General features: G+C 60.1%; 205 protein-coding genes, 5 tRNA genes and 17 pseudogenes (1 of these 227 cut by a window edge). 103 read left to right on the forward strand and 124 right to left on the reverse strand.

Features of this window, described 5'->3' with window-relative positions:
- Positions 1-286: enoyl-CoA hydratase/isomerase family protein (locus AC0L4F_RS15200; RefSeq protein ID WP_244689754.1), on the forward strand; the 286-nt coding region annotated here is incomplete at its 5' end.
- A 25-nt stretch (positions 287-311) separates the two neighbouring features.
- On the opposite strand, the gene uvrA is transcribed toward AC0L4F_RS15200, so the two are convergent.
- The gene (gene uvrA, locus AC0L4F_RS15205; RefSeq protein ID WP_244689756.1) at positions 312-3182 is read right to left on the reverse strand and encodes an excinuclease ABC subunit UvrA; all 2871 of its coding nucleotides are present in this window, start codon (positions 3180-3182) and stop codon (positions 312-314) included.
- A gap of 167 nt (positions 3183-3349) precedes the next feature.
- On the opposite strand from uvrA, the gene AC0L4F_RS15210 reads away from it, so the two are divergent.
- A complete protein-coding gene (locus AC0L4F_RS15210; protein WP_244689758.1) occupies positions 3350-5797 on the forward strand; it encodes a vWA domain-containing protein in 2448 nt (815 codons plus the stop codon).
- A 143-nt stretch (positions 5798-5940) separates the two neighbouring features.
- On the opposite strand, the gene AC0L4F_RS15215 is transcribed toward AC0L4F_RS15210, so the two are convergent.
- Positions 5941-7107 carry an FAD-dependent oxidoreductase gene (locus AC0L4F_RS15215; RefSeq protein WP_244689760.1) on the reverse strand — a complete coding sequence of 389 codons (1167 nt, stop codon included), beginning with the start codon at positions 7105-7107 and terminating at the stop codon, positions 5941-5943.
- Positions 7108-7219: 112 nt separating this feature from the next.
- Entirely contained in the window at positions 7220-7642 is a 423-nt protein-coding gene (dksA, locus tag AC0L4F_RS15220) for an RNA polymerase-binding protein DksA (RefSeq protein ID WP_244689762.1), read from the reverse strand.
- Between the two features lie 180 nt (positions 7643-7822).
- On the opposite strand from dksA, the gene AC0L4F_RS15225 reads away from it, so the two are divergent.
- From AC0L4F_RS15225 to AC0L4F_RS15255, 7 genes are all read left to right on the forward strand, one after another.
- Complete coding sequence (locus AC0L4F_RS15225; protein ID WP_244689764.1) at positions 7823-8662, forward strand: AAA family ATPase; 840 nt, start codon at positions 7823-7825, stop codon at positions 8660-8662.
- A 361-nt stretch (positions 8663-9023) separates the two neighbouring features.
- Positions 9024-9488: a GNAT family N-acetyltransferase gene (locus tag AC0L4F_RS15230; RefSeq protein ID WP_244689766.1), complete on the forward strand. Its 465-nt coding sequence runs from the start codon at positions 9024-9026 to the stop codon at positions 9486-9488.
- Between the two features lie 9 nt (positions 9489-9497).
- On the forward strand, positions 9498-10868 hold the full coding sequence (locus AC0L4F_RS15235) for a DUF2927 domain-containing protein (RefSeq protein WP_473446640.1): 1371 nt from the start codon (positions 9498-9500) through the stop codon (positions 10866-10868).
- A 49-nt stretch (positions 10869-10917) separates the two neighbouring features.
- Positions 10918-11085 (forward strand): hypothetical protein, encoded by a 168-nt coding sequence (locus AC0L4F_RS15240; RefSeq protein ID WP_244689770.1) that lies wholly within the window; start codon positions 10918-10920, stop codon positions 11083-11085.
- A gap of 10 nt (positions 11086-11095) precedes the next feature.
- Positions 11096-12280, forward strand: a complete 1185-nt coding sequence (locus AC0L4F_RS15245; protein ID WP_244689773.1) for a vWA domain-containing protein — start codon at positions 11096-11098, stop codon at positions 12278-12280.
- Positions 12277-12645, forward strand: a complete 369-nt coding sequence (locus AC0L4F_RS15250) for a hypothetical protein (protein WP_244689775.1) — start codon at positions 12277-12279, stop codon at positions 12643-12645. The genes AC0L4F_RS15245 and AC0L4F_RS15250 overlap by 4 nt, the downstream gene beginning before the upstream one ends.
- Entirely contained in the window at positions 12642-13256 is a 615-nt protein-coding gene (locus tag AC0L4F_RS15255; RefSeq protein ID WP_244689777.1) for a DedA family protein, read from the forward strand. Before AC0L4F_RS15250 ends, AC0L4F_RS15255 begins: the two co-directional genes overlap by 4 nt.
- 71 nt (positions 13257-13327) lie before the next feature.
- On the opposite strand, the gene AC0L4F_RS15260 is transcribed toward AC0L4F_RS15255, so the two are convergent.
- Entirely contained in the window at positions 13328-13759 is a 432-nt protein-coding gene (locus AC0L4F_RS15260; protein WP_244689780.1) for a hypothetical protein, read from the reverse strand.
- Positions 13760-13802: 43 nt separating this feature from the next.
- Here AC0L4F_RS15260 and AC0L4F_RS15265 point away from each other — a divergent pair, with 43 nt between their 5' ends.
- The gene (locus tag AC0L4F_RS15265; RefSeq protein WP_244689783.1) at positions 13803-14483 is read left to right on the forward strand and encodes a M48 family metalloprotease; all 681 of its coding nucleotides are present in this window, start codon (positions 13803-13805) and stop codon (positions 14481-14483) included.
- A 193-nt stretch (positions 14484-14676) separates the two neighbouring features.
- Here AC0L4F_RS15265 and AC0L4F_RS15270 read toward each other — a convergent pair whose 3' ends face one another.
- On the reverse strand, positions 14677-15216 hold the full coding sequence (locus AC0L4F_RS15270) for an RSP_2648 family PIN domain-containing protein (protein WP_244689785.1): 540 nt from the start codon (positions 15214-15216) through the stop codon (positions 14677-14679).
- Positions 15213-16406, reverse strand: a complete 1194-nt coding sequence (locus AC0L4F_RS15275) for an RSP_2647 family RNA methyltransferase (protein ID WP_244689787.1) — start codon at positions 16404-16406, stop codon at positions 15213-15215. The genes AC0L4F_RS15270 and AC0L4F_RS15275 overlap by 4 nt, the downstream gene beginning before the upstream one ends.
- A gap of 190 nt (positions 16407-16596) precedes the next feature.
- On the opposite strand from AC0L4F_RS15275, the gene edd reads away from it, so the two are divergent.
- Both edd and eda read left to right on the forward strand, forming a co-directional pair.
- Positions 16597-18402 carry a phosphogluconate dehydratase gene (gene edd, locus AC0L4F_RS15280; protein ID WP_244689789.1) on the forward strand — a complete coding sequence of 602 codons (1806 nt, stop codon included), beginning with the start codon at positions 16597-16599 and terminating at the stop codon, positions 18400-18402.
- Between the two features lie 101 nt (positions 18403-18503).
- The gene (gene eda / locus AC0L4F_RS15285; RefSeq protein ID WP_244689791.1) at positions 18504-19148 is read left to right on the forward strand and encodes a bifunctional 4-hydroxy-2-oxoglutarate aldolase/2-dehydro-3-deoxy-phosphogluconate aldolase; all 645 of its coding nucleotides are present in this window, start codon (positions 18504-18506) and stop codon (positions 19146-19148) included.
- An 85-nt stretch (positions 19149-19233) separates the two neighbouring features.
- Here the strand turns inward: eda and AC0L4F_RS15290 are convergent, their stop codons facing one another.
- A complete protein-coding gene (locus AC0L4F_RS15290) occupies positions 19234-19497 on the reverse strand; it encodes a hypothetical protein (RefSeq protein WP_244689793.1) in 264 nt (87 codons plus the stop codon).
- Positions 19494-22279 (reverse strand): annotated as a pseudogene (locus AC0L4F_RS15295) ([protein-PII] uridylyltransferase family protein). The gene AC0L4F_RS15290 and the pseudogene AC0L4F_RS15295 overlap by 4 nt, the downstream one beginning before the upstream one ends.
- Before the next feature lie 156 nt (positions 22280-22435).
- On the opposite strand from AC0L4F_RS15295, the gene AC0L4F_RS15300 reads away from it, so the two are divergent.
- The 5 genes and pseudogenes from AC0L4F_RS15300 (at position 22436) to AC0L4F_RS15320 (ending at position 25303) form a co-directional block, all read left to right on the forward strand.
- Entirely contained in the window at positions 22436-22912 is a 477-nt protein-coding gene (locus AC0L4F_RS15300; RefSeq protein ID WP_244689795.1) for a YbaK/EbsC family protein, read from the forward strand.
- Between the two features lie 103 nt (positions 22913-23015).
- Entirely contained in the window at positions 23016-23468 is a 453-nt protein-coding gene (locus tag AC0L4F_RS15305; protein WP_244689797.1) for a DUF2852 domain-containing protein, read from the forward strand.
- 75 nt (positions 23469-23543) lie between these two features.
- Positions 23544-23981 (forward strand): RDD family protein, encoded by a 438-nt coding sequence (locus tag AC0L4F_RS15310; RefSeq protein WP_244689799.1) that lies wholly within the window; start codon positions 23544-23546, stop codon positions 23979-23981.
- A gap of 118 nt (positions 23982-24099) precedes the next feature.
- Positions 24100-24920: pseudogene (locus AC0L4F_RS15315) on the forward strand (arginyltransferase).
- A complete protein-coding gene (locus AC0L4F_RS15320; protein WP_244689801.1) occupies positions 24917-25303 on the forward strand; it encodes a VOC family protein in 387 nt (128 codons plus the stop codon). Before AC0L4F_RS15315 ends, AC0L4F_RS15320 begins: the two are co-directional and overlap by 4 nt.
- A 72-nt stretch (positions 25304-25375) precedes the next feature.
- On the opposite strand, the gene AC0L4F_RS15325 is transcribed toward AC0L4F_RS15320, so the two are convergent.
- The 3 genes from AC0L4F_RS15325 to AC0L4F_RS15335 form a co-directional block, all read right to left on the reverse strand.
- Positions 25376-27730 (reverse strand): TRAP transporter large permease, encoded by a 2355-nt coding sequence (locus AC0L4F_RS15325; RefSeq protein WP_244689804.1) that lies wholly within the window; start codon positions 27728-27730, stop codon positions 25376-25378.
- Positions 27731-27742: 12 nt separating this feature from the next.
- The gene (locus AC0L4F_RS15330) at positions 27743-28666 is read right to left on the reverse strand and encodes a TRAP transporter small permease subunit (RefSeq protein WP_244689806.1); all 924 of its coding nucleotides are present in this window, start codon (positions 28664-28666) and stop codon (positions 27743-27745) included.
- A gap of 98 nt (positions 28667-28764) precedes the next feature.
- Positions 28765-29847 carry a TRAP transporter substrate-binding protein gene (locus AC0L4F_RS15335; RefSeq protein ID WP_244689808.1) on the reverse strand — a complete coding sequence of 361 codons (1083 nt, stop codon included), beginning with the start codon at positions 29845-29847 and terminating at the stop codon, positions 28765-28767.
- A gap of 236 nt (positions 29848-30083) precedes the next feature.
- Between AC0L4F_RS15335 and AC0L4F_RS15340 the strand changes: the two genes are divergently transcribed.
- The 4 genes from AC0L4F_RS15340 (at position 30084) to ilvN (ending at position 34879) form a co-directional block, all read left to right on the forward strand.
- A complete protein-coding gene (locus tag AC0L4F_RS15340) occupies positions 30084-31535 on the forward strand; it encodes a cache domain-containing protein (protein ID WP_244689810.1) in 1452 nt (483 codons plus the stop codon).
- The gene (locus AC0L4F_RS15345; RefSeq protein WP_244689812.1) at positions 31532-32170 is read left to right on the forward strand and encodes a response regulator transcription factor; all 639 of its coding nucleotides are present in this window, start codon (positions 31532-31534) and stop codon (positions 32168-32170) included. The genes AC0L4F_RS15340 and AC0L4F_RS15345 overlap by 4 nt, the downstream gene beginning before the upstream one ends.
- Before the next feature lie 301 nt (positions 32171-32471).
- Positions 32472-34226: an acetolactate synthase 3 large subunit gene (locus tag AC0L4F_RS15350; protein WP_244689814.1), complete on the forward strand. Its 1755-nt coding sequence runs from the start codon at positions 32472-32474 to the stop codon at positions 34224-34226.
- Between the two features lie 89 nt (positions 34227-34315).
- Positions 34316-34879 (forward strand): acetolactate synthase small subunit, encoded by a 564-nt coding sequence (gene ilvN, locus AC0L4F_RS15355; protein WP_244689816.1) that lies wholly within the window; start codon positions 34316-34318, stop codon positions 34877-34879.
- A gap of 284 nt (positions 34880-35163) precedes the next feature.
- Here ilvN and AC0L4F_RS15360 read toward each other — a convergent pair whose 3' ends face one another.
- The gene (locus AC0L4F_RS15360; protein ID WP_244689819.1) at positions 35164-35550 is read right to left on the reverse strand and encodes a hypothetical protein; all 387 of its coding nucleotides are present in this window, start codon (positions 35548-35550) and stop codon (positions 35164-35166) included.
- 294 nt (positions 35551-35844) lie between these two features.
- On the opposite strand from AC0L4F_RS15360, the gene AC0L4F_RS15365 reads away from it, so the two are divergent.
- On the forward strand, positions 35845-36606 hold the full coding sequence (locus AC0L4F_RS15365; RefSeq protein ID WP_244689821.1) for a helix-turn-helix domain-containing protein: 762 nt from the start codon (positions 35845-35847) through the stop codon (positions 36604-36606).
- 97 nt (positions 36607-36703) lie between these two features.
- On the opposite strand, the gene AC0L4F_RS15370 is transcribed toward AC0L4F_RS15365, so the two are convergent.
- Positions 36704-38599, reverse strand: coding sequence for a divergent polysaccharide deacetylase family protein (locus AC0L4F_RS15370; RefSeq protein ID WP_244689823.1), 1896 nt, complete (start codon positions 38597-38599; stop codon positions 36704-36706).
- 184 nt (positions 38600-38783) lie between these two features.
- Between AC0L4F_RS15370 and AC0L4F_RS15375 the strand changes: the two are divergent.
- The 7 genes and pseudogenes from AC0L4F_RS15375 to lexA all read left to right on the forward strand — a co-directional run bounded on the left by AC0L4F_RS15375 (position 38784) and on the right by lexA (position 44307).
- A pseudogene (locus tag AC0L4F_RS15375) lies at positions 38784-39364 on the forward strand (aminodeoxychorismate/anthranilate synthase component II).
- Positions 39361-40377 (forward strand): anthranilate phosphoribosyltransferase, encoded by a 1017-nt coding sequence (gene trpD / locus AC0L4F_RS15380; protein WP_244689825.1) that lies wholly within the window; start codon positions 39361-39363, stop codon positions 40375-40377. Before AC0L4F_RS15375 ends, trpD begins: the two are co-directional and overlap by 4 nt.
- Positions 40378-40379: 2 nt before the next feature.
- Positions 40380-41028, forward strand: a pseudogene (locus AC0L4F_RS15385) (uracil-DNA glycosylase).
- On the forward strand, positions 41025-41834 hold the full coding sequence (trpC, locus tag AC0L4F_RS15390) for an indole-3-glycerol phosphate synthase TrpC (protein ID WP_244689827.1): 810 nt from the start codon (positions 41025-41027) through the stop codon (positions 41832-41834). The pseudogene AC0L4F_RS15385 and the gene trpC overlap by 4 nt, the downstream one beginning before the upstream one ends.
- On the forward strand, positions 41827-42303 hold the full coding sequence (gene moaC / locus AC0L4F_RS15395; protein WP_244689829.1) for a cyclic pyranopterin monophosphate synthase MoaC: 477 nt from the start codon (positions 41827-41829) through the stop codon (positions 42301-42303). Before trpC ends, moaC begins: the two co-directional genes overlap by 8 nt.
- A pseudogene (locus AC0L4F_RS15400) lies at positions 42300-43479 on the forward strand (molybdopterin molybdotransferase MoeA). The gene moaC and the pseudogene AC0L4F_RS15400 overlap by 4 nt, the downstream one beginning before the upstream one ends.
- A 135-nt stretch (positions 43480-43614) precedes the next feature.
- A complete protein-coding gene (lexA, locus tag AC0L4F_RS15405) occupies positions 43615-44307 on the forward strand; it encodes a transcriptional repressor LexA (protein ID WP_244689831.1) in 693 nt (230 codons plus the stop codon).
- On the opposite strand, the pseudogene AC0L4F_RS15410 reads toward lexA, so the two are convergent.
- Positions 44304-46347, reverse strand: a pseudogene (locus AC0L4F_RS15410) (ComEC/Rec2 family competence protein). The gene lexA and the pseudogene AC0L4F_RS15410 overlap by 4 nt on opposite strands.
- A gap of 76 nt (positions 46348-46423) precedes the next feature.
- Between AC0L4F_RS15410 and gltX the strand changes: the two are divergent.
- Positions 46424-47844: pseudogene (gene gltX, locus AC0L4F_RS15415) on the forward strand (glutamate--tRNA ligase).
- 75 nt (positions 47845-47919) lie between these two features.
- Positions 47920-49215, forward strand: coding sequence for a citrate synthase (gltA, locus tag AC0L4F_RS15420; protein ID WP_244689833.1), 1296 nt, complete (start codon positions 47920-47922; stop codon positions 49213-49215).
- A gap of 165 nt (positions 49216-49380) precedes the next feature.
- On the opposite strand, the gene lpdA is transcribed toward gltA, so the two are convergent.
- The 6 genes from lpdA to AC0L4F_RS15450 form a co-directional block, all read right to left on the reverse strand.
- Complete coding sequence (gene lpdA, locus AC0L4F_RS15425; protein WP_244689835.1) at positions 49381-50775, reverse strand: dihydrolipoyl dehydrogenase; 1395 nt, start codon at positions 50773-50775, stop codon at positions 49381-49383.
- Positions 50776-50868: 93 nt separating this feature from the next.
- A complete protein-coding gene (locus AC0L4F_RS15430; protein ID WP_244689837.1) occupies positions 50869-51444 on the reverse strand; it encodes a DUF924 family protein in 576 nt (191 codons plus the stop codon).
- A gap of 92 nt (positions 51445-51536) precedes the next feature.
- Positions 51537-52793, reverse strand: a complete 1257-nt coding sequence (locus AC0L4F_RS15435) for an MFS transporter (RefSeq protein WP_244689839.1) — start codon at positions 52791-52793, stop codon at positions 51537-51539.
- 102 nt (positions 52794-52895) lie between these two features.
- A complete protein-coding gene (gene queA, locus AC0L4F_RS15440) occupies positions 52896-53945 on the reverse strand; it encodes a tRNA preQ1(34) S-adenosylmethionine ribosyltransferase-isomerase QueA (protein ID WP_244689841.1) in 1050 nt (349 codons plus the stop codon).
- 5 nt (positions 53946-53950) lie between these two features.
- A complete protein-coding gene (locus tag AC0L4F_RS15445; RefSeq protein ID WP_244689843.1) occupies positions 53951-56797 on the reverse strand; it encodes a YhdP family protein in 2847 nt (948 codons plus the stop codon).
- The gene (locus AC0L4F_RS15450; RefSeq protein WP_244689845.1) at positions 56764-57300 is read right to left on the reverse strand and encodes a hypothetical protein; all 537 of its coding nucleotides are present in this window, start codon (positions 57298-57300) and stop codon (positions 56764-56766) included. The genes AC0L4F_RS15445 and AC0L4F_RS15450 overlap by 34 nt, the downstream gene beginning before the upstream one ends.
- A gap of 115 nt (positions 57301-57415) precedes the next feature.
- Here AC0L4F_RS15450 and AC0L4F_RS15455 point away from each other — a divergent pair, with 115 nt between their 5' ends.
- The 7 genes from AC0L4F_RS15455 (at position 57416) to AC0L4F_RS15485 (ending at position 63820) form a co-directional block, all read left to right on the forward strand.
- Positions 57416-57889: a peroxiredoxin gene (locus AC0L4F_RS15455; protein WP_244689847.1), complete on the forward strand. Its 474-nt coding sequence runs from the start codon at positions 57416-57418 to the stop codon at positions 57887-57889.
- The gene (locus AC0L4F_RS15460) at positions 57886-58719 is read left to right on the forward strand and encodes a ferritin-like domain-containing protein (protein WP_244689849.1); all 834 of its coding nucleotides are present in this window, start codon (positions 57886-57888) and stop codon (positions 58717-58719) included. Before AC0L4F_RS15455 ends, AC0L4F_RS15460 begins: the two co-directional genes overlap by 4 nt.
- 210 nt (positions 58720-58929) lie before the next feature.
- Positions 58930-60243: a M23 family metallopeptidase gene (locus AC0L4F_RS15465; RefSeq protein ID WP_244689852.1), complete on the forward strand. Its 1314-nt coding sequence runs from the start codon at positions 58930-58932 to the stop codon at positions 60241-60243.
- Complete coding sequence (locus AC0L4F_RS15470) at positions 60233-60730, forward strand: bactofilin family protein (RefSeq protein WP_244689854.1); 498 nt, start codon at positions 60233-60235, stop codon at positions 60728-60730. Before AC0L4F_RS15465 ends, AC0L4F_RS15470 begins: the two co-directional genes overlap by 11 nt.
- Before the next feature lie 477 nt (positions 60731-61207).
- Entirely contained in the window at positions 61208-61831 is a 624-nt protein-coding gene (locus tag AC0L4F_RS15475) for a delta-class carbonic anhydrase (RefSeq protein ID WP_244689856.1), read from the forward strand.
- A gap of 138 nt (positions 61832-61969) precedes the next feature.
- Positions 61970-62320: a hypothetical protein gene (locus AC0L4F_RS15480; RefSeq protein ID WP_244689858.1), complete on the forward strand. Its 351-nt coding sequence runs from the start codon at positions 61970-61972 to the stop codon at positions 62318-62320.
- 141 nt (positions 62321-62461) lie between these two features.
- Positions 62462-63820, forward strand: coding sequence for a PepSY-associated TM helix domain-containing protein (locus AC0L4F_RS15485; RefSeq protein ID WP_244689860.1), 1359 nt, complete (start codon positions 62462-62464; stop codon positions 63818-63820).
- 62 nt (positions 63821-63882) lie between these two features.
- Here the strand turns inward: AC0L4F_RS15485 and AC0L4F_RS15490 are convergent, their stop codons facing one another.
- The 5 genes from AC0L4F_RS15490 to AC0L4F_RS15510 all read right to left on the reverse strand — a co-directional run bounded on the left by AC0L4F_RS15490 (position 63883) and on the right by AC0L4F_RS15510 (position 67184).
- On the reverse strand, positions 63883-64467 hold the full coding sequence (locus tag AC0L4F_RS15490; RefSeq protein WP_244689862.1) for an HNH endonuclease: 585 nt from the start codon (positions 64465-64467) through the stop codon (positions 63883-63885).
- A gap of 251 nt (positions 64468-64718) precedes the next feature.
- Entirely contained in the window at positions 64719-65021 is a 303-nt protein-coding gene (locus AC0L4F_RS15495; protein WP_244689864.1) for a hypothetical protein, read from the reverse strand.
- A gap of 113 nt (positions 65022-65134) precedes the next feature.
- Positions 65135-65800 carry an alpha/beta hydrolase gene (locus tag AC0L4F_RS15500; protein ID WP_244689866.1) on the reverse strand — a complete coding sequence of 222 codons (666 nt, stop codon included), beginning with the start codon at positions 65798-65800 and terminating at the stop codon, positions 65135-65137.
- Positions 65797-66489 (reverse strand): DNA-3-methyladenine glycosylase family protein, encoded by a 693-nt coding sequence (locus AC0L4F_RS15505; RefSeq protein WP_244689868.1) that lies wholly within the window; start codon positions 66487-66489, stop codon positions 65797-65799. Before AC0L4F_RS15505 ends, AC0L4F_RS15500 begins: the two co-directional genes overlap by 4 nt.
- A complete protein-coding gene (locus AC0L4F_RS15510; RefSeq protein ID WP_244689871.1) occupies positions 66477-67184 on the reverse strand; it encodes a precorrin-6A/cobalt-precorrin-6A reductase in 708 nt (235 codons plus the stop codon). Before AC0L4F_RS15510 ends, AC0L4F_RS15505 begins: the two co-directional genes overlap by 13 nt.
- A 154-nt stretch (positions 67185-67338) precedes the next feature.
- Between AC0L4F_RS15510 and AC0L4F_RS15515 the strand changes: the two genes are divergently transcribed.
- Entirely contained in the window at positions 67339-68571 is a 1233-nt protein-coding gene (locus AC0L4F_RS15515; RefSeq protein ID WP_244690404.1) for an MFS transporter, read from the forward strand.
- 124 nt (positions 68572-68695) lie between these two features.
- On the opposite strand, the gene AC0L4F_RS15520 is transcribed toward AC0L4F_RS15515, so the two are convergent.
- From AC0L4F_RS15520 to AC0L4F_RS15545, 6 genes are all read right to left on the reverse strand, one after another.
- Positions 68696-69463 (reverse strand): squalene/phytoene synthase family protein, encoded by a 768-nt coding sequence (locus AC0L4F_RS15520; protein ID WP_244689873.1) that lies wholly within the window; start codon positions 69461-69463, stop codon positions 68696-68698.
- Positions 69460-71073, reverse strand: a complete 1614-nt coding sequence (gene cimA / locus AC0L4F_RS15525) for a citramalate synthase (RefSeq protein WP_244689875.1) — start codon at positions 71071-71073, stop codon at positions 69460-69462. The genes AC0L4F_RS15520 and cimA overlap by 4 nt, the downstream gene beginning before the upstream one ends.
- A gap of 99 nt (positions 71074-71172) precedes the next feature.
- Entirely contained in the window at positions 71173-72534 is a 1362-nt protein-coding gene (cysS, locus tag AC0L4F_RS15530; RefSeq protein WP_244689877.1) for a cysteine--tRNA ligase, read from the reverse strand.
- A gap of 139 nt (positions 72535-72673) precedes the next feature.
- On the reverse strand, positions 72674-73195 hold the full coding sequence (locus AC0L4F_RS15535) for an EamA family transporter (protein WP_244689879.1): 522 nt from the start codon (positions 73193-73195) through the stop codon (positions 72674-72676).
- Entirely contained in the window at positions 73158-73586 is a 429-nt protein-coding gene (locus AC0L4F_RS15540; protein WP_244689881.1) for an EamA family transporter, read from the reverse strand. Before AC0L4F_RS15540 ends, AC0L4F_RS15535 begins: the two co-directional genes overlap by 38 nt.
- On the reverse strand, positions 73579-73962 hold the full coding sequence (locus tag AC0L4F_RS15545; protein ID WP_244690405.1) for a VOC family protein: 384 nt from the start codon (positions 73960-73962) through the stop codon (positions 73579-73581). Before AC0L4F_RS15545 ends, AC0L4F_RS15540 begins: the two co-directional genes overlap by 8 nt.
- A 93-nt stretch (positions 73963-74055) precedes the next feature.
- Here AC0L4F_RS15545 and soxR point away from each other — a divergent pair, with 93 nt between their 5' ends.
- The 3 genes from soxR to AC0L4F_RS15560 are packed head-to-tail and all read left to right on the forward strand — an operon-like array spanning position 74056 to position 75230.
- Positions 74056-74514 carry a redox-sensitive transcriptional activator SoxR gene (gene soxR / locus AC0L4F_RS15550; RefSeq protein ID WP_244689883.1) on the forward strand — a complete coding sequence of 153 codons (459 nt, stop codon included), beginning with the start codon at positions 74056-74058 and terminating at the stop codon, positions 74512-74514.
- A 36-nt stretch (positions 74515-74550) separates the two neighbouring features.
- Positions 74551-74904 carry an MmcQ/YjbR family DNA-binding protein gene (locus AC0L4F_RS15555; protein ID WP_244689886.1) on the forward strand — a complete coding sequence of 118 codons (354 nt, stop codon included), beginning with the start codon at positions 74551-74553 and terminating at the stop codon, positions 74902-74904.
- On the forward strand, positions 74901-75230 hold the full coding sequence (locus tag AC0L4F_RS15560; RefSeq protein WP_244689888.1) for a TfoX/Sxy family DNA transformation protein: 330 nt from the start codon (positions 74901-74903) through the stop codon (positions 75228-75230). Before AC0L4F_RS15555 ends, AC0L4F_RS15560 begins: the two co-directional genes overlap by 4 nt.
- Positions 75231-75239: 9 nt before the next feature.
- Here the strand turns inward: AC0L4F_RS15560 and AC0L4F_RS15565 are convergent, their stop codons facing one another.
- Positions 75240-75782 carry an NUDIX hydrolase gene (locus AC0L4F_RS15565; protein WP_244689891.1) on the reverse strand — a complete coding sequence of 181 codons (543 nt, stop codon included), beginning with the start codon at positions 75780-75782 and terminating at the stop codon, positions 75240-75242.
- Between the two features lie 80 nt (positions 75783-75862).
- Positions 75863-76285 (reverse strand): nucleoside-diphosphate kinase, encoded by a 423-nt coding sequence (ndk, locus tag AC0L4F_RS15570; RefSeq protein ID WP_244689893.1) that lies wholly within the window; start codon positions 76283-76285, stop codon positions 75863-75865.
- A gap of 278 nt (positions 76286-76563) precedes the next feature.
- Here ndk and AC0L4F_RS15575 point away from each other — a divergent pair.
- The 5 genes and pseudogenes from AC0L4F_RS15575 to AC0L4F_RS15595 all read left to right on the forward strand — a co-directional run bounded on the left by AC0L4F_RS15575 (position 76564) and on the right by AC0L4F_RS15595 (position 82438).
- A pseudogene (locus AC0L4F_RS15575) lies at positions 76564-78433 on the forward strand (ABC-F family ATP-binding cassette domain-containing protein).
- 136 nt (positions 78434-78569) lie between these two features.
- The gene (locus AC0L4F_RS15580; protein WP_244689896.1) at positions 78570-79196 is read left to right on the forward strand and encodes a MarC family protein; all 627 of its coding nucleotides are present in this window, start codon (positions 78570-78572) and stop codon (positions 79194-79196) included.
- 42 nt (positions 79197-79238) lie between these two features.
- Complete coding sequence (locus AC0L4F_RS15585; RefSeq protein ID WP_244689898.1) at positions 79239-79820, forward strand: retropepsin-like aspartic protease family protein; 582 nt, start codon at positions 79239-79241, stop codon at positions 79818-79820.
- A 124-nt stretch (positions 79821-79944) separates the two neighbouring features.
- Entirely contained in the window at positions 79945-80316 is a 372-nt protein-coding gene (locus tag AC0L4F_RS15590) for a VOC family protein (protein ID WP_244689900.1), read from the forward strand.
- Positions 80317-80512: 196 nt separating this feature from the next.
- On the forward strand, positions 80513-82438 hold the full coding sequence (locus AC0L4F_RS15595) for a D-apionate lactonase family protein (RefSeq protein WP_244689902.1): 1926 nt from the start codon (positions 80513-80515) through the stop codon (positions 82436-82438).
- A gap of 12 nt (positions 82439-82450) precedes the next feature.
- Here the strand turns inward: AC0L4F_RS15595 and AC0L4F_RS15600 are convergent, their stop codons facing one another.
- Complete coding sequence (locus tag AC0L4F_RS15600; protein ID WP_244689904.1) at positions 82451-83488, reverse strand: Gfo/Idh/MocA family protein; 1038 nt, start codon at positions 83486-83488, stop codon at positions 82451-82453.
- 222 nt (positions 83489-83710) lie between these two features.
- Between AC0L4F_RS15600 and AC0L4F_RS15605 the strand changes: the two genes are divergently transcribed.
- Complete coding sequence (locus tag AC0L4F_RS15605; protein WP_244689906.1) at positions 83711-83986, forward strand: hypothetical protein; 276 nt, start codon at positions 83711-83713, stop codon at positions 83984-83986.
- Between the two features lie 108 nt (positions 83987-84094).
- On the opposite strand, the gene AC0L4F_RS15610 is transcribed toward AC0L4F_RS15605, so the two are convergent.
- Positions 84095-84757 (reverse strand): L,D-transpeptidase, encoded by a 663-nt coding sequence (locus tag AC0L4F_RS15610; protein WP_244689907.1) that lies wholly within the window; start codon positions 84755-84757, stop codon positions 84095-84097.
- A gap of 196 nt (positions 84758-84953) precedes the next feature.
- Positions 84954-85029 (reverse strand) — tRNA-Val (locus AC0L4F_RS15615).
- Positions 85030-85188: 159 nt separating this feature from the next.
- Between AC0L4F_RS15615 and AC0L4F_RS15620 the strand changes: the two genes are divergently transcribed.
- Positions 85189-85413, forward strand: coding sequence for a hypothetical protein (locus AC0L4F_RS15620; protein ID WP_244689909.1), 225 nt, complete (start codon positions 85189-85191; stop codon positions 85411-85413).
- Between the two features lie 181 nt (positions 85414-85594).
- On the opposite strand, the gene AC0L4F_RS15625 is transcribed toward AC0L4F_RS15620, so the two are convergent.
- Positions 85595-88276, reverse strand: a complete 2682-nt coding sequence (locus AC0L4F_RS15625; RefSeq protein ID WP_244689911.1) for an ABC transporter substrate-binding protein — start codon at positions 88274-88276, stop codon at positions 85595-85597.
- 151 nt (positions 88277-88427) lie between these two features.
- Positions 88428-88502: transfer RNA gene (locus AC0L4F_RS15630), tRNA-Val, on the reverse strand.
- Between the two features lie 211 nt (positions 88503-88713).
- Here AC0L4F_RS15630 and typA point away from each other — a divergent pair.
- Positions 88714-90531 (forward strand): translational GTPase TypA, encoded by a 1818-nt coding sequence (gene typA, locus AC0L4F_RS15635; RefSeq protein ID WP_244689912.1) that lies wholly within the window; start codon positions 88714-88716, stop codon positions 90529-90531.
- Positions 90532-90638: 107 nt separating this feature from the next.
- Here typA and AC0L4F_RS15640 read toward each other — a convergent pair whose 3' ends face one another.
- The 3 genes from AC0L4F_RS15640 to recA form a co-directional block, all read right to left on the reverse strand.
- Positions 90639-90923: a DUF1330 domain-containing protein gene (locus AC0L4F_RS15640; protein WP_244689913.1), complete on the reverse strand. Its 285-nt coding sequence runs from the start codon at positions 90921-90923 to the stop codon at positions 90639-90641.
- A gap of 3 nt (positions 90924-90926) precedes the next feature.
- Positions 90927-93587, reverse strand: coding sequence for an alanine--tRNA ligase (gene alaS, locus AC0L4F_RS15645; protein ID WP_244689914.1), 2661 nt, complete (start codon positions 93585-93587; stop codon positions 90927-90929).
- Between the two features lie 229 nt (positions 93588-93816).
- Positions 93817-94893 carry a recombinase RecA gene (recA, locus tag AC0L4F_RS15650; RefSeq protein WP_280520628.1) on the reverse strand — a complete coding sequence of 359 codons (1077 nt, stop codon included), beginning with the start codon at positions 94891-94893 and terminating at the stop codon, positions 93817-93819.
- A gap of 214 nt (positions 94894-95107) precedes the next feature.
- Here recA and AC0L4F_RS15655 point away from each other — a divergent pair, with 214 nt between their 5' ends.
- Positions 95108-95701: a gamma-glutamyl kinase gene (locus tag AC0L4F_RS15655; RefSeq protein WP_244690407.1), complete on the forward strand. Its 594-nt coding sequence runs from the start codon at positions 95108-95110 to the stop codon at positions 95699-95701.
- An 86-nt stretch (positions 95702-95787) separates the two neighbouring features.
- Here the strand turns inward: AC0L4F_RS15655 and AC0L4F_RS15660 are convergent, their stop codons facing one another.
- From AC0L4F_RS15660 to guaB, 3 genes and pseudogenes are all read right to left on the reverse strand, one after another.
- On the reverse strand, positions 95788-98109 hold the full coding sequence (locus AC0L4F_RS15660; RefSeq protein WP_244689916.1) for an ATP-binding response regulator: 2322 nt from the start codon (positions 98107-98109) through the stop codon (positions 95788-95790).
- 120 nt (positions 98110-98229) lie between these two features.
- Entirely contained in the window at positions 98230-99381 is a 1152-nt protein-coding gene (locus tag AC0L4F_RS15665) for an RsmB/NOP family class I SAM-dependent RNA methyltransferase (RefSeq protein WP_244689917.1), read from the reverse strand.
- Positions 99382-100831: pseudogene (gene guaB, locus AC0L4F_RS15670) on the reverse strand (IMP dehydrogenase).
- A gap of 143 nt (positions 100832-100974) precedes the next feature.
- Between guaB and AC0L4F_RS15675 the strand changes: the two are divergent.
- The gene (locus AC0L4F_RS15675) at positions 100975-101886 is read left to right on the forward strand and encodes a beta-keto acid cleavage family enzyme (protein WP_244689918.1); all 912 of its coding nucleotides are present in this window, start codon (positions 100975-100977) and stop codon (positions 101884-101886) included.
- A gap of 22 nt (positions 101887-101908) precedes the next feature.
- Positions 101909-103351: a carnitine 3-dehydrogenase gene (locus tag AC0L4F_RS15680; RefSeq protein WP_244689919.1), complete on the forward strand. Its 1443-nt coding sequence runs from the start codon at positions 101909-101911 to the stop codon at positions 103349-103351.
- 182 nt (positions 103352-103533) lie between these two features.
- On the opposite strand, the gene AC0L4F_RS15685 is transcribed toward AC0L4F_RS15680, so the two are convergent.
- From AC0L4F_RS15685 to pdxH, 5 genes are all read right to left on the reverse strand, one after another.
- Positions 103534-107196: a vitamin B12-dependent ribonucleotide reductase gene (locus AC0L4F_RS15685; RefSeq protein WP_244689920.1), complete on the reverse strand. Its 3663-nt coding sequence runs from the start codon at positions 107194-107196 to the stop codon at positions 103534-103536.
- A gap of 606 nt (positions 107197-107802) precedes the next feature.
- A tRNA-Pro gene (locus tag AC0L4F_RS15690) sits at positions 107803-107879 on the reverse strand.
- Positions 107880-108054: 175 nt separating this feature from the next.
- Positions 108055-108507 (reverse strand): DUF192 domain-containing protein, encoded by a 453-nt coding sequence (locus AC0L4F_RS15695; RefSeq protein ID WP_244689921.1) that lies wholly within the window; start codon positions 108505-108507, stop codon positions 108055-108057.
- Positions 108507-109064 carry a cold-shock protein gene (locus AC0L4F_RS15700; RefSeq protein ID WP_442920379.1) on the reverse strand — a complete coding sequence of 186 codons (558 nt, stop codon included), beginning with the start codon at positions 109062-109064 and terminating at the stop codon, positions 108507-108509. Before AC0L4F_RS15700 ends, AC0L4F_RS15695 begins: the two co-directional genes overlap by 1 nt.
- 84 nt (positions 109065-109148) lie before the next feature.
- Positions 109149-109754, reverse strand: coding sequence for a pyridoxamine 5'-phosphate oxidase (gene pdxH, locus AC0L4F_RS15705; protein ID WP_244689923.1), 606 nt, complete (start codon positions 109752-109754; stop codon positions 109149-109151).
- A 147-nt stretch (positions 109755-109901) separates the two neighbouring features.
- On the opposite strand from pdxH, the gene fabI reads away from it, so the two are divergent.
- The 5 genes and pseudogenes from fabI to trpE all read left to right on the forward strand — a co-directional run bounded on the left by fabI (position 109902) and on the right by trpE (position 115475).
- Complete coding sequence (fabI, locus tag AC0L4F_RS15710; protein ID WP_244689924.1) at positions 109902-110708, forward strand: enoyl-ACP reductase FabI; 807 nt, start codon at positions 109902-109904, stop codon at positions 110706-110708.
- Between the two features lie 81 nt (positions 110709-110789).
- Positions 110790-111335 carry a LysE family translocator gene (locus AC0L4F_RS15715; RefSeq protein ID WP_244689925.1) on the forward strand — a complete coding sequence of 182 codons (546 nt, stop codon included), beginning with the start codon at positions 110790-110792 and terminating at the stop codon, positions 111333-111335.
- Between the two features lie 117 nt (positions 111336-111452).
- A complete protein-coding gene (gene gpt / locus AC0L4F_RS15720; protein WP_244689926.1) occupies positions 111453-111956 on the forward strand; it encodes a xanthine phosphoribosyltransferase in 504 nt (167 codons plus the stop codon).
- A gap of 140 nt (positions 111957-112096) precedes the next feature.
- A complete protein-coding gene (locus AC0L4F_RS15725; protein WP_244689927.1) occupies positions 112097-113941 on the forward strand; it encodes a peptidylprolyl isomerase in 1845 nt (614 codons plus the stop codon).
- Between the two features lie 23 nt (positions 113942-113964).
- A pseudogene (trpE, locus tag AC0L4F_RS15730) lies at positions 113965-115475 on the forward strand (anthranilate synthase component I).
- 217 nt (positions 115476-115692) lie between these two features.
- Here trpE and prfB read toward each other — a convergent pair.
- From prfB to AC0L4F_RS15755, 5 genes are all read right to left on the reverse strand, one after another.
- Complete coding sequence (prfB, locus tag AC0L4F_RS15735) at positions 115693-116820, reverse strand: peptide chain release factor 2 (protein ID WP_244689928.1); 1128 nt, start codon at positions 116818-116820, stop codon at positions 115693-115695.
- A 183-nt stretch (positions 116821-117003) separates the two neighbouring features.
- Entirely contained in the window at positions 117004-119520 is a 2517-nt protein-coding gene (locus AC0L4F_RS15740; RefSeq protein ID WP_244689929.1) for a penicillin-binding protein 1A, read from the reverse strand.
- Between the two features lie 69 nt (positions 119521-119589).
- Positions 119590-120870: an N-acetylmuramoyl-L-alanine amidase gene (locus tag AC0L4F_RS15745; protein WP_244689930.1), complete on the reverse strand. Its 1281-nt coding sequence runs from the start codon at positions 120868-120870 to the stop codon at positions 119590-119592.
- 109 nt (positions 120871-120979) lie between these two features.
- Positions 120980-121537, reverse strand: coding sequence for a tetratricopeptide repeat protein (locus AC0L4F_RS15750; RefSeq protein WP_244689931.1), 558 nt, complete (start codon positions 121535-121537; stop codon positions 120980-120982).
- 132 nt (positions 121538-121669) lie between these two features.
- The gene (locus tag AC0L4F_RS15755) at positions 121670-122812 is read right to left on the reverse strand and encodes a pyridoxal phosphate-dependent aminotransferase (protein ID WP_244689932.1); all 1143 of its coding nucleotides are present in this window, start codon (positions 122810-122812) and stop codon (positions 121670-121672) included.
- Positions 122813-122881: 69 nt separating this feature from the next.
- Between AC0L4F_RS15755 and AC0L4F_RS15760 the strand changes: the two genes are divergently transcribed.
- Positions 122882-124195, forward strand: a complete 1314-nt coding sequence (locus tag AC0L4F_RS15760) for a M48 family metalloprotease (protein ID WP_244689933.1) — start codon at positions 122882-122884, stop codon at positions 124193-124195.
- A 26-nt stretch (positions 124196-124221) separates the two neighbouring features.
- A complete protein-coding gene (locus AC0L4F_RS15765) occupies positions 124222-124977 on the forward strand; it encodes a DsbA family protein (protein ID WP_244689934.1) in 756 nt (251 codons plus the stop codon).
- Positions 124978-125046: 69 nt separating this feature from the next.
- Here the strand turns inward: AC0L4F_RS15765 and ispG are convergent, their stop codons facing one another.
- The 4 genes from ispG to hemA all read right to left on the reverse strand — a co-directional run bounded on the left by ispG (position 125047) and on the right by hemA (position 128915).
- Positions 125047-126171, reverse strand: a complete 1125-nt coding sequence (gene ispG, locus AC0L4F_RS15770) for a flavodoxin-dependent (E)-4-hydroxy-3-methylbut-2-enyl-diphosphate synthase (RefSeq protein WP_244689935.1) — start codon at positions 126169-126171, stop codon at positions 125047-125049.
- Between the two features lie 181 nt (positions 126172-126352).
- A complete protein-coding gene (locus tag AC0L4F_RS15775; RefSeq protein ID WP_348524110.1) occupies positions 126353-126832 on the reverse strand; it encodes a DUF4115 domain-containing protein in 480 nt (159 codons plus the stop codon).
- Positions 126820-127563 carry a helix-turn-helix domain-containing protein gene (locus tag AC0L4F_RS15780; RefSeq protein ID WP_348524111.1) on the reverse strand — a complete coding sequence of 248 codons (744 nt, stop codon included), beginning with the start codon at positions 127561-127563 and terminating at the stop codon, positions 126820-126822. The genes AC0L4F_RS15775 and AC0L4F_RS15780 overlap by 13 nt, the downstream gene beginning before the upstream one ends.
- A 128-nt stretch (positions 127564-127691) precedes the next feature.
- A complete protein-coding gene (gene hemA / locus AC0L4F_RS15785; protein WP_244690409.1) occupies positions 127692-128915 on the reverse strand; it encodes a 5-aminolevulinate synthase in 1224 nt (407 codons plus the stop codon).
- A gap of 235 nt (positions 128916-129150) precedes the next feature.
- Between hemA and AC0L4F_RS15790 the strand changes: the two genes are divergently transcribed.
- Both AC0L4F_RS15790 and AC0L4F_RS15795 read left to right on the forward strand, forming a co-directional pair.
- Positions 129151-130545, forward strand: coding sequence for a M20/M25/M40 family metallo-hydrolase (locus AC0L4F_RS15790; protein WP_244689936.1), 1395 nt, complete (start codon positions 129151-129153; stop codon positions 130543-130545).
- 57 nt (positions 130546-130602) lie between these two features.
- The gene (locus AC0L4F_RS15795; RefSeq protein WP_244689938.1) at positions 130603-130986 is read left to right on the forward strand and encodes a VOC family protein; all 384 of its coding nucleotides are present in this window, start codon (positions 130603-130605) and stop codon (positions 130984-130986) included.
- Positions 130987-131077: 91 nt separating this feature from the next.
- Here AC0L4F_RS15795 and AC0L4F_RS15800 read toward each other — a convergent pair whose 3' ends face one another.
- On the reverse strand, positions 131078-131974 hold the full coding sequence (locus tag AC0L4F_RS15800) for an aldose 1-epimerase family protein (protein WP_244689940.1): 897 nt from the start codon (positions 131972-131974) through the stop codon (positions 131078-131080).
- 158 nt (positions 131975-132132) lie between these two features.
- Complete coding sequence (locus tag AC0L4F_RS15805) at positions 132133-133005, reverse strand: glycosyltransferase family 2 protein (RefSeq protein ID WP_244689942.1); 873 nt, start codon at positions 133003-133005, stop codon at positions 132133-132135.
- 96 nt (positions 133006-133101) lie between these two features.
- Between AC0L4F_RS15805 and AC0L4F_RS15810 the strand changes: the two genes are divergently transcribed.
- Positions 133102-133716, forward strand: coding sequence for a hypothetical protein (locus AC0L4F_RS15810; protein ID WP_244689945.1), 615 nt, complete (start codon positions 133102-133104; stop codon positions 133714-133716).
- Positions 133717-133912: 196 nt separating this feature from the next.
- Here AC0L4F_RS15810 and AC0L4F_RS15815 read toward each other — a convergent pair.
- Together AC0L4F_RS15815 and AC0L4F_RS15820 are read right to left on the reverse strand one after the other, a co-directional pair.
- A tRNA-Asp gene (locus tag AC0L4F_RS15815) sits at positions 133913-133989 on the reverse strand.
- A 377-nt stretch (positions 133990-134366) separates the two neighbouring features.
- Positions 134367-134443, reverse strand: a tRNA-Asp gene (locus tag AC0L4F_RS15820).
- Positions 134444-134688: 245 nt separating this feature from the next.
- Between AC0L4F_RS15820 and AC0L4F_RS15825 the strand changes: the two genes are divergently transcribed.
- The gene (locus tag AC0L4F_RS15825) at positions 134689-135444 is read left to right on the forward strand and encodes a polysaccharide deacetylase family protein (protein WP_244689947.1); all 756 of its coding nucleotides are present in this window, start codon (positions 134689-134691) and stop codon (positions 135442-135444) included.
- Positions 135445-135476: 32 nt separating this feature from the next.
- Here the strand turns inward: AC0L4F_RS15825 and AC0L4F_RS15830 are convergent, their stop codons facing one another.
- Both AC0L4F_RS15830 and AC0L4F_RS15835 read right to left on the reverse strand, forming a co-directional pair.
- Positions 135477-135935, reverse strand: coding sequence for a DNA polymerase III subunit chi (locus AC0L4F_RS15830; RefSeq protein ID WP_244689949.1), 459 nt, complete (start codon positions 135933-135935; stop codon positions 135477-135479).
- A 4-nt stretch (positions 135936-135939) separates the two neighbouring features.
- Positions 135940-137415, reverse strand: coding sequence for a leucyl aminopeptidase (locus tag AC0L4F_RS15835; RefSeq protein WP_244689951.1), 1476 nt, complete (start codon positions 137413-137415; stop codon positions 135940-135942).
- A gap of 141 nt (positions 137416-137556) precedes the next feature.
- Between AC0L4F_RS15835 and lptF the strand changes: the two genes are divergently transcribed.
- Genes lptF through rsmA form a run of 6 tightly spaced genes read left to right on the forward strand, consistent with a single transcriptional unit; the run spans position 137557 to position 145013 of the window.
- Positions 137557-138714 (forward strand): LPS export ABC transporter permease LptF, encoded by a 1158-nt coding sequence (lptF, locus tag AC0L4F_RS15840; RefSeq protein ID WP_348524117.1) that lies wholly within the window; start codon positions 137557-137559, stop codon positions 138712-138714.
- Positions 138711-139805, forward strand: coding sequence for an LPS export ABC transporter permease LptG (gene lptG, locus AC0L4F_RS15845; protein ID WP_244689956.1), 1095 nt, complete (start codon positions 138711-138713; stop codon positions 139803-139805). The genes lptF and lptG overlap by 4 nt, the downstream gene beginning before the upstream one ends.
- A complete protein-coding gene (locus tag AC0L4F_RS15850; RefSeq protein ID WP_244689958.1) occupies positions 139805-141940 on the forward strand; it encodes an LPS-assembly protein LptD in 2136 nt (711 codons plus the stop codon). Before lptG ends, AC0L4F_RS15850 begins: the two co-directional genes overlap by 1 nt.
- Positions 141937-143160, forward strand: coding sequence for a peptidylprolyl isomerase (locus tag AC0L4F_RS15855; protein WP_244689960.1), 1224 nt, complete (start codon positions 141937-141939; stop codon positions 143158-143160). The genes AC0L4F_RS15850 and AC0L4F_RS15855 overlap by 4 nt, the downstream gene beginning before the upstream one ends.
- Positions 143157-144122, forward strand: a complete 966-nt coding sequence (gene pdxA / locus AC0L4F_RS15860) for a 4-hydroxythreonine-4-phosphate dehydrogenase PdxA (RefSeq protein ID WP_244689962.1) — start codon at positions 143157-143159, stop codon at positions 144120-144122. Before AC0L4F_RS15855 ends, pdxA begins: the two co-directional genes overlap by 4 nt.
- 30 nt (positions 144123-144152) lie before the next feature.
- Positions 144153-145013 carry a 16S rRNA (adenine(1518)-N(6)/adenine(1519)-N(6))-dimethyltransferase RsmA gene (gene rsmA, locus AC0L4F_RS15865; RefSeq protein ID WP_244689964.1) on the forward strand — a complete coding sequence of 287 codons (861 nt, stop codon included), beginning with the start codon at positions 144153-144155 and terminating at the stop codon, positions 145011-145013.
- A 236-nt stretch (positions 145014-145249) separates the two neighbouring features.
- On the opposite strand, the gene AC0L4F_RS15870 is transcribed toward rsmA, so the two are convergent.
- From AC0L4F_RS15870 to prfA, 4 genes are all read right to left on the reverse strand, one after another.
- Entirely contained in the window at positions 145250-145603 is a 354-nt protein-coding gene (locus AC0L4F_RS15870) for a hypothetical protein (protein WP_244689966.1), read from the reverse strand.
- Complete coding sequence (locus AC0L4F_RS15875) at positions 145603-146247, reverse strand: DUF4167 domain-containing protein (protein WP_244689968.1); 645 nt, start codon at positions 146245-146247, stop codon at positions 145603-145605. The genes AC0L4F_RS15870 and AC0L4F_RS15875 overlap by 1 nt, the downstream gene beginning before the upstream one ends.
- Positions 146248-146518: 271 nt before the next feature.
- Positions 146519-147346: a peptide chain release factor N(5)-glutamine methyltransferase gene (prmC, locus tag AC0L4F_RS15880; protein ID WP_244689971.1), complete on the reverse strand. Its 828-nt coding sequence runs from the start codon at positions 147344-147346 to the stop codon at positions 146519-146521.
- On the reverse strand, positions 147343-148389 hold the full coding sequence (prfA, locus tag AC0L4F_RS15885; protein ID WP_244689973.1) for a peptide chain release factor 1: 1047 nt from the start codon (positions 148387-148389) through the stop codon (positions 147343-147345). Before prfA ends, prmC begins: the two co-directional genes overlap by 4 nt.
- Positions 148390-148440: 51 nt before the next feature.
- Here prfA and AC0L4F_RS15890 point away from each other — a divergent pair, with 51 nt between their 5' ends.
- On the forward strand, positions 148441-148731 hold the full coding sequence (locus tag AC0L4F_RS15890; protein ID WP_244689975.1) for a hypothetical protein: 291 nt from the start codon (positions 148441-148443) through the stop codon (positions 148729-148731).
- Here the strand turns inward: AC0L4F_RS15890 and AC0L4F_RS15895 are convergent.
- Together AC0L4F_RS15895 and speB are read right to left on the reverse strand one after the other, a co-directional pair.
- Positions 148675-149097, reverse strand: a complete 423-nt coding sequence (locus AC0L4F_RS15895) for a DUF1499 domain-containing protein (protein WP_244689977.1) — start codon at positions 149095-149097, stop codon at positions 148675-148677. The two genes, AC0L4F_RS15890 and AC0L4F_RS15895, sit on opposite strands and share 57 nt — an antisense overlap.
- A 1-nt stretch (position 149098) precedes the next feature.
- Positions 149099-150069, reverse strand: a pseudogene (gene speB, locus AC0L4F_RS15900) (agmatinase).
- Positions 150070-150158: 89 nt separating this feature from the next.
- Between speB and mazG the strand changes: the two are divergent.
- Complete coding sequence (gene mazG / locus AC0L4F_RS15905; RefSeq protein WP_244689979.1) at positions 150159-150992, forward strand: nucleoside triphosphate pyrophosphohydrolase; 834 nt, start codon at positions 150159-150161, stop codon at positions 150990-150992.
- Here mazG and AC0L4F_RS15910 read toward each other — a convergent pair.
- On the reverse strand, positions 150976-151773 hold the full coding sequence (locus AC0L4F_RS15910; protein WP_244689981.1) for a hypothetical protein: 798 nt from the start codon (positions 151771-151773) through the stop codon (positions 150976-150978). The genes mazG and AC0L4F_RS15910 overlap by 17 nt on opposite strands.
- A 174-nt stretch (positions 151774-151947) precedes the next feature.
- Between AC0L4F_RS15910 and AC0L4F_RS15915 the strand changes: the two are divergent.
- From AC0L4F_RS15915 to AC0L4F_RS15935, 5 genes and pseudogenes are all read left to right on the forward strand, one after another.
- Positions 151948-152888: pseudogene (locus AC0L4F_RS15915) on the forward strand (nucleoside hydrolase).
- Entirely contained in the window at positions 152885-153334 is a 450-nt protein-coding gene (locus AC0L4F_RS15920; RefSeq protein WP_244689983.1) for a GNAT family N-acetyltransferase, read from the forward strand. Before AC0L4F_RS15915 ends, AC0L4F_RS15920 begins: the two are co-directional and overlap by 4 nt.
- Positions 153335-153583: 249 nt before the next feature.
- A complete protein-coding gene (locus AC0L4F_RS15925; protein WP_244689985.1) occupies positions 153584-154849 on the forward strand; it encodes a cation:proton antiporter in 1266 nt (421 codons plus the stop codon).
- Positions 154850-154865: 16 nt separating this feature from the next.
- Entirely contained in the window at positions 154866-155825 is a 960-nt protein-coding gene (locus AC0L4F_RS15930; protein ID WP_244689987.1) for a CorA family divalent cation transporter, read from the forward strand.
- Between the two features lie 81 nt (positions 155826-155906).
- Entirely contained in the window at positions 155907-156764 is an 858-nt protein-coding gene (locus AC0L4F_RS15935; protein WP_244689989.1) for a DUF533 domain-containing protein, read from the forward strand.
- Between the two features lie 184 nt (positions 156765-156948).
- On the opposite strand, the gene AC0L4F_RS15940 is transcribed toward AC0L4F_RS15935, so the two are convergent.
- The gene (locus tag AC0L4F_RS15940) at positions 156949-158235 is read right to left on the reverse strand and encodes a DEAD/DEAH box helicase (protein ID WP_244689991.1); all 1287 of its coding nucleotides are present in this window, start codon (positions 158233-158235) and stop codon (positions 156949-156951) included.
- A 321-nt stretch (positions 158236-158556) separates the two neighbouring features.
- Between AC0L4F_RS15940 and AC0L4F_RS15945 the strand changes: the two genes are divergently transcribed.
- The 4 genes from AC0L4F_RS15945 to AC0L4F_RS15960 all read left to right on the forward strand — a co-directional run bounded on the left by AC0L4F_RS15945 (position 158557) and on the right by AC0L4F_RS15960 (position 162700).
- On the forward strand, positions 158557-158967 hold the full coding sequence (locus tag AC0L4F_RS15945) for a Fur family transcriptional regulator (protein ID WP_244689993.1): 411 nt from the start codon (positions 158557-158559) through the stop codon (positions 158965-158967).
- 264 nt (positions 158968-159231) lie between these two features.
- Entirely contained in the window at positions 159232-160110 is an 879-nt protein-coding gene (locus tag AC0L4F_RS15950; protein WP_244689995.1) for a DMT family transporter, read from the forward strand.
- 86 nt (positions 160111-160196) lie between these two features.
- On the forward strand, positions 160197-161471 hold the full coding sequence (gene eno / locus AC0L4F_RS15955) for a phosphopyruvate hydratase (protein ID WP_244689997.1): 1275 nt from the start codon (positions 160197-160199) through the stop codon (positions 161469-161471).
- An 893-nt stretch (positions 161472-162364) separates the two neighbouring features.
- A complete protein-coding gene (locus AC0L4F_RS15960; protein ID WP_244689999.1) occupies positions 162365-162700 on the forward strand; it encodes a hypothetical protein in 336 nt (111 codons plus the stop codon).
- 125 nt (positions 162701-162825) lie between these two features.
- On the opposite strand, the gene pgi is transcribed toward AC0L4F_RS15960, so the two are convergent.
- The 3 genes and pseudogenes from pgi to zwf all read right to left on the reverse strand — a co-directional run bounded on the left by pgi (position 162826) and on the right by zwf (position 166710).
- Positions 162826-164427: a glucose-6-phosphate isomerase gene (gene pgi, locus AC0L4F_RS15965; protein WP_244690001.1), complete on the reverse strand. Its 1602-nt coding sequence runs from the start codon at positions 164425-164427 to the stop codon at positions 162826-162828.
- A 58-nt stretch (positions 164428-164485) separates the two neighbouring features.
- Positions 164486-165156, reverse strand: a pseudogene (pgl, locus tag AC0L4F_RS15970) (6-phosphogluconolactonase).
- A gap of 99 nt (positions 165157-165255) precedes the next feature.
- Positions 165256-166710 carry a glucose-6-phosphate dehydrogenase gene (gene zwf / locus AC0L4F_RS15975; protein WP_244690003.1) on the reverse strand — a complete coding sequence of 485 codons (1455 nt, stop codon included), beginning with the start codon at positions 166708-166710 and terminating at the stop codon, positions 165256-165258.
- Between zwf and AC0L4F_RS15980 the strand changes: the two genes are divergently transcribed.
- Positions 166694-166906, forward strand: a complete 213-nt coding sequence (locus tag AC0L4F_RS15980; protein ID WP_244690005.1) for a hypothetical protein — start codon at positions 166694-166696, stop codon at positions 166904-166906. The two genes, zwf and AC0L4F_RS15980, sit on opposite strands and share 17 nt — an antisense overlap.
- 138 nt (positions 166907-167044) lie before the next feature.
- Positions 167045-168022: a radical SAM protein gene (locus AC0L4F_RS15985; protein WP_244690007.1), complete on the forward strand. Its 978-nt coding sequence runs from the start codon at positions 167045-167047 to the stop codon at positions 168020-168022.
- A 44-nt stretch (positions 168023-168066) separates the two neighbouring features.
- Here AC0L4F_RS15985 and AC0L4F_RS15990 read toward each other — a convergent pair whose 3' ends face one another.
- The 3 genes from AC0L4F_RS15990 to AC0L4F_RS16000 all read right to left on the reverse strand — a co-directional run bounded on the left by AC0L4F_RS15990 (position 168067) and on the right by AC0L4F_RS16000 (position 170260).
- Positions 168067-169056, reverse strand: coding sequence for a DUF3179 domain-containing protein (locus tag AC0L4F_RS15990; RefSeq protein WP_244690009.1), 990 nt, complete (start codon positions 169054-169056; stop codon positions 168067-168069).
- 123 nt (positions 169057-169179) lie between these two features.
- On the reverse strand, positions 169180-169761 hold the full coding sequence (locus tag AC0L4F_RS15995; RefSeq protein ID WP_244690011.1) for a peptidylprolyl isomerase: 582 nt from the start codon (positions 169759-169761) through the stop codon (positions 169180-169182).
- The gene (locus AC0L4F_RS16000; protein WP_244690014.1) at positions 169754-170260 is read right to left on the reverse strand and encodes a peptidylprolyl isomerase; all 507 of its coding nucleotides are present in this window, start codon (positions 170258-170260) and stop codon (positions 169754-169756) included. Before AC0L4F_RS16000 ends, AC0L4F_RS15995 begins: the two co-directional genes overlap by 8 nt.
- Before the next feature lie 133 nt (positions 170261-170393).
- Between AC0L4F_RS16000 and AC0L4F_RS16005 the strand changes: the two are divergent.
- The 7 genes and pseudogenes from AC0L4F_RS16005 (at position 170394) to AC0L4F_RS16035 (ending at position 177716) form a co-directional block, all read left to right on the forward strand.
- A pseudogene (locus AC0L4F_RS16005) lies at positions 170394-171570 on the forward strand (phosphoglycerate kinase).
- Positions 171571-171858: 288 nt separating this feature from the next.
- Positions 171859-172725 carry a fructose bisphosphate aldolase gene (locus AC0L4F_RS16010; RefSeq protein WP_473446747.1) on the forward strand — a complete coding sequence of 289 codons (867 nt, stop codon included), beginning with the start codon at positions 171859-171861 and terminating at the stop codon, positions 172723-172725.
- Positions 172726-172969: 244 nt separating this feature from the next.
- Positions 172970-173272, forward strand: a complete 303-nt coding sequence (locus tag AC0L4F_RS16015; RefSeq protein ID WP_244690018.1) for an FtsB family cell division protein — start codon at positions 172970-172972, stop codon at positions 173270-173272.
- Positions 173273-173430: 158 nt separating this feature from the next.
- A pseudogene (gene pdhA, locus AC0L4F_RS16020) lies at positions 173431-174428 on the forward strand (pyruvate dehydrogenase (acetyl-transferring) E1 component subunit alpha).
- On the forward strand, positions 174428-174811 hold the full coding sequence (locus AC0L4F_RS16025) for a VOC family protein (protein ID WP_244690020.1): 384 nt from the start codon (positions 174428-174430) through the stop codon (positions 174809-174811). Before pdhA ends, AC0L4F_RS16025 begins: the two are co-directional and overlap by 1 nt.
- A 3-nt stretch (positions 174812-174814) precedes the next feature.
- A complete protein-coding gene (locus AC0L4F_RS16030) occupies positions 174815-176203 on the forward strand; it encodes a pyruvate dehydrogenase complex E1 component subunit beta (protein ID WP_244690022.1) in 1389 nt (462 codons plus the stop codon).
- Between the two features lie 211 nt (positions 176204-176414).
- The gene (locus tag AC0L4F_RS16035; protein ID WP_244690024.1) at positions 176415-177716 is read left to right on the forward strand and encodes a pyruvate dehydrogenase complex dihydrolipoamide acetyltransferase; all 1302 of its coding nucleotides are present in this window, start codon (positions 176415-176417) and stop codon (positions 177714-177716) included.
- 240 nt (positions 177717-177956) lie between these two features.
- On the opposite strand, the gene cysE is transcribed toward AC0L4F_RS16035, so the two are convergent.
- From cysE to AC0L4F_RS16130, 19 genes are all read right to left on the reverse strand, one after another.
- The gene (cysE, locus tag AC0L4F_RS16040; RefSeq protein ID WP_244690026.1) at positions 177957-178766 is read right to left on the reverse strand and encodes a serine O-acetyltransferase; all 810 of its coding nucleotides are present in this window, start codon (positions 178764-178766) and stop codon (positions 177957-177959) included.
- A 240-nt stretch (positions 178767-179006) separates the two neighbouring features.
- Positions 179007-179300, reverse strand: a complete 294-nt coding sequence (locus AC0L4F_RS16045) for a DUF7742 family protein (protein ID WP_244690028.1) — start codon at positions 179298-179300, stop codon at positions 179007-179009.
- Between the two features lie 4 nt (positions 179301-179304).
- Positions 179305-183297: a baseplate multidomain protein megatron gene (locus AC0L4F_RS16050; RefSeq protein ID WP_244690030.1), complete on the reverse strand. Its 3993-nt coding sequence runs from the start codon at positions 183295-183297 to the stop codon at positions 179305-179307.
- Positions 183298-183309: 12 nt separating this feature from the next.
- Positions 183310-183744 carry an NlpC/P60 family protein gene (locus AC0L4F_RS16055; protein ID WP_244690032.1) on the reverse strand — a complete coding sequence of 145 codons (435 nt, stop codon included), beginning with the start codon at positions 183742-183744 and terminating at the stop codon, positions 183310-183312.
- Positions 183741-184625, reverse strand: a complete 885-nt coding sequence (locus AC0L4F_RS16060) for a DUF2163 domain-containing protein (protein ID WP_244690034.1) — start codon at positions 184623-184625, stop codon at positions 183741-183743. Before AC0L4F_RS16060 ends, AC0L4F_RS16055 begins: the two co-directional genes overlap by 4 nt.
- Positions 184625-185257, reverse strand: a complete 633-nt coding sequence (locus AC0L4F_RS16065) for a DUF2460 domain-containing protein (protein ID WP_244690036.1) — start codon at positions 185255-185257, stop codon at positions 184625-184627. Before AC0L4F_RS16065 ends, AC0L4F_RS16060 begins: the two co-directional genes overlap by 1 nt.
- Before the next feature lie 15 nt (positions 185258-185272).
- Positions 185273-185923: a phage tail tape measure protein gene (locus tag AC0L4F_RS16070; protein ID WP_244690038.1), complete on the reverse strand. Its 651-nt coding sequence runs from the start codon at positions 185921-185923 to the stop codon at positions 185273-185275.
- Positions 185924-185927: 4 nt separating this feature from the next.
- Positions 185928-186152 (reverse strand): rcc01693 family protein, encoded by a 225-nt coding sequence (locus AC0L4F_RS16075; RefSeq protein ID WP_244690040.1) that lies wholly within the window; start codon positions 186150-186152, stop codon positions 185928-185930.
- On the reverse strand, positions 186149-186472 hold the full coding sequence (locus AC0L4F_RS16080) for a gene transfer agent family protein (protein WP_244690043.1): 324 nt from the start codon (positions 186470-186472) through the stop codon (positions 186149-186151). Before AC0L4F_RS16080 ends, AC0L4F_RS16075 begins: the two co-directional genes overlap by 4 nt.
- Before the next feature lie 3 nt (positions 186473-186475).
- Positions 186476-186889 (reverse strand): phage major tail protein, TP901-1 family, encoded by a 414-nt coding sequence (locus AC0L4F_RS16085; protein ID WP_244690045.1) that lies wholly within the window; start codon positions 186887-186889, stop codon positions 186476-186478.
- Between the two features lie 24 nt (positions 186890-186913).
- A complete protein-coding gene (locus AC0L4F_RS16090; protein ID WP_244690048.1) occupies positions 186914-187324 on the reverse strand; it encodes a DUF3168 domain-containing protein in 411 nt (136 codons plus the stop codon).
- Positions 187321-187659: a head-tail adaptor protein gene (locus AC0L4F_RS16095; protein WP_244690050.1), complete on the reverse strand. Its 339-nt coding sequence runs from the start codon at positions 187657-187659 to the stop codon at positions 187321-187323. Before AC0L4F_RS16095 ends, AC0L4F_RS16090 begins: the two co-directional genes overlap by 4 nt.
- Positions 187656-188258, reverse strand: a complete 603-nt coding sequence (locus tag AC0L4F_RS16100; RefSeq protein WP_244690411.1) for a head-tail connector protein — start codon at positions 188256-188258, stop codon at positions 187656-187658. The genes AC0L4F_RS16095 and AC0L4F_RS16100 overlap by 4 nt, the downstream gene beginning before the upstream one ends.
- 192 nt (positions 188259-188450) lie before the next feature.
- Positions 188451-189629: a phage major capsid protein gene (locus AC0L4F_RS16105; protein ID WP_244690052.1), complete on the reverse strand. Its 1179-nt coding sequence runs from the start codon at positions 189627-189629 to the stop codon at positions 188451-188453.
- A 27-nt stretch (positions 189630-189656) separates the two neighbouring features.
- The gene (locus AC0L4F_RS16110; RefSeq protein ID WP_244690054.1) at positions 189657-190202 is read right to left on the reverse strand and encodes an HK97 family phage prohead protease; all 546 of its coding nucleotides are present in this window, start codon (positions 190200-190202) and stop codon (positions 189657-189659) included.
- 77 nt (positions 190203-190279) lie between these two features.
- Complete coding sequence (locus AC0L4F_RS16115; RefSeq protein ID WP_244690056.1) at positions 190280-190504, reverse strand: GTA head formation protein, RCAP_rcc01685 family; 225 nt, start codon at positions 190502-190504, stop codon at positions 190280-190282.
- Positions 190497-191672 (reverse strand): phage portal protein, encoded by a 1176-nt coding sequence (locus tag AC0L4F_RS16120; RefSeq protein ID WP_244690058.1) that lies wholly within the window; start codon positions 191670-191672, stop codon positions 190497-190499. The genes AC0L4F_RS16115 and AC0L4F_RS16120 overlap by 8 nt, the downstream gene beginning before the upstream one ends.
- 173 nt (positions 191673-191845) lie before the next feature.
- On the reverse strand, positions 191846-193213 hold the full coding sequence (locus tag AC0L4F_RS16125) for a DNA-packaging protein (RefSeq protein WP_473446693.1): 1368 nt from the start codon (positions 193211-193213) through the stop codon (positions 191846-191848).
- Entirely contained in the window at positions 193122-193463 is a 342-nt protein-coding gene (locus AC0L4F_RS16130; RefSeq protein WP_244690063.1) for a hypothetical protein, read from the reverse strand. Before AC0L4F_RS16130 ends, AC0L4F_RS16125 begins: the two co-directional genes overlap by 92 nt.
- A 539-nt stretch (positions 193464-194002) precedes the next feature.
- On the opposite strand from AC0L4F_RS16130, the gene AC0L4F_RS16135 reads away from it, so the two are divergent.
- Positions 194003-194260, forward strand: a complete 258-nt coding sequence (locus AC0L4F_RS16135) for a DUF6552 family protein (RefSeq protein WP_244690065.1) — start codon at positions 194003-194005, stop codon at positions 194258-194260.
- Between the two features lie 29 nt (positions 194261-194289).
- On the opposite strand, the gene AC0L4F_RS16140 is transcribed toward AC0L4F_RS16135, so the two are convergent.
- The 8 genes from AC0L4F_RS16140 to AC0L4F_RS16175 all read right to left on the reverse strand — a co-directional run bounded on the left by AC0L4F_RS16140 (position 194290) and on the right by AC0L4F_RS16175 (position 200393).
- The gene (locus AC0L4F_RS16140) at positions 194290-194688 is read right to left on the reverse strand and encodes a carboxymuconolactone decarboxylase family protein (protein ID WP_244690068.1); all 399 of its coding nucleotides are present in this window, start codon (positions 194686-194688) and stop codon (positions 194290-194292) included.
- Positions 194627-195061, reverse strand: coding sequence for a MerR family transcriptional regulator (locus AC0L4F_RS16145; RefSeq protein ID WP_244690070.1), 435 nt, complete (start codon positions 195059-195061; stop codon positions 194627-194629). The genes AC0L4F_RS16140 and AC0L4F_RS16145 overlap by 62 nt, the downstream gene beginning before the upstream one ends.
- Positions 195062-195242: 181 nt before the next feature.
- Positions 195243-196397, reverse strand: a complete 1155-nt coding sequence (gene mltG / locus AC0L4F_RS16150; protein ID WP_244690073.1) for an endolytic transglycosylase MltG — start codon at positions 196395-196397, stop codon at positions 195243-195245.
- 4 nt (positions 196398-196401) lie between these two features.
- Complete coding sequence (fabF, locus tag AC0L4F_RS16155; RefSeq protein WP_244690076.1) at positions 196402-197658, reverse strand: beta-ketoacyl-ACP synthase II; 1257 nt, start codon at positions 197656-197658, stop codon at positions 196402-196404.
- Positions 197659-197845: 187 nt separating this feature from the next.
- A complete protein-coding gene (locus AC0L4F_RS16160) occupies positions 197846-198079 on the reverse strand; it encodes an acyl carrier protein (RefSeq protein ID WP_244690078.1) in 234 nt (77 codons plus the stop codon).
- 226 nt (positions 198080-198305) lie between these two features.
- Positions 198306-199043, reverse strand: a complete 738-nt coding sequence (gene fabG, locus AC0L4F_RS16165) for a 3-oxoacyl-[acyl-carrier-protein] reductase (protein ID WP_244690080.1) — start codon at positions 199041-199043, stop codon at positions 198306-198308.
- A gap of 40 nt (positions 199044-199083) precedes the next feature.
- The gene (gene fabD, locus AC0L4F_RS16170; protein WP_244690082.1) at positions 199084-200022 is read right to left on the reverse strand and encodes an ACP S-malonyltransferase; all 939 of its coding nucleotides are present in this window, start codon (positions 200020-200022) and stop codon (positions 199084-199086) included.
- Between the two features lie 182 nt (positions 200023-200204).
- Positions 200205-200393: a hypothetical protein gene (locus AC0L4F_RS16175; RefSeq protein ID WP_244690084.1), complete on the reverse strand. Its 189-nt coding sequence runs from the start codon at positions 200391-200393 to the stop codon at positions 200205-200207.
- Positions 200394-200782: 389 nt separating this feature from the next.
- On the opposite strand from AC0L4F_RS16175, the gene rpsF reads away from it, so the two are divergent.
- From rpsF to rplI, 3 genes are read left to right on the forward strand one after another with little or no spacing between them, the layout of a single operon-like run.
- The gene (rpsF, locus tag AC0L4F_RS16180; RefSeq protein ID WP_244690086.1) at positions 200783-201139 is read left to right on the forward strand and encodes a 30S ribosomal protein S6; all 357 of its coding nucleotides are present in this window, start codon (positions 200783-200785) and stop codon (positions 201137-201139) included.
- Positions 201140-201157: 18 nt separating this feature from the next.
- Positions 201158-201385, forward strand: a complete 228-nt coding sequence (gene rpsR / locus AC0L4F_RS16185) for a 30S ribosomal protein S18 (RefSeq protein WP_005982441.1) — start codon at positions 201158-201160, stop codon at positions 201383-201385.
- 12 nt (positions 201386-201397) lie between these two features.
- Positions 201398-202024, forward strand: coding sequence for a 50S ribosomal protein L9 (gene rplI / locus AC0L4F_RS16190; protein ID WP_244690088.1), 627 nt, complete (start codon positions 201398-201400; stop codon positions 202022-202024).
- Positions 202025-202655: 631 nt separating this feature from the next.
- Here rplI and tig read toward each other — a convergent pair.
- Both tig and hisI read right to left on the reverse strand, forming a co-directional pair.
- Positions 202656-203987, reverse strand: a complete 1332-nt coding sequence (tig, locus tag AC0L4F_RS16195) for a trigger factor (RefSeq protein ID WP_244690090.1) — start codon at positions 203985-203987, stop codon at positions 202656-202658.
- A 133-nt stretch (positions 203988-204120) separates the two neighbouring features.
- Positions 204121-204516 (reverse strand): phosphoribosyl-AMP cyclohydrolase, encoded by a 396-nt coding sequence (gene hisI / locus AC0L4F_RS16200; protein ID WP_244690093.1) that lies wholly within the window; start codon positions 204514-204516, stop codon positions 204121-204123.
- A 50-nt stretch (positions 204517-204566) separates the two neighbouring features.
- Between hisI and AC0L4F_RS16205 the strand changes: the two genes are divergently transcribed.
- The gene (locus AC0L4F_RS16205) at positions 204567-205013 is read left to right on the forward strand and encodes an iron-sulfur cluster assembly scaffold protein (RefSeq protein WP_244690095.1); all 447 of its coding nucleotides are present in this window, start codon (positions 204567-204569) and stop codon (positions 205011-205013) included.
- Positions 205014-205253: 240 nt separating this feature from the next.
- Here the strand turns inward: AC0L4F_RS16205 and AC0L4F_RS16210 are convergent, their stop codons facing one another.
- The 5 genes from AC0L4F_RS16210 to sciP form a co-directional block, all read right to left on the reverse strand.
- Positions 205254-205376 carry a hypothetical protein gene (locus AC0L4F_RS16210; RefSeq protein WP_280520629.1) on the reverse strand — a complete coding sequence of 41 codons (123 nt, stop codon included), beginning with the start codon at positions 205374-205376 and terminating at the stop codon, positions 205254-205256.
- A gap of 100 nt (positions 205377-205476) precedes the next feature.
- Positions 205477-207567, reverse strand: a complete 2091-nt coding sequence (recG, locus tag AC0L4F_RS16215) for an ATP-dependent DNA helicase RecG (protein ID WP_244690097.1) — start codon at positions 207565-207567, stop codon at positions 205477-205479.
- Complete coding sequence (ligA, locus tag AC0L4F_RS16220) at positions 207564-209687, reverse strand: NAD-dependent DNA ligase LigA (protein ID WP_244690099.1); 2124 nt, start codon at positions 209685-209687, stop codon at positions 207564-207566. Before ligA ends, recG begins: the two co-directional genes overlap by 4 nt.
- Before the next feature lie 72 nt (positions 209688-209759).
- Positions 209760-210479: a response regulator transcription factor CtrA gene (ctrA, locus tag AC0L4F_RS16225; RefSeq protein WP_244690101.1), complete on the reverse strand. Its 720-nt coding sequence runs from the start codon at positions 210477-210479 to the stop codon at positions 209760-209762.
- A 93-nt stretch (positions 210480-210572) separates the two neighbouring features.
- A complete protein-coding gene (sciP, locus tag AC0L4F_RS16230) occupies positions 210573-210851 on the reverse strand; it encodes a CtrA inhibitor SciP (RefSeq protein ID WP_244690103.1) in 279 nt (92 codons plus the stop codon).
- Between the two features lie 122 nt (positions 210852-210973).
- Here sciP and mnmA point away from each other — a divergent pair.
- Positions 210974-212117 (forward strand): annotated as a pseudogene (gene mnmA / locus AC0L4F_RS16235) (tRNA 2-thiouridine(34) synthase MnmA).
- Between the two features lie 80 nt (positions 212118-212197).
- Here the strand turns inward: mnmA and AC0L4F_RS16240 are convergent.
- A complete protein-coding gene (locus AC0L4F_RS16240; RefSeq protein WP_244690105.1) occupies positions 212198-212941 on the reverse strand; it encodes a heme-dependent oxidative N-demethylase family protein in 744 nt (247 codons plus the stop codon).
- Between the two features lie 31 nt (positions 212942-212972).
- On the reverse strand, positions 212973-214223 hold the full coding sequence (locus AC0L4F_RS16245) for a glycerophosphodiester phosphodiesterase family protein (protein WP_473446701.1): 1251 nt from the start codon (positions 214221-214223) through the stop codon (positions 212973-212975).
- Between the two features lie 496 nt (positions 214224-214719).
- Here AC0L4F_RS16245 and AC0L4F_RS16250 point away from each other — a divergent pair, with 496 nt between their 5' ends.
- Positions 214720-215934, forward strand: coding sequence for a bifunctional alpha/beta hydrolase/OsmC family protein (locus AC0L4F_RS16250; RefSeq protein ID WP_244690107.1), 1215 nt, complete (start codon positions 214720-214722; stop codon positions 215932-215934).
- Positions 215935-216131: 197 nt separating this feature from the next.
- On the opposite strand, the gene AC0L4F_RS16255 is transcribed toward AC0L4F_RS16250, so the two are convergent.
- Positions 216132-217286 (reverse strand): sugar-transfer associated ATP-grasp domain-containing protein, encoded by a 1155-nt coding sequence (locus tag AC0L4F_RS16255; RefSeq protein WP_244690109.1) that lies wholly within the window; start codon positions 217284-217286, stop codon positions 216132-216134.
- 196 nt (positions 217287-217482) lie between these two features.
- Here AC0L4F_RS16255 and purB point away from each other — a divergent pair, with 196 nt between their 5' ends.
- The 4 genes and pseudogenes from purB to AC0L4F_RS16275 all read left to right on the forward strand — a co-directional run.
- On the forward strand, positions 217483-218790 hold the full coding sequence (gene purB, locus AC0L4F_RS16260) for an adenylosuccinate lyase (RefSeq protein ID WP_244690111.1): 1308 nt from the start codon (positions 217483-217485) through the stop codon (positions 218788-218790).
- Between the two features lie 152 nt (positions 218791-218942).
- Positions 218943-219098 carry a hypothetical protein gene (locus AC0L4F_RS16265; RefSeq protein ID WP_244690113.1) on the forward strand — a complete coding sequence of 52 codons (156 nt, stop codon included), beginning with the start codon at positions 218943-218945 and terminating at the stop codon, positions 219096-219098.
- A 103-nt stretch (positions 219099-219201) separates the two neighbouring features.
- Complete coding sequence (locus tag AC0L4F_RS16270; protein ID WP_244690115.1) at positions 219202-220326, forward strand: flagellar motor switch protein FliG; 1125 nt, start codon at positions 219202-219204, stop codon at positions 220324-220326.
- Positions 220327-220438: 112 nt separating this feature from the next.
- Positions 220439-221284: pseudogene (locus tag AC0L4F_RS16275) on the forward strand (DMT family transporter); the annotation flags it as partial.
- A 43-nt stretch (positions 221285-221327) separates the two neighbouring features.
- Here the strand turns inward: AC0L4F_RS16275 and AC0L4F_RS16280 are convergent.
- Positions 221328-222149 carry a DUF1223 domain-containing protein gene (locus tag AC0L4F_RS16280; RefSeq protein ID WP_244690117.1) on the reverse strand — a complete coding sequence of 274 codons (822 nt, stop codon included), beginning with the start codon at positions 222147-222149 and terminating at the stop codon, positions 221328-221330.
- A 234-nt stretch (positions 222150-222383) separates the two neighbouring features.
- Between AC0L4F_RS16280 and acnA the strand changes: the two genes are divergently transcribed.
- The gene (acnA, locus tag AC0L4F_RS16285; protein ID WP_244690119.1) at positions 222384-225128 is read left to right on the forward strand and encodes an aconitate hydratase AcnA; all 2745 of its coding nucleotides are present in this window, start codon (positions 222384-222386) and stop codon (positions 225126-225128) included.
- Positions 225129-225387: 259 nt separating this feature from the next.
- Positions 225388-225516: a hypothetical protein gene (locus AC0L4F_RS16290; protein ID WP_280520630.1), complete on the forward strand. Its 129-nt coding sequence runs from the start codon at positions 225388-225390 to the stop codon at positions 225514-225516.
- Here AC0L4F_RS16290 and ccmD read toward each other — a convergent pair.
- The 8 genes from ccmD to AC0L4F_RS16330 all read right to left on the reverse strand — a co-directional run.
- A complete protein-coding gene (ccmD, locus tag AC0L4F_RS16295) occupies positions 225501-225662 on the reverse strand; it encodes a heme exporter protein CcmD (RefSeq protein WP_280520631.1) in 162 nt (53 codons plus the stop codon). The genes AC0L4F_RS16290 and ccmD overlap by 16 nt on opposite strands.
- Entirely contained in the window at positions 225659-226393 is a 735-nt protein-coding gene (locus AC0L4F_RS16300; RefSeq protein ID WP_244690121.1) for a heme ABC transporter permease, read from the reverse strand. The genes ccmD and AC0L4F_RS16300 overlap by 4 nt, the downstream gene beginning before the upstream one ends.
- Before the next feature lie 48 nt (positions 226394-226441).
- Complete coding sequence (gene ccmB, locus AC0L4F_RS16305) at positions 226442-227098, reverse strand: heme exporter protein CcmB (RefSeq protein ID WP_244690123.1); 657 nt, start codon at positions 227096-227098, stop codon at positions 226442-226444.
- Positions 227095-227709, reverse strand: coding sequence for a heme ABC exporter ATP-binding protein CcmA (ccmA, locus tag AC0L4F_RS16310; RefSeq protein ID WP_244690125.1), 615 nt, complete (start codon positions 227707-227709; stop codon positions 227095-227097). Before ccmA ends, ccmB begins: the two co-directional genes overlap by 4 nt.
- Positions 227710-227775: 66 nt before the next feature.
- Positions 227776-228141, reverse strand: a complete 366-nt coding sequence (locus AC0L4F_RS16315; protein ID WP_244690127.1) for an Mth938-like domain-containing protein — start codon at positions 228139-228141, stop codon at positions 227776-227778.
- Positions 228142-228200: 59 nt separating this feature from the next.
- On the reverse strand, positions 228201-229475 hold the full coding sequence (hflX, locus tag AC0L4F_RS16320; RefSeq protein ID WP_244690129.1) for a GTPase HflX: 1275 nt from the start codon (positions 229473-229475) through the stop codon (positions 228201-228203).
- The gene (gene hfq, locus AC0L4F_RS16325; protein ID WP_048531263.1) at positions 229472-229711 is read right to left on the reverse strand and encodes an RNA chaperone Hfq; all 240 of its coding nucleotides are present in this window, start codon (positions 229709-229711) and stop codon (positions 229472-229474) included. Before hfq ends, hflX begins: the two co-directional genes overlap by 4 nt.
- Before the next feature lie 129 nt (positions 229712-229840).
- Positions 229841-230686, reverse strand: the 3' portion of a protein-coding gene (locus tag AC0L4F_RS16330; RefSeq protein WP_244690131.1) for a TrkH family potassium uptake protein. The gene runs 669 nt beyond the window's last position; the window shows 846 of its 1515 coding nt (coding positions 670-1515); the start codon falls outside the window, past its right edge; its stop codon occupies positions 229841-229843.

Genomic DNA, 230686 nt, shown 5'->3' on the forward strand with positions numbered 1-230686 from the left:
GATGGAACGCAACAGCCCGCTGGCCATGGCCGCCACATTGGAGCTGATCCACCGGCTACGCGGTCCCGCCGCCACCATCCACCGCGCATTGGACGGCGAATATCGTTATACCGCGCGGGCCATGGAACATGGCGATTTCCTCGAAGGTATCCGGGCCGCGATCATCGACAAGGATCACTCTCCGCAATGGCATGACGTGCTGCGCAGCCTCAAAGCCCTGCGCGTGTCGCGCATGTTGATGCCCCTTGGCCAGGACGCGCTCAGCTTTGTGGATCGGGCGACATAACCAACGGCATGTCGCCCCAATTGGTCTATTCCGCCGCAACCTTGCGCGGTTTCAACATCGGCGCGAGGTAATGACCGGTGTGGCTGGCCTTGACCTTGGCCACCTTTTCCGGCGTGCCCTTGGCGACGATTTTGCCGCCGCCATCGCCGCCTTCGGGACCGATGTCGATGATCCAGTCAGCGGTTTTGATCACATCGAGGTTATGCTCAATCACCACCACGGAATTGCCCTGATCGACCAATTCATGCAGCACTTCCAACAGCTTGCGCACGTCTTCGAAATGCAGTCCGGTGGTCGGCTCGTCAAGGATATAGAGCGTGCGCCCGGTCGAGCGTTTTGCCAATTCCTTGGACAGTTTCACGCGCTGCGCCTCGCCCCCTGACAGGGTTGTCGCCTGCTGGCCGACCTTGATGTAACTCAGACCGACCCGCATCAACGCATCCATCTTGTCACGGATCGACGGCACGGCTTTGAAAAACTCCTGCGCCTCTTCAACTGTCATATCAAGAACGTCAGCTATACTCTTGCCCTTAAAGCGAATTTCAAGCGTTTCGCGGTTGTAGCGCGCGCCTTTGCAGGTCTCGCATTCGACATACACGTCCGGCAGGAAATGCATCTCGATCTTGATGACACCGTCACCCTGACAGGCCTCGCAGCGCCCGCCCTTGACGTTGAAACTGAAGCGGCCAGGTTTGTAACCGCGCGCCTTGGATTCAGGCAGGCCGGCAAACCAGTCACGGATCGGGGTGAAGGCCCCGGTGTAAGTCGCTGGATTAGATCGCGGCGTTCGCCCAATCGGGCGTTGGTCAATGTCGATGACCTTGTCCAGATGCTCCAGCCCCTTGATAGTTTCGCAGGGTGCCGGGGTCTGGCGCGCGCCGTTCAGACGCATCGAGGCGGTTTTGAACAATGTCTCGATTGTCAGCGTGGATTTGCCGCCGCCGGACACGCCAGCGACACAGACAAACTTGCCCAGCGGGAATTCGGCCGTGACCTTTTTCAGGTTGTTGCCCGTGGCCTTGACCACAGTCACCGATTTTCCGTTGCCCTCACGACGTTCCGTCGGCACCGAAATTTCGCGTTTGCCGGACAGATATTGACCGGTCAGGGATTTGGGATCGGCGGCAACCTTGGCCGGGACGCCGTGCGACACCACCTGTCCGCCGTGCACACCCGCGCCGGGGCCGATGTCAAAAACATAATCGGCTTCGCGGATCGCCTCTTCGTCGTGTTCGACGACAATCACGGTATTGCCCTGATCACGCAGGTTTTTCAGCGTGCCAAGCAGGCGATCATTGTCGCGCTGGTGCAGGCCGATTGACGGTTCATCCAGCACATAAAGCACACCGGTCAGGCCCGAGCCGATCTGGCTCGCCAGCCTGATCCGCTGACTCTCGCCGCCCGACAAGGTGCCGGAATTGCGCGACAGGGTCAGATATTCAAGACCGACATTGTTCAAGAACCCCAGCCGCTCGCGAATTTCCTTGAGGATGGCGCGGGCGATTTCGTTCTTCTGTTGCGTCAGGCTCTCCGGCACCGATTGACACCAGTCAAAAGCCTCGCGGATCGACATCTGGACAACCTGGCCGACGTGCAACAGGTGATCGCCAGAACCGATCTTGACCGCCAGCGCCTCGGGGCGCAGACGATAGCCGTCGCAGGCATGACAATGGCGGTTGTTCTGGTAGCGTTCGAATTCCTCACGGATCCAGTTGGAATCCGTTTCCCGGTAACGACGTTCCATATTGGGAATGACGCCTTCGAACACGCGCGAGATCTGATAAACGCGGCCACCTTCGTCGTAACGGAATTCGATTTCCTCGTCGCCGGACCCATAAAGAAACACCTGCTGCACATGCGCGGGCAGATCTTTCCAACGGGTGTTCTTGTCGAATTCGTAATGCTTGGCCAGCGCTTCGATGGTCTGCAGGAAATAAGGTGACTTGCCCTTGCGCCAGGGCGCCAGCGCGCCGTCATAGATTTTCAGCGTGGCATCCGGCACCACAAGGCGTTCGTCGAAAAACAGTTCGACCCCCAACCCGTCACATTCCGGGCAGGCCCCGAATGGCGCGTTAAAGGAAAACAACCGCGGTTCGATTTCGGGAATGGTGAAACCACTGACCGGACAGGCAAAATTCTCGGAAAATGTAATGCGTTCCGGTTCACCTTCGCTTGGTGCGGTTTCCAGAACGGTGATCCCATCCGCCAGATCCAGCGCGGTGCGGAAACTGTCGGCCAGCCGGGTTTCCAGCCCTTCGCGCACCACGATCCGGTCAACGACAACGTCGATGTCATGGCGGTATTTCTTGTCCAGTTTCGGCGGTTCATCCAGCTCGTAAAACGCGCCATCCACCTTGACCCGTTGGAATCCCTGCTTGCGCAGCTCCATGAATTCCTTGCGATATTCGCCTTTGCGGTCGCGAATGATCGGCGCGAGGAGATAGCCGCGCGTGCCCTCCTCCAGCGCCATGACCCGATCGACCATATCCTGCACCTGCTGCGCCTCGATCGGCTTGCCCGTTGCGGGGCTGTAGGGCGTACCGGCACGCGCAAACAACAGCCGCATATAATCATAGATTTCGGTCACTGTGCCGACGGTCGAACGCGGGTTTTTCGACGTGGTTTTCTGTTCGATGGAAATTGCGGGCGACAGACCGGAAATATGGTCCACATCCGGCTTTTCCATCATATCCAGAAACTGCCGCGCATAGGCCGAAAGCGATTCCACATAGCGCCGCTGACCCTCGGCATAGATGGTATCAAACGCCAAAGAGGACTTGCCAGACCCGGACAGGCCGGTGATCACCACAAGCTGGTCCCGGGGAATATCGACGTCGATCCCCTTCAGGTTATGTTCGCGCGCACCGCGCACTTCGATATATTTCAACTCGGCCATGAACCACCTCTGCAGACATGCGGTAAGACATAGTTGATGCATCCCGGATGGCCAATCAAAAAGTGAGAACACAAAGCGAACATTCCCCAAGGTAGGGAATTCCGCCGTTGATCACGCGCCGGGCGATGCGCAAGGATTGCGCCATTGATGGATCTTTGGGGGCCCAAATGAATTTTCTTCGCATATGTATCGTCGTATTATTGGGCCTGCCCGGCCTTTTGACCGCACAGGAACGTGCGCGCACCATCCTTGTTCTGGATGCATCCGGGTCGATGTGGGGCCAGATTGATGGCGCGGCCAAGATTACGATTGCCCAGGATGTGATGGGCGATCTGTTGGTGGCGCTGCCGGAAAATCAGGAATTGGGCCTGACCGCATATGGACACCGCACCGAAGGTGATTGCACCGATATCGAAACCCTTGTGTCGCCGGGAATTGGCACGCGTGATGCGATTTCCGACGCCGTGAACGCGATCAAGCCGCGCGGCAAGACCCCGATGACCGATGCGGTTGTCGCCGCCGCCGAGGCGCTGCGCTATACCGATCAACCGGCGACGGTGATCCTTGTGTCTGACGGGATTGAAACCTGTCACCCCGATCCTTGCGCCGCCGCCCGCGTGCTGGAAGAAACCGGCGTTGATTTCACCGCGCATGTGGTTGGATTTGACGTCTCTGACCCAGAGGCGATCAAACAGATGCAATGTCTGGCGGATGAGACCGGGGGTCGGTTCCTGTCCGCTTCGGATGCCGGTGAGTTGGGCACAGCCCTGACAGAGGTTGTGGTCGCCCCGGAACCAGAGCCGGTTGCCGTCACCGTGACCTTTGTCGCAACCGAAGGCGACAACACCCCGCCGATCAGCACGCCGTTGATCTGGAACCTGACCGGGGCGGATGGCCCAATTTTCGAATTTGAACGCGGCGCCAGCGTTGCGGCCGACCTCCTGCCCGGTGAATACCGCGTGACCGTATTGCGCCCCGAGGATGAGGCCAGCGCCGAAATGACATTCACCTCTGCCATGCAGGACCAGACCGTGGCTTTGGTATTGCCGACGCTCTTGCCTGCGGCCAGCCTTGACGCCGCCGACAGCGCGGTGGCGGGGGCGACGATCCCCGTCGACTGGCAAGGGCCGAACGCCAAAAGCGACTATATTTCCGTGTCGCGCCCCGATGACAATGGATACGTGAATTATGTCTATACCGCCAAGGGCACTCCGGGCCAGCTGGTAATGCCGCCGGTGCCGGGACAATACGAGCTGCGGTATGTTCTGGCGGATGGGCGCAAGACGCTGGCAACCCGCGCCATTACCGTGACCGAAGCCCCCGCCAGCGTGATGGCCGATGACAGCGCGCCTGCCGGTGCAACCCTGCCCGTCACATGGGAAGGCCCGGATTATGCCAATGATTACATCGCAGTCGCGCGGCCCGACGACAATGGCTATGAAAACTATGCCTACACCCGCAAGGGCGATCCGGCGCAGCTTCTGATGCCATCGGTGCCGGGTGACTATGAGCTGCGTTATGTGATGTCGCAGGACCGCACCGTTCTGGCGACGCAGAAAATCACCGTGACCGAAGTTGCCGCAACATTGGCGGCGCCGGACAGCGCCCTGGCGGGATCGACCCTGCCGGTGGAATGGACCGGGCCGGATTATCAAAACGATTACATCTCGGTCGCCCGTCCCGAAGACAAAGGATATGAAACCTATGTCTATACCCGCAAGGGCACGCCCGGGCAGCTTCTGATGCCGTCGGTGCCGGGAACCTATGAGCTGCGTTATGTGATGTCACAGGACCGCACGGTACTGGCGACCCGGACCATCGAGGTGTTGGATATCAACGCCACGCTGGCCGCACCGGCCACCGCAGCCGCGGGTGAAGATGTGTCGATCGACTGGACCGGACCGGATTACAAGAACGACTACATCTCTGTCGCCCGCCCCGGCGATGACGGATATGAGGCCTATACCTATACCCGCAAGGGATCGCCGCTCAGCGTGACCATGCCGCTGGTGCCCGGACAATACGAGCTGCGCTATATCATGGGACAGGATCGCAAGATGCTGGCGTCGCAACCCATCGAGGTTGCGGATGTTCAGGCCACGCTCGACATTCCCGAAGCCGCACCAGCGGGCAGCCGGATCGTCGTGACCTGGGACGGTCCCGCCTATGATCAGGATTATGTCCAGATCTCGCGCCCGGGCGATAGCGGTTATGACTTTTACAGCTACACCCGCAATGGCAACCCGCTGCTGCTGCAAACCCCATCGGTGCCGGGCACCTATGAGGTGCGGTATGTGGCGGCCAGCAACGGCAAATCGGTCCTGGCCCAACAAGAGATTGTCCTGACCGAGGTGACAGCAGAGCTGCGCGCCGCAGACACAGGCCCCGCTGGCGGCAATTTCGCGATCTATTGGCAAGGCCCGGATTTCAAAGGCGATTATATTTCCATCGCCCGCGCGCAATCGTCGGACAATGAATATGAAAGCTATCAACGCACCAGCGAAGACAGCCCGATGGTGCTGAAATTACCCGAAGCCCCCGGCGCCTATGAGCTGCGGTATGTGGTCGAGACCGGTCGACGGGTCATCGCGCGCAAACCGCTTGTGGTGGAATAGATCCGGGGGTGAACAAGCCCCTGATTGCAGACAAAAAAGACGCCGGCATTTTGCCCGGCGTCTTTGACTTTTGCACCCTCACCCGGTTGCATTGACCAGCCAGAGCAACCAGCCAAAGCAACCAGCGCCGCCAATCGGGAACGTCACTTCGTGACATCAAATCCGTAAAGCCAATCAAACTGGCGCAGCAACCGCCCGGGCGCGAAGCGCGATCCCAATCGCAACGCCGTATGCGCCGCCAATCGCAGCGGACCGGGGCGCAGATGATATTTCCAGGCATTGCCATTGGCCGCCGCCACAATCCGCTGGCACCGGGCATGCCGCGCCGCCTGATAGGCTGCGAGACCGGACTGGGCTGTATCATGCCCCGCCAGTGACGCCGCCAATGCCCAGCCATCCTCCAGCGCCATATTCGCGCCCTGTGCCAAAAACGGCAGCGTCGGATGGGCCGCATCCCCAACCAATGCGCAATGCCCCCCGACCCAGCGCGGCGCAACCGCATGACGAAACAGCCCCCAAAGATGCACCTCGTCCACTGCGGCCAACATGGGCGGCACCGGCCCGGAAAACCCCGCAAACGCGGCGCGCAAATTCTCTGGGTCGTCGCGGTGATGCCAGCCCTCTTCGGCCCATGTCCCGCGCTCCTGGGCGGCCACAAGGTTCAGCACAGATCCGTCGCGCAGCGGGTAACACACCAGATGACACCCCGGCCCCATATGCACCTGCACCTCTGCTCCTTGGCCGGTCACATTGGGAATAATGGCGCGCCAGACAACCTGACCGCTGAACTGCGGCTTGGCCGCGCCAATCAGCGCATCACGCAATCTGGAATGCAGCCCATCCGCACCAACCACCAGATCCGCAGTGCGATCCACATCCCCAGCCAGCGTCACCACCGGGCGCGCACCGGGTGTGATCTGCGTGACCTGCTGTCCCAGCTCTATGGCGATACCCCGGTCACGTGCTGCGTCAAGCAACAGATCAATCAGATCCGCGCGATGCACAAAATGATACCGCTGATCCGGCGGCAAAAGGTCAAGATCCAGCTGCGCCACGGTGGCCCCATCCGCAAAATCGCGCAGATGCACCATGTGGCCGCGCATCGACCGGGCCGCCAGCGCCTCGGTCAGACCCAGCGCCTCAAGCACCCGCAGCCCATTGGGGCTGATCTGCAACCCGGCGCCAACCTCGGCAATCTGTTTGGCCTGTTCCAGAACCGTGACCTGTGCACCGCGCGCCGCCAGACATAGCGCCGCCGTCAGACCGCCAATTCCGCCCCCCACAACAAGCGTTTCCCGTCCAAGCAACATTGTTAAGGCCTCATTTCCCCAAATACCGCATTTCGTCCGATCATACGCAAAACGCCGGAGCATTGGCCCCGGCGTTTTGCAATTCTCAAATCAATGACGATCCAAAAGATCATCAATCGTCGCGATGCACCTTTTCGCGGCGCTCGTGACGTTCCTGTGCCTCAAGGCTCATCGTGGCGATGGGCCGTGCATCCAGACGTTTGAGCGAGATCGGCTCGCCGGTCACTTCGCAATAGCCATATTCGCCTTCGTCAATACGGCGCAGCGCGGCATTGATCTTGGCCACCAGCTTGCGTTGACGGTCCCGGGTGCGCAATTCCAGCGCGCGGTCGGTCTCTTCGCTGGCGCGATCGGCCACATCGGGAATATTGCGCGTGCTGTCCTGAAGCCCCTCGAGCGTGTCGCGGGTTTCGGCCATCAGGTCATTTTTCCAGGTGTTCAGCTTGCGTCGAAAATATTCAAGCTGGCGATCATTCATAAATGGTTCGTCCTCAGCGGGACGGTAATCGTCGGGCAGAAACGCTTCCTGTTTCATATCCGCTCCCTCTTTATTTCCAGCCTCAGAACCTATCACGATGTAACTCCTTTTGGCTGGGTACCCCTGCGGGCACCGATTAAACCCTGTACACGGGAATGTCACTACACAAAGCGCTGTATTGCCGCGAATTAAAGCGGTCGCTAGGGTCGCCAGCAAACCAGAGATCAAGGATCAAAGATGAAATTTCAGGGCACCGAGAGCTATGTCGCAACCGACGATTTGACTGTGGCCGTGAACGCCGCCGTCACATTGGAAAGACCGCTTCTGGTCAAGGGGGAACCGGGCACCGGCAAGACCGAACTGGCCCGGCAGGTGGCGGATGCGCTGGGGCTGGAGATGCTGGAATGGAACATCAAATCCACCACCAAGGCGCAACAGGGCCTGTATGAATATGATGCCGTGTCACGCCTGCGCGACAGCCAGCTGGGCGATGAACGCGTGCATGACGTGCGCAATTACATCCGCAAGGGCAAGCTGTGGCAGGCGTTTGAATCGGACAAGAAAGTGGTGCTGTTGATCGACGAGATCGACAAGGCCGACATCGAGTTCCCCAATGATCTTTTGCAGGAACTCGACAAGATGGAATTCCACGTCTACGAGACCGGCGAAACGGTCAAGGCCGCCCTGCGCCCGATCGTGATCATCACGTCCAACAATGAAAAAGAACTGCCAGACGCCTTTTTGCGGCGCTGCTTCTTTCACTACATTCGGTTCCCCGACCCGGACACCATGCGCAAGATCGTCGAGGTCCATCACCCCGGCATCAAAGACGCGCTGCTGACCACGGCATTGACCCAGTTCTATGAGCTGCGCGAGCAAACGGGATTGAAGAAAAAACCATCGACATCCGAAGTGCTGGATTGGTTGAAGCTGCTCCTGGCAGAGGATCTGACAGCCGAGGATCTGGCACGGGACGGTGCCAATGCCCTGCCCCGGCTTCATGGTGCGCTGTTGAAAAACGAACAGGATGTGCATCTGTTTGAACGGCTGGCCTTCATGGCGCGCCGATCGCGCTGAACCTTTTGCGCGTAACCTTCGGGTCAGGGCATTTGGTGCCGGGGCATTTTGTGCCGGGGCCGTTGAAAATTTTCGCGTATCGCGGAATACTTGTGAGGCGCATCACAAATGAAAACGCCTGACGCAGGTCAAAACCGCGTCAGGCACGGCCTGTACATCCGCGCAACATCTGGTGGCATCTGGCACACCCTTCCACAAGCCAACCCCTTGATTCGGCTGAATTGCAACGCTTTCGCCCGCCCGGGAAACCGGGCGAAATTGCGACTTAGAAATTCACAACATTGCCCTATACTCACCGTAAAGACGACAAAGCCATGAAGGATGTCTTAAGGCATCTGAGAGAGCAGGCAGAAAAAATACGATGTCCAACGAGACACCCAAACTCACGATCGCAATTCGCAAGCTGATCGCCGACGACAAAGCCCAATGGCAAGAGTTGTGGCGGCAGTATCTGGCGTTTTACGAGACCGAGTTGGATGCGGCGATCTATGACAGCACGTTCGAACGTTTGCTGGGAACTGATCCGCGCGATTTCAATGCCCTTGTTGCCGAAGTGGATGGCCGTCTTGTTGGTCTGACACATTTTCTGTTCCACCGTCATGGCTGGAAACAGGAAGAGGTCTGTTATCTGCAAGACCTCTATGCTGTGCCCGATCTTCGCGGGCATGGAATCGGTCGCAAGCTGATGGAAGCGGTTTATGACGCCGCAGATCAGGCACAGGCCCCAAATGTTTATTGGCTCACTCAGGAGTTCAACCACACGGCGCGCGATCTTTATGACCGCATCGGCGTGTTGACCCCCTTCATCAAATACCAGAGAGCCTGAGCCATGCGCATGCCACGCCGACTTTTGATCCCATTTTGTCTTATGCTCGGCGCCTGTATGCCGGTCGCCAATCCAGACACCCCAACCCGCGCGGCCAGCATGGACACCACCCTGCCGGTGATGAAAACCTTTTCCGTCCCGCGCCCCACCCCGGTGCGGCGGTCCAATGCCGACACCGCACGCGATTTCATGGATCTGACATTCAAACTGGAAAGCGGCCTGCCCCTGCCGAGCTTTTCGCGGTTTGAAGGCCCGATTGCGGTGCGCGTGACCGGCGATGCGCCAGCGCAGCTCGACCGCGATCTGAAACGTCTGGTGCATCGGCTGCGCAGCGAAGCGGCCATCGACATCCAGCAGGTTGCCCCAAATCAGGACGCCCGGATCACGATCCACGCCGTCAGCTCTGGCGAAATCCGCCGCGCCCTGCCGATGGCCGCCTGTTTTGTGGTGCCGAATGTCAGTTCGCTGGCCGAATACAAACGCCTGCGCCGCAGCGCCTTGTTGAACTGGGCCCAGGTGAAGCGCCGCGAAAAGATCGCGATCTTCATTCCCAACGACAGCACGCCACAGGAAATGCGCGATTGCCTGCACGAAGAACTGGCGCAATCGCTGGGACCGTTGAATGACCTCTATCGTCTGTCGGATTCGGTGTTCAACGACGACAATGTGCACACGGTTCTGACCGGGTTCGACATGTTGGTGCTGCGCGCCACCTATGACCGCGAGCTGCATTCCGGCATGAGCCGCGCCGAAGTGGCCCGGCGCATTCCCGGCATTCTGGCCCGGATCAACCCACAGGGTCAGGGCATCGCGCCGCACCCCACCTCTGACACGCCGCGGGTCTGGATCGAAGCCATCCAAACCGCGCTTGGCCCCGGCACAAAACATGCGCAACGCCGCAGATCGGCGCTTGAGGCGTTGAAAGTCGCCTCTGCCATGGGCTGGAACGACCACCGCCGGGCATTTTCGCATTACGCCATGGGCCGCATCCTGTTGCACAGCGATCCCGATCAGGCACGGGCCGAATTCGAAGCGGCCAAACGATTCTATGAATATTCCCCCTCGGCCGAGTTGCATCAGGCCTATGCCGCGTCGCAATTGGCCGCGCTGGAACTGGCGCGCAACAACCCCGAACGAGCCATGCTGTTGATCGGGCCGCATATCGACACCGCCGCCCGCCACGAAAACGCGGCGCTGCTCAGCACCCTGATGATGTTGCGCGCAAAATCGCTCGATCTGATGGGCCGGGTGTCCGAAGCACGCGAGGTCCGCATGGACTCTCTCGGTTGGGCGCGCTACGGCTTTGGCGCGGATTGGGCGGTACGTGCGAAACTGCGCGAAATCTCTTCACTCAGCCCGCTCAAAGGCCGCAGAGGCTAGGGCCATCCCGCCCGCCGCTGCGTCAGACGTGAACAAAAGGGCAAAGCGGATGTTGGTATTCTTGGGCGCTGTCATCGGTGGCATTATCGGCGGCACAATCGCCAAACGGCGCGGCGGCAAGCGGCTCGACATTATACAATATGTCGGCATCTATGCCTTGATCTTTGCCCTTGGCGGTCTGCTCGCCACATTGGTCATTCATCGCCTGTCCATCTGAGGGCCGCGCAATGTTTGTGCCCTTCTTCGAAACCCTGCGCGCGACGGGCATCCCTGTGTCCCTGCGCGAATATCTGGCGTTTCTCGAAGGCATGTCCGCCGGATTGGCGACCTATGACGCGGATGCGTTTTACTACCTGGCCCGCAGCGCCATGGTCAAAGACGAACGCAACCTCGACAAATTTGACCGGGCATTTGCGCAAAGCTTCAAAGGGTTGGAGGCCATCAGCGCGCAGGATGTGCTGAACGCGGTGGATCTGCCCGAAGAATGGCTCCGCAAGATGGCGGAAAAGACCCTGTCGCCCGAGGAAATGGCCGAAATCGAGGCCCTGGGCGGCTTTGACAAGCTGATGGAAACGCTGAAACAGCGGCTTGAGGAACAAAAGGGCCGCCATCAGGGCGGCAACAAATGGATTGGCACTGCCGGCACCTCACCTTTTGGCGCCAATGGCTATAATCCCGAAGGCGTGCGCATCGGTCAGGACCAAAGCCGCCATCAGCGCGCGGTCAAGGTCTGGGACAAACGCGAATTTCGCAATCTCGACGATCAGGTCGAACTGGGCACCCGCAATATCAAGGTCGCGCTGAAACGCCTGCGCAGCTGGGCCCGCACCGGCGCGGCCGATGAATTGGATCTGGACGGCACCATTCGCGCGACGGCCGAAAATGGCTATCTGGATGTGAAAACCCGCCCCGAACGCCACAATGCGATCAAGGTTGTGCTGTTCCTGGATGTCGGCGGCTCGATGGATGCCCATATTCGCGTGGTCGAGGAATTGTTTTCCGCCGCGCGCAGCGAATTCAAACATCTGGAATATTACTACTTCCACAATTGCCTGTACGAAGGCGTGTGGCGCGACAATGCACGCCGCTGGTCCGAGGTGACCCCCACCTGGGAGGTTCTGCGCACCTATGGATCTGATTACAAATGCATCTTTGTCGGTGATGCGTCGATGTCGCCTTATGAAATCGCCTATGCCGGCGGCGCCAACGAACATTGGAACGAAGAGGCCGGCACGGTCTGGCTCAACCGTGCGCGCGACCAATGGCCCAGCAATCTCTGGATCAATCCGGTGCCGGAAAACCATTGGGACTACACGCAATCCATCGCCATGATCCGTGAAATTTTCGCCGATGCGATGGTGCCGCTGACATTGCAGGGCCTGGAACGCGGCATGAAGACGTTGATCAGATGAGCAGCAAAGGCAACGATCTGAAGCAGTTCTGGCGCGACAATCGCCTGTTGGTCACCGGGTTCGCGTTGGCCCTGGCTGTGATGTTGTTCTTTGCCCTGCGCACCGTATCGTTCTGGATCTATTGGAATGATCCCGCCCACCGCAATCAGGACATCGAAGGCTGGATGACCCCGCGCTATGTCGCCCATTCCTGGGCCGTCCCGCCCAAGGTCGTCGCCGATGTCATGGGGCTTGAACCGGGCGGCCCACGGGTGACCCTGCATCAGATGGCCGAAAACCGCGGCGAAACGCTGGATGCGCTTGTGGCGCGGATCATGGCGGCCATTCTGGCCCATCGCGCCGAACGCGAGGCCCGCCGCCCGTGAGCGACACATTGTTCCAGCTGGTGGCGGACTATGGTGTCTGGCTTCTTGCCGTCGCCTGTTTTCTGTCCTGCCTGCTGGTGCCAATCCCGACGTCGCTGCTGATGCTGGCGGGCGGAGCCTTTGTGGCGGCAGGTGATCTTGACCTCGGCAATACCCTTGCGGCGGCCTGGATCGGGGCGGTGCTTGGCGATCAGGCCGGGTTTCGCATTGGCCGTATGGCCGCGACCACGCTGGACCGTCTGGCGGCGCGCTGGCCGAAACAAGGCCGCACCTTGCAAAAAGCCCGCGATCTGGTGGCCCGTCAGGGCGAAATCGGCGTGTTTTTCTCGACCTGGCTGGTGGCACCGCTGGGGCCCTATGTGAACCTGATTGCCGGGGCGACCGGTTTGAAATGGCTGCGGTTCACCATCTGGGACGCGGCCGGAGAGGCGATCTGGGTCTCTGCCTATATCGGGCTTGGCTATGTCTTTGCCGATCAATTGACGATGGTGGCCAATGTGGCCTCCAATGCGACCGGTTTTCTGGCGGCGGCGGCGGTGGCCCTGTTGTTTGGCCTGTTGCTGCGGTCGCGACTGCGCAAGACGCGGCGCGACCGCCCAACCCCGAACTAAGGCGTTCGCGCCAAATCCGGATCACTCTGTTTGATGCTGACGGTCTGACAGAAACGCCATGTCGCCCGGTCTCAGCCCAGCAAACCCCAAACCCCAAGCACAGTTGTCGGCACAAAAAGCCACCCCTGCGGCACCACGCGGTAGCTTTGCCCAATCATCGGCACGCTCAGAATGCCCAACATCATGATGCCCAGTGACAACAGGGTCGCCGCCAATGCCAACCCTTGGGTCAGCCCAACCGCATCAAGACCAAAGAACACCGCCATCAACAACAAGACCACGCTCACAATGTGCCAACAAAACCACAAAACGTCGCGCACCATCGGATCAAGGCTCTGATCCGCGCGCAGCGGCCTGGCAACATCCCGCCCTCCAACAAAAAAATGAACCAAACACCACAGCAGCGATAGCCCGGCGGCAGTGAACAAGACGAAATTCATGACCCGATACCCGAAATTGCCTGCACTGACCTCACCATGACCAAAGTTCACAGCCCGTCCCATGTGGCAACTTGTCCAGCCCCGCCCGGTGCCCCATATCTAGGGCATGTTGAAATTCACCCCAATCCTCCTGGCCATCCTCTACGCATTGGCGATGTACCATTTCTCGGCCTGGCGCACCCGCAAGGAGTTGGACCAGAAATCAACCGAACTGGCCGATCCCGGCCTGATGGCGCTGACCAATCGCATGGCCAAGGCGCTCGATTTGCCGCGCATCCGGGTGCATATCTATGAAATTGATCCGGTCAACGGGCTGGCCGCGCCAGACGGGCGGATCTTCATCACCCGCGGCTTTTACCGCAAATACCGCAATGGCGAGGTGACTGGCGAGGAACTGGCCAGCGTGATCGCCCATGAACTGGGCCATGTGGCGCTGGGCCATTCCCGCCGCCGGATGATCGACTTTTCCGGTCAGAACGCCCTGCGCACCGCTCTTGGCATGGTGCTCAGCCGGTTCCTGCCGGGAATTGGTGTCTGGATCGCCAATATGCTGACATCGCTCCTGGCCGCCCGCCTGTCACGATCCGACGAATACGAAGCGGATGCCTATGCCGCCGCCCTGCTGACCAAAGCCGGAATCGGCGTACAGGCCCAGATCAGCCTGTTCCATAAACTGGACGCATTGACCGCCGGCCGCGGCGGTGCAGCCCCGGCCTGGCTGTTGAGCCACCCCAAAACCGCCGATCGGGTTGCGGCACTGGAAAAACTGGAAGGTCGCTGGAAATAAAGCATGTCGCTGGAAATAAAACATCCAGATCACCGACCATCAAACCCAAATCCGCCCCGGGTCTTCATCTGACCATAAATATCCCGGGGGGTCCGGGGGGCTGGCCCCCCGGCCTGTCGGCACGCCACGGCGTGACGAAAACTTCCATAAACACGGCTAAAGAAACTGCGCGCCGGGGCACATCCCGTCCGGCTCAGCCCAATGCCTTGGCCAACCTCGGCAATCGTGCCTTTTTCAACAGGGGCCGCATCTGCCAATCATGCTCCGACAGCCGCCTGGCCTTGGCCAGAACCTGATCCGCAACATGGGCCATCATATCCGGCTGCGCCTGCCAAATTCCATGCAGAAACCCGTCCGGGTCCAGACGCGAAAGCCCCTCTTCCGCCAGGATCTGACGCGGAAAATCCTTGGCATTCAAGGTACAGATCATATCTGCCGACCCCGCAATCGCCGCAGCAAGCACATGCACGTCATTGCCATCCGGCAACCACAGCCGTGCCTCAAGCGAGGGCGGCCATGCCACCTCCGCGCCCGGCCAATCCACGGCCATCATGGCAATCTCGCCCCGGGCTTGCGCCTCGGCCTCGGGGCCGATCTTGCGGGTCGAACGCGCCCATTCCTCCAGAATGCGGGCCGACCACAACGGGGTAAACGCCCCTTGCCCCGCCGCCCCCAAAAGCATCTCGCGCATCACCGTCGGAAAGATCACACAGGCGTCAAGCAGCACCTTCATAGGCGATAGAACAATGCTTTGAGATACCCCGATTCCGCCAATTGCGGCATCAACGGATGGTCCGGCCCGGCAAAGCCCGTGTGCAGCAACGCGCCCTGCCGCCCGGCGCGGCCGATCCCGCGCATACAGGCCGTGCGAAACGCATTCAGATCCGCCGCATGTGAACAGGAACACAGGCCCAGATACCCGCCGTCCTTCACCAGGGCCGCCGCCAGCCGCGCCACCCGTTCATAGGCCCGCAACCCGGCCTCAAGCGCCGGTTTCGACGGTGCAAAGGCCGGTGGATCACAGATCACCACATCAAATGTCGCGCCCTCAGCGGCCAAGGCCGCAAGGGCATCAAACGCATCCCCCTGCCGGATCACCAGCTGATCCGCCTGCCCCATGGCCGCCGCTCCGTCCTTGGCCAGATCAAGCGCCGGCGCAGACCCATCGACACAGGTCGCCCGACCAGCGCCCGCCGCCAACATCGCCAGACCAAAGCCACCGACATGGGAAAACACGTCCAGAACCTCGGCCCCCGGCGCCACCAGCCGGCTGGCAAAGGAATGGTTCATGCGTTGATCATAAAACAACCCGGTTTTCTGCCCGCCGGTCAGATCGGCCAGATAGGTCGCGCCGTTCATCACCACCGGCAGCGCCGCTTCGGGGGCTGCGCCCACCAGAACAGAAGACAGGTCATCCAGCCCCTCTAGCGACCGGGTGCGCCCAGAGGCGTTCTTCAATACATTTTCCGCCTCGGTCACCACCTGCAACGCGGCCGTCAGCTCGTCCAGCCGCACCTCCAGCCAGGCGGCATTGGGCTGCACCACCAGCGTGTCGCCAAAGCGGTCAATCACCAACCCCGGCAGACCATCCGCCTCGGCATGGACAAGCCGGTAATGTGGCGTGTCAAAAAGCTGCTCCCGCAGGGCCAGCGCCCGGCGCAGTTTCGCTTCGAACCAGGCTTGATCGACCACCTCCGCAGGATCACGCGACAACACCCTGCCGATGATCTTGGAATTCGGATTGGCCGCGACCAGCGCCAGTGGCGTGCGGTCGGCATCCTCCAGCACCGCAAGCGCGCCGGGGGCAATGCCCCGCGTACGCCGGTCGGTCACAACTTCGTTGGCAAAAACCCAAGGCGCGCCATGTCGAATGGCACGGACGTTGGATTTCGGTTTCATGCGGATCACGGGAAGCTCTGTCATGACGCCCTGATAGGGCTTTGCGCCCGCCGGGGAAAGCCCCGATCCACCTCTCGCGCCAAGGCTGACCCTGTGTTACGATCTATGGGGAAACAACTTGATTTCGGGCATCCGCACAGGGTATACGAAAATTAAGTTAGCGCTAACACGTCTCTGGGCGTGATCCATTCCATGCACGCCGACAGGAGCCAGCATGACACTCAACGCCACAATCGCCGATGTCACCGACCGTATCCGCAAACGGTCCGAAACCCGCCGCGCATCCTATCTCGACAAAATGCGCCGCGCCGCCGAGGAAGGCCCGCGCCGGGGTCATTTGACCTGCGGCAACCAGGCCCATGCCTTTGCCGCCAATGCCGATGACAAGGCCGCATTGGCCGAAGGTCGGGTGCCCAATCTCGGGATCATCACGTCTTACAACGACATGTTGTCGGCCCACCAACCGTTTGAGACCTACCCCCAGCGGATCAAATCCGCCGCGCGCCGCGCCGGTGGCACAGCCCAGGTCTCGGGCGGGGTTCCGGCGATGTGTGACGGCGTCACACAGGGCCAGGTCGGCATGGAATTGTCGTTGTTCTCACGCGATGTGATTGCATTGGCCACCGGTGTGTCGCTGTCGCACAATACCTATGACGCCGCTGTTTACCTTGGGGTCTGCGACAAGATCGTGCCGGGGCTGATCATTGCTGCGGCGACATTCGGCTATATTCCCGGCCTGTTCATTCCGGCAGGTCCGATGACATCCGGCATCCCCAACGACCAAAAAGCCAAGGTGCGCCAACAGTTTGCCACCGGCGAAGTCGGTCGCGACAAGCTGATGGAGGCCGAAATGGCCTCCTACCACGGGCCGGGCACCTGTACCTTCTATGGCACCGCCAACACCAACCAGATGCTGATGGAATTCATGGGGCTGCACCTGCCGGGCACCAGTTTCATCAATCCCGGCACCGAGCTGCGCGATGCGCTGACCGATGCCGCGACCGAACGGGCGCTGTCGATCACCGCACTTGGCAATGATTACACCCCGGTCTGTGACGTTCTGGACGAACGGGCCTTTGTGAATGGCATTGTCGGGCTGATGGCGACCGGCGGCTCCACCAACCTTGTGCTGCACCTGCCCGCGATGGCGCGTGCCGCCGGGATTGAATTGACGCTGGAAGATTTCGACGCCATTTCCAACACCGTGCCGCTGATGGCCAAGGTCTATCCCAACGGTCTGGCGGATGTGAACCATTTTCACGCCGCTGGCGGGCTTGGCTTCATGATTGGCGAATTGCTGGATGCGGGCCTTCTGCATGACGACACCGTCACCGTGGCCGGCGGCGGGCTTGCGGCTTATGCCCAGGAACCGAAACTGCGCGATGGCACTTTGGTCTGGGAAGACGGCTCGAAAGAAAGCCAGAACGAAAAGATCCTGCGCCCGGTGGGCCGCGCGTTCCAGCCCACAGGCGGATTGAAACAGATGCATGGCAATCTCGGCCATGGCATGATGAAGGTCTCGGCCGTGGCCCCCGAACGTCATATCGTCGAAGCGCCTTGCCGGGTGTTCCACGATCAGGATTCGGTCAAGGCCGCCTTCAAAGCCGGGGAATTCACCGGCGACACCGTGATCGTCGTACGTTTTCAGGGGCCGAAATCCAACGGCATGCCGGAATTGCACGGGCTGACCCCAACGCTCGCGGTGCTTCAGGACCGGGGCTACAAGGTCGCCCTTGTCACCGATGGCCGCATGTCCGGCGCTTCGGGCAAGGTGCCTTCGGCAATCCATATCAGCCCGGAGGCCGCTGACGGCGGGCCGCTGGCCAAACTCCGCGATGGCGACATTGTGCGGGTCGATGCCACCAACGGCCGGATCGAGGCACTTGTCGATGATTTCGACAGCCGCGAAACCATCACGGCCGATTTGTCCGGCAATGGCCATGGTGTCGGCCGCGAATTGTTCGAAGCCTTCCGCAACAACGTCGGCCTTGCCTCAAACGGGGCGGCAGTGGTTGTGTGATAGCGCTAAATGTGCTTCTTCTGTTTTTAAATACGCATGGCCCGGTGGCAGCAACAATCGCAAGACATCGGGCCAATCCACATTAGAAAGGCCATTTTGACATGACCCCGCAGGAAGCAAGCCTCCAAACCGAAGACCTCTGCCGCCGCGCCCCGGTGGTTCCGGTGCTGGTGATCGAGGACGTCGCCCATGCCCGCCCTCTGGCCGAGGCGCTGATCGCCAGCGGCCTGCCCGCCCTTGAGGTGACTCTGCGCACCCCCGCGGCGCTGGACGCGATCCGCGAAATGGCCAAGGTGCCGGGCGGTATTGTCGGCGCAGGCACGCTGATCACCCCGGACGACGTCAAGGCCGCAAAAGACGCCGGCGCGCTGTTTGGCGTCACACCGGGCTGCACCGATCTGTTGCTGGACGCGGTCGAAGCGGCCGATCTGCCCACCCTGCCCGGGGCCGCCACCACATCCGAGGCGCTGCGGCTTTATGAACGTGGCTATTCGGTGCAGAAGTTCTTTCCAGCCGAGGCCAATGGCGGTGTGCCGGCATTGAAATCCATCGGCGGGCCGCTGCCGCAGATCCGGTTCTGCCCCACCGGCGGCGTGTCGTTGAAAAACGCGGAAAGCTATCTGTCGCTGCCCAACACGCTTTGCGTTGGCGGCAGCTGGGTTGCCCCGCTGTCCATGGTCAATGCCGGCGATTGGGCCGGGATCGAGGCGCTGGCCCGCGAAGCTGCGGCTCTGTCGCGCGGCTGATCCAAGACTTATGTCGATAAATGGGGGTCGATCTGGCAACAGATCGGCCCCCAAATCGTTTAAAGCGGCATCGCTGGAAACGGCATCATCTTTTGCGCGACCGCCAACCGCCTTTGCGACGGGCCTTTTCCGGCGGCGACAGGCCCGCGCGCAGCACTGTGGTCATTGGGTGTTTCGGATTGTCATTGCCGTAGCGGTCCAAAAGCGCATCAATTGCCCCCTGGATCTCTGCATCCACCGCCAAAGCCCAGTCCAGAAAGATCGACCGGCATTCCGCTTCGGTGATGCCGCGCATGCGATAGCTTTCATAGATCAGCCCACGCGGATCAAGTGCGTCACCCTTTTTCATGTCTTGTCCTCCGTTTCCGGCAGGGCGGATGTGATCGCATCATCCGCCGATTGCCGCAGGTCCGCCAATGTCACCACCAGCGTCTCTATCGCGTCGGCGCCAGTTTCCCGCAGCACAAAGGCCGCGCCACCACCGCTGAGGGTGTCGGCGGCCAGCGCCTTGTCGCTGAGCAGACGCGACGCCATCTGTAACCGCCCCTGAAGATCATAGGCCGCGCGCAGATCCCGCGCCCCCGCCGCGGTCAGCACCCCGGCGGTCGCCGCCGCATCCAGTCCCGCCATGGTGCCCGGCGCGGCGCATCCACCGATCAATGCCCCGGCCTGGGCGATCAGTTCAATGTCCAACATCCGGCCCGCGCCGATCTTGGCATCCAGCGCCCCATCGGGCGATTTGGCCGCCGCGATCCGCCTGCGCATCTTTGCCACCTCGCCCAGCACTTCTTCGGCGGGACGTTTGCCCAAAAGCGCCCGGCGCAGGGCTTCGACATCTTCACCCAGCTCCGTCGAACCCGCCACCCGGCGCGCGCGCGTCAGCGCCAGATGTTCCCAGACCCAGGCCTCGTTCTGTTGATAGTTGGAAAAGCTCTGCCAACTGGTCGCAACCGGCCCCTGCGTACCAGAGGGGCGCAGACGCATGTCGACCTCATACAGCCGCCCTTCTGACATGGGTGCGGTCATCGCCGTCACCAGCGCCTGGGTCAGACGCGCGAAATAGGCCCGCGCCGCCAGCGGGCGGCGGCCTTCGGAATAGGCGCCACCATCCGCGTCATAAATCACAATCAGATCAAGATCCGACGAAGACGTCAGCCGCGCCGCGCCCAATGACCCCATGCCCAGCACCACCGCGCCCCGCCCCGGTTGCGGCCCATGTTTGGCGGCAAAATGCGTCACGACCTCGGGCCAGAGCGCAGCAAGATTGGCCTCGGCCAAGGCGCCATATTGCGCGCCTGCCTGTTCGGCATCAATCAGCCCGCGCAGATGATGCACACCGATCCGGAAATGCCATTCCTTGGCCCAACGCCGCGCCGTATCCAATTTGCGCTCATAGTCTTCCTCCTGCCGCAGCAAGGTCGTCAATTCCTCGGTCAGCGCCGCGCCGCCGGGCCATTCAGCAAAGAAATCACCGACAATCACCGCATCAAACACCGATGAATTGCGCGACAGATACCGCGCCAGCACGGGCGACGTGCCCGCAATATCAACCAACAGGTCGATCAGCTGTGGGTTGGCTTCGAACAGCGAAAACAACTGCACCCCCGCTGGCAAGCCCGACAAGAATCCGTCAAACGCATTCAACGCCTCGTCCGGGCGCGCGGTTTCGGCCAAACGGCAGAGGATTTCCGGCCTGATCCGGTTAAAGATTTCCACCGCGCGCGGCTGCGCAACGCCGGATAGCTGCGCCAGCGTTTGGTGATCGTGGAATCAAAATCCGCCTTTGGCTCTGCCGCCGGGCTTTCGGTTGTGTCCGGGGCAAAAAAGCCTTCGGTCCGGTCATGAACCTCGGTCAGACGGGTCATCAACTCGGCCTTCAGCGCGTCAGGCTCCTGCCCCATCATCGCGGCGATCCGGGCCAGCCCCTCGGGCGAATTCGGCAAGGTTTGCGTCTGGGCGTCTGCCACCATCTGCAACCGATGCTCGACCTCGCGGTGAAAGCGGTAATGATCGGTCAGAACCTTGGCCAGCTCGGTCGGAATGCGCTTCTTTTTCGCCAACATGGCCAGCGCGTCGACAGTGCCGCGCAACCGCAGATCGGGATCACGTCCGCCTACAATAAGCTGTTGGGTTTGCGTGAAAAACTCTATCTCGCGGATGCCGCCCCGCCCCAATTTCATATTGTGCCCTGGCAGGGTGATCGGCCCGCCCAGCCCCTTATGCGCGCGGATGCGCAGGCGGATGTCATGGGCGTCCTGAATGGCGGCAAAATCCAGATGTCTGCGCCAGACAAAGGGGCGCAATTCGGCCAGGAACCTCTTGCCCGCGTCAATGTCGCCGGCGCTGGACCGGGCCTTGATATAGGCGGCACGTTCCCAAGTGCGCCCCAGACTTTCGTAATAGCGTTCCGCCGCCTCCATCGTCATGCACACCGGGGTAACCGAAGGATCGGGACGCAGCCGCAGGTCGGTGCGAAAGACATAGCCCTCGCCGGTTTGGTCATTCAACATCGCCGACATTTTGCGTGTCGCACGGATCAGGCTAGCGCGGGCATCATGGTAATCATCACGGTCAAACTGCGTTTCATCGAACAGGCAGATCAGATCAATATCGGAAGAGTAGTTCAGCTCGCCTGCGCCCATCTTGCCCATCGCAAGCGCCACCAGGCCACCGCCGGTTGCGGCATCTTCTTCGGTCTTGCCGGGCAATTTGCCCCGACGGATTTCATGGCCAACGCAGGTCTGGATCGCCAGATGCACCGCCAGATCGGCAAAATCGCTAAGCGTGCCAGTCACCTCTTCCAGCGACCAGACACCGGCCAGATCGGCCAGCCCCGCCAACAGCGCCACCCGGCGTTTGCCCATCCGCAACGCCGAGGCCATTTGGTCCGGCGCAACGGTCTTTAGCTCTGAAAACAGGGTTTTGATTGCCGCCTCTGGATCGTCAAATGTGGTCGGCAACCAATCGCGCTCTTTCTCGGCCAGCAGTTTCAGGTAGGGGCTGCACCCGCCCGCGCCCTCCAATACCGCGGCAATCTCGCCAGAGAGGTCCGGGAAAAGGGCAAGGGTTTCCCGGCCTCGGTCGGGTTCAAAGGGGCGTGGCAGGCGGGTGATACGATTGGCAAATGTCATATCCTGATCTGCGCATGTGGCTGTGCAAGGGTCAAGTGGCGTCCAGAGGCCGCACAGGCCTTCCACCCGGAAAGATGCGTCTTTGGATGCCGGCAAAGGCCCGCTTGACCTTTGCCCGACTGCCGGGTTCGTTGGCAGAAAACCCAAAGGACCGACATGAGCAAATCATTGAAACGCGTGGCGCGGGCGCTGGACACCGCGGGCATTGACACCGAAATCGTCGAAGTGGGCGCCGCGCGCACGGCACAGGATGCGGCGGATGCGGTCGGCTGCCATATCGACCAGATCGCCAAATCCATCATTTTCCGGGGCGACACCAGCGGCACAGCAATCCTGTTCCTGACCGCCGGCGGCAATCAGGTGGATGTCGCCAAAGCCAGCCACCTCGCGGCAGAGCCATTGGGCAAGGCCGATGCAGCCCTGATCCGGGCGCAGACCGGCTTTGCCATTGGGGGCGTCGCGCCGCTTGGCCATTTGAACCCGATCCGGGCCTTCATGGACGCGCGATTGCTGGAATTTGACATGATCTGGGCCGCAGGCGGCACCCCCCGCCATGTTTTCTCCATGCGGTCAGCGGATCTTTTGACCGTGACAGGATCGCAAGTATCTGATTTTACTGTATTAACAAAATAAATGTAATAAACATTCACATTGAGGCTTGTAAAGAGACCGGCGATTGCTCATCTGTTGTGATGTGAAGAGCATTCACATTAACCGCCAACAACGGAGAGCCTAAATGACAACCGCCGCAACTGATATTCCCGTCACCCGATCGAACCAGAGCTGGTTCGCGCGGTCCGAGGCCTGGCTCGACAGCAAGGGCAAAGGTGCCTGGATTGCTGCGATGGTCCTCGGCTTTATCTTCTTCTGGCCTGTCGGCCTCGCCCTTCTTGCCTATATGATCTGGAGCAAACGCATGTTTGGAAAATGCAGCAAATCGCAACGCCACGGCCGTCACGCGGCCCGGTGGAACGCCATGAAACCTTCGGGCAACACCGCTTTTGATGCCTATAAGGAAGACACGCTGCGCCGGCTTCAGGAAGAGCAAGAAAACTTTGAAGCCTTTCTTGAGCGTCTGCGGGCCGCGAAAGACAAATCCGAGTTCGACCAATTCATGGACGAACGGGCCGATGAAGCAAGCCGTACCCGCCAGGAGCTGCAAGAACCTGAACGCCGCCAGGACGCCTGACCATCGGCGTCTGCGACCCTCACAACTTTGGCAGGCCCCGACACACGGGGCCGCCTTTTTCCAACGGAGAACCTGATGCATACCGCCGCCCTGCCCGATCCGCAGTACCAGCCGGAATTTTATGCCGACATTAGCCCGAAACGCCTGATGGCCTGGTTGATTGATGTTGGCATGATCTTGGGCATGACCCTGTTGATCCTGCCGTTCACGGCCTTTATCGGATTGTTTTTTCTACCTTTTCTCTATGCGTCTATCGGATTTGTCTATCGTGTTCTGACCATTGCCGGATCTTCGGGCACATTGGGAATGCGGGTGATGTCGGTCGAATTGCGCACCGCATCCGGCAACCGCATGGACATCGGCAGCGCGTTCCTGCACACGCTGGGCTATTACCTCAGCTTCGGGATGGCGCTGGCACAGCTGGCTTCGGTTGTGCTGATGCTGACCTCGGAACGCGGTCAATCCCTGACCGATATGGTGCTGGGCACCGTAATGTTGAACCGCCGGATCTAAGCCCCCATCGCAATCGAAGCGAAACGCGACATATTGCACCACTTCACCGCCGCCAAAGCCAACCGCTTGGCGGCGGTCGGATTCATTGTTATTCTTTGGGAATTCAAGGAATGACCCAATGCGCCATACTCTGCCCCTTGCGCCGCAATTTTATGTAACGGCCCCGCAACCCTGCCCCTATCTTGAGGGCCGGATGGAGCGGAAATTGTTCACTGCATTGCAGGGGGAATCTGCTGGCCGGTTAAACGATTCCCTTTCGAAACAAGGGTTTCGCCGATCACAGAACGTGTTGTATCGCCCGTCATGTACCGATTGCAATGCCTGTATGTCGGCCCGGATTTCGGTGGCTGATTTCGAATTCAGCAAAAGCCAGAAACGCACGATGCGCCGCAATGCCCATTTGAAACGGCGCGCGACGTCACCCTGGGCGACCGATGAACAATACGAATTGTTTCGAATTATCTGGAAAACCGCCATGCAGCCGGCGGAATGGCGGATATGGATGTCTTTGAATTCGCCGCCATGATCGAAGAAACCCCGATCCGGTCGCGCGTGGTGGAATACGATGACCGCGCCAGCGGCGAATTGACGGCGGTCTGTCTGACGGATGTCTTGGATGACGGGTTGAGCATGGTCTATTCCTTCTACAAACCCGATCTGCACCGCCAGAGCCTTGGCACCTATATGATCCTTGATCATATCGACATCGCGCGCGAGGCCGGCCTGCCCTATGTCTATCTCGGCTATTGGGTGCCGGGATCACCCAAGATGGGATACAAGGCGAAATTCGCCGGGCTTGAGGTCTATAGCCGCGGGATCTGGCAGAAGATGAACAATCCCGACGGATTTTCGCCAGACGATCACCCGCTTTCGACCGATCCAATTGCCGAACAAGTGGCCAATATTTCCTTGCCGGATCTTGGGCCGCGCGGGCGATGAGCCGCCATATCTGTTTGGTGGCGCTGGTTGTGCCGGATTATGATGCCGCCATTTCGTTTTACGTTGATGCGGTCGGGTTCGACCTGCTCGAAGACAGTGATTTGGGGGGTGGCAAACGTTGGGTTCGGATTGCCCCCAAGGGCGCGCAGACCGCAATTCTTCTGGCCCGCGCGGTCGATGACCAGCAACAGGCCGCCGTGGGCAACCAGACCGGCGGTCGTGTGGGATTTTTTCTGCAAACCGATGATTTCGCGGCCGATCATACACGGATGACCCGCGCCGGTGTGACATTCGAAGAGCCGCCCCGCGATGAACCCTATGGCCGGGTTGCAGTGTGGCGCGACCCCTTTGGCAATCGCTGGGATCTGATTCAGTTCACATGAATGCGAAACTCACCCCCCAGAACGCAAAAGGCCGGGCAATTGCCCGGCCTTTCGTTTGTGTGTTGTCGCCCATCAGTTCGGGATCAGATCCGGTACAATTGTGACGATAGAGGGGAAGAACCACAGCAGCGCCAGCCCCGCGACCTGGATCAGCACAAAGGGGATCACGCCGCGATAGATGTGGCCAGTTGTGACCTCTTTTGGCGCCACGCCCCGCAGATAGAACAGCGCAAAGCCAAAGGGCGGTGTCAGGAACGAGGTCTGAAGGTTGACCGCGATCATGATCGTGACCCATTTCGGATCGAAGGTGCCGCCGTAGATCACCGGCCCGACAATCGGGATCACGATGTAAATGATCTCGAGGAAGTCGAGCACAAAGCCCAGCACGAACAACACCAGCATCACGATCAGGAAGACTTTGAATTCATTATCAAAGCTCTGAAGGAAGGTCTGGATGTAATGTTCGCCCCCAAAAGAGATCACCACAAGGTTCAGCAGCTGCGAGCCGATCAGGATGGTGAACACCATCGAGGTCACCTTGGCCGTTTCGCGCACCACCGGGGTCAGGACACCGCCGGAAAACAGCACCCAAAGCGCATAGAACAACCCGAAGATCGAGAACAGATAAGCGGCCTGTGCGACAAGGAAGGCAATCCAGCTTTCGATGGCGACATCGGCCAACCCGACCCGCAGATCGAAATTCACCCCGACGAGGATCATGATCACCACGGCAAAGGTCGTGTTCAGGATCATCTTGCCCGATTTGTTGTCATCCGCCAGCTTGCGATAGGCCGCCAGCATGATGGCACCACCCGCCCCCAGCGCCGCCGCCGGTGTCGGATTGGTGATCCCACCCAGGATCGAGCCAAGCACCGCAACGATCAGCACCAGCGGTGGAAAGACCACGCGCAGCAGCTCATTCTGGGACAGGATGCCCGATGCATAGCGGACACCGTAAAGTGCCATCAACAGCGGGATCAGGATGACAAGGAAGGTAAAGCCGGACGAGCTGAGCGGATTGATCAACAAAGCATCCGCCAGCAGTGCCAGCACAACCCCCGCCCCGCCAATCAACAATGGCAGCGGGTTTGCCGTCGGCGACACGCCGCGCGCCGTGGTCAGCACCAGCGCCAGCATCAAGAAGCTGATGGCGATACCGGTGCCAATGGGGGCTGCGGTTGCCAGCTTGTCCTGAAGTGCCGCGGCGCGTTCGTCTTCGTTCAACGCACGTGCCTCGGTCACGCCGCCGGCCTCGTCGATTGTCTGTTGTTCAGCGACCGCAGTATCCCAGGCCTCTTGCCCATGCAGGTCGATCATCGCAACCTTACAATCTTCGCTGACGTTGGTGCGCAGGCTTGCGGTTTGTCCCGCGTCAGAGAAGCTGTCGACGATCACGTTCTGGGTGCCGATGACATTCAACTGACCCAGGCCGATCATGGCCACGATCAACAGAACAGGCACACCCAGGAACCATGTCAGTGCCTCGTTGCGGGTCACAACCTCGCCGGTGCTGTCGTCAAGTTCGACCGCCGGCGCCTTGGACGGATTGAACATCGCAAAGCCAAAGGCATAAAGCCCATACAGCACGGCCAACATGATGCCGGGCAACAAGGCCGCCTGAAACAGCGTGCCAACCGACACAACCGCCGGTTCACCAAGGAAGGTCAAGGCGTCGGAACAGCCCGCAAGATTTGCGCGTTCTTCCTGAGCGGCGGAATAGAGATCGCCAGCCAAAGTGCCCAACAAGACGATCACAATCGACGGTGGAATGATCTGGCCCAAAGTGCCCGATGCAGCAATCACACCGGTGGCGAGTTGCGGCGAATACCCTGCCTTCAACATTGTGGGCAGTGACAACAGGCCCATGGTCACCACGGTGGCGCCAACGATGCCGGTCGAAGCAGCAAGAAACGCGCCGACGACCACAACCGAAACCGCCAAACCACCGGGCAGCGGGCCAAACACCCGCGACATGGTGGTCAACAGATCATTGGCGATTTTTGACCGTTCCAGCGTGATGCCCATCAGAACGAACATCACCACCGCGAGCAAGGTCTCGATTGATTGCCCCGCCAGAACCCGTTCGTTCATCCGGTTGACCACAAAGGAAATATTGCGGTCCATCGCGGTTTCCCAGCCCTGCGGGAACACCGGTTCGGCGTATCGTGGAAGATCGGGAAAGCGGAATTTGCTTATGGCATCAGGTCTGACGCCCTCGCGGATAAGATCCGCATACATGGCTGAACTGGTGTCAATTGCCTGGTGGATCAACAGCCCCGCGCTGTCCAGCGCGGCAATGATCGCAAAGGAAATGATCCCCGCGCCACCAATGGCAAAGGCCACTGGAAATCCCGAGAGAATGCCCCCGAAAAGGCACATGAAGACGATGATCAGGCCGATCTCGACGCCATCAAGTCCGAATAACATGTCGCGCGCCCCTTAGTGCTTTTCTTCGATTGCGTGCACAAGCTCGGCTTCTTCGCTGCCAAGTTTGTCACGGTCGAGGTATTTGTGTTCCGATGCTTCGCCTTCGCGGAACTCCAGATAGGAGCGGCAGAAGAAAGCCCAGGAATGAATGAAGACAAGGCCGGCGTAGGCCACCAAAAGCACCTTGAACAGGAAGTAGGCGTCAAAACCATTCGGCGAAAAGCCGATTGTTTCCACATTCCAGCGCAGCGCGCGTGCCTTGGTGATCAACCGGTCCAGCGTGTCACTGGCCGAGGGTTTCGGCACAACCAGATGCCGCCACAGGAAGAACCAACCATACATCCAGGTCAGCACCGCCGCAGGCAACATGAAGATCATGCTGCCGCACATGTCGATAATGCGTTTGGTCCGGAAGGACACCGCAGAATACACCAGATCAACCCGCACATGTCCGCCCTGCACAAATGTATAGGTGGCGCAAAGTGCGACGATCATCGCGTTATAGAGTTTCAGCTCCTCGGCCCACCAGCTGACATCCCGCGACAGGACGCTGCCAAACCCGAGCGAAATCTCTGCCGCAGCAAAAATCCGCTGCATGAAGACAATGACGATCTGTTGCAGCACCATAAGCAGGCCAGCCCAGGCAAAGAAGCGGCCAATCGCATTGGCGAACCCTTCCAACACGCGGGTCACGCCCCACATGAACTGGTTGTTCCAGATGCCAAAAGCAATGATGACTAGAAAGACCGTAAAAGCGGCAAAGAAAAACTCGATTGAGCCGCCGTAGTAGATAAAGCGCATAAGCGCCTGTTTATCCTCGGTTGTTTCAAGCCCGTCGACCCAGCCCAACCAAACCCCAGGCTGCACAATCGCCAGCCCCAGGTTGTAGAAAGCCAGCGCAATGTTCTGGAAAAACCAGACAAGACCGTCCAGCATCCTTTCCCCCTTCGATATTCCCGCCGGGCAGTTGCCCGATACATCAAAGCCCCCGGCACTCTGTGCCGGAGACTTCTATTTATTGGTTTGACAGGGACTTAGCCCAGAACACGGGTCCGCTGACGCGCGAATGCGTTGATCGACTTGTCGATCCAACCATTCGAGGCCTGCATGGAGGTGTTGGCGCTTTCACGGATTTTGACGAAGAGTTCGTCATCCATGTATTCGTCCAGCGTGTCGCTGGCCGCCTGGCCAAAGGCATCCCAGACGCTGTCAGGGAATTCCAGAACCTTGACGCCCGATGCTTGCAGACGCTGAAGCGCGGCACCGTTGTTGGTCAGGAACTGCGACAGGTTCCAGGCATGTGCCTCGGCCGACGCGATCTCGATGATCTTCTGGTGCGCGGGCGACAGGCTGTCGAACACGTCCCGGTTGGTCGCCAGCGACAGTGTCGCTGCGGGTTCGTGGAAACCGGCGGTGTAGTAGAATTTGGTGATTTCCTGGAAACCGGCCTTTTCGTCCGCCCAGGGACCAATCCACTCGGTGCCGTCAATCGCACCAGAGGCCAGCGCCTGATACACTTCTGCGCCGGGAAGGTTCTGGATCGATGCACCCAGTTTGCCAAGCGCCTGACCGCCCATGCCGGGCATACGGAATTTCAGACCCTGGAAATCTTCCGGGCTGGAAATTTCCTTGTTGAACCAACCGCCCGCCTGGGCGCCGGTGTCGCCCGCGAGGAAGGATTTCAGACCAAAGATTTCGCCAAGCTCGTCATGCAGCGCCTTGCCGCCGTCCTGGTAGTACCAGTTGGCCGCTTCCTGCGAGGTCATGCCAAATGGCACCGCGGTAAAGAACTGATAGCCCGGGTGTTGGCCGGTGAAATAATAGTCGGCACCATGATACATGTCAGCCTGGCCCGCGGTGACGGCGTCAAACACCTCAAACGCGCCAACCAGTTCGCCGGCGGCTTTCAGGTCGATGGTCAAATCGCCACCGGTCATAGCTGTGATCGTGTCGGCGCAACGCTGTGCCGCGTCATGTACCCCCGCGAGGCCACGGCCCCAGGTTGTCACCAATGTCAGGGTCCGCTTGCCCTGTGCATATGCCGGGGCCGCAAGGCCGGTCGCTGCGGCAGCCGAGCCGCCAAAAGCCGAAGTTTTCAGAAAAGAACGACGATCCATTAAATGGTCCTCCCATGTCGTTGTGCCCGTCCCTGCCCCTTGCTCATCTCGAATGCAGGTGCGGGCGGATCGTTTGCAACGGGTTGACCCTAGCGGTTGCTGTACGATGTGGAAATACCAACAAACACGTAGTCGACCACGGTTTGGGCGAATATTTTTGTCCAATTGTTGTCCGAACCACCATTTTGACCGGGCAACCCTAGGCAAGCCCCCCGGATTGGCGTATCGAATCATCCATGTTTCGCAGGCTCATCATTTTTCGGCTCAGCTATGGGCAAAAGCTGTTCCTGATTGCGACGGTGCCTTTGGTGTTGGCGGCGGCGGCGATTGCGGTTTTGGTTGCTGCGCAGTCGCGGCAACTGGCCGACCGCGAGATCGCCGCGCTGGAGGTCCAGTTGATCGAAGCCAAGAAAGAAGAGCTGAAAAACTATATCTCCATCGCCCGCACCGCATTTGTGAATATCTATGGTCGCGCCGCACCAGAGGACGCCGCCGCCAAGCTGGAGGTGACCCGCATTCTGGCATCAATGCTGTATGGTCAGGACGGCTATTTCTTTGTCTATGATTATGACGGCAACAATCTGGTTGCGCCGCGCCAAACCTATTTGATCAATCGCAATTGGTCGGGGCTGACGGATCTGAACGGCACGCCAATCACCGATGAGCTGATCCGCATTGCGCGCTCTGGTGGCGGTTATCACAGTTTTGACTGGCCCAAACCATCGACCCGCGAAACCGCGCGCATGGTGACCTATTCCATCGGGTTGCAGGATTGGCGCTGGGTTGTCGGCACCGGCGTCTTTATCGACGACGTTCTCGAAACCGTGGCTCTGGCCCGGGCCGAAGTCGAGGCACGCATTCGTGCGACCTTTCTCTATATCGGGGGAATCACGCTGGCCGCGCTTCTGGTGGTTTACCTTTGGGGCATCCTGCTGAACATCCGCGAACGGCGGCTGGCAGATGCCAAGTTGAAGGCCCTGACCCAGCGGGTTCTGGACGCCCAGGAGGAAGAGCGCGGTCGCATCGCACGCGAATTGCATGACGGCATCAGCCAGATTCTGGTGGCCATCCGCTATGCGCTGGATATTACCAAACGGCGGCTGGACAAGGGGGACACCCGCGCCGGTGAAACCCTGGACAAGGGTATCGACACCCTGGCCGGCGCCATTCAGGAGGTCCGCCGCATCAGCCGCGATCTGCGCCCCGGCGCGCTGGACGATCTTGGCCTTGGGGCCTTGCGCACATTGGTCGAAGATTTCGGCATTCGCACCGGGATGGAAACCTATTTCGAAACCGTCCCCTTCCGCAACCGATTGGAAACCAACGCCAAAATAGCGCTTTACCGGATCGCACAAGAGGCGCTGACCAATGTGGAACGCCATTCCGACGCGACCGAGCTGGCGGTGGATGTGCGCGGCCATAAACATGGTGCGACCTTAAGGATAAGTGACAATGGCCGCGGATTTGCCCCTAACGACAATCTGAGCGGCGCCGGGCTGGGCCTGCGCAATATGGCAGAGCGGGTGGAACAGCTGGGCGGTACGCTGCGGGTGCTCAGCGCCAAGGGCAGCGGTACGGTGATCGAGGTCGAAGTGCCCCTGACCCAGATGCTGCCCGCCGAAGCCCGCGGGGACGGCGCGCCAAACGACGCACCGGACGACGACAAGGAAAGGAAAGCGAGCGCATGAACACAACCATCAAAGTGGTGATTGTTGATGATCATCCAATGGTCGCCGAAGGGATCGAAGCGATCCTGGAGAGCTATGATGACATCAAGGTTGTGGCGACCCTGTCGAACGGCCGCGAGATCGTGGAACAGGCGGCGACGCTGATGCCGGATGTGATCCTTCTGGATCTGAACATGCCCGGTGTGGGCGGGTTGACCGCAACTGAAATGCTGTTGGAACAGCGCCCCGACACCAAAATCCTGATCCTATCGATGCATGACAGCCCGGAATATATCTCCACCGCTCTGGGGCACGGTGCCATGGGCTATGTGTTGAAGGACGTGCCGACGGATGAAATCAAACATGCGATTGACGTGGTGAATTCGGGCGAACGCTATCTTTGCACCGGGGCGCGCGGATCGCTGGCGCCGACGCCGGGCCGGGACCAGCTGACCAACCGCGAACAGACCATCCTGTTGCAACTGGCGCAGGGCAAATCAAACAAGGATGTGGCCATTCAATTGGACATCTCGGTGCGCACCGTCGAAACCCACCGCAAGAACATCAAACGCAAGCTTGGCATCGCCTCGACCGCCGGTTTGACACGTTATGCGCTGGAACATGGGGTGCTACAGGGTACGGGCGTGGATTTGTGACCGCGCCGTTTTCGCAGCCATTCGCCCCGCTTTACGGTAGGAAATTTCCAAAAACCGCCGCCCTCCGCAACTTTTGCAAAGAAAACCGGTCAAACAGTGGTTGACGCCCCAATTCACCTCACCTAGTGTCGCGGCCACGCATGAAGAAGGATTCACTTCAATGACACAACTAGTGGTCGTCGTAAGAAAATGGCGCATGGGCCGGTAACGGACACCCTGAACGGTACCCCATGCGCCCCCGAAACTTCGGGGGCTTTTTTTATGCGTAATGAAAATATGACGTCTTGATCGGAGCAACAAAATGACACGTCAGATGACCGGAGCAAAAATGGTGGTTCAAGCCCTGAAGGATCAGGGTGTGGACACGGTATTCGGATATCCCGGCGGTGCTGTGCTACCGATTTATGACGAGGTCTTTCAACAGAACGAGATCCGCCATATTTTGGTGCGCCATGAACAAGGTGCGGTGCATGCCGCCGAAGGCTATGCCCGGTCGACCGGCAAGCCGGGTGTTGTTCTTGTGACCTCGGGCCCCGGTGCGACCAATGCGGTGACCGGGTTGACCGATGCGCTGATGGATTCCATCCCACTGGTGGTTCTGACCGGCCAGGTGCCAACCTTCATGATCGGCTCTGATGCCTTTCAGGAGGCCGATACCGTTGGCATCACCCGCCCCTGCACGAAAATGAACTGGCTGGTGAAGGACACCAACGAACTGGCCTCGACCATCCACGAAGGATTCCATGTCGCCACCAAGGGCCGCCCCGGTCCGGTGCTGATCGACATCCCCAAGGATGTGCAATTCGCCAGCGGCACATATGTTGCGCCCGCCAAGGCCGATCTGGGCCATTATCAGCCGCGCGTCAAAGGTGACATGGAGACCATCACCGAATTGGTCGAGGCACTGGAAACCGCGGAACGCCCGGTGTTTTACACCGGCGGTGGCGTGATCAATTCCGGGGCCGCGGCCAGCCAGCTTTTGCGCGAACTGGTCGAAGCGACCGGCATTCCGATCACCTCGACCTTGATGGGTCTGGGCGCCTATCCCGCCAGCGGGCGGCATTGGCTGGGCATGTTGGGCATGCATGGTCTCTACGAAGCCAATCTTGCGATGCATGGCTGTGATCTGATGATCAACGTCGGCGCCCGGTTCGACGACCGGATCACCGGGCGGCTGGACGCGTTTTCGCCCAACAGCCGCAAGGCGCATATTGATATCGACCCTTCGTCCATCAACAAGGTGATCCGGGTCGACATGCCGATCGTGGGTGACGTCGCCCATGTGCTGGAAGACATTCTGAAAGTCTGGAAAGCCCGTGGTCGCAAGGTGAACCGCGAGGGGCTTCAGAAATGGTGGGCGCAGATCGAGGATTGGCGCACAACGGATTGTCTGAAATTCAAACAATCCGGTCCCAACATCAAACCGCAATATGCGTTGCACAGGTTGGAAGAACTGACCAAGGGCCATGACCGCTATATCACCACCGAAGTGGGCCAACACCAGATGTGGGCGGCGCAATACCTTGGGTTCGAAGACCCCAATCGCTGGATGACCTCTGGTGGGCTTGGCACCATGGGATATGGCTTTCCGGCATCCATCGGGGCCCAGGTCGCCCACCCCGACGCGTTGGTGATCAATGTCGCAGGCGAGGCCAGCTGGCTGATGAATATGCAGGAAATGGGCACTGCGATGCAATTCAACCTGCCGGTAAAGCAATTTATCCTGAACAATGAACGTTTGGGCATGGTGCGCCAATGGCAGGAATTGCTGCACGGCGAGCGGTATTCGCATTCCTGGTCCAAATCCCTGCCCGATTTCGTCAAATTGGCCGAAGCCTTTGGCGCCAAGGGGATTCAGGTCTCTGATCCGGCCGATCTGGATGATGCGATCATGGAAATGATCAATTACGACGGGCCGGTGATTTTCGATTGCCTGGTCGAGAAACACGAAAACTGTTTCCCGATGATCCCCTCGGGCGAGCCGCATAACAAGATGCTGCTTGGCGCGGCATCGACCAAAGACGCGATTGGCACCAAAGGCGCGGTGATGGTGTGAGACATGAGCGGTGCGCCGGATCGGCGCACCCCACCCCAACCCTCTGTTGGGTGCGCATTGCCCGCGCACCGTCTTAAAAGGAAATCGCAATGTCTGCGCTAAAAATCAAAAAAGGTTCCAACAAACATTCCGCATACAACCTGCGGCCGAATTTTTCCGATGTGCAGGAACGCCATACGCTTGCGGCCATCGTTGACAATGAACCGGGCGTGCTGGCGCGGGTCATCGGTCTGTTTTCCGGTCGCGGTTACAACATCGAAAGCCTGACCGTGGCCGAGGTTGACCATACCGGCCATCTGTCGCGCATCACCGTCGTCACCACCGGCACGCCGCAAGTGATCGAACAGATCAAGGCACAGCTGGGGCGGATTGTCCCGGTGCATCGGGTGCATGATCTGACTGTCGAGGGGCCATCGGTCGAACGCGAATTGGCGCTGATCAAGGTCACCGGCAAGGGTGATGACCGGGTCGAGGCGCTGCGGCTGGCTGATGTGTTTCGCGCCCATGTGGTGGACAGCACGCTGGAAAGCTTTGTGTTTCAGATCACCGGCGCACCGGACAAGATTGATGCGTTTGCCGAATTGATGCGTCCGTTGGGATTGGTCGAAGTGGCGCGCACCGGCGTCGCCGCCATCAGCCGCGGACCGGAATAAACACAACCGGCCTCCCGCCGGTTTCACGAACACCAAAACCGCCGCCAAAGCACATGCCTTGGCGGCGGTTTTCGTTCCTGACCCCGACCCGTAAAGCGATCGGCGATCATCCGTTGAAACTGCGCCTGATCAAACTGCGCCAGACATGAGTGTGCCCGACTGGATTGGACCTGACTAGAATAGGCCTGAAATAGACCTGACTAGATTGGACCTGACTGAATAAAACCTAACAGAAATGGACCCGACCAGATTGAGCCAGTCGAAACTGGCCCAATCAAATTGGCCTAGGCAATAACGTGTTTCCCCGAAGTGCGCGGCGTGGCCCAATCACGGGTGCGCGGGAATTGTACGATATTTGTGGCCCATCCATCGGTCCGCGTGCCATCGCGGCGGGTGGCATCATCGATATTGGCGCAATTGCCCAATTGGCGGGCAAGTTCCGGGGCATGATCCTCGACCAATAGAACGGGGTTTGTAACCCGCCGGAACTGACGCTCTTCGCGCAGTTCGAATTCTATTAGATCACCTGCATCCAGCGCAACGCCGGACATGGCGCTGTCTTCTGGCTCGACATAATAGGCAAGGCTACCCTGGTCTTCGCACCAGATCACCGCTTTCTGATCGTCAGGATTGCTCCACAGAACGACTCCGCACATGCGTCTGAGTGACATTTGTTCAACCTTTATTTCGTCCCGTCCTGTTAAATGTGGCACAAATTTCGCCCTTGCGAATGCACCTTGAACGCCTGTCGGGCTTGTAATTTGTGCCAGTCTGGGTCAAATCTGTAGCTAATGAGCGTCGGATGACGTGAAACAGCATCAAACATGCGTCAGAACGACCAAGTTCGTGAGTTGATTGAACGTTTCGCGCCTGAAATGACCAAAGAAGACGGAGTGCGAAACAAAGTGCCGAAAACTGTCACATCTAATTCCGGCTCATCCGCCTCTCCTGCGGACCTGCGCGCCATGTTTGGTGCGAATCTCAAACATCTGTGTCGTAATGCAAAGTCGATTTCGGCCCTCTGCCGGGATCTCGGGATCAACCGAACGCAATTCAACCGGTATCTCAGCGGCGAAAGCTTTCCGCGCCCCGACGTTTTGCATCGGATCTGCGCCTTCTTTGACGTTGATGCGCGCATATTATTGGAACCGGTTGAAGAAATAGCAACAACTTCGGGATTTGTGATGCATCACCCGGAACTCGCAGGGTTCCTGGGGCCGGACGTGACGCAAATTCCACAAGAGCTTTTGCCTGATGGATTTTATCGTTTCATCCGGCGCTCGTTCATGGATCAGCAAAAATTTGTCGAGGCGCTGGTCTATGTCTATCGGCTTGGCGATTTCTGTTTCATCCGTGGCCATGAGGCCCGCGAGGCCATGACCCGCGTCGGCCTGCCCGAAAGCCCGCGCACCCGTGAATTCGGCGGCTTCTTTTTCCGTCAGGAACGCGGTGTGGCGGCGATGGTGGCACGGCGCGGCGCAACAACAGGGTCGTTCACCTTTTTGCACCGGGTGCCGTCGGTCAAAAACAACACCTGGACCGGATATACCGCCCGCATCACCCACGAGAGTGAGAACAGCTATCGCATGACCCGCATCGTCTGGGAACATCTGGGGCGCGGCATGGGCGCGGCGCTCAAGGTGGGGCGCAACGCCGGATTTCGCGGCTATGGCCAATTGTCGGAAAGCGATCAGGCGCTGCTCAGACCGGACAAGCCGTTTTCCTGATCTGTGCCGGGGTCTTTGCCCCATATGACCCCGCAGAAAGGCGGGTGCAGGAAGGCATGGAATGTGCAGGCCGCGATGGCCGCAGTTACCCCTGTGGTTACCCCTCTTGCGCGTCCGCCAGAAGCACCTTGGAGACCGGGACAAGCGTCACCCGGCTGGCCCGGTCCTGTAGCCCCCAAATCAGCAGCGCCGAAATGGTTTCTGCCCGCAGCCGTCCCAACATGATAACCGCGCCTTCCTGTCCGGCCTTGAACGCCGCCTGATCGAGAAACCGGCGGATCACGGTGGCGGTCTGGCCGTTGCTGTCAAAATCGCGGAACAGCGTGGCAGACGGCACACCGGCCCGCGCCGCCAGCGCCTGACCGGTGTTCAACCCTTTGGGATAAAGAACAAGCCCGTGGCCGGTGTCGGCCAGAATGCGCGCCACCTGTTCAGATGTGCCGCGGTTTTCCTGCAACCCGCTGTTGCCGCCTTCCAGCACGCCGACCGCCTCGGGCACCAGATCCAGCGCACTGGCCAGGGTCACTTCGGCATCCTGGGCCTGGGCCCCCGGCGGCAGATCCGCCAGCGCCATGACCTCGAACCCGGCATCACGATAGCTGCGCATGGCTGCCGCCGCCCCCGACCAGCCGGTATCGACCGCAAAGGTGATCGGATAGGGGAAGCTTTCCAGCGCCTCCAGCCCCAGCGGGGTCTTGCCATCGTCAATCAGGATGATCGACATCATCGGTTTGTCCGGCGCGACATCCATGTCGACGGCAAAGGCCTCGATCGGGCGTTGGGTGGCCTGCGATGTGTCCGGGTTTGTATCAGAGCCTTGCTCTGCCGTGGCATCCGACCCGCCCAGCGTGGGCAGCCGCCCGGTGCGCACCGTCGGGGCAAGGTTGCCCAATGTGCCAACCGGGGTGCCAACCGATGGGCGATCCTCGCCCCGATCGACCGGGTCGCGATCAATCAATGCGGTCACAAGCGGGCGGCGCGGAGTTTCCTCTTCGCGCGGGATTTCCACGTCACCTAGGGTTTCCCCGTCGCGTGGTGTTTCCCCGTCGCCTGAGGTTTCAAGGTCACGCAGAGTTTCAGTGTTGGGCGAGGTTTCAGTGTCGGGCGGGGTTTCAGTGACGCGCAGGGGGGCAGGTTCGCGCGACGCGGAGTCTGGCAGAACGGAGCCCGGCAAAACAATGTCCGGCAATATGCCGGGTTGCATCACCGACGGCGATCGGGGCGGTTCGACGCTTTGCGGCGTCATGACCTCGGTTGTGACAACCGGGGGGATGTCCGCCACGATTTCCGGCTCTGGCGTCACCTGGATCGGCGCGGCGACCACCTCGGGCGGGGCGGCCGTTTCGCCGCTGGTCACCGCTGGGTCCGCCGCATCTTCCGCCAGAACTGGGTCTGCCTCTTCGGAATCTGCTGTCGCAGGCAGGTCAACCACGGGGCTTTCGGCCTCGGGCGCTTCTACCTCGGCATCGGCCACCGGTGCCGCGCTCCCAAGACGCGGTGCAACCTCTTCGACCAACGGCGCGGGAGGCTGCGCAGGATTGCTGGAAATTGACAATTCATCCGCCGCCGGCAGATCCGGCTGCACAACATCGCCCCCCAGCGTGATCGGATTTTCCCCGGCGGTCAGACCCGCCCCGGCGCGATCCGGGGGCTCCAGATCCGGTGCAGCATTCAACGCCACCGCACCGCCGGTTTCCGGCAAACCTGTGCTAGCGGTATCGGCCACCGCGACATCATCAACGTCGTTTTCCGGTTCCGGGATGCCCGGCGACGGGGTCTGGGGCGACGCATCATCGCCCTGCTCCGCCAGCGGCACAGATCGCGGCAGCGCATCCGGCTCATTGGCCGGTGGTGCCGCGGGCGTGTCCGTCGTTGCCGCAGTGACCTCTGGCTTTGGGGCCACAACCGGGCCCGTCAGAACGGACAATGTGCCCGCCCCAAGACCGGCCACCACAACACCCCAAAGTGCCCCTGCGAAAAAACCCTGTGCCATGTGCCCACTCCTCACCAAACGGGATCGGGACTCTTTTGGTCCGGGCCCGCGCCGATGTCCTGCCTGTCGATGTTCCTGCCCGTCCACCCCTTGACGATCCGGGCCAAGCCTGAACATGTATACCCCGATCTCTATACCCCGGTGAAGGCCTCGGCCTCCAGCCCATAACGGCAAAGTTCATTCCATGCTGCTGCTCATCGATAATTACGACAGTTTCACTTACAACCTTGTCCACTATCTGGGCGAATTGGGCACGGATGTGCAGGTGCATCGCAATGATGCGCTGAACGTGCAAGAGGCGATGGCGCTGAAACCCGCCGGAATCCTGTTGTCCCCCGGCCCCGCCACCCCGGATCAGGCGGGAATTTGCCTGCCACTGGTGCTTGCGGCGGCGGAAACCGGCACGCCCCTGATGGGTGTCTGTCTTGGCCATCAGGCCATCGGCCAGGCGTTCGGCGGCAAAGTGGTGCGCTGTCATGAAATCGTACATGGCAAGATGGGCACCATGCATCACAACAACCTCGGTGTCTTTCCGGCCTGCCCAGCCCCTTTGCCGCCACGCGCTATCATTCGCTGGTGGTCGAACCCGAGACATTGCCAGATTGTCTGGAGGTGACCGGCGCATTGGAAGACGGCACGATCATGGGGCTGCGGCACCGGGAACTGCCCATTCATGGCGTGCAGTTCCATCCAGAATCGATCCGGTCCGAACATGGGCACGCCCTGTTGAAAAATTTCACCGACCTGATGAAAGTGCCCGCATGAGCAATGCCATTAAACCGCTGATCGGGGCGGCCGCCGACCGGCCGCTGACACGCGAAGAGGCCGAGGCCGCCTTTCAGATCCTGTTTGAAGGCGAAGCCACCCCAAGCCAGATTGGTGGCCTGTTGATGGCCCTACGCACACGTGGCGAAACCGTTGCGGAATATGCCGCCGCCGCCGCCGTGATGCGCGCCAAATGCAACAAGGTCACCGCCCCCGACGGCGCGATGGACATCGTCGGCACCGGGGGGGATGGCAAGGGCACGCTGAACATCTCGACCGCGACGGCCTTTGTCGTGGCGGGGGCCGGTGTGGTGGTGGCCAAACATGGCAACCGCAACCTGTCGTCGAAATCCGGCGCGGCGGATGCGCTGACCCAGATGGGGATCAATGTGATGGTCGGCCCAGAGGTGGCGGAACGGGCGCTGGCGGAGTGCGGCATCTGCTTCATGATGGCGCCAATGCACCATCCGGCCATTGCCCATGTCATGCCCACCCGCCAGGAGCTGGGCACGCGCACGATTTTCAACATCCTTGGCCCGCTGACCAATCCCGCCGGTGTCAAACGCCAGCTGACCGGCGCATTTTCCCGCGATTTGATCCGGCCCATGGCCGAAACCCTGGCGGAACTTGGATCGGAACGTGCATGGTTGGTGCATGGCTCTGATGGCACGGACGAGCTGGCGATTTCCGGCGTCAGCTGGGTCGCCGCGCTGGAAGACGGCACCGTGACCGACCGCGAAATCCACCCCGAAGATGCGGGACTTCCGGTGCATCCGTTCGAGGATATTCTTGGCGGCAGCCCAGAGGACAACGGCCGCGCCTTTGCCGCCCTGCTGGACGGCACGCCGTCGGCCTATCGCGATGCGGTGTTGCTGAATTCTGCCGCCGCGCTGGTGGTGGCGGGCAAGGTCAACGACCTGAAAACCGGTGCCGCACTCGCCGCGCAATCCATTGACAGCGGCGCAGCCAAGGCGCGGATTACCGCATTGGCGATGGCGACACAGACCACGTGACCATCGCCGCCCCGCCAAAGGCCTGGGCCCATCTGCGGTTTTTCGACCGCGACTGGCCCAAAGTTGAGGCGGCCTTGGCGGCAGAAACCCGACCGATCCTGCCGCCCGCACCGCAGATTTTTGCCGCGCTGGACGCCTGTCCACCAGAGCGGGTGCGGGTGCTTGTGCTGGGACAGGATCCCTATCCCACACCGGGCCATGCGCATGGTTTGGCGTTTTCCGTCGCCCCGGATGTGACGCCCTTGCCGCGATCACTAAAGAACATATTCGCCGAAATGAGTGATGACCTGGGCGCCTGCCCGGTCAACGGCGATCTGCGTGCCTGGGCGGATCAGGGCGTGTTGCTGTTGAACATTGCGCTGACCGTGCCCGCAGGTTTGGCCTGGCGGACATTTGAAACTGGGCTGGGCCGCGCTGACCCGCGACATCCTTGCCGAACTGGATCAAAAACCACGTGCGCTGTTGCTCTGGGGCAAACCGGCGCAAAAGCTGGGCACAGATATGACCCACCCCGACCACCTGCGGATTGAAACCGCTCACCCCTCGCCGCTTTCGGCGCGACGGGGATTTTTCGGATCACGCCCCTTTAGTCGCGTCAACGACTGGCTTATGAACCAAGGGGAAAGCGCGATAGACTGGACTGGCAGATGACTGAAACCGTTCTCGACAAGATCAAAGCCTATAAACTGGAAGAGATTGCCGCCGACAAGGCCGCGATCCCCCTGGCAGAGGTAGAGGCCGCCGCCCGCGCCGCCAGCCCGACCCGTGGCTTTGCCGCGGCGTTGCAAGCGGCCTCGGCCACCGGTTACGGCCTGATCGCCGAAGTCAAAAAAGCATCACCCTCCAAGGGATTGATCCGGGCGGATTTTGACCCCGCCACCCTGGCCCGCGCGTATGAGGCCGGCGGGGCAACCTGTTTGTCCGTGTTGACCGACACCCCGTCCTTTCAAGGGGCGAAATCCTTTCTGACCGCGGCGCGCGATGCCACCAGCCTGCCGGCATTGCGTAAAGATTTCATGTACGACATCTATCAAGTGGCCGAAGCCCGCGCCCTGGGCGCCGATTGCATTTTGATCATCATGGCCTCCGTCTCTGACGATCAGGCGCAAGAGCTTGAAGAAGCGGCATTTTCCTGGGGTATGGATGTTTTGGTTGAAGTGCACGATGCGGCCGAACTGGACCGGGCATTGGCGTTGAAATCCCCGCTGTTGGGGGTGAACAACCGCAATCTCAAAACATTTGAAACCACGCTGGATACCACGCGGCAATTGTCGAAACGCGCCCCGGCGGACAAGGTCCTGATCTCGGAAAGCGGATTGAACAGCCCCGCTGACCTCGCTGACATGGCCAGTTTTGGCGCCCGCAACTTCCTGATCGGGGAAAGCCTGATGCGGCAAACCGATGTCGAAACCGCCACCCGGACGCTGTTGGCCCAACCCCTGGCCGCCCATGGCTGACCTTACCCATTTCGACGCCAAGGGCGATGCCCATATGGTCGACGTCTCGGACAAGGCGGTCACGTCGCGAATTGCAATCGCCCAAGGCTACATCAAGATGTCGCCCGAAACCTTTGATATCATTATCAAAGGAACGGCTAAAAAGGGCGACGTCATATCGGTTGCCCGATTGGCCGGGATCATGGGGGCAAAGCACACCTCAACCCTTATTCCGCTCTGTCACCCGCTGCCGATTACCAAAGTGGCGGTCGATCTGACCCCGGATCCAAACCTGCCCGGCCTGCGTTTGTCCGCCACGGTCAAGACCACCGGCCAAACCGGCGTCGAGATGGAGGCGTTGACCGCTGTATCCGTTACCGCCTTGACCGTCTATGATATGGCCAAGGCGGTGGACAAAGCGATGGAGATTGGCGGGATCTGCGTCACATTGAAAGATGGCGGAAAATCAGGGCGTTACGAAGCGACATGATTTCAGTTTCCCAAGCGCTTGACTACTTGTTCGCGCTGGTGCGGCCGCTGGGCTGCGAAAGCGTTCCGCTGTTGAATGCCGTCGGCCGCGTCTTGGCCGAGGACGCCATATCGCGCCGCAATCAACCGCCATTTTCCGCCTCGGCGATGGACGGCTATGCCGTGATACGGACAGAAGTCCCTGCCCGGCGCACGCTTCGACGTCATTGGCGAAGCGGCTGCGGGGCATCGATTTGACGGCCAAGTCAATCCGGGCCAAGCCGTGCGCATTTTTACCGGCGCGCCGGTGCCCACTGGCGCGGATCGCGTCGTCATCCAGGAAGATGTGACGCGCGACGGCAACCATATCCAACTGAAGGACACCTTGGGTTCCGGCGACAACATCCGGCCCGCCGCCGGAGATTTTCGCCAAGGTGACCGCCTAACCGCCCCGCGACGCTTGTCGCCACAAGATGTGGCCCTGCTTGCGTCGATGAATGTTGCCCAGGTTTGCGTCGCCAAAAAGCCAGACATCGCATTAATTTCGACTGGCGATGAATTGGTCATGCCCGGGGAAATTCCCGGTCCGGATCAGATCATTGCCTCCAACACCTTTGGTCTTTTCGCGCTTCTAGGCGAACTTGGCGCAGCGCCCCGGCTTCTGCCGATTGCCCGCGATACGCCACAGTCGCTTGACCAAACCCTGGATCTGGCGGCCGATGCCGATCTGATCGTGACCATCGGTGGCGCAAGTGTCGGCGACCACGACATCGTGTCCCGTGTTGCCAGTGACCGTGGCCTTGACCGCGCGTTTTACAAGGTCGCCATGCGCCCCGGAAAGCCGTTGATGGCCGGTACAATTGGCAGCGCCATGATGCTCGGCCTACCGGGCAATCCGGTGTCCGCCATGGTTTGCGGCCACATATTTCTTGCGCCGGTCGTCCGGGCCATGATGGGCCTGTCTGCCGCCGCCGCTACCAGATATCCAGCAAGGTTATCAGTCGATTTGCCGATTGGCGGGCCGCGCGAACATTATATGCGTGCCACATTGCAGGCCAATGACATAGCTCCTTTCGATAATCAGGATTCCTCCCTTCTGCGAATGTTATCACAATCAAACGCACTGCTGATCCGTCCGCCGAATGACGCGCCACGCAAAATCGGCGATGTTGTCGAATATATTCCGCTGGGCAGTTAACAACTTATTATCGCGGCAAATATATTTTGGCACCCACCCCGAATTGACCTGCAACGGCCGCGCAAGACGACAGTTGACACAAAACGGGAACATGAGTAGAACAAAATAAAACCACCACCGCGAAGGCTTGAACGCATGCTGACCAAAAAGCAACTCGACTTGCTGGAATTCATCAATAAGCGCATTCAACGAGATGGCGTTCCGCCGTCCTTCGACGAAATGAAGGTTGCTTTGGATCTTCGCTCCAAATCGGGCATTCACCGATTGATTACGGCACTGGAAGAACGCGGTTTCATTCGGCGTTTGGCCCATAAAGCACGCGCATTGGAAATTGTGAAATTGCCGGAATCCATGGGCGGTGCGCCGACCGCTGCGAACCAGGTGTCGCAGCCCCGCCCGATGGATGGCGCGGCTGCACATAGGGCACCCGCCGTCCCGCTGCATGTTGCAGAGCTGCCGGTGATGGGAAAGATCGCGGCCGGTGTCCCGATTGAAGCGATTTCCCATATGTCGCATTCGGTGGCCGTACCGGGGCAAATGCTGCGCCAGGGTGCAGAACATTATGCGCTTGAGGTCAAAGGCGATTCCATGATCGACGCCGGTATCAATGACGGCGATGTGGTGGTGATCCGGGAAACCGATGTTGCGGACAATGGTGACATCGTGGTGGCATTGATCGAAGATCAGGAGGCCACCTTGAAACGCTATCGTCGCACCGGTGGCGTTGTCGCGCTTGAGGCCGCGAACCCAGCCTATGAAACCCGAATTGTTCCCGAGGACAAGGTCAAGGTCCAGGGCCGATTGGTCGGCCTGATCCGCACCTACTAGGGCGAGCCGGACGGATTTTCCCCTGTCCATAGCCGCCAACCGCTGCGCGCCGCAGAGGTTTCAATCAAAGGTGTACCATTGGCAAAGGTGAGTGCCAGGGCACCGGTGCTGCGCAGGTCGCGTGGTGTGTATGCTGTGCAACCACCGGCTGGGAGCGCGCCGTCTGTGTTGAAAATAACCACGTCATTTTCGGCGCATACGGAAAATTCAGCACGGGCCCGCTTGCCCGAAATATGCCAGAGCCTTGCGCCGCCCGGAAAATCCGCGAACGCGATACCAGCTTCTGCCGCCTGCCATCGCGCCGCCGCCCCTGCCTGATCCGCGCCATCGCCATCGTTTTCCAGCCAAACCCGCGCAACAAATCCTGAGCCACGTTCCCGGCTAAGGGCGCGACCGTTCTCGCGGTTGATCCCAACCAAAGACCCGTTTTCCGCGATCAGAACCTCTGGTCGGGTCGTTTGAAACCATAGCATGAGACCAAATGCGACCGGCAGCACGCCCAAAACACAAACCCGCCCGCGCCAGAGAATCACGAACAAGAGACCCAGGGCAATCATCGGCAACACCAAAGGATCGGGTGCCACGACGTGCCGCAATGCACCCTCCCAGGTGGAAATTTCATGGGCGACCTTCAATACCCAGGCCAAGCCGCGCCCCAGCACCCAAAGTGCCGGTGCCTCAAGCCCAAAAGGCGCAGACAGGCCGCCACCACCGCAGCGGGCATCACCAAAATTCCCATCAAGGGCACGGTCAGAAGGTTGGCCACCAATCCGAATTGCGCGATGCGGTTGAAATGCGCGGCGGCCACCGGTGCGGTGGCAAAACCGGCAACGGCCGACGAGAGGATCACCGCCAAGACCGCCCAAAGCCATCGCGGCACCACCTCTGGCGCCCCGCGCAAATGGTTGAACACGGCAACCAGGGCGGTGGTCGCGGCGAATGACATCTGAAACCCCGGTCCCAACAGCGCCTCGGGGCGCAGGACCAAGACAATCAATGCGGCCAGCGCCACTGCACGCAGGCTGATCGCACGGCGGTTAAACACCACCGCGATCAACGCCACGGCCACCATGATAAAGGCACGTTCGGTGGCAACATTTCCGCCCGAAAGCGCCAGATAACTCGCCGCCGCGATCAAGGCAAAAACCGCCGCGATCCTGTGGCCCGGCAAACGCAATGCCACAAAGGGCACCATCGCAATGGCCAGACGCACAACGGAAAACACAAACCCGGCCAAAAGCCCCATGTGCAGCCCGGAAATCGCCAATAGATGCGCGAGGTTTGTGTCGCGCAACGCCTTTAACGTCCCTTCGCCCATGCCAGAGCGGTCGCCGGTGGTGATGGCGGCGGCAAAGGCCCCGATTTCGCCCGGAAGGGCGTCCTGCATCGCGCGTGACAGATAATTCGCAGGGCGAAGATACGGTTGCCACTGCCCGGCAATGCGCTGGCCAGGACCGGCACGCGGGTATAGCCCACCGCACCGATTTTCAAAAACCAGGCATGGCGGCGAAAGTCGAAGCCACCCGGTTCCACCGGCCCCTGGGGCGGCGAGAGATGTCCGGTGGTCATCACCCGCATGCCCGGTTGTGGCACGACACCCTGTCCCGGTGGCCCATGCAAGGAGATCCGCACACGGTTGGGCACATCACGCACGCGCTGCAACTGAACCTGATCCAAAGTCAGCCGCAAAGCACCGCTGGCAGACCGGTCAATGCCAACGATCCGACCCTCGACCGGGCCATAATAGCGGAAATCCAACACCGGCCCGGCCAGGATATGCGCACGAGCCCCCGCTAGCGCCATTCCAGCGGCCAGAAGCCCCAGCGCTATCAACCCCGGACCAACCAGGGGCCCGGACCGCCACGCCACACAAAACGCCCCCCCAGCGACAAGAGCCAAGACAACCAATGCAGCAACCGGCGGTTCCCGCAACAACGAGAAATATCCCCCAATGCCCAATGCCAGAAAGACCGGTGCCCAGGGCATCAGCCCGCCACGCTGCGCCAACAGCGCGTCACCGACAGCTTGTAACATCCTCATGCTTGTTCCCGCTCGCTGGCGAGGGTAATCAGGCGGCCAAACTATCCCGCCAAAGTTATCGAAAGGTTAACGCCCCATGTCCGACGTTTCTCAGGTGGTGACCCGTTTTGCCCCCTCGCCCACAGGTTACCTTCATATTGGCGGCGCGCGCACAGCGTTGTTCAACTGGCTTTTTGCCCGCGGCCACGGCGGGAAATTCCTGCTCAGGATCGAAGACACCGACCGCGCCCGCTCTACCCCGAGGCCACCGACGCGTTGCTGCGCGGTCTGGAGTGGCTTGGGCTGGATCATGATGGCGAGGTGATCAGCCAATTCGCCCGCGCCGATCGCCATGCAGAGGTCGCCCATCAATTGTTGGCAGACGGCAAGGCCTATAAATGTTTTGCCAGCCAGGACGAAATCGCGGCCTTTCGCGATGCGGCCCGCGCAGCGGGCACATCGACGCTCTATCAATCGCCCTGGCGTGACGCCGATCCGGCCAGCCACCCGGACGCGCCATATGTGGTGCGGATCAAGGCGCCACAGGATGGCGCGACGGTGATCCGCGATCAGGTGCAGGGCGATGTGACCATCCGCAATGATCAGCTCGACGATATGATTTTGCTGCGCTCGGACGGCACGCCGGTTTATATGCTGGCGGTGGTGGTCGATGATCACGACATGGGTGTGACCCATGCGATCCGCGGCGATGACCACCTGAACAATGCCGCGCGCCAGATGATGATTTATGACGCGATGGGTTGGGACGTGCCGGTCTGGGCCCATATTCCGCTGATCCATGGCCCGGACGGCAAGAAGTTGTCCAAGCGGCATGGCGCGCTTGGGGTCGAGGAATACCAAAAGATGGGCTATCCTGCGGCCGGTATGCGCAATTATTTGGCACGCCTCGGCTGGAGCCACGGCGATGACGAATTTTTTTCCGATGCCCAGGCAAAAGAATGGTTTGATCTGGACGGCATTGGCAAATCGGCGGCACGATTGGACTTCAAGAAGCTGGAAAACCTGTGTGGACAGCAGATCGCGGCAGCAGAGGATGCTGCGCTGCTGCATGAACTACAGGCGTTTTTGGCAGTAAGCGGTGGCACCCCGCTGACGGAAAGCCAATCCGAGGGGATGTTGCGGGCGATGTATTGCTTGAAGGAACGGGCAAAGACATTCCCGGAACTCATTGAAAAGGCGCACTTTGTTCTGACACCCACCCCCATCACACCGGATGCCAAAGCGGCCAAGAACCTTGATCCAGTATCCCGTAGTATACTGGATGCATTGACGCCGCAGTTGCAAAATGCTAGCTGGAACCGAGACGAATTGGAGACGGTCACATCCCAGGCCTGCGACATGCTTGGGATAAAATTCGGCAAGATGGCAGGCCCCTTGCGCGCCGCTCTTGCCGGGCGTTCCGTAACCCCGAGCGTATTCGACATGATGCTGGTATTGGGCCAGGAGGAAACAATTTCCCGACTGGCCCGGGCCGCTGAGACACCGATTGAAGCATAGATTTATCAATTGACGTCACTGGAATGTTAGACCGCCGCGGCATCCTGGCCCGGCTTGCAAGACGAAGGGAACACCATGGCAGACAGCAAGAAGACCGCGAACCTGACGATTGGCGATCAAAGCTATGAGCTTCCGATCCATAGTCCGACCGTTGGCCCGGACGTACTCGATATTCGCAAACTCTACAGCCAGGCAGGTGTGTTCACCTATGACCCCGGCTTTACCTCAACCGCGGCCTGTAACTCGACCATCACCTATATTGATGGCGAAGAAGGCATTCTTTTGCACCGCGGGTATCCGATTGATCAACTGGCGGGCAAATCGCACTATCTCGAGGTGTGTTTCCTTTTGCTCTACGGCCATTTGCCGACCGGCAAGGAATTGGAAGATTTCGAAAACCGCGTGACCAACCACACGATGTTGCATGAACAGATGCAGCATTTCTTCCGTGGGTTCCGCCGCGATGCGCATCCGATGGCGATCATGGTTGGCGTGGTGGGCGCGATGTCCGCGTTCTATCACGATTCCACCGACATCAATGACCCATGGCAGCGCGAAGTGGCCTCGATCCGGTTGATCGCCAAAATGCCGACCATCGCGGCCTGGGCGTATAAGTATCACATCGGCCAGCCGTTTGTGTATCCGCGCAACGATCTGGATTATGCGTCGAACTTCCTGCGCATGTGCTTTGCCGTGCCTGCCGAGGAATATGAGGTCAATCCGATCCTCAGCCGCGCGATGGACCGGATCTTTACCCTGCATGCCGACCACGAACAGAACGCATCGACCTCGACCGTGCGTCTGGCATCGTCCTCCGGTGCGAACCCGTTTGCCTGTATTGCCGCCGGCATTGCCTGTCTTTGGGGGCAGGCACATGGTGGTGCCAACCAGGCCTGTCTTGAAATGCTCAAGGAAATCGGCACGCCCGAGAATATCCCCGAGTATATCGCCCGCGCCAAAGACAAGAATGATCCGTTCCGTCTGATGGGTTTTGGCCACCGGGTTTACAAGAACTTTGACCCGCGCGCGACGGTGATGAAACAGTCGGCGGATAAGGTTCTTGAGCTTCTTGGTGTGGAAAACAACCCGATCCTCGCAACCGCCAAGGCGCTGGAAGAGGCCGCATTGGCCGATCCGTATTTCGCGGAAAAGAAATTGTTCCCGAATGTCGATTTCTATTCCGGCATCATTCTGGAGGCGATGGGTTTCCCGACGTCGATGTTCACCCCGATCTTTGCGCTGTCGCGCACCGTGGGCTGGATTTCGCAGTGGAAAGAAATGCTGGATGATCCGCAAAACAAGATCGGCCGCCCCCGTCAGCTCTATCGGGGTGAAACCGAGCGCGATTATGTGGACATCGAAAACCGCTGATTGCCGCGGCAATTGCAGAAATAGAAAAGCGCCCCCAGGTGACCGGGGGCGCTTTTGCTTTTGGTGGTTGTGCTTTTGGCCAGGGCGGGAGCCTCCGGCGGGGATATTTCAGGTCAGATGAAAACGCAGGCCAGCGCGACCGATGCGCAACATCACGAGGCCGCGTCACATGTGCAGGGCACGGCCAAAGGCGTCGAGCACGCTTTCATGCATCATTTCGCTGAGGGTTGGATGCGGAAAGACCGTGTTCATCAGATCCTCTTCCGTGGTTTCCAGCTGGCGCCCGACGACGTAGCCCTGGATCAATTCGGTGACTTCGGCGCCGATCATATGCGCCCCAAGCAGCGCGCCGGTTTTGGCGTCGAATATGGTTTTGACCAGCCCCTCGGGTTCGCCAAGCGCGATCGCCTTGCCGTTGCCGATAAAGGGAAACCGCCCGACGCGTATGTCATGGCAGGCCTCTTTGGCCTGAACTTCGGTCAGACCGACCGAGGCGATCTGCGGCTGGCAATAGGTGCCGCCGGCAATGGCGTTCGGGTCTACCGCATGTGGTTTTTGGCCCGCGATCAGCTCGGCCACCATCACCCCCTCGTGTGAGGCTTTGTGCGCCAGCCACGGCGCGCCTGCGAGATCGCCAATCGCATAAAGCCCCTCAACCCCGGTGCGGCAGTAACTGTCGACCACCACATGGGTTTTTTCGACCTTGGCGCCAAGCGCTTCGAGACCGAGATCCTCGGTATTGCCGACAATTCCGACCGCGAGGATCACGCTATCGAATGTTTCCTCGGTGACCTTGCCCTTGGTTTCGATATGGGCGGTCACCTGTCCGTTGCCGCGATCAAGCTTCTTGACCATGGTGTTTTCGCGGATCGTCATGCCCTGTTTTTTAAAGGCCTTTTTCGCCAGGCCTGAGATTTCGGCGTCTTCGACCGGCAGGATGCGATCCATCACCTCGACCACGGTCGTGTCGGCGCCAAGGGTATTGTAGAAACTGGCGAATTCGATGCCTATCGCGCCAGAGCCGATCACCAGCAGTTTTTTCGGCATTCTGGGCGGGGTCAAGGCGTGTTTGTAGGTCCAGACCAGATCGCCGTCGGCCTCGAACCCTGGCAATTCGCGGGCCCGCGCGCCGGTGGCGAGGACGATGTGTTTTGCCGTGATCTCTTTGACCTCTGTGTCGGTCGCAACAGAGACCCGGCCCGGTGCAGAAATCTTTGCCCGGCCCATAAAGGTTGTGATCTTGTTCTTTTTCATCAGGTGGCCAATGCCGGCGTTCAGCTGTGCCGCCACCCCGCGCGAGCGTTTGACAACCGCGTCCAGATCATAATGGACCGCATCCGCGCCAAGACCATAGGCCCCGGCATTCTGCATCAGGTGATAAACCTCGGAGGAGCGCAGCAGCGCCTTGGTCGGGATGCAGCCCCAGTTGAGACAAATGCCGCCCATATGTTCGCGTTCGACGATCGCGACCTTCAGCCCTAGTTGCGCGCCGCGTATGGCGGCCACATAGCCCCCCGGCCCCGCACCGATCACAATCATATCAAAGCTTTGCGTTGCCATGGTCAACCTCCCTGTCAATGTCAGGAAAGGCTAACCGATGCCCCCGCAAGCATCAATGCACGCTGCAATCGACGAGCGATATTGCCGCCGACCTCAGCTGGCTTTCTGCAAATTCTGCAGCGTTTCGCCATAGCCGCCATTGGACATGAAATCCTGCTCTGGTGCGGTGTCATGGCGGGCCAGGGCGGCATTGCGATACGGAAACCGGCCGAATTTGCGGATAATTTCCCGATGAACCCGCGCATGCAGCAGATTGCCGTCGGCCTCTGGCATCCGTTCCTGCATCAACCGCACACAGCGGTCCTGATCACAGAGGTTTTCCGAATGCATCAGTGGCAAATAAAAGAATTGCCGTGCCGGGGCGTCGATCTTTTGGTCATAGCCTTTGGAGATCGCGCTTTTGGCTGCGGCCAATGCAACCCGGTCAGATTTGAACGCCATGCCAGATCCACGGAACATGTTGCGCGGAAATTGATCCATCAGGATCAGATAGGCCAGCGTGCCAGAGGGATAGGTCAGCCAAAGCGCGTGCCGCCCCTCCATTGCGCCCTGCCAGACGGTTTCAAATTTCTCGCGAATTTGCGTGTCGAGCGCATCACTGGCCTGATACCAACCGGCGGGGCCAATTTCATCCAGCCAGAATGCCAGAATTTCATCGGGTTCAACCATCTCTGGTCTCCTTGCAACTGTCCCCCAGTAAAATCATTTTTACAAAACCTTTACTGAAAAGAAACATCACGAATTGCGACAAAGTTAACAATTTACGGGGTTTGCTCGGATTCCTCGGCTTCATCGGCTGCAAATTCCTGGGCAAACTCAACCGCAACCGGCGTGGCGGTTGGGGTCACCGGCGCATAGCTTGTGGTGGTAACATGTTGATTGGATGGCCGCACCAAGGCCCGGTAACCGGCATATCCCGCCAGCGCAAAGGTCAAGATCGCGATATAAAGGAAATAGCCCGGAGGCCCGAAAAACCCCATCGCCCAACCGGTGATCAGCGGGCCGGAAATGGCGCCAACACCATTGATGAAAATCATCCCGCCCGAGGCCGCGGCCATATCCTCCAGCTCCAGAAAGTCATTGGTATAGGCCAAAAGCAGCGAATAAAGCGGGTTTGACATGCCGCCGATGACCAGGGCGGACATCAGCAAGGCGACAAAGACATGCCCCGCGATCATGCCCAGCACCGCGCCGGTGCCACAGACCGCCGCCGCAATCAGGATCAGCATCCGCCGGTCCATCCGATCCGACAACCAGCCCAGCGGATATTGCACCACCAAGGCCCCGATATAAAACGCCGACACAAACATCGAGATCTGGCCAAGCCCCAAACCGGCCTCCGCCCCATAGACGGCGGCCATGCCAAATTGTGATGCAAACACCCCGCCCAACAGGAACATACCGACACAGCCCAGCGGTGAAATGCCATAAAGCGCCTTCAGGCTGAGCGGTTTGGTGGTGCCAAACGATGGTGTTGGTGAAATCGACAACAAGATCGGCGCAAAAGACACTGAAACCAAAACCGAGATAATCACAAACAGGGTAAAGCCGGATGGATCAGCCACCAGCAGCAGCCCCTGCGCGATGACAATCCCCAGCACCTGAACAATCATATAGGCCGACAGCGTCTGACCGCGTGTTTCGTTGCTCGAGGCATTGTTCAGCCAGCTTTCGGCGGTGACATACACACCGGAAAAGCAAAAGCCGATGATCACCCGACCAATCGTCCAGGCAATCGGATCGGTCAGCGTCGGATAGAGGATCAGCACCGCAGAGATAAAAGAGCCCAGCGCCGCAAAGACCCGCACATGGCCGACCCGGCGGATCATTTCCGGCGCAAGCCGCGATCCGCCAAGAAAGCCGACGAAATAAGCCGACATGATGATCGACATTTCCAGCGTGCTGAAACCTTCGATCTGGCCCCGCACACCCAACAGTGTCCCCTGAAGCCCGTTCCCGACCATCAGCAGCAGCATGCCCAACAACAGCGCCCAGGCATTTGAAATCACGGTTTTCATGCAGAAATCCTTTGCTGCGCTGTTTCTACGACGCGTATTGCGCATGTGCTGGCCGCTTTGCAATTCGGGTCGCGGCCTGAACAAACGCCTTTCACGGGTGCGTCACGGGATCAAGAGCGAGGCATCCCCATAGGAAAAAAACCGGTAATTCCGCCGAATGGCATGGTCATAGATCGCAAGAATCCGGTCCCGCCCGATCAGCGCCGAAACCAGCATCATCAATGTCGACCGTGGCAAGTGAAAATTGGTCATCAGCGCATCGGTGACGCGAAAGGTAAAACCGGGATAGATGAAAATATCGGTCTCCCCCTGCCAGGGTTGAATGGCACCGCTGTCGCGCGCGGCGGTTTCGATCAGCCGCAGCGCCGTGGTTCCGACCGGGATCACCCGGCCACCGGCGGCCTTGGTGGCGGCAATCTCTGCGGCGGCGGTATCGCTGACCTCGCCCCATTCGGCATGCATCTTGTGGGTCGTGACATCATCGACCTTCACCGGCAGGAAGGTGCCCGCGCCGACATGCAGCGTGACCTTGGTGAATTCCACGCCTTTGGCGCGCAGCGTGGCCAAGAGCGCATCATCGAAATGCAGCGACGCTGTGGGCGCGGCAACCGCGCCTGTGCGCGCCGCCCAGACCGTCTGATAATCTTCGACGTCCTGTTCATCCGCCGGGCGCAGCGCCTCGATATAGGGTGGCAGGGGCATGGCACCCGCCGCCGCAAGCGCGGCGTCAAAATCATCGCCAGTCAGGTTGAACCGCAAATGCCCCTGCCCGTCGGCCCGCCCCTCCATCACCGCAGACAGCGTTTCGGAAAACCGGATCTCTTCGCCATCGACAAGCTTTTTCAACGGTTTGATCAGCGCGGACCATGTGCCATCGGCGCGCGGTTCCAACAGGGTGACGCCAATCCGCGCTTCGGTCACGCCCTGGGCGCTTTCGCGACGCCGCAGACCGGACAGGCGCGCCGGGATCACCTTGGTGTCGTTCAGCACCAACCGGTCGCCGGGGCGCAGCCAATCCGGCAAATCGCCGACCGTCGCATCGGTGATGGCACCGGCCTCGGCCACCAACAATCGGGCAGAGCTGCGGGGACGTGCGGGGCGGGTGGCGATCCGCTCTTGCGGCAGATCGAAATCGAAATCGGAAAGTTGCATGATGTCTATTGCTGTACCTTGGGCGGTGGGCGGCGGAATATCTCGCGGAACATGCCGGGTGTCAAAGCGGAAAGCGGATTGACCTGAATGCGGGGATTGTCCGATTTTCCCTTGAGGTTGAAATTGAACCCGATCAGCCCCTCGCCCTTGCGCGAAAAGATCTGGCCGACGAAGTTCACCACATAGATCGGTGACACCACCCCCTGCATGTCCATCGTGCCGTTGCCAAGATCGTAATAGCCGTCCAGCGAAATGCCCATCGACGGGCCGGTTGCGCTGGACCGGGTCAGGATCACCTGTTTCGGGGTCAGCCGGAACCGCGCCTCGACCTCGCCAAAGGCGATGCCCTGCCCGCCCAGTTGATCCAGCAGGCCGATCACCGAAATCGCATTCAGCAATTCCGCCATCACCGGGGCGTTGCGGATGCGGGTGTCGCGAATATCCAGTTCCCCGTCAAAGGTGCCGGTCGCCCCGGTCGGCAACAGTTTCAGCACGAAACTGCCGCCCTGCACATTCTTCAACAATCCCGCATCGCGCAGCGTGCCGCCCGCGTCGTCGGATTTGATCACGAATTGGCTGCCTTTGTTTGTCGGTTCCACCGTGCCGCGCACCGGCGTGCCGCCGTTCAGGCGGGCGCTGAAATTGCCACGCATTCCGGTCTGGGTGGTGAAATCGCCGCGGAAATCGGTCAATATGATGCCATCGGAAATCTGCAACCGATCCGGTGCCAAGGTCAGCGGCGAGGTGCCGCCACCGGTTGCAGATGCACCGCCACCGCCCTTGGTCGAGGTAAACGGCGCATTGCGCATGTCGATCTTGCCGCCGCCGACCAGCACCGCCGGTGCCGCGCCAGCGCCACGCCCGGTCAGGGTCACCGGCGCATCCAGCCAGCCCCCCACCCGCAACCGCGAAATCGCCAGCGACCGCAGACCGCCACCTTCGGCCAGCGCCAAACTGCCCTCCATATTCAGCCCCGGTGCCGACAATGACAGCCGGTCAAGCCGGGCCGGCGTGCCAAGCGTGCCATTGATCTGCAAGGCCCCTTTGGCCCCGCTCGGTTTGGACCAGCCGATCGCATCCAGTTTCAGCCCCAGCCCGACAAGATCGGAGCTGAGCGAAAATTCCGGCGTCACATCTTTTTGCAGATCCATCGACAACCGACCGCTGCCCCGCCCCGACAAGGATCCTGGCGGCAGGGTGATGGCAAAGGCCTCAAGAAATTCCTGCGAAATGGCAACATCGGCTTCGACCCGGCCAACGGGGTTTTCCTGCTCTGCCGCAATCGGGGTCTGCCAGAAACCGTCAAAGGGCACGCCTTCGACCGTGCCAGCCCCGGCAATGCGAAATGTCTGGTTGTCGGCCGACACCCGAAGCACATCCGCCGCCAGAACCTTGTTCGGGATCATTTCGGTGCTGATCACGTCAAACACACGGCCCTGAACCGCGAATTCAACATCGGATTTCAACACCTTCTTCTTCAGCGGCAGTTTGATCTTGCCACCAACCCGAAGCGTGCCGCTGGCCAGATCAAGTGTCTTGCCGCCCCGATCCAGCACCTCGAGCGGTTTCTGGTTCAACAGCCACAGCGCCGCCTGAATTGGGCCTTCTGCCGCAATATCGACTTCGGCGGGGCTGTCGGGAATGCGCACGTCGGGAATTGTGAACACCGTGCCGCCCGCCGCCATCTGGCCGCCCTGACCGGCCACCAAATCGCCCTTGTCAATGCTGACAACCAATCGGTGGTCTTCCAGTTGCAACAATCCAGAGGCGCCAGTGACCGGCGGCATATGTTTCATGAACTGCACACGGGCCTCGGCCACTTCGCCGCTGGCATAGAGGTCGGGCTTGGTATCGCCGGGCCGGGCCCGCAGCCGCACCGCTACGTTGCGCAGGGCCCCGTCCAGAACATTGTTCGAAATCCAGCTGCGGGTGCCCGGTTTGATATCGGCCGGCCAGAATTCCAGCAGCCGCCCAGGCTTGATCTCATCCGCCTGGGCCATCATCGAAATGTCCCACCCCAACGGCAATGCCGCAATCCGCCCCCGCAGCCGCAGCGGCTGGCTTTTGTCCACCAGGGTCAACCGACCGATGCGCAACACAAACGGGTTCAACGCCAAATGAAAGTCGAGATCCGCCGACGACAGGCTGCGCGGCGCATCATAGATATCGCCGGGATTGGCGCTGATTTCACTCAGCTTGACCTGCCCCTGCAAGGCCGACGGCAGCCCCGCCGTCACGTTTTCCAATACGGCAGAGCCTTCGCCCTTGGCGTTGACCCATTCGCTGACCACTTCGAATTCGGAAAACCGCAAGGTGTCTTCCTGCGGATCATAGGTGAAAAATGCCCGCGCGTCGGAAAACGGGATCGGGCGGGTGGCATCGGTCGGCTGGACCACCCCGGCGCCAATGCGCAGCGTGGCCGACAATGGCCCCAAGGCACCATCTTCGTTAAAGGAGGTGCGCAAAGCCCCGGAAATCGGCGCGCGCAACACCCCAAGCCAGGCCAGCGCGGCGCTTTGGCTGGCAATGTCGCCGGAAAACACATCCGTCACCGCCACCCCAAGGCTGACCGCGTTGGACCCGATGGCGCTTTCGCCAAAGATTTCCAGCGTCGACGCATAGGACCGCCCGCTCAGCAGAGCGAAATCACCACGCAGTTGCAGGATTTCATTTTCGCGGCTGAGATCAAGATGCCCGCCATCCACCGTCCAGGATTGCCCCGCCCGCGCATCCTGATAGGCCAAGGTCACCGCATTGACGTCAACGGTTCGCAAGGCAGAGAACCGGGGCTGAAATACGATTTCATCAATCTGCGCGATCAGCCCGTTGACGCCAAGCCCGGTCTGCCCCAACCCATCCCCAAACGCGAGATCGAATTCCCCGTCGGGGTTCGGTTCAGCTGAAGGAACACACCAGACACAGAGACCGAACTCGGCTGGATCTTGCCCTGCAACAGCGACCGACGCGCAAAGGCGATGCCGACCTGCGACACTTCCAACAGCTTGCGATCATTCGCTCCATCATACAATTCCACATTGGACAGCGCGATTTCCGGCCGCAGATCCGGTTGCACAAACAGCGTCATATCGGAAAAGCTGAGCGCATATCCCGGCATCTGCTCCGCCAGCCGCGCGGCAATTTCCTGGCGCAGCCAATCGGGCGCGCGCAGCGGTTTGCCCAGGAGCGACCAGCCAATCACCGCAAGGATCGCCACCGCCAGCGACATTGTCGCAATCAGCCATATCCCGGCCCGCGCCGCCCGGGCGCGACGGCGTCCGCGGGGCCTGCCCCGATCCTTGGCGGGCGTGTCGGCATCCGGGTCCGGCACGTCATCTGCTTTGGTCGCGTTACTCACCTGTGGTCGTATTCTCCCGACGAAAGCGCCCTGGTATTTGACAAACAGCCATTTTTCTGGCCTCCCATGCTCTCATATTGCGAAGTGTGCCGACAACCAAGGGATAGCAGATCATATGACCCAAAGAGTTATTCAAACCGGCGAAAGCGTGCCGGAAATCGCCCTGCCACGTGATGGTGGCAACGTCATTTCCCTGCAAGGGCTGCGCCCGTCGCCGGTGGTTCTGTTCTTTTATCCCCGCGACCTGACGTCTGGCTGCACCAAAGAGGCGATCGCCTTTTCCCAATTGCGCGCGGAATTCGACGCGCTTGGCGCCAAGGTTTTCGGCATTTCCAAGGATACGGTGGCCAGCCACGACAAGTTCGTCGCCAAACACGATCTGACGGTTCCGCTGCTGTCCGATGCAGAGGGCGACATCGCCGAACAATTTGGCGTTTGGCAGGAAAAGAAGATGTACGGCAAAACCTTCTTTGGCATTGTCCGCTCCACCTTTTTGATCGACGGCGCGGGGGTGCTGGTGCGCGAATGGCGCAAGGTCAAGGTCGACGGCCATGCCGAAGACGTGCTCGACGCGGTCCGCGCGCTATGAGCAAATCCCTGGCGGAGATGGCGGTAGAGGTGCTGACCACGGCAAATGGCCGTGACAAAACCCGTCTGTCGCGCGCACATGCGCAAACCTGGTTTGCCGCACGCGCCGCCGGAACGGCGTTGACCGTCGGCCATGCCACGCCGCCATTGCGCCCGGCCCGCCCGGACAAACCCGAACTTCTGTCGCCAAGGGATGTGCCGAAACGCAAACCCGGCAGCCCGGCCGGGCGTATTGCGCTGCTCCATGCGGTTGCACATATCGAATTGAATGCGGTGGATCTGCATTGGGATCTGCTGGCGCGTTTTACCGACACCGACATGCCGATGGGGTTCTATGACGATTGGGTCAAGGCCGCGGATGAGGAATCGAAACATTTCAATCTGGTCTCCGATTGTCTGGAGGCCGCAGGCAGTTTCTATGGCGCCCTGCCCGCCCATGCCGGCATGTGGCGCGCGGCCGAAGACACGGTCGACGACATTCTTGGCCGGTTGGCGGTGGTGCCCATGGTGCTTGAGGCGCGTGGATTGGACGTAACCCCCGGCATGATCGAAATCTTTCGCAAAGCCAAAGTCACCCAGGCCGTTGACGCGCTGGAGGTGATTTACGGCGAAGAAGTCGCGCATGTGGCCTATGGATCGAAATGGTTCCACTTCTTGTGCGGCCGTCACAATCTTGATCCAAAAGAGGTGTTTCACCAGCTGGTCACAAAGTATTTCAAAGGCCCGCTAAAGCCCCCCTTCAACGAAGAAAAGCGCGCCGAGGCCGGGCTGCCGCCGGATTTCTATTGGCCACTGACAGAAGAAATCAACGCCAAGCCCCCGGCGTCCTGAGCAACAATCGCCCAAAATTAACCACGTTATCTCGTGCAAACCCTTCGATTGTCGGCGATTTTTCGCGCATCGGGGGGTTTCGGCGGGACATTGCCGAATCAAATCAATTGCAAACTTGCACCAATGTTTCTGTCTGGTTAAGGAAACTGCGGGGACAGGTGCCGCGCGACTACGCACCGTGACTGGAAGAACAATATAGGGGCGGCTGCGGTGCGGACACGGCTGGCGATCAAAATTCACGCGGTGCTGGAAAAGTTTTTTCCCGAACGGCGCGTATTCCTGAGATCTGATACAGACACTCGCTTTATCCGTCTTCGGTCGGAAACCCAGTTGATTGCTTTTACCGGCAGTGCGCTTCTGGTTGGATGGACCATCATTGCAACCGCGATCCTGTTGATGGATTCCATCGGCGCCGGCAATTTCCGCGAACAGGCCAAGCGCGAACAGATGACATATATGTCACGGCTGAACGCGCTGAGCCTTGAACGCGATTCCCGCGCGGCGGATGCGGTCGCGGCGCAACAACGGTTCAATTCGGCGCTGGAACGTATTTCCGTGATGCAATCGGAACTACTGAATTCCGAAGTGCGCCGTCGCGAACTGGAAACCGGCATCGAGGTGATTCAAACCACGCTGCGCGACACGATGACCAAGAAAAAGGGCATCGAAGCCGAATACGCCGAACTTCAAACCGCGGTTGAGGCTGGCGGCGCCCTGCCCGGTCAATCGGATATGGCGGATGGCGACACCGTTGATCTGCTGGCCACTGCGCTGGAACGCACGGCACAGGAACGCGACAAAGTCGTCGCAGACGCCCAGGATGCACTTGTCGCTGCTGACAACATGGCCGCTGAACTGCGCCAGATGGAAGAAAAGAACGACGCGATTTTCCGCCAGCTTGAAGAAGCGATGACCATTTCCGTGTCGCCGTTGGACAAGATGTTCAAAGCCGCCGGCATGAACCCCGATACCATTCTTGACAAGGTGCGCGCCGGATACTCTGGCCAGGGCGGGCCATTGATGCCGCTCAGCTTCTCGACCAAGGGTGAACAGCCTGCGGCAGAAACCCTGCGCGCCAATCGCATTCTGAACCAGATGGACCGGCTGAACCTCTATCGGATCGCCGCATCCAAGGCGCCGTTTGCCTCGCCGCTGAAAGATGCCTATCGCTTCACCTCGGGCTTTGGCTATCGCTGGGGTCGTCTGCATGCCGGGGCGGATTTCGCCGGCTCTCATGGCACGCCGATCTATGCCACCGCCGATGGCATCGTGGTGCATTCGGACTGGCAGTCCGGTTATGGCAAATTGGTTAAAATTCAGCACGAATTCGGAATTGAAACCCGTTACGCCCATATGTCGAAAATCCGCGTGAAGAAGGGCCAAAGGGTCTCGCGCGGGGATCGTATCGGTGATATGGGAAACACAGGACGCTCAACCGGCACACATTTGCACTATGAGGTGCGTGTCGGCGGAAAAGCCGTCAATCCAATGATATATCTTAAGGCAGCTAAAGATGTTTTCTAAGAGCAAGATCAACGAGCCCGGTCATAAAGCAGACGACGCTGCATCCACCGCAGCAGCCGATGCCAAAAAACCGATGATGCCGGCCCAGCCGGAATACAAACCGTCGACCGCCCCCAAGGCGAAGCCGCCCGCATCGGTTCTGTCATCGGATCTGCACGTTGTGGGCAACATGAAAACCACCGGCGACATCCAGGTCGAAGGCACCGTCGAAGGTGACATCCGGGCACATTTGCTGACCATCGGTGAAACCGCAACCATCAAAGGCGAATGTGTCGCTGATGACGTGGTGGTCAATGGCCGTATTGTGGGCCGTGTCCGTGGTTTGAAAGTGCGCCTGACCGCAACCGCGCGGGTCGAAGGTGACATCATCCACAAGACCATCGCAATCGAATCCGGCGCCCATTTCGAAGGCTCGGTGCAGCGTCAGGATGATCCGCTGAACGCCAAGGGCAAGGCCCCTGTTCCGCGTCCCGCCGGCACAGAATAAACCACCCGCTAAAACAGATCGAAGGCCCCGCAATTTGCGGGGTTTTTTCGTTTCAGGGCCATGGCACTGGTTCATTGCGGCGGCATCCCCCCCGCTGCGCCGCCCGGTTGCACCGTTCCTGGGCAGATTGGCAAATCTGGTGGAATTTGCCGGTTTTGTGCGGGATATCACACTTTCTTTTTCACCCGGCATGTATGTATAATTTAGTGCCAACCTATTGTTGGCGTTACATTCTTTGTCTGGAAACCACATGACTCACTCAATTTTTTCACTTGGTGCAACTCTTGCGATTATCGGCTCTTCGGCTTTGGCCTCTGGGGAGACACATGCCGTTTCCGACGCGGTGATCGCAGAACAACGCGCCGCATTGGCCGCCGCCACCGATGGCAAGGGCTTTGGCCCGCAATCGCCGCGCGATATCGATTCCCGGCCGGTTCGAACAGCCGCGCCTTTGGCGCCGCGCCCGCAGCAAGTGAAATGGCACTTTGCGATATCCATTTCCATGAAAATGCAGAACACAAAGGCGGCCAGTTCACAAATTACGCCGGCAATGGCGATGGCGAGGGCTATGGCACCGGGTTCCAATTCACCGGAACATTGACCGAAGAAGAACTGGCACCGATCGGCATGGAAATTGGCAAGACCGAGCATGGCGATCTGGTGCCCGGCGACACCATCGAAATCCACTTTGTGCATTCCACCGCGCAGGCCACATTGGGCAACAGCCTGGGCACCTGCCTCACCAACTCTATCGGCAACCCCCAGCTGCGGGTTGAAACCGTTGTTGGCGTTCTGGTGGCCACGGGCGGTGCGGATTTCACCGAAATGGCCGACATTCAAATGATCAACGGGCTGAACCAGGTGCCGAACCTGCCGACCGATCTGGGCGATCCGGTTGTCTATGACGGTTCGACAACCGGTCCGGGCTATAACACAAAAGGCTCGCCGTATCAGGTCACGTGGAGCGTTCGTCCCCAAGTCGCCAAGATCAATCTGAAATCGGTTGGCGCATGGCTCGACGATAATCCATTTTCGGAAAATCATGCCCATGGCGTGCGCAATCTGGTGACCAATCCGGATCTGCTGTCCGAAATCGACTGATCCGAAAGGATCACTTCGGGTGGGGCGCAATCCCCACCCGGTTTGCGGGTATCTGCCCCGCCCGCGCCTACAAAAGGTCGCAGGCATCGCCGCCAAAACGGGCTTTTCCAGCGCATTCAATTCCCACATAAAACACGCATGCGTGATCGTATCACCCCCTTGGTGTTCAGCCTGCTGATCGTCTGTATTCTTGCGGTGTCCAGCGTGACATCCGCCGGTCTGCTGGCGCCTGACCGCAATGATGCGGCATTGGCCGAGGCGGCGGCGATCTTTGGCGCGCTGCCGGGGGATTACTGCGGCACAGAGGGCCATCACGAGCACAATTGCCCCTATTGCAACCTGGTGCCGACGGCACCAACCACGGATTTGCCGCCGCTCACGGCGGTTCTGACACCGCATTCTGCGTGGCAAATGCTTGCGGATTTGACCCGCAACGCCCAGGCCCGAAATCCCCACCATTCCGCAAGAGCGCCACCGCATTGGATTTGACCCGCTGACGGTCTGAGACTTTCTGAGACCAACAGCGAAATCAAATCTCATCGACCACGGGCGGCGGGCGCATGTCGTGCCGCGTGGTTTGCGCTTTTTTAACCCGACCGGCGAACCGGCGGGACTTTCCGGGATATTTTCATGTCTGAAACCACCAAACGCACAGCGTCATCTGCGCTTTACCGCGCCATTTGGCGCTGGCACTTCATTGCGGGATTGCTGATCCTGCCCTTTGTTCTGATCCTTGCGGTCACCGGCGGCATTTACCTCTTCAAGGATGAAATCAACGACGCGGCTTATGCCAAGCTGCGGTTTGTCACGCCCACCGGCGCAGCGATGTTGGCGCCCTCGGCCCTCACCGCTGCGGCCCTGAGCGAATTCCCCGGCACGATCAAAGCCTATGCGCCCCCCGCCGCAGAAGACCGGGCGGCACAGGTCAAGGTTCAGGCGGAAAACGGCATCACCGACACCATTTTTGTGAACCCTTATGATGCCAGCGTGAGCGGCAGCCTGTGGGATGCGGGGGCGGCAGGCAGCACGCCAATGTATGTGGTGCGCAAGCTGCACTCGCTGGAATATGTCGGCTGGTTCGGCAATCGCCTGATCGAAGGCGCGGCTGGATGGATGATCCTATTGGTGGGCAGCGGGGTCTTCCTGTGGTGGCCACGGGGCCGCAAGCTGGGCACCACGACGATCAAGGCGACGCGCGGGCGCCCCTGGTGGCGCGATCTTCATGCGGTGACCGGGATCTATACCGGTGCCTTCATTGTCTTTCTCGCGATGACCGGATTGCCGTGGTCTACGGTCTGGGGCGGCAAATTCTATGATTATGCCTATTCCCTTGGGCTTGGGATGCCGGATGGCTATTGGTCCCATGTGCCGAAATCCACCGTGCCCACCGGCGACGTGGTCGATCACGCGCCGTGGATCATGGAAAAACAACCCCTGCCGCTGTCTTCGGCGCGCTCTGGCGTTCCGGTCGGATTGGATCAGATCATAGAAACGGTCGAAGATCGCGGCATTGTGCCGGGATATGCCGTGGCGATGCCACGTGGCGATCAGGGGGTTTTCACCGCCTCGGTCTATCCTGATGACATTACATATGAGCGGGTGATCCACCTCGATCAATATACCGGCGCGGTGCTTTATGATGCGGGTTTGGCCGATCTTGGCACCCTTGGGCGCTGGGTCGAATGGGGGATCAGCGTGCACATGGGACAGGAATTCGGGCGGATCAATCAGATTGTTTTATTGCTGGCCTGCCTTGCCATGGTGGCGCTTTGCGTCTCGGCGGCGGTGATGTGGTGGAAACGCCGCCCCGTGGGCAAGATCGGCGCGCCGTCCCTGCCGTTGGATTGGCGTATCCCGCGCACCCTGTTGCTGATGGCCGTGGTGGCGGGCGTGTTCTTTCCGCTGGTTGGTCTGTCGATGCTGGTGATTGTCGCGGTTGAACTGGTGATCCATTTCACCGGGCGAGGCCGGCGCATGCAAAGCGCCTGAGCAAGTCCCCGAAACCGGGGCGATGTCCGGGAATTGCGCCGGGCATCGCCATATTGGCGCAATTACGCCTCCAGCTCTGCATCCCAATACAGGAAATCAACCCAGCTTTCATGCAGGTGATTGGGCGGAAACCGGCGTCCCATATTGCGCAGCTCTTCGGCGCCGGGCTGGCGCGGCGGTTTGCGCAGGGCCATTCCCGCCCGTGTCAGTGATTTCGACCCTTTGCGCAGGTTGCATGGCGCACAGGCCGCAACCACATTCTGCCAGCTTGTGACCCCGCCTGCCGCGCGCGGCACCACATGGTCAAAGGTCAATTCGCTCTTGGCGCCGCAGTATTGGCAGCGAAATTCGTCCCGTAAAAAAAGATTAAAGCGCGTGAAGGCCACGCGCTTTTGAGGTTTTACGTAATCTTTCAGAACAACCACACTGGGAATTCTGATGATGGTAGAGGGGCTTCGGACCTCGTGGTCATATTCGGCCACGATATCCACCCGGTCCAGCCAGGCCGCCTTGACCGCATCCTGCCAGGGCCATAGCGACAGCGGATAGTAAGACAAAGGCCGATAATCGGCATTGAGCACCAGAGCCGGGTATTGTTTCAGCGCCGAGGGCTCTCTGACAAAGTCCGTTCTGAATTCACCGTCCATCTTATCTCACGTCCTTCCACTCACCTCAAAAACGTGCCGGCCGCACTCCTGCGGGTGCCCATGGTCATCGCCACTATATATCGCGTTCCCAATCAGGCAAGCCTCTAGAATTGGCCCCATACAGGCAGGCCTAAGACAATTTCGTAACGGCCACATGACGTCTGCAAGATTGGTCATTTTCCGGCGGTCAACTGACCCTGATCGTCCACAGCAATACACAGAAGTTGAGTGTCGTTTTCCAGGAATTCAAGTTATATCGCACCGCTTTTGCCCCGATTGGCAAAGCTGGGGTTCAAAGTGCTGAAATTCGTGCCAAATTTGCGCGCCCACAGCGGCCGGTATGTCGGCAACCGTGCCGAACCATCGCGGGACGCATCCGCCGGCAAAAGATAATTGATGCCCTGATAAGACCGGCCATGGCGGGCATAGAAAATCGCGCTGTCGTCGCCGGGGCCGATGGACTCGAGGAAATTCGACAGCGCCTGGTCTGTGTCGGCATCATCCAGATCCTGATGATGGCCGACGAGAATAATCGGGACAAATCTGACCCTCATAGGGCACGCCTGTCGCGGAATGCCCGGATCATCTCAGATTGCCATGGTCAGGGGCAAGCGTTTCGGCGAGTGCCGCCGAAACGTGATCTATCTTTCCAGTTATTGCGCGGGGATCAGAACCCGCATTTGTCCCGCAAAAACGCCAGCGACACGCCCAGCCCATCGGGGTCGATGCCATGCGCCGTGCCCTTCATGATATGGGCAAAAACCTCTTTGAAACCGGCCTGTTGCAGCGCCTCTGCCGCTTCGGGCAGCGATTGCGGCGGCACCACGTCGTCCTGATCACCATGCACCAGCAGGATCGCAGGAAAGCTCACGGCCTCATCCTCCAGCAGTTCCGGCGCCAGCAACCGCCCGGAAAACCCGACCAGACCGGCCACCGCATCTTCGCGGCGTGGGGCCACATGCAGGGCGATCATCGTGCCCTGGGAAAAGCCGAACAGCGCGACCTGTTCCGGCAGCACATCTTCGTCCACCATGACGGAATCAAGATAGGCATTCAGATCCTCTGCCGCCCGCGCCATGCCGGATTCAGCTTCTTCTTGCGATGATCCGTCGATCCAGGGGATCGGAAACCACTGAAATCCCATCGGGGCCCCGGCGCAATCTTCGGGCGCATCCGGCGCCAGGAACAGCGTGTCCGGCAGATGTTCCGCCAAAGGATCAGCCAGCCCCAAAAGGTCAGCCCCATTGGCGCCATAGCCATGCAAGAACACCACAATCGAGCGGGTTTCACCCGAGACGGGTTCCTTGCGGCCGGATTTCAAAACACGTGTCATCGAATACCTTCCCTGTCCTTGGCATGTCTGTAGTAGGCCCAGAGCGCACGCGCCGCAACCGACCTCCAGGGGGCCCAATCAAGCGACATGTCCCGCAACGCGCGCTCTTTCGGGCGCTCTGGCAAATCAAACAACAGGCGCGCGGCCTCTTGCAGCGCCAGATCGCCGGGGGCAAAGACATCCGCCCGCCCAAGCGAGAACATGGCATAGATTTCCGCCGTCCAGGCGCCAATGCCCTTGACCGCCACCAACCGGGCGATGACATCCTCTGTCGGGGCCACGCGCAGGGCGTCAAAGTCGATCCCGGCCGCGGCCAGCGCATGTGCATAGGCGGCCTTTTGTCGGCTGAGGCCAAGGTCACGCAGCACCTGTTCGTCAACAGCGGCGATCGCGGTCGCGCTGGTCATCCCGGCCTCCTGCAACCGGGTCCAGATCGCATTGGCCGAGGCCACAGATACCTGCTGGCTGACAATTGCGCTCAGCAACTGGGCAAACCCATCTGGCCTGCGCCGCAATGGCAATGGGCAACAGGCGTCCAGCGCGGGCACAAACCGTGGATCGGCCGCGCGCAGCCAGTCAACACCTTCGGCGACACAGGCATCGGTTTCAATGATCCGCCCGACGTCCCCGTTTGATCCAGCCCTGCTTAATCCAGCCGGGTTTAATCCAGCCCGGTTTAATCCAGCCATTCCGACACCTTTTTCATTGCGCTGGCAACATCGCGCACCACCACGGCATCCGGCAGCTTTGGCCGGTCGATCATGCCCACCCGAAGCCCCAGATTGCGCGCGGCCTGAAGCTTGGGCCAGCCGCCCGGCCCGCCGGCATTGCGCAGGATCACCCAATCAATCCGCAATTGCCGCAGCAGGGCCATTTCCTGTGCCACACCAAAGGGGGCCGCGCCCTTCAGGAACCGGCCCCGTGGCAGGGGAAAGACATCATTGTGGTCGCTGATCTGGCGGCAATAGATGTAACAGCCGTTGAGGCAGGCAAACCGTTTGAGCCCCTCGCGCCCGGTGCCCAGAAACACCCGCGCCCCCGGCGCCACATGATGGCGTGCATCCCTGTCGCGCCGCAAAGCCACCCAATGGTCCCGCCGCCCGGGACGCCAGGGCGCGCGTTCCAGCCGCAGCACCCTGATCCCGGCATCCCTGGCCGCCTCTGCCGCGATCTGCGATGCCCGCCAATCATTGGGATGTGAGGCATCAATCAAAAGCCGAATGCCGTGACCCAACCGCTCTGCCAGACCTGCGGCTGTGAAGGGCTGCGGTGCAACGGCAATCGGCCAGCTTCGCGGCATGCGTTCCGGATCGGGCAAGATGACACTGGCCCGCCCCGTGATCCGCAACGCCATCGCGCGCGCTTCGGCAGCGCCGCCGATCAACAAGATATCTTTGCCAGCCCCAAACATGGCAAAGATCTAGCGCAGACCCGGCCAGCTTGCACCCCACTTATCGCGCCATTGCGACCAGATGCACACTGGGATGTGCAGGAATGTGGTCTTGCTGTCGCCGCGCGCCGTCTATACCGATTTCGCCATGAGCGATACACTCCCCCACACCCCCGCCGCGCCGGACACCCGCGCCAAACGCAATGTATTTGTGTTGGTGTTGGCCCAGGCCATTCTTGGCGCACAGATGCCGATGATTTTCACCATTGGCGGCTTGGCGGGGCAATCGCTGGCGTCGAATTTGTGCTTTGCGACCCTGCCGATTTCGATGATCGTGATCGGATCAATGGTCACCGCGACGCCGATATCGGCCTTCATGCAGCGCCACGGCCGCCGCGCCGGTTTCTTTATTGGCGCGCTTGGCGGGGCCCTGGGCGGGGTGATCGGGGCCTATGGTCTTTATCTGCAAAGCTTTCCGGTCTTTTTGATCGGCTCTTTCCTGACCGGGGTTTACATGTCAGCGCAGGGTTTTTACCGCTTTGCCGCCGCAGATACCGCCACGGATGATTTTCGCCCCAAGGCGATTTCCTATGTCATGGCCGGTGGTCTGGCCTCGGCGATCATTGGTCCGCAACTGGTGAAGATGACCGCCGATGCCTATGTGATCCCCTTCCTTGGCACCTATGCGGCGGTGATTGCGGTCAACCTTGTCGGGGCCTTGTTGTTCCTGTTCCTCGACATTCCCAAACCGCCGACACCTGCGGCCGATGCCCCCAAGGGGCGCAGCAAATGGCAGCTGATCACAACGCCGCGGATCGCCGTCGCGGTGATCTGTGCCATGGTGTCTTATGCGCTGATGAACCTTGTCATGACCTCGACACCGCTGGCGGTGGTTGGCTGTGGCTTTGACAAGAATTATGCCGCCGATGTGGTGACCGGGCATGTGCTGGCGATGTTTGCACCGTCGTTTTTCACCGGCCACCTGATTGCCCGTTTCGGCGCGGAACGGATTGTCGCCCTGGGATTGATGATATTGGCAGCGGCGGGTGGTGTCGCCCTTTCCGGTGTCGCGCTGGAGAATTTCTTTGTCGCCTTGATCCTGTTGGGACTTGGCTGGAATTTCGGCTTTATCGGTGCGACCACAATGTTGGCCAGCGCCCATGCCCCCGAAGAACGCGGTCGCATGCAGGGGATGAACGACCTGATCGTGTTTGGCGGTGTCTCGGTGGCGTCGCTTGCCTCTGGCGGATTGATGAATTGTTCCGGTGGCACGGCCCAGGCTGGCTGGACCGCGGTGAACCTGGCGATGGCGCCCTTCCTGTTGCTGGCGGGGGCGGCGCTGATCTGGCTGGTGATGCGGCCCAAAGCTGCTCCGGTTTGATCTTGGGTCTGATGTGACTGGGTCTGCTGTGACTGGACTGATGTCACTGGTTTGATGTCACTGGCCTGATCACACGGCCAGAGCCGCCAACCTGCCAAACCCCGCCGACGGGGTTTGGCCGCGCCTAAAATCCCCCGAACCAGGTGCGGCGAAGCAACAGCGCCCGTTTGCCAAAACCGGACAACCCCAACGCACCCTCCGCCACCAGACGCGGGTCGGAAATCGCCTGTGCCAGGATCGCCTCTGCCTGCCATGTGGCGCGCAGGGGCTCTCGGACTGCGGGCATGAAATACGTGGCCTTGCCCCGCTTCAACCGAACTAGCGCGTCCTGCGCCAGCGCCTGCACCGCCTCTGGCCGACCATCCACCAGGGGCACCCGGCCCCGCGCCTCCAGCTCTGGCACCGCAGACAGATATTGCGCCACCCCGGCACCATAGGCGATATCGCGCACCGGTGTTTCCTGGGTACAGCCAAACCACTCTGCCGCCACCCAAAGCAGATTGCCGGCAGTGGCGTCGATATAGCTGTCGAAATCGGCGCGATCCTCAAACGGATCACGCCCGATATCCCATCTGCGGGCGTCAATCAGCGCATCCAGCGGCCCGACCTGAGCGCGCCGCAGCACCGTGGCCAGCGGCGTGACCACCTCATGGCGCCGCACCTTGTCACCGCCTGCAATCTCTTCCAGCGCATCGCGCCACCATTGCAGCCGCATTTCGGCAATCATCGGCTCTTCGGTCACCCAAGGCGCACGCGAGACCTCGACGTTGAAGGCATAAAGCGGAAACAGCCTTTGCCGCGCCACGACACGGGTCGACATCGTCGCCATGAACCGGTCCGGGTCGCCCTTTTCGACAATCGCCGCGCAGGCCTGCCAACCGTCGACTGTCATGCGCCGGTATCGCGGATCAGCTTCCAGCGGATCGCATCCAATAGCGCCTCCATCGACGCATCAACGATGTTGGGCGACACACCCACCGTGGACCAACGCCGCCCCTTGCCATCCTCGCTGTCGATGATGACGCGGGTCACCGCCTCGGTGCCGCCCTGGGTGATGCGCACCTTGAAATCCACCAGATGCATATCGTCGATCGAGGTCTGATACTTGCCCAGATCCCGCTTCAACGCCTGTGACAAGGCGTTGACCGGCCCGCGATCATTGCCTTCGTCATCATGGCTTTCACTGACCGACAGGATCTGTTCATCGCCAATCGTCACGGCGACCACGGCCTCAGAGGCACTGACAATCTGGCCCAGCGCATTGCGCCGCCGCTCCACCGTGACCCGGTAACGATCCAATTCGAAAAACCGATGGCTTTTCCCCAATTCGTCCCGCGCCAGCAATTCGAAACTCGCCTGCGCCCCGTCATAGGCATAGCCGTCGGTTTCGCGTGCCTTGACCCGTTCAAGGATACGACCCAGCGCCGGATCGCCCTTTTCCACCGCCAGCCCGGCATCGGCCAAACGCTGGCGCAGGTTCGACTGCCCCGCCTGGTTCGACATCGGAATGACCCGTTCATTGCCCACCAGCGACGGCTCGATATGTTCATAGGTCGCCGGATCTTTCAGGATCGCACTGGCGTGCAAACCGGCCTTATGCGCAAAGGCCGACGCCCCGACATAGGCCGCCTGCCGCATCGGCACCCGGTTCAGGATCTCGTCCAGCATCCGGCTGATCCGCAACAACCCGGACAACGCCTCGCGCTTCACCCCGATCTCGTAATCGCTGGCAAAAGGTTCCTTCAACAGCAAGGTCGGGATCAGGGTCGTCAGATTGGCATTGCCACAACGTTCGCCCAATCCGTTCAACGTGCCCTGCACCTGACGCGCACCGGCCTCGATCGCCGCCAAGGTGCCCGCCACTGCATTTTCGGTGTCGTTATGGGTGTGAATACCCAATGCGCCGCCGGGAATACCCGAAGCAATCACCTCGCGCACAATTCCGCCAATCTCACCCGGCAACGTGCCCCCATTGGTGTCACACAGCACAACCCAACGCGCGCCCGCATCCAGCGCCGCGCGCAGGGTCTCCAGCGCATATTCCGGGTCGGACTTGTAACCGTCAAAGAAATGTTCGGCATCAAACAATGCTTCACGTCCATTCGCAGTGATATGCGCAATCGACCGCGAGATATTCTCGGTGTTCTCGGCATTGCTGATCCCCAGCGCCGCCTTCACATGATAGACATGCGCCTTGCCCACCAGACACACCGCACTGGTGCCGGCATTCATCACCGCCGCCAGCACATCGTCATTCTCGGCGCTGATACCTGCGCGCTTGGTCATGCCAAAGGCCGTCACCTTCGCCCGCGTCTTGGGGGCCGTATCAAAAAACGCGCTGTCTGTCGGGTTCGCACCGGGCCAGCCGCCTTCGATGTAATCAATCCCCAAACCGTCCAGCGCCTCGGCAATCCGCACCTTTTCAGCGGTGGAAAACTGCACGCCCTGGGTCTGCTGCCCATCGCGCAAGGTGGTGTCATAAAGATAAAGCCGCTCAGCCATGACTGTGCCCCTTGCTTCTTCTGTTCAAAAATATCCTCGGGGGGAGTCTGCATCCGCAGACGGGGGGCCGACAGCCCCCCATGCAACATCCGCCAGACATCACAATGCCTCCAACTTGGCGGCGTCAAACCCCGGACCGGGCACCAATTCGACCCCAGCCTTGCTCATCCGCACTTCGACACCGGCGGCAATCAGCGCCTGTTTCATCGCATCCACACCGGAAAAATCTTTATTTTCCATTGCCTTGGCCCGCGTTTCATTGAACCGCGTCACATAATCCGACAGATCCACCGCAACACGGTCCCAACCGCCCAGATCCTCGCCCAACAGCCCGAGCAGCGCCGCCCCGGCCTTTAGCGCCGGGGCCTCTCCGGCCGTGGCAAGCCGGTGCAATTCGGCAATCGCACCCGCCGTGTTCAGATCATTGGCCACCGACGCCAAGACCGCCGCAGGCACATCAGAGGCCTCGACGCCCGCAACCATGCCCCGCCATTTGCGCAAGACCGCTTCGGCCTCTGCGGCCTTCTTCTCGGTCCAGTCCATCGGCTTGCGGTAATGCGTCGACAGGAAGACAAACCGGATCACCTCGCCCGGAACGCCCTGTTCCAGCAGATCACGCACAGTAAAGAAATTGCCCAAGCTTTTGGACATCTTCTTGCCTTCGACCTGCAACATCTCGTTGTGCATCCAGACCTGGGCAAAATCCCCCTCAGGGTGGGCGCAGCAGCTCTGGGCAATCTCGTTTTCATGATGGGGAAACATCAGATCGTTGCCGCCGCCGTGAATGTCGAACGACGCGCCCAACAGCGCAAAGGACATCGCCGAGCATTCGATATGCCAACCGGGACGTCCCCGACCCCAGGGGCTGTCCCACCCCGGCAGATCATCGCTGGACGGTTTCCACAACACGAAATCCATCGGATTGCGTTTATAGGGCGCAACCTCGACCCGCGCGCCGGCGATCATATCATCAACCGACCGCCCCGACAGCGCGCCGTACTCTTTGTAGCTTTCGACCGAAAACAGCACATGACCTTCTGCCGCATAGGCATGGCCGCGCGCGATCAGATCGGCAATCATCTCGACCATCTGGGGGATATACGCCGTGGCGCGCGGCATATGTGTCGGCTCTAACGTGCCAAGCGCGGCCATGTCATCAAGATACCATTGGCTGGTCTCTGCGGTGATTTCGGCAATCGACCGCCCGCTTTCGGCGGCACGGGCGTTGATCTTGTCATCCACGTCGGTGAAATTGCGCACATAGGTCACGTGACCCGCACCATATTCATGCCGCAACAGCCGGAACAGCACGTCGAACATGATCACATTGCGTGCATTTCCCAGATGGGCCCGGTCGTAAACCGTTGGCCCGCAAAGATAAATGCGCACGTTGTCGGGGTCGATCGGGGTGAACAGCTGCTCCCCCCGAATCTTGGTATTATGCAGTTTGATCTCGGCCATGGTCTCTCCTCGACACGCGCTGTGATGGGCGCACGAACGCTCGCGGCGGGCATAGCAAGATCAGTTCACAAAGGAAAGAAAGAGCAGGCCCGCCGAAAAATTCAGCGGGTAATGCAGCAAATGAGGGTTGCAAGCGTGCTCATGCGATCCGTTTAACACGGGTTGGCGCCCGCGCCAAGCGCGGTTTGCGCTGATCCAGCAAAGTAAGTGCCACGCCAACCGCAATCAGCCCGGCACCGCCCCATGTCAGCGGCCCGTATCGTTCCCCCAGCAGCAGCACCGCCGCCGCCATGCCGGTCGCCGCCGCGACATAGCCGATCTGGCTCAGCATCACCGGCCCACCCAACCGTTGCAGCCGGAAAAAGGCCGGGAATGTTGCGCCGGCCACCAGAAATTGCGCCAGCGACACGCCGGGAATCTCGGCCAGGGTTTCCAGCGGGATACGCCCGAGATTGACGGTCAACACCACAGCAAAGACCACGGCGGCGGTCAGATGGCTCCAGAATGCCAACACCACCGGTTCGCCGCCTTCGGGCCAATCCAGCGTGCGATAGACATTGCCGATCGCCAGGATCACCGGAATGCCAAGCGCCGCCAGCGCCCAGGGCGACAGCCCCGCCAATTCACCCCGCCCAAGGGCCACCAGAATGGCCCCCGACATGCCAAATGCGATGCCTGGCCAGGCCGAACGCCTTGGGCGCGCGCAGGCCGAACACCAGCGAAAACCCCAAGGTGAACACCGGCGACAATGCAAACATCATCCCCACCTGCCCGGCCCCGACATGGGGAATGGCGGCGAACACCAACAGGTTGGCACCCACAAAGGTGATCAACCCGGCCAGCACCACATAGCGCAGCATTGGCCCGCGCGGCACCACCAGCGCCCCCCGCGCCAAAAGCCCCGGCACCAGTGCCACCGACGCCCCGACCGAAATCACCAAGGCCCAAAGCGCAGGCGGCACATGTGCCGCCCCCGCAAGCTTGCCCAAAGGAAAGTTCAACCCGGTCATCACGCCGGTGTAGATCAACAGAAACGGGATCGCATTAGGCATAGCTGACCACCTCGTATTCCACGCCATCCGGCCCTTCGAAGTAAAACCGCCGCCCCGGTTCGTAATCGGCGTGGTTGATCGGCACATAGCCTGCGGATGTCACCCTGGCTTCGATCGCGTCAAGGTCATCCACCACGATGCCGATATGGTTGAGCGCCCCAAGATGGGTATAGCGCGTGGTCTGGCCTTCCATCCGATCCTTGGGGGCATAAAGCGCCAGATAGCTGCCATCGGTGCCGACATGCACCGTATAGCCTTTGCCGCCCAGGCCCTCGCCCTCCCAGCGGATGTGCCAGCCGAACAGATCGTGCAGAACGGCCGCGGTGGCGCGCGGGTCGTTGACGGTGATATTTGCGTGTTCCAGATAGGCCATGATTGGCTCCCTTTCAATTTATCTGGACGCAGGCTAATCCCTCAACTATGGTTCAGCTCAACCTTAAAGTTTCGTTTGTTTTCAATGGATACGAATATGGCAACACGTGGATTGGGCATCGGGGTCGTGGCCGAACGCACCGGATTGGCGGTGTCGGCGGTACGGTATTACGAAGATCAGGGGCTGGTGCATCCCGGGCGCAATGCCGGCGGCCAGCGGGCCTTTGAACGGTCCGACATTCGCCGACTGAGCTTTGTGCGCATCGCTCAGGGCCTCGGGTTTTCCATTGCCGAGATTCGCGCCGCCTTGGCCGAATTGCCAGAGGGGCGCACGCCGACGAAATCGGATTGGGAGCGGATTTCCAATGATTTTGGCCGCATTCTGGACGCGCGGATTGCCCAGATGCAGGCCCTGCGGCGCAATCTGGATGGCTGTATCGGCTGTGGCTGTCTGTCGCTGGAACGCTGCAAGCTGTATAATCCAGAGGACCGCGCAGCAAAGCTGGGACAGGGGCCAAGATTTCTGCTGGGGGACACCCCCAGCGACGCCGAATGACTTGCAGACCCGGCACGCCCCCGGCAAAATTGGCCCATGTCACGTGAATTGGTAAATCGCATTTGCGCCGCCCTGCCCGGTGCCGAAGTCTCTGACCCCTGGGGCGGTGGCCATGATGCCTGGAAGGTCGGCGGCAAGATGTTTGCCAGCATCGGCGCGGTGGGTGACGGTGTGTCGCTGAAAACGCCGGATATTGACTCTGCGGCCATGTTGATTGACCTAGGGCGCGCGATCAAAGCGCCGTATTTTCACCGGTCCTGGGTGCATGTGCCGTTCAGCATGATCGAAAACGGCGAGGTTCCCGAAGACGAGCTGCGCGACCGGCTGGAAAACTCCTATCACTTGATCCGGTCAAAATTACCGAAAAAGATACAGGCATTATTGAAATGAGCGAGCCGGTCAGCACGATCCGCAACCTTGGCCCGGCAATGGACGAGGCCTGTGCCCGGGCGGGGATTCACAGCGCCGAGGCCCTGCGGGAACTGGGGGCCGATGCGGCCTATGCCAAGCTGCTGGCCAGCGGCACGCGCCCGCATTTCATCGGCTATTACGTTCTGGTCATGGGGTTGCAGGGGCGGCCGTGGAATGATTGTCAGGGCGACGAAAAAGCCGCCCTGCGCAAAAGATTTGATGCGCTGAAATCCGCAAATCAGCCCAAGACCCACGCCGGTATCGAAAAGATCCTGAACGAAATCGGCGTGGTCGAACGGCGCTGATCGCGGAGATCAGAGTTTCATCCGCGCAAAGGCCCAGGCCGCAGCCATATGGGTGATCGCAAAACGCGGCGTGCCCAAAGCGCCGTCCAGCTCTTCTGGTGTGGCAAAGCTGACTTCCATATCTTCCAGATCACCGGAATCGGCCTCGGTCACTTTTTCACAATCCAGCGCCAGGAAATAGCTGCCGAAACATCCGCGCTGGTTGCCGTTGTCGACATATTGGCCCAGGGGAATGAATTTCCCGGCACTATATCCGGTTTCTTCGATCAATTCGCGCCGACCGGCCTCTTCCGCTTCTTCGCCTTCGTCGACGAAACCACCGGGAAAGGTAATCGAAACCCGGCGCGGCCCGTGTTTGTATTGTTCGAGAATCATGATGCGCCCGTCTTTGGTGACCGGAACCACCGAAACGAAGGGCCGCAGATGTACCTGATAGAAATCATTGATTTGCTGACCACTGGGCAATTCAACGGTTTCGCAGGCCACGCGCAAATAGGGCAGCGCCTCGAATACAAAATCCTGCTTGATGGTTTTCCATGTTGTGTCTGTCATTTTTGCCACCTCATTATACTTGATACGAAAATGCCGCCCCTTTCGGGACGGCATATAGACTTATCGGAAGGTTCCGACAGTTAGCCCACCAGTTCGAGACCGGCGAAGAAATATGCGATTTCTTCGGCTGCGGTTTCCGGAGCGTCGGACCCGTGAACCGAGTTTTCGCCAACGGATTCGGCGAATTCGGCGCGCACTGTGCCCGGTGCCGCGTCCGCAGGGTTGGTTGCGCCCATGACTTCGCGGTTTTTGGTGATGGCGTTTTCGCCTTCGAGCACCTGCACGACAACCGGCTCGGACGCCATGAATTCGCACAGTTCGTCATAGAACGGACGCTCGGCGTGCACCGAATAGAACTGACCTGCCTGCGCTTTGGTCAGGTGGATGCGTTTTTGTGCGACGATGCGCAGACCTGCGTCTTCGAATTTGGCATTGATCTTGCCGGTCAGGTTGCGGCGGGTGGCGTCGGGTTTGATGATCGACAGCGTGCGTTCGGTTGCCATTGGGGCTACTCCTATTCATGGACCGGAGGAAAGCCCCGGTCAGGCCATGTTAAATCGCGGCTGCGATAGCATGGGTTGCAGCACTTGGAAAGGGCGGGTTTGCTTCGCCAGGCCCGCCACAGGCCCGCCGCACGCCTGCCACACGCCCAGCATGGGGGCGCTGCCCCCAAACCCCCGGGATATTTCCGAACAGAAGAAGTTTGGACATCGCCCCCTTGGCGCGTTCGGGGTGTTTTCTGGTGCTGGCATGTGGGGCGCAGCTCTGTTAGAGCGCGGCCATGCTGAGAATTGATGACATTTCGTATTCGGTTGAGGGGCGCCCGTTGTTTGACGGGGCCAGGCGCAACCATTCCTGCCGGCCACAAGGTCGGGCTTGTCGGGCGCAACGGTACGGGCAAAACCACCCTGTTCCGCCTGATCCGGGGGGAATTGACCCTGGATGGTGGCACGATCTCCTTGCCGCAGCGCGCGCGCATTGGCGGGGTCGCCCAAGAGGTGCCCGCCAACGAGGTGTCACTGTTGAATACGGTGCTGGCGGCGGACACTGAACGTGCCGCATTGATGGCCGAGGCAGAGACCGCGACAGATCCCGGTCGCATCGCCGAGGTGCAAACCCGCCTGGCAGATATTGACGCCTGGTCGGCAGAGGCGCGGGCGGCTTCGATCCTGAAGGGGTTGGGGTTTGACCATGCCGAGCAACAGATGCCCTGTAGCGATTTTTCCGGTGGTTGGCGGATGCGGGTTGCGCTGGCGGGGGTGTTGTTTGCCCAGCCGGATTTGTTGTTGCTCGACGAACCGACCAACTATCTCGACCTTGAGGGCGCGCTGTGGCTGGAAAGCTATCTGGCGAAATATCCCCATACGGTGATCATCATCAGCCACGACCGTGGGCTTTTGAACCGGGCGGTGGGCGCGATCCTGCATCTGGAAGAGCGCAAATTGACCTTTTATCAGGGCCCCTATGATCAATTTGCCCGCCAGCGCGCCGAACAACGCGCCGTGCAGGCGGCGATGGCGCGCAAGCAACAGGCGCGCAAGGATCACATGCAGAGCTTTGTTGATCGGTTCCGCGCCAAAGCCTCGAAGGCGAAACAGGCACAGGCCCGGCTGAAGATGATCGAAAAGATGGACATGATCGCCGCGCCGGAGGAAATTGCGCGTCGGGTGTTTTCCTTTCCTCAGCCCGAGGAACTGTCGCCGCCCATCATCGCAATTGAAAACGGGACAACCGGATACGGCGAGACGGAAATCCTGCGCAAGCTTGACCTGCGGATCGACCATGACGACCGCATTGCCCTGTTGGGCAAGAACGGTCAGGGCAAATCCACCCTGTCCAAGCTGTTGTCGGATCGTTTGCCGCTGATGTCGGGCAAGATGACCCGGTCCAACAAGCTGCGGATCGGCTATTTTGCCCAGCACCAGGTGGATGAATTGTTCATCGACGAAACGCCCTTGCAGCATTTGCAAAGCGCGCGCCCCGGTGTGTTGCCGCCGAAACTTCGGGCGCAGTTGGCGGGTTTCGGGCTTGGCGCCGATCAGGCCGAAACCGAGGTCGGCCGCCTGTCGGGTGGCCAGAAAGCCCGGCTTTCGTTGCTTTTGGCGACGCTGGATGCGCCGCATTTGTTGATCCTCGATGAACCGACCAACCACCTGGACATCGAAAGCCGCGAGGCGCTGGTCGAGGCCTTGACCGCCTATAGCGGCGCGGTCATCCTTGTCAGCCATGACATGCATTTGCTGAACATGGTGGCGGATCGCTTGTGGCTTGTGTCTGATGGATCGGTGAAACCGTTTGAGGACGACCTCGAAGCCTATCGCAAGGTGTTGTTGTCGGTGGACAAACCGGCGCGCACGCCCAAGGCGGAGAAAGCCGAAAAAGCCAAATCCGAAAAGCCCAAACGCGCGCCGCGTGATCACATCCTGGCGCTGCGCGCCGAGGTGCGCAAATGCGAAGAGCGGGTGGAAAAGATCACATCCATGCATGAAATCCTGTCCAAGAAGCTGGCCGATCCATTGATCTATGAGGCGGGGCGCGCCAGCGAATTGGAACAATGGAACCGCAAATTTGCCGAGGTCGAAAAGGGCATGGCGCGGGCGGAAAAGCTTTGGATGGCGGCGTTGGAAAAACTTGAGGCGGCCGAGGCCTGAAACTTGGCCTGACGCTTGGTCGCGGGCTTGGCCTGAGGTTTAGCCTGGCGCGTGAATTGACGCTTGGATTTTTGACAAATGGCTGGGCTGCCCCTTGCCAAGTCTGCTTTGGCATGGTGCTTGTGATCTATGGATAGTGCATTTCTCTATCTCTGCTTTTGTCACGCTGTTTGTGGTGGTCGACCCGATTGGGCTGACGCCATTGTTTGTCGCCATGACCCAAGGCATGTCCCCCAGCCTGCGGCGTGCGATCGGGATACGCGCCTGTTTGGTGGCTGTGGTCCTGTTGGCGTTGTTTGGCGCAATGGGCGAGGCGGTGTTGGGATTTATCGGGATTTCCATGCCGGCGTTCCGCGTGGCGGGCGGCATTTTGCTGTTTATCACCGCGCTCGACATGTTGTTCGAGCGCCGGACCAAACGCCGTCAGGATCAGGCGGACAACGACGATGATCATGATGATCCTTCGGTGTTTCCGCTGGCCATTCCGCTGTTGGCGGGGCCGGGTTCGATTGCCTCGATCATCCTGTTGACCGGGGAAAAACCGGGGATCGAAGGTTATTTTCTGGTGATGGGCGTGTTGCTGGCGGTGATTGCCATTGCGCTTTTGCTGTTCATGGCGGCCGGGTTTCTGGAGCGGCTTCTGGGAAAGATCGGCATTGTGGTTGTGACCCGGTTGCTTGGCATGTTGCTGGCGGCGCTGGCGGTGCAATTCGTGCTGGATGGGTTGCGCGCCTTTGGCTTTGCGGCGGCGTTGACCTCGTAAACCGGCCGCCCTGCCCCTATCTTGGCATCAGGAGAGCGCGAAATGAATGCCATGGACACCGGAAACCTGATCTACCTTGTTGTGCTGTTGGGCGCAGTGGTGTTCTGGTTCGCCATCTCCAACCGAAATTCCCTCGGCAAGATGTTGCAACATGCGATGGTGTGGGGGCTGATTTTCATCGGCGCGATTGCGGCTGTGGGGCTTTGGGGGGATATTCGCCAGACCGTGATGCCGCAGCAATCGGTGTTTGCCGATCAGGCCCGGATTGAAGTGCCGCGCAGCCCCGATGGCCATTATTACCTGACGCTGGAGGTCAACGGCACGCCGACCCGGTTTGTTGTCGACACTGGCGCGACGTCGATTGTGTTGCTGGAACGTGATGCCGCCGCCGCCGGGATTGATCCGGCGACGCTGAACTTTGCCAGCACGGCGATGACCGCAAATGGCACCGTGCGCACCGCGCGTGTGGTGCTGGACGCGATTGGCCTGCCGGGAATGGAAGATCGCGGCGTGACCGCCTTTGTCAATCAGGGCGAGATGGCCGAGAGCCTGTTGGGCATGTCTTATCTGCAACGGTTTGAGCGGCTGGAAATATCAGGCGGGCAGCTTATCCTGGAGCGATAATCGCCGAGGGTCCGCTTTTGCCCGCCCCGTGGCGTGCCGCGCACCGTTGAACGGCACAACGTGATACTTTGATTTTCCAGATCCTGCGCCATACTCCCCCGACACATCTCAAGGAGGGGTTCCCATGCAACTTGGCGCATTTTCCGTCAGCCTCGCGGTCAAGGATCTGGCTGCATCCAAGACGTTTTACGAAACGCTCGGGTTTTCCGACATGGCCGGGACGATGGATCACGGCTATCTGATCATGAAAAACGGCGACACGCTGATCGGCCTGTTTCAGGGCATGTTCGACCGGAATATCCTGACCTTCAATCCCGGTTGGGACCAAAATGCCCAGCCGGTAGAGGGGTTTACCGATGTGCGCCAGATTCAGGCGCGGCTAAGGGCCGACGGCATGACATTTGAGCAGGAGGCCGACCCAGAAGGCACCGGTCCCGCCAGTTTTGTCGTCATCGACCCGGATGGCAACCCGGTGTTGGTGGATCAACACGTCTGACAGTCTGGCGCGAAGCTGTCGACCACGATCCAAGCGGTGGTTCACCAGCCAGTCGTCATGTTGTGGGCGTTGACCGTTGCGAGCCAGTCTTGCCGGTTTTCCGTTTTGCCGCTGGGGGGTTCCTGACGGTCTGTGCTGGGCCATGCGGATTTCATCTGATATGATGACTATATCAGAATAGAAAGCGACCCAGACCATGGCACATCCCGACATCCAGACCCGTCTTTATGGCACCCAAGACCCCGCCGATGACCTGCGCCAGATTGCGGTTGGGCCGTTGTCGTTTCTGTATTCCGGCGATGGTTTGCGGCGGATTTCATGGCAGGGCACGGAATTGGTCCGGGCCATCGCCTGGCCGATCCGGGACGCGAATTGGGGCACCTATCCGCCAGAGGTTCTGTCCGAAAGCCTTCAGGAAACGCCGGATGCGGTCACTTGTGCGGTGAGTTTTGCGGTGGCGGGCGGTGGGCTGCGCTGTGATGTGACGGTGGTTGCCGGGGCCAATGGCGAGATGCGGGCCGATATGGTGATGACGCCGACCGGCGCGGGGTTTGCCACCAATCGCGCCGGTTTCACCGTGCTGCACCCGATCCGCGGCGTCGCTGGCGCGCCCCTGACCGTGACCCATTCCGACGGGCGCCGCGACAATGTCACCTTCCCCGACCTGATTTCACCGGGCCAGCCGGTGTTTGACATTGCGGGTCTGGCCTATGGCATCGACGGGGCGGCCGTCGACATCCGATTTGAGGGCGAGATGTTCGAAATGGAGGACCAGCGCAATTGGTCCGATGCCTCGTACAAGACATATTGTGTGCCGCTGGTGCATCCGTTCACCTATGAGATCACCGAACCGGTGACCCAGACGATCCATGTGACAATGACGGGCGAAGCGGCCAAAGACCGTGCCACCGCTGCGTCGGGGCAGCTGGTGATTGGGGCAAGTCCCGCCCGCGCCCCCGATCTTGGGCTGGCAATCGAGCCGGGGTGGCTTGGAGACGGAACCGCGCGTGAGGCGATCCTACAGGCCGGGGCAGCACATCTGCTGGTGCGCATACCTTTGGATCCGCCCGCCGGCTATCTTGCCGAATGTGCCGCGCTGGCGCGGGATCTGGGGGCTGCGGTGGATGTGGAAATCATTCTGGCCGATGCCGCCGATCCGGAAACCGCCCTGCGCGAAATCGCGCAAGCCATGGCCAAGGCCGGGTTGACGCCAAAACGGGCGCTGGCCCTGCGCGCGGGATATCTGGCCAGCCATCAGCCCTGCGGCCCCTGGCCCAAAGGCCCCACCCCCGACGATGCAATACGCGCGGCGCGATCCGCCCTGGCCACCCCCCCGGATGGTCCGGAGATTGGCGGCGGCATGATGACAAATTTCACCGAATTCAACCGCTGCCGCCCCGACACCAGCCTGTGCGATTATGTCACCCACGCAAATACCGCAATCGTGCATGCCGGTGACGACATGTCGGTGCTGGAAACGCTGGAAACCCTGCCACAGATTTTCGCCAGCGCAGCGGCACTTTCGGCGGGGTTGCCTTACCGGCTGGGGCTGGTGTCCATTGGCATGCGCACCAACCCCTATGGTGCGGCGGTGGCCGAAAACCCCGATCAAATTCGCCGCACCATGGCCCGGATTGATCCACGCCAGCGCGGTTTGTTCGCGGCGGCCTGGGCCGTCGGTGTTCTGGCCGCAACCGAAAACAGCAAGGTCGACGCCCTGTGTCTGGCGGCGCCCACCGGGCCCTTCGGCATCGATTACACCGCCCAAGACCATCCGCAGGTCGGTTATGACGCCACGACGGCGGTCTATCCGCTGTTCCATGTGATACGCATGGCGCACAGCATGGCGGGCGCGACACGGTTGACCATGACCGGGCTGCCCGCGCCACTGGTGGCCTATGGTGTGCGTGACGCTGCGGCGGACCGGATGATGATTGCCAACCCATCGGCCAAGGGGCAAACCCTGACATTGTCGGCACCGGCCCGGATCAGGCAGTTGGATGCCAATAGTTTTGACCAGGCGATCCGCGATCCGCTCTGGCTGGACACTGCGCCAACGACCGAGACGGCAGAGATTGATCTGCCGCCTTTCGCGCTGGCCTTTGTCCACTCAGGCCACTGACATCAAATGGTTTCAGGCGGGATCGCTGAATTCCGCCACATCCACCACCCGGCCCTTGGCGGCGGACAAATAGGCCGCTTCGACAAGGGTAAAGGTCTTGAGGTTGTCGGCCCCGGATGTTTCCGGCTCTGCCCCAGAGGCGAGGCAATCGACAAAATGCTGTTGGATGATCGCGACGCTTTCCTGAATGTTGTGCCAGGGCCGTTCAGCCCAATCCAACAGCGGCGGCGCGACATCCTGCACCTCTTCTTCCGCACCAATTTGCAGCGTCAATTTATAGCCTGCATCCAACCGCAAGGTGCCCCTGTCCCCGTCGATTTCCAACAAGGTTTCAGGAAAGGTTTCGGGCCTGCGCCGCGTGGCATAAGAGCAATCCACAACGCTGGTCATGCCGCTTTCATGTGTCAGCAACATGGTTGCCACGTCTTCGCCTTTGATCTTTGGGTTGATGCGGGTGGTGGTCGCGGCCAGCCGGGTGACATCGCCCATCAACGCCCGCGCCACATCCAGAATATGAATGCCCAGGTCCTCGATGATGAAACGGTCGCCCTCTGCCAGATAGGGCTGGCCCGAAAACACGTCATAACCCGAGCGGAACGAAGCCCGACAGAAAAACGGCGTGCCGATCCGACCGGCGCGCAGGGCATCAATCACCGCGCGAATTGCCGACTGCCAGCGGAAATTCTCGTGCACCATCAGTGTTTTGCCCGCCGCTTCTGCGGCCTGTACCATGGCGCGGGCATCGGTGATGTTTTCGGCAAAAGGTTTCTGACAGATCACATGGACATCCTGCGCCAGCGCCAGTTCAACCAAAGAGCGATGCGACGGCGCGGTTGTGATCACATCGACAAAGTCGAGCCTCTGTTCGGCCAGCATGGTTGCCATATCGGTATAAAGCGCGTCGATGCCAAAAGCCCCGCCAGTGGATGTGAGCCGGGTCTTGTCGAGGTCGCAAATCGCAACAATTTCGGCGCCGTTGACCATCTTCCACGCGTTCAGGTGGTTGCCTGCGAAAAACCCTGTCCCAATCACTCCGCCGCGTAACGTCATATGTCTGTCTCTCCCATTGGATCTGTATTGCCGCTGATCGCGGGGCAATACCGCAATGCCGCAAACTGGTATGATAACTATATGATCGCTATGCTGGCGGTGCAAGTCGCGAATGCCACAGGTTGCCCCGCCTTTGCCCGACCGCCGCGTCCGGGTGTTGCGGTGGCAGACGTCGGATGACAAAGTGGTGGCGGAACAAGCCTGTACAGTAGGAATGGTATTTTGAAGACGACAGTGAAATTGAGCGCGGTGGTGATCGCGGCATTCGGCCTTGCTGCCTGTGAACCGGTTGATGGCAGCACCTCTGCCATGCCCAACACCACCACAGCCCCGGAGTCGGTTCAGGCCATTGCCGCCCCTTATCAGGATCTGACTGCGGTACGCTGGAACCCTGACGATGGCTGCTATTGGTATCGTCACGTGGGTCCGGTCGAAACCACGATGCTGCCGCTGCGCACCGTCAACGGCAATCCGATCTGCACAAAACCCGCCGCCTGACCCCGCCGCCGGGGTCCAGATCAGGATCGGATTCGGTTCGGTTTCGGAATAATAAATACGCCACGGACCCCCGCCAGCCACCGCTGGCCGGGGTCCGTTTGCATTGGATCAGATGCTGATCGGGCCCTGCCCGCCGGTCGGGTAAAGATAGGCGGTAACGCCGGTTTCCACCTGATCGTAAAGCGCGTTGATATGCGGCATCACCATGCGCACACAGCCAGAGCTTGCCCGCGTGCCAATCGACCGGGGCGCCGGCGTGCCGTAAATCCGCAAATAGGTGTCGCGATTGCCGACATAAAGATAGAGCGCACGCGACCCAAGCGCGTTTTCCGGGCCGGGAGGCATGCCATCGGCCCAGCGGGCGTATTTGCCCGGCTCGCGCTCGATCATCGCCGGGGTTGGCGTCCAGCGCGGCCATTTCGCCTTGCGCTTGATGGTATAGGTGCCCGGCTCGTACAGCCCGTCACGGCCAATGGCGACGCCATAGCGCATCGCGGTGCCGTCGTCCTGAATATGATACAGATACCGCGCCACCGCATCGACGTGGATATCACCGGGCGTCAGCCCCGCATTTGCCTGAACCCGGACCGGCAACAACCGCGGGTGCAGCCCCCAGGGGTTGGTCGACGTCAAATCGAAATCTGCGGGTGTCACACGGGCATCCCAACTGTCCCAGGTGCCGCCCGATGCGGCCTGTGCCAAAAGAGGATTGGCAAGCGCCGGCGTGCACAGCGCGGCAGCGGTTCCGATAAAGTGTCGTCGTGTCAGCATTTTACTCTTCCAAACTTGCGGGTGCAATTCGCAGAATGACCGCAATCCGCCCGTAAACAAAGGGATTCCCCAGAATTCGCCATCGCAGAACGTGATGACCCACCATGTTGTGGCCCAGTGTTGCGCGCCAGTGCAACACGGCGCAACAATTGACACATGCGCTGTCGCGTTTTTGTGACTGTAAACCTGTAGGGAATGGTGGGTGATGAGAGGCTCGAACTCCCGACATCTTCGGTGTAAACGAAGCGCTCTACCAACTGAGCTAATCACCCGCTGGCCGTGCTTTTAGTCCGGCATTCGCGGGGCTTCAAGGCTCAAAATGGGGTGATTTCCGATAGATTTGCAAATTTCTGAAAAAAATTCTTGACCTAAAGTATACTTGAGGTCGCAATTTCATCCGCGTCACGAAAATCAACCCAAGGAGACGCGACATGACACAGCTGACAGAGACCACATCAACACAGCCCCGCACCATCCTGGCATCCACGGGGCGCGTTCTGTTGCGCGCCTTGATCAGATCGCTGCGCGCCCGGCAGACCCGCAAGGGGTTAGAGGCCTATCGCGGCAATCCGCATCTGGCCCGCGATATCGGCGTTCCAGCGGCACCAAGCCAGATTACAGCAAAGCTGCCCGCATCGACAAAGCCACTTTGGTAGGCCCTTTATCCAGCGGCGGGCATTGGGGCACGGGCGCACCCACCCTGCCCCAATGCCCGCCGCTGCACCACGGGCCGATGCACATATTTGCCTTACCCAGTCCTGAACAGCGACCGGAGCAGAAAAAAGCGCATTCGAAATACGGTGAAGATTTTGTTGTTTGAACGAACAACTGCCGCCCTCAGTCGAGACGGTGCCAATCAGCGATATTCCAAAGCATGCCAGCATAGGAATTCGCGACAACACCGCCCAGTGTGACAGAACGCGCCGCGACTTCGGCCCGTTGCACAAGCGGGATGGAAACATGACCGCCAGCGCTGACCATATTGTCCAGGCGCTTGATAATCTCTTGGCGCTCGGAAAGCCCCCCAGTACGCCCGAGTTCTTTCAGCAATTTGTCAAATTCCGGGTCGCAATATCGCGTGATATTGTCCCCAAACCAGCCGTTGTCAGGCCGCGGCTCCGAACCACAACGGAAATTGTTCAGATAGTCTTCCGGGTCCGCGCCAGCAAAGACGTTAGAATACATCTGCACGTCGGCATAAAACCTTAGATATGTATCTTCCGAATTGGAACCGCCGCCAAAGAACACCGTTGGCGCAATATTGCGTAGTTCGGTTTCGACGCCGATCTGGCGCCACCATTCCCTTATCAAGGCCTGGAAATCCTGGCGAACAGCATTGGTTGAGGTCTGAAACAGAATCGACAGGCGAACACCGTTCCTGGTCCGCACACCATCACTCCCCCGTATCCAGCCAGCCGCATCGAGTAGTCGGTTCGCACCATCGATGTCCTGAACCAGACAGTCAGTGGTGCCAGAGGCATAGACCTTCGGCGCGGGAATGAGATCGCAGGTGCTGCGACCCGAAACACCATAGCCGATTTCGGTCAGCAACTCGCGGTCGATCGCCATGGAAAGCGCCCTGCGAACGTCCCTTTGTGTCAGGGCGGGATGCGGAGCGTCGCGTGTTGAGCGTATATCAGGCGCGAGTTTCGGCGACGGATCGGTCAGGTTAAGCATCAACCGTTCCACCAGCGCACGAAACGCCACAACAGGCACGCCGCGCCCGCCTTCGGCCATCTGGTCCAGAACGTCCGGCGCAAGCTGCAGGTTCCAGGCGAAATCACTCTTGCCGGTCTCGAACACCGCAGTGGCAGCGCTTTGCGCATCACCGCCACCAACCAAGCTGATTGTCTCGAACGCCGGTTTTCGGGCCTCGCGGTAGTTGCGGTTTGCTTCAAACTCGATCCGGCGGGATGAGTAGTCCCGCACTACAAAAGGCCCTGTGCCGCGGGGGCGGAAATTCTGTGTGCACGACGGGGCCTTCGCCCCTTTACACGGCGCAAACTGAGATTTTTGAAGCACCGGCGAATTGGTACCGACAAAGGCGCGATAGGGATAGGCCGTCGGCTGCAAGAACCGAAAGCGCACGGACATTCGGTCGATCAACTCAACACTTTCAATTCCGCTGAACTGGTTGGATTGCGCACATCCGGTCCGGGCATCCATGCAATATGCGGCGGTAAAGGCCACGTCGTCGGCCGTGAGCGCCGTGCCGTCAGACCAGGTCACTCCATCCCGCAAACGCCAGGTTATCGTTCGTAAATCTTCCGAGACCCCGCCATTTTCAAGCGTCGGAACTCTGTTCGCGAGGACCGGCAGGATATTGCCCTCAGGATCGAAGGAGGCCAGCGGCTCGAGCACAAGCGACGCGGCCTCTATATCCTTCGTCGAGCCAGAGAGATAAGGGTTGAGTATCGACGGCGCTTGCCAATAGGTGAGTGTTGCGGCCCCATCGGCACCGCGCCTTTGTGCCGTCGCGGGCGGCGATGGGCGGACCTTTTCGGGGTCTGGCTTCGGTGCGGGGGTTGGCGGGTCTGGCTCTGGCTCTGGCTCTGGCCGGGTCAATGCCACCAACCGTTTCTTGGCAATCCCCGCGGCAGGCGTGTCTGGGAAACCGGCGACGATACGTTCCAGCGCAAGAATTTGCAGATCATCGGGCAGTCCAAACCCAAGGATAAGAAGCTTGTCTGCTTCTGCCGCCCGATCGGCGCTGCTGTTTGCCCCCGACACCCCGCATTGTCCGGCGATGCAGGTGAACCCTAACGCGGCATCATAATACGCAGGCTCTTGCAGATGCCCCCCAGCCCCGCGCGCCAGACGCGCAGTATCGACCTGCGCACGCGACACGGCTTCTTCCAAGTGCAGACGTTGTTCGAGATATGGCAAAAAGCTACGGGTGAACACCGAAAGCTTTTGTTCCGGTGGATCGTCGGGTAGACGATCCAAGGCCTCCTGCCCCTCTCCGGCGGAATAAACGATAAAACTGCCGGTGCGCGGCGACAACGGTGCAAGCCCGCGCGTCATGCAGGCCGAACGCCGCCCTTCGGGCGGCTTGAACGGATTGTTGCGGCAAGCGTCGATGATCGCCACGGTCAGCCCAGTATTGCGCATCTCGATTTCGTCCAGGATGCCGTTCACCCCGTTTTTCAACGCAACGGTTTCGCGTTTCAGCTTGCGATCACTGCCTTGTGATGGCGCATCGGTCGGCACGAGGTAATTCACCTGCCCGTCCGACCAGCCATGACCAGAAAAGACGACGATCACATCGTCGCCCGGTTCCAATCCGGCCAGAAAAGTATCGAAGGAGTTGAGCATGCCGTCGAGGTCACTGTCTTTCAACCGTGAAATTTGGTAACCAAACTCCCGAAACAGCGCGGCATATGCATCGGCATCTGAATGGGTGTTCCGCAGATCGGCCAAGGCCAGATACTCGGCGTTGGAGACCACCAGCGCATGTTTTTCGGCGGCAGCGGGCACCGCAAAAACAAGCGTCAGAAGGCAGGCTGCGGCCAATCTCATACGAAAATCAGTCCGGCTTCCTTGCCGAACTATCCCAAATTACTTTCTCTATAGGTCGATAGTGCAGCCGCATGGCCCGCATTGCAACACTTTAGAAATCAACCTGTGCTTCATCGAGAACGGCGCATATCAAAACAGAAAAAGAGGGGTATGGTGGGTGATAAGAGATTTGAACTCCTGACATCTTCGATGTGAACGAAGCGCTCTACCACTGAGCTAATCACCCGGTAGCGCGTCTATTAGCCTTCCTTGAAATGACGTGCAAGGGGGGTGTAAAAAATTCCGCACCGGACGTGCATCACCGGATTTTCCATGTCGGTGCTTGCGCAGAAACCGGCGCAGGAACCGGCGGAATTGCCACAGTTCCCATATTAGCACTGGCCATTTCGCGCCACGGACGCTAGGTGGCGCGCAACTCCTAATACAAGGTATCTCCGATGGACCTTCGCAATATCGCGATCATCGCGCACGTTGACCATGGCAAAACCACGCTGGTGGACGAGCTTCTGAAACAATCCGGTGCGTTCCGTGCCAATCAGGCCGTCGACGAACGCGCCATGGACAGCAACGACCTGGAACGCGAACGCGGCATCACGATCTTTGCCAAACCGACCTCGGTCGAATGGAAGGGACACCGCGTCAATATCGTGGACACCCCCGGCCACGCCGATTTCGGTGGCGAGGTCGAGCGCATCCTGTCGATGGTCGACGGTGTTGTTCTGCTGGTCGACGCCGCCGAAGGCCCGATGCCGCAAACCAAATTCGTGACCTCCAAGGCGCTGGCGCTGGGCCTGCGTCCGATTGTGGTTCTGAACAAGGTCGACAAACCCGACGCCGAGCCTGATCGCGCGCTGGATGAATGTTTTGATCTCTTTGCCTCGCTTGATGCAAATGACGATCAGCTCGACTTCCCGCATATGTATGCCTCGGGCCGCAATGGCTGGGCCGATCACGAGCTGGACGGCCCGCGCAAGGATCTGACCGCCTTGTTCGATCTGATCATCAATCACGTCCCTGCCCCAAAGCAGGTCAAGCGCCAGGACGAAGATTTCCGCATGCTGGCCACCACATTGGGGTCCGACCCGTTTGTCGGTCGCCTGCTGACCGGTCGGGTGGAAACCGGCAAGCTGAAGGTCGGCGCAACCGTGCAGGCCCTGTCGCGCGTCGGTCAAAAGATCGAACAGTTCCGCGTGACACGCATTCAGGCCTTCCGGGGTCTGGCGCAACAGGACATCGAAGAGGCCCAGGCAGGCGACATTGTTTCCATCGCCGGCATGTCCAAGGCCACCGTGGCCGACACCATCTGTGCGCTGGCCGTGGACGAACCGCTGGACGCCCAGCCGATTGACCCGCCCACCATCACCGTGACCTTTGGCATCAACGACAGCCCATTGGCCGGTCGCGAAGGCAAAAAGGTCCAAAGCCGCGTCATCCGCGAGCGTTTGATGAAAGAAGCCGAAAGCAACGTCGCGATCAAAATCGCCGACACCCCCGGTGGTGATGCCTTTGAGGTGTCGGGCCGTGGCGAATTGCAGATGGGCGTTTTGATCGAGAACATGCGCCGCGAAGGTTTCGAGCTTTCGATCTCGCGTCCGCAGGTGATCATGAAAGAAGTCGACGGCGTGCGCATGGAACCGGTCGAGGCCGCCACCATCGACGTCGATGACGAATATTCCGGCGCGGTGATCGAAAAGCTGACCGGTGCACGCAAGGGCGAATTGGTCGAAATGCGCCCCGCCGGTGCGGGCAAGACCCGCATTATCGCCCATGTGCCGTCGCGCGGGCTGATCGGCTATCACGGCGAATTCCTGACCGACACGCGCGGCACCGGCGTTCTGAACCGGGTGTTCCACGGCTGGACCCCGCACAAGGGGTCGATCCCGGGCCGTCGTGCCGGTGTTCTGATCTCGATGGAGAATGGCGAAGCGGTGGCATTCGCCCTGTGGAACCTGGAAGATCGCGGCAAGATGTTCATTGGCGCCCAGGCCAAGGTCTATACCGGCATGATCATCGGCGAACATTCGCGCGAAAACGATCTTGAGGTGAACCCGCTGAAAGGCAAGAAGCTGACCAACGTCCGGGCCTCTGGCACCGACGAAGCGGTCCGGCTGACCACGCCCGTGACGCTGTCGCTGGAAGAGGCGATTGCCTATATCAACGACGACGAGCTGGTCGAAGTGACACCGGAATCGGTGCGCCTGCGCAAACGCTATCTCGACCCGCATGAGCGCAAGCGGATGGCAAAAACCGCCTGATCGCGGAACATGGATTAACGAAAAAGGCCGGGCAAATTGCCCGGCCTTTTGCTTTTCAACGGTTGGGAAGATGTGTCACCCACCCTGAAGATCAGATACCTTGCCGATCAGGCACCTTCGACGATGATCAGATCGCGTTCCGACGCGCCCTTGGCGTGGCTCAGCGCCTCTTGATAGGCATCGGAATGGTAACAATCATGCGCCGCCTGAAGGCTGGGGAACTGCGCCAGCACATGGCGTGCGCGATCTGTCCCTTCCAGCGTTTCATAGGCGCCACCACGGGCCAGAAATTCGCCGCCATGGGCCGCAATCGCCGGTCCCGCCAGTTTCGCATAACGGCCATAGGCCGCTTCATCCGTCACATGCACATGGGCGATCCAATATGCGCTCATCTCTCAGCCTCCCAATACGGCCTTGGCCGCTTCTATTGCCTTGTCCGCACCGGCCGCATCCGATCCGCCACCCTGGGCCATGTCAGGGCGACCACCGCCGCCCTTGCCGCCGAGTTCGGCCACCGCCGCGCGCACCAGATCGACCGCCGATACCTTGTCGGTCAGATCCTTGGTCACACCTGCCGCCACGGCGACCTTGCCGCCGGTGTCCGCAATCAAAAGGATCGCGGCAGAGCCCAGTTTTTCCTTCTGCGCATCAATCAACGGCGGAAGATCCTTACCCGTCACACCGTTCAGCACCTGCGCAACAAAGGGCACGCCATTGATCTCTTCCGCATCGGCCCCCGGCCCCGCAGATCCACCCGACATCGCCAGTTCACGGCGCAGCTGTGCCACTTCGGATTGCAGCGATTTGCGTTCTTCCAACAGACTGCGCAGCCGTTCCGGGACATCCGCCGCCTGCGCCTTCAGCTCCAATGCGGCCTCGGCCAGCAATTGGTCCTGACGGCGCAGAAAATCCATCGCCGCCTTGCCGGTCAGCGCCTCGATCCGGCGCACACCCGCGCTGGAGGCGCTGTCGCCCAGCATCACGAATGCACCGATGTCGCCGGTCTGGCGCACATGGGTGCCACCGCAAAGTTCCAGCGAATAGGTTTCGCCATTGCTGCCTTTGCCGGACCCGGGTTTGCGCCCCATCGACACAACCCGCACTTCGTCGCCGTATTTCTCGCCAAAGAGCGCCTGTGCGCCAATCGCACGGGCATCATCCGGCGTCATGATCCGGGTGTCCACCGCGCCGTTCTGGCGGATATAGGCGTTCACATCCTGTTCGACCGCCTGCAATTCACTTTGGCTCAACGCCTTGGCGTGGCTGAAATCAAAGCGCAAACGATCCTCGGCATTCAACGACCCCCGCTGCGCCACATGATCGCCAAGCGTTTCGCGCAGCGCCTCGTGCAACAGGTGGGTGGCCGAATGGTTGGCGCGAATCGTGCTGCGCCGCGCGTGATCGACCCGCAGTTCCAGCGCATCGCCAACCTTCAACGCGACTTTCTCAGGCGTGACGCGGTGGGCAAACAACCCGCCCGCCATCTTGCGCGTGTCAGCGACAACCCCATTGCCGTCGGGTTTCAGATAGCTGCCGCTGTCGCCAACCTGGCCACCGGATTCGGCATAAAACGGCGTCTGGTTGACCACCATCCAGCCCTCTTGTCCGGGTGCAAGCGTTTCGACCGACACGCCATCGCACACCAGCCCAACCACCTGCCCCTCGGCAACCTCGGTATCATAGCCGAGAAAATCCGTCGGGCTGTTGGCCTCTGCCAGATCGAACCAAACCTCGGCATCTGCGGTTTCGCCAGAACCCGACCACGCGGCGCGGGCCTTGGCCTTTTGCGCGGCCATGGCGGTGTCAAAGCCGTCTGTGTCGACCGCACGGTCCTTTTCGCGCAGCGCATCCTGGGTCAGATCAAGCGGGAACCCATAGGTGTCGTATAGTTTGAACGCCGTCTCGCCCGGCAGGGGCGCGTCATCCGGCAGGGCCGCCAACTCGTCATCCAGAAGCTTCAGGCCACGATCAAGCGTCGCCTTGAACCGGGTTTCTTCCAGCTTCAATGTCTCTTCGATCAGCGCCTGCGCCTGACCCAATTCGGGATAGGCCGCACCCATCTGGCGCACCAATGCAGGCACCAAGCGATACATCGTCGGATCTTTGGCCCCCAGCAGATGCGCGTGCCGCATCGCCCGACGCATGATCCGGCGCAGCACATATCCCCGCCCCTCGTTCGACGGCATCACACCATCGGCCAACAAAAACGATGTCGAGCGCAAATGATCCGCAATCACCCGGTGATGCACATTGCCCGGCCCATCGGGATCGGTCGAGGTCACATCGGCGCTGGCCTCGATCAGGTTGCGCATCAGGTCGGTGTCATAATTGTCGTGTTTGCCCTGCAACAGCGCGCCGATCCGCTCCAGCCCCATGCCGGTGTCGATCGACTGCATCTTCAGGGGCGTCATCGAGCCGTCTTCGAATTGCTCGTTCTGCATGAAGACCACGTTCCAGATTTCGATGAAACGGTCACCATCCTCTTCCGCGCTGCCCGGAGGGCCGCCCCAAATGTGGTCGCCGTGATCATAGAAAATTTCGGTACAGGGGCCACAGGGACCGGTCGGCCCCATCTGCCAGAAATTGTCCGAAGTGGCGATGCGGATGATCCGATCCTCTGGCACGCCAACCTTCTTCCAGATTTCGAAAGCTTCGTCATCCGTATGATACACTGTGGCCAGCAACCGCTTGGGATCAATGCCAAATTCGCGTGTGATCAGCTCCCACGCAAAGGGGATCGCATCCTCTTTGAAGTAATCCCCAAAGCTGAAATTGCCCAACATTTCAAAGAATGTGTGGTGGCGCGCGGTATAGCCCACATTGTCGAGGTCATTGTGTTTCCCGCAGGCGCGCACGCATTTCTGACTTGTTGTGGCGCGCTGATAATCGCGGGTTTCAACCCCGGTAAACAGGTTCTTGAACTGCACCATGCCGGAATTGACGAACATCAACGTCGGATCGTTGCGCGGCACCAGCGGGCTGGATGGCACGATCTCATGGCCGTTCTTGGCAAAGTAATCAAGGAATGTGGAGCGGATGTCGTTCAGCGTGGCCATGGCGTCGGTATCTTCTTGTATCGGGCGGGTTTTCCCGCGGTCCGAGAAGATGTACCGAACCGCCCCGGTCCTGTCCATGGGGCGATTGCCATTCTGTCAGCGCCCAGTGGCAAAGCCCTAGGGCTGCGGCATCTGACACCTGGGTCGGCGTTCGGGATTGGCGCGGCCCGGCGCAGGCCATCGCGCCGGGTTTCATGTATCGGCAATTTGGGCCGCAGCCCGCAGCGCCTTAGGCCTCGACGATATCGTCGTCGCTTTTTTCTTCCGGCGGCATGTCAAAATCCAACCCATGCGCCGCACGGATCTTGTCTTCGACTTCCAGGGCCATGCGTTTGTTTTCCCGCAGGAAAGTCTTGGCATTTTCACGCCCCTGGCCGATCCGTTCATCGCCATAGCTGTACCAGGCACCGGATTTATCAACCACCCCGGCCTTGACCCCAAGATCCAGCAATTCGCCCATCTTGGAAATGCCTTCGCCATACATGATATCGAATTCAACCTGTTTGAACGGCGGAGCAACCTTGTTTTTCACGACCTTGACGCGTGTGGCATTGCCGACGACCTCGTCACGATCCTTGATCGCGCCAATCCGACGAATGTCCAGACGGACCGAAGAATAGAATTTCAAAGCATTGCCACCGGTGGTGGTTTCCGGGCTGCCAAACATCACGCCGATTTTCATCCGGATCTGGTTGATGAAGACAACCATGCATTTGGATCGGTTGATCGAGCCGGTCAATTTGCGCATTGCTTGGCTCATCAGGCGGGCATGCACGCCAACCGAACTGTCGCCCATGTCGCCTTCCAACTCGGATTTCGGGGTCAAGGCCGCAACGGAATCGACAACAACCATGCTGACCGCGCCAGAACGCACCAGCGTGTCGACAATTTCCAGCGCCTGTTCGCCAGTGTCCGGCTGCGAGATCAGAAGTTCGTCAAGATCGACCCCAAGCTTGCGGGCATATTGTGGGTCCAACGCATGTTCGGCATCCACAAAGGCACAGACCCCACCCTTTTTCTGTTCTTCCGCGACGCAATGCAGGGTGAGCGTGGTTTTGCCCGAGGATTCCGGGCCATAGATCTCGACAATCCGTCCCTTCGGCAGGCCACCAATACCCAACGCGATGTCCAAGCCCAAGGATCCGGTCGAAGTCGATTCGATTTCCTGAATGGGGTTGTCCCCGCCCAGCTTCATGATGGAACCCTTGCCAAATTGGCGTTCAATCTGGGCCAAGGCACTGTCGAGCGCCTTTTGCTTGTCGGGATTGCTTTTTTTGCTCATTGAGAGAAGATCTGCCGTTGCCATTGCGTTGAATCCCTTATTTCACACCACCTGCGGGGCGGCAATGCTGCCGATATGTTCACCACTTGTTCCCTTGTGCGATCAAAGGGGGAACATTTCAAGAAAATTTTTAATAATTTCAGTTTTCCGCAGAAGTATTAAAGAGTGGTTTACGGATCGAACATCGGCGCTTATGCTTTTCCAAACTGTCGCAAACTGCATTAAAGGTGTCATACAAGTGCTTGTTTTTTGGAAAGAAAGACTTGCCTTTATGGCAGTACCGAAAACCGGCAGCACCGCTTATGAGGCGGCCCTGGCGGGCCGTGCAGATATGGCGATCTTGAATCCACCTGAGCTGAAACATGCGCCGGTGTATCGCTACAATAGATTTTTCCGGCCAATGTTTGAAAAAATGGGGGCCGAGGATATGGAGACACTGGCGGTGATGCGCGAACCCATCAGCTGGCTGTCCAGCTGGTATCGCTATCGCCAGCGCCCTTTTATGTCGGGGCGGCCAAATTCGACCGAACACCTTGATTTTGATACCTTTGTTGAAGGCTACTGCAAAGGCGACCGACCGGGTTATGCCAATGTGGGAAGTCAGGCAAAGTTTTTGGAACCGCGCCCGAATGGCACCAAGGTCACCCATCTGTTCCGCTATGAAAATCAGGCGGGTTTGATCGCATTTCTTGAGAATCGTCTTGCCGTGACATTGGATCTGCCACGCGCGAATGTATCGCCGACCTCGGATGTCACGTTATCGCCCAAGGTTGAACAGAAGCTGCGGCGCAAATGCGCTGCTGAGTTCGAACTCTACGACTCGATTACCTGACCCATTTGGTGCCCCGGCAGCACGCTTCAAAACATGCGATTTTCCTGCATTGCCGCGCCGGTTGACGCGACACAGTCGCAGCATGATCAATGCAATTGGCGTTGCACCGTATCCGTCAGCTCTACCAGTGAAAATGGTTTTGGCAAGAAGGTCGAATTGGGGATATTCGATTGGTCGTCATGAAAGCTTTCCTGGGCATAGCCAGAGACAAAGACAACTTTCACGTCCGGGCGATCCTCCAGCGCTTTGCGCACCCAGCTGGGACCGTCGAGGCCCGGCATGACGACATCGGTGACAAAAACGTTCACCTCCATCTCCGGGTCCTGCAACAACTCCAGCGCTTCTTCGGCGCTGGCCGCCTCCAGCACTTTGAAACCACGCATTCTCAGAGCGCGGCTGGCGAAGGCCCGTACCGGGGCTTCATCTTCGACCAAAAGGATGACGGCATCATGTCCGGCGGTCCCGTCTGTGGTCTCTTCGGCCGCTGCAATTTGCCCGTCTACTTCGGCGACTTCGTTGTGCACCGGAAAGAGTAGCGAGAAGCAGCTGCCCTGGCCCACCACCGAATCGACAAATATGAAGCCGCCGGTTTGTTTCACAATGCCATAGACCGTCGACAGGCCGAGGCCGGTGCCCTCTCCGGTGCGTTTGGTGGTGTAAAAGGGTTCAAAAACCTTTTGCAGCATATCCGGTGCAATCCCGACGCCCTGATCCTGTACTTTGACCAAGACGTAATCCCCCGGGGAAACCGCCGCGCGATCCCGCTTTAATGGGGAATTGAGGGTCAGCCCCTCGGTTGTGACCCGAATTTCGCCGCCCTCGGGCATGGCGTCGCGGGCATTGACCACCAGGTTCATCATCACCTGCTCCAACTGCCGCTTGTCCGCACGGATCGTGCGCAGCACCGGATCATGTTCCAGCACCAAGCCGACCCGCTCTCCGACGAGACGGTTCAGAAGATGGGTCAAATCCGACAATGTGTCACGTAGATCAAGGATTTCCGGGCAAAGTGTCTGCTTGCGGGAAAAGGCCAGCAATTGCCCGACCAGCGCCGCGGCGCGGTTGGCATTCTGATTGATTTGAACCAGATCGTTGTAATCCGGATCCCCCTGATCGTGACGCAGCAGCAAAAGGTCACAATGGCCGGAAATTGCCGTCAGAAGGTTGTTGAAGTCATGGGCGACACCGCCAGCCAACTGGCCAATCGCCTGCATTTTCTGGCTTTGAACAAATTGCGCCTCCAGGGTTTTTAACTCTGTTGCGTCATTCAGGACCGCCAGAAGCGACGGCGTGCCGTCTTCGAACACCCGGTTCAACACCACCTGCACAAAAACCTCGCGGTCGCGGCGTGAGATGCGCAAAAACTCTGATTGGTTCGGGCTGCGCCCGGCGGCTGTATCCTGCAGCCAATCGGTGACGGGACGGCCCAGCCCCTCCATCAAATCGGCCAGCTTTACGCCGGAAACATCGTCCCGGTTCAACAATTTCAGCGCTTCCTGGTTGGCCCGTAAAACCGCACCGTTCTGTGATATTTTCATCAACGGCACATTCAAACCGTCGAAACTGGTGCTGCCGGCGGTATCCGCAGGCGGCGGCAGGAAGAACACTTCCTTGCGTCCACCATTCAATTCAACTTCGCAAATGAGGCGCGGCAAGGGGCCGGTCGCCGCATCCAATGTGACCACCTGGCCGCTGACCAAGGGCGAGGCGCTGAGCCGGTCCAGCGCCGATACGCGTTTCCCGATAAGTTTCCGCGCCGCCGCATTCATGAAAAGAATTGTACCGCCGCGCCCAACGGTCACCCGGGGCAGCAGCCCGTTGTCGGCCTGTTCCGTGGGGGAGGCCCGGCTTTCTTCGATCCGCCAAAGCTGTAATCCGGCGCCGATATCATGCAGCGACAGGGCCACATGGCCATTGCGGGTCGTCACCACATCCGCGGCATTCCCATCCACATCGGCCTTTTTCTGTAGCCGGTACATCACACTGGCGGGATTGGCGATCATGCCGCGCAGCAGGGTCGCCATCGTCCCGCCCTCAACCTCGCCCGCGGCGCTGTTGCGCATATCTATATCGCGAAACCGGTTTTTCGCCGCCGGGTTCAGGAAACGCACCGCGCCGTCCTGGCCGGTCAAAATCGAAACCGCTGAATCACATGCCAATAGTGTTGCGGCCTGTTGAATGCGCCGGGTTTCGCCATGTCGTTGCCGGAGCTGAAACCACTGAAGCACAAGGGCCGCAGCAAACATCCCCGCCCCCATGGCCAAAACCGCCAGCGCAGCTGCCCCGTGTAAAAAGGTGCCTGCCACCGCAATCAACAGAACAGATACCGCGATCAGATAGGTCGGGCGTCGGTCCCGCTGCACCAACGTGTCGCCCCCTGCAATGTGCCCAACGTTGATTTCGGCCAATTCTGCTCTCCGCACTTCGAGGTATCAAAGCGCATTACACCCATTGGTCGTTAATAGGCGGTTAAGACCCTTTCGCCACCTTACACCCTATGCGAGAAAGCATGCAACCCATGCGGAAGTCTACGATTGAACCAGCAGCGCGACAAAGAACCCATCACCGCCATCGGCCAGGGTAAATTGATGGGTCCGCTCCAGTTTCCAATCGGGCGAGCGCGACATAAAGCTTTGAACACGCGCGCTATTTTCCGATTCCAGCACGGAACAGGTGACATAGGCCAAATAGCCGCCCGGTGCGACACGCGCCGCGCCGGAATCAAGGACCGCATCCTGCATTTCATGCAATTCGTTCAGCCGATCCGGGGTCAAACGCCACTTTGCCTCGGGCGCGCGCCGCCAACTTCCGCTGCCGGAACAGGGCGCATCACACAGCACCAGATCAAAGCGCCCCTGCGGTGCGGGATCAATGGTGATGTCCGCCCCTGCCCGCGCCGCGCGCGGGGCAATATCCTGCATCCGGGCAGTGTCGATATCATGTGCGGTCACCGGCCCGCCAAGACGCGCGGCCAACGCCAACGCCTTGCCACCGCCACCGGCACAGAAATCCAGCACCGATTGACCGGCTTTCAGCGGCAGAAAATCCACCACCGCCTGTGACGCAGCATCCTGAAGCTCGACCATACCGTCACGATAGGCCGCCCCCAGATGGACCCGCCGCGCGCCTTCGACGACGCGCAGGGCGGTGGGCGACAACGGGTGTGCCTCGGTGACAATCCCCTCGTCCGCCAAGGCGTTCTTGGCGGTTTCGAGGTCCGTTTTCAGAAGGTTGACGCGCAAGAAGACATCTGCCCGCGCGCGCAGGAATTGCGCCTCGGCCTCGGCCTTGTCGCCCAGCGACGCCGAAAACTCTGGCCAAAGCCAATCGGGAAGGTCGCGGGCCTCGGCGGCCTCGGGCTCGCGGCTGCCCTGACGTTCCTCATCGGTCAAGGGCGCGGGCGCATAGCCCTGCCCCGTGAACAGCTGATCGGGTTCGCGCCCTGCGGCGCGCAACGCGCCAATCATCAGACCGCGCCCAGTCAAACTGCCGCCAAGAGCCGCATAAGACCGCTTGCACCGCAGCGCATCAAACACCAGATCGCGGATCGCAGCCCGGTCCTTGGACCCGGCATAACGATTGCCACGCGCCCAACGGGTCAGGGCCTGCTCTGCGGCCTGCCCGTCCAATACAGCATCCAGCAACTCTGCGGCTGAGTGAATGCGCGCCTCGGGCGTCATTTACCCGACACGATAGTTGGGGCTTTCGCGGGTGATCTGGACGTCATGCACATGGCTTTCACGCAGGCCGGCACCAGTGATTTTCACGAATTCACAGTTCCGGCGCATTTCTTCGACGGTGGCACAACCGGTATAGCCCATCGCGGCCCGCAGCCCGCCGACCAATTGGTGGATAACCGCACCGGCCGACCCTTTATAGGCAACCTGGCCTTCGATCCCTTCGGGCACCAGTTTGTCGCTGGCGGCGTCCTTCTGGAAATACCGATCGGCCGACCCACGCGCCATGGCGCCAAGACTGCCCATGCCGCGATAGGCCTTGAATGAGCGGCCCTGATAAAGGATCACCTCGCCCGGGCTTTCATCTGTGCCGGCAATCATGCTGCCAACCATCGCACAGGAGGCACCGGCGGCAATCGCCTTGGCAAAATCACCAGAGAATTTGATACCGCCATCGGCAATCACCGGCACATCGCTGGCCGCCGCCGCGCAGTCCATCACTGCCGTCAGCTGTGGAACGCCAACACCGGCCACCATACGTGTGGTACAGATCGACCCGGGCCCGATCCCGACCTTGACCGCATCGGCCCCGGCATCAATCAGCGCGCGGGTCGCTTCGCCGGTGGCGACATTGCCGGCAATCACCTGTACTTCGTTCGACAGTTGTTTGGCGCGTTTCACCGCTTCGATCACGCCGGCGGAATGGCCATGTGCGGTGTCAATCACCACAATGTCGACCCCGGCATCCACCAGCATTTCCGTCCGTTCAAACCCGGAATCGCCAACGCTTGTCGCTGCCGCGACCCGCAACCGCCCCAACCGGTCCTTGCAGGCCGTCGGGTTCAACACCGCCTGTTCCGTATCCTTCAGGGTCAGCAATCCGGTCAGCTTGCCCTTGCCATCATGCACCAGCAGCTTTTCAATCCGGCGCGCCCGCATCAGGCTTTTGGCTTCTTCCAGATCCGCCGGTTCGGCCAGCATTGCCAGATCCTGGGATGTCATCATCGCCTTCACCGGCGTGTCATCGGACGAGGCAAACCGCATATCCCGGTTGGTCAGGATACCCACCACATGGCCGCGTTCATCGACCACCGGGAAACCGGTGAAATTGTAACGCTCTATCAGGGCCTTGGCATCCGCCAGCGTCTGATCGACCCGCAATGTCACCGGGCTATAGACAATGCCGCTTTCAAAGCGTTTCACCCGCCGCACTTCGCGGGCCTGTTCTTCAGCATTCAGGTTCTTGTGAATCACGCCCATGCCGCCAGGCCTGGGCCATGGTGATCGCCATGCGGCTTTCGGTGACGGTATCCATCGCCGAGCTGAGCAACGGAATGTTCAGCGCAATGGATTTCGTCACATGTGTGGCGGTGTTGGCAGTGGATGGCAAAACATTGGACGCAGCCGGAACCAGCAGCACATCGTCAAATGTCAGCGCCTCGCGAATCTTCATGGGCGAACCCCCTTCGAGCAGCAGCATTTGACGCCTCCCTATTTCACGGGTCCGGGCGAAAGGGAAGAGCCAAAGGAGGAAACTGCGGCTTTGCGTCCCGACTGTGTCCCCCCTAAGCTTTCCCCAACCAGAGGGAGGATTCCATGCCGCTTGCCATGAACCAAGAGGTGTTCATCACCTGCGCTGTGACCGGCGCGGCCCAGACCCAGGACAAAAGCCCAGCTGTCCCGCGGTCACCGCAACAGATTGCCGACAGCGCCATTGCCGCCGCCCGTGCCGGGGCCGCCATTGTGCATTGCCATGTGCGCGATCCCGACACCGGTGCGCCGTCGCGGCGCCCGCAATATTTCCGCGAGTTGACCGACCGCATTCGCGCGGCGGATGTCGATGTGGTGCTGAACCTGTCCTGTGGCATGGGCGGCGATGTGGTGTTCGGCCCGCCCGACGCGCCCTTGCCTCTGGATTCCGAAGGCACCGATCTGATCAGCACCGAGGAACGTCTGGCGCATGTGATCGAATGTCGGCCTGAGATCTGCACCCTGGATTGCGGCACGATGAATTTTGCTGAAAACGATTATGTCTTGACCAACACCCCCGGCATGTTGCGCGCCATGGGGCGACGGATGACCGAATTGGGGATCAAACCGGAAATCGAAGCCTTTGATACCGGTCATCTCTGGCTGGCAAAACAATTGGCAAGCGAAGGCGTGCTGGAAGATCCGGCATTGGTTCAGCTTTGCATGGGCGTGCCCTGGGGCGCGCCGGACGATCTGACGACCTTTCTTGCGATGGTGGCCGGCATCCCGGAGGGGTGGACATTTTCGGCCTTTGGGCTGGGCCGCAACCAAATGCCCTATGTCGCGGCATCCGTTCTTGCGGGCGGGAATGTGCGTGTCGGGCTGGAAGACAACCTGATGCTGGAGCGCGGCGTTCTGGCCACCAACGCCCAATTGGTGGAACGCGCGGTCGGCATTATCGAACGGTTGGGGGCGCGCGTCATCGGACCACAAGAGGTGCGTGACAAGCTTGGGCTGGTGAAACGTGCGCCGGTTTAACTTTTGATGGCAAGAGATTGATATGAAAGCAGCAATCATTGGTGGCGGCGTGATTGGCGGCGGTTGGGCGGCGCGGTTCCTGTTAAATGGCTGGGACGTGGCAGTGCATGATCCCGCCCCCGGAGCCGCCGCCAAAATCAACGCCGTGCTGGAAAATGCCCGCGCCTCGCTTCCGGCTTTGTATGACGTGGCCCTCCCGGTTGAGGGGCAATTGACCTTTGCACCCGATATACAAACCGCAATCCAGGGCGCCCTGTGGATACAGGAGAGTGTGCCGGAGAACATCGACCTAAAGCGACGCGTTTACAACGAGATAGAGCAAAGCGCAGATGTGGGCGCCATTGTGGGTTCTTCGACCTCCGGCTTTTGTCCCAGTGACCTGCAACAGGGGGTGCGCCGCCCCGGGCAATTGATAGTCGCCCATCCGTTCAACCCGGTCTACCTGTTGCCATTGGTGGAACTGGTGCCCTCTGCCGCCACCGCGCCAGAGGTGACGCAGCGCGCGACCGAGATCCTGACCAGTCTGGGGATGCATCCCCTGTTGGTGCGCGCGGAAATCGACGCCCATATCGCCGACCGGCTGTTAGAGGCGGTCTGGCGCGAGGCGCTTTGGTTGGTGCATGATGGAATCGCCACCACGGCGGAAATCGACGATGCGATCCGCTATGGCTTTGGCCTGCGCTGGGGGCAGATGGGGCTGTTTGAAACGTATCGCATTGCCGGTGGCGCGGCCGGGATGCGCCATTTCATGCAGCAATTCGGACCGGCGTTGGCCTGGCCCTGGTCGAAACTGACCGATGTGCCAGAGTTCACGCCAGATCTGGTCGATCTGATCGCCAGCCAATCAGATGCGCAATCCGGCCACCTGACGATTCAGGAGCTTGAGCGCCAGCGCGACGGCAATCTGGTGGCGATGATCCGGGCGCTGAAACAGGGTGGCACGGCGGCGGGCGGCACGGTAGTGCAACATGAGAAAACCCTGACACGCCAACAGGTTACAGACCCTCCCCAAACCGTTGATCGAAGCGTTCCGCCGACCTGGACCGATTATAACGGCCATATGAACGAAACCCATTATCTAGAGGTCGCGGCCCAGGCGACCGACCGTTTCATGGAAATGGTCGGGGTCGATGCCGCCTATATCGCCGCGGGGCGAAGCTTCTTCACCGTGGAAACCCATATCCGCCATCTGGACGAGGTCACCGCAGGCGACCGCATAAGGGTCACGACACAAGTCATTGCTGGTAAAGGCAAAAAGATGCATCTCTTTCACCGGCTTTTGGCCGGGACGGATCGACGGCTGGTTGCGACGGTGGAGACACTGGTGATCCATGTCGACCTGACCACACGGCGCAGCACGCCGCCGCCGCCAGAGATTGCCAGCGCATTGGCGCAATACGCCGCCGATCACGCCGCGCTGGCCCTGCCGGATGGGGCCGGACGGGCGGTGGGCCAGAAAACCTGATGTGAGGCAAAAGAGCTGTGACGCCAAAGAAAGGGGCGCCAAGGCGCCCCAGTTTCACAAACCAAGCTCATCGTTACACCGCTCTACTATTTTTGCCTGCGGCCTGGGTTGCGCCGGGGCGAGCGCACCCGCCCCCGAACCTTTTGCAGATGCCAGATCCCCGAAAGGATCTGGCGGCGCGCTTAGCTACAGCCGCTTGTGCCGCCGCAGGTGTTGCACTTCATGCAAGTCCCGTTGCGCACCAGCGTGTAGTTGCCGCAATCGCCACAGGCTTCGCCCTCATAGCCCTGCATCTTGGCCTTGGCGCGGGCATCCATCGACATGCCGCCGCTGGCGACCGCCGTTGTTGTCGTCGTCACCGCGGTGGCAAGGCTGCCATCCTGCGAAAGTTCCGGTACCAGGGTCTGGAGGGCCGTGACCGGATCTTCGGATTGACCGCCACGCAGCACAACAAGCTCCTGTGGCAGACGTTTGCGCAGGTATCCGGTCGAGCTGATCTGCTTCAGCACGGCCAGAGATTTGGTGGCGGCAGTTTCGCTCACCTCGGTGACGTTGCTTTGCCCCTCTTCGACACCGCGACCCAGATCGTCAAAGCTGTGGCCTTCGGGTTTCACATGCGCGAGGTCGGTGCGGTCCAGATAGCTGACCGCCAGTTCGCGGAAGATATAGTCGAGGATGGAAGTGGCATTCTTGATTAAATCGTTGCCCTGCACCATGCCGGCGGGTTCGAACTTGGTAAAGGTGAAGGCGTCGACGAATTCCTCCAGCGGCACACCATATTGCAGGCCCACCGACACGGCGATGGCAAAGTTGTTCATCATGGCGCGGAACCCCGCACCTTCCTTGTGCATGTCGATAAAGATTTCGCCAAGGGTGCCGTCGGAATATTCACCGGTGCGCAGATAGACCTTGTGACCGCCAACAATCGCCTTTTGGGTATAGCCCTTGCGGCGCTCTGGCATCTTTTCGCGTTCGGTTTTGATGATCTCTTTGACGATGATCTTTTCCACGATCTTTTCGGCCAGCACGGTGGCCTTTTCGTGTTGCGATCCGCTTTCCAGAACTTCGGCCGCTTCGTCATCATCTTCGACCAGCGCCGCCGCCAGAGGCTGCGACAGTTTCGAACCATCACGATAGAGCGCGTTGGCCTTGACCCCCATCTGCCAGCTGCGTTCATACGCGGCCTGACAATCTTCGATTGTGGCGTCATTGGCCATGTTGATGGTCTTGGAAATCGCACCCGAGATAAAGGATTGCGCCGCCGCCATCATGTCGATGTGGCTGTTGACCGACAGGAACCGCTTGCCCTTTTTGCCACAGGGGTTGGCACAGTCGAAAATGCCGTAGTCCGCTTCTTTCAGGAACGGCGCACCTTCCAGGGTCATGGTGCCACAGACATGGTCATTGGCTGCATCAATGTCGGCCTTGGAATAGCCAAGATGGCGCAGCAGATCAAAGGTCGGATCGTTCAGCTTCTCTGCCGGAATGCCCAGCACGTTCTGGCAGAACTCTTCGCCCAGCGTCCACTGGTTGAACACAAAGCGGATATCAAACGCCGAGGCCAATGCGCCTTCGACTTTTTCAATCTCGTTCGAGCCAAACCCATGGCCGATCAACGAAGTATGGTTGATGCCCGGTGCATTGCCCAATGTGCCGTGACCCACAGCATACGAGACAATCTCTTCAATCTGAGACGAGGAATATCCAAGCTTCTCCAACGCGGCCGGAACCGAGCGGTTGATGATCTTGAAGTATCCGCCACCGGCCAGTTTCTTGAACTTCACCAATGCAAAGTCGGGTTCGATGCCGGTCGTGTCGCAATCCATCACCAGACCAATTGTGCCGGTTGGCGCAATCACTGTGGTTTGCGCGTTGCGGAACCCGTGTTTTTCACCAAGCTCCAGCGCCTCGTCCCAGGCGGATTTCGCCAGATCGATCAGGGTCGCATCCGGGCAATTGCCATGATCCAGGGCAACGGGGTTGATCGTCAGTCCCTCATACCCTTTGGTTTTGCCATATGCGGCGGTGCGGTGATTGCGGATCACCCGCAGCATGTGCTTGGCATTGCGCTTGTAGCCGGAAAACGGCCCCAGCTCTCCGGCAACCTCGGCCGATGTGGCATAGGCCACGCCGGTCATGATCGCGGTCAAAGCCCCACAAAGCGCCCGGCCCTCTTCGCTGTCATAGCTGAGGCCCATGTTCATCAGCAATCCGCCGATGTTGGCATAGCCCAGACCCAGCGTGCGGAAATCATAGGACAGCTGCGCGATTTCCTTGGACGGGAATTGCGCCATGGTGACCGAGATTTCCAGCGTCAGCGTCCACAGACGTGTGGCGTGCATGTATTCATCGGCCTGGAACTTGCCATCACGGAAGAAGGTCAACAGGTTCATCGACGCCAGGTTACAGGCGGTATCGTCAAGGAACATATATTCCGAGCACGGGTTCGATCCGCGGATCGCGCCGTCTTCGGGGCATGTGTGCCACTGGTTCACGGTGTCATGATACTGAATGCCCGGATCGGCACAGGCCCATGCGGCATGGCCCACCTGTTCCCACAGGTCGCGCGCCTTGATGGTCTTGGCAACCTTGCCGTCTGTCCGGTTCAACAGCGCCCAGTCTTCGTCCTTTTTCACCGCTTCAAGGAAGTCATTGGTGACGCGGATCGAGTTGTTCGAGTTCTGGCCCGAAACACTCGCATAGGCTTCGCTGTCCCAATCGGTGTCATAGGTCGGGAATTCGATGCTGGCATAGCCCTGACGGGCGTAATCCAGCACGCGTTTGATATAGGTCTCTGGGATCATCGTGCTTTTGGCCGCACGGATCGCGCCCTTCAGCGTGTCGTTTTTCGCCGGGTCATAGGCATCTTCGACTGTGCCGTCCCATGCGGCAATCGCCTCGAAAATGCCGTTCAGCATTTTCTCGTGCATTTTCGAACCGGCCACGATCGAGGCGACCTTTTGTTCTTCCTTGACCTTCCAGTTGATGAATTCTTCGACATCCGGGTGGTCGGCGTCACAAATCACCATCTTGGCCGCACGGCGTGTGGTGCCGCCGGATTTGATGGCCCCCGCAGCGCGATCGCCAATTTTCAGGAAGCCCATAAGCCCAGAGGATTTGCCACCGCCCGAGAGCGCTTCGCCTTCGGCGCGCAAGGACGAGAAGTTGGTGCCGGTGCCGGAGCCGTATTTGAACAGACGCGCTTCGCGCACCCAAAGGTCCATGATGCCGCCATCACCCACCAGATCATCTGCCACCGACTGGATGAAGCAGGCATGCGGTTGGGGATGTTCATAAGCCGATTTCGATTTGGTCAGCTTGCCGGTCTTGTAATCCACATAGTGGTGGCCCTGCCCCGGGCCGTCGATGCCATAGGCCCAGTGCAGGCCGGTGTTGAACCACTGCGGGCTGTTCGGCGCGGCGCGTTGCGTCGCCAGCATATGGCGCATTTCGTCGAAATAGGCGCGCGCATCTTCTTCGGCGGTGAAATAGCCGCCCTTCCAACCCCAATAGGCCCAGGCCCCAGCAAGGCGGTCAAAAACCTGCTTGGAGGACGTTTCGCCGGATTTTGTGGTCTCGTCCGAGGCAGGGACAGAGCGCCACAGGAATTCAGGCACACCTTTTTCGCGCACTTTCTTCATTTCCGTTGGCACGCCGGCCTTGCGGAAATATTTCTGCGCGATGACATCGCTGGCGACCTGGCTCCAGGATGCGGGAACCTCAACATCGTCCAGACGGAATACAATCGTGCCATCAGGATTGCGGATTTCGGACGCGGTCGTCACGAAATCGATATCTGCATAAGCATCCTGGCCTGCTTTGGTGAACCGTCTTTCGATTTTCATCTTTGCCTCTTTGACCTTTTGTGTTCGCGCCCGGACCTGCGTTGGGCCCTTTGTCGATGGCAGCACCGCCGCCCGTTTGTAACGTTCGCATATGACCAGCCGTCCGAATTCGGCGCCGCAGCAGCGGATACGCCCGGACCATGACCGGATATGTATGAATGAGCGGCAGAACGCCCGAGTGAGTGGTTGTTGTCCCCGAACCGCCAGCCGACACAACATGTAGTGTATCCGTTAGCAGCAACCACAATTTGACGTATCCGAACATAGACCGCAACAAGGTTTTTTTAGATAAATTCCACAAAATTATCTTGACCCGCCCGCCACCGGGGGCCCGGCCAATTCAGCCCCGGAATACCCACAGATTTGCCCACAGGCTGTAGCCGCGAATTTTCTATGTTTCCGGCATGTTTAGTGGACTGGCGTCACAAACCACTGTCGCGCGCCCTACATAAATCCGCGCAAATTGGCTGTGGATAACTTGAATGTTGCAGAAATACGACGGACGGTATGTCAGAACCACAAACGCCGCAAAAACGACCAAAGCGGCCACAAAATGACCGCTCTGCCCCGGGGGGGGGGGCTACTATATATTGTGTGCTGGTGAAGTGGTCGGGACGGCAAGATTCGAACTTGCGACCTACGGTACCCAAAACCGTCGCGCTACCAGGCTGCGCTACGCCCCGAAACCGAGGCTGTTCTTAATCTGGCTTTGCGGTAATGAAAAGCGTTTTATGACGCTTTTTGGAATGTTAATTCACAACATCGAATTTAGTGTCGAAATCGGCGGTGAAATCTATCCACACCCCCGCTCTTTCCACAATGTCGCGCTGGCGCCATGGCGCGCGACAATGGCAGCCTTCAGCAGGGATAGGCCGCCCCGGCCTGTGGCAGTTCGCTGTGACGGACCAAAGTGCCGGGTTTGATGCCGATACGTGCCGCCAAGCCGCCATTGATCTCCAGCACGCTCAGCACGGGAAAATCGCTGGAAATGCCGCGCAGATCGCCGGGCACCGCTTTGGCATGGACCTTTTTGACCACGCCGCGCGCGTCAATGAATATCATGTCCAGGGGAATCAGCGTGTTTTTCATCCAGAAGCTGACTTTGTGCGGTTCTTGATAGATGAACAGCATTCCGGTGCTATTCGGCATGTCCTCTACGAACATCAGACCGCGGCCTCTTTCGTCAACGTCATCCGCGACGCTGACGTCGAATGACACCCTTCCGAAATCCCCGGCCAGCTCGACCTTACCCGGCTCACAGGCGGCAAACGCCGCCCCGGCCCAAAGAATCGCAGCGGCCGCAATGGCCATTACTCGGGTTTCAAAGCACTTTCCCATGGACAAACCTCAACCGCCATCAATCCGCGTTTGCCATCTATGGCACGCACGCATAGGGCTTCGCCAGCCTGAACATCAGCCAGACCGGATCGGCGCAACACTTCGACATGCAGGAAGACATCCGCCGATTTGCCAAACACATTGGCAAACCCGAACCCCTTCCCCTTGTCGAACCATTTGACCCGTGCGGGTTCCAACGGTGCAGCTGCGATCAATGTTGGATCGAAAGCTTCGAAATCGGCCAGTGGCGGCGTACCGTCGTCCTCGGGGGGTTCGATGGTCACAACCGTGACCGCCTGAACGCCGCGCGGGGTTTCCTGAACCTCGACAACAATCCCGGCGCCATCCGCAACAGAGCTTTGGCCATAGTTGCGCAATACGTTTGAATGCAAAAGGATATCCGGGCCGCCCGTCTCGGCGACGATAAACCCGAACCCCTTCAGAGGATCAAACCATTTCACGCGCCCTTCGACCCGATCAGGATAGATAATTTCTTGTGTCAAGTCAGACTCTAGCTCGTTCACTTCCATGTTAACACTTGCAAGCAAGACCCATGAGATTGCAAGTGCAAATGCCTGTTTTTTTAGAGAATTGCATTTCGCGTTACGGGAAATCTACGGGCAAAGTCGCTGAATTTCCCAAGCAAACTCGGCATCTTTTCGCCGCCAGACGAAACGATCGTGTAGCCGAAATGCGCCATCTGCCCAAAATTCAATTTCGACCGGCGTGATTCGCCAACCACCCCAAAATGGCGGCCGATCCGGGTTCGGACCCTTCTGAACCGTGATCTTGGCAACCTCGGCCATCAATGTGCTGCGCGCATCCAGTGGCCGTGACTGGGCCGATGCCCAGGCGCCCAGCCTGCTCTTTAATGAGCGTGAGTCATAATAGCGATCCGCCTGCGCCCCGTCTTCGCGGGTGACATGACCGCGAACCCGGATCTGACGGCGCAGAGATTTCCAATGCATGACAAAAGCCGCAGTGCCGCTGGCGGCGATCTCATTGCTCTTGGCGCTTTCGTAATTGGTATAGAACACGAACCCTGCATCCTCGATGTCCTTGAGCAGGACCATGCGCACATTCGGCATCCCCGCCGCATCAACAGTGGCCAGCGCCACCGCGTTGGGATCGTTGATTTCCTGTGCCTCGGCCTCGGCCAGCCAGCGCCTTGAGATCGCAAATGGATCATCCCCGGCAAAGATCCCGTTTCGTTCCGTCATCTGTCATGCCCTTTTCGCCATGACGGCCAGATCGAAGGTTTCCTGCATCCTTCTGTCTGACCGCCCGTTTTGTGCGCTGCGCGCACTTGATGCGCTGTTATGGATGCCATAAAGCCATAGGGAAAGACAGCGGGCGAAGGGTGCAACATGTCAAACACTTTGATGGCAGGAAAACGTGGCCTGATCATGGGTCTGGCCAATGACAAATCAATCGCCTGGGGGATTGCACGTGCGCTCTCCGATGCGGGGGCTGAGCTTGCGTTTTCCTATCAGGGGGATGCGTTGAAAAAACGTGTTGATCCCCTGGCGGCGCAATTGGGCAGCGACATCGTGCTGCCCTGTGATGTCAATGACGAGGCTTCGATTGATGCTCTGTTTGCAGAGCTGAAAGAGCGCTGGGGCGAGCTTGATTTCCTGGTCCATGCGATCGGGTTTTCGGACAAGAGCGAACTGCGCGGCCGCTACGTCGATACCACGCGCGGCAATTTCAACATGACAATGGATATCTCGGTCTATTCCTTTACTGCGGTGATGCAGCGGGCCGAAAAGATGATGAAGCCCGGCGCATCGGCGCTGACCATGACCTATTACGGTGCCGAGCAGGTGATGCCGCATTATAACGTCATGGGTGTGGCCAAGGCCGCGCTGGAGGCTTCGGTGAAATATCTGGCCGAGGATCTGGGCAAGGACGGCATTCGCGTCAATGCGATCAGCGCCGGCCCGATCAAGACGCTGGCCGCCAGCGGCATCGGCGATTTCCGCTACATCATGAAGTGGAATGAGTACAATTCACCGCTGCGCCGCAATGTCACCATCGACGATGTCGGCAAATCGGCGCTTTACCTGCTGTCCGACCTTGGCTCTGGTGTGACCGGTGAAAACCTGCATGTCGACGCCGGCTATCATGTGGTCGGAATGAAGGCGGTTGACGCCCCCGACATTTCCAAAGGCTGAGGACCATGGGCTGGGAACATATCCTTGCCTTTAACCTGACGCTGTTGGCGGCGCTTGCCTCGCCCCGGGCTGGCGCTGCTTTTGTCTTTGCGCAACTCCTTGTTGTTTGGCACCCGGGTCGGCATCGCCACCGGATTGGGTCTTGGGGCGATGGCGGGGTGCTGGACCGCGCTGGCGCTTTTGGGGCTGGATGCGATATTCGTCGCAATTCCATGGGCATATCTCACAATAAAGATCGCGGGGGCGCTGTACCTTCTGTATATTGCCTGGGGGATGTGGCGGGACGCACGCAAGCCGCTGATCGCCGCCCCCACAGATCAGACCCAGACCCAGACCCAGACCAGAGCGTTTCGCATCGGTTTTCTGGTCAACCTCGGCAATCCGAAATCCGTGCTTTTTGCCTCGGCTGTTTTGCTGGTGATTTTCCCGGTCGATCTGACTTTGGCGCAAAAGGCGCTGATTGTGGGCAACCATCTGGCGGTGGAATGGCTTGTCTATTCGGGCTTTGCCCTGATCCTGTCGACCCGCCCGGCGCGCGATGGATACCTGCGCATGAAACATCTGTTTGACCGGGTGGCGGCGCTGGTGTTGACGGCCCTTGGCCTGCGCTTGATTTTCGGGCGCTGACCCCGGCACCGCCAGCCCCAAACACATCTGCCAAACGCAGTTGGGCGGCAAATGCGATCTGCCAGCTTTCTTTTGCCGATCACATCGGCTAAATCCAAAAAAAACGGAGAGACAGCCATGAGCGACCGCCTGCCGCATGAAAAAGGGTTTCACGTCAGCTGGGATCAGTTGCACCGCGATGCACGGGCGCTTGCCTGGCGGCTTGACGGGCATGGACCGGACGACGGCGCCTGGCGCGCGGTGGTGGCGATCACCCGTGGCGGCATGGCCCCGGCCATGATTGTCGCACGTGAGCTTGACGTCAAAATCGTCGATACAATCTCGGTCAAAAGCTACAACCACCAATCGCAATCCGAACCCAAGGTGATCAAATCCCCGGATATGGATGTGATTGGCGATGGCACTGGTGTGCTGGTGATCGACGATCTGGTGGATACCGGCAAGACAATCGAAACCGTGCGCGCCCATATGCCAAAGGCCCATATCGCCACGGTCTATGCCAAACCCATGGGCCGCCCGCAGGTCCAGACCTTTGTGACCGAGGTCAGCCAGGACACCTGGATCTTTTTCCCCTGGGACATGGCCTTGCAATATGTGGAACCCTACCGCGGCAAGGACTGATCGACGCCGATCTTCCAAGGTGACAGCGAAGCGGCCCACAAGGGCCAAAGAGCGGCCAAAGAGCCGCCCTGCCCCTTGCTCCTGTCGCGGCCTGCGCGTAGATACGTCCGGCAACAGATGCGGTAATTTCGGGGACGATCATGGCCAAAGGCAAAAGCATTTCCAAGACATTGGTCTGGATTCTCATGGGTCTGCTGTTTGTTGGCCTCGCCGGGTTTGGCGCGACCAATCTGTCCGGCACCATCCGCACCGTCGGATCGGTCGGGGATCATCCGATTTCGGTCGATGATTATGCCCGCGCCCTGCAACAGGACATCAACAGCTTTCAGGCCCAGACCGGCCAACCGCTCAGCTTTCAACAGGCCCAGGCACTTGGCCTGCCGCAACAGGTCCTCAGCCGCCTGATCACCACCGCGGCCTTTGACAACGAAGCCGAAGATCTGGGCATTTCCGCCGGTGATGATACCGTCGCACGCGAATTGATGCAGATCACCGCCTTTCAAGGGCCGGGTGGCGCATTTGACCGCGAAACCTATCGCTTTGCGCTCGACAATGCCGGGTTGAACGAATCCGAATTCGAAGAAGACCTGCGTCGGGAAACCGCGCGTGCCCTGCTTCAGGCCGCCGTCGTTGCCGGCAACAAAATGCCAACCACCTACACCGAGACATTGTTGGGATTCGTCGGCGAGACCCGCGATTTCAGCTGGGCGATCCTCGACCCCAGCTTCCTGACCGAAGATCTACCCACCGCGACAGACGCCGACCTGGCCGCGTTTCACGAAGAAAACATTGCCGCCTATACGCTGCCGGAAAGCCGCGACATTACCTATGCTTGGCTGACACCTGCGATGCTGTTCGACACCGTCGAAATCGACGAGGCCAGCCTGCGCAGCGCCTATGACGAACAGACAGAGCGTTTCAATCAGCCCGAACGCCGTCTGGTGGAACGTCTGGTGATGCCCAATTCCGAAGCCGCCGACGCGGCAATCGCACGGATCACTGCGGGCGAAACCACCTTTGAGGACGAGGTGACCAGCCGTGAATTGGCACTGGCAGATGTTGATATGGGTGATGTGACCCGTGGCGATCTTGGCGACGCGGCGGATGCAATTTTTGCCGCCGAGGTCGACGCAGTTGTCGGCCCCCTGCCCAGCGATTTCGGCCCTGCGCTGTACCGGATCAACGGCATTCTTCCGGCGCAAGAAACCTCTTTCGACGATGCGACACCGATCCTGCGCGAAGAATTGGCCCAGGATCGCGCCCGCCGGGTGATTGAGGCGCAGGTGACCGATATTGACGATCTTCTGGCCGGTGGCGCCACGCTAGAGGAGCTGGCCGCAGAAACCGACATGCAGCTGGGCCAGATCGACTGGACCGAAAACAGCGATACCGACATCGCGGGCTACGATACATTTCGTGACGCCGCCGCCGCTGTGGCGGACGGCGATTATCCCGAAGTGGCCGAACTTGGCGATGGCGGCATTTTCGCGCTGCGTCTGAACGCGGTGAAACCGCCGCAGGAACAGCCGCTTGCCGACGTGCAGGACCAGGTTGAGCAGGATTGGATCAGCGCAGAAACCGAAACCCGCCTCTTGGCGCGCGCAACAGAGCTGGCCGCCGAAATTGGCGAGGGCAAAACCTTTGCCGCCGTTGGCCTGACCGCGGATCAGCAAACCGGCCAGACCCGCAATGGCTTCCTGCCGGGACTGCCCGCCAATACGCTGACCCAGGTCTTTGCGCTGGACGCCCCCGGCACGCTGACGCTGCCGTTCAACGGCAATGCCGTGGTCCTGCGGCTGGATGCAATCCACGCCCCGGATATGACAAGCGCAGAAAACGCCACGATCCTCGACGCGCTGGCATCACAAGTGTCCAACGGGATTTCGAACGATCTGTTTCAGGCCCTGTCGCAGGACATTCAATCGCGGGTTGGCATCAATATCGACCAGCAGGCGCTCAACGCCGTGCATGCGAATTTCCAATAAGGCCGAACAAAAGGACCGCGACCATGGCTTTGACGCCCGGATTTGACGATTTTGCGCGTGGCTATGCGGCGGGCAAGAACCAGGTGGTCTATACCCGTCTGGCTGCTGACCTCGACACGCCAGTGTCCCTGATGCTGAAACTGACCGGCGCGGCCCAGGATGCCTTTGTTCTGGAATCGGTCACCGGCGGCGAGGTGCGCGGGCGTTATTCGATCATTGGCATGAAGCCCGATCTGGTCTGGAAATGTCACGGCCCAACGGCCCGGCTGAACCGCCAGGCGCGGTTTGACAACGAGGCTTTTGTCGAGGAAAGCGCCGATCCGTTGACCTCATTGCGCAGCCTGATCGAAGAAAGCCACATCGACCTGCCCGATGACCTACCGCAATCTGCCGCCGGGCTGTTTGGCTATCTCGGCTACGACATGATCCGTCTGGTGGAACATCTGCCAAATGTGAACCCCGACCCGCTGGGTCTGCCGGATGCCGTCTTGCTGCGCCCTTCGGTGGTGGCGGTGCTTGACGGGGTCAAGGGCGAGGTCACGGTCGTTTCGCCGGCTTGGGTCACTGACGGTCAATCCGCACGCGCCGCCTATGCCCAGGCGGCTGAGCGGGTGATGGATGCGGTCCGCGATCTGGAACGTTCGCTGCCCTCGGAAAGCCGCGATCTCGGCGATGCCACCGACATTGGCGAGCCGGTGTCGAATTTCGCCAAATCCGATTATCTTGCGGCGGTGGAAAAAGCCCGCGATTACATTCGCGCCGGCGATATCTTTCAGGTGGTGCCGTCACAACGCTGGAGCCAGAATTTCCCCCTGCCCCCTTTCGCCCTGTATCGGTCGCTGCGCCGGACAAACCCGTCGCCGTTCATGTTCTACTTCAATTTCGGCGGCTTTCAGGTGGTCGGCGCCTCGCCGGAAATTCTGGTGCGGGTCTTTGGCAAAGAGGTCACGATTCGCCCGATCGCCGGCACCCGCCCGCGCGGCGCCACGCCAGAGGCGGACAATGCCCTCGCCGAAGATCTGCTGTCTGACCAAAAGGAACTGGCAGAGCATCTGATGCTGCTGGATCTGGGCCGCAATGACACTGGCAAAGTGTCAAAAATCGGCACTGTGCGCCCAACAGAAGAATTCATCATCGAACGCTACAGCCATGTGATGCATATCGTGTCCAACGTGGTTGGCGAATTGAACGACAATCAGGATGCTCTGTCGGCTCTTTTGGCTGGCCTGCCTGCGGGCACGGTTTCCGGCGCCCCAAAGGTCCGCGCGATGGAAATCATCGACGAGCTGGAACCGGAAAAACGCGGTGTCTATGGCGGCGGTGTTGGCTATTTCAGCGCCGGGGGCGATATGGATATGTGCATCGCCCTGCGAACAGCGGTGGTGAAGGACGAAACGCTCTATATCAGGCAGGCGGCGGCGTGGTGTTTGACAGCGACCCGGAAGCTGAATTCCAGGAAACGGTCAACAAATCCAAAGCGATCCGCAAAGCCGCAGAAGAAGCCGGCCGTTTCACCGGCTTCACCAACCGCTGATTCCGGCCCTTTGGGGTCAACTTATCCCGGCCCTATCGGGACAACTTTTCCCAGCCCTTTCGGGCAAGGCGCCTGTCTTTCATCTGACGATAAATATCCCGGGGGGTTTGGGGGGCTGGCCCCCCAACTGTCCTGTGGTTTGGGGGCTGCCCCCCCAACTGTCCTGCGGTTTGGGGGGCTGTGCGCCCCCAGTTAACCTACTAAGGTGCAGATCAACCTAGTCTTCGCTCTGCGCCTCTGCCCGGCTCTTGCCGGACACATCCATCGCCAATGTCGCCGCCATGAACCCGTCAAGATCACCGTCCAAGACGCCCTTGGTATCGCTGGTCTCGTAAGAGGTGCGCAGATCCTTGACCATCTGATAGGGCTGCAAGACATAAGACCGGATCTGGTTGCCCCAGCCTGCATCGCCTTTGGCCTCGTGCGCGGCATTGATGTCGGCGTTGCGGCGGTCCAATTCCAATTGGTACAGCCGCGATTTCAACGCCTTCATCGCAATGTCGCGGTTCTGGTGCTGGGATTTCTCTGAGGAAGTCACCACAATGCCGGTGGGATTGTGGGTGATACGCACCGCGGAATCGGTGGTGTTGACGTGCTGACCACCGGCGCCCGACGACCGATAGGTATCAATGCGAATGTCGGACGGGTTGACCTCGATCTCGATATTGTCATCCACCACCGGATACACCCAGACCGAGGTGAAGGAGGTGTGCCGCTTCGCCGCGCTGTCAAACGGCGAAATCCGCACCAAGCGGTGCACGCCGCTTTCCGATTTCAGCCAGCCATAGGCATTGGGACCGGAAATCTTGTAGGCGGCGGATTTGATGCCCGCCTCTTCGCCGGGGCTTTCCGACTGCAACTCGACCTTGTAGCCATGCGATTCGGCCCAGCGGACATACATCCGCGCCAGCATGTTGGCCCAATCACAGCTCTCGGTGCCACCCGCGCCGGCGTTGATTTCCAGAAAGGTATCATTGCCGTCGGCCTCACCGTCCAGCAGCGCCTCCAGCTCTTTCTTGGCGGCGCGTTCGACCAATGCGGAAATCGTCGCTTCAGCGTCGCTCACCACCTCGGCGTCATCTTCCATTTCGCCCAGTTCGATCAGCTCAAGACTGTCAGACAGCTCCTGTTTCATCAATTCGTAGGTCTGGACCTTGTCCATCAGGGTCTGACGCTCGCGCATCAGCTTCTGGGCCTTTTCCGGATCATTCCAAAGGTCGGGATTCTCCGTCATGGCATTGAATTCCTCAAGCCGGTGCGGAGCGGTTTCATAGTCCATCCGCTGGGCCAGCAAAGCCAGCGACTTCTCGATTTCAACAACCTTGTTCTGGATTTCCGCGCGCATTTTATGTCTTTCGGATAAGGCACATCAGTCCTGCCTGATACCAAGGCAAGACTGGCTGAGCAAGGCGAGACCGATCAAGCAGACCGATCAACCGGGCTGGCCAAACGTCGGGATGACGCGCATCCCGCGGCGATCACCGGTCAAACTATGGCTGACCGGTGATATTGGGGATCATGGCGGCGATTAATACAGCCCGCCCGCCGACAGGGTGCCAAAGCTGGCTTTGGGTCCGACCACGGCCTTTTTGCCGGTGGATGTGGTGACCTGCTTGGCGGTCTGGCCGTCAGACGAGATGACCTCAAAATTCGATCCCATGGCAAAGCCACCGTCGAACATGATGCCGAACACCGGCTCTTCGCCGCGACGGAAACATTCATTTACCACATTGGCACCGGATGCATCCGATCCCAGCCGCGCCCCGGAGAAGCGGTCAATCTTGATGAATTCGCATTCTTCGGGCACGCGGAATTTGCCGCCGCCGTATTTCTGGACCGCTTCGGACATGAAACGCTGGAACACCGGGCCACAAAACCCGCCGCCGGACGCCCCACGGCCAAGGCTGCGCGGCTGATCAAAACCGATGTAACATCCGGCCACCACGTTAGAGGTAAAGCCGACAAACCACACATCCTTGGCGTCATTGGTGGTGCCGGTTTTGCCTGCGGTGGGCACCGGCAGGTTGACATATTTCGACGCGGTGCCGCGTTCGACCACGCCCTGCATCATTGAGGTCAGCTGATAGGCCGTCACCGGGTCCATCACCCGCTGGCGGTCCGACAGGATGCTGGGCCCGCGCGACGCGGAAATGGCGGGGTCGGCACAATCAACGCAATCGCGGGTGTCGTGGCGATAGACGGTCTTGCCGTAACGGTCCTGCACCCGGTCGACCAATGTCGGCTCGACCCGTTCACCGCCGTTGGCGAACATCGCATAGGCGGCCACCATCTTGAACAATGTGGTTTCCTGCGACCCCAGCGCATTGGCCAGAACCGGGCTCAGCCGGTCATAGACGCCGAAACGCTCGGCATATTGGCCAACCACATCCATCCCGACCTCTTGCGCAAGCCGGATCGTCATCAGGTTCCGCGACCGTTCAATCCCGGTTCGCAGCGGCGTCGGGCCATAAAACTGGTTCGAGGCGTTTTTCGGCCGCCACACACCCTGGGGTGTGTTTATCTCGATCGGGGCGTCGACCACGATTGTCGCCGGGGTATAGCCGGAATCAAGCGCCGAGGCATAGACAAAGGGTTTGAATGACGACCCCGGCTGACGCCGCGCCTGAGTGGCGCGGTTGAAGACCGAATTCTGATAGGAAAACCCACCCTGCATCGCAATGACCCGGCCGGTGTTGACGTCCATCGCCATGAACCCACCCTGGACCTGCGGCACCTGGCGCAGGGTCCAGCGGATGAATGCGCCGGTACCATTGTCGCCTTCGGTCATGCGGCGCACATGGACAACATCACCAACCTTGAAGTTGTCGACAAAGCTGCCCCGGACCCAATCAATATCCTTGCGCGGCACCACATGCGGGGCGTTGACGTTGGCATCCACGCCTTCGATGCCCAGGCGCATCTGCTGATCGCCGATCTCCAGCACCACCGCCGGGAACCATTGGCTCTCTAGCGTGACGTCGCGCGCGACGCGGACATTGGCCAGTTCCTCGGCCCAATTGTCGATCTTGGCGGCGTCGATCTTTTTGCCCGTGCCACGCCAGCGGCCCAATCCACGGTCATATTGCTCCAGCTGCTTTTGCAGCGCATGCGCGGCAATCACCTGCATTTCCGGGTCAATCGTGGCGCGAACGGTCAAACCGCCAGAGAAGAATTCGCCCTCGCCAAAATCCTCAGACAGCTGACGGCGAATTTCATCGGTAAAGTAATCCCGTGGCGGCAGCGTGTTCTTGAAGCTTTCGAAATCGCCGTTCTGCACCGATCGCAGCGGTTGCGCCACTTCCTGGGTGTAGACGGCGTTGCTGATATAGCCATTTTCCTGCATCTCGCGCAGCACGAAATTGCGCCGTTCCATCAACCGCTCCTTGCGGCGCACCGGATGGAAATCAGACGGCGCTTTCGGCAGAGAGGCCAGAAAGGCGGCCTCATGCGGGGCCAGTTCGCCAAGCGTCTTGTTGAAATAGGTCTGCGCAGCGGCCGCCACGCCATAGGAATTCTGGCCGAGGAAGATCTCGTTCATGTAGAGTTCGAGAATGCGGTCCTTCGGCAGGGTTTCTTCCAGCCGGGTGGCCAGAATGATTTCCTTGATCTTGCGCTCGATCCGGCGGTCACCAGAGAGCAGAAAGTTTTTCATCACCTGCTGGGTAATTGTCGACGCCCCGCGCACATTGCGGCCACGCGACTGCACAGCCTGAACCGCAGCGGCCACAATGCCGCGCGCGTCATAGCCGCCATGTTCATAGAAATTCTTGTCCTCGGCGGAAATGAACGCCTGTTTGACCAAGTCGGGGATTTCATCCGCCGGGGCGAACAGCCTGCGTTCCTTGGCAAATTCGTCGATCATCCGCCCCTCGCCGGAATAGATCCGGCTGATGGTCGGCGGGGTATATTGCGCCAATGATTCGTGGCTCGGCAAATCCCGGCCATAGACCCAGAAGATCGCCCCAACCGACAGCGCCACAACCGCACCGCCCATAGTCACAAGGGTGAATATGCCGCCAAAAAAAGAAAGGATGAACCTCAGCACCGCGCGCTCCTGCTGTCTGAGGGGGCCTATATAGGCCGCAAGTTCGACCCCGTCAAAACACAACATCCGTTATATTAGCTGCCTGCGGAATTCAGCCCACAGGCGGCAAAACCCCGATTTTCGCCGCAGGGGTTCAATGGTCGCATCCGCCATCGACCAGGCCAGAACACCGTCGCGAATGCCCTGGGCCATTTTCGCCCGCCATTCCGGGTCTTGCAGGTTTTGCAGGTCACGGTCGGTCGACAGAAATCCGACTTCGACAAGAACACTGGGAATATCGGCGGCCTTCAACACCGAAAATCCGGCTTGGCGCAGGGGACGTTTGTGCACCTGACCGACCCGGTTTTCTATCGACTTTATCATCGCCTTGGCCAGCATGGTGGATCGTGGGCCGTTGTCATGACGGGCAAGATCCATCAGCACCTGCGCCACCGCATCATCCGATCCGATCAAATCGACACCGGCCAGAAGATCCCCCCTGTCATGGCGTTCTGCCAGCGCGGAACTGGCTTCGTCGGTGGCGGTTTCGGACAGGGTATAGACCGTGGCACCATGGGCCACACCCTCCTCCAGCGCGTCGGCGTGCAACGAGATGAACAGATCCGCCCCGGCATGGCGCGCAATCGCAACCCGCGCTTCGAGCGAGACAAAGACATCTTCCTCGCGGGTCATGATGACCTCGATCCCGCCGGCGCGCAGCAGCGCCTCCTTGATGTCCCGCGCCAATTGCAGGACCAGATCAGATTCCCGGAAATTGTTGCGCAGCGCACCGGGATCAATGCCGCCGTGACCGGGGTCGAGCACAATTGTGATCGCGCCCGGGCCCTCGCTCGACGTGTCATTTGCAGCAGTGGTCAAACTGGGATTTGGCAGCACCCAACGGGCGTCCGGCGTGCTGCCGATGGCGGCATCAAACGCCGCGCGATCCACGGATTTCAGCGTGACGGTCAACTGCGCCCCGGCCTTGTCGTCGGCGATATCCAACGCGGCGGTCTGCACCGCAAGCGGCGCAGTCAGCTCGGCAACAAAGCGCGACCAGCCGGGTTGCAACGCGCCGAACCGAACGGTGCGAAACGCATCAGAGGCAAAGCTGTCCGCCGAGAGTCCGGTCCAATCAACCTCTTGAAAGTCAAGCACAAAGCGGTCCGGGCTGCCCAAGGTATAGGCGCGCCACGGCACCCCCTGGCTCAGCCCGAGGGACAGCGTAACACCGCCCGCGCGATGGTCGTCAAAACCACTTTGATCCGGCAGAACCCGCGCCAAGGCCCCGAATTCCTGTGCCATCGCGCCGCCCGGCGCAGCCAGACAGCAAAGCGCGACAATGCAAAGTTTGAAAAATGAACCGCTCATGTGCCAATAACCTTTTGGCCGGGTCTGGTGCCCGGCTTACGCCCCGAAAGGTATCATTTTCCGGCGCGGCCTGCATCCCCAATTGCGGGGGGACCGCGCCGAATTCTGCTTAATAGGAATAGGTCACGCCGGTCACAATTGACTGGGCCAGCGCGAATTCGGCCCATGTGCCGGCCCCGCCACGGGCGCGAATTTCCTGCAATTGCGCCTTGGCCCCGGCAAAATCACCCTGCTCCAACAACCCCTGCCCCATATAAGAGCGCGCCAGAAAACTGTCAGGGTTCTGGTCCAGTGCCATGGCGTAATGCCCCATCGCCGCATCCCAATCGCCCAATTTTCGCGCCGTGAACCCAAGATAGGTCTGCGCCCGTCCATCGCCCTGCAATTGCATGGCCAAGGCGGCTTTGCGCGCCGCGCCATATTGCCCGGCATAGGCAAATTCGCGCGCCGCGGCAAAGCGGTCGTCATCATTCAACAGATGGCTTTCGACTTCGACACAGGCCTCGGTCTCTTTGTCCCAGACCATGCCGTCGTCACATTCCATGGTGGTTTCGGTGGCTTCGGGCGGCGCGGTCTCTTCAACTTCGGTTTCGGTGGGGGTTTCTGTCCCCGCAGCAAAGGCCGCAAACGGCAACAAGGCCAAAACAAACACAGCAGACCGCAACATGATCAGAATCCCTTTGTGAGAACGATGATCAAAGCCTAGCACGGGGCAGGCCGGTTTCGGCCAGCAGATTTGTCAAAACTTCGTCAGCACCGCCGCACAAAACACGGGTCTACCGTGGCAAGGTGCCGTCGGCTAGCGACCGGCCATGAACGTCTTGAGCCGCGCCAGCCCCTCGCGGATGTCGGAAGTCGCCCGCGCATAGGAAAACCGCACCGTGCCCGCGCCGCGCACCGGATCAAAATCCAGCCCCGGTGTCACCGCCACCCCCGCCTGATCGAGGATTTCGCGGCAAAAAGCGAGGCTGTCATCGGTCAGGTGGCTGACATCGGCATAGACATAAAACGCCCCATCCGGCGGCGCGATCCGATCAAATCCGGCCTCTGGCAACCCTTCAAGCATCAGCCTGCGGTTTTCGGCATAGACCCGCAAATTGGCCTGCAATTCATCCTTGCATTCCATCGCCGCAAGCGCCGCAACCTGGCTGACATGCGGCGCGCAGATGAACATGTTCTGCGCCAAACGTTCGATTTTGCGCACATGATCCTCGGGCACCACCATCCAGCCAACCCGCCAGCCCGTCATGCTGAAATACTTGGAAAAGGAATTGATCACATAACATTCATCGGTGATTTCCAGCGCGGTGACCGCCTTGGCCTCATATTCGATACCGTGGTAAATCTCGTCAGAGATAAAGGCCGCGCCCTTGGCATGGGTGGCCTCGATCAGCGCCGTCATCGCCTTGTGGTTCAGCATCGTGCCGCTGGGATTGGCGGGTGAGGCCACCAATAGCCCCTGAATATCCAGTGCGGCAAAGTCATCCGGCACCGGCTGCAACCGGTTTTCCGGCCGGGTTTGCAGATCCACCGGCGCAAGCGACAGCCCCTTCAGGATCTGGCGATAGCTGGGATAACCCGGCGCGCCAATCGCGACACGGTCCCCAGCGTCAAACAAGGCGGTAAAGGCCAAAAGGAACGCGCCGGACGAACCCGGTGTGACAATCACCCGCGCCGGATCGAGCGTGATTCCGTACCAATCGGCATAAAGCCGCGCAATGCGGTCGCGCAATTCCGGCAGCCCCAGCGCCACCGTATACCCCATCGCGTCATCCCGCATGGCCCCGGAAACGGCATCCAATGCACCTTGTGGGGCTGGCGTTCCGGGCTGGCCGACCTCCATGTGAATGATATGTCGGCCTGCGGCCTCGGCACGGCGCGCGGCCTCCATCACATCCATCACAATGAAGGGATCAACCTCTCCGCGGCTTGAACCTCGCATCTATCTCTCCCAAACTCTGCGCCATACCGTCGTGTCGTGCGGTTGTCCGGGATCATGACAGGCAGGTCAATGCAGATACTTACGCGCCTTGTGACAACGATGCTGGTCTGGGCCATGCTGGCCCTGCCCGCCGCCGCGCGTGGGTTGATCCGCGATGCGGATGTGGAATACGCGCTGAAACAGATCGCCGCGCCGATCCTGCGCGCTGCGGGCCTGCCGTCCTCGACACGAATCATTGTGATCAACGATTCCTCGCTCAATGCCTTTGTGGCGGACAATCAGCATATCTTTTTGCATTCCGGTCTGATCATGAAGCTGAAAAGCGCCCCGGCCCTGCAATATGTCATTGCCCATGAGGCCAGCCATATCAGCAACGGCCATATCGCCCGCCGCACCGGCAATGCGCGGGCCGCCAGCACCGCTGCGGGCCTTGGGATCATCATTGCAACCGCTGCCGCCGCCGCTTCGGGCAATGCAGGCGCCGGCGCCGGTGTGGCGATCGGATTGCAAAGCTCGGCCTTGCGCAATTTTCTGGCCCATTCCCGCGCCGAAGAAAGCTCGGCCGATATCAGCGCCCTGCGGGCCATGGTGCGCGCCGGCATCGACCCCAAGGCGGCAATCGAAGTGCATGACATCTTTCGCGGGCAAGAGGCCCTGAGCGTCGGGCGGCAAGACCCCTATATGCGGTCCCATCCGCTGACACGTGACCGGCTGCGCGCCGCTCAGGCCTTTGTCGCGGGCAACAAGGTGAAAACCCAATCCGACCCTGCGGCGCAATATTGGTTTGCCCGCGCCCAGGGCAAACTCTCTGCGTTTTTGCGCGCCCCCAGCTGGACCCTGCGGCGGGCCAATGCCAGCGCGACCAAGGACATTGCCCTGATGCGTCAAGCCATTGCCCACCACCGATCTTCGAACCTGAAAAAGGCATTGCAGGCCATGGATGGCGCGCTGTCGCTGCGCCCGCGGGATGCATTTTATATGGAGCTGAAGGGCCAGATCCTGCTGGAAAACCGCCAGTTTTCAAATGCCGCACAGGTTTACCGCGCCGCGAACCGTCTGGCCCCGAGTGAGCCGCTGATCCTTGGCGGGTTGGGCCGGGCGGAACTGGCATCGGGCAACCCGCGTGCGGCGCTGAACTCGCTGGAAAAGGCCCGCGCCCGCGATTTCCGCGATCCGCGCATCCTGCGCGATCTGGCGGTGGCCAATGCCAAACTTGGCAACAATGGCATGGCCTCGCTTCTGACCGCCGAACGCTATGCCCTTTTGGGCAAGGCCAAGGACGCCCGTCTTCACGCCACCCGCGCCGAAGCGCTTTTGCCGCGGGGTTCCGGCCCTTGGCGGCGGGCGCAGGATGTGCTTTCTGCCACCAAGAACCTGCGCTGAGCCGCCCCATGATAACAGGAACCGCCATGACCCGCCTTTTCAAGACAATCACTTTGACCAGCGCCCTTGCCCTTGCCGGCCGAGCATTGGCCAGCGACCTGACCGCGATGACCGATCCGGAACGCGATGCGTTTCGCGCCGAGGTCCGCGCATATCTTCTGGACCACCCCGAGGTGATTTTTGAAGCCGTGGACGAGATGAAACGCCGCGATGCCGCCGCTCAGGACAACATGGATGAAACGCTGGTGCGCAACAACGCCGAGGCGATTTTTGACGATGGTTTCAGCCATGTCGGCGGCAACCTGGACGGTGACATCACCCTTGTCGAATTCATGGATTACCGCTGTGGCTATTGCCGCAAGGCGCATGACGAAGTGAAGGAATTGATCGCTTCAGACGGCAACATCCGCTTCATCACCAAGGAATTCCCGATCCTGGGGCCTGACAGCCTCGAAAGTTCGAAATTCGCCATCGCGGTGCGCCGTGTGGCTGGCGACGATGCCTATGTTGCGGCCTCCGACACCTTGATGACCTTTAACGGCAGCGTAAGCGACACCGCGCTGCGCCGCCTGGCTGATGGGCTGGGGCTGGACAGCGACGCCGTGTTGGCCGAGATGAAAAGCGACGAAGTCGCGCGCATCATCGCCGACACCCGCGCCCTGGCGCAAAAGCTGCAAATCAACGGCACGCCGACCTTTGTGATGGGTGACACCATGCTGCGCGGCTATCTGCCGTTGGATGCCATGCGCCAGGTCGTCGAACAGACCCGCGCCGACAGCTAAAGCCAAAACAAGCGGCCTCGCACCACGACCCGAAAGCGGTTCAAATGGTGCGGGGCCGTATTTTGCGCCTTATTCCGCGGCCTTCACTTCGGCGGCGTCGAGTTGCGCTGCCTTCTTCTCGACCTCTTCGACGATATGATCAATCATCTGATCGTTGGACATTTTGTGGCTGGCCTTGCCCGCAAGATAGACCATGCCGCTGCCTGCCCCGCCGCCGGTGAAACCGACATCGGTCATCAGCGCCTCGCCCGGACCATTCACCACACAGCCGATGATCGACAGGCTCATCGGGGTTTTGATGTGTTCCAGACGCTGCTCCAGCGTTTCAACCGTCTTGATCACATCGAACCCCTGCCGCGCACAGGACGGGCAGGAAATGATGTTCACACCGCGATGCCGCAGGCCAAGGGATTTCAGAATTTCAAAACCAACCTTGACCTCTTCCACGGGATCCGCCGACAGGCTGACGCGGATCGTGTCGCCGATCCCCATCCACAACAGATTGCCCATGCCAATGGCGCTTTTGATGGTGCCGGATGTCAGCCCGCCAGCCTCGGTAATCCCGAGGTGGATCGGCGCATCTGTCGCATCTGCCAGCGCCTGATAGGCAGCGGCAGCCATGAACACGTCAGAGGCTTTGCAGGAAATCTTGAACTCGTGAAAATCGTTGTCCTGCAAGACCTTGATATGGTCGAGACCGGATTCGACCATCGCCTCGGGCGTGGGTTCGCCGTATTTGTCCAACAGGTGTTTTTCCAACGATCCGGCATTGACCCCAATCCGCATCGAACAGCCATGATCGCGGGCTGCCCGGATCACTTCGCGCACCCGGTCTTCGGAACCGATATTGCCGGGATTGATCCGCAGACAGGCAGCGCCGGCCTCGGCCGCTTCGATCCCGCGTTTGTAGTGGAAATGAATGTCGGCCACGATCGGCACCGGGCTTTCGCGACAGATTTCCTTCATCGCGCGGGCCGAATCCTCGTCCGGGACCGAAACCCGCACAATATCCGCCCCGGCATCTGCCGCGCGAATGATCTGCGCCAATGTCCCTTTGACATCGGTGGTCACGGTGTTGGTCATGGTCTGCACCGAAATCGGCGCATCCCCGCCAACCGGCACGGTGCCGACCATCACCTGACGGCTCTTGCGGCGGTAAATATTGCGCCACGGGCGGACGTGATTAAGGCTCATATCGGACATCCCTGCAACAGCGGTGATTTGTCCTGCAACCTAGTCAGGATTGTCGGTTTTGCAATGTGTCAATGTCACCGGATCCGCATGGATCCGCACAAGCCGGGCAGAGACAGGTTATTCGCCGACCGGCGCAGCAGGAACAGAGCCAACACGCAGGTTCAATTCTGCCACCATCTTTTCAAGATCGGCATCTTTGGTCGGATCGGCCAGGCTGATACCGTTCGGTCAGGCTGGCAGCGGCCAGAACCACATTCGACGTCACAGCGCCACGTGGGCCTGCGGGGCCAAATGTCTGGCCGTTGACCGCGAAATAGATCGCGCCGGACGCCCCAACCCGCAGGGTCGCAGGATCGTCGGTCTGCGGCACATCATAGGTGTCGCCGGCATTCATCACCGCCTCGAAGACCACCGATCCATCCGCGCCGCGCACCCGAACCCAGGCCGGGCGCACCGCCACCAGTTGAACCCCCGGCGTTGCGGGTTCCAGAACCTGCGGCAGAATATTGGCAATCGCCTGCTGCAAGGGCAAATCGCCCGACGCTGCGGCGCTGGCGGTGGCAATTGTCGGCGCGCGTTCGCGCGACGCATGGGCGAAACTTCCGACCCGCGAAGGATCCAGCGTTGAAATCGGCGCATCCCGCGCAATCAGCACCGGCACATCAAGAGCTTGTGGGCGGTAAAGCCTGTCCAGCGGCTCCTCGGACGGCGGGGTAAAGACCCCCGCTGCGCGCACCTTATCCGGGTCGGACTCCCGGCCTGGGGCGCAATACGCCCTGCCCCTTCAAGCGGATCAAGCTCGGCCAGGGCAATTGGTGTCTGATCCACCGGGGTCAGTTGCACCCGTTGAATTTCCTGCAACACGCTCCACCCGCCATAGCCGATCCCGGCGATCAACATCAGCAGAACCATCATCGACCCGACGGCACCGGGTTCGATTCGCGACAGAATGCTGTCGTTTGCCGGGGTGAACGGCATGTTGGGGTCTTTGAAAATATCCCGCTCGCCAGAGGCTCTGGTCGTCAACGGCGCAGAGGGCTTTCGCGCGCTCGATGCATCGGCGGACATGCCATGGGCGGTGATGAAACCGCTTTCGGCGCAGAATTTCTGAAACGTGGAATCCGGGTCCATCCCAAGATACCGCGCATAAGACCGCACATACCCGGCGATGAAACCGGGGGTGTCAAATGCTTCGGGATCACAGTTTTCGATGGCCGCGATATAGGCTGCCTTGATGCGCAATTCGCGCTGCACATCCAGCAGGGACTTGCCCATGGTGGCGCGTTCGCCGCGCATCAAATCACCAAGGCGCAGATCAAAATCGTCAAAACCGCGGGGGCCGACATCTGTCTCTGGTAAAGCTTTATCGCGCCGCGATTTGCGCCCAATCATACGTCTCTGCCCCGTCTTTCCGCTGCCCTGACTTATGCCTTACCCCTAAGGCGTAGGGCGATTCGTGCCGCCCCACTTGTTGCGCTAACGTTAGCACGGAACAAGAGAAATTGCAGTGACAAAGAAAATCATGCGGATAGGTCGGCGCGATTCAGCGCACAATGCGACCAAAGATCGTCCATCGCGTTGACAAGTGCATCCATTTCCCGCGGTCCATGGACCGGCGACGGCGTAAAGCGAAGCCGCTCGGTGCCGCGGGGCACGGTGGGGTAATTGATGGGCTGAACATAGATCCCATAGCTTTCCAAAAGCATATCACTCAGCTTTTTGGTGTGCTTGGGATCGCCCACGATGACCGGCACGATATGGGTGCCGTGATCAAAGATCGGCAAGCCCATGCCCTTCAGCCGCAGCTTGAGAATGCTGGCCTGGGTCTGGTGACGTTCGCGCAGCGCCTGATCGGTTTTCAAATGCCGCACAGAGGCCGCAGCCCCGGCAGCAACCGCAGGCGGGATCGACGTGGTAAAGATGAACCCCGGCGCATAAGATCTTATGGCGTCACACATTTTGTCGCTCGCGGCGATATAGCCGCCCATCACGCCATAGGCCTTGGCCAGGGTGCCGTTGATGATATCCAACCGATGCATCAGCCGATCACGTTCCGCCACGCCACCGCCGCGCGGGCCATACATGCCCACCGCATGGACCTCATCAATATAGGTCAGCGCGCCGAATTCATCCGCCAGATCACAAATCGCCTCGATCGGGCCGAAATCGCCATCCATCGAGTAAATTGATTCAAAAGCGATCAACTTTGGCGCGTCCGGGTCGTCGGCCGCAAGCAGCTCACGCAGATGTGCGATGTCGTTATGACGAAAGATCCGCTTGGCCCCACCGTTGCGCCGGACGCCTTCGATCATCGATGCATGGTTCAATGCGTCGGAATAGATGATCAGACCCGGGAACAATTTGGGCAATGTGCTTAATGTTGCATCATTTGCGATATAGGCCGAGGTGAACAACAGCGCCAATTCCTTGCCATGCAGATCGGCAAGCTCAGCCTCAAGTTGCTTGTGATAGATGGTGGTGCCGGAAATGTTGCGCGTGCCGCCCGAACCGGCGCCGGTGGCGTCAATCGCTTCGTGCATGGCATCCAGCACAACCGGATGCTGCCCCATCCCAAGGTAATCATTGCCACACCAAACGGTGATCGGTTGTTCGCTGCCATCGGGTTTGCGCCAGATGGCATGCGGGTATTGACCCTGCTTCCGTTCGATATCGATGAACGTGCGATAGCGACCTTCTTCGTGAAGACGGTTCAGAGCAGTTTCAAGCTTCTCGGTAAAATCCACTTTATGGGTCACCGGGTCACCTCCGTTTGCGTGGGGCGGTCTGCCCTGCGTTGGAACCGGACCGTGGCGGATTTCCCGTCGCGGTCAAATTCACGATCATGAATAAATACAGCGGGGCCCCCCGCCTGACAACCTATGTAATACCTGACCCCATCTTCGGGCATTGATCCAAATCAAAGGTCACTGGACAGTCGTTTCCGCATCGTTAGGGTCTGACGCAAAAAGGAAACTGCCCATGGATATTTCGCCTGTTCTGACCCGAATCGATTCCGATCTCAATGCGGCATCTGACCGCTTGCTGGAACTTCTGCGGATTCCGTCGATTTCAACCGACCCGGACTATCGCGAAGACTGCCAGAAAGCGGCGGATTGGCTGGTTGCGGATCTGCAATCTCTTGGCGCCGAGGCGCGCAAATGCCCCACGCCGGGGCATCCGATGGTGATCGGCCATCTGGGCGACACCGGGCCGCATTTGCTGTTTTACGGCCACTACGATGTGCAACCGGTTGACCCGCTGGATCTGTGGCATGCGGATCCCTTTGATCCCAAGATCGAGGACACCCCAAATGGCCGGGTCATTCGCGGCCGCGGCGCATCGGATGACAAAGGCCAGTTGATGACCTTTATCGAGGCCTGTCGCGCCTATATTGCCGTGCATGGCAAATTGCCCTGCCGCATCACCTTCTTTTTCGAAGGCGAAGAAGAAAGCGGCTCGCCCTCGCTTATTCCCTTCATGAAAGAGAACGCCGCAGAGCTGACCTCGGACATTGCCTTGATCTGCGACACCGGCATGTTGAATCAGGACACCCCCTGTATCACCACCATGTTGCGCGGGTTGGTGGGCGAGGAAATCACCATCACCGGCCCGGACAAGGATCTTCATTCCGGCATGTTCGGCGGCATTGCGATGAACCCGATCCGGGTGTTGTCGCGCATTCTGGCGGGGCTGCATGATGATATGGGGCGCGTCACCCTGCCCGGGTTTTATGACGATGTGCCAGAGCTGCCCGAGGCGATCCGCGACCAATGGGCGGCCCTGGGCGATCCATCGGAACGGGCGCGGGATTTCCTGTCGGCGGTGGGCCTGTCGGAACCGGCGGGCGAATCGACGCGCACCGGATTGGAAATGATCTGGTCGCGCCCGACCTGTGACGTGAACGGCATCTGGGGCGGTTATACCGGCGAAGGGTTCAAAACCGTGTTGCCATCGCAGGCGCATGCGAAATTGTCGTTCCGTCTGGTCGGGCAACAAAACCCAGAAACCATCCGCGACGCATTGCGCGCCTATGTGACCGCACAACTGCCCCCCGATTGCAGCGTGACGTTCAAGGCACATGGCGCATCGCCGGCCGCCACGATGGACACCTCTTCCCCGATGTTCGAAGCCGCCCGCCAGGCGCTGTCGGACGAATGGCCCAATCCGGCGGTCTTTGCCGGTTGTGGTGGCTCGATCCCGATTGCGGGCTATTTCGGCGATTACCTGTCGATGCCGGCGATGCTGATCGGCTTTGGTCAGGATGATGACCAGATCCATTCCCCGAACGAGAAATATGATCTGGCCAGTTTCCACAAAGGCACCCGCAGCTGGGCGCGGGTGTTGGAAAAAATCGGGGCCCAGGCGGGCTCCTGACGAAAACTGTCAAGGGCGGTCAATAAGACGGTCAGGCAGAAACACAGGAGACCTGCCATGATCGACCATTCCGGCCTTAGCGTGTCGAACTTTGACGCGGCCCGCGCCTTTTACGATGCCGCCCTTGCCCCGTTGGGCGGGGCGGTGATGATAGAAATTCCGCTGGAACACACCGGCGGGGTCAAGGTCTGTGGCTATGGCACCGATCGCCCGACATTCTGGCTCAGCGAGGGCGCGGCCCAGACCCCGCCCTGTCATTTCGCCTTTGTTGCGGCCGATCATGCCCAGGTCCGCGCGTTTTATGACGCTGCACTGGCGGCGGGCGGCACCGACAACGGCGCCCCCGGCCCCCGCCCGCATTATCACGCGGATTATTACGGTGCCTTTGTGCGCGACCCGGATGGAAACAATATCGAGGCCGTCTGCCACGCGCCGCAGTAACCGGCGGGGTGCGCATCCGCTGCGCACCCTTTGCCCATCGCGGGGCGCTGTTCTCTGTCCCGGTTTCCGGCCAAAGTGACCGGACAAGCAATCACAGCGCCACAGTGACCGAATAGCCGAATTCGATGCTTTGGCCCGGGTCCAACGCAACGGAATTGGGCCGGTCAGCGATTTGATGGCCATCACCGACATGGGGTGCGGTGCCATGCCAGGGCTCTATGCACAGAAACGGTGCGCCGGTGGGGCGCCAAAGGGCGAGATCCGGCAGGTTCGTGAAGATGAATTCAAGGCCCCTCCCATCGGGAAGCCCATAAAACAATGCATCCGAACCGTTCGGGAACACCAGGGCATCATCGACAAACAGCTCTTCGCGAATCTCCAGACGCCCATTCACAAATGGACCGGGGATCGGATCGCGACGCAGCAATCCCCCCTCCAGTCTCCGCATGTCCGGCGCGCCGCCCGACGCCAACGACACATGATGCACTGCGTCCCCATCTCCGGCCCCGATCCCAGTCCCGGTCCCAGCCCCGGGCAGTGGCCAACAGAACGCCGGATGAAACCCAAAGCCAAAGGGCATCACCCGGTCGCTTTCGTTTTCCACCCGCGCGGTCACATGCAGCGTCGCCCCGTCCAGCCGGTGCGAAATTTCCAATGTAAGTGCAAAGGGATAGACCGCCCGGCTGTCGTCCGTGTCGCGCAGCACATGGCAGCACATCTCATCACTCTGTTCCTTGAGCGCAAAGTTGCTGCGGCGGGCAAAACCATGTTGAGCCATCTTTGCGCTGAAGTCATCCACGGCAATCATGTCGTCGACCGCACGCCCGACAATCGGAAACAGAACCGGGGCCCGCCCGCCCCAGAACCGCGTGTCGCCATGCCACAGCAAGTCGTCGCCATCATGGGTGCGCAGATATTGCATCTCGGCGCCAAGCGACGAAACCGACAGGCTGAGTGCTGCGTTTTGCAGATAGAGTTCACTGGGCATGGGGTGTTTGTCCTCTTCAGACTTCAGTCCTTGTCTACGGACCGACTATCCCAATCCATCAATGGAGAGAACCAAAGGCGAGCCCCCACAGCCCGAATTTGACCGGAAAAGCCCAAAATCTATGCCCGCCGCCAAAGCGGTCCAATCAATGCAGCGCCTCAGACAAGCCCGATGAAACGTTCTGGCAGCAGCATTTGGCGCGTGTTTTCGCGCCGGTCGAATTGCCAGAACCCGGTTTCGCCGCGCGCCTTCCATGTCCGGTGCATCCGCTTGCGCACCCCGGTCAGGTCAAATTCTACCATCTCACGCGTGGCAAAGGCGTCAAATACCGCCCGATCCTCGCCACGGGCCTCAGCAAACCAATGGCGACCGATCGAGGCCTCCTTGACCCCGGCCCCGACATCCGCCGTCACCGCATTGCGGCGGTTCATTGTGTCGACGTAATTGCCGAAATCACAGAATTTCAGATGAAACAGCAACAAAGCCTCTGGCGTCCGCAGTTTCCCGGCTTGGGTGAAATGCCCGCCCCGCGCGATTTTGGTGCCCAGCGACACCACACAGGGTTTGGAATAATGCGGCGCGACCCGCACATGACGGCGCGGCCCGAGGATGTGATCGGTGATCGGCTGATCTTCGATATCAATCCGGTGGAGCACCTCCAGCCCCACGGGCGTCAGAACCTGGCGCAGAGGTTGATCGCGCAGGAAATCCAGCAGCCCCCCGGCCACCGCCGGGTCAACCACCACCAATTCATCCACGTCGCCCACAATCACATGATCGTAATAACAGCGCAGCCCCTGCACGGTATTGTTCAGCATCCGCCAGCGTTTCATATCGAAATTCGGGTGCGGATCGCCGGGAATGCCAATGATATTGCAGCCCTGCGCCAGTTCGGCGACCTCTGTGCCGCGACCATGATTGACGATGTAGCAATTTTCGCGCCCCAGCTGGTCGCCGTAATGGCGCAGCCAGGCGCGCAGGAAAAAGGCGTCGTCGCGCACCATGGTCAGTGCGGCGGCTGTTGTTTGCATCTGCGTGTCCTGCTCTTGCACGGGCTTTACCACCCGGTTACCACTTTTCCATAGAATAAAGCGTAAACGCCTTTCAGCAAACGGCAAAGGGCCGCGATGACAGTTTCGATCCTGGATGATCTGCGCACCGACGGCTGGTCCATCCGCCACCGGGGCCCAGCGCCCAAACGGTTTCAGGTCATGGGCGAGCGGTCGTCGGGGACCAATTTCATCAAGCGGTTGATTGATGGCAACAGCGGATTGGCAAACTCGGACGTGCTGGGCTGGAAACATGGGGTGCCGGCGATGTTGGCGATCCCTGGCGATCTGGTGGTGGTCTGCGTGTTTCGCGGCGCGGAAAAATGGGCGCTGTCGATGCATGCCAAACCCTGGCACTGTCGCCCGCCGATGCAGGAAATGGCGTTTTCCGATTTCATCCGCGCGCCCTGGGACACACGTGTTGACCGGCCGCGCTATTTCCCCTGGGCCGATGGGCCTGAATATCGCGGCCAGGTTTTGCAGGCGGATCGCCATCCGATCACCGGCGACATGTATCGCGATCTGTTTGAGCTGCGGGCGGTCAAGATGGCGGCCTTGCTTGGGTTTGCCAACCGCCACCCAAATGTTGTTTTTGTCCGCCTGGAGGCCGTGCAAGCCGCGCCAGAGGCGTTTTTGGCGGGTTTGGCTGCCGGGTTGGGAATTGCGGGACTTTCCGCCCCTATCAGCCGGTGACCAAACGTCTGGGGGCAAAATTCAAACCCGCAGTGGCACATCGCCCGCCGACACCGGAAAAGATGCCCGAGGGCGATCGCAACTGGATGATGTCACGACTGGATCAACCGTTGGAGACGGCGATGGGATATCACATTCAGGGATGATGTTTGGCGCGTGATGACCGCAGATTTGCGATCATTCTGAAGAAGGTAAGTGGCGCGGTTGACGGGGCTCGAACCCGCGACCTCCGGCGTGACAGGCCGGCACTCTAACCAGCTGAGCTACAACCGCGCGTGAGGGGCGGAATAGGATAAGCGCCGCGGGCCGTCAACGACAAAAAGCACCTTTGGCCGGGTTTTTTATCAATTGCGTCGCGTGATTGGTCTTTGTGGGTTTGGCGGCGAAAATTGCAGGTTCTGATTTGGTGCAATCATACAGTCGCCCCGCCGGAGCGGGCCGAGAAGCCTTGTGCAAAACTGGGGGCCAGCCCCCAGACCCCCGGGATATTTTGACCAAGAAGAAATGGAGAGGCCGGAGGTGCAGCGGCGCAAGACCGCAGGAGATTTGCGGAAATGGTATTGAGGGATACTGGCGGCCGGATCGGCGCAGGCCAAGCGCCCAATGTGTCACGAAATTGGGCGATGTCGTTTCAACGACTTTAGGGTAAGTGGCGCGGTTGACGGGGCTCGAACCCGCGACCTCCGGCGTGACAGGCCGGCACTCTAACCAGCTGAGCTACAACCGCGCGTTCGGGCTGATTAGGCCATGGTGCCGGGCGCGTCAAGCGGCTTCGCTGCAATTAATGCAGCTTTTTCGCCACAGACGCCTGTGAAAAACCACAAGATGATGTGGGATTTAGGCTCTTTGGCCATAGGGCACAGGGCGGTTTTAAAATTTTCCTTTGATATTAGCGGCTTGCCGGGCTTTGTTGTTTGGAACTGAATTTTTGCGCGGTCTGCCAGCCGTGACCCCTGGGGAGGGATTATTTTGTTGATTTCAAGACGTGAGGCCCTGATCCTGGGGGCTGGGACAGCTGCGGCTGGTGTATTTCCCGAAATGGCCGCGGCCAAACCTGTCATTCGGCTGCCAAATGACATTGTCGCACGTGATGCGGCCACCATCACCGCCGTACGCACGCCGTCGCCGGTGGTGGCGATGACCTTTGACGATGGGCCACATCCGAAGAACACCCCGCGCCTGTTGGACATGTTGCGCGAGCGCAAGATCAAGGCGACCTTTTATGTGATTGGCAATCGGGTGAAGAGTTGGCCGCAGATTGCCCGCCGGATTGCCGACGAGGGCCATGAGGTTGGCAACCATTCCTGGTCGCATCCCGATTTGTCGCGCTATTCCAACGCCAATGTACTGAAAGAGATCGACAACACCACAATGGCGATCTGGAATGCCACCGGGCGGCCGCCGGTGACCTTTCGTCCGCCATATGGGGCCTTTACCCGCCGCCAGCGGACCTGGCTGAACAGCCAGCGCAATTTGCCCACCATCCTGTGGTCGGTGGATCCGGTGGATTGGCGCAGGCCGGGGGCCAATGTGGTGGCGCAACGTATTTTGCAGCATTCCCACAAGGGCGCGATCATTCTGAGCCATGACATCCATCGCGGCACGATTGATGCCATGCCGCGCACACTGGACGGTTTGACGGGGCGCGGCTTGCGGTTTGTCACCGTCAGCCAGATCCTGGGCTGGCCAACCTGGCAGAACCGGCGGTTTGCCCGCGCCACATCTTAGGGTCAGGACCCTTTAATCGTGTGCCTAGCGCATCAGCCGCTCTCGGCCTTTTTTTCCCAGCGGCCCAATTCCTCGGACCAATATTGCGCGGCACAGGCGGCACCGGTCAGGGTTTTCCATTGGCCGCGCGCCTGATCCACGGCCTGGGGATCGTTGCCATCGAACAGAATACATGTGCGTTCCAGCCGCTGCACCTCGTCCGGGGTCAGGGTCGCGCCGTCAATCGACATGATGCATTGCGGATCATTGCCAGCCGCGCCGGAGGTCAGCAAAATCGGTTGCAGCGCATCATGCGGACCGCCCGCGCGACCATGTGGCAGGAACCCGTCTTCCGGCTCCAGCCACAGTTTTTCATCCAGCCAGTCCAGCCGCCCCTCGTCCGGGCCGCGCACCGCCACGCGCCAACCGGCCCCGCGCGCCCGGTCCAGCAGCACCGGCAGGGTCATTTCCAGCGGCTTGCGTGTCAGGTGATAGAAATAGACCGCGCCCAAGGGGTTACTCCGTTTCGAACCGATCACGCACCAGACGGTCCAGCGCCATCACACCCCAACCGGTTGCGCCCTTGGGGGCAAGGTCGGTGTCTTTGCTGACCTGGGCCACCCCGGCGATATCGAGGTGAATCCATGGCGTTTCATCGCGCACAAACCGTTTGAGGAACTGCGCCGCCGTAATCGAACCTGCGGGGCGACCACCGACGTTTTTCATGTCTGCCTTCATCGACTTCAGCTGGTCATCATAGCTCTGCCCCAGGGGCAGACGCCAGGCGCCCTCGCCCGTGGCGGCGGCGGATTTCAGGAAATCATTGCAGAAGCTGTCGTCGTTGGAAAACACGCCCGCATTGTCATGGCCAAGGCCGATGATGACCGCGCCGGTCAGCGTCGCAAGGTCGACCATCGCGGCGGGTTTATAGGTCTCTTGCGTGTACCAAAGCACGTCGCAGAGCACCAAACGCCCCTCGGCATCGGTATTGATCACTTCGATCGTGTCACCCTTCATCGAGGTCACGATGTCGCCGGGGCGCACCGCGTTGCCCGACGGCATGTTTTCCACCAACCCGACAAGGCCGATCACATTGGCGGGCGCTTTGCGCAGGGCCAGCGTCTTCATCACGCCGGACACAACCCCGGCGCCGCCCATATCCATGGTCATGTCTTCCATACCGGCGGCGGGTTTCAGGGAAATGCCGCCGGTGTCGAACACCACGCCCTTACCAACCAGCGCCAGCGGCGCGTCGCCGGATGTGCCCCCCATCCATTTCATTACCACAACCTTGGACGGGCTGTCGGACCCCTGCCCGACACAGAGCAGCGCGCCCATGCCAAGCTCGGCCAGTTTGTCTTCTTCCAGCACCTCGACCTCGACCCCCAGATCGCGCAGGCCTTCCAGCCGGGCAGCGAATTCGGTGGTGGTCAGCACATTGGCAGGTTCGCTGACCAGATCACGGGTAAAGAACACGCCTTCGGCCACCGCCGCCATGGGCGCAAATTCCTGCTCCAGTTCGGCGGGTTTCGAACACATGATGGTCAGGGTGGCGGCGCGCGGCGTATCCTTGCCGGTCTTGTGATCGCCAAATTCATAGCCGCGCAGCGCCAGACCCATCGCCAGATCGGCGATCTTGGCGCGGCCACCGGCCAAAAGCAGAAGGTCGCTGTCACCGCGCAGTTTCGCCAGGGCCGCCCCGGCGCGTCGTGCGGTGGCGGGATCGGGGCGGCGCGTCAGCTTGATCACATCCAGCGCCTCGGCCTCGAGCCCCGAGGGCGACAAAAGCGAGACGACATCGCCGTCCTTCATCTTGTCGAACGCGGCACTTTCGGAAAACCGCTTCAACGCCTGACGCGTCAACCGGTTGATCCGGCGCCCGCCGGGATCCATCTTGGCCTCTTCATCCAGGATAACGACAACCCTGCCGGTGACGTTTTCAATGGTGTCCAACGCGGTTTCGGCAAATGTAATGGCTGCGGGTGTGGTCATGTCTGCTGCTCCGTGACATCGCGAATATTTCGGGTCTGACACTAGTCCTAGTGCGCGGGACCCCGCCAAACCACCCCCTAACGTGGCATGCAGGCGAATATCCAGTTTTCCCGCCCGACAAAATCTTCTAGTGTCGGGCAAATCCAGAAGGTTGGGGGACCTGTTGGCCAATTCGACAGATATCTCATTTCGCAGCTTTTCATGCTCTTCGGCTTTTTCGCATTGGTGCTGGTGGCGGTGTACTGGGTCAATCAGGCGGTGATCCTGTTTGACCAGTTGATTGCCGATGGCCATTCGGCAAGCGTCTTTCTGGAATTCACCGCCCTGTCCCTGCCACGGGTGATCGGCATGGTTTTGCCGATGGCGACCTTTGCGGCGGCGGTCTATGTCACCAACCGGTTGTCAAATGACAGCGAGCTGACGGTGATGCAGGCGACCGGGTTTTCGCCCTGGCGGCTGGCGCGTCCGGTGTTGATCTTTGGGATGTCGATGGCGCTGATGATGTCGGTGCTGACCCATTTCCTGATCCCGGCCAGTCTGGAACAGCTAAAAGAGCGCGAGCGCGAGATTTCGGGATCGGTCAGCGCGCGGCTGTTGCGTGAAGGCGTGTTCCTGCATCCCGCGGATGGCGTGACATTCTATATCCGCGACATCTCGCCCGAGGGGGAATTGGCCGATGTCTTTATGTCCGACGAACGCAACCCGGATCGCCATGTGACCTATACTGCGGAACGCGCCTATCTGCTGCGCGATGCGGATGGTCCGAAACTGGTGATGGTGGATGGTATGGCCCAGGTGTTCGTGCCGGACACGGCCCAGCTGTCGACCACGAACTTTGCCCAGTTTTCGCGCGATATCAGCGGATTGATCACCGATGGTGGCCAAGGGCGGCGCAAATTGCGCTATGTGCCGACACATGAATTGTTGTGGGATACTGCCGCCGTGTCAGAGGAAATTCGCGAAGACCCCGGCGATGTCGTGCTCGAGGGTCACAGCCGCATTGCACAGGCGCTGGTCTGTATCGTGGCGGCCTTGATTGGTCAGGCGGCGCTACTGGTCGGTGGCTTCAGCCGCTTTGGCCAGACGCGTCAGATCGTGCTGGCGATTTTCATCCTGGTCCTTGTGCAATTGGTCGAAGGTGCGATGACCGAACCGGTGCGCGGCAATCCGGCATTGTGGCCGCTGGCCTATGCGCATGTGTTCATCGGACTTTTGGTGGCAACGGCGCTTTTGTGGCGCTCTGCCCACCCCGGCGCCATACGCCGGCGCCCTGCCCCGGCGCTTGAGGGCACATCATGACCCTGCACTTTTATTTTGCCCGCCGGTTTACGGTGATCTTTGCCGGAATGTTTGCGGTGTTTTTCCTGTTTGTCATGCTGCTGGATCTGATTGAACAGCTGCGCCGCTTCGATGAAGAGGTCGGATTTTCCCAGGTTCTGCGCATCACGCTGCTGAACACGCCACAAGGCCTTTACCAGATGTTGCCGCTGGTGATGATTCTATCCTCCATTGCGCTGTGCCTTGCTCTGGCGCGGTCGTCGGAATTGGTGGTCAGCCGCGCGTCGGGTCGATCAGGGCTTTCGGCCTTGTTCGGGCCTTTGGCGGTGGCGGCCCTGGTCGGGGCAATTGCCGTGGCGGCGTTCAACCCGATCGTGGCCGCGACCTCGCAACGCTATCACGATCTGCGCGAACTTTATGACAGTGGCGGCACATCTACCCTGTCCATCGGGCGCGAGGGGCTGTGGCTGCGTCAGGGCGATCTGCGCGGCCAGACGGTGATCCATGCGGAGCGGTCCAATCCGACGGCCACGGTGCTGCATGATGTGACCTTCATTGCCTATGCGGCAGAGGGTGGCCCGGTGCGCCGCATCGCCGCCGAAGAGGCCGCATTGGGCACCGGCGAATGGGTGCTGACCCAGGCCAAGGTCTGGCCGCTAGTGACCGGATTGAACCCGGAAACCAACTCCTTTGTTCACGAAGAGCTGCATATCCCGTCGACCCTGACCCAGGAACGTATTCGCGACAGTTTCGGCAAACCCTCTGCGGTGTCGATCTGGAACCTGCCGGCCTTTATCCGCCAGCTGGAAACCGCCGGATTTTCCGCCCGGCGCCATAGCGTCTGGTTACAGATGGAGCTGGCCCGGCCGGTGTTCCTTGTGGCGATGGTGCTGTTGGGCGCGGCCTTTACTATGCGCCACGCGCGGTTCGGACGGACCGGTCTGGCGGTGTTGACCGCATTGATGCTGGGGTTCGGGCTTTACTATGTGCGCAATTTCGCGCAAATCCTTGGCGAGAATGGCCAGATTCCCGCATCCCTTGCGGCTTGGGCCCCGCCGGTGGCGGCGGCGCTTATCGGGCTGGGATTGATTTTGCAGATGGAGGACGGGTGATGCTGCGCCGCCTGTGGATCCTTTTACTGGCCTTGATGCCGCTTGCCGTATCTGCGCAGACCAGCGCAGATCAAGGCAGTGTCGATCCGGCCCTTCTGGTCGCCGATACGGTGGTTGTGACGCCGGATCAACGGTTGATCGCCGATGGCAATGTCGAGGCGCTGTATAATGGCACCCGGCTATGGGCCAAACGCATCATTTACATAAGCGACGCCGACCGTCTGGAAATCCAGGGTCCGATCCGCATTGACGATGGTCAGGGCATCGTGGTGCTGGCCGACAGCGCCGATCTCGACACCAATCTGGAAAACGGATTGCTAAAAGGCGCGCGGCTTGTGCTGGATCAGCAACTTCAACTCGCCTCGGTTCAGATGGCCCGCGTCGAGGGGCGTTATGCCCAGCTGAGCAAGGTCACCGTGACCTCGTGCCAAATCTGCGGCAAGAACGGCCGGGCGCTCTGGTCGATCCGGGCGCGCCGGGTGGTGCATGACCAGGAGGAACAGCAGCTCTATTTCGATGGTGCGGTGTTCCGGGTGCTGGATGTGCCGCTGATGTATCTGCCGCGGCTGCGGCTGCCCGATCCGACGCTGAAACGCGCGCATGGCCTGTTGTTCCCGACGATCCGCACCACAACAGAGCTGGGGACCGGCATCAAGCTGCCCTACTTCATCCCGCTTGGCGATCACGCCGATATCACGGTCACGCCCTATTTCTCGCAGGAAACCAGCACCGTAGAGCTGCGGTATCGTCAGGCCTTTCGGCTTGGGGATATCGAGTTGAACGGCGCAATAACCCGCGACACCCTGCGCCGGGACGAAACCCGCGCCTATCTGTTTGGCGAAGGCCAATTCGATCTGCGCGACAATTACATTCTCAGCTTCGATTTCGAGGTCACCAGCGACGAATCCTATCTGTCGGAATATGATTATTCCGGCAAGGACCGGCTGGACAGCGAGTTGAGTCTTGGCCGGTCGACACGCGAAAGCGACATGCAGGCCAGTTTGGTGCTGTTCAACACGCTGCGCGACGACGAATTGAACTCGACCCAGCCGACGATCATTCCCGATCTGCGCTATGAACAGCGGTATCAGCTGGACAATGCGCTTGGCGGCGAGTTGCGGCTGGCCTTCGAAGGGCATGGTCATGTGCGCTATTCGTCGAACGATGTTGTCGGGCGGGATGTGACACGGGCCGGTGTGTCGGCGACATGGCTGGATCAATGGACCTTTGCCTCTGGTGTGCAGCTCGCGGCGCAGGCCGGTGTGGCCTTTGATCAATTCTGGACCGGCGACGATTCGACCGTGGCCAGCACGGACAGTTCCCTGACCCCCAGCGCCGCAGTGACCCTGCGCTATCCGTTCCTGCGCATCACCGCCGGCGGCGCGCGGCAATTGATTGAACCGGTGGCCCAGATCGGGTGGGTCGGCGGCGAAGATGCCGATGTGGCCAATGATGAAAGCACCCGTCAGGAGCTGGACGAAGGCAATCTGCTGGCGCTGTCGCGCTTTCCCGAGGCGGACCGGCGCGAACGCGGCAGTTCGACCGTGCTGGGGTTGCGGTTTGTCCATCATGACCCGCGCGGCTGGTCCGGCGGTCTTGCACTGGGCCGGGTGTTGCGCACCGATACCCTGGATGATTTCACCGCCACATCCGGTTTGAACCTGGCCGAATCCGACTGGCTGATTGCGGCGCATCTGCGCAATGTTGACGGGCTTTATATTCTGTCGCGCACGCTGGTCGGCGACAATGGCGAAGTCTCCAAATCCGAGGCGCGCGGTGCCTGGTCAAATGACACCATCGACCTTGGCGCGTCATTCTTGTTGTTGCCCGCCGACAGCGAAGAAGACCGGGCGGACAAGGTTGCGGAATGGTCGATCGACGGTGCTTACCGCGTCAACCGTCACTGGACCGCCAGCGCCAGCGCCAGTTACGATATTGTCGACAAACGCGCCTCTGAGGCCGGGCTTGGGCTGGCGTATCGCAACGAATGTATCGAGGCGGCCTTTACCGCCGAGCGCAAGTTTGCCGATTCATCCAATCTGGACCCTTCTACCACTTATGGGCTAACCATAGCCCTAAAAGGATTCAGCACGGGCGGCGACGCCGGAGGCTATAGCAGGACATGCAAACAATGACATTCGCACCCATTCGCGCCCTGGTGACGGCCCTGACCCTGACACTCGCCACCACAGGCCCCGCATTGGCGCAGGGCTTGTTCTCGCCTGCGGTCAAGGTCGGCGATCAGGTCATCACCACCTATGAAATCAATCAACGGGCCCTGTTCCTGCAGATTTTGCGGGCGCCGGGCAACCCACGCGAAACCGCGCGTGACCAGTTGATCGAGGACCGTCTGAAGGTTGCAGCCGCCGAAACGGCGGGGGCCGCACCGTCGGACGAGGCCATTCGCGGCGGCATGGAAGAATTCGCAGCCCGCGCGGATTTCACCGCGGAACAGTTCATCGGCGAATTGGGCAAGGCCGGGATTGCACCGGAAACATTCCGCGACTTTGTGCGCTCCGGGCTGGCCTGGCGCGAGCTGGTGCGGGCGCGTTTTGGGGCGCAAACCCAAGTGTCCGAAGACGAAATCGACCGCGCGCTTGCCTCCGGCAACGGTGGGTCTTCCGTGCGGGTCTTGCTGGCGGAAATCATCATGCCCGCCCCGCCGCAAGAGGCACAATCGGTTCTGGCCCGCGCACAGCGCATCGCCAAATACACCTCGGAATCGCAATTTGCCGCTGCCGCGCGGCAATACTCCGCCACAAAAACACGTGGATCGGGCGGCAAACTGCCCTGGCAGAAAATCGAAGACCTGCCGCCGGTTCTGCGGCCATTGGTTCTGGCGCTTGGCGAGGGCGAGGTCACCGAGCCGATCCAGATCCCCAATGCGGTGGCCTTGTTCCAGCTGCGCGCCATCGAGGAAACCGCATATACCCGCCCCAGCTATTCCGCCGTGGAATATGCCGCCTATTACATGGCGGGCGGGCGCAGCCCCGACACGCTGGCAAAGGCCAACAAGATTGCCGAAAGTGTCGACACCTGTGACGACCTTTACGGCGTGGCAAAGGGCCAGCCGGAAGAGGTGCTTGACCGTGCCGCGTTGCCGCCTGCCGACATTCCGGCCGATATCGCCATGGAACTGGCCAAGATGGACGCAGGCGAGGTTTCGACCACGTTGACCCGCGCCAATGGCGAGACATTGGTGGTGCTGATGCTGTGTGGCCGCAGCCCGGTGACCGAGGAAGCACAGGACCGCGAGGCGGTGATCGCCGGATTGCGTGCCCGCAAGCTGAACGGTTTGGCCAATTCCTATCTCGAACAATTGCGCGCCGAAGCCCGCATCATCGTCATCGAATGAGCCCGCAGCCCCCCGCCCCCGTCGCGCTGAGTTGTGGCGAACCGGCGGGTGTCGGCCCGGAATTGGCGGCAAAGGCCTGGAATGTGCTGCGTGAGCGTGTGCCGTTCTTTTTGATTGGCGATGCCCGTCACCTGCCCGCTGATACGCCCCATGTGCGCATCACGGATCCCGCCGAGGCCCCCGGCGCAATGGCGCATGGGCTGCCGGTTCTGCATCGTGATTTTGGCCCCGCGGTTACCCCCGGCGTGGCACAGGCGGCACATGCCCAACCGGTGATCGACGCCATCGCCGAAGGTGTATCCATGGCGATGTCGGGGCGCGCTGCCGCGCTCTGCACCGCGCCGATCCACAAGAAGGCGCTGGCAGATGGTGCCGGGTTTGCCTATCCCGGCCACACCGAGTTTCTGGCGGCACTGGCCGGGGTGGACCGGGTGGTGATGATGCTGGCCTCGCCCGTATTGCGGGTGGTGCCGGTGACCATTCACATCCCGCTTGTCGAAGTGGCATCGGCGCTGACGCCGCAGCTGTTGGAAGACACGATCCGGATCACGCATCGGGGGCTCATCCAGCGCTTCGCGCTGTCTTCGCCCCGGATGGCAATTGCCGGGTTGAACCCGCATGCTGGCGAAGGTGGGCGCATGGGGCGCGAAGAGATCGAGGTGATCGAACCGGTCCTCGCGCAGTTGCGCGCTGAGGGGATAGAGGTCGTCGGGCCGATGTCGGCAGACACGATGTTTCATGACGCGGCACGTGGGCGCTATGATGTGGCGATCTGCATGTACCATGATCAGGCGCTGATTCCGATCAAGACCCTGGACTTTGACCGCGGCGTGAATGTCACGCTGGGCCTGCCGTTTCTGCGGACCTCGCCCGATCATGGCACCGCTTTTGATATTGCCGGGCGTGGCATTGCCAACCCGACATCGATCATCGCCGCGCTGGAGATGGCAGGCGGCCATTAAGATGCGTATTTTAGAAAGAGAAGAAGCGACATGGCGACGATAGACGATCTTCCGGCGCTGCGCGATGTGATCACCACCCATGAGCTGGTCGCCAAAAAATCGCTTGGCCAGAACTTTCTTCTGGATTTGAACCTGACGGCGAAAATTGCCCGTCTGGCCGGTGGGCAGGCCGATGCGCTTGCCGGGTGTGACATTCTGGAAATTGGCCCCGGCCCCGGCGGTTTGACCCGTGGGCTTTTGGTCGAAGGTGCGCGCCGGGTTCTGGCGATTGAAAAAGATGCGCGCTGCATGCCCGCGCTGGACGAGATTGCCGCGCGTTATCCGGGGCGGTTGCAGGTGATCAACGGGGATGCGCTGGAGGTCGATCCACTGGCGCATTTGACACCACCGATCCGTATTGCCGCCAATCTGCCGTATAATGTGGGCACGGAATTGCTGGTGCGTTGGCTGACGCCCCCCGCCTGGCCGCCGTTTTGGCAATCCCTGACCTTGATGTTTCAACGCGAGGTGGCGGAGCGCATTGTCGCGCAGCCCGGCACCAAACCCTATGGTCGGTTGGCGGTTCTGGCCCAGTGGCGCACAACGCCGCGCATTGTCCTGTCACTACCACCTGAGGCGTTTTCGCCACCACCCAAAGTGTCCTCGGCTGTGGTGCACTTCGAAGCGCTGGATGCGCCGCGATTTGAGGCCGATGCCGCCATTCTGCAAGAGGTGGTGGCCCGTGGTTTCAACCAGAGGCGCAAGATGCTGCGCGCCAGTTTGAAAGGCATTGTGCCCGGGGTTGAGGATGTATTGCGCGCGGTTGGCATTGCCCCGACAGAGCGGGCAGAACAGGTGTCCCTGGAAGAATTCTGTGCACTGGCGCGGGCGATAAAGGCGGCGCGCAGCTGATTCAACCGTTGCGGATTGGAACAGAAAAAGGCCACCCGGTTTGGGTGGCCTCACAAATTCTCAGACATTTCAGATCAATCGGGCGCTCAGTTCATCCGGGTGCACTGGGCTCCGGGTGCACCGGGCATTGCCACGTAAACGACGCAGTCACCCGCAAAACGCACCGGCCAAAAACACACCGGCCAAAAACGCATCGGCCAAATATGTGTTGGCCGATGCGACACCACCGCAGACGCTTATTCAGCCGCTTGTGATGGCTCGTCTTTTGGACCTTCGGCCGGAGCCTCTGATGCGGGGGCCTCTGATGTCTTTGTCTCTGCCGCAGTCGTCTTTTTCGTCGTTCTGGTCGACGGCTTTCGCGTCGTCGTTTTTGCCGCCGGCTTCTTGGCCGACCTGGTCGTGGTCTTTTTCGCAGGCGTTTCCTTGGCACTTACGGTTGCCGGTTCATCGGCGGTTGGCGCCGCTGCGGTGTCCGCTGCTTTTTTGGTCGATCTACGGCGCGTGGTCTTGGGCTTTGTGACCGCGGCCTCGGCCTTGCTTTCCGGGGTTTCGACCAGACCGCTGTCTGTGTCGTCGCCTGCGATTTCCATCACATCGGGCTGCGGGGCATCGGGTTGGCTGACATCCGGTTGCGGTGCATCCGCAGGGTCAACGGCCCGGGGCGCACGGGATGTGGATCTCGCCGTGGCTGGTTTGGCAGCAGGCGGTGTCGCAGTTTCCTGAGGCGCGGGCACCGAGGCGGCCGCAGCATCTGCTGCGGGCGCGTTGGGGCCGGCGCGGCCTGTGGTTGGGCAGCCTGTGGATGTGAGGACTGTGGATTGGCGGATTGTGGATTGGTAGATTGGCGTGAAGGCGATTGCGGCTGAGGCTGGCCATCATTGCCGTTATGAGGCTCACGCTCCTGACGTTCAGACCGTTCACGGTCGCGCTGCGCCTGACGCTCGCGGTTCTGACGTTCCTGCTCTTCGCGCTTGGATTCTTGTTCCTTTTGCGCCTCGCTCAGCAATCGCAGGTAATGTTCCGCGTGTTGTTGAAAGTTTTCGGTCGCAACCCGATCACCCGACAACTGGGCATCACGTGCCAGTTGATTGTATTTGTCGATGATCTGCTGCGGCGTACCGCGCACCTTGCCTTCTGGCCCGGAACTGTCAAAGACCCGGTTGATAATATTGCCGCCCGAAGGTTTGTTGCTGCGGTTCGATCGCGACCGCGATCGTGACTTCGATGATCTCATTTAATGTGGTCCAGCCCGTTTCCGTAAGTCTGTGCCGGTCCGCCTGATGCTGCGCTATTGGCGCATGTTGCTGTAGGCGGTCATGCTCTTGTTCGGCTAATGTCACGCGGGGTTGCGAATGCGACCCGCCAGCGGCGACACCCAAGCAATAACCATGTCATGGCATTTCAAACAAGGGGTTAATTCGCATTCGACCTTGGATATGGGTGCAAAAGCGACAGTTTGCCGCCAAATGGCCGAGATTTTGCGTGAAAAATGCAGCAAAACCGCGTCACGCCTTGCGGGCGCTGACGACACGGTCGCGTTTATCAAGATCCGCCACCACCACCACATCGGTCAGACCAGCAGCGGACATCAGCGCCGAAACCGCCGCCCCCTGCTGCCAGCCGATTTCCACCAACAGCCGCCCGCCGGGTTCAAGATGGCGCGGCGCGCCAGCGGCCAGCGCGCGATAGGCGCTTAACCCGTCACCTTCGTCGGTCAACGCAAGACGCGGTTCATGCGCCAGTTCCGGCGCCAGATCCGCCATCTCATCCTTGGCGATATACGGCGGGTTTGACACGATCAGATCGAAACTGCCTTCGACCATGTCGTACCAATCGCTTTGTCGCAGCAATACGCCGTCCCCCTGACCCAGGGCCGCACGATTGCGCACCGCCACGTCCAGCGCCGCCGGTGACAGATCGGTGCCCAGCCCCCAGGCCCCCTGGGTTTCCGCCAGAAGCGTCAACAGGATACAGCCCGACCCGGTGCCAAGATCAAGAACACGTTCAAACGGATGCGACAAAGCCGCTTCGATCAGGGTTTCGGTTTCCGGGCGCGGGTCAAGCACATCGGGGGTCACGATGAATTCGCGTCCATAGAACATGCGCGTGCCAATAAGATGCGACACCGGTTCACGTGCCACACGGCGGGCAATCAACGCGTCATACCGGGTGATGGTCTCTGCCGTGACCTCCTCTGGCAGGACCAGCGTCAACCGCCCCGGATCACAGGCCAGAACATGCGCCAGAATACGGCGGGCATCACGCCCTGCCCCATCAATGCCCACAGACTTCAGCGCCCGCGTCGCGCGGGCGAGGATTTCGGTCCCGGTCATTGCATTTCGGCCAGCAAGGTCGCCTGGGCATCCGCGGTCAGCGCGTCGATGATATCATCGAGATCACCCTGCATCACCTGATCCAGCTTGTAGAGCGTCAGATTGATGCGGTGGTCGGTCATCCGGCCCTGCGGGAAGTTATAGGTGCGAATGCGTTCGCTGCGGTCGCCGCTGCCCACCTGAGATTTGCGGTCAGCGCTGCGTTCACTGTCCACCCGCTGACGTTCCAGATCGAACAGCCGGGTTTTCAGCACTTGCATCGCGATCTCGCGGTTGCGGTGTTGCGATTTTTCGGCGCTCACCACCATGATGCCGCTGGGAATATGAGTGATGCGCACCGCAGAATCGGTGGTGTTGACGTGTTGTCCCCCCGCACCAGAGGCGCGCATGGTATCAATCCGAATGTCGCCGGGGTCGATGTGAATATCGACATCCTCGGCCTCTGGCAGCACCGCAACCGTGGCGGCCGAGGTGTGAATACGCCCGCCGCTTTCGGTTGTTGGCACGCGTTGCACCCGGTGTACGCCGCTTTCGAATTTCAGCCGGGCAAAGACGTTTTCGCCTTTGACATGGGCCACCACCTCTTTGATGCCGCCCAGTTCGGTGGCGTTTTCCTCGATGATCTCGAACGTCCAGCCGTGGTTTTCGGCATAGCGCTGATACATCCGCAAGAGATCGCCGGCAAAAAGCGCCGCCTCTTCGCCGCCGGTTCCGGGGCGGATTTCGACAATCGCCGGGCGCGCGTCTGCGTCATCCTTGGGCAACAGCGCCAATTGCAGCGCATGTTCCACCTCTGGCAGACGCTTTTTCAGGATCGGCAGTTCTTCTTCTGCCAACTCCTTCATATCCGGGTCGGCCAGCATCGCCTCGGCCTCAGCCATATCGTCAAGCAGCTGACGCCATTCGCCAATTTGTTCGACCACCGGGCGCAGATCGGAATACTCCTTGCCCAGCTTGGCAATGTCACTGCCGCCTTCGGCCATCTTGGCCTCCAGGAATTCAAACCGATCTTCAATCTGGCGCAGGCGGTCTTCGGGGATCATGTTTGCTACTTTGATTTGGCGAAAGTGGAGTTGCTGTGATAAACTGGGAACATGGTAAGAGAAAGTGCCCTTTTGTTGCTGCTTGCCACATCAGCCAACGCCGATGTGACTGGACCCGGCGGGAAAACGGTCGATTGTTTCTGCACCGACAGCACCGGATCCCGTATTGAGCTGGGCCAGACGATCTGTTTGCAGGTCGATGGCCGCATGTTCATGGCGCAATGTCAGATGTCGTTGAACGTGCCGATGTGGCGCGAAGTGTCGCAAGGCTGCCTGGGGGCGAGCCTACCCCAAAGCCTTGATCCAGCTTTCAATCCGGGCGCGGTTGACGCCCAGATCTGATTTGCCGAACCGGGCGCGGCTGTACAGTTCCACTGTTGTGGCGTCCCGCAGGGTCAGCGTGGTGTAATCGGGAAACGCCATAAGGCGACTGCGGGTGACATAGGTGATCTGCCCCTCGGCCAGCGACCCTGCCAGAACCTTGGTGCGCGGCGTGGCGCGGATCTGGGCATCAAAGGCCGCCATGCGCGCATTGACGTCACCGGTGACAGCCTCGCGGTAGACATGGTCTTTTTCGCCGTCGATATGGCCCATTTCGCTGCCTTCGGCCGCAACATGCCAGCGCAGCGGATCGTCCGGCGCAACCCGCACCCAGACCACAGCGCCAACGATCAACAGGATCACAAGTTTTAAAATTACTTTCAACACGTTACGATCCAATCTTCAGATGATTCCAGCCCCAGAGGCATATCAGTTCCACCGCCACATGGGCACCGGCGATTGCGGTGGCGCCTGTGGTGTCAAAAGGCGGCGAAACCTCGACCACGTCACCGCCCAGAAGGTTGATCCCCGCCAGTTCACGCAGCGCCACAGCCGCCTGTGCGGTGCTCAGCCCCCCCAGACCGGCGTGCCAGTGCCGGGGGCAAAGGCCGGGTCAAGACAATCTATATCAAAGGTCAGATATGTCGGGGCGTCTCCGACGATCTCCTTGATGCGCTCCGCCGTCTTTTTCGGCCCGATTTCATGCACTTGCCGGGCATCTATCATCTGCATTCCGTGACGATCGGGATTATCCGTGCGAATGCCGACATGCACAGAGCGCGCCGGATCCACCAGCCCCAGCTTGATCGCCTTGTAAAGGAACGTGCCGTGGTCAATCCGCTCCATATCGTCATCGGTCCAAGTGTCGCTATGGGCGTCAAACTGGATCACGGACAGGGGGCCGTATTTTTCCGCATAGGCGCGCAGGATTGGCAAGGTGATGAAATGATCCCCGCCCAGGGTAATGCTGCCCGCGCCCGCGGCCAGAATACCCGCCATATGTGCCTGGAGGGCGGCGGGAAATTCCGACACTTTGGCATAGTCGAACGCCAGATCGCCGTAATCAACAATTGATAGCTGTTCCAAGGGGTTGAAGCCCCAACCAAAAGGCGCATCCGGGCTTTGCAGCGCGCTGGCCTCGCGGATCGCGCGCGGTCCAAGCCGGGTGCCGGGGCGGTTTGTCACCGCCTGATCAAACGGTACGCCGGTAATCGCAAGATCGACGCCGGTCAGATCCTTGCTGTAGCGGCGACGCAAAAAGGATGTCGCCCCGCCAAAGGTGTTCTCATAACTGAGCCCCCGAAGATCCGCGCGCGTAAACGCATCATCCACCGCCGTTTTTGCATCTTCCAGTGCCATAGCCCGCTCCTGTTTGCATGGCGGCGCATCTGGACACTTGCCGCGCGCCGCGACAGATTGCACACAAACCCAAAACCAGAGGCGCTGCAATGGCTGACGACGCATTGATCCACGATCCTGACGGCGGAATTCCGCGGCTTTTGGAAATCATGCGGCGGCTGCGCGATCCGGACACCGGCTGTCCCTGGGATATCGAACAGGATTTCACTAGCATCGCGCCCTATACCATTGAAGAAGCTTACGAAGTCGCGGATGCCATCGAACGTCGCGACTGGCCCGAGCTGGAGGGCGAATTGGGCGATCTGCTGTTGCAGACCGTCTATCACACCCAAATGGGGGCCGAGGCCGGTCATTTCGATTTTCATAGCGTGACCAAGGCGATAGCCGACAAAATGGTCGCAAGGCATCCACATGTGTTTGGCGATGAAAGCCGGGACAAAAGCGCCGAACAGCAAACTGCAGATTGGGAAAAGATCAAGGCGGCGGAACGTGCGGGAAAGGCCCAGAGCGGCGCGCTGGACGGTGTTGCGGTGGGATTGCCGGCCTTGTTGCGGGCGATGAAGCTGCAAAAACGGGCGGCGCGTGTCGGATTTGACTGGCCGGAAACCACCATGGTGCTGGACAAAATCGCCGAGGAATCGCGCGAATTGGTCGAGGCCAAGGAAACGCTACCACAGGACAAAGTCGAAGAGGAAATGGGCGATCTGCTGTTTGTCATGGCCAATCTGGCGCGGCATCTGGAGGTTGATCCAGAAGCGGCCCTGCGCCGGGCCAATGCCAAATTCCTGCGTCGTTTCAAGTCGATAGAAGCTGCTTTGGCAGCAAAGGGCAAAACCCCATCCCAATCAGATCTGGCAGAGATGGATGCGCTATGGGACGCGGCCAAACTGGCCGAGCGTTCGGGTGTCAGCGCAGAAAAGTGATCCCGCGAAACTGGGATATCTTGTCGAGATGCTGCTCATAGCGCGCGCGCAAAAGGGCGATGTCGTCGTCCTGCAAACCGGCAAAGCCGGTCGGCGCCTGCGCGTCGGCATGATCCGCGATCACCGCCTGCCATTGCGCGCGTGTCAGGGTTTCACCGGCACGATACCGGGCCTGCAACGCCTCTAGCGCGGCGTCGGTGGCCGAAAGGTTCAGGGCACGTTCCGGTTCGCGAAGCGGCATCGACAGGTCGGGCACAAGCTGATTCAACAGATCCACGCTGCGACCCCTTCTGGTGTAACTTATCACCACAAACTCTTGTGGCATAATGATTTTCTGAAACGCACGCACCAGGACCGGCCAGCCACGGTCCATCGCCATGAAATTGGCAGAAACCTCGTGAAACGGTGCGACGGCATTGTCTTCGGCGCGTTTGCGATAGGCGCTGGTGAACAATGCGTCATAGCTGCGCAGGACCAGAACCATGCGCCGGGGCCGATCGACCCCCAGGGTCGCCAGCGCTGACCGCAACACCCGCAGCCGGGTTTCGGCGGCAGGGTAAAACCGCCCCCGGTAAAACGGAAACATGCGCCCGGGAATATTCTCTTCCGACACAATCAACGCGCGGTTCGGCGTTGTGCTGTGGCCCGCCAGAACCCTGGCGGCGACCCCCGCATCTTTCAGCTTCAGCCGAAGATTTCCCCCCGGTATCCCGTCGCGCCCCGGATAGGCAGTGTCATATCCCGCCGTCGCCAATGCACCCCGGTTCAGATCGAGACACATCTGAAAGGACGATGTCCCGGTGCGATGGGCGCGGCATGGATGTAGACAGCTTTGGGCATGATCTGCGCTCCGGGGTGGCCTTGGCCTGATATGGCCAGACGGACAGCCACAAACCGCTTATGGACTTTCGCGGTCCCGGTTGACAAGTTGGCGACGATACAGACAGAGGCAGAGATGACAGCGCGCAAGATCATTATCGACACCGATCCCGGCCAGGACGACGCAGTGGCCATTCTTTTGGCGCTGGCCAGTCCAGAGGACATTGACGTGCTCGCCATCACCGCAGTGGCCGGCAATGTGCCCTTGGCGCTGACCGCGAAAAACGCCCGCATCGTCTGTGAATTGGCCGGCAAGCCAGAGGTGCCGGTCTTTGCCGGGTGTGACGCACCGATGCAGCGGCCGTTGGTGACGGCGGAACATGTCCACGGCAAGACCGGGCTGGATGGCCCGACGCTGCCCGACCCTGAGATGCCGCTGCAAGAGCGGCATGGCGTCGATTGCATCATCGACACATTGCGCAGTGAACCGGCGGCAGTGTCACGCTCTGCGTGTTGGGGCCGCTGACCAATATTGCCATCGCCCTGCAACGCGCCCCAGAGATTGCAGAGCGTGTGCAGGAAATCGTCCTGATGGGCGGGGCTTATTTCGAGGTCGGAAACATTACCCCCACCGCAGAGTTCAATATCTATGTGGACCCGGAGGCGGCGGATATTGTGTTCAGATCCGGCATTCCGATTGTGGTGATGCCGCTGGATGTCACCCACAAGGCGCTGGTCACCCCCGCCCGCAACGCCGCCTTTCGTGCATTGGGCACGCCGGTCGGTGTCGCGGTGGCAGAGATGACCGATTTCTTTGAACGTTTTGACAAGGAAAAATACGGCAGTGATGGCGCGCCGTTGCATGACCCCTGTGTCATTGCCTATCTTCTGAAACCCGATCTTTTTCAGGGCCGTCATGTCAATGTAATGGTGGAAACCACATCAGAGCTGACCCTGGGCATGACCGTCGCCGATTGGTGGGGGGTGACCGACCGGGCGGCCAATGCGCTGTTTATCGGCGATCTGGATGCCGATGGCTTCTTCACCTTGCTGACCGAAAGGCTTGCCCGACTATGAGCACAAGATTGCACCTTGCCGGGCCGGACGACCTTGAGCGGTTGATGCCACTGACCGCCGCCTTTTGCGCGGAAACCGGTATCGACCCGGATGAAAACCGCCGCCGCGACGGGCTGGCCCCGCTGTTGGCCGGAAGCCCCCATGGCGCGGTGTATCTGATCGGTCCCGCCAAATCGCCGGTGGGGTATATCATCCTCAGCTTTGGCTGGTCGCTGGAATTTGGCGGCATGGACGGATTTGTCGACGAATTATACATCCGCCCCGCCGTGCGCGGGCGCGGTATGGCGACGGATGTGCTGTACTCCCTGCCCCGCGCGTTGAAAGACGCCGGTCTGAAGGCGCTGCATCTGGAGGTGCTGCGCGAAAACACCGCCGCACAAGGGCTGTATCGCAAGGCGCATTTCAATCTGCGCGACAACTATTGTCTGATGTCGCGCAAGCTGTGACCTTCTGTTGGCCGGGTTTCCGGCCAGGGGGTTAAGCGCCACGGGGGGGAAATGGCCAAAGCCGTGCTGGCCCCGTTCATGCTGGCCCCGTTCAAAAGGTCAGATGCGCGGCTAGAACGCCCCAGTATCTGCCCAGCCATTGCGCCACTCATCACGCCAATCATCACGACCGCCATCGGGACCAAAGACGCTGGTCGCGCTGAATGCGGCGTGATACCGCTGGAGCAAATGTAAAACACGGGCTTCGCGATGAATTTTTTGCAGATTACTTCGCTTTTGATTGTTCTGGCCGGGTTGTTTGGCGCGATCAATTACCTTGTCCTGAAATTGCCCGCCGCGATCGGCATTCTGGTTGTGGCCTTGCTGGCCTCGTTTGGCATCATGTTGCTGGATCTGGCCCTACCGGCCATGGGGTTGGCGGACACCGTGCGCGCCGCAGTCATGGGGTTGGAATTTTCCGATGCCCTGCTGGAAGGCATGTTGGGGCTGTTGCTGTTTGCCGGTGCGTTACATGTCAAACTGTCCGACCTGCGCGATGAATGGCGCCCGGTTGTGCTGATGGCGACGTTGGGGATTGGATTGTCGACGGTGATTGCCGGCTTCGGGTTCCACTGGATCACCGGCATGCCGCTGATGGTGGCGCTGGTGTTTGGCGCTTTGATTTCCCCCACCGACCCGGTCGCGGTCTTGGGCGTGCTGCGCGAAGCCAACCTGCCAAAACCGCTGGAAACCAAGATCGCCGGCAAATCGCTGTTCAACGATGGCGTTGGTTATGTGGTGTTTCTGGTGCTGGTCGGCATTGCCTTTGGCGGCACCGGACATGGTGCGGGCCATGGCGACGAAGGCGGCGTGCTTGAATCTGCGGCGCTGCTGTTTGCCCAAGAGGCGTTTGGCGGTGCGATCCTTGGCATTGTCCTCGGCTGGTTGACCTTCCGGCTGATGCGGCGGATTGACGATTATTCGCTGGAGGTGCTGCTGACGCTGGGGCTGGCCTTTGGCGGTTATGAGCTTGCGGTGTATTTGCATGTCTCTGCGCCGATCATGGCGGTCTGTGCCGGGCTGTTGATTGGCGACATCGGGGCAAAACACGGGATGACCGACCAGACCCGGCAATATGTCGATGCCTTCTGGAAGCTGATTGACGAAATCCTGAATGCGGTCCTTTTCCTGATGATCGGATTCGAGGTGTTTGCCGTGGCCTTTGACGCCAGCTATTTGAGCGCCGCAGTGATGGCAATCGCCTTGGCCCTGGTGGCGCGGCTGGCGGCGGTGTCCATTCCCATCCTGTTGCTGAAACCATTCCGAAGCTTTTCCGCCGGGGTGATCCCGATCATGACATGGGGCGGATTGAAGGGCGGCATCTCGGTCGCGCTGGCGCTGTCCCTGCCCGATGGCGAATGGAAGCCGCTGATCCTGACCGCGACCTATGTTGTGGTGATATTCTCGATTGTGGTGCAGGGTTTGACGGTGACACGCGTGGCCAACCGATTTGGCCGCGAACCGGACCTGATGTAAGATGTAGGGGGCGGCCATGGCGCTGTTTGTGTTTGATTTTGCCGCAGACGGCCAAATGCACGAGGCGGATTTGCACCGGCCCTGCCCGGCGGATCACTGGCGCTGGGTGCATTTCGATCTGAATGATGCTGCCACGGAAACGGATCTGCGCGCGCTGGTGCCGGCATCCGCCGCCGAGATCCTGTTACAACCTGAAACCCGGCCACGGTCCGTGATCATTGCCGGGGCGATGATCGTAATGTTGCGGGGCGCGAATTTCAATCCCGGCCAACAAAGCGACGATATGGTCGCGCTGCGGATCTGGGCCACCGATACATTGGTGATCACCCTGCGGCATCGGGCGATTTTCGCGGTGCAGGATCTGCGCGATGCGCTGCGCGGCGGCATGATCCTGCCCGGTGGCGCGGGTCTGTTGATCGCGGAATTGATCGAAGGTCTGGTTGACCGGATCGAACAGGTCAGCCTGGGGCTGGACGACACTGTCGACAGCATCGAGGAATCGGTTCTTGTGCCTGGACATGACATTGATGTTCTTGCGCCGCTGCCGCAGTTGCGCCGGGCGACAATCCGGCTGATCCGCTATCTGCGCCCGCAAAGCGAAACCCTGCGCAAGCTGGAACAGCGCCCCCCCGGTGCGCCACCGGTGCTGCTGACCCTGCCCGCAGATCGCCTGCATGAAAGCGCCAACCGCGCACAACGCGCATTGGAGGAACTGGATGCGGTGCATCACCGGCTGAACGCCCTGGCGGATCACCAATACAACCGCAAGGCCGATCAATTGTCGCGCAATGGCTATGGCCTGTCGGTGATTGCGGCGGTGTTCTTGCCGCTGGGCTTTGTCACCGGATTGTTTGGCATGAACGTCGGCGGCCTGCCCTGGACCGACACGCCCCTGGGGTTCGTGATTGTCTGTCTCGGCATGGCGGCGGCGGTGGCGCTGGTGATTTTGGTGCTGCGGTTGCTGCGTCTGATCTGACGCCGCTTTGACGCAACAGGTTACAGATTTCAAAAAACCTGCCACAGTGGTGCGGAATTCACTGCACCGGGAGGATATGTGATGGGATTGATGAGCACCTTGGCCAAAGTGGCATTGGGGTATGCGGCCGCACGCGGGGTCGATCAACTTGGCAAGAATCAGGGGCTTGGCGGGCTTCTGGGCGGGGCCAAGGTCGCGCCGGACCAGGCCCAAGCCAAACAGAATGCCACAGTCGAGGCCATGGACCAAATCCCCGGCATGGATCAGCTGAAAGGTATGATGGGCCAAATGCAGGAAACCGGTGCCCAGGGCATGGGCAACATGCAGGATATGTTCGCCAAGATGCTGGGCGCCGGTGGCGGCGCGGGCATGAACCTGGATGCAATGACCAGCGGATTGATGGGCGGTTTCGGCGGCGCACCCGCAGGCGCATCAGATTCTGGGTCCGGTGGCGGATTGCTCTCCGGGGCGGGTGGCGCCGGGCTTGCCGGATTGCTGGCCATGGCTGGCGGGGCGGCTGCGGCCTCGGGCAAGGGCGTTGGATCGCTGCTTGATCAATTCAAAGCCGCCCCAGCCGCACCAGAGGCGGAACAAGCCGCGGGGCTGATGCTGCGCGCAATGATACAGGCCGCCAAAGCGGATGGTGATATCGACGCCGAAGAGAAGAAGAAGATCCTTGAAATGGTGGCAGATGGCGATGCAGAGGACCTCGCCTTTGTGACCGCGCAACTGAAAGCCAAGCCGGACATTGCCGGACTGGCGCGCGACACGCCGGATGCCCAGAAGATGCAGGTCTATTCGATGTCGCTGATGTCGATCCGGGTCGATACCCCCGCCGAGGCGCAATACCTGGATCAATTGGCGGCGGCGCTGGAGTTGGATCAACAGGTGGTGAACATGCTGCATGTGCAGATGGGTGTGCAGCCGCTTTATGCCTGAGCGGAGCTGAACAAATCTGACTTAAGCGAATCTGGCGGAGGATCAGGGGGCTTTGCCCCCATCCCTGCAAGCAGGGATTCCCCCAGGATATTTGGAAACAGAAGAAGACGGGGACCGGCGCAACACTCTGGCGCCGATCCTTTGATTCAACCGGTCCTTCGATGCAACCGGTCCATTGAGGCGATCAGGCCGCTTTTGAACGGTTGGACCGGCGGCGACGATTTCCGCCCGGCTTTGCGCTGGGTTTGCCACCTGCATGACCACCACCGCCATTGCGACGACCGGGACCACCGGGACGACCACCGCGGCCGCGACCTTTGCCTTCGGGGGGCGTGATATCCTCCCACGGGCGACCAGAGGCGACAGGAATGTCGAGCTTCATCACCTTTTGGATGGCTTTCAATTCGCCCATCTCATCCGGCGCACAGAAGGCAATCGCGGCCCCATCGCGCCCGGCGCGGGCCGTGCGGCCAATACGGTGCACATAGTTATCAGCCACATTGGGCAGATCAAAGTTGTAGACATGGCGCACGTCAGGGATGTCGATGCCACGCGCGGCCACATCGGTGGCCACCAGCACCCGCATCTCGCCCGCACGGAAGGCCGCAAGGGCACGGTCACGCTGGCCCTGGCTTTTGTTGCCATGGATCGAGGTCGCCGCGAACCCCTGTGCCGCCAGCCCCTTCATCAGTTTTTCCGCACCATGTTTGGTCCGGCAGAACACCAGCGCCAGTTCATCACGGTGTTTGTCCAGAAGTTCGGACAACAGGCCCGGCTTATGCGCCTTGGTCACGAAATGCACCGCCTGCGTCACTTTGTCGGCGGCCTTGCCCGGAGGGGACACTTCGATCCGGATCGGGTTTTTCAGATAGCTGTTGGCAATCTCGTTCATCTGTTTCGGCATGGTGGCCGAAAACAGCATGGTCTGGCGCTCTTCCGGGATCTCACGTGCGATGCGGCGCAACGCGTGGATGAACCCGAGGTCCAGCATCTGGTCGGCCTCGTCGAGCACCAGAAACGCGGCATCGTCAAGTTTGATGGCGCGGCGGTCCATCAGGTCGATCAACCGGCCCGGCGTCGCAACCAGAAGATCCGTGCCACGTTCCAGACGTTTGATCTGGGCATTGATGGATTGACCACCAACCACCATGCCGGTCTTCACCGGCGTGCCCTCGGCCAGAACACGCATATGTTCAACGATCTGTTTTGCCAGCTCGCGGGTTGGCGCCAGCACCAATGCGCGGATCGAACGTGCCGCCGGTTTTTCGCCGTATTGCAGCAGTTGCGCCATCAGCGGCAGACCAAACGCCGCTGTCTTGCCGGTGCCGGTCTGGGCCAGGCCCATGACGTCGCGACCATCCAGCGCATGCGGGATCGCACGGCTCTGGATGGGTGTTGGTTCAGAAATCCCCATGGTGCTCAAACGTGTCAAAAGATGTTTGGGCAGGCCCATCATGTCGAATTGGGTCAAGGTAAATACGTCCTTTCGGGCCGGGCCCCATGCCCCGCCCTTGATTGCCCCCGACAATGCGGAGGCGCGGTGGTACGCGCGAAAAGCCTACGCCCGGCAGAATTGCCGCTGACGTTCAGTGCGCGTTTCGGCCCCACGCGTGATTTTGGGAACGGTTGCGGTCCATAGATCGGCGCATCGGGCGCTCGGGCTGCTCACGCGGCAGTGGACATCGCTGGGTCCTCTTCTGCCCTTTTGACCACAAAGTCAACCCAGCCTCTTTTCCACCCGCCACAAATCGCCTAGACCCTTTGCCGCGCAAGGAGACAATCGGACAGGGTCATGGGGCAAAACATTCTGGAACGTTGCGAGGCCAAGGGCCTGCGCATGACCGGCCAGCGTCGGGTGATTGCAGCAGTCCTGGAAGACAGCGAAGACCACCCCGATGTCGAGGCGCTCTACGCCCGGGCCGCCGAACGTGATGCGGCGATTTCGATTGCGACGGTCTATCGGACAGTGAAACTGTTTGAAGAGGCCGGTATCCTGGAAAAACACGAATTCGGCGATGGCCGCGCCCGGTATGAAGACGCCGAACGCGACCATCATGACCACCTGATCGACATGAACACCGGCGCGGTGATCGAATTTGTCGATCCCGAAATCGAAGCGCTGCAAGAACGCATTGCCGAGAAACTGGGCTATCGGCTCAAGGGCCATCGGCTCGAACTCTACGGCGTGCCAATCAAAAAGTGATCTGAGAAAGTGATCTGACGGGGCCCCATGCGCCCACACCACAGCCAAAACACCAACGGGGGCCAAAGCACACCGCCACCTCTCTCTTTCTTCTTGGTCAAAATATCCCGGGGGTCTGGGGGCTGGCCCCCAGCCTGTCGGCGCGCAGGGCGCGGCGACATTTCACGTCATCCTTTGTACACCGGTGACGGAAATAGCGGGCTTGGCATGGTCACCGCACCGCGTTAGGCATAGGCCAACCTGCCTAATTTCTGGACATCTGTAATGTATGTGCTGCGCGCGATCCTGTTCATGACGCTGTCAATGGCGTGCCTCGCGCTCAGCGATCTGTTTATCAAACTGGCCAGCCAGGGACTTACACCCGGACAGGTGATGTTTTTCCTCAGCACCGGCGGCACCAGCCTGTTTGTGGTCTTGTCGCTGGTGCTCGGCGTTTCCCTGCGCTCGCGGCATTTCTGGCATCGCAATGTGCTGGCCCGCAATGGTTTTGAAATTCTGGCGGCCATTGGTCTGATCACCGGCATTGCCGGCACGCCGCTGCCGATGGTTGCGGCGATCATGCAAACGACGCCGCTGCTGGTCACGCTGGGCGCGGCGGTGTTCCTAGGGGAAACTGTGGGCTGGCGACGCTGGAGCGCAATTTTTGTTGGTCTGGCCGGCATGTTGCTGGTGATCCGGCCCGGCATGGACGGGTTTGAGCCTGCGGCATTGTTGGTGGCGATGGGCGCCGTCGGCCTGGCGGGGCGGGATCTGTTGACGCGGCTGGTGCCAAGCGACCTGCCCTCTCTTGTGCTGTCGACATGGGGGTTTGCCGCCACCATTCCGGCCGGTCTGGTGTTCATGATGTTGTCGACCCCGACCGTGGCAATCGAGGCCCATGCTTTCGCGGCGGTGGCGGCGGCGGTGGTGGTGACCACGGCTGGCTATTATCTGGTCACGGCGGCAATGCGCATGGCCCCAGCGGCGATCGTCGCGCCGTTCCGCTACAGCCGCCTTGTCTTTACCATGGGGCTGGGGATTCTGGTCATGGGCGACAGGCCCGACAACCTGACCTTGATCGGGGCGGCAATCATCATGGCGTCGGGTCTCTACACTTTCCTGCGAGAGCGCCGCCAAGCGACGGCAAAGGGCGCGGCGGCCTGATTGGTTAGCGCTAACAAGGATCGGTTTGCAAACCCCCTGCCCTCTGCTACAGATACCGCAACTTTATCGTCATGAGGACAAAACCCATGAGCACCATTATTGACATTTTTGCCCGCGAAATCCTCGACAGCCGGGGCAACCCGACGGTTGAGGTCGATGTGACCCTGGAAGACGGCACCATTGGCCGTGCGGCTGTGCCGTCGGGCGCCTCCACCGGCGCCTATGAGGCCGTCGAAAAGCGCGACGGCGACAAGGCCCGTTACATGGGCAAAGGCGTGCTGGAGGCCGTTGCCGCCGTGAACGGCGAAATCGCCGATGCCATCGTCGGCATGGACGCCACCGAACAGGTCGCAATTGATATGGCGATGATCGAACTGGACGGCACCGAAAACAAGGGCCGTCTGGGCGCAAACGCCATCCTTGGTGTGTCGCTGGCCACGGCCAAAGCCGCCGCAGATTACACCGCACAACCGCTGTTCCGCTATGTCGGCGGCACCTCGGCCCGTATCCTGCCAGTTCCGATGATGAACATCATCAATGGCGGCGAACATGCCGACAACCCGATCGACATTCAGGAATTCATGATCATGCCAGTGTCGGCCACGAATATTCGTGACGCCGTGCGCATGGGCTCCGAAGTGTTCCACACCCTGAAAAAAGAGCTGTCTGCTGCGGGCATGTCGACCGGTCTTGGCGACGAAGGCGGTTTTGCCCCCGAACTTGGCTCGACACGCGAAGCGCTGGATTTCATCCTGAAGTCGATCGAAAAAGCGGGCTACAAACCGGGCGAGGATATTTACCTCGCGATGGATTGTGCCGCGACCGAATATTACAAAGATGGCAAATACGAGATGAAGGGCGAAGGCAAATCGCTGACATCTGCGGAAAATGCCGATTATCTCGCGGCGCTCTGCGATGATTATCCCATCATCTCGATCGAAGACGGCATGAGCGAAGATGACTGGGACGGCTGGAAGCTGTTGACCGACAAGATCGGCGACAAGATCCAGCTGGTTGGCGACGATCTGTTTGTGACCAACCCGGTGCGTCTGGCCGATGGTATTGCACGCGGCGTGGCGAATTCGATGCTGGTGAAGGTCAACCAGATCGGCAGCCTGACCGAGACGCTGAAGGCCGTCGATATGGCGCACCGTGCGCGCTATACCAATGTGATGTCGCACCGTTCGGGCGAAACCGAGGATGCCACCATTGCCGACCTCGCGGTTGCCACCAACTGTGGCCAGATCAAAACCGGCTCGCTGGCGCGGTCTGACCGGTTGGCGAAATACAACCAGTTGATCCGGATTGAGGAAATGCTGGGTGAAACTGCCGAATATGCCGGGACATCGATCCTGCGCTAATTTCCGGCGGATGCCGCAGTAAAGTATATCTTGGGGCCTCTTCGTACCTGCGAAGAGGCCCTTTGCGTTTTTAGGGGCAGACTGCCTGTATCGGGATCCGGCCCCGGGTGTCAGAAAGCAGGCCCAATTGGCCCCGCACCGTCAGCGCCCTGTCGCAAAGCACCGGGGATGCCCGCCGGGTCATGTCGCCCACCTCGCCCCTGTGAACGCAGCTGAACACCCCTAGATGCCCCGGATGGCCGTCGCACAGCATTGAAACGCCGCCAAACCCGGCTCCCCCCCAATTTTGATGGTGTTGAAGCGAATCGGGATGTGTTTGCGACAAACTCCCGGTTCTGACCTCCGTTTCTGTTCTCCGGTCCGCTGACTGCGCCCGAAATCCCGCCACGTACCTGGGTTACACAACCTCGGAAAAATCGGGTCAGATCCGGCGGCGCAGGGCAGGAAAACTCACCCATAGCGAGTATATCAAGGGTGTTTTTATCAACCGACCAATCAATAAATATAAATTAAATGACCCATCAACGATTAGAATTTATAACCTTTCCTGAAATAAAACCATAACCATTCGGGCAATTCCGGGTTATTAATTTCCCGATCAATTAAAACGGAAACCCGGGTGATTTAGCGCGAAATTGGCACAGTTAATTATTTGACCCATCAACTGCCACTTTTTTAATCACTTTTAAAAAATTTATTAAAAACAACATGCTACGGCAAAACTTACGCTACGTAACGTCACCTTATGTGAGGCACCTCACAAATTTTTATTGCACGGTGTTTCTGCGATCATTAAAAACAATATAAAGCAAATAAAATAAAATGAGGTCGAGAACAGTGAAAAACCTATCCATATCCCTATGCGCGAACTCTTCTGCGGATACACGCTTGTCATGACTGCCCTGGCGACGCTGGGTGCCTACCATGGCCCGCTGACACATTCCTGGATGGATTTCAGCCATGTATCGCAGTTTCAGTATACAATCCTGCCGATCGTCATACTGATGTGCATCTTTGCGCTCTGGCTGGTGATGGGAATTCGCACACAGGTTGCCGCGTTTTTCTCAATCATCTTGATCACGGCACTGATCATGTTTGATGCCGCCGACTACTCGGTCACCGGACCGACAGCAGTCTGGGAGTTCGCCCACGCGGCATTCTTCCTGTTTTCCCTACTGACCCTGATTGTTCAGGGCGTCGTCGAAACAGCCCTTGTCCGTGGTGGATGACAAGGGTTCTTCAAGCCTCTCAGCAAGAAGTGTCTGATCCACCACTCTACCACTAAATGACGGGGGTTCGCCCCCGTCCTTTTTTGTCATGCAACCCGGTCTGCGGCGGCGCGCCGCAAGAGACTTCAGTCTCGGTTTTTCAGAACAAAATCAACAAGCTGCTGGGTCGATCCGTCTTTGCCCTCGGCGCTTTCCTCACCGGCGACAATCGGCCCCAGCGCGGTGGCCAGCTCTTTGCCCAGTTCCACCCCCCATTGATCATAGGAGTTGATGCCCAGGATCACGCCCTCGACAAAAACGCGGTGTTCATAGAGCGCCACGATCTGACCAAAAACTTCGGGTGTCAGTTTCGGATAGACCAAGGTGGTCGAGGGGCGATTGCCCGCAAACACCCGATGGCGGGCCTGACGGTCCAGTTCCGCACCTTCAAATTTACCCGCAACCTTTTCGCGCGCCTCGTCCAACGACCGGCCGCGCATCAAGGCTTCGGATTGGGCCAGACAATTGGCGACCAAAAGCTGGTGATGATGGGCCAGATCGGGTTCGTGGCCCTCGGCCGCGACCATGAATTCACAGGGGATCACCCGCGTGCCCTGATGGATCAGCTGGTAAAACGCGTGCTGGCCATTGGTGCCCGGCTCGCCCCAGACGACCGGACCGGAATTGATCTCCAGATCGCTGCCATCCATCGCAACGCTTTTGCCGTTGCTCTCCATCTCGAGCTGTTGAAGATAGGCCGGCAGGCGGATCAGACGATTGTCATACGGCAGCACCGCGCGGGTGCCATAGCCCAGGCCCTGATTGTGCCAGATCCCGACAAGGGCCAGCAGCACCGGCAGGTTTTCATGAAACTCTGCCGCACAGAAATGCCGGTCCATCGACTGGGCCCCGCGCAGCATGGCGCGAAACGCCTCTGCCCCGATGCCAATCATCAACGACAGCCCGATCGGACCCCAGACGGAATAGCGCCCGCCGACCCAATCCTCGAATCCGAACACCCGCGTGGGATCAATGCCAAAATCGGCGGTCTTGTCAGTGGCCGAAGACAGCGCCGCGAATTGCGCCGCAGGGTCGCTGACCTTGTCCGACATCCAGGCCCGCGCCGTGCGCGCATTGGTCATGGTTTCGATGGTGGTAAAGGTTTTGGAGGCCACAATCACCAGCGTGGTGGTCGGATCCAACCCGCGTAGGGTGTCGGCCACATCGGCCCCGTCCACATTCGATACATAGTGAATGCGCGGCCCGTCCGCATAAGGCGACAACGCATGATAGGCCATCACCGGCCCAAGGTCAGACCCGCCAATGCCGATATTCACGACATCGGTGATCGCCCCGCCCTGCCCCTGAAACCGTCCAGCGCGCACATCTTCGGCAAAGACCTCCATCCGGTCCAATGTCGCCAAAACATCCGGCATCACATCCTGACCGTCGACCATGACCGCGTCACCATCCAGGTTGCGCAGCGCCGTATGCAGCACCGCCCGCCCTTCGGTTTCATTGATCTTTTCACCGGCGAACATCGCATCCCGTTTTGCCGCGACACCGGCGGTTTCAGCCAGTTCCAACAGGGCATTCAGGGTTTCGCTGTCGAGCGTGGTCTTGGAGTAATCGAACAGGAAATGATCAAATCGGGTCGAAAATGCCGCCCCGCGCCCGGGAGATTCGAACAATTCCAGAATTGTCCGGGATTTCGCGGATTTGGCCAGGGCATTCAATTTGGTCCACATGGGGTCACGATCCTCAATTGGGTCTTGATGGGGTGATTACCGGTATCAGACGGGCCGTTTACGGCGCCCAATGCACCTGTGCCTCGGACAGGACGGCAGCCACCGGCGCGTCTTTCGGGCTGAGCTGGCGGGCGCGGTTGAGCGCTGTGCGTTTCTCGTCGCCAAAGATGACAATATGTTTCGACATCGCGCCATCCAGCACAGGCGCGGTCAGGGTCACACGCGGTTCCGGTGCGCCGGGCGCCCGCATGGCCATCAAGATCGGCGCCTTGGGCGACAGCGCGCCCTCGAGCTGATCAGCCCCGGGAAACAGCGACGCCGTATGCATATCGGCGCCCATGCCCAGCAACAGCACCTGCACCGGCAAACGCGGCGTGATCAGGGCCTCTAGCTCGGCCAACCGGTCTTCTGGGGTGTCACTTGGCAGATACATCGGCAACAAAGTGGCCGCTGCGGCCCGATCCACCAAAAGCCGCTCGCGCAGCAGGCGGGTGTTGGATCGTTCACTGTCCTCTGGCACCCAGCGTTCGTCGCTGAGCATCACATCGACCCGCGACCAATCCAGATCGGCGGCGCAGAGATCGTCAAAGATCGGCCCCGGCGTTGTCCCGCCCGGCACCGCCATCAAAACCCTGTCCTGATGTTGCAGCGCAGAGCGCAATTCGCGGCCAATTTATTGGCCAGGTCAATCACCAACATTTCCCGGTCGGCATATTCGATGAATTCCATGGCGCGTCCTCACTTCTGTACGGGTTCTGGCGCGCGGGGATGACCCGCGGCCTGTCCTGCATCGGTACTACGCCAGCCGCAGGCCCGTTCCAACAGGTTTCAGGCTTTGATCTCGCGCCATTTTCGTCCATCCCGGTGCATCAGCATCAATGCATCTTCCGGACCGGACGACCCGGCATCATAGATTTTCGGCACATCTCCGCGTGCCTCCCAGCCCTCGATGATCGGATCGGTCCAGGCCCAGGCGGCCTCGACCTCGTCACCGCGCATGAACAGGGTCTGATTGCCACGGATCACATCCATGATCAGCCGTTCATAGGCATCCGGCACATCATCCACATCCGGGCCCAAAGCGTCCGAGAATGTCATGTCCAAAGGCACATCCACCAGACGCATCCCGCCCGGTCCCGGCTCCTTGATCGTGACGCCCAATTCCATACCTTCGTTGGGCTGCAAGCGGATGGTCAGGATATTGCGGTGCCGCCCGGCATCTTCGTCAAAGATCGAATGCGGGGTTTCCTTGAACACCACGGCGATTTCGCTGGTGCGCGATTTCAGCCGTTTGCCCGTGCGCAAATAGATCGGCATGCCGGCCCAGCGCCAGTTCGAGATATGGCATTTCAGCGCCAGAAAGCTTTCGGTCTTGGACCGGGGGTTTTCGGCATGTTCGCGATAGCTGGCCTCGTCACCGCCGGCATCATACTGGCCGCGCACGATATGATGTGGCTGCACCGGTTCCAGCGCGCGGATCACCTTGAGCTTTTCGTCGCGCACCGCGTCCGGTTCAAATCGGGCTGGCGGCTCCATCGCGATCAGGCACAGCAATTGCATCAGGTGGTTTTGCACCATATCGCGCATCGCACCGGATGTATCGTAATAGCCACCGCGCCCGCCAACACCCACGGTTTCCGCAACGGTCACCTGAATATGATCAATATATTGGCTGTTCCACAGCGGTTCGAACAACATATTGCCAAACCGCACCGCCATCAGGTTCTGGACGGTTTCCTTGCCCAGATAATGGTCGATGCGATAAATCTGATCTTCGTGGAAAAACGCCTCAAGCGAGGCATTAAGCGCACGGGCGGTTTCCAGATCCCGACCAAAGGGTTTTTCGACCACGATCCGGCTTTCACGATCCGCCAGCCCCTTGTTGTGCAGCCGCTCGGCGATATCGCCAAACAGGGACGGCGCAACCGAGAAATAGAACGCCCGCACCATGCCGTCGCGCAGCATTTCATGCAGCTCGGGCCAACCACCGTCGCCCTTGGCATCCACTTTGACATAGCTCAACCGCTCCAGGAAACCGCCAAGATCCGGGCAGTCTTCTGGCCGCTGCGAATCAAATTCATTGATCGCATCGCGCACCATCTGGCGATATTCGTCGTGGTCCATATCGGACCGCGCGGCACCAATGATCCGGGCCTCGGTCGGCATTTGACCAGAGCAATACCGCCGGAAAAGTCCGGGCAGGATCTTGCGCCGGGCCAGATCGCCCGTGCCGCCAAAAATCACCAGATCAAAGGGATCCACCGGAATGACGCGTGAAACCATGATCGTTCCTCTTACTGTCGCTTGGCCGGATATCATCGGGCCGTTGTCGTTAAAACTGGTCGGTCGTCGGGTATCTGTCGCCGGGTCTGTTTCGTCGGGTCTGTGTCGTCAGGTCTATGTCTTCATCGTCAGAAAACTGCGGTCGGGCACGGGCGTGGCACAGAGCGACACCAGCCTGACGTTAGCGCTAACGTAGGCACATTTACCCCGCTTTCCTGCAGAAGTCTAACACGCATTTTGCGCTTCACAATGGCGTCAGACAATCTGTTGACCATTGGCAACGCCACTTTGGCAGGCTACCCCAGTACCCGAACCAAAAGATTGCGACAAGCCCATGAAAGATCACACAAATTCAATGCCCGCCACGGGGGCTAACTCGGGGCCCAACACGGGCAAGTTCATTGATGAAAATTTCACCGCCAATGGTGACGCACGGGCACGTGTTGCGCTGAGCAACCCTGAAACCCTGTGGTTCAACACCGGGACGCTGTGCAATATCGAATGCGCAAACTGCTATATCGAAAGCTCGCCCAGCAACGAACGGCTGGTCTATCTGACCTGTGCCGAGGTGGTCGATTTTCTGGATCAACTGGACGATCGCAAATGGGGCGTTTCGGAAATCGCCTTTACCGGCGGAGAGCCCTTCATGAACCCCGAGATGGTCGCCATGGCGCGCGCATCGCTGGAACGCGGGTACGAGGTGCTGATCCTGACCAATGCCATGCGGCCAATGATGCGCAAGACCGTGCAGGCCGGCCTGCGGGATCTGCAACGCGATTTTGGCGACAAGCTGACCCTGCGGGTGTCGCTCGATCATTGGGACCCGGAACATCACGATGCCGAACGCGGCGCGGGTGCGCATGAGAAAACCCTGATCGGCATGCGATGGCTGGCCGCGGAAGGGGTGAACATGGCCGTGGCGGGGCGGATCGTCTGGGCCGAAAGCGAGGCCGCGGCGCGGGCCGGATATGCCCGGCTGTTTGCCACCGAAGGCTTTGACATCAACGCCGACAATCCCGGCGACACCGTGTTGTTCCCGGAAATGGATGTTTCGGTCGAAGTGCCTGAAATCACGACAGAATGCTGGAGCATCCTGAACAAATCACCGCGTGATGTGATGTGTTCCTCGTCCCGGATGGTGGTCAAGCGCAAGGGCGCCGATGCCCCTGCCGTTCTAGCCTGTACATTGTTGCCCTATGAGCCCGAATTCGAATTGGGCGCCACCCTGGCCGAGGCCGAGGGTGATGTGGCGCTGAACCATCCGCATTGCGCCAAATTCTGTGTTCTGGGCGGCGCCAGCTGTTCCGGGTGAGCAGACCCCGGCAAGGGCCCTGCTCTGCTGTTGTCAGGCCTGCGTCACCGCCCAAGCATCCAGGTTCCATCCGGCCAGAAGGCATGGAAGGCAAAGGCAAACAGCACATCATGGGCCACGTCGCGACCATTGCCGTCGCGCACCCGGATTGTCCCGACCTCCCTGCCCTGATTGATCTGTCCGCTGTCCAACGCCGAGGCCTGGCCTTCGCGCCATGACAGGGTAAGGCGGGCTTCGGAAATCTCCTGTGCGGTGTCGAAACGCGACAGCGGCCAGGCCCGATCCCCCACCCGCACCACGCGCATCAGCGCCGGCACCCCATGCGGCGGCAATTCGCCGGAATAAAGGAACGGGCGCACCGACAAATCATATTTCTGATAGGGATTGCTGCCATAGCGGCGCGACCAATTCGGCTCTGCCATCACCAGCCCCTCGGGATTGCGGCTGCGAAACTGATCCCAGCTTTCCATCCAGCTTGGCAACATGGCCAGTTCTGTTCCCAGCAGATCCCCGACAATGGCGGTGCCGACGGCCTGTTGCCACCAGCTCTCGGTTTCGCGGTCATACATCACCATGTCGGAATTGCGCAGTTTGCCGGACACGCCGAAACTTAGCACGCCATGGGGCGTGCGCCGGTCAAAGGTGATGCCGGAATTGCACAGCGGGCAAAAAGTGACGGCGACCGGCACACCGCCGACCTGATCGTTCACGATTTCATGCCAGGTCAAATAGCGGATCGGATAGGCGCGCGGCTTGGCGCCCTCGATTTCGAGCGTGATCACCGGTTCACGCCCCCCGATCCCGCTGTGGCGCGCGACCGGCACAAACGCCGGATCATCCAGCGCCGGGATACCATCCTTGGGCGGTCCCCCGGATTGGATTTCCGACCAGGCGTCAACAGTGGTTTGGGAAAAGTCGGTGTTCGGCCATTCCCCGGACCAAAGTTGCGGATTTGCCCCGGCCAGACCGGCCACTGCGGACAAGATTGCCGCCAGGCAAATTGGTTTGAAAAGGCTTATGGATTTGATTTTCATGGCGCACCCCCTTGTAACAGGATGCGCTGTCAGGGGGCCGGTTGCCTAGCCCCCTGCACGCGGGTTTGATCGTCCGTGGGTCATCACGTGACACCACGTGACCCCAGGCGAGACTGGCCCTGCCTAGTCGGTGACCGTGACCGTGGTCATGACATCAGCCTCGCCCACAACCGCACCATTGCCGCCGGTTCCGCGTTTGATCGCATCAACCACGTCCATGCCTTCGGTGACCTTGCCCACCACGGTGTATTGACCGTTCAGGAAATGCCCCGGTTCGAACATGATGAAGAACTGCGAATTGGCGCTGTTCGGGTTCTGGCTGCGGGCCATGCCGACCACACCGCGATCAAACGGCGTATCGGAAAATTCAGCCGGAAGATCGGCGCGATCTGAACCGCCCCGTCCTGCCATCTGCATGGAAAAGCCCGCCACGCTGGTGTTGCCGAATTCGACATCGCCGGTCTGTGCCATGAAACCGTCGATCACACGGTGAAAGACCACGCCGTCATAGGCGCCTTCGCTGGCCAATTCGGTGATCTGGGCGACATGTGCCGGGGCGATGTCTTCGAACAGGTCGATGGTGACGGTGCCGTTGGCCTCGCCCGCGATGTCGATTTCCAGCCCCGTTGCGCCCACCGGCGCGCCGCCCAACATGACCAGCACAGGGCTGGCCAGAAGGGAGAATGCAATTGCCAGCTTAGACATCTGCGGCCACCTTGACCGAAATCATCCGGTCCGGGTTCGCAGGCGGCTCGCCACGTGTGATCGCATCGACATGTTCCATGCCGGAAATCACCCGACCATAAACAGTGTATTGGCCGTTGAGGAAATCATTGTCCTTGAAGTTGATGAAGAACTGCGAATTCGCCGAATTCGGGTTCTGCGACCGCGCCGCGCCCAGGGTGCCACGCGCATGCGGCAGTTTGGAAAACTCTGCCGGAAGGTCAGGCAGCGACGAACCGCCGGTGCCTGCGGCACGCAGGTTAAATCCGTCTTCCATATCGCCGTTCTGCACATCGCCGGTTTGCGCCATGAAACCGTCGATCACCCGGTGAAAGGCGACATTGTCATATTCACCGGCGCGGGCCAGTTCCTTCATCCGTTTGGTGTGCTCTGGTGCCACATCGGCCAAAAGCTCGATTGTGACGGTGCCACCGGCCAGTTCCATCAGGATGGTGTTTTCGGGATCTTTGATTTCGGCCATCTGGGCCTCCTGTTGCCATACTTGACCTGATACCTAATCAGCCACGCCCCGGTCGGCAAGCGCGTGATTGACGCGGCGCGCTAAGCGGCCAAACAATGCCTCAACCGAAATCCCCCTGCACAGGAGCGGCGACATGGGCTGGAAAACACTCGACGACATGGATCTGGATGGCAAAGTGGTGCTGACACGGGTCGACATCAACGTGCCGATGGACAACGGCAAAGTGACCGATGCCACCCGGATCGAACGCATCATCCCCACACTCAAGGACATTCTGGCCAAGGGCGGCACGCCGGTGATGCTGGCGCATTTTGGCCGCCCCAAGGGAAAATTCGTACCCGAGATGAGCCTGCGTCAAGTGGTGCCCGCGCTGGAGGCCGCCTTGGGCCAAAGCGTGACATTCATCGAAAAGCCGTCGCGCGACGAGATTGACGGTCTGGCCAAAGGCACCGTGGTGCTGGTGGAAAACACCCGTTTCAGCGAGATGGAAGAAAAGAACGACCCGAAAATGGCCGCTTTCCTCGCCTCGCTTGGCGACATCTATTGCAACGATGCGTTTTCGGCGGCCCACCGCGCGCATGCTTCAACCGAAGGTGTGGCGCGGCTGTTGCCGTCCTGCGCCGGGCGTTTGATGCAGGCAGAACTGTCGGCGCTGGAGGCCGCATTGGGCAAACCAGAACGCCCGGTGGTGGCCGTGGTTGGCGGCGCCAAAGTGTCAAGCAAGCTGGACCTGCTGGGCAATCTGGTCAGCAAGGTCGACCATCTGGTGATTGGCGGCGGCATGGCCAACACGTTCCTTGCGGCACAGGGCATTGATGTCGGCAAATCGCTGGCCGAACACGACATGACCGACACCGCCCGCGAGATCATGGGCAAGGCCGAGGCTGCGGGCTGCACCATCCTGTTGCCGGTCGATGTGGTTGTCGCGCGTGAGTTCAAGGCCGGTGCCGACAATGAAACCGTCGCCGCAGACGCCTGCCCCGCCGATGCAATGATTCTGGATGCCGGTCCCGCAACGGTGGCCGCCGTGGCCGAGGTTCTGGCCGGGGCAAAGACCCTGATCTGGAATGGCCCGATGGGTGCGTTTGAAATCGAACCGTTTGATGCCGCCACAAATGCCGCCGCCAAACAGGCCGCGGATCTGTCCAAAGCGGGCAAACTGATTTCCGTGGCCGGTGGCGGTGACACGGTTGCCGCATTGAACAAGGCCAGGCGCGGCAGGGGATTTCACCTATATCTCGACCGCTGGTGGCGCTTTCCTGGAATGGATGGAAGGCAAGGAACTGCCCGGCGTCGCCGCTCTGGGCTAGGCCCGCGCCACGCCGAGGCGGTAAATCCCGCCCCGGCCCGTCACAACACCCCCCGGGCAAATAAACCGGCCTTTTTGCATCGGTTTTTGCCCGGGTTTGCATCAAGAATGCAGCGGTTTGGACACGGTCCCGGTCCAAACCGCTTCGAGGCGCCAGATGTTAGCGCCACCACATTGCAAGCCTCTGACCGCTCGCTTACCACTCCGCCCAAAGGGGGCGATAATCCCCCTGGGATCACATTTTTGGGACGGACAAGACATTATGACCAATCAGGCAATGGCCGATCAAATGGCCAACAAAATCGGCTTTATCGCAGCACTCGACCAATCCGGCGGCTCGACCCCCAAGGCGCTGCGGCTTTATGGCGTGACCGAAGATGCCTATTCGGGTGACGAAGAAATGTTCGCCAAAGTGCATGAAATGCGCGCCCGCATTATCAAATCCCCCGCCTTTACCGGGGAAAAGGTGATTGGCGCCATCCTGTTCGAACGTACCATGGACGGCGACATCGACGGCACCCCCACCGCTGAATATCTGTGGAAAGAATGCGGTGTCGTGCCGTTTCTGAAGGTCGACAAAGGTCTGGCCGAGCCCACAGATGGCGTCAAAATGATGAAACCAATGCCTGAGTTGGATTCGCTTTTGGCCCGCGCAGTGACCAAGGGCATTTTTGGCACCAAAATGCGGTCGGTGATCGACGCGGCCAACCCGGCCGGGATCGCCAGCGTTGTGGCACAGCAATTCGAAATTGGCCGCCAGATTGCCAGCCACGGTCTGATGCCGATCATCGAACCCGAGGTCACAATCACCATCGCGGACAAGGCCGAAGCCGAAGAAATGCTGCGCGACGAAATCCTGAAGAACCTCGACGCCCTGCCAGAGGGTGAGAAGGTGATGTTGAAACTGTCGCTGCCGACAGTGGCCAATATCTATCAACCGCTGATCAACCATCCGGCAGTGATGCGGGTTGTGGCGCTTTCGGGTGGGTATTCGCGCGACGAAGCAAATGCCAAACTGGCCCAGAACACCGGCATGATTGCCAGCTTCTCACGTGGCCTGTCCGAAGGTCTTTCGGCGCAACAATCCGACGCCGATTTCGACGCCACGCTGGCCAAATCGGTGGACTCGATCTGTGAGGCCTCCAAAGCCGGGTAAGCCCGACACCGGCGCAGCTTCAGTTCGTCTCACTGTCAATTCATGCTTGCGGGCGGTCCCATGGATCGCCCGTTTTGCTTTGTGGCCGTCGGTTGTCACATCGGCCCCCCCTCCGGCCAAACCGGGATTTTTCCCGATTGCCGCAGAAAATTGCCCATCGGGGAACATTGGGGATTCACAGGGCGAATCACTTGTGGCATAGTCATGACATCGCATCCGACAAGAGATGCATTCGAGGCAGTAAATGAGCAAAAGTCCCACCCGCCGGAACCTCGTTCCTCTTAGCGTGTTCGCAATTGCGTTTACGTTAGGGGCCTATTTTACCTTTGCCGCTGTGCAGGGGGATTTTGGGTTGTTCCGGCGGGCTGAGATTTTGGCCGAAGCCGCGCGATTTGAAGCGGAACGTGACATCCTGCGGGGCAAGGTTGCCGAAATGGAAAACCTGACCCATCGCCTGTCTGACGAATACCTTGATCTGGATCTGCTGGACCAACAGGCGCGCGATGTGCTGGGTCTGATCCGCACCGACGAGATTGTGATCCGTTAATCCAAAGCCGCGAAATCACTGCCCGTGCTGCGGTCTTCGACCTGATCGCGCACAATTGACCGGTGACACGCATATCAACCTGCATTGCAATCCTTTTCGACCCCGCGTAGGCTTGGCGATAGTTTAATGCTAAACCATTCGCACGGGAGGGTGCCGCAATGGCCACACGCAGGGCAGCCAAAAAGCCGAACATTTCCAAAGACGAATTGATCCGATTTTACCGGGACATGCTGCTGATCCGCCGGTTCGAGGAAAAGGCGGCCAGCTTTACGGCATGGGGCTGATCGGGGGGTTTTGTCACCTTTATATCGGACAAGAGGCGGTTGTTGTCGGGCTGGAGGCCGCCACTGAAGAGGGCGACAAACGCGTCACATCCTATCGCGACCACGGTCATATGCTGGCCTGTGGCATGGACCCGAACGGCGTCATGGCGGAACTGACCGGACGTGCGGGCGGCTATTCCAAGGGCAAGGGCGGCTCGATGCATATGTTCTCGAAAGAGAAACATTTCTACGGCGGCCACGGCATCGTCGGCGCGCAGGTGCCGATTGGCGCCGGGCTGGCCTTTGCCGATAAATACAAGGAAAACGGCCGCGTCACATTCACCTATTTCGGGGATGGTGCCGCCAATCAGGGCCAGGTCTATGAGACATTCAATATGGCCGCGCTCTGGGATCTTCCGGTGGTTTTTGTGATTGAAAACAACCAATACGCCATGGGCACCGCGCAACAACGTTCGACCTCGACACCCGATCTCTATACCCGTGGCGCCGCATTTGGCATCCCCGGCGAAGTGGTGGATGGCATGGATGTGCTGGCGGTCAAGGCGGCGGGCGAAACCGCTGTCGGCCACTGCCGCGCGGGCAATGGCCCCTATATCCTTGAGATCAAGACCTATCGCTATCGCGGCCATTCGATGTCGGACCCGGCCAAATACCGCACCCGCGAAGAAGTGCAGAAAATGCGCGAAGAACGCGATCCGATTGAACAGGTGCGTGCGCTTTTGCTGAACGGCAAACATGCCAGCGAAGAAGATCTGAAATCCATCGACAAGGACATCAAACAGGTGGTCAATGCGGCGGCAGATTTCTCACGCGAGAGCCCGGAACCGGATCTGGCAGAATTGTGGACCGATATTTACGCGGAGGTCGTGTGATGGCGCATTTTGAAATTCATGCCGCCGATACCGGTGCGGCACAGGCGTTTTACGCTGGCCTGTTCGGCTGGGAATTTGCCGCCATGCCCGGCGCAGAGGATGTGGAATATATGCTGATTTCCGGCCCCGGTCTTGACGCGGGTCTGAGCGGCGGGCTGATGAAACGCATGGACGGCACACCCGCACCCGGCAGTCCGGTCCGCGGCTGCACCCTGACCTTCGAAGTTGCAGATTGCGACGAACGATATGCCTGGGCGCTGGCCAACGGGGGCGCAGAGGCCCTGCCACCCACCGATTTCCCCGGCGTGGGGCGCGCGGCCTATGTCGAAGATGGACAGGGCAACATTGTCGGCTTTGTGACGCCTGACCAAGGGGGGCTTTGATCCATGGCCACAGAAATTCTCATGCCCGCCCTGTCCCCCACGATGGAAGAAGGCACACTGGCCAAATGGCTGGTAAGCGAAGGTGACACCGTCGCCTCTGGCGATATCATCGCCGAGATCGAAACCGACAAAGCGACAATGGAATTCGAAGCGGTCGACGACGGCACCATTGGCAAATTGCTGGTGGCGGCTGGCACGGCCTCTGTATCGGTCAACACGCCGATTGCCCTGCTGCTGGAAGACGGTGAAAGCGCGGAAGACATAGAGGTCAAGACCGCCCCGGCCACAGCCACCACCGCACCAAAAGCAACGCCGGACCAAACCACCAAAGAAGCCGCAACGACGCCCCCCGCACCCCAAGGCGGTCAACCACAGGTCGCGCCGCAACCGGATTGGCCCGAAGGCACCGAGGTCAAACAACAAACCGTCCGCGAAGCGCTGCGCGACGCCATGGCCGAAGAAATGCGCGCCGACGGCGATGTCTATCTGATGGGCGAAGAAGTCGGCGAATATCAGGGCGCCTACAAGATCAGCCAGGGTCTGCTGGATGAATTCGGCCCCAAACGGGTGATCGACACGCCGATTACCGAACATGGCTTCACCGGCATCGCGGTGGGCGCGGCCTTTGGCGGGCTGAAACCGATCGTCGAATTCATGACCTTCAACTTCGCGATGCAAGCGATGGATCAGATCGTCAATTCCGCCGCCAAGACGCTTTACATGTCCGGCGGCCAGATGGGCGCACCGATGGTGTTTCGCGGCCCCAACGGCGCGGCCGCCCGTGTGGGCGCGCAACACAGCCAGGATTTTGCCGCCTGGTTCGCCCATATTCCGGGTCTAAAGGTGGCGATCCCCTATTCCGCCTCCGACGCCAAGGGCCTGTTGAAATCGGCCATCCGCGACCCCAATCCGGTGATTTTCCTGGAAAACGAAATCCTTTATGGCAAAAGCTTCGACGTGCCGGTGATGCAGGATTTCACAATTCCCTTCGGCAAGGCCCGGATCTGGCGCGCCGGCAGCGATGTCACCATTGTCAGCTTCGGCATCGGCATGACCTATGCGCTGGAGGCCGCTGAAAAACTGGCCGAAGACGGGATCAACGCCGAGGTGATCGACCTGCGCTGCCTGCGCCCGCTCGACACCGCCACTGTCATCGCCAGCGTACAAAAGACCAACCGCTGCGTGACTGTAGAAGAGGGGTTTCCCGTCGGCGCCATCGGCAATCATATCTCTGCCGTGCTGATGCAAGAGGCGTTTGATTATCTCGACGCGCCGGTGATCAATTGCACCGGCAAGGATGTGCCGATGCCCTATGCCGCCAACCTGGAGCGGCACGCCCTTGTCACCACGGATAAGGTCATCGCCGCAGTGAAGAAAGTGACCTATCGATGACCGGCCCCGCCCGATTGAGATGTGACACCTGCACCCGACCTGTCAGGCGCGCCCGCGCGCCCCTGGGGGCCCTCTTGCATCCGATGCAGCACCAAGACCAAGGTTCCCTTGCCCCCCCGTCCCTTCTTCTGTTCTGAAATATCCCGGGGAGCGCGAGGGGTTGACCCCTCGCTCCCGACCTGCCCCCGATCGCCTCGCCTGGAGAGAAGCCATGCCAACCGAAATCCTCATGCCCGCCCTGTCCCCCACGATGGAGGAAGGAACCCTTGCGAAATGGTTGGTGAAAGAGGGTGACACCGTCAGTTCCGGCGACCTCTTGGCCGAAATCGAAACCGACAAGGCCACAATGGAATTCGAAGCGGTGGACGAAGGCGTCATTGGCAAGCTGCTGGTGGCGGATGGCACCGCCTCGGTCAAGGTCAACACCCCAATCGCGGTGCTGCTGGAAGACGGCGAAACCGCCGGCGACATCCCCAACACAGCCGCCGCATCGGCCCCTGCCGCGCCCTCTTCGGCGCAAGAGACACCGCCTGCGCCCGACGAACCACAACCCGCCCAGACACCGCAGGACGCCGAGGGCACGCGCATCTTCGCCTCGCCCCTGGCTCGCCGCATCGCTGCCGACAAGGGGCTGGACCTCGCCCGAATCAAGGGCACCGGCCCGCACGGCCGCATCGTCAAAGCCGATGTCGAAGCTGCGGAAGCCCGGCCGATGACGCCCGCCAGGGCGGAAGAGGCCCCCACACCCGAATCCGGGCCCCAATCCGCGCCTGCCCCGGCATCGCCCTCCGCCGGCCAGGTCGCTGCGCTCTACCAAGGCCGCGACTTCACCGAGGTGCCCCTCGACGGCATGCGCAAGACCATCGCCGCCCGCCTCACCGAGGCGAAGCAGACCATCCCGCATTTCTATCTGCGCCGCGACATCCAGCTCGACGCGCTGCTGAAATTCCGCGCCGATCTCAACACACAGCTTGCCCCGCGCGGCGTCAAACTCTCGGTCAATGATTTCATTATCAAGGCCTGCGCCAACGCCCTGCAACTGGTGCCGGATGCCAACGCGGTCTGGGCCGGGGACCGCATTCTGCGGCTGACCCCGTCGGATGTCGCCGTTGCCGTGGCGATTGAGGGCGGCTTGTTCACCCCGGTCCTGCAAGATGCTGACAAGAAATCACTGACGGCTCTGTCAGCCGAAATGAAAGACCTCGCGGCCCGCGCCCGCGACCGCAAACTCGCCCCACATGAATATCAGGGCGGATCCTTTGCCATTTCGAACCTTGGCATGTTCGGGATCGAGAATTTTGACGCGGTCATCAACCCGCCACATGGCGCGATCCTGGCGGTTGGCGCCGGGGTGAAGAAACCCGTGGTCGATGCCGAGGGCAATTTGGCCGTGGCCACCGTCATGTCGGTCACCCTGTCAGTCGATCACCGGGTGATTGACGGCGCATTGGCCGCTGAATTGCTGGCTGCGATCAAGGACGGGTTGGAAAATCCCCTGACAATGCTGGCCTGAACCGCAGGCCAGCAACACTGACCTGAAACACTGGCTTGAAACATTGGCCAGATCCATCGGCCAGCATCACTGGGCCCAGCCAAAGCTGGACCCAGTCTGATCCTGTGACAGACTGATCCTGTAACAGATCCTATTTTATCGGGCTGTGACCGTATCTTGTGACGGCTGGCATCGCTTTTGCCAGCGCCAACCCTGGGTTGGAGCAGACTGTTGCAATGCCGGGTTCAATTCCCGCAGCGGTCAGGCACCAGAGCGCAGGATCTGATCCATCGACATTGACGGCTGGGCGCACCCCGCCTCTCCGACGATTTTCGCAGGCACACCGGCCACGGTCTTGCAGGCCGGAACCTCGCTCAGCACCACCGAACCGGCAGCAATGCGCGAGCAATTTCCAATGTGAATATTGCCCAGAACCTTTGCCCCGGCGCCAATCAACACACCGTCGCCAATCTTTGGATGGCGGTCCTGTTCTTCCTTGCCCGTGCCGCCCAGCGTCACGGAATGCAGCATCGACACATTGTCGCCCACCACCGCCGTTTCACCGATCACAATCGAATGGGCATGGTCGATCATGATACCCTTGCCGATTTTTGCGGCCGGATGAATATCAATCCCAAACACTTCGGACACCCGCATCTGAATGAAATACGCCAGATCACGCCGCCCCGCGGTCCAAAGCCAATGCCCGATGCGATAGGCTTGGATCGCCTGAAATCCCTTGAAAAACAGCACCGGCTGCAAATAGCGATGGCACGCCGGGTCGCGGTCATACACGGCGGCAATATCTGCCCGTGCCGAACGCCCGATTGTCGGATCAGAGGCATAGGCCTCGTCACAGATTTCCCGCAGGATCTGTTCCGACATTTCGCCCGAAGCGAGCTTTAGCGAATTACGGTAACTCAGCGCGCGTTCCAGTGACGGATGGTGCAGCACGCTTTGATGGATCAAACCGCCCAACAGCGGTTCATCTTTCACGGCCTGTTCCGCTTCTTCCAGAATCTGCGCCCAAATTGGGTCGACTTGGGCTAACTGCGTTTGTGTCCGGGCCATGGTATCCTCGCATCGCGGTGTCGGGTGTGAGGTATACCATGTTCGCGGCGTCTGCCAAACGCAATCCTGTGATGAGGAAGCGAAGGAATTGGAATGGGTTCCTTGTGGGGTGGATCCAATGTTGCGCATGGATCTGCTTCACCCTGGGGGCCAGCCCCCAGACCCCCGGGATATTTTGGCCAAGAAGAATGCCAAGCGACGTTTACAAGGGGCGCAGGTTGGAGATGGGGCCAACCACGGTTAGCGCCGCCGTGTGGATCGCCATTCCAGAAGCAGGTGAAACACCGTTTCCAGACAACGACAATAAGCGTCTTCCCCAAGCGGGGGTTCTGCTGCCAAGGGCCGCACACGGGCGGCGGCCATCAGCGTGCCATTGCCCCAATCGCGATGTGCGCGACCGAGGCGTTTGGCATAGCGGTCTGCGAAGTCCGCCTCTTCTATCATCCGCCGGCAGAGGCCTTCGCGCGCCTCTGCCGGCACCATCAACATGGCGCGGGCGGCCGCCGTCACATCGCCATGAAGAACCGGTCGCATCCGATCACACCTGCCAGCGGGCAAAAGGCCCCGGACCATAGACATCCGAAATCTGTGCCACCTCGATGTGGACACCAGGTCCAGCACCATCAGCAGATTGCATCGCTGCGGAATAGGCAAACATCGGTGTGTTCAATGTCACCTCGCGCAGCACGGTGATCCCGTCCATCACACGCAACAGATAGCTTTCGTTTGCCTCGCCCAGGGGCACTTCGGCAAGATCCCAGCTGTCACCGCCGATCCGCGTGCGCCGCACCCATGTCAGGGTCAGATCGCCAGCGGACCAGACCCCTTTCAGATGCACCGGGGAATAGGGCCGCAACCCATTGCCATCAAACGCATGCACCTCGTGTTCATACGACGGATCACTGACCGGCCGTTGCGCCGGACCCACGCGATAGTGCCGCGCAATGCGCCGGGCCGAGGACGGCAGGTTGATCTGTTCCGGCGCACCGTCGATCAGAACCACATATGCGCCCTCAGGCCAAGATGCAGGCATGAAGGCATCCGTGCCCAATTGCCCGCGCAGCCGATGGCTGAGCATCCAGGTGTCGACATCGACAAGCTCTGCATCGCGAAACTGAAACAACTCCCATCCGCCGGGTGTCCCATCACCGATTGCACAGAGGTTGCCACCGGCCAGCAGCGCGTCATCGTCAATCGAACTGAACGCGCCAGTGGTCAATTTCACCTGCACCGCATCGCCGCGATCAATGATGCCCGACGGGGCGGAAAACAACGGGGTTTGCGTGACGCCGAATGTGGCGCGGGCGGCAAAGATGTCGTTCAACTGATAGTTGGAATCCTGTGCGGAATCATACAGCGCGACACTGCCAGGCCAGGGTTTGGCGGCCACTGCCAGATGCGGCGCATGCGGCACCTCGTCACCAGTCAGAAGTGGCAGATCCAGGAACAATGGCAACACCGGCACCGGCGGCACAAAGGCAGCCACAGTTGCGGGATCATCCTCGATTTCCACCGGCTGATAGACTTCTGGTTCTATGCGCACCGCCTCGACGATCTGTTCGCGACCGACCTCGATCCGGTCGACCCGATACAGCGCCCGCCCAGCGCCCTCTGGCAGGGACACGACATCGCCAGCCGCCACATCAAGCCGCGACGGCGGCAGGGCAAAACGCGCCTGTTCACGTGCCACCCGCGCCTCGGCCAGCCAGCGTTCCACGGTTTGACGCCCCTCGGCCCGTGTCAGCACCAACGGCACTTCGCTGCGCGACACCGTATGGGTGGCCTCGTCCGGCATCACCGCTTCTTCGGCGATGGTTTCATAGTCCCCATCCGACTGGATGAAATCCAGACGCACCCGCCCCGCCATCTCGGCCTCGGAGCTGCGGTTCTGGGACAGGGTGCCATCCAGATCGTCATTTATCGCCAGAAGATCGGCATCAATCTCAATCGCGTCACGCCCAGCGCGCATGATGAAATGCAACACCCCCGCGCGTTCCACGGCATCAAAACCGAAATGCAACATCAGGGGCTGCAACAGGGTTCGCATATCGCCGATATTGCCGCTGGTATAGCCGCGAATGAACCCGCGCAGATCAGACACATCAAAGGCGGGCACACCGGCGTCCAAGCAGATTTCCTCGACCAGGCGCGCCAAGGACATGGCAGAGGCCCGGCCATTCATCCAATGGCCGCGGGCATAGTTTCCGCTATCGGTCCAAAGAGCTGAATTGGCCGGGAAATACGGATAGGGCCGCGTATCCCAGGCCCAGACAAAGGCCCGGTCCATGTCGACCATCGCGCCGCCGTATTCCTCGGACACCGGGTTGTTGGTCGCGTCGCCCCAGTAATCGGTGACCGCGCGCAGATATTGCCGCTGGATCAGCTCGTCCCGCCGCCCGTCGGAAAACTTTGGCAGGCTGGATTCGCTCGACTTTGGATCAAGGAACTTATTCGGCTGATTGGTGCCCTTGTCGATCGCAGCACAGCCGAATTCAGTGAACCAGATCGGCTTGCCCTGGGGCACCCATTCGGTGGCATTGGCCTGGCGTTCACCGGCTATCCGGTTGTGATGCGGGTTGGACCACCAATTGCGGATATCCTTGTACCGATAGATCCACGGCTCGTCATGGGCGCCATCGGTGATGGGTTCACGCCGTTGCGCGGCCATGGCCTCTGGGGTTGGATAATACCAATCATAGCCCTCGCCCCCCGCCACATTGCCGCGCAGGTAGTCCAGATTGTAGATCGAGCCAACACCGGCATCCGCATGGTCCTTGCCATCGCGCCAATCCGACAGCGGCATGTAGTTGTCGATCCCGACAAAGTCGATTTCGCTGTTGGCCCAAAGCGGGTCAAGATGGAACAGCACATCACCAGAGCCATCCTGCGGGTGATAGCCGAAATATTCCGACCAATCCGCCGCATAGCCGATCTTGGTATTGGGCCCCAGGATCTGGCGCACATCAGCAGCCAGCTGGATCATGGCGGCCACCGCCGGAAATCCCCCGTCCGCGCCGCGAATTTGCGTCAAACCACGCATTTCCGAGCCGATACAAAACGCATCCACCCCACCCGACGCCGCGCAAAGCGCCGCGTAATGCAGGATAAACCGGCGATAGCTCCATTCCTGGGGCCCACTGTAGTCGACAGTGGCATGGATCAGGGTCGGCGTGTTTTTTAGGACATCAAGGATATCTTCATAGACCTCGGTTTCATCCAACACGGTGAAATCGCCGGGCTGGGCGGTGCCGAAAAACGCGGCGACCTCTGCCTCGGCTGCGGCGGTGCCATCCGTTGACCCGCTCTGGCCCGGTGCTCTTTCGGTGGTGATCCGTCCACGCCAGGGCAGCACGGGCTGGTCCGACGCATCACTATAGGGATCGGGCAAGCCATTACCGGGCAGCTGATCCATCAGGATGAAGGGATAGAACATCACCGATTGCTCGCGCTCTTTCAATGCGCGAATACCTTCCAGCACCGCCCCATCGGAAATGGCACCGCCATAGACCGGCCGGTCCTCGCCGTCGCGCGCCACCAATTCCACTTCGGTGCGCTCCAACCCGGACACCCGCCAGGCCATGCCCTTGCCGTCAAATTCGGATTGTTCGACCTTGGGCTGGATCTGGCACTGACCAGCGCGCAGATCATTGCCGAACCAGCTGACAATCAGTGATGTCGCGCCCATGTTTGGGCATTCCTGGGTCAACTGATCCAACGAGGTTTCGATATCGCTTTTGCCCGCCGGGGAATTGACGTTGGCCATACGGAAATCGCCGGGCCCGTATTTGTATTTCACCGGCGTGGTTGCCAGCGCATATTCACCGGTGCCGGGCACAAGCGCGACCCCGCGCAGGTTATGCGGCACTTCGGCGGCGCCGTCGGTGACCGAGACTTGCGCCGGTTTGGACACTTCAAAGCTGAACTGCGGCACGCGATTGCCAAATTCCGAAAGGTCCAGATCCTCCAGCACGACATAGGCCGTGCCGCGATAGGCCGGCACCGCCCCCGGGCCTTCGATGGCCTCGATCTTGGGGTCGGGCAACTGATCTTCGCTGCCGGTATAGACCCGCAGGTTCAGGCTATCGCGCGGCACTTCCTCGCCATCGGCCCAGATCCGACCGATATTGGTGATCTCACCCTCGCAGACCGCAATCGCCAAGTTGACGGTATAGGAATAGGTGGTGGTCTTGACCTTGGGTTGTGACGGCGCGCCTTTGCCGCTGCCACCGCTGGTCTTGGTATTCACATGTTCGGTGAAATTGCTGGCCCATAGCACATGACCGGCCATGCGCATCCGGCCATAGCTGCGGGCAATGGGGGCGCCTTCACCGGCGCGGTTGACGCGGAACCGATCAATGCGGTTTCCTTCAACCACCACTTCGGATCCCTGCCCCATCAGGCGCTGATCAATGGTGCGCCCCACGGTTGCGCCAATGAAACGGCCAACGGCCGTCAGGCTCAGACCCAAAAAGGTGCCACCGACAGCGCTGCCAAGCGCCGCGCCCGCTGCGGAAAGTACAATCGTCGCCATCAGATGGACTCCTTATGGAAATGCAAATCGCGCCACGATGCGCCGCGCCCAGGGGGCGCTCAGTGGGCTTTCGGTAACACCATGGCCGGTATAGGAATGGATGAAACTGGCGTTGGCGCCGACCTGCGCCTGAATCCCCAGATGTTTGGCCACCGCCCCATCCCGCATGCGAAACAACAGCACATCACCGGCCCCGGCGCTGTCCAGAGGTTTCGGGCAAAGATGCTGCGCCGCCGCGCGCCACAGCCGTTCCTGCCCCTGCGGTTCAGACCAATCGCGGGTATACGCAGGCGGGATTTCCGGCTCTGCGCCCTGAACCTCCCGCCAAACCCCGCGCAACAGGCCCAGACAATCGCACCCGGCACCGCGCACCGAGGTTTGATGCAGATAGGGCGTGCCGATCCAGCCGCGGGCGGCCGCGACCACTTTGGATGCCGGTATAGTCATCGGCGGCTCCCCCCCGACTTGCTCCCGGCACGCGCCGGGTTGACCAGCAGCCAGTCATCTTCCGGCACATCGGGGAAGCCGCGATAATTCAACAGATTGTCAAATTTGAAGCGGCATGTTTCCAACCGCTTGTCACAGCCTGCGGTCAATCTTACCTGGTCGCCGACCATGATCGGCAATCGCAGCGGTTCCCACAATTCAATCTGCTGGCCATCCTCGATCAACTCGTCGCGTTTGACCGCACCGAACAATCCCGCCGCTGCCCCGCTGAGCACATCCATGCGCCCGCGTCGGAACCATGCGGGTTCAAACGCGCCCCCGGCGTCAATGACCACGGTCGAAGTTTCCTCGACAGCCAGAACACTGCCTTCCCAGGTGAACCCCGGCGTCGACAGATCGAACTTGCAACCGCCATCCCCCAGGACCGCCGTGCAAGGTGTTTGGAACACCCGTCCGAACGGACGGTTCAACGCCTCGGACAAACCACGCAACTCGGCTTCGAACGCGCCGTCAATGCGCCGCATCTCACCGATGGTGCCGCGAAACTGTAGGTGGCGCTGGCTCACATCCTGCCAATTGACCAACCAGGCCCGCACTTCTGCCCCGTCAAAGCGACCAGCAAGGATATCAGCCTCGGTGATGGCGGCATCTGACAGCGCACCTACGGCCTCGGAGTTGTCAACAGACAGCCCGGTCCCCTGTTGCAATGCCATTGCGCTCAGACCGCTGTCAGCGCGGAATGTCATGCCATCGAAACTCAATTCGCGGTCATGATCGGTAAAGCCAAACGCGGTGCCATCCGCACGGTTGATCGCCCAGGCACGGCAAAGCGTCGTATGACCGCTTTCCAAATGTGCCTTCATCTCCCCAGAAAGTGTCATCAGATCCGCACCTCGACCACTGGCACATTCGGCACTTCACCCGCCTGGAAAGAGGACACCGACGTGGCAATCCGATCCGTGTCAAACCGCACCGGCACGTCAAATTCGAACCCCGCGGTGATTTCCGCATCCTGAAGCGGCGGGCTGGCAAAGGTCACAATGCCGGTTGTCTCGTCCACATCCCAGTGGATGCTTTCCTGCAACTCGTCACCTTGAACACCAATCCGCACAGAGCCCTGCACAGGCTTGGTCACCACACGCGCATATTCCGCCGCACCAGAGCGATAGGTCTTGATCAGCTGATAATGAACAGAGGCCCCATCGCCCAGCGCAATCACCTGATCGCGATAGGCGACTTCCTGACTTGCGGGACAGGTCTTGTAGTCCGACCAATCCTTCCAGCGGAACCCGAACAGCTGACCACGGCGAGCCTCGAAAAAGCCGATCATCGTCTCGATGTCGTCCAGCGACCGCAGGCCAAGCCCGGCGTCATAGCGGTGGCGCGACTGCGACCACGGCGTGTTGCGTTCTTCGAACCCATTGGCCAGCGTGACCACGTCGGTCCGCCGCTCTGGTCCGCCGACCGAGCCAAAGCTCAGGTTGGCGGGAAACCGCACTTCATGAAATGACATGGAACTTCCCTCCGTTTACCGGTTGCGACCGCCGCGCGCCAACACGCGGCTCATCTGTGCGGCAATCTGGCTTTGACTGCGCTGGAACCCTTGGGCGTCCGGGGTCTGGATATTCATCACCACATTGATGGGTCGGCTCCCGCCCGAGGCCTGCACGCCCAGCTTGCCGTTCGGCCCGCGCGCCAGTGGCATGATCGCTTCGGGACCGGCCTCGCCCATCAATCCCATACCGCCACGCATCGGAAAATGCACCGGCCCGTTGACCACCCCACCATTGGCAAAAGGCGTCACACGGCCCTGGGTGAACGCACCGCCCTTCTCGAACGGCATCAGACCATTGACGACACCGCCCAACATCGAGCCGAAATGATCCGTCACCGGTTTCATCGCGGCGTTATAGGCCGCATTGATCATGGACTGACCGATCACGCCCAGCGCCTCGGAAAACTTCATCCCGTCCAGCACCACACCGTCGATTGCCTTGCGCAGCCCCCCCGACAGGGTCGAACTCAGAACCCGCGCCTGATTGCCCGTCGCCGAAAACGTCTGGTGAATACGCTTCAACTCGGTATCAAATCCCGCCGCCAGCGTGCTGGCAGAGCCAAGCGATTGCGCCAGCGCATCGACCTGAAGGTCGAGATCATCCAATCCGTTCACATCTTCCATCGCCTTATCCTTTCCCTTGGTCTGTCCCCGTCAAATCCGGTCCCGTCCCGTCGTCGGGAAAGGCCGCAATCAACTGGTCCAGCCGGTCACGGGTCAGCGGCGCATTGCCGCCGCCGACCCCAAGCATCAGCATCAATTCCGCCAGCGTCAGCGCCCAGAATTCCGCCGGGCGCAGACCCAAACCGCGCAGACCCGCCGTCATCAATCGGGGCCAGTTGATCCGGTTCACACCGCCTCCTCAGGCACCATGAAGGCCCGTGCCAACAATTCTGCCGCGACCTTGGCCGCGCCAATCGGCCCCCCCGCGATCTCGGCCTGAACCAGATCGCGGGGCCCACCGGACCATCCGCCGCCGCGCAACCCCGCCACAATCAGCGCCAGCACATCGCGACCCGAAAACTGACCGGTCTCGAAACGCTCCACCAGATCCACCAGTGATCCGGTCTCCAGCGCCTCTTCCAGCTCGGCCAATGCACCCAGGGTCAGCTTGAGCACATGCGCCGTGCCGTCGATGGTCAGCATGACCTCGCCCCTCCACGGATTGGTCATTGCTTACAGCGCCACGAAGGTCAGCTCACCCGCAGAGGCGAGTGAAAGCTCATATGTGGCTTCGCCATTATGGCTACCGGCATATTCCAGCCCGGTGACCTGAAACGGGCCTTCGATGGTGCCGAAATCCGGCACAATCACCTGAAAGTCCGGCACTTCGCCGTCAAAGAAGATCTGACGCGCGCGTTCATCCGTGGCGTCGTCCTTGAAAATCCCGGCACCGGAGATTGCTGCGCTTTTCACGCCAGCCCCGCCAAGAAGCTCACGCCAGCCCCCCGCACTCTCAAGCGATGTGACATCCACCGCCTCTGCATTGAAACTGATACGTGTGGCGCGCAGCCCCACCATGGTTTCGAATTGCCCAGCGCCGCTGAGATCGACCTTGATCAAAAGGTCCTTACCGTTTTGTGCAGCCATGTTACGTACTCCGCTTTATAAGGTTCAGTTGTCTTCGACACGGGCGCGAAAGATCATATCGATCCGCCGCGTTCCGGCTGTGGTGTCTCGTGTGGCCTTGGCCCTCTGAAACCAGAGCCCGACCAAACTTCCGCGCGACAGGGCAAGGGCGGGATCGTCCAAAGCATCGCTCACCGCGACCGCCGCTTCTTTGGCTTGTTGAAATCCCGGCGCATCGGTGATGATGGAAATTCCGATGTCATGTGCCGCGCCGTTGCCGGTCTGATCCGACCGGTCGCGTGCGGTTTCCGTGCCCAGCGTCACATAGATCGACGGCAGGCTGCCGGATGGGATCGCATCGTAAATCGCACTGCCGACAATCGCGCCAAGCGCCGCGTCAGCCGACAGATGTTGATAAAGTGCCGTCTGCAATGCAACGGCCACCGCGTAACTCATGGTGTCAGCTCCTCTTCGGTGAAACAAATCAGATGGCGCGCGCCGGGGTCGCGTTCGGCGACCGCCTCGATACGCCAGACGCGGGGGCCCTCGCGGAAACGCTGTCCCGCCGCGGGGCGTGCCGGATCGCCCATCGGGGCGGCACGCACGATCATGCGATAGGCCGTCACCGACACCGGCGCCGCAGCCCCACGTGTCGCGCGCCCGCTTCGCGCCGATACATCCGCCCAGATCGTGCCCTGCGGCATCCACATCCGGTCAAAGCCACCGGCCCCATCCGGCACATCCTGTGCAGTCTCCAGCACCAGAGCGCGGTTCAATCGTGGCGTGCTCATGCTCTGCCCCCTGTCAGACCGACCCGCATCATCCGATAGCGTTCGATCAAAGAGGTGACACCAAACGGCATACAGCCCTGGCCCAATGCGGTCTCGTCGCGGTACTCATAGTAATGCGCCGCCAGCAGCATCACCGCCTGCCCCAAATCGGCTGGCAGCCCCGCCCAGTCCGGCGCATATCCGGCGGTAAAGCGGACAACCGCGCGCCCATTGGTCGCGATGGTCGGAAGACAACTTCCCCGCGCCGCCAATTGCGGACGCTGCGAATCTTCGATCAACCGATAGACAGCGGGATCGACAATTGTGCTTTGGTCATCGCCATCCAACAAGGCGACCTCGGTCAGGGTCGTGATGGGCGCGACCGGCAACACCTGGGCGGCCCCGTCCTGCCAAGCGCTCACCCGAAAGGCAAAATTCCGTGAAATCAGCACCTTGCCAGTGCGTGATTCAATTGCTGCAATCGCCGCCCGCAGAAAGCTCTGCAAAACCGCATCCTGGACTGTCGCCCCGCTAAACCCGCTGCCCAGCCGCAGATGGGTCTTGAACTCCTCCACCGGCAGTGCCGCCACCGGCACATTGGTCTCTTCTACCAACATCATCTTTGCAAACTCCATCATGCCTGCTGCCCGACCTTTTGCCTTGGCCATCAAAACTGACTTCAAATCTGGCACCGTGGTTTCAGGCGCGCGCCACCCGCGTTGCTCGAACGGAGGGGAGCAGCCAGCCAACGCCGGTCAATCGACGCGCGCCCACCGGGGAACATTGCTGTCCCCCGGCCTCACAGCCCCGGTTTAGGAGGCCGCGAAGCGCAATACCTTGATGGCAGCAAAGTCGCTGACGTCACCGCCGACACGTTTGGTGGCATAGAACAGGACATTCGGCTTGGCCGAGAACGGATCGCGCAGCACCCGCAGGTCCGGACGTTCCGCCACGGTATAGCCGGCGGCAAAGTCGCCAAAGGCAATCGAATCCGACCCGCTGGCAATGTCCGGCATATCCTCGGCAATCAGCACCGGGTATCCTAACAGACGCGCAGGCTCTCCCGCCGCAAGACCATCCGACCACAGGAACCGACCATCGCCGTCCTTCAGCTTGCGGACTTCACCGGCCGTCTTGGAATTCATCACAAAGGTGCCGTTCGCCCGGTATGTCGCGCCCAGCGCATAGACCAGATCAATGATCGCATCCCCGTTGCCCAACGCGCCATCGGTGCCGGTCGCCACATAGCCCAGTGAATCCCAGGCCCAGACATTGTTGGCGACAATGGTATGGGTCAGAAAACCGGTTGGCTTGTCGATGCCATCGCCACTGACAAAGGCCGCAGCCTCGGCACGGGCGAATTTTTCGGCAATGCGCCCCGCCAGCCAGCTTTCAATGTCAAACGCGGCATCGTCCAGCAATCGCTGCGACGCTTTGGGCAGCGCCGAAAGCTCGTGCAGCGGGATGGTGATCCGGTCAATGGTCGGCGTGCCGGTTTCCGACGTGGCACCGGTCTCGGTCGCCCAGCCCGCCCCGATGTCGCTGGTGTCGATCAGCACATCGTATGATGTGGCCTCGACATTCACCACGCTGGCCACCGCACGGATCGACGCACCGGATTGCAGTACCGATTTGATGGTGTCTGACATCTGCGGATCGACCAGATAGCCGCCATCGCTGTTCACGGCCGTCGACATCGACTTCTGGTCCAGCTCCAGACCCCGCAGGCCGTCATCGTCCCCCGACCGCAGATAGGCATCAAACGCTTTCTGGTGCGGGGCTTCATAATCGGTTGCGGCCAGAACCGGGCGCGCAGCGGCAAGGGTCTTGCGTTCAAACATTGTCATTTTCTCTTCCTGCTTCAGAACTCGGGTCTTGATCTCGGCCTGAAAGGCCTTCAACTCACTCACAAAGCCGCCAACCGCGCCCTTGATTTCTTCTGCGGGGGACAGACCTTCCCCGCCCGCTGCCTTCGCATCGGTCATTTCCATGTGTTTTCTCCTGATGTTCCGCGCGGCCTAGTCTTCGCGGGCAATCTCGTGACGTGCTGCCGCAAAGACCGCCGCCAATTGCCGCAATGTGTCGCCCTCTGGGGTATCCCCCTTTGCCGCCACCCGCGCACTGGGCAACATCGGAAAGGTCACAAGCGACACTTCCCAAAGCTCCAGTTCCTGCAAGAGCCTCTGGCCCTTGTCGGTCTTCACCGCCTTTTTGGTGCGATACCCAATCGATAACCCGTCAATCGCGCCTGCCTGCAACAGCGCCGACGCCTCGCGTCCCTTGGCCACCGCGTCCAGAATGCGGCCTTTCACGCGCAGGCCCTGACCGTCTTCGGCCACTTCATCCCAGACCCCGATCGGTTGGGTCGGGTCATGCTGCCACAGCATGCGAACATGCCGCCCCTCGGCCGCCAGACGCTTCAGCGACGTCGCATAAGCGCCCTTTTGCACCACATCGCCCCCCTGGTCCTGTGCGCCAAACAGGCTGGCATAGCCTTCGATCACATGGCCATCCGTGACGCTCAACTCACCATCGAACCGCGCGAATTTTGTCTCAAGTTCCATCCCGCTCTCCACTTTCGTTCCCCCGTGGGCGGTGCTTTCACGCAGCACCGCCCAAACACAGCCCAATCACCGCCCAATCACGGCACCGCCACCAAAAGGCCCTGAAACGCCTGCGCCAGGATCACCGCCACCACGCCATAGACCGTCAGCCACAGCCGCCGTTCCAAGCGTTCGATCATCTCTTCGATCCGATCGAGCCGCTTGTTCATCGCCGCGAATTGCAATTCCGCCACCCTTTCATGGGCCTCAAGCCGCAAGGCCGGTGCACAATCAAACGCCTCAAATCCAAACCGTTCACCCATCCTCGGCCTCCACTGGCAGCCCCAGAATGCGCCGCTTTTCAGCGGTGCTCAGGAAGTCCGCCGCCGAAACCCGCGACCATTGTGCCTCGCGCTCGGTGGCCAATGCGGGCACCTGATCCAGATCCGGCTTCAACTCGACCGCCTCACCGGCAAATCCGGCCAACCACGCGCCAAGCGCGGCCGTGACCCGCTCTGCCAAGGGCAGAACCGTCAGGCGATAAAACGCCCGGTTTGCCTCCTGGTAATTGGCATAGGTCGCATCCCCCGGGATCCCCAGCAGCATCGGCGGCACCCCGAAGGCCAGCGCAATTTCGCGCGCCGCCGCATCCTTGGTCTTGTGGAATTCCATGTCCGACGGGCTGAACCCCATCGGCTTCCAGTCCAACCCACCCTCCAGCAGCATCGGCCGCCCGGCGTTCCTGGCCCCGGTGTGATTGGCCTCAATCTCGCTCGACAACCGGTCAAACTGCTCGGCAGACATCGACGCCTGCCCATCCGCCCCGCGATAGACAATCGCACCACTGGGGCGCGCCGCATTGTCCAGCAACGCCTTGGACCAGCGCGACGCCGCATTATGCACATCCAGCGCCTGCGCCGCCGCCTGCATCGGCGAAAACCCATAGTGGTCATCCTGCGGATGGAAATTCTTCACATGGCAGATCGGGCTCAGCGCACCTGTCACGTCGAACCTGTGCTTGCGCCCACCGACGCTGTATTCATAGGCCACCGGCCAACCATCGCGCCCCGGCACCAGCGACATCCGATCCGACCGCAGCACATGCAGTTCCAGCGGCACGCCCGTATCCCCCGAAACCGCCTCGACATAGCCATTGCCGCTCAGCAACAAATGCCCATATAGCGCCTCCAGCAATTCCGCCCGCCCCTGGGCCGGGTTGGGCCGTTTGACCAACGCCATCAGCGGATGTTCCTCATAGCGGCGACCGGTGTCCTGCAACACCAGCGGCAGCGCCGCCGCCGCCTCGGCAATCAGTTTGACCGCGCGAAACCCCACCGGGTTGCCGGCAAATCCCGTCCGCGTCAACGACACCGCGTCCCTTGGGCTCCAGGCAACACGCCCAGACGTTTGATACGCGACCACAGGGCCGGTCGCGCTTGCCTTGGCTTCCGGTACGATCTCTGATTTGTCCCGCCGCAAGAATTCAAACATCGCGTTACACGCTCCCTTTTGACACGTGGCGCCGGGCAAAATCTCACCCTCCGCCGGACCACCCCTGGCCCGACGTGTCCGCCACGCATTCGGATAATTCTGAAATGCCCCACATGCCGGGGCGTCTCGTTGCTCGCCAACCAATATGCTTCAAATTGGTTAAGGTCGCGCGATCAGAGCGTACGCACCGCCGGTTTCGCACCGCCCTGCCCATCCAGCACCAATTCCGTCAAAGCCCAGACAAGCGCGTCGACCCGGTCCGGGCTTTTCTTGCCCTCGTACCCCTTCAGCGACATGCGGCACATCTGCTCTTCCAACTTGTGCAGCCCCGGCACATGTTTCACCCGGCCCTGCTCATAAAGCGCGGCCACCGGTTCGGCCCGCGCCACCTTGCCCCGGCTGGCATGGACAGATTTCATCGGCACAGCCCCATCCACCTGGCGCACCACCGCCTCAACCAGCGCACCGCCCTGATTGACCTCGGCAACAATCCTGTCGGCCTGAAACCGGTGATAGACCTCGACGGCCCGCTCTGCCCATGTGCGCGGGCTGGCCGCACCAATGCTGGCATCTTCCAGCACATGCACCTGCCAATCCTGCACCTCACCGGTCATTCGCACACCTGCCACAACGATCCCGCATTCATCCGATCCCGCATGGCCGGACACCGGCGGATCCACCGCCACCACAATCCGGTCAAAGTCTCCGGTATTCGCATCCCGGCATTCATCCAAAAGCGCATGGGTCCAAAGCGCGCCTTCAATATCGGTCAGCAATTCGCCGTCCAACTCTTGCCGCGCCAGCGCAGATCCCTTGTACCGCGCCCGCACCTCTTCCAGAAACGACGCCGCCAGATGCGCCCGGTTCGCCTCGGTCGGGGCGCGCGTCACCACGGTCGAAGGCGACTCCAGGAGCGTCTTCAGCGCCTCCGCATTTCGCGGTGTCGTGGTGACACAGGCCTGCGGATGCTCGCCCAATCGCAGGGCAAACTGCAACATGTCCCAGGTATCTTCCCCCTTGGGCCATTTTGCCAATTCATCCGCCCAGGCGCCGTCGAACTGCGGCCCGCGCAGGGCCTCGGGGTCATTGGCCGAAAACGTATGTGCCACCGCGCCATTGGGCCAGATCAACCGGCGCTTGCTGGCCTCCCAATGTGGCCGTCGATCCGGTGGAGAAGATTGCAGAATACCGCTGTCGCCAAAGATCATGACATCGCGCACCTGATCATAGGTCTCCCCCACCAGCGCCAATCGTTTGGCCCGCCCCGGATCACGTGGGCGGGCACCTTCGACCATACTGCGCACCCATTCGGACCCGGCGCGGGTCTTGCCCGCGCCGCGCCCGCCCAGCACCACCCAACTGCGCCACGCCCCCTCAGGCGGCAACTGGTGCGGATGCGCCCAGAACTCGAACAAAAAAGGGAGAGCCATAAGCTCTCCCGCACCCAGATCATTCAGAAACGCGTCCTGCACCGCAGCATCTGCGCAGCTGAGCAAGACGGCACCCGATCTCAGATCGTGCCTGTTCAAGGTCGAGCCCATAGGCTCCGTCGATGGCGGCTTCTTTCCGTGCATATTCTGCAAGCTGCGACTCCGTTTCCATGGCCAGCTTCATCCAGCCGCGAATATCCGCGACGGTTTTGCTGACGTCCTTCAATGTGTCGACTTCCCCGCATTGGACCCGTTTCTTCAGGTCTCTAAGCGCTGTCTCGAATTCCACGAGACTTTCCCGAACTACAACAAGCCTTGCCTCAAGGCGCTCCACGTCTCGTTTCGGGGTGATGAGAGTCATGTGATGATAGACCTTCCATGCTGACGGTTTCCCCCGTATGAGCGACACAAAAAAACGACCGCCCAGGTTTCCCCGGGGGCCGTTTGCCCATGTCGTCCAGCATGTCACAATCTATACGGGAATGCGGTCGCAATGTCAAGCCCACAGGGGTTAACACATTGTAAATCAACCGTTTCTCAGATTGCGAAAGTATTCACCCCGACGGCACGACAGACATTTTTCCCACATCTTTTGACCTCGGACCGCATGAACCTCTCATTGCGTGTGACCCGCTACACGCCCTGATAACAGGCCGACCACCGCCCATGTGGATCAGGCGGCAAGATCGCCTTATCCCGCACCGTCAACGGGATCAGGGCACTGTTGACCAATGGATCTGCACACATCGACGCCCCCAAAAGACCCACCAAACACTCACGTGAAGCCCCCCGCATGACAATAGAATTATTACTGTCAGATGCGTGTATTTCTGGCTTCACACGCCGCCAAAGCGTGGGCATATGTATCACAATCCCCACACCAGAATCAGGTTTTCTACAATGACGTCGCTTGCCAATCCCACGCCTCCTGCCACACGATTTGATCTGGTCACCACCGTCAAATGGATCGCATCAATCATTCAGATCCTCGGCTATGCCGCGACCGGCTTTGGCTATACCCCGTGGAACCTCTACCTGTTTCTTGCCGGTGTCATCGGCTGGCTCGCGGTGGGGATCTTGTGGAAGGACCGGGCCATCATCCTGATCCACATCGTCGCCTTTGGCTCGATGATTGTCGGCATGACGGCCTCTGGTTAACCTACCCCCGGTTCGGGGGCGCTGGCCGCTCAGCCGCCCGACAAGGACACCTCGGCAAACACCTCCTTGGCGGCAAACAACCCGTTCAATGCAGCGGGAAAGCCGGCGTAAACCGCCATCTGCATCAGCACCTCGGTGATCTCCTCCTGCGTCAAGCCGACATTCAACCCAGCCTCGATATGCACCTTTAGTTGCGGCTGGGCATTTCCCATCGCGGCCAGCGCCGCAATGGTGGCGATCTCCCGCTCCCGCAGCCCAAGCCCGGGTCGGGTATAGATATCGCCAAACGGGAATTCGAAAAGATAGGTGGCAAAATCCGGCGCGATATCCGCCAGCGCGTCAATCACGTTTTGTCCGGCCTGCCCGTCAATTTCCGCCAGCGCGCGTTTGCCCCGCGCCAACCGGCTCTCTGTCTTGTGTTGTTCCATCTGCGTCACCTGTCACGATCCTTTGTTCAACCTCGGCATAACCGCCGATCTTGGTATCGAGGACGACAAGACAAGCCTCCAATTCCGCCAGATGCGCCCGCACTTGCGCGCGATGCGCCTCCAGCAGCGCCCGCCGCTCTGGCCCGGTTTCAACACCCCGGTCCCGCAATGCCGCATAGCGCAACATGTCTCGGATCGGCATTCCGGTGGTTTTCAATCGGCGCAGGAATTCTATCCAGACCAGGATCGACACATCATAGTCCCGCCGCCCCGCGGCATCCCGATCCGCAGGCGGCAATAGCCCGATGCGTTCGTAATACCGGATGGTATGGGCAGACAATCCGCTGCGTTTGGCCAGAGTTCCGATTTTCATGGCGGCCTTCTTCTCGTCACGACGCCCCTGATCCTAGGGCTTTGAGCGCACTCTAAGTCAAGCGCCTCTTCGCAGGAATCGACGACAAAACAGCAGCCAAATCCTGCCAGGGTCAAAATCCGGCATGCCCACAAAAAAGGCGGGCCAAAATGACCCGCCTTTTCTGACCTTGCACCGGAATCTACTGACCGGCGTTTTCCGCTTCGATCCGACGCCAGCGCGCAACGTTTTCGTTATGCTCTGCCAGCGTTTCGGCAAAGGCATGCCCGCCAGTACCATCCGCAACAAAGAACAGATAATCCGTCTGATCGGGGTTCACCGTTGCCTGAATCGCCGCCGCGCCGGGGTTGGCAATCGGGGTCGGCGGCAGACCATCAATCACATAGGTGTTATAGGGTGTGGCCCGGCGAAGCTCGCTTTGCCGCAATCCCCGACCAAGACTGCCCTGCCCCAGGGTGATACCATAGATCACCGTCGGGTCGGTTTGCAGCCGCATCCCCTGATTTAACCGGTTGATAAACACGCTGGCCACCTGACCACGCTCTGCCGCAACGCCGGTTTCCTTTTCGACAATCGACGCCAGCGTCAGCATCTCTGCCATCGAGTTCAGCGGCAGATCATCCGCCCGATTGGCCCAGGCCTCTGCAATGATCGCTTTTTGGCGGGTCTGCATCTGGGCGATCACATCCGCCCGTTGCGTGCCGACCGACACTTCATAGCTGTCCGGCGCAAGCGAGCCCTCTGCCGGCAATTCCGCCACTGTGCCATCCAACACATCCAGCGCCTTCATCTCTTCGACCACCTGCCAGCTGGTCACACCTTCGGCCAGCGCAATGCGATAGCGGGTGTCGCTTTCGCCGCGCACACGGGTATAGGCCTCAGGCGCGGCCTCTTCACCCGGTGAAAATTTGGCAACCTCGACAAAGCGTTGGGTGTTGGGGTCCAGTTCCCGAACCTCGGCGCTGGCACGCAGGATACCAATCCGATAGATCACTTCGGTGCCACAGGTGCTGGCCCCGCCGCGGGTGATGACATCGACAATCTCTGCCATGCTGGCGCCTTCGTCCACCAGGAACGAACCGGCCTTCAACGCCGCGGTCTTGTCGGAATAATCCGCCCCGACCCGAAACAGAAAGCCACTGGAAATCGCCCCCTGCTCGACCAGCGATTGCGACACGCGGGAAAAATTCGACCCGCGTTCGACCTTCAGACAGATCGCCGCGCTCAAGGGGCCTTGGGCCGAATATTCCCGCTGCGCCCAAAGCAACGTGCCGCCGAACAGAAACACGGCGACAACAAGGAAACTCAGGGCATTGGAAGCGATGCTCCGCCACATGGGATCAGACCTTCTTGAACAAGACCGAGGCGTTCGTGCCGCCAAAGCCAAAGGAGTTGGACAGCGCATAGGTGATCTCGCGCTCGCGTTTTGCGTTCGGCGCCAGATCGACCTTGGTGTCAACTGCGGGCTTGTCCAGATTGATGGTCGGCGGCGCCACTTGATCGCGGATCGCCAGGATCGAGAACACAGCCTCAATCGCGCCAGCCGCCCCCAAAAGGTGCCCGGTGGCGGATTTGGTCGACGACATGGTGACTGTATGGGCGAAATCCCCCATCAGCCGCTCGACCGCGCCCAATTCAATTGTATCGGCCATCGTGGATGTGCCATGCGCGTTGATATAGTCGATCATCGACGGGCCAATTCCGGCCTTGCGCAACGCCATTTTCATGCAACGTTCCGCGCCTTCGCCGGTCTCGGATGGGGCCGTGATGTGATAGGCATCACCAGACATGCCATAGCCGACAACCTCGGCATAGATCTTGGCACCGCGCGCCTTGGCGTGTTCGTATTCTTCCAGAACAACAACGCCCGCGCCCTCGCCCATGACAAAACCATCACGGTCTTCGTCATAGGGACGGCTGGCCTTTTGCGGATCGTCGCCGCGTTTGGTCGACAACGCTTTGCAGGCATTGAAATCCGCAATCCCGATTTCGGAAATCGCCGCCTCGGCACCGCCGGCAATCATCACTTCGGCATCGCCGTCCTTGATGATCCGTGCCGCATCACCAATCGCATGTGCGCCTGTGGAACAGGCGGTCACAACCGCATGGTTCGGGCCTTTGAAGCCGTATTTGATCGACACCTGCCCCGAAATCAGATTGATCAGCGCACCGGGAATAAAGAACGGCGAAACCCGACGGGGGCCGCGTTCCTTGATCAAGATGGCTGTTTCGGCAATCGAATTCAGGCCACCAATGCCCGAACCGATCAAGACACCTGTTTGTTCCAGCGACTCGTCATCTTCCGGCATCCAACCGGAATCCTGAACCGCCTGCTCAGCTGCCGCAATGCCGTAAAGGATGAAATCATCGACTTTGCGCCGGTCTTTGGGGGCCATCCAATCATCGGGATTGAATGTGCCATCCGTGCCGTCACCATGCGGCACCTCACAGGCATAGGTTGTGGCAAGATGGCTGGCATCGAACCGCGTGATTGTGCCCGCACCGGATTTTCCATCCAGGATCGCCTTCCAGCTTTCCTCGACCCCACAGGCCAACGGTGTCACCAGACCAAGCCCTGTTACGACTACTCTGCGCATGGTTCTGCCCCTTTTAAACGCGTCGCATGCTCATACCCCGACCACTGGCATTTGGGCAAGGCATTGCACTATGTCATTCAGCAAAGGACCGCGTACCGGCGGGTTTTCCAATCCCCGCCCCGGTCCCGAAATGCAAAACGGCGCGCCCAGTCGGGCACGCCGTTTCAGAAACTCTACGATCCGTGGATCAGGACGCTTCGGTGATGAATTTCACCGCATCGCCAAAGGTCTGGATGGTCTCGGCCGCGTCGTCGGGAATTTCGATACCGAACTCTTCTTCGAACGCCATCACCAGCTCAACAGTGTCGAGGCTGTCTGCGCCGAGATCGTCAATGAACGACGCCCCTTCAACAACTTTCTCAGCATCCACACCCAGGTGCTCTACAACGATTTTCTTTACGCGGTCTGCGACTTCGCTCATGATTTGGTCCTCATGGTCTTGGGCCTTTGGCCCTGTTTTGCCCGTGCCCCGCGGGGATCGAACTTGATTTGTCCTGTCAAAGGACAGCGAGTGGCCTGCGGCCTGTGTCACCCGCAACAGCAGGTTATTCTAAGTGCCCCGGCGCGCCTGCGGCCCCGGATTTCCCCGCGCCTATAGCATAAGTGTTGCGCTTGGCAAACGCTTTCCGAGGTGCCGGCATCGGCGACTACAACATGGCCATGCCACCATTGACGTGCAAGGTCGCGCCCGTCACATAACCGGCCTCCGGGCTGGCAAGGTACAGAACCGCACCGGCGATTTCTTCCGGCGTGCCCATGCGTGCAGCGGGGATCTGGACGTTGATCTTGTCCTTTTGCTCATCGGTCAGCTTGTCGGTCATGGCGGTCGCGATAAAACCGGGTGCGATGGCGTTTACCGTGATGCCACGGCTTGCCACCTCATAGGCCAGTGATTTGCCCATGCCGATCATTCCCGCCTTCGAGGCCGCGTAATTTGCCTGACCGGGGTTGCCGGTGGCGCCGACAATCGACGAAATATTGACGATTTTGCCCCAACGGGCCTTCATCATGCCGCGCATCACACCTTTGCACAGCTTCATCGACGCCGTCAGGTTGACCGCCAGCACCGAATTCCATTCGTCATCCGACATCCGCATGAACAGGTTGTCGCGGGTGATTCCGGCGTTGTTGACCAGAATATCCACAGCGCCCATTGCCGCAATCGCCTGTTTCGGCAGGGCGTCGACCGCCTCAAGATCCGAAAGATTGCAGGGCAGCACATGCGCCCGCTCCCCCAACTCCGCTGCAAGCTCCTGCAACGGCGCTTCCCGCGTGCCACTGAGCCCCACAGTCGCGCCAGCGCCATGCAGCACCTTGGCAATCTCGCCACCGATGCCACCAGAAGCGCCCGTCACCAACGCACATTTTCCGCTCAAATCAAACATTTGCTACCCTCGTTCCGTTGTCTTGGCCTGGGTCTGGCGTTTAGACCAATGCGGCCTTTGCCGCCACCACATCCTCTGGCGTGCCGATATTTCGGGTGGTCACAGACCGGTCGATTCGCCGGATCATCCCGCAAAGCGCCTTGCCTGCCCCAACTTCCCAGATGTCGTCGACACCCTTGGCCGCCATCCATTCCACGCTTTCGCGCCACCGCACCGCGCCCGTCACCTGATCCACCAGCAGCGACCGGATGGTTGCCGGATCTTCGACCGACTTGGCCACGACATTGGCCACCAAGGGCACGCTGGGTTTCGAAATTTCGACATTATCCAGCGCCTCTGCCATGGCGCGTGCCGCCGGCTCCATCAAGGCACAGTGGAACGGTGCGCTGACCGGCAGCAAAACCGCCCGGCGTGCGCCCGCGGTCTTGGCGATCTCAACCGCGCGTTCCACGGCCCCCTTGTGGCCCGAAACCACGATCTGGCCGGGATCATTATCATTCGCAGCTTCGCAAACTTCGCCCTGCGCCGCCTCGGCCGCGACCTTGCGGGCGCCTTCGATATCAAGCCCCAGCAGGGCCGCCATCGCGCCAATCCCCACCGGAACGGCCGCTTGCATGGCCTGACCGCGAATCCGCAACAGACGGGCGCAATCGGCCACGCTCAGCGCGCCGACAGCTGCCAATGCCGAATATTCCCCCAGCGAATGCCCCGCCACGTAATCAGCAGAGGTCACCGCAATGCCTTCGGCCTCAAGCGCGCGCATCGCGGCAATCGAGGTCGCCATCAATGCCGGTTGCGCATTCTCTGTCAGGGTCAGCTCTGCCGCATCCCCTTCCCAGATCAATTGGCTCAGGTTTTCCCCAAGGGCCGCATCGACCTCGTCAAAGACGGCTTTGGACGCGGGATAGGCCTCCGCCAATGCTTTGCCCATGCCAATGGCCTGTGCCCCCTGTCCGGGAAATACAAATGCGCGTCCCATGCCCTAACCCTTTTATTTCTTCAGCGTGCCGACATGGATACGCGCCAAGCGCAGCCACTGCAACGCAAATGCCGGGCCATTGCGCCCGGATTTCGCGTCATTTCACAACAAAAACCGGCCAGACCGTGAAACGGCTGGCCGGTTTTCGTTGGTCCCGCCTGTTGCGTGGGGTCAGGTGGGACTCAGGAATGCGATTTTTTTGGATTGCGGGCGATGATCACCAAATAGAGGCCGGTCAACGCAAAGAAGAATGTCGCGCAGGCCTTCATCAACATCAGCTCCGGCAAATAGGTTGCCTTCGGTGAAATCCAAAGCCCGATTGCGCTCAGCAAAAGCGCGATTCCGATCAATCGGGTAAACAGGCGAACCATGTGCCCGATCGTACTTGCGCCCTCAGCCGTTTGTGACTGTCGCGACGCCTGACCGTTTCCCCGACCGTTTCCCCGGCCGGTTCCATGTGTTGGGCCCATGGCCTGCGACGGCATCACCTGGCTGGCTGCGGACATTGTCGGTCTCCCCCCTTGCGGTTTCAGACACTCTTGCGATCAATTCAGGCAGGAATGCGGCGCAATTCGGGTTTAGATCGCACAAAACCACCTCTGCCCCCCTGCGACCACCTTCGCCCTTGCCTTTCACGCATCTGGCTGTATACGGGGCCTTCCTTTCGCAAGACGATTGAACCGCGCAGTCTCTCGTGGGTTGGGGGCGAAAGGACATGGCCCCACCCTTTGAAATGCGCCTTGATATAAATGGAGTGCACATGCCCCTTTACGAGCATGTCTTTATCTCGCGCCAGGATCTCTCCGGCGCACAGGCCGAAAGCCTGGTTGAACATTTCGGCACCGTCGTGACCGACAATGGCGGCAAAGTTGTCGACACCGAATACTGGGGTGTCAAGACAATGGCCTACAAGATCAACAAGAACCGCAAAGGCCACTATGCCTATATGCGCACCGACGCGCCTTCGGCAGCGGTCCAGGAAATGGAACGCCTGATGCGGTTGCATGATGACGTGATGCGCGTGCTGACCATCAAGGTCGACGAACATGTCGAAGGCCCCTCCGTTCAAATGCAAAAACGTGACGAGCGTGACGATCGCCGTCGCGAACGCCGCTAAGTCAGGGAGAGCTAAACCATGGCAGCCAAACCATTTTTCCGCCGTCGTAAAGTATGTCCCTTCTCGGGCGACAACGCACCGAAAATCGACTACAAAGACACACGTCTTCTGCAGCGCTACATCTCTGAGCGTGGCAAGATCGTGCCGTCCCGTATCACCGCCGTTTCGGCCAAGAAGCAGCGTGAACTGGCCCGTGCGATCAAACGTGCCCGTTTCCTGGCGCTTCTGCCCTACGCCGTGAAGTAAGGAGTGAGCATAATGCAAGTTATCCTTCTCGAACGTGTGGCCAAGCTGGGCCAAATGGGCGACGTTGTTGACGTCAAACCCGGTTTCGCGCGCAACTATCTCCTGCGTCAGGGCAAAGCTCTGACCGCATCGCAAGCCAACATCGACGGTTTCGCGGCCCAGAAAGCGCAGCTTGAAGCGCGCAACCTGGAGACCAAGAAAGAAGCCGAAGATCTGGCATCGCGTCTTGATGGCCAGCAGTTTGTCGTGATTCGCCAAGCCTCCGATGGTGGCAGCCTCTATGGTTCCGTCACCACCCGTGACGCCGCAACCGTGGCCACCGAAGAGGGCTTCTCGATTGATCGCAAACAGGTTGTGATCCGCACCCCGATCAAAGATCTGGGCCTGCATGACATCGAAGTTACCCTGCACCCCGAAGTTGTAGCCACCATTTCGCTGAACGTTGCACGTTCGCCGGAAGAAGCCGAGCTGCAAGCATCGGGCAAATCGATCCAGGAATTGGCCGCAGAAGAAGAAGCTGCAGCCGAATTCGAGATCTCTGAATTGTTTGACGATATCGGCTCTGCCGCGTCCGACGATGACGATCTGGGCGACGCAGGCCAAGATGCACCCGCATCGGATGATGACGAACAGAACTAATCTGTTCCACCATCAAGAACATTGAAAAGGCCGCGCTCCTCCGGGATGCGCGGCCTTTTTGCTTATGAAGCTACCCAAAAGAACAGCCCGCATATCCACCTGCTGCGCGGCGCGCTGATCCATCAACGGCTATCTTGATTGCACGGGTTCAATCAACGTCACAGCAAGAAAAGGGCCCTGCACCTGACCAAGTAGCAGAGAAGCGCAACCATGTTGAAACAAGCAGAACGTATGACCAGCCTGGTCCCTCCCCCGGACGTCGTACGACATCCGTTTGTTTCGGCCCGCGCCCTGCACTTGGTCGGTGCTCCACCACATACCTCCCGACGCGGCTTGGAAGACACCCTCCTTCTTCGCAGGGCCGCAATCGGGATTGGGATCGCGTCCGAAGCCCGGCCAATGTCAGCGCGTTGACACCATGGTCAGGTTTCGGAAACGACAGCCGGTAGCATAGCCCCCAGTCTATTTGCGTCCGGTTGAGGAAGAGGTCGCCTCTCGGGGCGGCCTCTTTCTATTTATGACCACGCTTAAATCCAGCGATGTTCCATAGAAGATGTCCCATAGAAAAAGGCCGGAGCAAGAACTCCGGCCTTTTCCTTGTGTGGTCTAACGGCCCTGACGGGCGCGTAGATTATTCGTCGTCCAGAGCCTCGACAGCTTTTTGCAGCTCTTCCTTGTCGACCTCTTTCTCGGTCACTTCGGCCAGCTCCATGATGTAGTCGACAACCTTGTCTTCAAAGATCGGCGCCCGCAGTTGCTGTTGCATCTGCTGGTTTTGCTGCACGAATTCAAAGAACTGGCGTTCCTGACCCGGGTACTGACGTGCCTGGTTCATGATCGCTTGGGTCATCTCGGCGTCAGACACCTGAACCTCGGCCTTCTGGCCCAGTTCAGCCAACAAAAGGCCCAAACGCACCCGGCGCTCCGCCAGGCTGTTGTGCTCGTCTGTCGGCTCCATCTCGCCATGATCGTGGCCGGTGTCTTCCGGGTGCTCTTCGTGGTACAGCTGATGCGCGATTTGCTTGGCTTCTGCTTCCACCAGCGACGGCGGCAGATCGAATTTCACCAGCTCGTCCAATTGGTCCAGCAGGGCCCGTTTGGTCACGGCACGCGCTGCGCCGGAATATTCCGCCTCCAGACGCTCTTTGATCTGCTCTTTCAAACCATCAAGGCTCTCTGCGCCGAATTTCTTGGCCAGCTCATCGTCAAGCTCTGCGGCAACCGGCTCTTTCACTGCTTTGATTTTGCAGGTGAAAACAGCTTCTTTGCCAGCCAGGTTTTCGGCTTGGTAATCTTCCGGGAAAGTGACGGTCACGTCTTTTTCCTCGTCGGCTTTCGAACCGACCAGCTGCTCTTCAAAGCCGGGAATGAACGACCCCGAACCCAGAACCAGCGGGTAATCTTCCGCCGCGCCGCCTTCAAAGGCTTCGCCGTCAACCTTGCCAAGGAAGTCGAACACAACCTGATCGCCGTCTTGCGCTTCTGCGCCTGCGTCACGGTCGTTGAAATCCTGGGCGGTCTCGGCCAGATTGGCCAGCGCTTCGTCAACTTCTGCGTCGCCAGCCTTGGCAACCATCTTTTCCAGCTTGACCGACTTCAGGTCAACCTCGGGGATGTCGGGCAGCTTTTCATAGCTCATCTCGACTGCGACGTCGTCGCCTTCTTTCCAGTCTTCATTGGTCATCTTGACCTCAGGCTGAAGCGCAGGGCGGTCGCCGCTGTCTTCGAAATGCTGGTTCATCGCGCCGTCGATGGTTTCCTGCATCGCTTCGCCCATCAAACGCTGGCCAAACTGTTTTTTCAGCAACGGCATCGGCACTTTGCCTTTGCGGAAACCCTTCATCTCGACTTCGGGCTGTGCCTCGACGAGTTTCTCGGTAACTTTCGCGTCCAGTTCGGCGGCGGTGACTGTAATCGCGTATCCGCGTTTCAGACCTTCGTTCAGCGTCTCGGTGACCTGCATCCCATTCCCCATAAGTCCAAGGGCGGGTCTCGCCCGCCTATTTCAAATCTGGGGTCTTCTATGCCCCCCGGCCCAAGCGCGCAAGGCGGATTCGCATCCCCGCGCGCTGTGGCGCCGTCTGACAGGCAATCAATCAGCTTTCTGGTTTCATCAACTCGACTTCTTCGCCGTCCCGCACCGCCGTGTAAAAGCAGCTGCGCCGATTGGTGTGACAGGCCGGGCCGGTCTGGTTGACGGTCACCAACAGACAGTCGCGGTCACAATCCAGCCGGAAATCAACCAACTGCTGCACATGGCCAGAGCTTTCCCCTTTGATCCAGAACGCCTGACGCGACCGTGACCAATAGGTAACTTTGCCCGTGGCCAAGGTGCGCGCCACCGCATCCGCATTCATCCAGGCCATCATCAAAATTTCGCCGGATTCGGCATCCTGGGCGATTGCCGGGATCAAACCTGCGTCATTATAGACCAAAGTCGCAGGATCAAAGACGTCGGGAGCATCGGACATGGGGCGAAAAACCTTTTGCATGGGACATTGCGGCCCTATGTAAGAACAGCAGTGCAAAAGAGAAAGCCACCATGGCCGATACAGACCTGATCAAGCTTTATTCCGCCCGCATTTTGGCCCTGGCGGCAGACATCCCGTTTCTCGACCGGTTGGAAACGCCGGACGCCACCGTCAAAAAGCGTTCTCCGCTCTGCGGGTCCACCGTGACCGTGGATGTGGTGATGACAGACGGCCGCATTTCGGCCTTTGGTCAGGACGTCAAGGCCTGTGCGTTGGGGCAATCGGCGGCCTCGGTGCTGGGTGCGGCGGTGATCGGGCGCACGCCCGCGGAACTGGACCGGGCGCGCGATGAATTGAAGGCGATGCTGAAACAGGACGGCCCGGTGCCCAGCGCGCCGTTTGACGGCTACGAGGTTCTTTTGCCCGCGCGCGACTACAAGAACCGGCATGCCTCGATCCTGTTGGCAGTTGAGGCCACCGCCGAAGCCGCACATCAGGCGATGGCGATTTCCGCCTGACGCACTGGTCCAAGACCGCAGAAATCCGCGCCCCAAAAGCTGTCGCAAGACATCATTAAATCTCTGGAAAATTTGACAAAAAAAGGCCGCCTTCCGAAGAAGGCGGCCAAGTAAGCATTCATGTCCGGCCTATGGGGCGGTTGAGGCAGGCCCCGAAATCCCAGGGGATGGGAATAAGCAGGTTCGCGCGGATTGGGACAGGCGCGCAGCGGCCGGACATGATGCAGGCAGGGGTAATCCTTAGAAAAGCGACGGCAGGTGCAAAGACACCACCAACATGACGATCAATGAAACCGCACCGGCAGCATCCTGAAACAGGCTTAGATTGGCTCGGCGGCGTGTCTTGCTCGGGGCGTGTCGCATGGGGCGTCTCCGTGTGTCCGTTGCTCATTTGTTCTCATATTGGAAACGTTCTGTAAAGAACTTTCTGAGAACATTTGAGAACAAAAATGGAATTTGGACACTAACCCACTGAAATCAAACGGATCGCCTCGTCCTGGCGCATCAGCCAAAGCAGAACGCGCGCTGCCCGACCACGGTCAGAGGTCAAAGCCGGGTCACTGGTCAACAAGGCCCGCGCATCCATTTGCGCCACTTCCATCAAGCCCGCCTGGCTTTCCAAATCAGCCACGCGGAATTTTGGCAGCCCCGATTGCGCCGTGCCGATCACATCCCCCGCGCCGCGCATCTCCAGATCGGTTTCCGCAATCACAAAACCGTCTTCTGTATTGCGCAACGTTTCCAATCGCTTGCGGCCATTTTCGCTTAGCGGTGGTTGATACATCAGCAAACAGGTAGAGGCCTGATCGCCCCGCCCCACCCGGCCGCGCAATTGGTGTAACTGTGCCAGACCGAAAATCTCGGCTCGTTCGATCACCATGATCGTGGCATTCGGCACGTTCACCCCAACCTCGATCACCGTGGTCGCGACCAAAACCGACGTTTCACCGGATTGAAACCGCGCCATGGCGGCGTCTTTGTCGGCGGGCGGCATCTGGCCATGCACAAGACCAACCCGCCCTTCCCCCAAAACGGCGCGCAGACGCTTGAACCGCTCTTCTGCGGCAATCAGGTCCGACACCTCGCTTTCGCCGACCAAGGGGCAAACCCAATAGACTTGTTTACCGCCCTCCGCCGCGGCGCGGATACGGCCCACGACCTTATCCAGCCGATCTGTGGACACCAGCGCCGTGGTGATCGGTTTCCGCCCCGGCGGTTTTTCATCCAGCACCGACACATCCATGTCGCCATATTGCGCCAGGGCAAGACTGCGCGGGATGGGCGTCGCCGTCATCACCAACACATCCGCTGTCCGCCCCTTGGCCCCCAGGGCCAGCCGTTGGCGCACGCCAAACCGATGTTGTTCATCGACAATCGCCAGCCGCAGATCCGCGAATTCCACGTCATCCTGAAACACCGCATGGGTGCCAACCAGAACCTGAATGTCGCCGCGTTTCAATGCCGCCAATTTGGCGGCCCGATCCGCGCCCTTGTCGCGCCCGGTCAGCAGCTCCAGCACCACTCCGGCGCTTTCGGCCAGCGGCTGCAACCCTTCCAGATGTTGGCGTGCGAGGATCTCGGTTGGGGCCATCATCACCCCCTGCCCGCCAGCCTCGACCGCGATCAACAGCGCCATGAACGCCACAAGCGTCTTGCCCGATCCGACATCGCCCTGCAAAAGCCGGTTCATCCGCTCAGATTGCGCCATATCCGCAGAAATTTCAGCGATTGCACGGGTTTGCGCACCCGTCGGCGCATAAGGCAGGTATTGCAGCACCGGGGATTGCAGAACCTGTGTGCCAACCGTCGCCCGCCCCTTGCTGCGACGTCGGTTTTGCCGCGCAAGGGCCAGAGTCACCTGATGGGCCAGCAACTCGTCATAGGCCAGCCGTTGACGCGCCGGATGGCTGGGCGACAATCCTGTGGCATCTTCGGGGGCATGCGCCGCCGTCAGGGCATCGCGCCAATTCGGCCAGGCCTCTCGTGCCAAAAGCGTCGGTTCAATCCACTCTGCAAGCTCCGGCGCGCGGCTCAGCGCACCATGCGCCGCCTTGTGCATCACCTTCTGCGTGACCCCTGCCACCAGCGGGTACACCGGTTCAAATTCAGGAATATCCCCGGCCTCGGACAGCGGCAGAATATGGTCGGGATGCACCATATTGGCGATGCCATCGAACAATTCGACCCTGCCCGACACCATCCGCCGTTGGCCCGTCGGCAGGATTTTCTTCAGGTAATCGCCACGCGCATGGAAAAACACCAGCTGAAAACTGGTTTGCGCGTCCTGTACATTCACGCGATAGGCCCCCGACCGATTGCGCGGCTCAAGATGGCGCCCAACTTCGACCTCTACCGTGACAACCCCGGGCAACTCCGCGCCCTGTACGCTGTCACGTCGACGCCGGTCGATGCCGGTATGCGGCAGCGTGAACAGCACATCGCGCGGCGCCTCAATCGCCAGGGCGGCCAGGGATTTTGCCGTCTTCGGCCCCACCCCCGGCAGGGTTTCCAGCCCCGCAAACAGCGGAAAAAGCGGCTCTGGCCGGGTGCTCATGCGGCGCCAATCAGGGCCAGCCAGCCATCTTCATCCAGCATGTCGATGCCCAGTTCGGCGGCTTTCTTGCCTTTGGACCCCGCGCCGGGACCGGCCACCACCAGATCGGTTTTTGCCGACACAGAGCCGGAAACCTTGGCCCCCAGGGCCTCTGCCCGGGCCTTGGCCTCGGCCCGCGTCATCTTTTCCAGCGACCCGGTGAACACGATGGTCATGCCCGCGACCGGGCTGCCGTCCACCTTTGGTTTGGCCGCGTCCTGGATGTTCAGCGCCTGCACCAAACGATCAATCGCTGCATATTCGCCCTCTTGCCCAAAGGCGGCAACCAGGGACGACGCCAACACCGCACCAACCCCATCAACCGCCAACAGGTCGTCCCACGCCGGGCCTTCCTGGGGTTGCGCGTCGCGCATCGCCTGATCAAATGCGGCCCAGGATCCGTAATGACCGGCCAACAGATTTGACACCTGTTCACCGACATGGCGAATGCCAAGGCCAAAAATCACCCGCCCCAACGGGATTTTGCGCCGTTCTTCAATTGCGTCAAACAGCTTTCGGGCGGATTTTTCGCCCCAACCTTCACGGTTCTTCAGCTGTTGAAGCCCCTGACCGTAACGGTCCTCCAGCGTAAAAATATCCGCCGGTTCCGCGATCCAGCCGTCGCGGCAGAATTGCTCGACCTGCTTGGCCCCAAGACCCTCAATATCGAACGCGGCCCGCGATACAAAATGCTTCAACTTTTCAATTTGTTGTGCCGGACAGATCAATCCGCCGGTACAGCGGCGCGCCGCGTCACCGGATTCGCGCAGGGCTTCGCTGTTGCACTCCGGGCAAACCGTCGGAAAATCAAATGCGATTGAATCCTCCGGGCGCTTTGACAGGTCGACATCCGCTATTTTGGGAATCACATCACCGGCGCGGTACACCTGAACCCAATCGCCTTCGCGAATGTCCTTGGCGGCGCCAGCGTCGTCCGGGCGGATGACCGCCCCCCGGCTGTCGAGGCCGGCAATATAATCTTCGTTGTGAAGTGTCGCGTTTGACACCACGACACCGCCCACGGTCACCGGCGTCAGCCGCGCAACCGGGCTTAACGTGCCGGTGCGGCCGACCTGAATGTCGATTTTCTCGAGCCGGGTCCAGGCCAGTTCGGCAGGGAATTTATGCGCAATCGCCCAACGGGGCGTTGTTGAGCGAAACCCAAGCCGCGCCTGAAGGTCGAGCCGATCAACCTTGTAGACGACCCCGTCAATATCATAGCCCAAAGTGGCGCGCCGGGTTTCAATGTCGCGATATTGCGCCAGCATCTCAGCAGGTGTTTCACACCGCTTGGTCAACTCATTGGTTTGAAATCCGAATTCCCGTAACCGTTTGATCGCCCCCATTTGCGTATCGGCCAGGGCTTCGCTCAGCGCGCCCCAGGCATAGGCAAAAAACGCCAGCGGTCGGTCGCGGGTGATCTCTGCATCCAGCTGGCGCAAGGAGCCGGCGGCGGCATTTCGCGGATTGGCAAACGTCTTGCCGCCGCGCGCGGTTTGCCGCGCGTTCAGCGCTTCAAAATCCGGGTGGCTCATATAGACCTCGCCGCGCACCTCGAGGATGTCGGGCGCATCTGCGATCTCGGTCGGAATGTCGGAAATCGTGCGGGCATTGGCCGTAACGTCTTCGCCGGTTTCCCCATCGCCACGTGTCGCAGCCGTGACCAGTTTACCCTGTTCATATCGCAGAGAAAGCGACAGCCCATCAATTTTGGGTTCAGCGGTATAGGCAAGCTGCTCTTGCGCGGGCCAGTTGAGGTATCGCCGAATTCCAAGGTCGAATTCCGTCACATCTTCGTCGGAAAACGCATTGCCAAGGCTCATCATGCGGACCTGATGTGCCACTTTGGCAAAGCCATCGGCAATCGGCGCGCCAACGGTCTTGGCCTGAGTGGCCAGAGCCTCCAGCTGCGGGAAAAGCTCGATCAGCTCCAGATATCTGCGCTTTGCCGAATCAAACTCAGCATCCGAGATCGAAGGCGCATCCTGGGAGTGGTATTCCCGATTGGCGGCCCAAAGCGCCGCCTGCAACTCAAAAAACTCTTCGCGCGCCGCGTCCTCTGACAAGTCCGGATTTACCATGCCACGCCTCCTGATCACTTCGACCCAAGTGATAAGGCGCGCAAAACAAAGGGTCCAGACGCTAGTTCAGATCTATGCGCCGATGGCCAGCCGGTCCCCGCCATCCAACTCTTGTGGTGCAGGATCACGCAAGACATAGCCCCGGCCCCACACCGTTTCGATATGACTTTCGCCGCCCGTCGCATTGCTTAACTTTTTACGCAACTTGCAGATGAATACATCAATGATCTTCAGTTCAGGTTCATCCATACCGCCATAGAGGTGATTGAGGAACATTTCCTTGGTCAGGGTTGTTCCCTTTCGCAGGCTAAGTAGTTCCAGCATTTGGTATTCTTTGCCCGTCAGATGCACGGGGCGTCCGCCGACCTCGACAGTTTTGGCATCCAGATCAACCGAGATCTGCCCAGTGTGGATAATGGATTGCGAATGGCCTTTGGACCGGCGGATAATCGCATGGATCCGCGCAACCAGCTCTTCGCGGTGAAATGGCTTGGTCAGGTAGTCATCCGCGCCAAATCCAAATCCCTTGAGCTTGCTCTCGGTATCATCGGTCCCCGACAGAATCAGGATCGGGGTTTCGATCCGCGCCAGACGCAGCTGGCGCAGCACTTCATGGCCATTCATGTCCGGCAGACCCAGGTCCAGCAGGATCAAATCATAATCGTACAACTTGGCCAGATCGATCCCTTCCTCGCCAAGGTCGGTGCAATACACATTGAGATTCGCATGAGTCAGCATCAGCTCAATGCTTTTTGCCGTCGTGGGATCGTCTTCAACCAGCAATACGCGCATGGATAATCTCCGCTGAATGGTACATTTCTATTTAACCTGAACAACAAAGGTTAACTACCGGTTACCGTATCAGGGGAAAAACAAGAACACAACTCAAGGTTGTCTATATTTCTGTAATGCGGTTGTTTTCAATGCATCTTCGCCATGTTGCGATACCGCTGTCACCCATTCGCGGAATTCATCCGCAGAGATTGCATAGAGTTTTTGCGCATCTTCCTGAGTAATCAACCCATAAAGCACCCCCCGCACCACGGCCGCCTTGCGCGAAGCGACCCAGCGGCGTGTGCGATCAGACGGCAGATCCGCACGTGTCATCACCGTCCCATCCGGCAACGTCACGGCCCGTGGCCCTTCTACCTTTTTCAGATACATGTCTTCCTCGTCCGCTTGTTTGCATCAAAGATGGGCAATGTTACTTAACCAGGCGTGAAGGCCCCCCTTGAGAGTATTTAGGATTTTCATATATTCTCGCGGACTTCTCGAAGGGGATTCGCATGACGACCGTCACCAAGGAAAAACTGAACTCGCTGGGGTTTGCCAAACCGCCCAGTGAAACCCGTGTGGTTGTCGCCATGTCGGGCGGTGTGGATTTCAGTGGTGGCGGCGGAATTGGCGCGCGAAGGCTATGATGTCGTCGGCATCACCCTGCAGCTCTATGATCACGGCGCGGCGCTGGCGAAAAAGGGCGCATGTTGTGCCGGGCGCGATATTCATGATGCCCGCCGCGTGGCCGAAGAAATGGGCTTTCCGCATTACGTGCTGGACTATGAAAACGTGTTTCGCGATGCGGTGATGGATGAATTCGCCGAAAGTTATCTGGGCGGCGCGACGCCGGTGCCCTGTATCCGCTGCAACGAGCGGGTGAAATTCAAGGATCTGCTGGGCACCGCCAAGGATCTTGATGCCGATTGCATGGCCACCGGGCATTATATCCAGCGCAAGATGGGCGAAACCCGGGCAGAATTGCACAGCGCCGCCGACGGCAACCGGGATCAAAGCTATTTTCTGTTCTCGACCACCCAGGAACAACTGGATTACCTGCGCTTTCCGCTGGGCCATCTGGCCAGCAAGGCCGACACCCGCGCCCTTGCCGCCAAACACGGGCTGAGCGTCGCCGACAAACCCGACAGCCAGGACATCTGTTTTGTGCCGGACGGCGATTATGCCAAAGTGATCGAAAAGCTGCGCCCCGGATCGGCGGAACCGGGCGAGATCGTGCATGCCGATGGCCGGGTGTTGGGCACGCATAACGGCGTGATCCATTACACCATCGGTCAGCGCCGGGGTCTGGGCATCGGCGGGCTGAGCGAGCCGCTTTACGTGGTAAAGCTGGATGTCGAGGCAAAACGGGTGATTGTCGGGCCAAAAGAGATGCTGTCGACCCGGACCATTCCGGTGCGCGAAATCAACTGGCTTGGGGATGGAAACTTTGCCGACAGTGCGGAACGTGACATCATGGTGCGGGTCCGGTCGACACGCCCGCCACGCGAAGCCATCCTTCGGCCGATTTCCGACACCGAGGCCGAGGTGGAGCTGCTGACACCAGAGGAAGGTGTGTCGCCCGGACAGGCCTGTGTGTTTTACGCGACCGAAGGCACGCGGGTTCTGGGCGGCGGCTGGATCTGGCGCGGACATTAACGCTCTTTCAGCCCTTGCGGCCAGTCACCGCCTGGCCTGTCTTTCTGTGGCGAAGACACCTGTTAGGGTGGATGAGCGGCCTATTTATCCTGCGGGGCTGCCACCACATAAGTGTGGATTGAAAACAGCACGGCATCGGTTTCCGGCAGGCGCAGAATGCTCTGCCGTTCCGACCGCAGGAAGGGCGCGCAATCGACCGTTTCCGGCGCGCGACGGTCGCTCTCTGAACGCGGCTGATACAAAGCCGGATCGTGATAGGGCAACAGGTTGAACCGCCACAACGGCCGCCCCGCCTTCACCCCGTCAAACAACCGTTGCACCCGCCGGGCCATGACATCGTCATAGGGCGCCACCGGCGTGTGAATGGCCCGCAAGGGCCGCATGAATTTCTCGGCCAGCATCCAACTGGCCGGGAAACACAGACAGGCCCCGGTCAGCACATGTTCCGCGCCGCGCTTTTCCATCAGGCAGATATCTTCCTGAATCAAATGACATAATGTCTCAAGCGGTCGGGCGCGATCAATGCCCACCACGCGGCCATCCGGGCAAGTGACCGCCGTCTCAGCAACCCGAAACATGGGCATTCCGGCCATTTGCGCCAAGACAAGCGCCAGCGCCTCTTGCGCCGCGGGCAGCGCAGAACGATCAAGCCGCAGGACCGCATCGCCCCGCTCCGCCAATATTGCGATCCGCGCCGCCATTTGGCCGGCATAGGCATCATCAACCTGCACCCAATCCGCCATGTCCAACGGCAAAACGCCCGGCAACGGGCGTTGAGACAGATCAAATGGAATATGAGACTGCAGGATCATGGGCCGGAACATGATCGTTCCGGCCCATGAATTGCAAAGGGTTTTATTCAATACCCATGCAGTTTGCGTAATAAGTCACAGTCGCAGGCCAGTCAGAGAAGATACCAGCAACACCGGCTTCTTCATGCAGGGCATTGACGATGGTGAAATAATCGCCATCGGTGTCCACCGCGTCCTTGACCGATTGGAAATACCAGCCACCGCCGGTTGTCAGCGGGCCAGAGCGTTCCAGCGACCAAGTGATGATCTTCAGACCGGCCTCTTGCGCGGCTTTGGTGTATTCCGACGCAACCATGTTGCCCTCGGCGTCCAGCGTCAGCAGCATCCACAGCGGCGGCGCAACATAGTTCACGCCCATGTCGGCCAGTTCCTGCATGGTTGGCTTGAACGTGGCGCGATCCATCGGATCAATCAGACCTTCGTCTTCGTCTTCGGCTTCGTAACGGTCATCCAGATAAACCGCCTGGGCGCCAAATTCCGGCTCGTTTTCGATCCAGTATTTCACAACCGACAGATTGAAGCTCTGAGCCCAGACGTCGGACGCAGGCACGCCTGCGGCTTTGTATTCGTCGATCATCTTCTGGGCGTAATCGTCCATGGTGAAGCCGTCGAAAGGCATCTCAACCGAAGGATCTTTCAGCTCGGGGGTGAATTTCGCACCCAGCGATTTGAAAAGCTCGATCGATTCGGCATGGGTCAGCAGCGTGCCATCCTCAACCGAATACAGATCGGTGCGCCAGTTGGCGGTGCCGTCCATGTAACCGGCGACATCGGTGGCCGAAGAATTGGCCGCATCCATCTTGCCGGTCAGAGTTTCAAACTCGGCCAATGTGATGTCGGATGTGCGGCATTCGGCCGTGGCTTTGGTATCGCCGGAGGCGGGCGAAAACGGCGTGGTGCATTTCGCGCCAAGCTCTGTCGCCAGAATGTTGGTGGTGGTGTGCAGATCGTTTTGCGCGTGACGGCAGACAAGTTCCTTGTCCGCGGTAAAGGCGACGTCACATTCCAGAATGCCCGCGCCCATACGTGCGGCGGCCATGTTGGATTCGACTGTGTGCTCGGGGAATTGCAGCGGAGCGCCACGGTGACCGACCGAAAACAGCGAAGGTTTTGCGGTCTGGCCCTGGCAGGACATCAATTTGTCCTTCAGCGCGCCCTCTTCCATCCGGTCGATCAGATAGAACGGACGTGGGCCATAAGATGTGCCCTCAGACATGGCGTGGCCGCCTGCAAAGGCGGGGCTGAGGCTGGCAGCGCCACACAGAAGTGCAGCCGAAATAGTAAGACGTTGCATAGGTCCCTCCGGGAATTTTTGACTTGGTGTCTGGGCGGACAGGAAGGTGCCAAGGCGAAAAACATGTGACGCAACGGTGAAAGTTTTCCAACATTCATAGCGCGTTGCACGGATACGCCCGATTTTCGCACCGATGCGCCCGCCACATGGGCCCGGAAACCCGAGGTCAGGTTGCAAATGAAACCGTCAGGGTTCCCCGCACATGCAGCGCCGTCAATTACGGGCAGAGATCAGGGCCATCGACAACAACGGCCCTGCGACGGTCTTGGCACCTTGCCCCCGGTCAACGTCCCTCTTGGAAGTCCAGCCGTTTTGCACGGCAATCTTTACACAGCGGTAAAAACCGAACAAGCATCGGAAAAAGCTTCTTGCGCAAATCGCGCCGCCTCCCGCGGGCTCACACCCCTGTGACGTGGCTGACATGATCATGGAACTGCGGTCCATGACGGCTTAGTCTGTATGAGGCCCCACAAAACGAAGCAGAAAGAACGCTCAGATGCCCACCGAACGATTTTCCTTTACCGGCCATTCCGGCGACACGCTGGCCGCGCGGCTGGACCTGCCGGATGGGCCGCATCTGGCGACGGCACTGTTTGCACATTGCTTTACCTGCTCAAAGGACATTCCCGCAGCGCGTCGCATTTCCAGCCGGTTGGCGGCGATGGGTATTGCGGTGCTGCGGTTTGATTTCACCGGATTGGGCCATTCCGAGGGTGAATTCTGTAACACCACGTTTTCCAGCAATGTCGGTGATCTTGAAGCCGCCTGTGCCGCCCTGACCGACCGGGGCATGGCACCGGGGCTGTTGATCGGCCATTCACTGGGCGGCGCGGCGGTTTTGCGTGCGGCTGGAAACATGAGCGGGATCAAGGCGGTGGCCACCCTTGGCGCGCCGTTTGATCCCAAACACGTGACCCATAACTTTGCCGGGGCGCTGGACGACATTGCCCAAAAGGGCAAGGCACATGTGATGCTGGGCGGGCGGTCGATCGAAATCGGGCGCGACTTTGTCGACGATGTTTCGGCGCAGAACCTCGAACCGGTGATCGCCAATCTGCACAAGGCGCTGTTGGTGTTACATGCGCCGCTGGACGATGTGGTGGGGATCGACAATGCCGCCAATATCTTTTTGGCGGCCAAACACCCCAAGAGCTTTGTCACGCTGGACAATGCCGACCATCTGATTTCACGGCCACGGGACGCCGAATATGCCGCCGAGGTGATCGCCGCCTGGGCCGGTCGGTATCTTGACCTTGCGCCGCCTGCCCCACCGCCCGGTGCCCCCGAAGGCATCGTGCGCGTCGCCGAGGCCGATCCGGCCGGGTTCCTGCAGGATATCAATGATGGCCCCTGGCATCACGTTCTTGCGGATGAGCCGAAGGCCTATGGTGGCAGCAACCGCGGCATGTCGCCGTATGGCTTTCTGGCGGCCGGGCTTGGGGCCTGTACCTCGATGACCATACGCATGTACGCCCGCCGCAAAGGCTGGCCTCTGGAACATGTCAGCGTCGATGTCAGCCATGACAAGATGCATGCCCAGGATGCCGGCACCGGTGTCGAGACCAAGATCGACTTTTTTCGCCGTGTAATCCGGCTTGAGGGCGGTCTGAGCCCGGAGCAACGCGACCGATTGATGGAAATCGCCGACAAATGCCCGGTGCATCAGACAATGGAGCGCACGTCAAAGGTGATCACCGAGCTGGCGGTTTAGCACAGCTGTTGGTTTCCGGCCCCACTGGCAAAATATTGTGGGGCAAAGTATGGGGGGCCAGCCCCGCTGGCAAAGTACGGGGGGCCGGCCCCCGGACCCCCCGGGATATTTTTGGTCAGATGAAAGATGGCCTACGAAACTGGCGACACCGGGCTGTGCAGTGGCCAGTTTTTTGGCCACAGCGTTTTTGCGCCGGATTATTGCCAGACGATTTTGCTGCCCCAGGAGCGGAACAATTGCCGCACTTTTGGGGTCATGAACCCTTTGCCGCTGGCATATTGCGGCAAGGTGAAGGACGAGCCTGCATTGACCTCGATCACCACCGGGCCGGTATCGGTAAGGGCAATGTCGGTGCTTTGATAGCGTAGCGGCGCATGCAGTTTTGCCACCCGTTCATTGATCGCCCGCAGGTCTTTCCAATGTGGCAGATGCTGGCCGATGATCTCTTGTCCGGTTTCCGGGTGCACATCCAGATGGCGCAGTTCCGGGCCGTCCGATTGCACCAGTGTCAGGATTTCGCCGGTGTCGGGGTCAATGTTGCACAGCATGTTGCCGTCGCGCCAGAAGTTGTCAGCCTGATTGCGCTGCGAGGGCAATTTCAGCACCGCCGCCGGCACATAGACGCCGTCGCCATCCAGCATGTTGACCACCCGGACGGTCGCGGTTGTATCGGTGTAGCCGCGCAGAAAGGCGCAATTCTGCACGAACTTTTGTAGAATGAATGCATGATCGCCGATGATCTGGTCATAGAAATGTTCATATGACATGTCACCGTGGTCGCGCAGTTGCAGGCCTTCGGCATCGGCGCTCAAAACGGTGAACACCCCAACCGACCCCAAGCCGCGCATGTTCTTGCCAAACAAGGGCATATCAACGCCGCCACACAGCGCCGCGCGCAGCGCGGCAGGCCCGTCCAGCGGTGACGATCCATGATATGCCCGCCCGCTGCGATCAATCACCCCAAGCGTTTCCGGCACCGGCAGCCCATCCGTTTCGAGCAATTTGGCCGACAGCCATTTGTCTTCGGTCACGCCAAACCAATGCAGGTCGTTGACCTCGTGGATGATCAGATTCTGCAAAAGCCAGGAGACAAATTCGCCGCGCTCCGTTTCATCATGGGCCGCGTGATCATAGAGCCGGAACTTGACGTATTCATCCAATTCGATCTTCTGTTTGCCCTTGCGGTATTTTGACGCCTCGATCCCGATGCCAAAGGCCCCACGCCCAGAGGCCCGCGCCGCATGCGCGATCAGCTCTGTCTTGTTGAATTGGTGTTTGGCCTTGTACTGCGACTGATCCTGCTCGACCAAGGCGCCGTGTTTCAATCCTGCATTCAAAGTAGCGTCGGACATACCCCGATCCCTTTTAACCACTGCCGTTGATTGATCTCAATTGCGCAACAATGGGGCGAAAATTTGGCCCGTCGTCGCAGTATCCGTGAAAATTCTAACGATCTGATCGAAATGCCACGGCCCTTGTTCCCCTCGCCCCTTGGGCGTAAGACCACGGCCAAACCGCCGAATTCCGCCTGAACAAAGGACCGCCTGCATGATCCCCCGTTATTCCCGCCCTGAAATGACCGCCATCTGGGACCCCGCCACCAAGTTCCGCATCTGGTACGAGATCGAGGCACATGCCTGTGACGCCATGGCGAAACTGGGCGTAATTCCGCAGGAAAACGCCGATGCGGTCTGGAAAGCCAAGGACGTGGAATTCGATGTCGCGCGGATTGACGAGATCGAAGCCGTGACCAAACATGACGTCATCGCCTTTTTGACCCATCTGGCGGAACATGTCGGCAGCGAAGAAGCCCGGTTTGTACATCAGGGCATGACCTCGTCCGATGTGCTGGACACAACCACCAACGTGCAATTGGTGCGTGCCGCCGATCTTTTGATGGTTGGCGTTGACCGGCTTCTGGCCGCCTTGAAGACCCGCGCGATGGAGCACAAGAACACCGTGCGCGTTGGCCGGTCGCATGGCATTCACGCAGAACCCACCACCATGGGTCTGACCTTTGCCCGGTTTTACGCCGAAATGGACCGCAACAAGGCCCGGCTTTTGAATGCGCGTGACGAAATCGCCACCGGTGCGATTTCCGGCGCGGTCGGCACATTTGCCAATGTCGATCCGGCGGTCGAGCAACATGTCTGCGAACAGCTTGGCCTGCGCCCCGAACCGATCAGCACCCAGGTGATCCCGCGCGACCGCCATGCCATGTTCTTTGCCACCTTGGGCGTGATCGCCAGCAGCATCGAAAACATTGCGGTCGAAGTCCGTCACATGCAGCGCACCGAGGTGTTGGAAGGTGCGGAATTCTTCTCGATGGGGCAAAAAGGCTCGTCCGCGATGCCGCACAAGAAGAACCCGGTTCTGACCGAAAACCTGACCGGTCTAGCGCGTCTGGTGCGGATGGCCGTGGTGCCGGCGATGGAAAACGTCGCGCTTTGGCACGAGCGCGATATCTCGCATTCTTCGGTCGAACGCGCCATTGGCCCGGACGCCACCGTCACGCTTGATTTTGCCCTGCACCGCATGGCCGGCGTGATCGAGAAAATGCTGATTTTCCCCGAAAACATGTTGGCCAACATGAACAAATTCCCCGGATTGGTGATGTCGCAACGGGTGCTCTTGGCGCTGACCCAGGCCGGTGTGTCGCGCGAAGACGCCTATTCGATGGTGCAGCGCAATGCGTTGAAGGTCTGGGAAGACCAGGTTGATTTCCAGGAACAGCTTTTGGCCGATGATGCAGTGGTTGCCGCGCTGGGCGTGGATGGCATCAAAGAGAAGTTCGACATGGGGTATCACACCAAACATGTCGACACGATCTTTGCGCGTGTATTTGGCACGGAATAACCTTAGCGCCCATCGCGTAAAACGGTTCGAAAGGCCCGGCAATCTTGCCGGGCCTTTTTTGTGGCGCGCGCCTGATTTTGCGCGGATCCCGTGTCGTGGTATCCTTGCGGCATTGGCAGATGCGATCTGCCGCCGCAAAAGGGAGACGTCCAATGATCCGAACCGCGCTCTATGCGATCGCATTGCTGTTGGTGCCCACGGTCAGCCTGGCCACCGGATGTGAAGACCAGCATCAGGCGATGTCCTGTGCCGAAGGCAGCACATGGGATGCCGCCACCCGGTCCTGTGTCGAACAGGTGACCAGCTAGGCCCGGACACCCCGTTTCATCGGGCCAGTACATCGGGCCAGATTTCAGAGTTTGTTCACCAATTCAACGTACTGCTGACATGCAGAACACCGGAGTATCAGGGATGAACCAACTCGCGACATTGCCCGGCCTGCCGTCGATGATGCCATCGGCAGGCGGGCAACCCAACGGCAGCGGACAGGCACACAACGGCGCGGGCGGCAAGGTGCTGACATCGCGGGCGGCCGCGCTGACGCGCAAACAAAAGGCCGCGATCATCGTGCGGCTGCTGGTCAACGAGGGGGCCGAGGTCCAGTTGGCCGAATTGCCAGACAGTCTTCAGGCCGATTTGACCCAGCAAATGGGCAAGATGCGCTATGTCGACCGTGCGACACTGGCCGATGTGGTCAGCGAATTTGCGGATGAGCTGGAATCCATTGGTCTGCATTTTTCCGGCGGCATTGCCGGGGCGCTTTCGGCGCTGGACGGAAAAATCTCGCCCCAGACCGCCGCCCGCCTCCGCAAGGAGGCCGGGGTGCGCCAGACCGGCGATCCCTGGGGGGTGATCCGCCCGCTGCCTGTGGAACGTTTGCTGGATTTCATCACGTCGGAAAGCACAGAGGTCGCGGCGGTGCTGCTCTCAAAGCTCGACACCGCCAAAGCCGCGGAAATCCTGTCGAAACTGCCCGGTCCGCTGGCGCGGCGCATCACCTATGCGGTCTCACTGACCGCCAATGTCACACCAGAAGCGGTGGACAGGATCGGGTTGTCGCTGGCCACGCAGCTGGACCGCGACCCTGTGCGCGCCTTCAAATCGGAACCGGTGGCGCGGGTTGGCGCGATCCTGAACAACTCCCCCGCTGCCACGCGGGATGAATTGCTGTCCGCGCTTGAAAAAGAGGACGAGGTCTTTGCCGACAAGGTGCGCAAGGCCATCTTTACCTTTGAAAACATCAGCGATCGGATCGACGCGGGCGATGTGCCAACCATCATGCGCGAGGTCGATGCCGACATCGCCGCCCGTGCCCTGGCCGGCGCACAGAAAAACGGTCTCGACGAAGTCGTGGAATTTCTTTTGGGCAACATGTCCCGACGTATGGCCGACAATCTGCGCGATGAAATGGCCGATGTCGGCACGCAAAAGACCAAGGACATCGACGCCGCCATGAGCGAGGTTGTGGCAGCGATCCGTCGTCTGGCGGATGCCGGCGACATTGCCTTTGTTGTCGACGACGAAGAGGAGGGCTGATCAGGGTGATCGCCCCCCCGGGCACCTGCACCACTGCGACGTTGCCGCAGGGGAAACACAAAGGCCCGGGCGATGGATGGACAGTGCCGGAAAACCCGCATAAGGCAGGGGTATGCGATTTCCCCTATTGTCTGTATCCGGCGGCACCTCCCCCCTGACCGATACCACGCGCGGCATCTTCTTGATGATCGGCGCGGTTTTGTTCTTTTCGATCACGGATGTTCTGGCCAAAGAGATGGGCAGCCGGGTCGGTGTGGCCACCACACTGTGGGCGCGATACGCGGGACAGACCATTGTGGTTCTGATCCTGGTGTTGCCGCGTTTGCGCAGCACCTTGCAGACCCGATATCCGAAATTGCAGTTGATGCGCTCTATCAGCCTGTTTGCTGCGACCTTCTGTTTCTTTACCGGGCTGACAAAGATCGGGCTGGCGGAAAATACCGCGATCATGGATGTAAATCCGGTTCTGATCACGCTTGGCGGCGCGCTTTTCCTGGGAGAGGCCATCGGGCTTCGCCGCGCGCTTGGCATTGCGGCGGCGCTTTGTGGTGCGTTGATCATCATCCGGCCCGGCACCGATGTGTTCAGCCCCGACGCGATCTATCCTCTGGGCGCAGCCGTCTGTTTTTCCACCTACACCCTGATCACCCGGTTTGTCGGCCGGGATGAGGATGCCTGGACCTCGCTGTTTTACACCGCCGCCTTTGGCGCAATTGTAATGACGGCGTTGATGCCCTTTGTCGGGCAAATTCCCCGCGACATCGGGTCGATTTCCATCATGGCGGCCATGGGCGGTGTCTCGGCCATGGGGCAGCTGATGTTGATCCGCGCCTTGCAAAACAGCCCGGCGGGCGTGCTGGCGCCCTTCACCTATTGCGGGTTGTTGTTCGCAGTGATCTGGGGGGCGCTGATTTTTGGAGAAATTCCCGATCTGGCCACGATGATCGGCGGCGCGATCATTGTCTTGTCAGGGATTTATGTCTGGTATCGCGAAACTTGGGTCAAGAAAATCGACACCGGCGTACCTGCTTCTGGCCTACCTGCTTCCGACCTGTCTGATTCCGGCAGGCCTGACTGGAAGGAAGCTTCGCCGCCGCCAGGATCGGGCCAAAATCCGCCTTTTGCACCAGCACCGCCGCCGCGCCCTCGGCCTCTACCGCGATCTGAAAATCGCTTTCGCCGTCCCATTTCCCCAGCTCACGCCAGTTCTGAACGATATTGGCATAGCTGATGGTGCGCCCGGCGTTTTCGCCGCGGGTGATTGTCGTTGTGGCATTGGGGGAAAATTCCACCAGAACGATCCGCATCCCACCGTCCAGATCCCCGTCCAGATCGGCCAACGCACGGGCGGTGACCTGGGTGCCGCTGGCGGTGTCGGAAATATCCAGCCGGATTTGCGATGGTGCGGCCTGATGCAATTTGATCAACTCGTTCACATCCATCGGATGATTGCCGACCACGTGATCGGTGCCATTGATGATCATCTGCGGGGTATAGATCATGCGCCGTCCAGCCACGCTGGCGTACCCCTTTTGCCGGTTGGTATGACCGGCCAGGGCAAATTCATCTTTCCAGCCGATGTAATCCCAATAATCCACATGCAGCGCCAGGGCGATGACATCGCTGCGCGCCGCCAGTTTGTGCAACAAGGCATCCGCAGGCGGACAAGAGGAACACCCCTGCGAGGTGAACAATTCAACCACCACAGGCGCAGCCACCGCAGGGGTGCGGGCGCCGGTTTCATCGGCCCAGGCCCCTGCCATCGGCATCACCCCGGCCAGCCCGGCAAAGGCCAGCGCGCCAAGTACATTGCGCAAAGTCATCTGATATCCCCGTCATGTCGCGGGTCTCTTCCTAGCTGTGCGGCATTGAAATAACCAATCAAGGTTTTGCGATTTTCCGAGAACTGCCCCAGAAGTGGCCAAAGTCGCCACAGTATCGCGCTTTTTTTGCATACAATCGCATACAAATGGCCGCGCCCCCTTGATTGCGCCCCCAAACCGGGGCTATTGCAGGTGCAGCGAAACCCCTTGGCATCATCAGAAGGGAGCCATTCCATGCCCATCACAGTTGGTCAGGATACCTCAAAGGTCCGCAAGTCCATTACGGCTGGCGGTAAGTCAATTTCCTATTATTCCATCCCCGCAGCCCAGGCCGCCGGGCTTGGCGATTTCTCGCGCTTGCCTGCCGCTTTGAAAGTGGTGCTGGAAAACATGCTCCGGTTTGAGGATGGCAAGACCGTTTCGGTTGACGACATCAAGGCCTTTGCCGAATGGGGTGCCAAGGGTGGCAAGAACCCCCGCGAAATCGCCTATCGTCCGGCCCGCGTGCTGATGCAGGATTTCACCGGCGTTCCGGCGGTTGTTGACCTTGCTGCAATGCGTGACGGTATCGTCGCACTGGGCGGCGATCCTGAAAAGATCAACCCGCTGAACCCTGTCGACCTCGTGATCGACCACTCGGTGATGATCGACGAATTCGGCAACCCGCGCGCGTTCCAGATGAACGTCGACCGCGAGTATGAGCGCAACATGGAGCGCTACACATTCCTGAAATGGGGCCAGTCCGCGTTCAACAATTTCCGCGTTGTTCCGCCCGGCACCGGCATCTGCCACCAGGTGAACCTCGAATATCTTTCGCAAACCGTCTGGACCGACGTCGACCAGAACGGCGAAGAAGTGGCCTATCCTGACACGCTTGTCGGCACCGACAGCCACACCACCATGGTCAACGGCGCTGCTGTTCTGGGCTGGGGTGTTGGCGGGATCGAGGCCGAGGCCGCGATGCTGGGCCAGCCGATTTCCATGCTGATCCCCGAAGTCATCGGCTTCAAGCTGACCGGCGCAATGATGGAAGGCACCACCGGTACCGACCTCGTGCTGAAGGTCGTCGAAATGCTGCGCGCCAAGGGCGTGGTCGGCAAATTCGTCGAATTCTATGGCCCGGGCCTTGATAGCCTGCCGCTGGCCGACCGTGCCACCATCGCCAACATGGCACCGGAATATGGCGCGACATGTGGCTTCTTCCCGATCGACGGCGAGACCCTGCGTTACCTGCGCAACACGGGCCGCGACGAAGACCGGATTGCGCTGGTCGAAGCCTATGCCAAGGAAAACGGCTTCTGGCGCGACGAAAACTATGATCCGATCTATACCGACACGCTTGAACTGGACATGGGCACCATCGTTCCGGCGATTTCCGGCCCGAAACGTCCGCAGGACTATGTCGCGCTGACCGAATCGGCCTCGTCGTTCTATAAGGTTGTGGCCGAATATCGTGGCATTGACGCCACCGCAGATGCGGCCGACATGGCCTCCGAAGGCCCGGCCCCGGTCCTGGCCAAAGATCCGCGCAAGTCGATCAAGGTCGAAGGCGAAGAGTACGAATTGCATGACGGCTCGGTTGTGATCGCTTCGATCACCTCCTGCACCAACACGTCGAACCCCTATGTGATGATCGGCGCCGGTCTGGTGGCACGCAAGGCACGCGCCCTGGGTCTGACCCGCAAGCCTTGGGTCAAAACCTCGCTCGCGCCCGGCTCGCAGGTTGTTTCGGCCTATCTGGAGGCCGCGAACCTTCAGGAAGACCTTGATGCCATCGGCTTCAACCTTGTTGGTTATGGCTGCACCACCTGTATCGGCAACTCTGGCCCGATCCAGAAAGAGCTGAGCGAAGCGATTGCCCAGGGTGATCTGGTCGCAACCTCGGTGCTGTCGGGCAACCGGAACTTCGAAGGTCGTATTTCGCCTGACGTGCGCGCCAACTATCTCGCGTCGCCGCCGCTGGTTGTGGCCTATGCGCTGGCCGGTGACATGAACATCGACCTGACAACCGAACCGCTTGGTCAGGACAAGGACGGCAATGACGTCTATCTGAAAGACATCTGGCCCACGACAAAAGAAGTCGCGGATCTGGTCCAACAGACCGTGACGCGCGAAGCGTTCCAGTCGAAATACGCCGATGTCTTCAAAGGCGACGAAAAATGGCAGGGCGTCGAAACCACCGACGAGAAAACCTACGACTGGCCGCCGACCTCGACCTATGTCCAGAACCCGCCTTACTTCCAGGGCATCACCATGGACACCAAAGAGATCGAGAACATCGAAGGCGCGAAAGTGCTGGCACTCTTGGGTGACATGATCACAACCGACCACATCTCGCCCGCTGGTGCGTTCAAAGATACAACACCGGCAGGTCAGTATCTGATCGAACGTCAGGTTCCGCAGCGCGAATTCAACTCTTATGGGTCGCGTCGTGGCAACCACGAGATCATGATGCGCGGCACATTCGCCAACATCCGCATCAAGAACGAGATGCTGGATGGCGTCGAAGGTGGTTACACCAAAGGCCCAGATGGCGCGCAGACCTCGATCTTTGAGGCTGCAATGGCGCATCAGGCCGCGGGCACACCGCTGGTCATCTTTGGTGGTGAGCAATACGGTGCCGGATCTTCGCGTGACTGGGCGGCCAAAGGTACAGCACTTCTGGGTGTCAAAGCCGTGATTGCGGAATTGTTCGAACGTATCCACCGCTCCAACCTGGTTGGCATGGGCGTGATCCCGTTTGAATTCACCGGCGGCGTAACCCGCAAATCGCTTGGCCTGACTGGCGAAGAGACGGTGTCGATCAAAGGTCTGGACAGCGTCACACCACTGCAGGAAGTGCCCTGCGAGATCACAATGGCCGATGGATCGGTTCAGGAAATCACCCTGAAATGCCGGATCGATACCGCGGTCGAGATCGAATACATCGAAAACGGTGGTGTGCTGCATTACGTGCTGCGCAACCTCGCCAAGTCGTAAGACCTGGCAAATCAAAGGGGCAGCGCAGTGAATGCGCCGCCCGCATCTTAGAAACGGCCCGGGGCAAAACCTCGGGCCGTTTTGCATTTGGCGCCTGCGGGATTTGCGTATTTTAAAAGAGAAGAAGCAGGGGCGTTTCAGCCGAAACCTTGCGCCCTTCCGCCTATCGCGTGTTTGTGAGGCGACGCGCGCCCCTTTCCCCGTTTAATCACGACTGATCCCACACCAGATGGGAGTGAGGCAGACAGGAAAGAAAAACATGAAAACAGCTTTGGTTTTGGTACAGGCCGCGATTTTGGTTTTGTTCGCTGTGGTGGGGGCACATGGCTTTGACAGCCAACGCGCCTCCTGTCCGGTCAATCAGCCGGGGGCCTATTGTGACCGCTGAGACCTGACCCGAGTTTCCACCGCGTCCAATTGCGCGCGTACCCGGCGGGCCCGGCGCAGGCTGGTCCAGATGACCAGCCCCAGCAAGGTCAGGCTGACGGCATAGGCTGACAGGACAGGTACGGCGTATTTTCCCAGATCAATCATGATTGCATCCGCTCCCGCGCCAAGAGCGCCCGCATCCGACGGGCGCGAATTTCGGTCTGGGTGCGGATCAGCACCAGCACGATGAACAACAAGACAAACCCCGCCATCGACGGCAGCGCTGGCAGGAAGAACACGTCAGCGACGTTTTCTTCGGCATCCAGCGACAATGAGGCGGGTTGGTGCAGGCCCTGGTTCCAGAAATTCACCGCATAGCGCGACAAGACCGCAAAGACCGACCCGACAAGGCAGAGCACCGCCGTCAGGTCAGCGGCTGTGTCGTCGTCCTCGATCGCACTCCACAGCGCGATATAGCCGAGATAGAACAGAAACAGGATCAGGAACGAGGTCAGCCGCGGATCCCAGGCCCAATATGTGCCCCACATCGGCTGGCCCCAAATCGCCCCGGTCAACAGCGCGATGATGGTCATCACCATGCCCACCGGCGCCGCCGCACGCGCCGCCAGCGCCGATACGTGATGCCGCCGGATGATCCAGATCAGCGACGCCACCAACATCATGAACCAGCCATTGATCGCCATCAGCGCCGAGGGCACATGCAGATAGAAGATCTTGACCGTCGAGCCCTGACGATAATCATCGGGGGTGAAAAAGAACCCCCAGACCAGCCCGACCACAAGACAGACCAAGGCCAGCGCCCACAGCGCAGGGATCACCCGGTTTGTGGTGTCGATGAACTTTTTCGGGTTCGCATATTCCCAGATCGAGGCCATGACAGATACCTATTCGTGACTGTGGTGCGGTGCCAGCATCAATTTCATTTATCGCAGGTTCACCCGCAGGACCGCAGCCGAGGCAAAGGGCAAAAGCGCGATCACCGCAAGTGAAATTCCCGCGAGCATCAGCAGCGGCGTTTGGGTCTCCATGCCCTGGGCGCCGCGGCGCGCCACCTCGGCACCGAAAATCAGGGTCGGCACGTAGAGCGGCAGCACCAGCAGCGACATCAACAATCCGCCGCGTTTCAACCCGACGGTCAGCGCCGCGCCAAAGGTGCCAATCACCGACAGCGCCGGGGTGCCAAGCGCCAGCGAAAGCGTCAGCCAGACAAACCCCGCCTGCGGCAGGTTCAACAAAAGGCCCAGCACCGGTGCCGCCAAGACAAGTGGCAAGCCGGTGGTCAACCAATGGGCCAGCGCCTTGATGCTGACGATCCCCTCCATCGGCAGGGGCGCGGTGGCCAGAAGATCAAGCGAACCATCCTCCCAGTCGAGCGCAAGAATACGGTCGAGCGACAATAGGCAGGCCAAAAGCGCGCCCAGCCAAAGGATGCCGGGGGCAATGCGTGACAGAAGTTCGGATTGTGGGCCAACGCCAAACGGCACCAGGGTCACGACGATCAGAAAAAACGCCAGCCCAAGGCCAAAGCCGCCGCCCGCGCGGATCGCCAGCGCCAGATCACGGGACAGCAATGCGATCACAGAAACACCTCGTCAAAATCGTCGCTGTCCGGCGGCACGGCGCGAAACTGCGCCACATCCAATGCATCCCCATCAAGACCAAGGTCGATATGGGTGGCAATCAACGCCGATCCCCCCTGCCCCAGATGCAAGCGCACCGCATCGGCAAACATCGCGACTGCATCGCGGTCAAGCGACACTGTCGGCTCGTCCAGCACCCAAATCGGCCGCCCGGTCACCATCAGCCGCGCAAGGCCAAGCCGGCGTTTCTGTCCGGCGGACAATTGCCCGGCCGCCCGGTCGCGCAAAGGCCCCAGTTGATAGGCCGCAAGCGCCGGGGCGATATCATCCGTGCCAAACACCCGCGCCCAGAACGTCAGATTTTCCGCCACACTCAGCGTGGTTTTCAGCCCGTCCGCATGGGCGGCATAGGCCACATTGTCGCCCGCGCCGGTCAATGTCCCGGCCAGCGGCGGTTGTAATCCCGCCACCACACGCAGAAGGCTGGTCTTGCCGATGCCATTTGGCCCGCGCAGGATCAATGCCCGCCCGGGGGCCAGGCTAAACGACACCTCCGCCAGAATCGGAATGCCGCCCCGGGCCACAGAGAGGTTTTGCGCATCGAGCATCATGTCAGGAGATTTGCCGAATTTGTCAGCGTCAGCAAGACCCTGGCCCGCGCACAGTCGCGCCCCGTGTCACTCTGTCGCCGCTACGGCCAGCGCCGCCATGGCGATCCGACGGCCTTCGGACAGCAACACGTTATAGGTGCGACATGCGGCGGGTGAGGCCATGACCTCTACCCCCAGACCCGCCTCTTCCAGCGCCTTGCGCAGGTCCGCGGGAATATGGGCAATCTCGGCCCCGGTGCCGATGAACACCACATCTGCCGTGTCCGCCAGCGCCAGAAGCGCCGCGCCATCGTCCAGCCCGGCCCAGCCGCGTGTGCCAGAGGCGTCGGTGATGACATGGCCGTGGTGAACCTTGCCGCCGATCCGGAAAAACCCCGGACCATAGCCGTCAATCGGTTCGGCATCGCTGTATGTGACTTTGTTCAAACGCATGCCGCTGACATAGCGCGATTAGCCTGCCAGGGGAATGCCCAAGTGACGCAATTCGCGGGTTACAGCCGTGCGAATTGCGCTTCTTGTTTGCGGGTCCAGCTGATGCGCAGGGCATAGCCCTCTTCGGTCTGATCCTCGGCGGTCACCAGCCCGCGTTCGAACAGCCAGGCACGTTTGCGCCCCTGATCATACCCTAGAACCAAATCCACATCATGCTTTTCAGCGTCCAATGCGCGGGTCACTGCGGCCAGGAAAACATCCATCCCCTCGCCGGTGACGGCCGACATCGGCACAATCGCATCGTTGCGGGCGGCGCGGGTCAAAAGCGCCTCGCGCTCGTCATCCGGCAGGCGGTCGATCTTGTTCCAGATCTCCAACTGCGGCGTGCTCTCTGGCACGCCCAACCCGCCAAGAATGGCGCGCACATCCGCCGCCTGTTCCTCGGTGCCATCATGGGCGATGTCGCGCACATGACAGATCACATCGGCGGCCAGCACCTCTTCCAATGTGGCGCGGAAGGCGGCGACAAGCTCTGTCGGGAGGTCAGAAATGAAGCCGACCGTATCCGACAGGATGACCTCAAGGCCATTTTCCAGCTCGACCGCGCGCATCGTCGGGTCCAGCGTGGCAAAAAGCATGTCTTTGGCCATCACGTCCGCACCGGTCAAGCGGTTGAAAAGCGTGGATTTCCCGGCGTTGGTATAGCCGACCAGCGCGACAATCGGGAACGGCACCTTGGCGCGGGCCTTGCGGTGCAGATCGCGGGTTTTCACCACTTTGTCGAGCTGCCGGCGCAGGCGGACCAATTGGTCGTCAATCGCGCGGCGGTCGGCCTCGATCTGGGTTTCGCCCGGACCGCCGACAAAGCCCAATCCGCCACGCTGGCGTTCCAGGTGGGTCCAGGCGCGTACCAGACGGGTGCGTTGATAGGACAATGCGGCCATCTCGACCTGCAACACACCCTCGCGGGTTGCGGCGCGGTCAGAGAAGATTTCCAGAATCAACCCGGTCCGGTCCAGAAGCTTGACGCCCCATTCCTTTTCCAGATTGCGTTGCTGCACCGGGGTGACATGACCATCGACCAGCACCAATTCGACATCTGCGCCTTCGATTCGGCCTTTCAGCTCTTCGATCTTGCCCTTGCCAAACAGCTTGCCCGGCTGCGCCTTCGGCAGGCGCACCACTTCGGCGCCCGCAACCTCAAGATCGGGCAGCGCCGCCGCAAGGGCAATCGCCTCTTCCAGCGCCGGGCCGGGGGCCCGTCGGTCATAGTCGGATTTGATGTCAGGATGCAGGACCCAAGCCCGGGTCACATGGGTTTCGTGCTCTTTCAAGCGCCCTCGTCACCATCATAAAGGTTGATCGGCTGTGCCGGCATGATGGTCGAAATCGCGTGTTTATACACCAGCTGCGACTGGCCGTCGCGGCGCAGCAGCACACAGAAATTGTCGAACCAGGTGATCACACCCTGTAGTTTCACACCGTTGATCAGGAACACCGTCACCGGAACCTTGGTCTTGCGCACATGATTGAGGAACGCGTCCTGCAGGTTCTGTCTATCCGAAGCCATCGCAAATTGCCTTTGTTCTTGTTGTCGTTGCCGCGGATCGGCCCCGGTCATTGCGGACGGAGTATGTCGCGCCCGTCAAGGGTTTTCCAGCCCTAATGGCCTCTTACCTATGCTGCATCGCAGCATAAGTCAATTTCGCCACAGGTTTGGCGACAAAAGCGCGATAATTGCCAGTGTTTCCAACCGCCCCAGCACCATGGCCGCGCCATAAACCAGCTTGGCGCCCTGGTTCATCTCGACCAGGACAATCGGCGAATCCAATGCGGTGACCACCAATGGCCCGGTTGTCGACAGCGCCGAGGTCGCCAACACGATCGCCGCTTCGAACCGCACGCCAAACGCGCCAAGCAATACCGTTGTTGCCGCAAGCGAGATGGCGAACAGCATGAAAAAGATCCAGGCGACAAAGGCCCCCTGGCGGCGAATGCGCCGGCTGATGGCGCGGGCATTGCCAACAGAAGACGGATGCACCAGGCGCTCGATCTCGCGCTGGCCATTCAGGTAAAGTGCGAAGACCCGCAAAAGTTTGACCCCGCCCGCGGTGGTGGCCACGCCGCCGCCAATCATTGCCAGGCCCAGAAGGATCATGCCCGGACTGTCGAGTCCCGACCAGCTTCGGGCATCCACCCAATCTGCGCTTTGGAAACCGGTGGTGGATAGGAACGACAGCACGGTGAACATGCTGCCCCAGGCCGCATGCAACAGCGCCAGGAAATCGTTGACCTCGTCCACCTCATAGGCGCCGGACCAGTGACGCAGGATCAGAAATCCGGGCACCACCACCACAAGAATCAGGCCCAGACGGAATTCCGGGTCATGGCGCAGGTCCGCGGCCGCACCGGTGACCGTGTCATTAGAGAAGGTCAGCCGGGACAGGGCGAACAGCATGAACAGGAATATCAGCGCCTCGCCCACCAATCCGGCGGCGCCATTCTGTACCCCGCCCACCGGTGAAATGCCCGATGTCGCCATGGT

This window comes from Marinovum sp. J2-8, from assembly GCF_055808435.1.

Coding starts and splice junctions, on each gene's coding strand:
- cysS (WP_244689877.1), bottom strand. CDS start 72,534: ATGGCCGAGATCAAACTGCATAATACCAAGATTCGGGGGGAGCAGCTG.
- cysE (WP_244690026.1), bottom strand. CDS start 178,766: ATGGCCCGGACACAAACGCAGTTAGCCCAAGTCGACCCAATTTGGGCG.
- fabD (WP_244690082.1), bottom strand. CDS start 200,022: ATGGGACGCGCATTTGTATTTCCCGGACAGGGGGCACAGGCCATTGGC.
- AC0L4F_RS15585 (WP_244689898.1), top strand. CDS start 79,239: ATGAATGCCATGGACACCGGAAACCTGATCTACCTTGTTGTGCTGTTG.
- AC0L4F_RS15370 (WP_244689823.1), bottom strand. CDS start 38,599: ATGGCACAGGGTTTTTTCGCAGGGGCACTTTGGGGTGTTGTGGTGGCC.
- AC0L4F_RS15765 (WP_244689934.1), top strand. CDS start 124,222: ATGACCCGCCTTTTCAAGACAATCACTTTGACCAGCGCCCTTGCCCTT.
- lexA (WP_244689831.1), top strand. CDS start 43,615: ATGCTGACCAAAAAGCAACTCGACTTGCTGGAATTCATCAATAAGCGC.
- AC0L4F_RS15805 (WP_244689942.1), bottom strand. CDS start 133,005: ATGCAAACAACAGCCGCCGCACTGACCATGGTGCGCGACGACGCCTTT.
- AC0L4F_RS15365 (WP_244689821.1), top strand. CDS start 35,845: ATGTTTGGTGCGAATCTCAAACATCTGTGTCGTAATGCAAAGTCGATT.
- dksA (WP_244689762.1), bottom strand. CDS start 7,642: ATGAAACAGGAAGCGTTTCTGCCCGACGATTACCGTCCCGCTGAGGAC.
- pdxH (WP_244689923.1), bottom strand. CDS start 109,754: ATGACGGAACGAAACGGGATCTTTGCCGGGGATGATCCATTTGCGATC.
- AC0L4F_RS15850 (WP_244689958.1), top strand. CDS start 139,805: ATGCTGCGCCGCCTGTGGATCCTTTTACTGGCCTTGATGCCGCTTGCC.
- AC0L4F_RS15345 (WP_244689812.1), top strand. CDS start 31,532: ATGAACACAACCATCAAAGTGGTGATTGTTGATGATCATCCAATGGTC.
- AC0L4F_RS15870 (WP_244689966.1), bottom strand. CDS start 145,603: ATGGAAATCGCAGGCGACGACACAGACAGCGGTCTGGTCGAAACCCCG.
- AC0L4F_RS15680 (WP_244689919.1), top strand. CDS start 101,909: ATGAAAGCAGCAATCATTGGTGGCGGCGTGATTGGCGGCGGTTGGGCG.
- AC0L4F_RS15535 (WP_244689879.1), bottom strand. CDS start 73,195: ATGTCGGGGGCCATTCTGGTGGCCCTTGGGCGGGGTGAATTGGCGGGG.
- prfB (WP_244689928.1), bottom strand. CDS start 116,820: ATGCGCGCGGAAATCCAGAACAAGGTTGTTGAAATCGAGAAGTCGCTG.
- AC0L4F_RS15520 (WP_244689873.1), bottom strand. CDS start 69,463: ATGACAGTCGACGGTTGGCAGGCCTGCGCGGCGATTGTCGAAAAGGGC.
- AC0L4F_RS16255 (WP_244690109.1), bottom strand. CDS start 217,286: ATGTCCGACGCTACTTTGAATGCAGGATTGAAACACGGCGCCTTGGTC.
- queA (WP_244689841.1), bottom strand. CDS start 53,945: ATGCAACTTTCCGATTTCGATTTCGATCTGCCGCAAGAGCGGATCGCC.
- AC0L4F_RS16090 (WP_244690048.1), bottom strand. CDS start 187,324: ATGAGTTACGCGGTGGCCGTTGCATTGCAGACGGCACTTTATCAACAT.
- AC0L4F_RS16110 (WP_244690054.1), bottom strand. CDS start 190,202: ATGGAACTTGAGACAAAATTCGCGCGGTTCGATGGTGAGTTGAGCGTC.
- AC0L4F_RS15305 (WP_244689797.1), top strand. CDS start 23,016: ATGACAACCGCCGCAACTGATATTCCCGTCACCCGATCGAACCAGAGC.
- AC0L4F_RS15760 (WP_244689933.1), top strand. CDS start 122,882: ATGCAGATACTTACGCGCCTTGTGACAACGATGCTGGTCTGGGCCATG.
- ilvN (WP_244689816.1), top strand. CDS start 34,316: ATGTCTGCGCTAAAAATCAAAAAAGGTTCCAACAAACATTCCGCATAC.
- alaS (WP_244689914.1), bottom strand. CDS start 93,587: ATGGCCACGCTGAACGACATCCGCTCCACATTCCTTGATTACTTTGCC.
- AC0L4F_RS15960 (WP_244689999.1), top strand. CDS start 162,365: ATGACTGCCCTGGCGACGCTGGGTGCCTACCATGGCCCGCTGACACAT.
- AC0L4F_RS16015 (WP_244690018.1), top strand. CDS start 172,970: ATGAGCAAAAGTCCCACCCGCCGGAACCTCGTTCCTCTTAGCGTGTTC.
- AC0L4F_RS15745 (WP_244689930.1), bottom strand. CDS start 120,870: ATGAGCGGTTCATTTTTCAAACTTTGCATTGTCGCGCTTTGCTGTCTG.
- AC0L4F_RS16105 (WP_244690052.1), bottom strand. CDS start 189,629: ATGGAAATGACCGATGCGAAGGCAGCGGGCGGGGAAGGTCTGTCCCCC.
- moaC (WP_244689829.1), top strand. CDS start 41,827: ATGGCTGACCTTACCCATTTCGACGCCAAGGGCGATGCCCATATGGTC.
- AC0L4F_RS15920 (WP_244689983.1), top strand. CDS start 152,885: ATGAGCACAAGATTGCACCTTGCCGGGCCGGACGACCTTGAGCGGTTG.
- fabF (WP_244690076.1), bottom strand. CDS start 197,658: ATGCGCAGAGTAGTCGTAACAGGGCTTGGTCTGGTGACACCGTTGGCC.
- prfA (WP_244689973.1), bottom strand. CDS start 148,389: ATGATCCCCGAAGACCGCCTGCGCCAGATTGAAGATCGGTTTGAATTC.
- AC0L4F_RS16115 (WP_244690056.1), bottom strand. CDS start 190,504: ATGGGTGAACGGTTTGGATTTGAGGCGTTTGATTGTGCACCGGCCTTG.
- AC0L4F_RS16175 (WP_244690084.1), bottom strand. CDS start 200,393: ATGGTTCGCCTGTTTACCCGATTGATCGGAATCGCGCTTTTGCTGAGC.
- tig (WP_244690090.1), bottom strand. CDS start 203,987: ATGCAGGTCACCGAGACGCTGAACGAAGGTCTGAAACGCGGATACGCG.
- AC0L4F_RS16050 (WP_244690030.1), bottom strand. CDS start 183,297: ATGGCGACGATTGTACTTTCCGCAGCGGGCGCGGCGCTTGGCAGCGCT.
- AC0L4F_RS15270 (WP_244689785.1), bottom strand. CDS start 15,216: ATGAAGGTGCTGCTTGACGCCTGTGTGATCTTTCCGACGGTGATGCGC.
- AC0L4F_RS16055 (WP_244690032.1), bottom strand. CDS start 183,744: ATGACTATACCGGCATCCAAAGTGGTCGCGGCCGCCCGCGGCTGGATC.
- AC0L4F_RS15455 (WP_244689847.1), top strand. CDS start 57,416: ATGACCCAAAGAGTTATTCAAACCGGCGAAAGCGTGCCGGAAATCGCC.
- AC0L4F_RS15810 (WP_244689945.1), top strand. CDS start 133,102: ATGACAGTTTCGATCCTGGATGATCTGCGCACCGACGGCTGGTCCATC.
- AC0L4F_RS16045 (WP_244690028.1), bottom strand. CDS start 179,300: ATGCGACCGGTTCTTCATGGCGATGTGACGGCGGCCGCCCGCGCCATG.
- AC0L4F_RS16070 (WP_244690038.1), bottom strand. CDS start 185,923: ATGGAAGATGTGAACGGATTGGATGATCTCGACCTTCAGGTCGATGCG.
- AC0L4F_RS15210 (WP_244689758.1), top strand. CDS start 3,350: ATGAATTTTCTTCGCATATGTATCGTCGTATTATTGGGCCTGCCCGGC.
- AC0L4F_RS15475 (WP_244689856.1), top strand. CDS start 61,208: ATGGCACTTTGCGATATCCATTTCCATGAAAATGCAGAACACAAAGGC.
- trpC (WP_244689827.1), top strand. CDS start 41,025: ATGACTGAAACCGTTCTCGACAAGATCAAAGCCTATAAACTGGAAGAG.
- AC0L4F_RS15890 (WP_244689975.1), top strand. CDS start 148,441: ATGGTAAGAGAAAGTGCCCTTTTGTTGCTGCTTGCCACATCAGCCAAC.
- AC0L4F_RS16300 (WP_244690121.1), bottom strand. CDS start 226,393: ATGGCCTCGATCTGGGAATATGCGAACCCGAAAAAGTTCATCGACACC.
- AC0L4F_RS15675 (WP_244689918.1), top strand. CDS start 100,975: ATGCCGCTTGCCATGAACCAAGAGGTGTTCATCACCTGCGCTGTGACC.
- AC0L4F_RS16160 (WP_244690078.1), bottom strand. CDS start 198,079: ATGAGCGAAGTCGCAGACCGCGTAAAGAAAATCGTTGTAGAGCACCTG.
- AC0L4F_RS15755 (WP_244689932.1), bottom strand. CDS start 122,812: ATGCGAGGTTCAAGCCGCGGAGAGGTTGATCCCTTCATTGTGATGGAT.
- AC0L4F_RS16025 (WP_244690020.1), top strand. CDS start 174,428: ATGGCGCATTTTGAAATTCATGCCGCCGATACCGGTGCGGCACAGGCG.
- AC0L4F_RS16065 (WP_244690036.1), bottom strand. CDS start 185,257: ATGTCATTTCATGAAGTGCGGTTTCCCGCCAACCTGAGCTTTGGCTCG.
- gltA (WP_244689833.1), top strand. CDS start 47,920: ATGGCAGACAGCAAGAAGACCGCGAACCTGACGATTGGCGATCAAAGC.
- AC0L4F_RS15480 (WP_244689858.1), top strand. CDS start 61,970: ATGCGTGATCGTATCACCCCCTTGGTGTTCAGCCTGCTGATCGTCTGT.
- uvrA (WP_244689756.1), bottom strand. CDS start 3,182: ATGGCCGAGTTGAAATATATCGAAGTGCGCGGTGCGCGCGAACATAAC.
- zwf (WP_244690003.1), bottom strand. CDS start 166,710: ATGGTTTCACGCGTCATTCCGGTGGATCCCTTTGATCTGGTGATTTTT.
- AC0L4F_RS15875 (WP_244689968.1), bottom strand. CDS start 146,247: ATGAGATCATCGAAGTCACGATCGCGGTCGCGATCGAACCGCAGCAAC.
- AC0L4F_RS15505 (WP_244689868.1), bottom strand. CDS start 66,489: ATGGCTGGATTAAACCGGGCTGGATTAAACCCGGCTGGATTAAGCAGG.
- AC0L4F_RS15340 (WP_244689810.1), top strand. CDS start 30,084: ATGTTTCGCAGGCTCATCATTTTTCGGCTCAGCTATGGGCAAAAGCTG.
- AC0L4F_RS15230 (WP_244689766.1), top strand. CDS start 9,024: ATGTCCAACGAGACACCCAAACTCACGATCGCAATTCGCAAGCTGATC.
- AC0L4F_RS16315 (WP_244690127.1), bottom strand. CDS start 228,141: ATGCGTTTGAACAAAGTCACATACAGCGATGCCGAACCGATTGACGGC.
- AC0L4F_RS15360 (WP_244689819.1), bottom strand. CDS start 35,550: ATGTCACTCAGACGCATGTGCGGAGTCGTTCTGTGGAGCAATCCTGAC.
- trpD (WP_244689825.1), top strand. CDS start 39,361: ATGAGCAATGCCATTAAACCGCTGATCGGGGCGGCCGCCGACCGGCCG.
- AC0L4F_RS16120 (WP_244690058.1), bottom strand. CDS start 191,672: ATGTTTGAATTCTTGCGGCGGGACAAATCAGAGATCGTACCGGAAGCC.
- AC0L4F_RS15555 (WP_244689886.1), top strand. CDS start 74,551: ATGTCACGTGAATTGGTAAATCGCATTTGCGCCGCCCTGCCCGGTGCC.
- purB (WP_244690111.1), top strand. CDS start 217,483: ATGATCCCCCGTTATTCCCGCCCTGAAATGACCGCCATCTGGGACCCC.
- AC0L4F_RS15800 (WP_244689940.1), bottom strand. CDS start 131,974: ATGCCCAGTGAACTCTATCTGCAAAACGCAGCACTCAGCCTGTCGGTT.
- AC0L4F_RS15695 (WP_244689921.1), bottom strand. CDS start 108,507: ATGGCCATTGCGGCCGCTGCGATTCTTTGGGCCGGGGCGGCGTTTGCC.
- AC0L4F_RS15595 (WP_244689902.1), top strand. CDS start 80,513: ATGGCACATCCCGACATCCAGACCCGTCTTTATGGCACCCAAGACCCC.
- AC0L4F_RS15215 (WP_244689760.1), bottom strand. CDS start 7,107: ATGTTGCTTGGACGGGAAACGCTTGTTGTGGGGGGCGGAATTGGCGGT.
- ccmD (WP_280520631.1), bottom strand. CDS start 225,662: ATGATTGATCTGGGAAAATACGCCGTACCTGTCCTGTCAGCCTATGCC.
- rpsF (WP_244690086.1), top strand. CDS start 200,783: ATGCCCCTTTACGAGCATGTCTTTATCTCGCGCCAGGATCTCTCCGGC.
- AC0L4F_RS16140 (WP_244690068.1), bottom strand. CDS start 194,688: ATGGAACAACACAAGACAGAGAGCCGGTTGGCGCGGGGCAAACGCGCG.
- typA (WP_244689912.1), top strand. CDS start 88,714: ATGGACCTTCGCAATATCGCGATCATCGCGCACGTTGACCATGGCAAA.
- AC0L4F_RS15470 (WP_244689854.1), top strand. CDS start 60,233: ATGTTTTCTAAGAGCAAGATCAACGAGCCCGGTCATAAAGCAGACGAC.
- AC0L4F_RS15320 (WP_244689801.1), top strand. CDS start 24,917: ATGAGCCGCCATATCTGTTTGGTGGCGCTGGTTGTGCCGGATTATGAT.
- AC0L4F_RS15245 (WP_244689773.1), top strand. CDS start 11,096: ATGTTTGTGCCCTTCTTCGAAACCCTGCGCGCGACGGGCATCCCTGTG.
- AC0L4F_RS16210 (WP_280520629.1), bottom strand. CDS start 205,376: ATGCGACACGCCCCGAGCAAGACACGCCGCCGAGCCAATCTAAGCCTG.
- AC0L4F_RS16265 (WP_244690113.1), top strand. CDS start 218,943: ATGATCCGAACCGCGCTCTATGCGATCGCATTGCTGTTGGTGCCCACG.
- AC0L4F_RS15990 (WP_244690009.1), bottom strand. CDS start 169,056: ATGAAAATCAAATCCATAAGCCTTTTCAAACCAATTTGCCTGGCGGCA.
- pgi (WP_244690001.1), bottom strand. CDS start 164,427: ATGTGGACCAAATTGAATGCCCTGGCCAAATCCGCGAAATCCCGGACA.
- AC0L4F_RS16250 (WP_244690107.1), top strand. CDS start 214,720: ATGCCCACCGAACGATTTTCCTTTACCGGCCATTCCGGCGACACGCTG.
- AC0L4F_RS15935 (WP_244689989.1), top strand. CDS start 155,907: ATGGGATTGATGAGCACCTTGGCCAAAGTGGCATTGGGGTATGCGGCC.
- AC0L4F_RS15665 (WP_244689917.1), bottom strand. CDS start 99,381: ATGACGCCCGAGGCGCGCATTCACTCAGCCGCAGAGTTGCTGGATGCT.
- pdxA (WP_244689962.1), top strand. CDS start 143,157: ATGAGCCCGCAGCCCCCCGCCCCCGTCGCGCTGAGTTGTGGCGAACCG.
- lptG (WP_244689956.1), top strand. CDS start 138,711: ATGACCCTGCACTTTTATTTTGCCCGCCGGTTTACGGTGATCTTTGCC.
- ligA (WP_244690099.1), bottom strand. CDS start 209,687: ATGGTAAATCCGGACTTGTCAGAGGACGCGGCGCGCGAAGAGTTTTTT.
- hfq (WP_048531263.1), bottom strand. CDS start 229,711: ATGGCTTCGGATAGACAGAACCTGCAGGACGCGTTCCTCAATCATGTG.
- mazG (WP_244689979.1), top strand. CDS start 150,159: ATGGCTGACGACGCATTGATCCACGATCCTGACGGCGGAATTCCGCGG.
- AC0L4F_RS15565 (WP_244689891.1), bottom strand. CDS start 75,782: ATGACAGACACAACATGGAAAACCATCAAGCAGGATTTTGTATTCGAG.
- AC0L4F_RS15945 (WP_244689993.1), top strand. CDS start 158,557: ATGGGGCAAAACATTCTGGAACGTTGCGAGGCCAAGGGCCTGCGCATG.
- prmC (WP_244689971.1), bottom strand. CDS start 147,346: ATGACCGGGACCGAAATCCTCGCCCGCGCGACGCGGGCGCTGAAGTCT.
- mltG (WP_244690073.1), bottom strand. CDS start 196,397: ATGTGGCGGAGCATCGCTTCCAATGCCCTGAGTTTCCTTGTTGTCGCC.
- AC0L4F_RS16060 (WP_244690034.1), bottom strand. CDS start 184,625: ATGACACTTTCTGGGGAGATGAAGGCACATTTGGAAAGCGGTCATACG.
- AC0L4F_RS16290 (WP_280520630.1), top strand. CDS start 225,388: ATGAAAACAGCTTTGGTTTTGGTACAGGCCGCGATTTTGGTTTTGTTC.
- AC0L4F_RS15310 (WP_244689799.1), top strand. CDS start 23,544: ATGCATACCGCCGCCCTGCCCGATCCGCAGTACCAGCCGGAATTTTAT.
- recA (WP_280520628.1), bottom strand. CDS start 94,893: ATGGCAACGGCAGATCTTCTCTCAATGAGCAAAAAAAGCAATCCCGAC.
- AC0L4F_RS15600 (WP_244689904.1), bottom strand. CDS start 83,488: ATGACGTTACGCGGCGGAGTGATTGGGACAGGGTTTTTCGCAGGCAAC.
- soxR (WP_244689883.1), top strand. CDS start 74,056: ATGGCAACACGTGGATTGGGCATCGGGGTCGTGGCCGAACGCACCGGA.
- AC0L4F_RS16135 (WP_244690065.1), top strand. CDS start 194,003: ATGACGTCGCTTGCCAATCCCACGCCTCCTGCCACACGATTTGATCTG.
- AC0L4F_RS15250 (WP_244689775.1), top strand. CDS start 12,277: ATGAGCAGCAAAGGCAACGATCTGAAGCAGTTCTGGCGCGACAATCGC.
- edd (WP_244689789.1), top strand. CDS start 16,597: ATGACACTCAACGCCACAATCGCCGATGTCACCGACCGTATCCGCAAA.
- gpt (WP_244689926.1), top strand. CDS start 111,453: ATGAGCGACCGCCTGCCGCATGAAAAAGGGTTTCACGTCAGCTGGGAT.
- AC0L4F_RS15265 (WP_244689783.1), top strand. CDS start 13,803: ATGTTGAAATTCACCCCAATCCTCCTGGCCATCCTCTACGCATTGGCG.
- AC0L4F_RS15590 (WP_244689900.1), top strand. CDS start 79,945: ATGCAACTTGGCGCATTTTCCGTCAGCCTCGCGGTCAAGGATCTGGCT.
- AC0L4F_RS15790 (WP_244689936.1), top strand. CDS start 129,151: ATGGATATTTCGCCTGTTCTGACCCGAATCGATTCCGATCTCAATGCG.
- ctrA (WP_244690101.1), bottom strand. CDS start 210,479: ATGCGCGTATTGCTGGTTGAAGACGATCCCACGACGGCAAAAAGCATT.
- eno (WP_244689997.1), top strand. CDS start 160,197: ATGAGCACCATTATTGACATTTTTGCCCGCGAAATCCTCGACAGCCGG.
- rplI (WP_244690088.1), top strand. CDS start 201,398: ATGCAAGTTATCCTTCTCGAACGTGTGGCCAAGCTGGGCCAAATGGGC.
- AC0L4F_RS15490 (WP_244689862.1), bottom strand. CDS start 64,467: ATGGACGGTGAATTCAGAACGGACTTTGTCAGAGAGCCCTCGGCGCTG.
- AC0L4F_RS15515 (WP_244690404.1), top strand. CDS start 67,339: ATGAGCGATACACTCCCCCACACCCCCGCCGCGCCGGACACCCGCGCC.
- AC0L4F_RS15620 (WP_244689909.1), top strand. CDS start 85,189: ATGACACAGCTGACAGAGACCACATCAACACAGCCCCGCACCATCCTG.
- hisI (WP_244690093.1), bottom strand. CDS start 204,516: ATGCAAAAGGTTTTTCGCCCCATGTCCGATGCTCCCGACGTCTTTGAT.
- AC0L4F_RS16095 (WP_244690050.1), bottom strand. CDS start 187,659: ATGAGCACGCCACGATTGAACCGCGCTCTGGTGCTGGAGACTGCACAG.
- AC0L4F_RS15235 (WP_473446640.1), top strand. CDS start 9,498: ATGCCACGCCGACTTTTGATCCCATTTTGTCTTATGCTCGGCGCCTGT.
- ndk (WP_244689893.1), bottom strand. CDS start 76,285: ATGGCAACCGAACGCACGCTGTCGATCATCAAACCCGACGCCACCCGC.
- AC0L4F_RS15835 (WP_244689951.1), bottom strand. CDS start 137,415: ATGACCACACCCGCAGCCATTACATTTGCCGAAACCGCGTTGGACACC.
- AC0L4F_RS15985 (WP_244690007.1), top strand. CDS start 167,045: ATGAAAGATCACACAAATTCAATGCCCGCCACGGGGGCTAACTCGGGG.
- AC0L4F_RS16100 (WP_244690411.1), bottom strand. CDS start 188,258: ATGATGTTGGTAGAAGAGACCAATGTGCCGGTGGCGGCACTGCCGGTG.
- AC0L4F_RS16080 (WP_244690043.1), bottom strand. CDS start 186,472: ATGACCAATCCGTGGAGGGGCGAGGTCATGCTGACCATCGACGGCACG.
- AC0L4F_RS15560 (WP_244689888.1), top strand. CDS start 74,901: ATGAGCGAGCCGGTCAGCACGATCCGCAACCTTGGCCCGGCAATGGAC.
- AC0L4F_RS16240 (WP_244690105.1), bottom strand. CDS start 212,941: ATGTTCCGGCCCATGATCCTGCAGTCTCATATTCCATTTGATCTGTCT.
- fabG (WP_244690080.1), bottom strand. CDS start 199,043: ATGTTTGATTTGAGCGGAAAATGTGCGTTGGTGACGGGCGCTTCTGGT.
- AC0L4F_RS15300 (WP_244689795.1), top strand. CDS start 22,436: ATGAGCAAATCATTGAAACGCGTGGCGCGGGCGCTGGACACCGCGGGC.
- AC0L4F_RS15795 (WP_244689938.1), top strand. CDS start 130,603: ATGATCGACCATTCCGGCCTTAGCGTGTCGAACTTTGACGCGGCCCGC.
- rpsR (WP_005982441.1), top strand. CDS start 201,158: ATGGCAGCCAAACCATTTTTCCGCCGTCGTAAAGTATGTCCCTTCTCG.
- AC0L4F_RS15495 (WP_244689864.1), bottom strand. CDS start 65,021: ATGAGGGTCAGATTTGTCCCGATTATTCTCGTCGGCCATCATCAGGAT.
- AC0L4F_RS15540 (WP_244689881.1), bottom strand. CDS start 73,586: ATGCCTAATGCGATCCCGTTTCTGTTGATCTACACCGGCGTGATGACC.
- ispG (WP_244689935.1), bottom strand. CDS start 126,171: ATGAGCCTTAATCACGTCCGCCCGTGGCGCAATATTTACCGCCGCAAG.
- eda (WP_244689791.1), top strand. CDS start 18,504: ATGACCCCGCAGGAAGCAAGCCTCCAAACCGAAGACCTCTGCCGCCGC.
- AC0L4F_RS16145 (WP_244690070.1), bottom strand. CDS start 195,061: ATGAAAATCGGAACTCTGGCCAAACGCAGCGGATTGTCTGCCCATACC.
- AC0L4F_RS15910 (WP_244689981.1), bottom strand. CDS start 151,773: ATGTGTCTCGATCTGAACCGGGGTGCATTGGCGACGGCGGGATATGAC.
- AC0L4F_RS15700 (WP_442920379.1), bottom strand. CDS start 109,064: ATGGAAGTGAACGAGCTAGAGTCTGACTTGACACAAGAAATTATCTAT.
- AC0L4F_RS15685 (WP_244689920.1), bottom strand. CDS start 107,196: ATGAAAATCGAAAGACGGTTCACCAAAGCAGGCCAGGATGCTTATGCA.
- AC0L4F_RS16035 (WP_244690024.1), top strand. CDS start 176,415: ATGCCAACCGAAATCCTCATGCCCGCCCTGTCCCCCACGATGGAGGAA.
- sciP (WP_244690103.1), bottom strand. CDS start 210,851: ATGTATCTGAAAAAGGTAGAAGGGCCACGGGCCGTGACGTTGCCGGAT.
- AC0L4F_RS16130 (WP_244690063.1), bottom strand. CDS start 193,463: ATGACTCTCATCACCCCGAAACGAGACGTGGAGCGCCTTGAGGCAAGG.
- AC0L4F_RS15950 (WP_244689995.1), top strand. CDS start 159,232: ATGTATGTGCTGCGCGCGATCCTGTTCATGACGCTGTCAATGGCGTGC.
- AC0L4F_RS15335 (WP_244689808.1), bottom strand. CDS start 29,847: ATGGATCGTCGTTCTTTTCTGAAAACTTCGGCTTTTGGCGGCTCGGCT.
- AC0L4F_RS15225 (WP_244689764.1), top strand. CDS start 7,823: ATGAAATTTCAGGGCACCGAGAGCTATGTCGCAACCGACGATTTGACT.
- ccmA (WP_244690125.1), bottom strand. CDS start 227,709: ATGATGCTCGATGCGCAAAACCTCTCTGTGGCCCGGGGCGGCATTCCG.
- AC0L4F_RS15980 (WP_244690005.1), top strand. CDS start 166,694: ATGACGCGTGAAACCATGATCGTTCCTCTTACTGTCGCTTGGCCGGAT.
- AC0L4F_RS16125 (WP_473446693.1), bottom strand. CDS start 193,213: ATGGGCTCGACCTTGAACAGGCACGATCTGAGATCGGGTGCCGTCTTG.
- AC0L4F_RS15925 (WP_244689985.1), top strand. CDS start 153,584: ATGAATTTTTTGCAGATTACTTCGCTTTTGATTGTTCTGGCCGGGTTG.
- AC0L4F_RS16000 (WP_244690014.1), bottom strand. CDS start 170,260: ATGGCCGAAATCAAAGATCCCGAAAACACCATCCTGATGGAACTGGCC.
- AC0L4F_RS15330 (WP_244689806.1), bottom strand. CDS start 28,666: ATGCTGGACGGTCTTGTCTGGTTTTTCCAGAACATTGCGCTGGCTTTC.
- cimA (WP_244689875.1), bottom strand. CDS start 71,073: ATGGCTGAGCGGCTTTATCTTTATGACACCACCTTGCGCGATGGGCAG.
- AC0L4F_RS15435 (WP_244689839.1), bottom strand. CDS start 52,793: ATGAAAACCGTGATTTCAAATGCCTGGGCGCTGTTGTTGGGCATGCTG.
- AC0L4F_RS15725 (WP_244689927.1), top strand. CDS start 112,097: ATGGCCAAAGGCAAAAGCATTTCCAAGACATTGGTCTGGATTCTCATG.
- AC0L4F_RS15780 (WP_348524111.1), bottom strand. CDS start 127,563: ATGATTGGGCGCAAATCGCGGCGCGATAAAGCTTTACCAGAGACAGAT.
- AC0L4F_RS16030 (WP_244690022.1), top strand. CDS start 174,815: ATGGCCACAGAAATTCTCATGCCCGCCCTGTCCCCCACGATGGAAGAA.
- AC0L4F_RS15640 (WP_244689913.1), bottom strand. CDS start 90,923: ATGAGCGCATATTGGATCGCCCATGTGCATGTGACGGATGAAGCGGCC.
- AC0L4F_RS15625 (WP_244689911.1), bottom strand. CDS start 88,276: ATGAGATTGGCCGCAGCCTGCCTTCTGACGCTTGTTTTTGCGGTGCCC.
- AC0L4F_RS15460 (WP_244689849.1), top strand. CDS start 57,886: ATGAGCAAATCCCTGGCGGAGATGGCGGTAGAGGTGCTGACCACGGCA.
- lpdA (WP_244689835.1), bottom strand. CDS start 50,775: ATGGCAACGCAAAGCTTTGATATGATTGTGATCGGTGCGGGGCCGGGG.
- AC0L4F_RS15610 (WP_244689907.1), bottom strand. CDS start 84,757: ATGCTGACACGACGACACTTTATCGGAACCGCTGCCGCGCTGTGCACG.
- AC0L4F_RS15855 (WP_244689960.1), top strand. CDS start 141,937: ATGACATTCGCACCCATTCGCGCCCTGGTGACGGCCCTGACCCTGACA.
- AC0L4F_RS15750 (WP_244689931.1), bottom strand. CDS start 121,537: ATGTTGCGGTCTGCTGTGTTTGTTTTGGCCTTGTTGCCGTTTGCGGCC.
- AC0L4F_RS15995 (WP_244690011.1), bottom strand. CDS start 169,761: ATGTCTAAGCTGGCAATTGCATTCTCCCTTCTGGCCAGCCCTGTGCTG.
- AC0L4F_RS16010 (WP_473446747.1), top strand. CDS start 171,859: ATGGCCAACAAAATCGGCTTTATCGCAGCACTCGACCAATCCGGCGGC.
- AC0L4F_RS15930 (WP_244689987.1), top strand. CDS start 154,866: ATGGCGCTGTTTGTGTTTGATTTTGCCGCAGACGGCCAAATGCACGAG.
- recG (WP_244690097.1), bottom strand. CDS start 207,567: ATGAGCACCCGGCCAGAGCCGCTTTTTCCGCTGTTTGCGGGGCTGGAA.
- AC0L4F_RS15500 (WP_244689866.1), bottom strand. CDS start 65,800: ATGACACGTGTTTTGAAATCCGGCCGCAAGGAACCCGTCTCGGGTGAA.
- AC0L4F_RS15260 (WP_244689780.1), bottom strand. CDS start 13,759: ATGGGACGGGCTGTGAACTTTGGTCATGGTGAGGTCAGTGCAGGCAAT.
- AC0L4F_RS16280 (WP_244690117.1), bottom strand. CDS start 222,149: ATGACTTTGCGCAATGTACTTGGCGCGCTGGCCTTTGCCGGGCTGGCC.
- AC0L4F_RS16205 (WP_244690095.1), top strand. CDS start 204,567: ATGGCCGATACAGACCTGATCAAGCTTTATTCCGCCCGCATTTTGGCC.
- AC0L4F_RS15325 (WP_244689804.1), bottom strand. CDS start 27,730: ATGTTATTCGGACTTGATGGCGTCGAGATCGGCCTGATCATCGTCTTC.
- AC0L4F_RS16245 (WP_473446701.1), bottom strand. CDS start 214,223: ATGCAACGTCTTACTATTTCGGCTGCACTTCTGTGTGGCGCTGCCAGC.
- AC0L4F_RS16085 (WP_244690045.1), bottom strand. CDS start 186,889: ATGGCTGCACAAAACGGTAAGGACCTTTTGATCAAGGTCGATCTCAGC.
- AC0L4F_RS15485 (WP_244689860.1), top strand. CDS start 62,462: ATGTCTGAAACCACCAAACGCACAGCGTCATCTGCGCTTTACCGCGCC.
- AC0L4F_RS15240 (WP_244689770.1), top strand. CDS start 10,918: ATGTTGGTATTCTTGGGCGCTGTCATCGGTGGCATTATCGGCGGCACA.
- AC0L4F_RS15275 (WP_244689787.1), bottom strand. CDS start 16,406: ATGACAGAGCTTCCCGTGATCCGCATGAAACCGAAATCCAACGTCCGT.
- AC0L4F_RS15430 (WP_244689837.1), bottom strand. CDS start 51,444: ATGGTTGAACCCGATGAAATTCTGGCATTCTGGCTGGATGAAATTGGC.
- AC0L4F_RS15290 (WP_244689793.1), bottom strand. CDS start 19,497: ATGAAAAAGGGTGACGCACTTGATCCGCGTGGGCTGATCTATGAAAGC.
- fabI (WP_244689924.1), top strand. CDS start 109,902: ATGTCAAACACTTTGATGGCAGGAAAACGTGGCCTGATCATGGGTCTG.
- rsmA (WP_244689964.1), top strand. CDS start 144,153: ATGGCGACGATAGACGATCTTCCGGCGCTGCGCGATGTGATCACCACC.
- acnA (WP_244690119.1), top strand. CDS start 222,384: ATGCCCATCACAGTTGGTCAGGATACCTCAAAGGTCCGCAAGTCCATT.
- AC0L4F_RS15350 (WP_244689814.1), top strand. CDS start 32,472: ATGACACGTCAGATGACCGGAGCAAAAATGGTGGTTCAAGCCCTGAAG.
- AC0L4F_RS16270 (WP_244690115.1), top strand. CDS start 219,202: ATGAACCAACTCGCGACATTGCCCGGCCTGCCGTCGATGATGCCATCG.